The 229,137-nt window shown below is 61.6% G+C and carries 194 protein-coding genes, 2 tRNA genes and 3 pseudogenes (2 of these 199 only partly in view); 85 read left to right on the top strand and 114 right to left on the bottom strand.

Annotated elements, in window-relative coordinates; all coding sequences use genetic code 11:
- The 8 genes from HBO19_RS20475 to HBO19_RS20440 form a co-directional block, all read right to left on the bottom strand.
- Window positions 1-1,008, bottom strand: partial view of an LLM class flavin-dependent oxidoreductase gene (locus HBO19_RS20475; protein ID WP_170058177.1) — the 5' portion only. 345 nt of this gene lie to the left of the window's left edge; the window shows 1,008 of its 1,353 coding nt (coding positions 1-1,008); its start codon is at window positions 1,006-1,008; its stop codon lies beyond the left edge, outside the window.
- Entirely contained in the window at window positions 1,008-2,201 is a 1,194-nt protein-coding gene (locus tag HBO19_RS20470; protein ID WP_169953909.1) for an SfnB family sulfur acquisition oxidoreductase, read from the bottom strand. The genes HBO19_RS20475 and HBO19_RS20470 overlap by 1 nt, the downstream gene beginning before the upstream one ends.
- 23 nt (window positions 2,202-2,224) lie before the next feature.
- Window positions 2,225-3,466, bottom strand: coding sequence for an SfnB family sulfur acquisition oxidoreductase (locus tag HBO19_RS20465; RefSeq protein WP_170058176.1), 1,242 nt, complete (start codon window positions 3,464-3,466; stop codon window positions 2,225-2,227).
- Between the two features lie 185 nt (window positions 3,467-3,651).
- Entirely contained in the window at window positions 3,652-4,428 is a 777-nt protein-coding gene (locus HBO19_RS20460) for a hypothetical protein (RefSeq protein WP_169953907.1), read from the bottom strand.
- A 304-nt stretch (window positions 4,429-4,732) separates the two neighbouring features.
- Complete coding sequence (gene tcyN, locus HBO19_RS20455; protein WP_169953906.1) at window positions 4,733-5,479, bottom strand: L-cystine ABC transporter ATP-binding protein TcyN; 747 nt, start codon at window positions 5,477-5,479, stop codon at window positions 4,733-4,735.
- A 3-nt stretch (window positions 5,480-5,482) separates the two neighbouring features.
- Window positions 5,483-6,148 (bottom strand): cystine ABC transporter permease, encoded by a 666-nt coding sequence (gene tcyL, locus HBO19_RS20450; RefSeq protein WP_169953905.1) that lies wholly within the window; start codon window positions 6,146-6,148, stop codon window positions 5,483-5,485.
- Complete coding sequence (gene tcyJ / locus HBO19_RS20445) at window positions 6,148-6,942, bottom strand: cystine ABC transporter substrate-binding protein (protein ID WP_169953904.1); 795 nt, start codon at window positions 6,940-6,942, stop codon at window positions 6,148-6,150. The genes tcyL and tcyJ overlap by 1 nt, the downstream gene beginning before the upstream one ends.
- 177 nt (window positions 6,943-7,119) lie before the next feature.
- A complete protein-coding gene (locus tag HBO19_RS20440; protein ID WP_170058175.1) occupies window positions 7,120-8,112 on the bottom strand; it encodes a D-cysteine desulfhydrase in 993 nt (330 codons plus the stop codon).
- Window positions 8,113-8,279: 167 nt separating this feature from the next.
- On the opposite strand from HBO19_RS20440, the gene epsC reads away from it, so the two are divergent.
- Window positions 8,280-9,206 (top strand): serine O-acetyltransferase EpsC, encoded by a 927-nt coding sequence (gene epsC, locus HBO19_RS20435; protein ID WP_170042334.1) that lies wholly within the window; start codon window positions 8,280-8,282, stop codon window positions 9,204-9,206.
- Between the two features lie 392 nt (window positions 9,207-9,598).
- Window positions 9,599-11,560, top strand: a complete 1,962-nt coding sequence (betT, locus tag HBO19_RS20430; RefSeq protein WP_170058230.1) for a choline transporter BetT — start codon at window positions 9,599-9,601, stop codon at window positions 11,558-11,560.
- Window positions 11,561-11,599: 39 nt separating this feature from the next.
- Here betT and tauD read toward each other — a convergent pair whose 3' ends face one another.
- From tauD to HBO19_RS20395, 7 genes are all read right to left on the bottom strand, one after another.
- Window positions 11,600-12,436 (bottom strand): taurine dioxygenase, encoded by an 837-nt coding sequence (gene tauD, locus HBO19_RS20425; RefSeq protein ID WP_170058174.1) that lies wholly within the window; start codon window positions 12,434-12,436, stop codon window positions 11,600-11,602.
- 12 nt (window positions 12,437-12,448) lie between these two features.
- Window positions 12,449-13,276 (bottom strand): taurine ABC transporter permease TauC, encoded by an 828-nt coding sequence (tauC, locus tag HBO19_RS20420; protein ID WP_169953900.1) that lies wholly within the window; start codon window positions 13,274-13,276, stop codon window positions 12,449-12,451.
- On the bottom strand, window positions 13,273-14,052 hold the full coding sequence (gene tauB / locus HBO19_RS20415) for a taurine ABC transporter ATP-binding subunit (RefSeq protein ID WP_170058173.1): 780 nt from the start codon (window positions 14,050-14,052) through the stop codon (window positions 13,273-13,275). Before tauB ends, tauC begins: the two co-directional genes overlap by 4 nt.
- A 16-nt stretch (window positions 14,053-14,068) precedes the next feature.
- Window positions 14,069-15,046: a taurine ABC transporter substrate-binding protein gene (tauA, locus tag HBO19_RS20410; protein WP_170042337.1), complete on the bottom strand. Its 978-nt coding sequence runs from the start codon at window positions 15,044-15,046 to the stop codon at window positions 14,069-14,071.
- A gap of 203 nt (window positions 15,047-15,249) precedes the next feature.
- The gene (gene gshA / locus HBO19_RS20405) at window positions 15,250-16,833 is read right to left on the bottom strand and encodes a glutamate--cysteine ligase (protein ID WP_170058172.1); all 1,584 of its coding nucleotides are present in this window, start codon (window positions 16,831-16,833) and stop codon (window positions 15,250-15,252) included.
- Window positions 16,834-17,048: 215 nt separating this feature from the next.
- On the bottom strand, window positions 17,049-17,432 hold the full coding sequence (locus tag HBO19_RS20400; RefSeq protein WP_169953896.1) for a PaaI family thioesterase: 384 nt from the start codon (window positions 17,430-17,432) through the stop codon (window positions 17,049-17,051).
- Window positions 17,432-19,768, bottom strand: a complete 2,337-nt coding sequence (locus HBO19_RS20395) for a Tex family protein (protein ID WP_170058171.1) — start codon at window positions 19,766-19,768, stop codon at window positions 17,432-17,434. Before HBO19_RS20395 ends, HBO19_RS20400 begins: the two co-directional genes overlap by 1 nt.
- A gap of 335 nt (window positions 19,769-20,103) precedes the next feature.
- Between HBO19_RS20395 and ompR the strand changes: the two genes are divergently transcribed.
- Both ompR and HBO19_RS20385 read left to right on the top strand, forming a co-directional pair.
- Window positions 20,104-20,844: a two-component system response regulator OmpR gene (gene ompR, locus HBO19_RS20390; RefSeq protein WP_032856582.1), complete on the top strand. Its 741-nt coding sequence runs from the start codon at window positions 20,104-20,106 to the stop codon at window positions 20,842-20,844.
- Between the two features lie 116 nt (window positions 20,845-20,960).
- Window positions 20,961-22,274: an ATP-binding protein gene (locus tag HBO19_RS20385; RefSeq protein ID WP_169953894.1), complete on the top strand. Its 1,314-nt coding sequence runs from the start codon at window positions 20,961-20,963 to the stop codon at window positions 22,272-22,274.
- A 136-nt stretch (window positions 22,275-22,410) separates the two neighbouring features.
- On the opposite strand, the gene rimK is transcribed toward HBO19_RS20385, so the two are convergent.
- Both rimK and HBO19_RS20375 read right to left on the bottom strand, forming a co-directional pair.
- Window positions 22,411-23,316 carry a 30S ribosomal protein S6--L-glutamate ligase gene (gene rimK, locus HBO19_RS20380; RefSeq protein ID WP_038445187.1) on the bottom strand — a complete coding sequence of 302 codons (906 nt, stop codon included), beginning with the start codon at window positions 23,314-23,316 and terminating at the stop codon, window positions 22,411-22,413.
- Entirely contained in the window at window positions 23,313-23,762 is a 450-nt protein-coding gene (locus HBO19_RS20375; protein WP_169851488.1) for an ATP-dependent zinc protease, read from the bottom strand. Before HBO19_RS20375 ends, rimK begins: the two co-directional genes overlap by 4 nt.
- A 315-nt stretch (window positions 23,763-24,077) precedes the next feature.
- Here HBO19_RS20375 and HBO19_RS20370 point away from each other — a divergent pair, with 315 nt between their 5' ends.
- On the top strand, window positions 24,078-24,485 hold the full coding sequence (locus HBO19_RS20370) for a S4 domain-containing protein (RefSeq protein ID WP_169953893.1): 408 nt from the start codon (window positions 24,078-24,080) through the stop codon (window positions 24,483-24,485).
- A gap of 101 nt (window positions 24,486-24,586) precedes the next feature.
- Here the strand turns inward: HBO19_RS20370 and HBO19_RS20365 are convergent, their stop codons facing one another.
- Window positions 24,587-25,387 carry a phosphatase PAP2 family protein gene (locus HBO19_RS20365; RefSeq protein WP_170058170.1) on the bottom strand — a complete coding sequence of 267 codons (801 nt, stop codon included), beginning with the start codon at window positions 25,385-25,387 and terminating at the stop codon, window positions 24,587-24,589.
- Window positions 25,388-25,513: 126 nt separating this feature from the next.
- Between HBO19_RS20365 and hslO the strand changes: the two genes are divergently transcribed.
- Both hslO and HBO19_RS20355 read left to right on the top strand, forming a co-directional pair.
- On the top strand, window positions 25,514-26,416 hold the full coding sequence (gene hslO, locus HBO19_RS20360; RefSeq protein ID WP_169953891.1) for an Hsp33 family molecular chaperone HslO: 903 nt from the start codon (window positions 25,514-25,516) through the stop codon (window positions 26,414-26,416).
- A 179-nt stretch (window positions 26,417-26,595) separates the two neighbouring features.
- Entirely contained in the window at window positions 26,596-28,137 is a 1,542-nt protein-coding gene (locus HBO19_RS20355; RefSeq protein WP_057437065.1) for a phosphoenolpyruvate carboxykinase, read from the top strand.
- Between the two features lie 141 nt (window positions 28,138-28,278).
- On the opposite strand, the gene HBO19_RS20350 is transcribed toward HBO19_RS20355, so the two are convergent.
- A complete protein-coding gene (locus HBO19_RS20350; protein ID WP_169954007.1) occupies window positions 28,279-28,635 on the bottom strand; it encodes a DUF1493 family protein in 357 nt (118 codons plus the stop codon).
- Between the two features lie 478 nt (window positions 28,636-29,113).
- Between HBO19_RS20350 and HBO19_RS20345 the strand changes: the two genes are divergently transcribed.
- The 3 genes from HBO19_RS20345 to HBO19_RS20335 all read left to right on the top strand — a co-directional run bounded on the left by HBO19_RS20345 (window position 29,114) and on the right by HBO19_RS20335 (window position 32,943).
- The gene (locus tag HBO19_RS20345; RefSeq protein WP_169953890.1) at window positions 29,114-30,289 is read left to right on the top strand and encodes a tetratricopeptide repeat protein; all 1,176 of its coding nucleotides are present in this window, start codon (window positions 29,114-29,116) and stop codon (window positions 30,287-30,289) included.
- Window positions 30,290-30,550: 261 nt separating this feature from the next.
- Window positions 30,551-32,488, top strand: a complete 1,938-nt coding sequence (locus HBO19_RS20340) for an ATP-dependent DNA helicase RecQ (protein WP_170058169.1) — start codon at window positions 30,551-30,553, stop codon at window positions 32,486-32,488.
- A gap of 23 nt (window positions 32,489-32,511) precedes the next feature.
- Window positions 32,512-32,943: a thioesterase family protein gene (locus tag HBO19_RS20335; protein WP_170058168.1), complete on the top strand. Its 432-nt coding sequence runs from the start codon at window positions 32,512-32,514 to the stop codon at window positions 32,941-32,943.
- Between the two features lie 134 nt (window positions 32,944-33,077).
- On the opposite strand, the gene HBO19_RS20330 is transcribed toward HBO19_RS20335, so the two are convergent.
- From HBO19_RS20330 to HBO19_RS20315, 4 genes are all read right to left on the bottom strand, one after another.
- Window positions 33,078-33,557, bottom strand: a complete 480-nt coding sequence (locus HBO19_RS20330) for a glycine zipper domain-containing protein (RefSeq protein ID WP_169953887.1) — start codon at window positions 33,555-33,557, stop codon at window positions 33,078-33,080.
- 223 nt (window positions 33,558-33,780) lie between these two features.
- Window positions 33,781-36,129 carry an FdhF/YdeP family oxidoreductase gene (locus HBO19_RS20325; RefSeq protein ID WP_170058167.1) on the bottom strand — a complete coding sequence of 783 codons (2,349 nt, stop codon included), beginning with the start codon at window positions 36,127-36,129 and terminating at the stop codon, window positions 33,781-33,783.
- Window positions 36,126-36,965 (bottom strand): formate dehydrogenase accessory sulfurtransferase FdhD, encoded by an 840-nt coding sequence (gene fdhD, locus HBO19_RS20320; RefSeq protein ID WP_170042344.1) that lies wholly within the window; start codon window positions 36,963-36,965, stop codon window positions 36,126-36,128. Before fdhD ends, HBO19_RS20325 begins: the two co-directional genes overlap by 4 nt.
- A 115-nt stretch (window positions 36,966-37,080) precedes the next feature.
- Entirely contained in the window at window positions 37,081-37,950 is an 870-nt protein-coding gene (locus HBO19_RS20315) for a LysR family transcriptional regulator (protein ID WP_170058166.1), read from the bottom strand.
- A gap of 134 nt (window positions 37,951-38,084) precedes the next feature.
- Between HBO19_RS20315 and lysM the strand changes: the two genes are divergently transcribed.
- Window positions 38,085-38,525, top strand: coding sequence for a peptidoglycan-binding protein LysM (lysM, locus tag HBO19_RS20310; protein WP_170042345.1), 441 nt, complete (start codon window positions 38,085-38,087; stop codon window positions 38,523-38,525).
- 127 nt (window positions 38,526-38,652) lie between these two features.
- Here the strand turns inward: lysM and yrfG are convergent, their stop codons facing one another.
- Window positions 38,653-39,315, bottom strand: coding sequence for a GMP/IMP nucleotidase (gene yrfG / locus HBO19_RS20305; protein WP_169953882.1), 663 nt, complete (start codon window positions 39,313-39,315; stop codon window positions 38,653-38,655).
- Window positions 39,316-39,406: 91 nt separating this feature from the next.
- On the opposite strand from yrfG, the gene nudE reads away from it, so the two are divergent.
- Entirely contained in the window at window positions 39,407-39,973 is a 567-nt protein-coding gene (gene nudE, locus HBO19_RS20300; RefSeq protein ID WP_169953881.1) for an ADP compounds hydrolase NudE, read from the top strand.
- Window positions 39,970-40,806 (top strand): 3'(2'),5'-bisphosphate nucleotidase CysQ, encoded by an 837-nt coding sequence (gene cysQ / locus HBO19_RS20295; protein WP_169953880.1) that lies wholly within the window; start codon window positions 39,970-39,972, stop codon window positions 40,804-40,806. Before nudE ends, cysQ begins: the two co-directional genes overlap by 4 nt.
- An 81-nt stretch (window positions 40,807-40,887) precedes the next feature.
- Here the strand turns inward: cysQ and HBO19_RS20290 are convergent, their stop codons facing one another.
- Genes HBO19_RS20290 through rfbB form a run of 6 tightly spaced genes read right to left on the bottom strand, consistent with a single transcriptional unit; the run spans window position 40,888 to window position 47,434 of the window.
- Window positions 40,888-41,343 carry a thioesterase domain-containing protein gene (locus HBO19_RS20290; protein ID WP_169953879.1) on the bottom strand — a complete coding sequence of 152 codons (456 nt, stop codon included), beginning with the start codon at window positions 41,341-41,343 and terminating at the stop codon, window positions 40,888-40,890.
- Window positions 41,344-41,369: 26 nt separating this feature from the next.
- Window positions 41,370-42,752 carry a sigma-54 dependent transcriptional regulator gene (locus HBO19_RS20285; RefSeq protein WP_169953878.1) on the bottom strand — a complete coding sequence of 461 codons (1,383 nt, stop codon included), beginning with the start codon at window positions 42,750-42,752 and terminating at the stop codon, window positions 41,370-41,372.
- Window positions 42,749-44,557 carry an ATP-binding protein gene (locus tag HBO19_RS20280; RefSeq protein ID WP_169953877.1) on the bottom strand — a complete coding sequence of 603 codons (1,809 nt, stop codon included), beginning with the start codon at window positions 44,555-44,557 and terminating at the stop codon, window positions 42,749-42,751. The genes HBO19_RS20285 and HBO19_RS20280 overlap by 4 nt, the downstream gene beginning before the upstream one ends.
- Before the next feature lie 35 nt (window positions 44,558-44,592).
- Window positions 44,593-45,483 (bottom strand): dTDP-4-dehydrorhamnose reductase, encoded by an 891-nt coding sequence (gene rfbD, locus HBO19_RS20275; protein WP_169953876.1) that lies wholly within the window; start codon window positions 45,481-45,483, stop codon window positions 44,593-44,595.
- Window positions 45,480-46,355, bottom strand: a complete 876-nt coding sequence (rfbA, locus tag HBO19_RS20270) for a glucose-1-phosphate thymidylyltransferase RfbA (protein ID WP_169953875.1) — start codon at window positions 46,353-46,355, stop codon at window positions 45,480-45,482. Before rfbA ends, rfbD begins: the two co-directional genes overlap by 4 nt.
- Window positions 46,352-47,434, bottom strand: a complete 1,083-nt coding sequence (gene rfbB, locus HBO19_RS20265) for a dTDP-glucose 4,6-dehydratase (RefSeq protein WP_169953874.1) — start codon at window positions 47,432-47,434, stop codon at window positions 46,352-46,354. The genes rfbA and rfbB overlap by 4 nt, the downstream gene beginning before the upstream one ends.
- A 199-nt stretch (window positions 47,435-47,633) precedes the next feature.
- Between rfbB and HBO19_RS20260 the strand changes: the two genes are divergently transcribed.
- The 4 genes from HBO19_RS20260 (at window position 47,634) to HBO19_RS20245 (ending at window position 53,293) form a co-directional block, all read left to right on the top strand.
- Complete coding sequence (locus HBO19_RS20260; protein WP_170058165.1) at window positions 47,634-50,543, top strand: aminotransferase; 2,910 nt, start codon at window positions 47,634-47,636, stop codon at window positions 50,541-50,543.
- Between the two features lie 303 nt (window positions 50,544-50,846).
- Window positions 50,847-51,725 (top strand): N-carbamoylputrescine amidase, encoded by an 879-nt coding sequence (gene aguB / locus HBO19_RS20255; RefSeq protein WP_170042351.1) that lies wholly within the window; start codon window positions 50,847-50,849, stop codon window positions 51,723-51,725.
- A 5-nt stretch (window positions 51,726-51,730) separates the two neighbouring features.
- A complete protein-coding gene (aguA, locus tag HBO19_RS20250; RefSeq protein WP_170058164.1) occupies window positions 51,731-52,837 on the top strand; it encodes an agmatine deiminase in 1,107 nt (368 codons plus the stop codon).
- A gap of 243 nt (window positions 52,838-53,080) precedes the next feature.
- On the top strand, window positions 53,081-53,293 hold the full coding sequence (locus tag HBO19_RS20245) for a hypothetical protein (protein ID WP_170058163.1): 213 nt from the start codon (window positions 53,081-53,083) through the stop codon (window positions 53,291-53,293).
- Window positions 53,294-53,415: 122 nt separating this feature from the next.
- Here the strand turns inward: HBO19_RS20245 and HBO19_RS20240 are convergent, their stop codons facing one another.
- Window positions 53,416-55,488 carry a TonB-dependent siderophore receptor gene (locus HBO19_RS20240; protein WP_170058162.1) on the bottom strand — a complete coding sequence of 691 codons (2,073 nt, stop codon included), beginning with the start codon at window positions 55,486-55,488 and terminating at the stop codon, window positions 53,416-53,418.
- Between the two features lie 460 nt (window positions 55,489-55,948).
- On the opposite strand from HBO19_RS20240, the gene HBO19_RS20235 reads away from it, so the two are divergent.
- Complete coding sequence (locus tag HBO19_RS20235) at window positions 55,949-57,244, top strand: OprD family porin (RefSeq protein ID WP_170058161.1); 1,296 nt, start codon at window positions 55,949-55,951, stop codon at window positions 57,242-57,244.
- A gap of 75 nt (window positions 57,245-57,319) precedes the next feature.
- Here HBO19_RS20235 and HBO19_RS20230 read toward each other — a convergent pair whose 3' ends face one another.
- The 4 genes from HBO19_RS20230 to HBO19_RS20215 form a co-directional block, all read right to left on the bottom strand.
- Window positions 57,320-58,885 carry a M48 family metallopeptidase gene (locus tag HBO19_RS20230; protein ID WP_169953868.1) on the bottom strand — a complete coding sequence of 522 codons (1,566 nt, stop codon included), beginning with the start codon at window positions 58,883-58,885 and terminating at the stop codon, window positions 57,320-57,322.
- 12 nt (window positions 58,886-58,897) lie between these two features.
- Window positions 58,898-59,263, bottom strand: coding sequence for a hypothetical protein (locus tag HBO19_RS20225; RefSeq protein WP_169953867.1), 366 nt, complete (start codon window positions 59,261-59,263; stop codon window positions 58,898-58,900).
- 37 nt (window positions 59,264-59,300) lie between these two features.
- Window positions 59,301-60,647 (bottom strand): CHASE2 domain-containing protein, encoded by a 1,347-nt coding sequence (locus HBO19_RS20220; RefSeq protein ID WP_170058160.1) that lies wholly within the window; start codon window positions 60,645-60,647, stop codon window positions 59,301-59,303.
- A gap of 137 nt (window positions 60,648-60,784) precedes the next feature.
- Window positions 60,785-61,663, bottom strand: a complete 879-nt coding sequence (locus HBO19_RS20215) for an EamA family transporter (RefSeq protein ID WP_170042354.1) — start codon at window positions 61,661-61,663, stop codon at window positions 60,785-60,787.
- A gap of 100 nt (window positions 61,664-61,763) precedes the next feature.
- Between HBO19_RS20215 and HBO19_RS20210 the strand changes: the two genes are divergently transcribed.
- A complete protein-coding gene (locus HBO19_RS20210; protein WP_170042355.1) occupies window positions 61,764-62,546 on the top strand; it encodes a helix-turn-helix transcriptional regulator in 783 nt (260 codons plus the stop codon).
- Window positions 62,547-62,615: 69 nt separating this feature from the next.
- Here HBO19_RS20210 and HBO19_RS20205 read toward each other — a convergent pair whose 3' ends face one another.
- The 3 genes from HBO19_RS20205 to HBO19_RS20195 all read right to left on the bottom strand — a co-directional run bounded on the left by HBO19_RS20205 (window position 62,616) and on the right by HBO19_RS20195 (window position 66,584).
- Window positions 62,616-65,024, bottom strand: a complete 2,409-nt coding sequence (locus HBO19_RS20205; protein WP_262386292.1) for a TonB-dependent receptor — start codon at window positions 65,022-65,024, stop codon at window positions 62,616-62,618.
- A 112-nt stretch (window positions 65,025-65,136) separates the two neighbouring features.
- Entirely contained in the window at window positions 65,137-66,084 is a 948-nt protein-coding gene (locus tag HBO19_RS20200; RefSeq protein WP_262386291.1) for a FecR domain-containing protein, read from the bottom strand.
- Window positions 66,084-66,584 (bottom strand): sigma-70 family RNA polymerase sigma factor, encoded by a 501-nt coding sequence (locus HBO19_RS20195; RefSeq protein ID WP_169953863.1) that lies wholly within the window; start codon window positions 66,582-66,584, stop codon window positions 66,084-66,086. The genes HBO19_RS20200 and HBO19_RS20195 overlap by 1 nt, the downstream gene beginning before the upstream one ends.
- Before the next feature lie 301 nt (window positions 66,585-66,885).
- On the opposite strand from HBO19_RS20195, the pseudogene HBO19_RS28580 reads away from it, so the two are divergent.
- Both HBO19_RS28580 and HBO19_RS20190 read left to right on the top strand, forming a co-directional pair.
- Window positions 66,886-67,041 (top strand): annotated as a pseudogene (locus HBO19_RS28580) (phage portal protein); the annotation flags it as partial.
- Window positions 67,042-68,107: 1,066 nt separating this feature from the next.
- Window positions 68,108-68,740: pseudogene (locus tag HBO19_RS20190) on the top strand (hypothetical protein).
- Between the two features lie 398 nt (window positions 68,741-69,138).
- Here HBO19_RS20190 and HBO19_RS20185 read toward each other — a convergent pair.
- Window positions 69,139-69,214, bottom strand: a tRNA-Thr gene (locus HBO19_RS20185).
- Between the two features lie 242 nt (window positions 69,215-69,456).
- Here HBO19_RS20185 and HBO19_RS20180 point away from each other — a divergent pair.
- Complete coding sequence (locus tag HBO19_RS20180) at window positions 69,457-70,305, top strand: SDR family oxidoreductase (RefSeq protein WP_170058159.1); 849 nt, start codon at window positions 69,457-69,459, stop codon at window positions 70,303-70,305.
- Between the two features lie 140 nt (window positions 70,306-70,445).
- Complete coding sequence (bcsQ, locus tag HBO19_RS20175) at window positions 70,446-71,351, top strand: cellulose biosynthesis protein BcsQ (protein WP_346266508.1); 906 nt, start codon at window positions 70,446-70,448, stop codon at window positions 71,349-71,351.
- A 185-nt stretch (window positions 71,352-71,536) separates the two neighbouring features.
- On the opposite strand, the gene HBO19_RS20170 is transcribed toward bcsQ, so the two are convergent.
- The 5 genes from HBO19_RS20170 to HBO19_RS20150 all read right to left on the bottom strand — a co-directional run bounded on the left by HBO19_RS20170 (window position 71,537) and on the right by HBO19_RS20150 (window position 75,823).
- Entirely contained in the window at window positions 71,537-72,805 is a 1,269-nt protein-coding gene (locus tag HBO19_RS20170) for a methyltransferase (RefSeq protein WP_170058158.1), read from the bottom strand.
- Window positions 72,786-73,475 carry an ABC transporter permease gene (locus tag HBO19_RS20165; RefSeq protein WP_029295855.1) on the bottom strand — a complete coding sequence of 230 codons (690 nt, stop codon included), beginning with the start codon at window positions 73,473-73,475 and terminating at the stop codon, window positions 72,786-72,788. Before HBO19_RS20165 ends, HBO19_RS20170 begins: the two co-directional genes overlap by 20 nt.
- Window positions 73,476-73,513: 38 nt before the next feature.
- Window positions 73,514-74,209, bottom strand: a complete 696-nt coding sequence (locus tag HBO19_RS20160; protein ID WP_076961640.1) for an ABC transporter permease — start codon at window positions 74,207-74,209, stop codon at window positions 73,514-73,516.
- Window positions 74,210-74,283: 74 nt separating this feature from the next.
- Window positions 74,284-75,036 (bottom strand): ABC transporter substrate-binding protein, encoded by a 753-nt coding sequence (locus tag HBO19_RS20155; RefSeq protein ID WP_057437113.1) that lies wholly within the window; start codon window positions 75,034-75,036, stop codon window positions 74,284-74,286.
- 13 nt (window positions 75,037-75,049) lie between these two features.
- On the bottom strand, window positions 75,050-75,823 hold the full coding sequence (locus HBO19_RS20150) for an ABC transporter ATP-binding protein (RefSeq protein WP_057437115.1): 774 nt from the start codon (window positions 75,821-75,823) through the stop codon (window positions 75,050-75,052).
- A gap of 553 nt (window positions 75,824-76,376) precedes the next feature.
- On the opposite strand from HBO19_RS20150, the gene gabP reads away from it, so the two are divergent.
- Entirely contained in the window at window positions 76,377-77,768 is a 1,392-nt protein-coding gene (gabP, locus tag HBO19_RS20145) for a GABA permease (RefSeq protein ID WP_057437117.1), read from the top strand.
- A gap of 200 nt (window positions 77,769-77,968) precedes the next feature.
- Here the strand turns inward: gabP and HBO19_RS20140 are convergent, their stop codons facing one another.
- Window positions 77,969-78,382 (bottom strand): hypothetical protein, encoded by a 414-nt coding sequence (locus tag HBO19_RS20140; protein ID WP_170058157.1) that lies wholly within the window; start codon window positions 78,380-78,382, stop codon window positions 77,969-77,971.
- Between the two features lie 70 nt (window positions 78,383-78,452).
- A complete protein-coding gene (locus HBO19_RS20135) occupies window positions 78,453-79,361 on the bottom strand; it encodes an alpha/beta fold hydrolase (protein ID WP_170058156.1) in 909 nt (302 codons plus the stop codon).
- Between the two features lie 198 nt (window positions 79,362-79,559).
- Between HBO19_RS20135 and HBO19_RS20130 the strand changes: the two genes are divergently transcribed.
- Window positions 79,560-81,200: a glycosyltransferase family 39 protein gene (locus HBO19_RS20130; RefSeq protein ID WP_170058155.1), complete on the top strand. Its 1,641-nt coding sequence runs from the start codon at window positions 79,560-79,562 to the stop codon at window positions 81,198-81,200.
- A gap of 34 nt (window positions 81,201-81,234) precedes the next feature.
- On the opposite strand, the gene HBO19_RS20125 is transcribed toward HBO19_RS20130, so the two are convergent.
- The 6 genes from HBO19_RS20125 to HBO19_RS20100 all read right to left on the bottom strand — a co-directional run bounded on the left by HBO19_RS20125 (window position 81,235) and on the right by HBO19_RS20100 (window position 88,221).
- Entirely contained in the window at window positions 81,235-83,310 is a 2,076-nt protein-coding gene (locus tag HBO19_RS20125) for a TonB-dependent siderophore receptor (RefSeq protein ID WP_170058154.1), read from the bottom strand.
- Window positions 83,311-83,614: 304 nt separating this feature from the next.
- The gene (locus HBO19_RS20120; protein WP_170058153.1) at window positions 83,615-84,283 is read right to left on the bottom strand and encodes a hypothetical protein; all 669 of its coding nucleotides are present in this window, start codon (window positions 84,281-84,283) and stop codon (window positions 83,615-83,617) included.
- A 206-nt stretch (window positions 84,284-84,489) separates the two neighbouring features.
- A tRNA-Phe gene (locus tag HBO19_RS20115) sits at window positions 84,490-84,565 on the bottom strand.
- Between the two features lie 103 nt (window positions 84,566-84,668).
- Entirely contained in the window at window positions 84,669-84,941 is a 273-nt protein-coding gene (locus tag HBO19_RS20110) for an oxidative damage protection protein (RefSeq protein ID WP_038445278.1), read from the bottom strand.
- Window positions 84,938-86,005 carry an A/G-specific adenine glycosylase gene (mutY, locus tag HBO19_RS20105; RefSeq protein ID WP_170058152.1) on the bottom strand — a complete coding sequence of 356 codons (1,068 nt, stop codon included), beginning with the start codon at window positions 86,003-86,005 and terminating at the stop codon, window positions 84,938-84,940. The genes HBO19_RS20110 and mutY overlap by 4 nt, the downstream gene beginning before the upstream one ends.
- Window positions 86,002-88,221 carry an AsmA family protein gene (locus tag HBO19_RS20100; protein ID WP_170058151.1) on the bottom strand — a complete coding sequence of 740 codons (2,220 nt, stop codon included), beginning with the start codon at window positions 88,219-88,221 and terminating at the stop codon, window positions 86,002-86,004. Before HBO19_RS20100 ends, mutY begins: the two co-directional genes overlap by 4 nt.
- Before the next feature lie 296 nt (window positions 88,222-88,517).
- On the opposite strand from HBO19_RS20100, the gene HBO19_RS20095 reads away from it, so the two are divergent.
- The 7 genes from HBO19_RS20095 to HBO19_RS20065 all read left to right on the top strand — a co-directional run bounded on the left by HBO19_RS20095 (window position 88,518) and on the right by HBO19_RS20065 (window position 94,285).
- Window positions 88,518-90,179, top strand: coding sequence for an OFA family MFS transporter (locus HBO19_RS20095; RefSeq protein WP_169955640.1), 1,662 nt, complete (start codon window positions 88,518-88,520; stop codon window positions 90,177-90,179).
- 238 nt (window positions 90,180-90,417) lie between these two features.
- Window positions 90,418-91,011, top strand: a complete 594-nt coding sequence (gene hisB, locus HBO19_RS20090; protein WP_003218037.1) for an imidazoleglycerol-phosphate dehydratase HisB — start codon at window positions 90,418-90,420, stop codon at window positions 91,009-91,011.
- Entirely contained in the window at window positions 91,011-91,649 is a 639-nt protein-coding gene (hisH, locus tag HBO19_RS20085; protein WP_170058150.1) for an imidazole glycerol phosphate synthase subunit HisH, read from the top strand. Before hisB ends, hisH begins: the two co-directional genes overlap by 1 nt.
- Window positions 91,649-91,906 (top strand): DUF2164 domain-containing protein, encoded by a 258-nt coding sequence (locus tag HBO19_RS20080; RefSeq protein WP_029295898.1) that lies wholly within the window; start codon window positions 91,649-91,651, stop codon window positions 91,904-91,906. The genes hisH and HBO19_RS20080 overlap by 1 nt, the downstream gene beginning before the upstream one ends.
- Window positions 91,907-91,945: 39 nt before the next feature.
- Window positions 91,946-92,683 (top strand): 1-(5-phosphoribosyl)-5-[(5-phosphoribosylamino)methylideneamino]imidazole-4-carboxamide isomerase, encoded by a 738-nt coding sequence (hisA, locus tag HBO19_RS20075; protein ID WP_038445290.1) that lies wholly within the window; start codon window positions 91,946-91,948, stop codon window positions 92,681-92,683.
- 9 nt (window positions 92,684-92,692) lie between these two features.
- Window positions 92,693-93,463 (top strand): imidazole glycerol phosphate synthase subunit HisF, encoded by a 771-nt coding sequence (gene hisF / locus HBO19_RS20070; protein ID WP_170058149.1) that lies wholly within the window; start codon window positions 92,693-92,695, stop codon window positions 93,461-93,463.
- A 66-nt stretch (window positions 93,464-93,529) separates the two neighbouring features.
- Complete coding sequence (locus HBO19_RS20065; protein ID WP_169955643.1) at window positions 93,530-94,285, top strand: ABC transporter substrate-binding protein; 756 nt, start codon at window positions 93,530-93,532, stop codon at window positions 94,283-94,285.
- 4 nt (window positions 94,286-94,289) lie between these two features.
- Here HBO19_RS20065 and HBO19_RS20060 read toward each other — a convergent pair whose 3' ends face one another.
- The 6 genes from HBO19_RS20060 to gpmI all read right to left on the bottom strand — a co-directional run bounded on the left by HBO19_RS20060 (window position 94,290) and on the right by gpmI (window position 101,472).
- A complete protein-coding gene (locus HBO19_RS20060) occupies window positions 94,290-95,549 on the bottom strand; it encodes a Vps62-related protein (protein WP_170058148.1) in 1,260 nt (419 codons plus the stop codon).
- A gap of 153 nt (window positions 95,550-95,702) precedes the next feature.
- Window positions 95,703-96,245, bottom strand: a complete 543-nt coding sequence (locus tag HBO19_RS20055; protein WP_178121375.1) for a hypothetical protein — start codon at window positions 96,243-96,245, stop codon at window positions 95,703-95,705.
- 69 nt (window positions 96,246-96,314) lie between these two features.
- Window positions 96,315-97,088 carry a divergent polysaccharide deacetylase family protein gene (locus HBO19_RS20050; RefSeq protein ID WP_169955645.1) on the bottom strand — a complete coding sequence of 258 codons (774 nt, stop codon included), beginning with the start codon at window positions 97,086-97,088 and terminating at the stop codon, window positions 96,315-96,317.
- 1 nt (window position 97,089) lies between these two features.
- Window positions 97,090-98,397 (bottom strand): S41 family peptidase, encoded by a 1,308-nt coding sequence (locus HBO19_RS20045; RefSeq protein ID WP_169955646.1) that lies wholly within the window; start codon window positions 98,395-98,397, stop codon window positions 97,090-97,092.
- Window positions 98,398-98,426: 29 nt separating this feature from the next.
- Window positions 98,427-99,713: a murein hydrolase activator EnvC gene (locus HBO19_RS20040; RefSeq protein WP_169955647.1), complete on the bottom strand. Its 1,287-nt coding sequence runs from the start codon at window positions 99,711-99,713 to the stop codon at window positions 98,427-98,429.
- A gap of 232 nt (window positions 99,714-99,945) precedes the next feature.
- Entirely contained in the window at window positions 99,946-101,472 is a 1,527-nt protein-coding gene (gene gpmI, locus HBO19_RS20035; RefSeq protein WP_169955648.1) for a 2,3-bisphosphoglycerate-independent phosphoglycerate mutase, read from the bottom strand.
- 151 nt (window positions 101,473-101,623) lie between these two features.
- Between gpmI and HBO19_RS20030 the strand changes: the two genes are divergently transcribed.
- Genes HBO19_RS20030 through secB form a run of 3 tightly spaced genes read left to right on the top strand, consistent with a single transcriptional unit; the run spans window position 101,624 to window position 102,823 of the window.
- Window positions 101,624-102,037: a rhodanese-like domain-containing protein gene (locus HBO19_RS20030; protein WP_029295907.1), complete on the top strand. Its 414-nt coding sequence runs from the start codon at window positions 101,624-101,626 to the stop codon at window positions 102,035-102,037.
- Window position 102,038: 1 nt separating this feature from the next.
- Window positions 102,039-102,293, top strand: coding sequence for a glutaredoxin 3 (gene grxC, locus HBO19_RS20025; protein ID WP_170042367.1), 255 nt, complete (start codon window positions 102,039-102,041; stop codon window positions 102,291-102,293).
- A gap of 44 nt (window positions 102,294-102,337) precedes the next feature.
- A complete protein-coding gene (gene secB / locus HBO19_RS20020; RefSeq protein ID WP_057437139.1) occupies window positions 102,338-102,823 on the top strand; it encodes a protein-export chaperone SecB in 486 nt (161 codons plus the stop codon).
- Window positions 102,824-102,980: 157 nt separating this feature from the next.
- Here secB and HBO19_RS20015 read toward each other — a convergent pair whose 3' ends face one another.
- A complete protein-coding gene (locus HBO19_RS20015; RefSeq protein ID WP_057437141.1) occupies window positions 102,981-103,436 on the bottom strand; it encodes a tRNA (cytidine(34)-2'-O)-methyltransferase in 456 nt (151 codons plus the stop codon).
- Between HBO19_RS20015 and HBO19_RS20010 the strand changes: the two genes are divergently transcribed.
- Window positions 103,435-103,875, top strand: a complete 441-nt coding sequence (locus HBO19_RS20010; RefSeq protein WP_170058147.1) for a hypothetical protein — start codon at window positions 103,435-103,437, stop codon at window positions 103,873-103,875. The two genes, HBO19_RS20015 and HBO19_RS20010, sit on opposite strands and share 2 nt — an antisense overlap.
- Window positions 103,876-104,284: 409 nt before the next feature.
- Here the strand turns inward: HBO19_RS20010 and ntrC are convergent, their stop codons facing one another.
- The 3 genes from ntrC to glnA all read right to left on the bottom strand — a co-directional run bounded on the left by ntrC (window position 104,285) and on the right by glnA (window position 108,670).
- The gene (ntrC, locus tag HBO19_RS20005; protein ID WP_169955651.1) at window positions 104,285-105,721 is read right to left on the bottom strand and encodes a nitrogen regulation protein NR(I); all 1,437 of its coding nucleotides are present in this window, start codon (window positions 105,719-105,721) and stop codon (window positions 104,285-104,287) included.
- Complete coding sequence (gene glnL, locus HBO19_RS20000) at window positions 105,718-106,803, bottom strand: nitrogen regulation protein NR(II) (protein WP_003218001.1); 1,086 nt, start codon at window positions 106,801-106,803, stop codon at window positions 105,718-105,720. Before glnL ends, ntrC begins: the two co-directional genes overlap by 4 nt.
- Window positions 106,804-107,263: 460 nt before the next feature.
- Window positions 107,264-108,670 carry a glutamate--ammonia ligase gene (glnA, locus tag HBO19_RS19995; RefSeq protein WP_029295916.1) on the bottom strand — a complete coding sequence of 469 codons (1,407 nt, stop codon included), beginning with the start codon at window positions 108,668-108,670 and terminating at the stop codon, window positions 107,264-107,266.
- Between the two features lie 333 nt (window positions 108,671-109,003).
- On the opposite strand from glnA, the gene thiI reads away from it, so the two are divergent.
- Window positions 109,004-110,458, top strand: a complete 1,455-nt coding sequence (gene thiI / locus HBO19_RS19990) for a tRNA uracil 4-sulfurtransferase ThiI (RefSeq protein WP_170042368.1) — start codon at window positions 109,004-109,006, stop codon at window positions 110,456-110,458.
- Between the two features lie 139 nt (window positions 110,459-110,597).
- On the top strand, window positions 110,598-112,418 hold the full coding sequence (gene typA / locus HBO19_RS19985) for a translational GTPase TypA (protein ID WP_053140412.1): 1,821 nt from the start codon (window positions 110,598-110,600) through the stop codon (window positions 112,416-112,418).
- 199 nt (window positions 112,419-112,617) lie between these two features.
- Here the strand turns inward: typA and HBO19_RS19980 are convergent, their stop codons facing one another.
- A complete protein-coding gene (locus HBO19_RS19980) occupies window positions 112,618-113,052 on the bottom strand; it encodes a YkgJ family cysteine cluster protein (RefSeq protein ID WP_032862271.1) in 435 nt (144 codons plus the stop codon).
- 240 nt (window positions 113,053-113,292) lie between these two features.
- Between HBO19_RS19980 and HBO19_RS19975 the strand changes: the two genes are divergently transcribed.
- The 6 genes from HBO19_RS19975 to HBO19_RS19950 all read left to right on the top strand — a co-directional run bounded on the left by HBO19_RS19975 (window position 113,293) and on the right by HBO19_RS19950 (window position 122,528).
- Entirely contained in the window at window positions 113,293-115,743 is a 2,451-nt protein-coding gene (locus tag HBO19_RS19975; RefSeq protein WP_169955653.1) for a glycogen/starch/alpha-glucan phosphorylase, read from the top strand.
- 156 nt (window positions 115,744-115,899) lie between these two features.
- On the top strand, window positions 115,900-118,971 hold the full coding sequence (locus HBO19_RS19970) for a DUF2339 domain-containing protein (RefSeq protein WP_170058146.1): 3,072 nt from the start codon (window positions 115,900-115,902) through the stop codon (window positions 118,969-118,971).
- Complete coding sequence (locus HBO19_RS19965) at window positions 118,971-120,308, top strand: DUF3999 domain-containing protein (protein WP_170058226.1); 1,338 nt, start codon at window positions 118,971-118,973, stop codon at window positions 120,306-120,308. The genes HBO19_RS19970 and HBO19_RS19965 overlap by 1 nt, the downstream gene beginning before the upstream one ends.
- A gap of 112 nt (window positions 120,309-120,420) precedes the next feature.
- Window positions 120,421-121,434, top strand: a complete 1,014-nt coding sequence (locus tag HBO19_RS19960; protein WP_032862268.1) for a class 1 fructose-bisphosphatase — start codon at window positions 120,421-120,423, stop codon at window positions 121,432-121,434.
- 239 nt (window positions 121,435-121,673) lie between these two features.
- Window positions 121,674-121,928: a lipoprotein gene (locus HBO19_RS19955; RefSeq protein WP_038445326.1), complete on the top strand. Its 255-nt coding sequence runs from the start codon at window positions 121,674-121,676 to the stop codon at window positions 121,926-121,928.
- Between the two features lie 30 nt (window positions 121,929-121,958).
- On the top strand, window positions 121,959-122,528 hold the full coding sequence (locus HBO19_RS19950) for a lipocalin family protein (protein ID WP_032862264.1): 570 nt from the start codon (window positions 121,959-121,961) through the stop codon (window positions 122,526-122,528).
- Between the two features lie 206 nt (window positions 122,529-122,734).
- On the opposite strand, the gene HBO19_RS19945 is transcribed toward HBO19_RS19950, so the two are convergent.
- Window positions 122,735-124,099, bottom strand: a complete 1,365-nt coding sequence (locus HBO19_RS19945; protein WP_170042370.1) for a formimidoylglutamate deiminase — start codon at window positions 124,097-124,099, stop codon at window positions 122,735-122,737.
- 147 nt (window positions 124,100-124,246) lie between these two features.
- Between HBO19_RS19945 and hutC the strand changes: the two genes are divergently transcribed.
- From hutC to HBO19_RS19845, 20 genes and pseudogenes are all read left to right on the top strand, one after another.
- A complete protein-coding gene (gene hutC, locus HBO19_RS19940) occupies window positions 124,247-124,957 on the top strand; it encodes a histidine utilization repressor (protein WP_262381098.1) in 711 nt (236 codons plus the stop codon).
- On the top strand, window positions 124,954-125,514 hold the full coding sequence (locus HBO19_RS19935; protein WP_170058145.1) for a HutD family protein: 561 nt from the start codon (window positions 124,954-124,956) through the stop codon (window positions 125,512-125,514). The genes hutC and HBO19_RS19935 overlap by 4 nt, the downstream gene beginning before the upstream one ends.
- Window positions 125,515-125,906: 392 nt before the next feature.
- Window positions 125,907-127,592, top strand: a complete 1,686-nt coding sequence (gene hutU, locus HBO19_RS19930; protein ID WP_170058144.1) for a urocanate hydratase — start codon at window positions 125,907-125,909, stop codon at window positions 127,590-127,592.
- 175 nt (window positions 127,593-127,767) lie between these two features.
- Entirely contained in the window at window positions 127,768-129,237 is a 1,470-nt protein-coding gene (locus tag HBO19_RS19925; protein ID WP_169955661.1) for a cytosine permease, read from the top strand.
- Between the two features lie 68 nt (window positions 129,238-129,305).
- Window positions 129,306-130,274 (top strand): ABC transporter substrate-binding protein, encoded by a 969-nt coding sequence (locus tag HBO19_RS19920; protein WP_169955662.1) that lies wholly within the window; start codon window positions 129,306-129,308, stop codon window positions 130,272-130,274.
- A 72-nt stretch (window positions 130,275-130,346) separates the two neighbouring features.
- Window positions 130,347-131,198, top strand: coding sequence for a proline/glycine betaine ABC transporter permease (locus tag HBO19_RS19915; protein ID WP_076961686.1), 852 nt, complete (start codon window positions 130,347-130,349; stop codon window positions 131,196-131,198).
- Window positions 131,195-132,019 carry a glycine betaine/L-proline ABC transporter ATP-binding protein gene (locus HBO19_RS19910; RefSeq protein ID WP_169955663.1) on the top strand — a complete coding sequence of 275 codons (825 nt, stop codon included), beginning with the start codon at window positions 131,195-131,197 and terminating at the stop codon, window positions 132,017-132,019. The genes HBO19_RS19915 and HBO19_RS19910 overlap by 4 nt, the downstream gene beginning before the upstream one ends.
- A gap of 142 nt (window positions 132,020-132,161) precedes the next feature.
- Window positions 132,162-133,685, top strand: coding sequence for a histidine ammonia-lyase (gene hutH, locus HBO19_RS19905; RefSeq protein WP_170058143.1), 1,524 nt, complete (start codon window positions 132,162-132,164; stop codon window positions 133,683-133,685).
- 19 nt (window positions 133,686-133,704) lie between these two features.
- A complete protein-coding gene (gene hutH / locus HBO19_RS19900) occupies window positions 133,705-135,243 on the top strand; it encodes a histidine ammonia-lyase (protein ID WP_170042374.1) in 1,539 nt (512 codons plus the stop codon).
- 110 nt (window positions 135,244-135,353) lie between these two features.
- Window positions 135,354-136,763 carry an amino acid permease gene (locus HBO19_RS19895; RefSeq protein WP_170058142.1) on the top strand — a complete coding sequence of 470 codons (1,410 nt, stop codon included), beginning with the start codon at window positions 135,354-135,356 and terminating at the stop codon, window positions 136,761-136,763.
- Between the two features lie 15 nt (window positions 136,764-136,778).
- The gene (gene hutI, locus HBO19_RS19890) at window positions 136,779-137,984 is read left to right on the top strand and encodes an imidazolonepropionase (protein ID WP_170058141.1); all 1,206 of its coding nucleotides are present in this window, start codon (window positions 136,779-136,781) and stop codon (window positions 137,982-137,984) included.
- 29 nt (window positions 137,985-138,013) lie between these two features.
- On the top strand, window positions 138,014-138,814 hold the full coding sequence (hutG, locus tag HBO19_RS19885) for an N-formylglutamate deformylase (RefSeq protein ID WP_170058140.1): 801 nt from the start codon (window positions 138,014-138,016) through the stop codon (window positions 138,812-138,814).
- A gap of 255 nt (window positions 138,815-139,069) precedes the next feature.
- The gene (gene pip / locus HBO19_RS19880) at window positions 139,070-140,041 is read left to right on the top strand and encodes a prolyl aminopeptidase (protein WP_170058139.1); all 972 of its coding nucleotides are present in this window, start codon (window positions 139,070-139,072) and stop codon (window positions 140,039-140,041) included.
- A complete protein-coding gene (dtd, locus tag HBO19_RS19875) occupies window positions 140,038-140,475 on the top strand; it encodes a D-aminoacyl-tRNA deacylase (protein WP_170058138.1) in 438 nt (145 codons plus the stop codon). Before pip ends, dtd begins: the two co-directional genes overlap by 4 nt.
- A gap of 267 nt (window positions 140,476-140,742) precedes the next feature.
- Window positions 140,743-142,479, top strand: a complete 1,737-nt coding sequence (locus tag HBO19_RS19870; RefSeq protein WP_346266507.1) for a glucan biosynthesis protein G — start codon at window positions 140,743-140,745, stop codon at window positions 142,477-142,479.
- A pseudogene (gene mdoH, locus HBO19_RS19865) lies at window positions 142,472-145,116 on the top strand (glucans biosynthesis glucosyltransferase MdoH). Before HBO19_RS19870 ends, mdoH begins: the two are co-directional and overlap by 8 nt.
- Window positions 145,117-145,271: 155 nt before the next feature.
- Window positions 145,272-146,069 (top strand): transporter substrate-binding domain-containing protein, encoded by a 798-nt coding sequence (locus HBO19_RS19860; protein WP_170058135.1) that lies wholly within the window; start codon window positions 145,272-145,274, stop codon window positions 146,067-146,069.
- Between the two features lie 222 nt (window positions 146,070-146,291).
- Entirely contained in the window at window positions 146,292-147,089 is a 798-nt protein-coding gene (locus HBO19_RS19855; RefSeq protein WP_032862246.1) for a transporter substrate-binding domain-containing protein, read from the top strand.
- A 123-nt stretch (window positions 147,090-147,212) separates the two neighbouring features.
- Entirely contained in the window at window positions 147,213-148,172 is a 960-nt protein-coding gene (locus HBO19_RS19850; protein ID WP_170058134.1) for an amino acid ABC transporter permease, read from the top strand.
- On the top strand, window positions 148,165-148,899 hold the full coding sequence (locus HBO19_RS19845; protein WP_170058133.1) for an amino acid ABC transporter ATP-binding protein: 735 nt from the start codon (window positions 148,165-148,167) through the stop codon (window positions 148,897-148,899). The genes HBO19_RS19850 and HBO19_RS19845 overlap by 8 nt, the downstream gene beginning before the upstream one ends.
- Window positions 148,900-148,914: 15 nt before the next feature.
- Here HBO19_RS19845 and HBO19_RS19840 read toward each other — a convergent pair whose 3' ends face one another.
- The 11 genes from HBO19_RS19840 to ubiE all read right to left on the bottom strand — a co-directional run bounded on the left by HBO19_RS19840 (window position 148,915) and on the right by ubiE (window position 159,033).
- Complete coding sequence (locus HBO19_RS19840; protein ID WP_170058132.1) at window positions 148,915-150,822, bottom strand: methyl-accepting chemotaxis protein; 1,908 nt, start codon at window positions 150,820-150,822, stop codon at window positions 148,915-148,917.
- Between the two features lie 187 nt (window positions 150,823-151,009).
- Window positions 151,010-152,926: a methyl-accepting chemotaxis protein gene (locus HBO19_RS19835; protein WP_170058131.1), complete on the bottom strand. Its 1,917-nt coding sequence runs from the start codon at window positions 152,924-152,926 to the stop codon at window positions 151,010-151,012.
- A 104-nt stretch (window positions 152,927-153,030) separates the two neighbouring features.
- Window positions 153,031-153,738, bottom strand: a complete 708-nt coding sequence (locus tag HBO19_RS19830) for a 16S rRNA (uracil(1498)-N(3))-methyltransferase (protein WP_170058130.1) — start codon at window positions 153,736-153,738, stop codon at window positions 153,031-153,033.
- Window positions 153,735-154,526 (bottom strand): twin-arginine translocase subunit TatC, encoded by a 792-nt coding sequence (gene tatC, locus HBO19_RS19825; protein ID WP_170058129.1) that lies wholly within the window; start codon window positions 154,524-154,526, stop codon window positions 153,735-153,737. The genes HBO19_RS19830 and tatC overlap by 4 nt, the downstream gene beginning before the upstream one ends.
- The gene (tatB, locus tag HBO19_RS19820; RefSeq protein ID WP_170058128.1) at window positions 154,523-154,930 is read right to left on the bottom strand and encodes a Sec-independent protein translocase protein TatB; all 408 of its coding nucleotides are present in this window, start codon (window positions 154,928-154,930) and stop codon (window positions 154,523-154,525) included. Before tatB ends, tatC begins: the two co-directional genes overlap by 4 nt.
- A 10-nt stretch (window positions 154,931-154,940) precedes the next feature.
- Complete coding sequence (locus HBO19_RS19815; RefSeq protein ID WP_038445371.1) at window positions 154,941-155,219, bottom strand: twin-arginine translocase TatA/TatE family subunit; 279 nt, start codon at window positions 155,217-155,219, stop codon at window positions 154,941-154,943.
- 27 nt (window positions 155,220-155,246) lie between these two features.
- Window positions 155,247-155,579: a phosphoribosyl-ATP diphosphatase gene (locus tag HBO19_RS19810; protein ID WP_029295998.1), complete on the bottom strand. Its 333-nt coding sequence runs from the start codon at window positions 155,577-155,579 to the stop codon at window positions 155,247-155,249.
- Between the two features lie 2 nt (window positions 155,580-155,581).
- Window positions 155,582-155,974, bottom strand: coding sequence for a phosphoribosyl-AMP cyclohydrolase (gene hisI / locus HBO19_RS19805; protein ID WP_169952418.1), 393 nt, complete (start codon window positions 155,972-155,974; stop codon window positions 155,582-155,584).
- A 64-nt stretch (window positions 155,975-156,038) separates the two neighbouring features.
- Window positions 156,039-157,643, bottom strand: coding sequence for a ubiquinone biosynthesis regulatory protein kinase UbiB (gene ubiB / locus HBO19_RS19800; RefSeq protein WP_169952416.1), 1,605 nt, complete (start codon window positions 157,641-157,643; stop codon window positions 156,039-156,041).
- Window positions 157,640-158,263: an SCP2 sterol-binding domain-containing protein gene (locus HBO19_RS19795; protein ID WP_170058127.1), complete on the bottom strand. Its 624-nt coding sequence runs from the start codon at window positions 158,261-158,263 to the stop codon at window positions 157,640-157,642. Before HBO19_RS19795 ends, ubiB begins: the two co-directional genes overlap by 4 nt.
- Window positions 158,263-159,033 (bottom strand): bifunctional demethylmenaquinone methyltransferase/2-methoxy-6-polyprenyl-1,4-benzoquinol methylase UbiE, encoded by a 771-nt coding sequence (gene ubiE / locus HBO19_RS19790; protein ID WP_003209306.1) that lies wholly within the window; start codon window positions 159,031-159,033, stop codon window positions 158,263-158,265. Before ubiE ends, HBO19_RS19795 begins: the two co-directional genes overlap by 1 nt.
- Window positions 159,034-159,188: 155 nt before the next feature.
- On the opposite strand from ubiE, the gene HBO19_RS19785 reads away from it, so the two are divergent.
- The 3 genes from HBO19_RS19785 (at window position 159,189) to HBO19_RS19775 (ending at window position 160,996) form a co-directional block, all read left to right on the top strand.
- Complete coding sequence (locus tag HBO19_RS19785) at window positions 159,189-159,464, top strand: polyhydroxyalkanoic acid system family protein (RefSeq protein ID WP_032862236.1); 276 nt, start codon at window positions 159,189-159,191, stop codon at window positions 159,462-159,464.
- A 138-nt stretch (window positions 159,465-159,602) separates the two neighbouring features.
- Complete coding sequence (locus HBO19_RS19780; protein WP_076961706.1) at window positions 159,603-160,025, top strand: phasin family protein; 423 nt, start codon at window positions 159,603-159,605, stop codon at window positions 160,023-160,025.
- An 11-nt stretch (window positions 160,026-160,036) separates the two neighbouring features.
- The gene (locus HBO19_RS19775) at window positions 160,037-160,996 is read left to right on the top strand and encodes a phasin family protein (RefSeq protein WP_169952412.1); all 960 of its coding nucleotides are present in this window, start codon (window positions 160,037-160,039) and stop codon (window positions 160,994-160,996) included.
- Between the two features lie 182 nt (window positions 160,997-161,178).
- Here HBO19_RS19775 and HBO19_RS19770 read toward each other — a convergent pair whose 3' ends face one another.
- The 10 genes from HBO19_RS19770 to HBO19_RS19725 all read right to left on the bottom strand — a co-directional run bounded on the left by HBO19_RS19770 (window position 161,179) and on the right by HBO19_RS19725 (window position 174,162).
- Complete coding sequence (locus tag HBO19_RS19770) at window positions 161,179-161,799, bottom strand: TetR/AcrR family transcriptional regulator (RefSeq protein ID WP_170058126.1); 621 nt, start codon at window positions 161,797-161,799, stop codon at window positions 161,179-161,181.
- A 27-nt stretch (window positions 161,800-161,826) separates the two neighbouring features.
- Complete coding sequence (gene phaC / locus HBO19_RS19765) at window positions 161,827-163,509, bottom strand: class II poly(R)-hydroxyalkanoic acid synthase (protein ID WP_169952408.1); 1,683 nt, start codon at window positions 163,507-163,509, stop codon at window positions 161,827-161,829.
- 102 nt (window positions 163,510-163,611) lie between these two features.
- Window positions 163,612-164,469, bottom strand: a complete 858-nt coding sequence (phaZ, locus tag HBO19_RS19760; RefSeq protein WP_029296035.1) for a poly(3-hydroxyalkanoate) depolymerase — start codon at window positions 164,467-164,469, stop codon at window positions 163,612-163,614.
- A 194-nt stretch (window positions 164,470-164,663) separates the two neighbouring features.
- On the bottom strand, window positions 164,664-166,343 hold the full coding sequence (gene phaC, locus HBO19_RS19755) for a class II poly(R)-hydroxyalkanoic acid synthase (RefSeq protein ID WP_170058125.1): 1,680 nt from the start codon (window positions 166,341-166,343) through the stop codon (window positions 164,664-164,666).
- Window positions 166,344-166,593: 250 nt separating this feature from the next.
- On the bottom strand, window positions 166,594-166,971 hold the full coding sequence (locus HBO19_RS19750; RefSeq protein ID WP_169952404.1) for a DUF971 domain-containing protein: 378 nt from the start codon (window positions 166,969-166,971) through the stop codon (window positions 166,594-166,596).
- Between the two features lie 165 nt (window positions 166,972-167,136).
- Entirely contained in the window at window positions 167,137-168,474 is a 1,338-nt protein-coding gene (gene hslU, locus HBO19_RS19745; protein WP_169952401.1) for an ATP-dependent protease ATPase subunit HslU, read from the bottom strand.
- 38 nt (window positions 168,475-168,512) lie between these two features.
- The gene (gene hslV, locus HBO19_RS19740; RefSeq protein ID WP_017738857.1) at window positions 168,513-169,043 is read right to left on the bottom strand and encodes an ATP-dependent protease subunit HslV; all 531 of its coding nucleotides are present in this window, start codon (window positions 169,041-169,043) and stop codon (window positions 168,513-168,515) included.
- 255 nt (window positions 169,044-169,298) lie between these two features.
- Window positions 169,299-170,000, bottom strand: a complete 702-nt coding sequence (locus HBO19_RS19735; protein ID WP_029296044.1) for an SPOR domain-containing protein — start codon at window positions 169,998-170,000, stop codon at window positions 169,299-169,301.
- Between the two features lies 1 nt (window position 170,001).
- Window positions 170,002-171,738 (bottom strand): arginine--tRNA ligase, encoded by a 1,737-nt coding sequence (gene argS / locus HBO19_RS19730; protein ID WP_169952399.1) that lies wholly within the window; start codon window positions 171,736-171,738, stop codon window positions 170,002-170,004.
- A gap of 204 nt (window positions 171,739-171,942) precedes the next feature.
- Window positions 171,943-174,162 (bottom strand): primosomal protein N', encoded by a 2,220-nt coding sequence (locus tag HBO19_RS19725; RefSeq protein ID WP_170058124.1) that lies wholly within the window; start codon window positions 174,160-174,162, stop codon window positions 171,943-171,945.
- 202 nt (window positions 174,163-174,364) lie between these two features.
- Between HBO19_RS19725 and rpmE the strand changes: the two genes are divergently transcribed.
- The 3 genes from rpmE to HBO19_RS19710 all read left to right on the top strand — a co-directional run bounded on the left by rpmE (window position 174,365) and on the right by HBO19_RS19710 (window position 176,868).
- Window positions 174,365-174,595, top strand: a complete 231-nt coding sequence (rpmE, locus tag HBO19_RS19720) for a 50S ribosomal protein L31 (RefSeq protein ID WP_029296053.1) — start codon at window positions 174,365-174,367, stop codon at window positions 174,593-174,595.
- Window positions 174,596-174,609: 14 nt separating this feature from the next.
- Window positions 174,610-175,416 (top strand): thermonuclease family protein, encoded by an 807-nt coding sequence (locus HBO19_RS19715; protein ID WP_169952395.1) that lies wholly within the window; start codon window positions 174,610-174,612, stop codon window positions 175,414-175,416.
- 183 nt (window positions 175,417-175,599) lie between these two features.
- Window positions 175,600-176,868 carry a malic enzyme-like NAD(P)-binding protein gene (locus HBO19_RS19710; RefSeq protein WP_057958076.1) on the top strand — a complete coding sequence of 423 codons (1,269 nt, stop codon included), beginning with the start codon at window positions 175,600-175,602 and terminating at the stop codon, window positions 176,866-176,868.
- Between the two features lie 131 nt (window positions 176,869-176,999).
- Here HBO19_RS19710 and HBO19_RS19705 read toward each other — a convergent pair whose 3' ends face one another.
- Window positions 177,000-179,444, bottom strand: a complete 2,445-nt coding sequence (locus HBO19_RS19705; RefSeq protein ID WP_170058123.1) for a penicillin-binding protein 1A — start codon at window positions 179,442-179,444, stop codon at window positions 177,000-177,002.
- Window positions 179,445-179,661: 217 nt separating this feature from the next.
- Between HBO19_RS19705 and pilM the strand changes: the two genes are divergently transcribed.
- The 11 genes from pilM (at window position 179,662) to hemE (ending at window position 194,330) form a co-directional block, all read left to right on the top strand.
- Window positions 179,662-180,315 (top strand): type IV pilus assembly protein PilM, encoded by a 654-nt coding sequence (pilM, locus tag HBO19_RS19700; protein WP_170042387.1) that lies wholly within the window; start codon window positions 179,662-179,664, stop codon window positions 180,313-180,315.
- Entirely contained in the window at window positions 180,315-180,866 is a 552-nt protein-coding gene (locus HBO19_RS19695; RefSeq protein WP_169952387.1) for a PilN domain-containing protein, read from the top strand. Before pilM ends, HBO19_RS19695 begins: the two co-directional genes overlap by 1 nt.
- On the top strand, window positions 180,863-181,483 hold the full coding sequence (gene pilO, locus HBO19_RS19690; RefSeq protein ID WP_169952385.1) for a type 4a pilus biogenesis protein PilO: 621 nt from the start codon (window positions 180,863-180,865) through the stop codon (window positions 181,481-181,483). Before HBO19_RS19695 ends, pilO begins: the two co-directional genes overlap by 4 nt.
- Entirely contained in the window at window positions 181,480-182,007 is a 528-nt protein-coding gene (locus HBO19_RS19685; protein ID WP_170058122.1) for a pilus assembly protein PilP, read from the top strand. Before pilO ends, HBO19_RS19685 begins: the two co-directional genes overlap by 4 nt.
- 69 nt (window positions 182,008-182,076) lie before the next feature.
- On the top strand, window positions 182,077-183,408 hold the full coding sequence (locus HBO19_RS19680) for a type IV pilus secretin PilQ family protein (RefSeq protein WP_170058225.1): 1,332 nt from the start codon (window positions 182,077-182,079) through the stop codon (window positions 183,406-183,408).
- Window positions 183,409-183,412: 4 nt separating this feature from the next.
- Window positions 183,413-183,931 carry a shikimate kinase AroK gene (gene aroK / locus HBO19_RS19675; RefSeq protein WP_169952380.1) on the top strand — a complete coding sequence of 173 codons (519 nt, stop codon included), beginning with the start codon at window positions 183,413-183,415 and terminating at the stop codon, window positions 183,929-183,931.
- 147 nt (window positions 183,932-184,078) lie between these two features.
- Window positions 184,079-185,179, top strand: coding sequence for a 3-dehydroquinate synthase (aroB, locus tag HBO19_RS19670; protein WP_057958082.1), 1,101 nt, complete (start codon window positions 184,079-184,081; stop codon window positions 185,177-185,179).
- Window positions 185,180-185,189: 10 nt separating this feature from the next.
- On the top strand, window positions 185,190-186,764 hold the full coding sequence (locus HBO19_RS19665) for an AAA family ATPase (protein ID WP_169952376.1): 1,575 nt from the start codon (window positions 185,190-185,192) through the stop codon (window positions 186,762-186,764).
- Window positions 186,765-187,112: 348 nt separating this feature from the next.
- Complete coding sequence (gene gltB, locus HBO19_RS19660) at window positions 187,113-191,558, top strand: glutamate synthase large subunit (protein ID WP_169952374.1); 4,446 nt, start codon at window positions 187,113-187,115, stop codon at window positions 191,556-191,558.
- 32 nt (window positions 191,559-191,590) lie between these two features.
- On the top strand, window positions 191,591-193,009 hold the full coding sequence (locus tag HBO19_RS19655; protein WP_010213750.1) for an FAD-dependent oxidoreductase: 1,419 nt from the start codon (window positions 191,591-191,593) through the stop codon (window positions 193,007-193,009).
- 253 nt (window positions 193,010-193,262) lie between these two features.
- Entirely contained in the window at window positions 193,263-194,330 is a 1,068-nt protein-coding gene (hemE, locus tag HBO19_RS19650; protein WP_057437235.1) for a uroporphyrinogen decarboxylase, read from the top strand.
- A 133-nt stretch (window positions 194,331-194,463) separates the two neighbouring features.
- Here hemE and HBO19_RS19645 read toward each other — a convergent pair whose 3' ends face one another.
- Window positions 194,464-195,729, bottom strand: a complete 1,266-nt coding sequence (locus HBO19_RS19645) for an MFS transporter (protein ID WP_170058121.1) — start codon at window positions 195,727-195,729, stop codon at window positions 194,464-194,466.
- Between the two features lie 124 nt (window positions 195,730-195,853).
- Between HBO19_RS19645 and HBO19_RS19640 the strand changes: the two genes are divergently transcribed.
- Window positions 195,854-196,747 (top strand): LysR family transcriptional regulator, encoded by an 894-nt coding sequence (locus tag HBO19_RS19640; protein WP_169952367.1) that lies wholly within the window; start codon window positions 195,854-195,856, stop codon window positions 196,745-196,747.
- A 268-nt stretch (window positions 196,748-197,015) separates the two neighbouring features.
- Here HBO19_RS19640 and HBO19_RS19635 read toward each other — a convergent pair whose 3' ends face one another.
- The 20 genes from HBO19_RS19635 to HBO19_RS19540 all read right to left on the bottom strand — a co-directional run bounded on the left by HBO19_RS19635 (window position 197,016) and on the right by HBO19_RS19540 (window position 214,481).
- Window positions 197,016-197,465: a hypothetical protein gene (locus HBO19_RS19635; protein ID WP_169952365.1), complete on the bottom strand. Its 450-nt coding sequence runs from the start codon at window positions 197,463-197,465 to the stop codon at window positions 197,016-197,018.
- 27 nt (window positions 197,466-197,492) lie between these two features.
- Window positions 197,493-198,719: a beta-ketoacyl-ACP synthase gene (locus HBO19_RS19630; protein ID WP_169952363.1), complete on the bottom strand. Its 1,227-nt coding sequence runs from the start codon at window positions 198,717-198,719 to the stop codon at window positions 197,493-197,495.
- Window positions 198,719-199,447 (bottom strand): 3-oxoacyl-ACP reductase FabG, encoded by a 729-nt coding sequence (gene fabG / locus HBO19_RS19625; RefSeq protein WP_169952361.1) that lies wholly within the window; start codon window positions 199,445-199,447, stop codon window positions 198,719-198,721. The genes HBO19_RS19630 and fabG overlap by 1 nt, the downstream gene beginning before the upstream one ends.
- Window positions 199,440-199,904, bottom strand: coding sequence for a hotdog family protein (locus HBO19_RS19620; protein WP_169952359.1), 465 nt, complete (start codon window positions 199,902-199,904; stop codon window positions 199,440-199,442). The genes fabG and HBO19_RS19620 overlap by 8 nt, the downstream gene beginning before the upstream one ends.
- Entirely contained in the window at window positions 199,901-201,067 is a 1,167-nt protein-coding gene (locus HBO19_RS19615) for a beta-ketoacyl-[acyl-carrier-protein] synthase family protein (RefSeq protein ID WP_169952357.1), read from the bottom strand. The genes HBO19_RS19620 and HBO19_RS19615 overlap by 4 nt, the downstream gene beginning before the upstream one ends.
- On the bottom strand, window positions 201,064-201,546 hold the full coding sequence (locus tag HBO19_RS19610; RefSeq protein WP_169952355.1) for a DUF3261 domain-containing protein: 483 nt from the start codon (window positions 201,544-201,546) through the stop codon (window positions 201,064-201,066). The genes HBO19_RS19615 and HBO19_RS19610 overlap by 4 nt, the downstream gene beginning before the upstream one ends.
- Complete coding sequence (locus tag HBO19_RS19605; RefSeq protein ID WP_178121360.1) at window positions 201,543-202,292, bottom strand: class I SAM-dependent methyltransferase; 750 nt, start codon at window positions 202,290-202,292, stop codon at window positions 201,543-201,545. Before HBO19_RS19605 ends, HBO19_RS19610 begins: the two co-directional genes overlap by 4 nt.
- Window positions 202,289-203,536 carry an NAD(P)/FAD-dependent oxidoreductase gene (locus HBO19_RS19600; protein WP_346266506.1) on the bottom strand — a complete coding sequence of 416 codons (1,248 nt, stop codon included), beginning with the start codon at window positions 203,534-203,536 and terminating at the stop codon, window positions 202,289-202,291. Before HBO19_RS19600 ends, HBO19_RS19605 begins: the two co-directional genes overlap by 4 nt.
- Window positions 203,537-203,593: 57 nt before the next feature.
- Window positions 203,594-205,906, bottom strand: coding sequence for an MMPL family transporter (locus HBO19_RS19595; RefSeq protein WP_170058120.1), 2,313 nt, complete (start codon window positions 205,904-205,906; stop codon window positions 203,594-203,596).
- Window positions 205,896-206,546, bottom strand: coding sequence for an outer membrane lipoprotein carrier protein LolA (locus HBO19_RS19590; protein ID WP_170042562.1), 651 nt, complete (start codon window positions 206,544-206,546; stop codon window positions 205,896-205,898). Before HBO19_RS19590 ends, HBO19_RS19595 begins: the two co-directional genes overlap by 11 nt.
- Before the next feature lie 11 nt (window positions 206,547-206,557).
- Entirely contained in the window at window positions 206,558-206,986 is a 429-nt protein-coding gene (locus tag HBO19_RS19585) for an acyl-CoA thioesterase (RefSeq protein WP_170042399.1), read from the bottom strand.
- Window positions 206,979-208,523, bottom strand: coding sequence for an aromatic amino acid ammonia-lyase (locus HBO19_RS19580; RefSeq protein ID WP_169952349.1), 1,545 nt, complete (start codon window positions 208,521-208,523; stop codon window positions 206,979-206,981). Before HBO19_RS19580 ends, HBO19_RS19585 begins: the two co-directional genes overlap by 8 nt.
- A complete protein-coding gene (locus HBO19_RS19575) occupies window positions 208,504-209,442 on the bottom strand; it encodes a glycosyl transferase (RefSeq protein ID WP_170058119.1) in 939 nt (312 codons plus the stop codon). Before HBO19_RS19575 ends, HBO19_RS19580 begins: the two co-directional genes overlap by 20 nt.
- Window positions 209,439-210,173, bottom strand: a complete 735-nt coding sequence (locus tag HBO19_RS19570; RefSeq protein WP_170042401.1) for a glycosyltransferase family 2 protein — start codon at window positions 210,171-210,173, stop codon at window positions 209,439-209,441. Before HBO19_RS19570 ends, HBO19_RS19575 begins: the two co-directional genes overlap by 4 nt.
- A gap of 80 nt (window positions 210,174-210,253) precedes the next feature.
- On the bottom strand, window positions 210,254-211,924 hold the full coding sequence (locus HBO19_RS19565) for an acyl-CoA synthetase family protein (protein WP_170058118.1): 1,671 nt from the start codon (window positions 211,922-211,924) through the stop codon (window positions 210,254-210,256).
- Window positions 211,921-212,466: a hypothetical protein gene (locus HBO19_RS19560; protein ID WP_169952341.1), complete on the bottom strand. Its 546-nt coding sequence runs from the start codon at window positions 212,464-212,466 to the stop codon at window positions 211,921-211,923. Before HBO19_RS19560 ends, HBO19_RS19565 begins: the two co-directional genes overlap by 4 nt.
- Window positions 212,463-212,717, bottom strand: coding sequence for an acyl carrier protein (locus HBO19_RS19555; RefSeq protein ID WP_169952339.1), 255 nt, complete (start codon window positions 212,715-212,717; stop codon window positions 212,463-212,465). The genes HBO19_RS19560 and HBO19_RS19555 overlap by 4 nt, the downstream gene beginning before the upstream one ends.
- Window positions 212,718-212,726: 9 nt before the next feature.
- On the bottom strand, window positions 212,727-212,996 hold the full coding sequence (locus HBO19_RS19550; protein WP_032862152.1) for a phosphopantetheine-binding protein: 270 nt from the start codon (window positions 212,994-212,996) through the stop codon (window positions 212,727-212,729).
- Window positions 212,974-213,786, bottom strand: coding sequence for a lysophospholipid acyltransferase family protein (locus tag HBO19_RS19545; protein WP_169952337.1), 813 nt, complete (start codon window positions 213,784-213,786; stop codon window positions 212,974-212,976). Before HBO19_RS19545 ends, HBO19_RS19550 begins: the two co-directional genes overlap by 23 nt.
- Window positions 213,762-214,481, bottom strand: a complete 720-nt coding sequence (locus HBO19_RS19540) for a beta-ketoacyl synthase chain length factor (RefSeq protein ID WP_170058117.1) — start codon at window positions 214,479-214,481, stop codon at window positions 213,762-213,764. The genes HBO19_RS19545 and HBO19_RS19540 overlap by 25 nt, the downstream gene beginning before the upstream one ends.
- A gap of 347 nt (window positions 214,482-214,828) precedes the next feature.
- Between HBO19_RS19540 and HBO19_RS19535 the strand changes: the two genes are divergently transcribed.
- The gene (locus tag HBO19_RS19535; RefSeq protein WP_169952333.1) at window positions 214,829-215,599 is read left to right on the top strand and encodes a ParA family protein; all 771 of its coding nucleotides are present in this window, start codon (window positions 214,829-214,831) and stop codon (window positions 215,597-215,599) included.
- Window positions 215,600-215,715: 116 nt separating this feature from the next.
- Here HBO19_RS19535 and trxC read toward each other — a convergent pair whose 3' ends face one another.
- The 5 genes from trxC to HBO19_RS19510 form a co-directional block, all read right to left on the bottom strand.
- Window positions 215,716-216,150, bottom strand: a complete 435-nt coding sequence (gene trxC / locus HBO19_RS19530; RefSeq protein ID WP_170042407.1) for a thioredoxin TrxC — start codon at window positions 216,148-216,150, stop codon at window positions 215,716-215,718.
- A 120-nt stretch (window positions 216,151-216,270) separates the two neighbouring features.
- Window positions 216,271-217,734 carry a protein adenylyltransferase SelO gene (locus tag HBO19_RS19525; RefSeq protein WP_170058116.1) on the bottom strand — a complete coding sequence of 488 codons (1,464 nt, stop codon included), beginning with the start codon at window positions 217,732-217,734 and terminating at the stop codon, window positions 216,271-216,273.
- Window positions 217,735-217,782: 48 nt separating this feature from the next.
- Complete coding sequence (mscK, locus tag HBO19_RS19520) at window positions 217,783-221,121, bottom strand: mechanosensitive channel MscK (protein ID WP_169952326.1); 3,339 nt, start codon at window positions 221,119-221,121, stop codon at window positions 217,783-217,785.
- 70 nt (window positions 221,122-221,191) lie between these two features.
- Window positions 221,192-222,934, bottom strand: coding sequence for a potassium/proton antiporter (locus HBO19_RS19515; RefSeq protein WP_029299228.1), 1,743 nt, complete (start codon window positions 222,932-222,934; stop codon window positions 221,192-221,194).
- Window positions 222,935-223,134: 200 nt separating this feature from the next.
- Window positions 223,135-224,760, bottom strand: a complete 1,626-nt coding sequence (locus tag HBO19_RS19510; protein ID WP_170058115.1) for a methyl-accepting chemotaxis protein — start codon at window positions 224,758-224,760, stop codon at window positions 223,135-223,137.
- Window positions 224,761-225,035: 275 nt separating this feature from the next.
- On the opposite strand from HBO19_RS19510, the gene HBO19_RS19505 reads away from it, so the two are divergent.
- The gene (locus HBO19_RS19505) at window positions 225,036-225,266 is read left to right on the top strand and encodes a hypothetical protein (protein WP_029299225.1); all 231 of its coding nucleotides are present in this window, start codon (window positions 225,036-225,038) and stop codon (window positions 225,264-225,266) included.
- On the top strand, window positions 225,263-225,556 hold the full coding sequence (locus HBO19_RS19500) for a cell division protein ZapA (RefSeq protein ID WP_169952322.1): 294 nt from the start codon (window positions 225,263-225,265) through the stop codon (window positions 225,554-225,556). Before HBO19_RS19505 ends, HBO19_RS19500 begins: the two co-directional genes overlap by 4 nt.
- Here HBO19_RS19500 and HBO19_RS19495 read toward each other — a convergent pair whose 3' ends face one another.
- Window positions 225,557-227,359, bottom strand: a complete 1,803-nt coding sequence (locus HBO19_RS19495) for an acyl-CoA dehydrogenase (protein WP_170058114.1) — start codon at window positions 227,357-227,359, stop codon at window positions 225,557-225,559. It abuts the gene before it with no gap.
- A 269-nt stretch (window positions 227,360-227,628) separates the two neighbouring features.
- Window positions 227,629-229,137, bottom strand: partial view of a trifunctional transcriptional regulator/proline dehydrogenase/L-glutamate gamma-semialdehyde dehydrogenase gene (gene putA, locus HBO19_RS19490; protein ID WP_169952318.1) — the final stretch only. 2,445 nt of this gene lie beyond the right edge of the window; only the last 1,509 of its 3,954 coding nucleotides appear in the window; its start codon lies beyond the right edge, outside the window; the stop codon is at window positions 227,629-227,631.

Genomic DNA, 229,137 nt, shown 5'->3' with positions numbered 1-229,137 from the left:
GTTGCTCTTCACGTACTGGATCGGTTCATCCAGCTCGTATTGCGAGAAGTCGATGGCGGTGGAGGCGCTGAAATGCGCCACCCCGGCCTCGGCGCTGGCGTAGCTCAGGTACTCGGCATGCTTGGCCCAGGCCAGTGCCTCAGTGGCGCCGACAATCACGTTGAGGCCCATGAACACCTTGATATCGTCCGGGTTGCGCCCGGCCTCGACCGCGCTGGCGCGCACCTTGTCCACTTGCACCTTGGTCGCGGCCTTGTTCTGCCCGCTGATGAACACGCACTCGGCATGGCGCCCGGCGAACAGCAGGCCGCGCTCCGAACTGCCGGCCTGGAACAGCACTGGCGTGCGCTGCGGTGACGGCTCGCACAGGTGATAACCCTCCACCTGATAGAACTCGCCGTGGTGCTCGACCTTGTGCACCTTGCCCGGTTGGGCATAGATCCGTTGTTGCGGGTCGTTGAGTACCGCGTCGTCTTCCCAACTGCCTTCCCACAGCTTGTACAGCACCTCCAGGTACTCGTCGGCCTGGTCGTAGCGCCGGTCATGTTCGACCTGCTCGGTGAGGCCCATGGCCTTGGCGGCGCTGTCCAGGTAGCCGGTGACGATGTTCCAGCCCACCCGGCCACGGCTCAGGTGATCGAGGGTGGACATGCGCCGGGCGAACAGATAGGGCGGCTCGTAAGTCAGGTTGGCGGTCAGGCCGAAGCCGAGGTTTTTCGTCACCGCAGCCATGGCCGAGACCAGCAGCAGCGGGTCGTTGACCGGTAGCTGGATCGACTCCTTGAGCGGCACATCGACCGAGCCTTGATAGACGTCGTACACGCCAACGATGTCGGCGATAAACAAGCCGTCGAATAGCCCGCGCTCCAGCAGTTGCGCCAGTTCGGTCCAGTATTCGACGCTCTTGTACTGGGTCGAGGTATCCCGTGGGTGCGTCCACAGGCCATGGTTGATATGCCCGATGCAGTTCATGTTGAAGGCATTGAGCAGGATCTTTTTCTTCGCCATCAGATGGTCCCCCGCAGCGGCGGGTTTTCATCGTTGAGGTAATAATTGCCGACTGCGTGGTACTTCCAGCGCACCGGGTCGTGCAGGGTGTGCACCCGGGCGTTGCGCCAGTGGCGGTCCAGGCCATGTTCGGCGAGGGTTGCCTGGCTGCCGGCGAGTTCAAACAGGGTGCTGCCGGCGGCCAGGGAAATCTCGGTGCTCAGGGCGCGTGCTTCGGCCACGGCGATCGATGCCGCGGCGACGGTGTGTGCGGTGCTGTCGGCCTGGGCGCGGTCGAGGAATTCGCCGGAGCGCTCCAGCAGGGCTTCGGTGGCGTGCAGGCGGACGCTCAGGTGGCCGAAGCTTTTCAGGGTCAGCGGGTCTTCGCTGGCCTTGTCATTGCCCGAGTCGATCCATGGGCGGGTCTTGGTGCGCACAAAATGCAGGGCGTCTTCAAAGGCCGCGCGGGCGATGCCGGTGTCGATGGCCGCGTGAAGGATCTGCGCCAGCGGGCCTACTGTGGTCGGGCGCTCGAAGGCGCTCTGGAACGGGATCACGTCTTCGGCGGCGACCCACACATTGTCGAACACCACCGAGCCGCTGCCGGTGGTGCGCTGGCCAAAGCCGCTCCAGTCGTCGATCACCGTCAGGCCCTGGCTGTCATGCGGCACGAAGGCCAGTTGCTGCACGCCGAGTTCATCCACCACCGAGGTGGGAATGCGCTGGGCGTAGATCGCGCCGGTGGCGTAGAACTTGCGGCCGCTGATGCGAAATCCGTCGCCCTCGCGCACAAGTTTCGTCACCCGGTCATGGGCGGTCTTGGTGCCCAGTTCCGCCAGGGCATTGCCAAAGCGCTGGCCGGCCAGCACCTCGGCGTACAGGCGTTGTTGCTGCGCCGGGCTGCCATTTACGCGCAGCACTTCCAGGGCATAGAAATGGTTTTGCGGGATCTGCCCCAACGAGGCATCGGCCTGGGCGATCAGGGCAATGACCTTGGCCAGGGTGACGTTGGATACGCCAGCGCCGCCGTATGCCTTGGGTACGCTGATGCCCCACAGGCCGGAGCGGGAAAAGGCTTCCAGCTCGGCGTGTGGCAGGCGGCGTTCGCGGTCGCGCAGGGCGCTGTCGCGGCGAAAGTCTTCGGCCAGGTCGCTGGCGACAATCAGGGCTTGCTCGTCGCTGGTGATGACCGCGACGGGATGGGAAAGCGTCATGTTTTTCTCCAGATGTCTGGTCGTCAGATCCAGGAATGCCGGGCCGGCAATGTTCCGTTGAGGTGCCAGGCGCCCACCGCGTGATATTTCCAGCGCACCGGGTCGTGCAAGGTGTGCACCCGTGCATTGCGCCAGTGGCGGTCGAGGTTGAATTCGGCGAGGGTGGCGCGGCTGCCGGCCAGTTCGAAGAGCTTCTCGCTGACCAGCAGCGAGACTTCGGTGGTCAGCACCTTGGCTTGTGCCACGGCAATCGAGGCCCGGGCGGCGGAGTGTTCGGTGATGGGCGCGGCGCTGACTTGGTCCAGCACCTGGCCGGCCTTGCGCAGCAGGGCTTCGGCGGCATGCAGTTCGATTTTCAGCTTGCCGATGTCGGCAATCACATAGAGGTCGTCGCTGGCCCGTTCGACCTTGGCGTCGATCCACGGCCGCGAGCGTTCGCGGACAAAACTGATGGTGTCGTCGAGGGCGCCACGGGCGATACCGGCGTCGATGGCGGCCTGGATCAATTGCGAGACCGCGCCCTGGATGCCTGGGGCCTGCCCCAGGCGCCAGGTCGGCACCACCAGGTCGGCATCTACCGGCACGTTGTTCAGCAGCACGGTGCCGCTGGCGGTGGTGCGTTGGCCAAAGCCCGACCAGTCATCGACGATGCGCAATCCCGGGGTGCCACGCCGTACAAAAGCCATGACCTGGCGGCCTTCGTCGTCCAGGGCCTTGACCGCGACCCAATGGGCAAACAGTGCGCCGGTGGAGTAGAACTTCTGGCCGTTGATGACAAAGCCGTCACCCTCGGCGCTGATCCGGGCCTTCACATCCAGGGTATTTTTAGTGCCGCGTTCCGGCCCGCCGTTGCCGATGCGCCAGCCGTCGAGGACGCTTTGGAACAGCTGCTTTTTCTGTTCCTGGCTGGCGGCGCCTTGCAGCACATGGAGGATGCCGAAGTGGTTCTGCGGGATCTGCCCCAGGGCCGGGTCGACGGCGCTGATAATCGCGAACACTTCGGCCAGGGTCACAAACGACACTTGTGGGCCACCGTATTCGCGGGGGATGGAAATGCTGCCCAGGCCGCTGCGGGTGAACTGTTCGATTTCGGCCCAAGGCAGTTTGCGCTGGCGGTCACGCAGGCCGGCTTGCAGGCGGGCGGCCTGGGCAAGCTCGTGAGCGGCGGCGAGGGCTTCACTGTCGTTGCGCAGCACCTTGGCGGGCAGTAGCAGCGGGGCGATATCCAGATCGCTCTGGAGGGGCGATTGCGCCAAGTTAGACATCGGTGCGCCCCTGCGTGGCTACACGTAATGCCCTGGCGTTGTGCACCGGGGTAATTTTGACCATACCTACCTCACATCCGTGGAAAAGCTAAAAAATCAGGAATGTCCGGTGGTCCGGTGCATATACCCTAAGCGTGTTTATTTTTTAAATAAACTAACTTTTAGGAATATGCATAGAAGGTCTGTCACCCCGGCTCGCACGGTGAGCCAGGACGCCGTGGCTGGTACACCGACAAGGCCTCAGCCGGGCCTGGGGCTTTGGCCTGGGCGATGCTCACGATGCGCCCGGGCGCCCAGCGTGAGTTGTTGCCCACGCGGTCGATCACGCAGTAGGTGACCTCCTGGCGCGCGTCGTCCCCCGCTTCGAGGATCAGCGTCGAAGGCACCCAAACCTGCACGGGCCGCCCCACCCCGGTGGGGTGGATGGGGGGCAGGTCCAGGCGCGCATCGCCCCAGCGCAGGGTGATTGCATCTCCGGCGGCCATGTTCAGGTAGGGCTCGATGGTCAACGGCACGCCCCGGCGGATCTGGCTGGGGTTGACGCCATGGCGGCGGATGGTTTCAGGCAGGCCCACGGGGGCCAGGTTCTGGTTTTCTGCGCCACACAGCACCGATGGCGGGCCGCCCGGGCAGGCAGTCTTGACCTGCACCCGGGTAATCATCGAGCGCGCCGGGCCGCGCCCCACTTGCATGACCCGGTAGTGAATCCGTGCGGCACCATTTTGCACAAAGCTTTCCGGTACCCGCAGGCTGCTGGGCTGGCCGATATCGGCGGCGCTCACGCGCTTGGAGGCGGCAAAGCAGTTGTTCCAGAACAGCTCGATCAAGTCGCCCTTGCCCATGTCCGGGTAGGGGGCGATATCGACCTGCAAATAGGTGGCGGCCTGCGCGTTGATACCTTGTTTGAGAGCCTGGGGCACTGTCGGCGCGGCGAGCATGGCCAGGGGGGGAATGTGCTTCATAAATAATCTCCTTGATGCAGCCAGCAGCGATCGTTCCGAACCTCAGGCATGGGGTTCGAAAGGAACGTTTTTTTGAAAAGCCAGGATAGGATCCAATCCAGTGGGCCCTAGATAAGAGGGTTGGCCAGGGGGCGTCAATGGAGGCAAAAGGCTAAACGGCGGGTTGGGGATTATTCAGAAGGGTCTTACTGATGGCTGCTATTAAAGGGGGCGTTGATAGGCGCTTTGCCCAATGATTACGGGGACTTTTCCGAAAGGGAGGATACATGTGGGAGCCGGCAAGCCGGCTCCTACAAGGGCAGGGTCAGTGGGTGAGGAATTTGCTGAGGAACTGCCGGGTGCGTTCTTCTTTGGGGTTGGCAAACAACGCCTTGGCGTCGCCTTGCTCGACGATGACGCCCTTGTCGAAAAAGACCACGCGGTTGGCCACGTCCCGGGCAAAACTCATTTCGTGGGTGACGATGACCATGGTGCGGTTCTCTTCGGCAAGGCTGCGGATGGTCGCCAGTACTTCGCCCACCAGCTCCGGGTCGAGGGCCGAGGTCGGCTCATCGAACAGGATCACTTCCGGCTCCATCGCCAAGGCCCGGGCAATGGCCACCCGTTGCTGCTGGCCACCGGACAGGCGCCGTGGATAGGCGTCTTCCTTGCCTGCCAGGCCGACCTTGGCCAGCAGGGCCCGCCCGAGACGGTCGGCGGCGTCGCGCGGCATCTTCTTGACCACCAGGGGGCCTTCGATGACGTTTTCCAGGGCGGTGCGATGGGGGAACAGGTTGAAGTTCTGGAACACAAAGCCCACATGCTGGCGCAGGCGCCGCACCAGGGCCTGTTGCTGGTTGAGCGGACGGCTGCCGTCGATCTCGATGTCGCCGACCTTGATCCGGCCACTGGTGGGTTCTTCGAGGAAGTTCAGGCAGCGCAGGAAGGTGGTCTTGCCGGAGCCGCTGGGGCCAATGATGGCGACAACTTCGCCTTCCTTGACCTCCAGGTCGATCCCATTGAGCACCACCTGACCCTTGAATTGTTTGGTCAGTTTTTCAACCACGATCATGCTTCAAGACTCCAGGTCATGCCGGTTGACCCGGTCTTCCAGGCGGTTCTGAAAATGCGCCAGGATGCTTGCCAGGACCCAGTAGACCAGGGCCGCAGACAGGTACATGGTGAAAATTTCGAAGGTGCGCGCCGATACCAATTGGGCCTGGCGGAACAGCTCGGGCACCTGGATGGTGGCGGCCAGCGCCGTGTCCTTGACCAGCGAAATAAAACTATTGCCCAAGGGCGGCAGGGCCGTGCGCATCGCCTGCGGCAGGATGGCCCGGCGCAGGGTCTGCGCGCGGGTCATGCCGATACTGGCGGCAGCTTCCCACTGGCCACGCTCGATGGAGCCGATGGCCGCGCGCAGGATTTCACAGGCGTAGGCGGCCATGTTCAGCGAGAAGCCGATCATCGCCGCCGGGATCGGGTCCAGCTCGATACCCACTTGCGGCAAGCCGTAGTAGATCAAAAACAGCTGCACCAGCAACGGCGTGCCGCGAAAGAACGAGACATAGACCCTGGCCGTCCAGCTCAAAAGCTTGAAGCGCGACAGGCGCATCAAGGCCAGGCCGAAGCCTAGCAGCAAGCCGAAAAACATCCCGCCGAGGCTGAGGATCACCGTGTAATACGCGCCCTTGAGCAAAAAGGGCGCGGAGTCGAGCGCGAGTTGGAAACCTGCTTCCATTATTGAGTGACGTCAGCGTTGAAGTATTTCTCGGACAGCTTCTTCAAAGTGCCGTCGGCGCGCAGTTTATCGAGAGCCTGGTTGACCGCCTCAAGCAGCTCAGGCTCGCCTTTGCGCAGGGCAATCCCTGATTCCTGGCGGGAGAAGGCGTCACCGGCAGCGGCGGTGTCCTTGGCTTTTTTCGCATATTCCAGGGCCGCCAGGCGGTCGATCAGAATCGCGTCGATACGGCCGATGCGCAGGTCCTGGAACTTGGTCGGGTCGTCGTTATAGGTCTTGATGATGGCTTTGGGTTGGTTGTCCTTGAGCCATTGTTCGTAGTTGGTGCCAAGGCCCACCCCGACTTTCTTGCCGGCCAGGTCGTCGGCGGTCTTGATGGTGTCGACGTTTTTCGCCAGGGTCAGCGCCTGGATCCCGGAGACGGTGTAGGGCTTGGAGAAATCGTATTTTTTCTTGCGCTCTTCGGAGATCGTCACCTGGTTGACCACCGCGTCGAGGCGCTTGGATTCCAGGGCCGCGAGGATGCCGTCCCACGGGGTGGCCTGCAGCTTGACCTTGACGCCCAGCTCCTTGGCCAGGGCTTCGGACAGCTCGACTTCAAAGCCGCTGAGCTTGCCGTCTTCATCGACGAAGCTGAACGGCGGGTAGGTGCCTTCCAGGCCGATCTTGATCTCGCCGGCCTTCTTGATATTGCCCAGCTGTTCGCCGGCAACCGCCTGGCCCAACAACCCGGCGCCAAGGGCCAGGCCCAAAGTGCCAACCAGCAACGTACGACGCAATACAGAAATAGTCATGACAAGCCCCTGTGCTTTTTATGGTGTGCGAAGCAGGTGACGCAGTGGTCGTATCCTGCCCTAAAAACGCGGTGTGTGGGAGCGCGACTATAGGGCGAGTTTTAAAGCGTTAAAAATAATATAAATTAAGTTTTATATTCCATTTTTGCATATCAGGTGCAGATTCAATGTGTCCAGTCAGAACACTGAATCATAGGCAAACAACGCCGGCGCCCCCCCGGTGTGCAGGAAGATGATCGGACCTTCCCCGAACGCGCCGCGACCGATGCCATCGAGCAACCCGGCCATGGCCTTGCCGGTGTAGACCGGGTCCAGCAGCAGGCCTTCCTGACTCGCCAGCAGCTTGATTGCCGCCAGGGTGCCGGCGTTGGGTTCGCCATAGCGCGGGGCGAAGTATTCATCCCACAAAATCACTTTGAACGCGTCGGGTACCGCCACCCCCAGCAATTGCGCCGTGCGTTCGGCCAGGCCTTGGACCTTGGGCCGTTGCGCCTCGTCGGTGCGCGACACGGTGACGCCAATCACCGGCAAGTCCGGCAGCACTTCGCTCAACGCCAGGGCCAGGCCGCTGTGGGTGCCGGCGCTGCCCGAGGCCAGGACCACCGCCGCAAACTGCAGGCCGCTGTCCTGGATCTGCCCGGCCAATTCCAGCCCGGCCCGCACATAGCCCAGGGCACCCAGGGCGTTGGAGCCGCCGATTGGCACCAGATAGGGGGTCTTGCCGTTGCTGCGCAGGCGCTCGGCCAGGGCGTGGAGTTGCTCGTCGGCGTTGTCCAGGTTTTCGACCAGTTCGACCTTGGCGTCGAACAACTCGACCAACAAGCGGTTGCCGTTGCCCAGGTAGTTGGGGTCGTCGGTGCCCGTGGGGTTTTCCAGCAGGGCGACACAGCCCAGGCCCAGCTTGGCGGCGAGGGCTGCGGTCTGGCGCACATGGTTGGACTGGATAGCGCCGGCGGTGACCAGCGTATCGGCGCCCTGGGCCAAGGCATCGGCGGCGAGGTATTCGAGCTTGCGCAGTTTGTTGCCGCCCATGGCCAGCGGCGTGGTGTCGTCGCGCTTGACGTAGATATCACGGCCCAGCCAGGTCGACAGTCGTTCGAGTTTTTCCAGGGCGGTGGCGCCACCCAGTAGTTCCAGACGGTTAAAACGCTCGAGCTGTTGTTTGATCATGGTTACGCACGGGTAATAGAAGATGGGAGGGACTATAGGCAGGGCTTTTTGCGCGGGCAACCGCCAGTTGCTTATGCCAGAACGTTATGAGCATCGCACCATTGGTTATTAAGAGCGGCCCGGTTGCATACCGTAAAGTGATGGCCATTACCTCAGGAGGGATTACCGTGAGCGAGCGTTCCAGTCATTGGCAATTACAGACCATCGTCAGCCAGTTGCGCGGCGCCCGGGATCAGTGGCGTACGCGCAACGGCCGGGTCAGCGGCGAGCAGGGCGGTCGCGAGTTACCTTCCCGTGATGCGATGGCGCAGATTCTTGAAGCGCTGTGCGGCGCACTGTTCCCCATGCGCCTGGGGCCGGTGGATTTGCGCGAGGAGAGTGAGGATTTCTACGTCGGCCATACCCTCGATGTGGCGCTCAATGCCCTGCTCGCCCAGGCACGCCTGGAGTTGCGCTATGCCGCACGCCAAGGCGGCCGGGCCGATAATGAAGTCGATGCATTGGCCATTCGCCTGATCCAGGATTTTGCCCTGGCCTTGCCGGCGCTGCGCAGCCTGTTGGACACCGATGTGCTGGCGGCCTATCACGGCGACCCGGCCGCGCGCAGTGTGGATGAGGTGTTGCTGTGCTATCCGGGGATCCTCGCGGTGATCCACCATCGCCTGGCCCACCATTTGTATCGCGCCGGGCTGCCTTTGCTCGCGCGGATCAGCGCGGAAATCGCCCATTCGGCGACCGGCATCGATATTCACCCCGGCGCGCAGATCGGCCCGAGTTTCTTTATCGACCACGGCACGGGTGTGGTGATTGGCGAGACGGCGATCATTGGTGAGCGGGTGCGCATTTATCAAGCGGTGACCCTGGGCGCCAAGCGTTTCCCGGCGGATGAGGACGGGCAGTTGCAGAAGGGCCATCCACGGCACCCGATTGTCGAGGACGATGTGGTGATTTACGCCGGGGCGACGATCCTGGGGCGGATCACCATCGGCCAGGGCTCGACCATTGGCGGCAACGTGTGGCTGACGCGCAGCGTGCCGGCGGGGGCGAACATCACGCAGGCGAATTTGCAGCATGATGATGGGACGCAGAAGTAGTGACGACCTAATGTGGGAGCGGGCTTGCCCGCGATGGCGGTAGGCCAGTCAAATACCGCTAACCTGACACTCCGCTATCGCGGGCAAGCCCGCTCCCACAGGGGATAGCACTTCAATTTAGGTAAGCAATCGCTGAACGTTTTGCCTCTCCCGTCCGTCATACCCTTCCTTGAGCTAGTGTAGGAATTACCTACCACTCAGCCCTGCGATTAGTCCCAGACCGCCTATCCATGTTTAACTTGAACGTTCGTTCAAGTTAAACCGGTGGTTCGCTGCCCGCTCACAACAGGAGGCTTACCTTTGCTGAGTCCGTTTTATACAGCCACATCCCACACCCTCGAGGTGCACGGTTCATGAGTGCATCGTCTGTCCCTCCAAGCGGCCTGGTGCGCATGAATGCGCCGGTGTTTTACTTCGCCGCCAGCTTCATCCTGCTGTTTGGTGTCACCGTAATCGCGATCCCCGAACAGGCCGGCGCCTGGTTGCTGGCCGCGCAAAACTGGGCGGCCAATACGGTCGGCTGGTACTACATGCTGGCGATGACCCTGTATCTGATCTTCGTGGTGGTCACCGCGTTGTCTGGCTACGGCAAGATCAAACTCGGTGCCGACCACGACGAGCCCGAATTCAGTTATCTGTCCTGGGCCGGCATGCTGTTTGCCGCCGGGATCAGCATCACGCTGTTTTTCTTCTGCGTCTCGGAACCCTTGACCCACCTGGTGCAACCGCCCCAGGGCGAGGCCTTGAACGCCGACGCGGCGCGCCAGGCCATGCAGGTGCTGTTCCTGCATTGGGGCCTGCATGGCTGGGGTGTATTTGCGTTTGTCGGCATGGCCCTGGCGTACTTCGCCTACCGGCATAACCTGCCGCTGGCCTTGCGTTCGGCGCTGTATCCGCTGATCGGCAAGCGCATCAATGGCCCCATCGGCTACGCGGTGGATGGCTTCGGCATTATCGCCACAGTGTTCGGCCTGGGGGCTGACATGGGCTTTGGGGTGCTGCACCTCAACTCGGGCCTGGACTACCTGTTCGGCATCGCCCACACCCAATGGATCCAGGTCGGCCTGATCACCCTGATGATGGGCGCGGCGATCCTGGTTGCGGTGGCCGGTGTCGACAAGGGCGTGCGGGTCATGTCCGACATCAACATGCTGCTGGCCTGTGCGCTGCTGCTGTTTGTGTTGTTCGCCGGGCCCACCCAGCATTTGCTCAACACCCTGATCCAGAACATCGGTGACTACCTTGGCGCGTTGCCGAGCAAGAGTTTTGATGTGTACGCCTACGACAAGCCCAGCGACTGGCTCGGCGGTTGGACGGTGTTCTACTGGGCCTGGTGGATCGCCTGGTCGCCGTTCGTGGGCCTGTTCATCGCACGGATCTCCCGTGGTCGCACCATCCGCGAGTTCGTCTTTGGCGTGCTGCTGATCCCGCTGGGGTTCACCCTGGCGTGGATGTCGATCTTCGGCAACAGCGCGATTGACCAGGTGCTCAACCACGGCATGGTTGCCCTGGGTCAGTCGGCCATCGACGACCCGTCGATGAGCCTGTACCTGCTGCTGGAAACCTACCCGTGGAGCAAGACCGTGATCACCGTCACGGTGTTTATCAGCTTTGTGTTCTTTGTCACTTCGGCCGACTCCGGCACCGTGGTGCTGTCGACCCTGTCGTCCAAGGGCGGCAACGCCGATGAAGACGGGCCCAAGTGGCTGCGGGTGTTCTGGGGCGCGATGACGGCGCTGGTGACCAGCGCCTTGCTGTTTGCCGGTAGCATCGACTCGCTCAAGTCCGCGGTGGTGCTGACTTCGCTGCCGTTCTCGATGATCCTGCTGTTGATGATGTGGGGGCTGCACAAGGCGTTCTACCTCGAATCCCAGAAGCAGATCGCCCAACTGCACTCCCTGGCCCCGGTGTCGGCATCACGCAAGGGCCGTGGCGGCTGGCGCCAGCGCTTGAGCCAGGCGGTGCATTTCCCTTCACGGGACGAGGTCTACCGCTTCCTCGAAACCACGGTCCGCCCGGCGATTGAAGAAGTGACCGCCGTGTTTGTCGAGAAGGGCCTGAACGTGGTCACCCAGCCCGACCCGTCCAACGACAGCGTCAGCCTGGAAATCGGCCACGGCGAAGAGCATCCTTTTGTCTACCAGGTGCAGATGCGCGGCTACTTCACGCCGTCCTTTGCCCGTGGCGGCATGGGTTCCAAAGAGATGAACAACCGTCGCTACTACCGCGCCGAAGTGCACTTGAGCGAGGGCAGCCAGGACTACGACCTGGTGGGCTACACCAAGGAGCAGATCATCAACGACATCCTCGACCAGTACGAGCGGCACTTGCAGTTCTTGCATTTGGTCCGCTGAAACCTGTAGGAGCCGGCCTACCGGCTCCTACAGCGGGAGTCAGAAGGGGACGTCACCCAGAATCGTCGCCCGGTGCATCACTCGCCGCTGTGGGCGGTAGTCGTCCACGGCGTAGTGCTGGGTCACGCGGTTGTCCCAGAAGGCCACGTCGTTGGCTTGCCAGCGCCAGCGGATGGTGAATTCCGGCCGGGTGGCGTGGGCGAACAGCAGCTTGAGGATGACTTCGCTTTCGGCCGGCTCCAGTTCGTTGATCCGGGTGGTGAAGCCGTCGCTGACAAACAGCGATTTGCGCCCGCTGACCGGGTGGGTGCGGATCACCGGGTGGGACAGTGGCGGGTTCTTTCTGCGGGCCTCCTCCCAGCGGGCCAGGTCTTCGGCGGTGTTGCCGTAACGCTCCAGAGGGAACGAGCGGGTGAAGTCATGGGTTGCCGTCAGGCCGGTCAAAAAAGCCTTCATCGGTTCTGACAACGCATCAAAGGCCGCGATACCGCTGGCCCACAGTGTGTCACCGCCAAAGGCTGGCAGCAGCTTGGCGCTGAGTACTGCGCCCAGGGCCGGGGTGGGCAGGAAGGTTACGTCGGTGTGCCAGATGGCGTTGTCGCGCACGTCAGTGACGGCAGTGTCGAGCACCAGCACTTCTGGCTGCTCGGGCACGTTGGGGTAGATCGGGTGAATGTGCAGGTCACCGAAATTCGCCGCGAAGCGCGCTTGCTGCTGCGGGGTGATCAGCTGGTCGCGAAAGAACAGCACCGAATGCTGGAGCAACGCCTGCTCGATGGCGTCGCGCTGTTCGAGGTTCAGCGGCTGGCTGATATTGACGCCACTGATCTGGGCGCCCAGGGCGGTGCTTAAAGGGGTAACGGTCAGGCGGCTCATGTTGTTCTCTTCTTAGTGTGCCTGGCCATGCCACGGCACCAATTTACGCTGCAGGGCGCGCAGGCCCATTTCCATGGCAAAGGCGATCAGCGCGATCACCAGGATGCCCAGCACCACCACATCGGTCACCAGAAACTGCGCCGCCGACTGCACCATGAACCCCAGGCCGCTGGTAGCTGCGATCAACTCGGCGGCCACCAGGGTCGACCAACCCACACCCAGGCCGATGCGCACACCGGTGAGGATGTCGGGCAGGGCGCTGGGCAGAATCACATGGCGAATCAACTGCGCCCGGGTGGCGCCCAAAGACTGTGCTGCGCGCAATTTGGCCGGGTCGACGGTGCGTACGCCGGTGGCGGTGGCGATGGCAATCGGGGCGAAGATCGCTAGATAGATCAGCAACACCTTGGACAGCTCGCCGATGCCGCACCAGATCACGATCAACGGCAGATAGGCCAGCGGCGGGATCGGCCGGTAGAACTCGATCAGCGGGTCGAGAATGCCGCGGGCGATGCGGTTGGCGCCGATGGCAATGCCGATCGGCACGGCGGTTAGCACCGCAAAGCCCAGGCCCAGGCCGATACGCCCAAGGCTGGCGCCCAGGTGTTGCCAGAGGGTGGAATCCATGTAGCCGCTGGTCGCCAGCAGCCAGCCTTTTTGCAGCACGGCAGACGGTGGCGGCAGGAACAGCGGCTCGATCAGCCCGCTGGCGGTCACGGCCCACCACAGCGCCAGCAGCGCAACCAGGGTCAGCAGGCTGATCCAGCGCGTGCTCAGGCTGCGGCGCAACGGCGGGGTGATTGGGTTGGCGGCGGTGGCCGGGATTTCATAGCTGCTCATGCGTACACCTGCCGTTGCGAGAACACTTTGCCCAGCACATGTTCGCGGGTTTCGATAAACCGTGGGTCGGACTTGATCGCGCGGGCCGGCTCGCCGGCCGCGTAACGCTGGCCGAAATCCAGGCTCAGGCGCTCGACGATTTGCCCGGGGTTGGGTGCCAGCAAAATCAGGTCAGTGGCGAGGAAGACCGCTTCTTCGATGTCGTGGGTGATCAGGAACACCGGCTTGGCCGTGCGCCGCCAGACTTGCAGCAGCAGCTCCTGCATCTGTTCGCGGGTGAACGCATCGAGGGCGCCGAAGGGTTCGTCCATCAGCAGCACCCGTGGGTCGGCCGCCAGGGCGCGGGCCAGGCCGACGCGTTGTTTCTGCCCGCCAGACAGCTGCCAGATGCGCCGGCTGTCAAAACCGGCCAGGTCCACCAGGGCGAGCATTTCCCGGGCGCGGACTTGCCGCTGGGCCTTGGGCACGCCGGCCAGCTCCAGGCCGAAGCCGACATTGGCCAGCACATCCTGCCAGGGCAGCAAGGCATCGTCCTGGAACACCACGCCGCGCTCGGCACTCGGGCCTTGGACGGGCACGCCGTCTAGGGTGATGCGCCCGGCGCTGGGTTCGACGAAGCCGGCAATCAGGTTCAACAGCGAAGTCTTGCCACTGCCGGAAGGGCCGAGGGCCACCAGCAATTGCTGGGGGCCAAGGGTCAGGGAAATGTCCGCCAGCACGGGCGTGGTCGCGCCTGGGTACTGTGCGCTGATGCGCTCCAGCTGTAGCAAGGCCATCGCGGTGAACTCCTGATCAGTTAGTGATGAACTTGGCGCTGACGTAAGGGGCGTAGTCCGCCAGCACGGCTTCGACCTTGCCTTGTTCCTTGAGGAACGCGGCGGTGTCGGTCACGGCCTTGGTGGTCGGGGCGCCGAGCAGGGTTACTTGATCAGCGGCCAGCGGGTAGACGTTGCCTTGCAGCAGCAGCGGAATGTCGCTGGCCTTGGCGCCGGAGAGCTTCACCAGTTTGTCGACATTGCCCTTGTCGGCCAGCCAGGCTTGTGGGTCTTTACGGTATTGGGCGTAGGCATCGAGGGTGACTTTGGCGAAGGCGCTGACAATTTCCGGGTGCTTCTCGGCAAAGTCCTTACGCACGATCCAGGCATCGAAGGTCGGCGCGCCGAACTTGGCCAGTTCGCCGGAGGTGATCAGCACTTTGCCGTTTTCCTTGGCCACGCCCAGGGCCGGGTCCCAGACATAAGTGGCATCGATATCGCCACGCTTCCAGGCGGCAATGATGGCGGGCGGGGCGAGGTTGAGTACGGTGACTTTCGATGGGTCGATGTTCCAATGCTTGAGCGCGGCCAGCAGGCTGTAGTGGCCGGTTGAGACAAACGGTACGGCGATTTTCTTGCCGATCAGGTCCTGCGGGCTGTTGATCCCGGAACCGTTGCGCGCCACCAGGGCTTCGGCGCCGCCGATCTGGGTGGCGACGAGGAAGGTCTGCACCGGCACTTTGCGGGTGATGGCCGCGGTCAGCGGGCTGGAACCGAGGTAGCCGATCTGCACATCGCCGGAAGCGATGGCGGCAATGATATCGGCGCCATTGTCGAATTTGCGCCAGTCGATAGTGGCGTTCGTGGCTTTTTCATAAGCACCGTCGGCCTGGGCGACTTTGGCCGGGTCAACGGTGGTCTGATAGGCGATGGTCACGTCGGCCGCCTGGGCAAGCAGGCTGGCGCCGGCCAGGGACAGGGCCGCCAGGAGGCGTAAAGGGAAAGGTCGTAGCATGGAAAAGCTCCTCATCAGGCGGCCGCAGGTCGGCGTGTGAGGAGACTAAATGATCTAAGAATCCGAAAATAAATAACATTTTCGAATTAGCTTATGTAGGAGCGAGCTTGCTCGCGAAAAACCTTAACGATGACGCGTTCGGCTTGGATAAACGCGGCGTGCTTGAGTTTTTCGCGAGCAAGCTCGCTCCTACAAAGGGCGTGTCAGTTGCTGATCGCCAGGATGCTGGCCTGGTAAGACCCGACAAACACATCGAAATCGCCCACTTCGTTCTGCTCAAGCTCGGCCTGTTGTGCCAGGGAACTGCGGGCCAGCTCTTCAAAGCGTGCTTGTTCGTCCGCCGGCAACGGCTCGCTGCGGAAGTACTCGGCATGCACTTCGCTCTGACGCAGGGAGAACTGCGCGAAGCTTTCCTTGCGCTCCTGCATGGTCGCCAACACCTGGGCCGACGGGGTCAGGGAGGAGTCCTTGATCTTCGCCAACTGGGCATCCAGTGCCTGGCTGTGTTCGTTGATGCCCTGGCTCTGGTCGAGCAGCGCAGCCAGCGGTGCGATTTTTTCCAGTAGCTCGGCGGCCCATTCCTTCATTTCCACCGATTCGCCGCGACGCTGCAATTGCAGGCCCGGGCGCCGGCCTTCCTTGACCACGCTGAGGAAGTTCGACGTGGCATTGGCGCACTCGTTGTTTTCGAACAGCGGGCTGTCGTTCAGCGCGCAATACAGCAGGAACGCGTCGAGGAAGCGCGACTCCGGCAAGTCGATGCCCATCGGCAGGAACGGGTTGATGTCCAGGCAGCGCACTTCGATGTACTGGATGCCACGGGCCATCAGCGCCTGGATCGGCCGCTCGCCGGTGTAGGTCACGCGTTTGGGGCGGATGTTGGAGTAGTACTCGTTTTCGATCTGCAGGATGTTGGTGTTGAGCTGGACCCACTCACCATCCTTATGGGTGCCGACTTCGACGTAGGGCGCGTAGGGCGTTGCCACCGCTTCGCGCAGGCTGTCGGTGTAGCTGGCCAGATCGTTGTAGCAAGGGGTCAGGCCCGCCTGGGCGTTGCTCTGGTAACCCAGGTCGCTCATGCGCAGGCTGGTGGCATACGGCAGGTAAAGGGTGTCGGCATCGAACTGTTCAAGCTGATGGGACCGTCCGCGCAGGAAACCCGCATCCAGGGCCGGCGAGGCACCGAACAGGTACATCAGCAGCCAGCTGTAGCGGCGGAAGTTACGGATCAGGGCGATGTAGGCCGTGGACTGGTAGTCACGGTCGGTGCCCACGAAACCTTCGGTTTCCTTGAGCAGCGGCCACAGCTCTTCCGGCAGGGAAAAGTTGTAGTGGATCCCGGCGATGCACTGCATGGTCTTGCCGTAGCGCAGGGCCAGGCCCTTGCGATACACGTACTTGAGCTGTCCGATGTTGGAGGTGCCGTAGTAGGCAATCGGAATATCTTCCTCGGCCGGCAACGGGCACGGCATCGATGGACTCCACAGGTACTCGTTGCCGAGCTTGCTGTAGGCAAAACGATGAATCTTGTCGAGGCTGCGCAGGGTATCTGCCGGGTTGGGCAGCGCCGGCGTGATGAACTCCAGCAGCGACTCGGAATAGTCGGTGGTGATCGATTCATGGGTCAATGCCGCGCCCAGGGCCTCTGGATGCGGCGTTTGAGCCAGGCGGCCTTCGCCGGTGACACGCAGGCATTCACGCTCGATGCCGTGCAGGCAATGCTCAAGCAAAGAGAGGTGTTCGCGCTTGCCGAGCAGCGCCAGGCGGCGGTTGAGAAGTTCGCTCAAGTTGGATTCCTTCACGCGTCAGTCGCCCCAATATGGGGGTGGGCAAGACGGTCTACAAGGGTGAAGTTAAAACTGGCGTTATCGCCTGGTTTTCGAGCCGGAATAACCTGCTCTGAAAGTGCCGACTTCATTCCCTGAATTAGGCTATCGCGCAGGAAGAAAATTCCGACGCTGTTTTTGCAGCGCCGAAATTAACCCAAATTGATGACTGGGAGCTATAGGACAGCGAAGGTGCCTTGTGCTTTTGCGACGAGTCTTTCGTCCTGATACACCTCGGCCTCGACCACCAGCGTGCGCCGGCCGGGGTGGATGACCCGGGCGGTACACAGCACGTCACCGTCGGACACGGCACGGATGTAATTGATTTTGCACTCGATGGTCGCACTCTGCTGGTCGAAACCATGGGCGCTGGAACAGGCCAGCCCCATGGCAATGTCCACCAGGCTGAAAATCGCTCCGCCATGGAGCTTGCCCGCGCGGTTGCGCAGTTGCGGCTCAAGGCTCAGGGCAACCTCGGCAACGCCCTGGTCCAGGCGTTGCAGGCGGCAGCCGAGCAGTTCGCTGAAAGCGCTGTGGGTCAGGCCGGCTGGCAGCTCCATCAGCGTTTTTTCAGTTGCTTGGCGTTGGCGAACAACGAAGCCATGGCGTTGTTGGCCGGGGCTGCGGTGGCGGTTTCCTTGCGCGGTGCAGTGTTTTCAGAGCGGTTTTGCGACTGGCGCGGCGCTGAACCTGGGCGTGCGCCACGGGCACCGTCGATTTTCTCGCCGGGGGTATCGCTCATACGCATCGACAGACCCACGCGTTTGCGCGGGATATCGACTTCCATGACCTTGACCTTCACCACATCCCCGGCTTTCACCGCCTCACGCGGATCCTTGATGAACTTCTCCGAAAGCGCAGAAATATGCACCAAACCGTCCTGATGCACGCCGATGTCCACAAACGCACCGAAGTTGGTCACGTTGGTCACCACGCCTTCGAGGATCATCCCCAACTGCAGGTCCTTGAGGTCTTCGACGCCTTCCTGGAACTCGGCGGTCTTGAACTCAGGACGCGGGTCGCGACCGGGTTTTTCCAGCTCTTGCAGGATGTCGGTGATGGTCGGCACGCCGAAGGTTTCGTCGGTGTACTTCTTTGGATCCAGGCGCTTGAGGAACCCGGCGTCACCGATCAGCGAACGGATATCGCGGTCGGTTTCAGCGGCAATGCGTTGCACCAGCGGGTAGGCTTCCGGGTGGACCGCCGAGGCGTCCAGCGGGTTGTCACCGTTCATCACGCGCAGGAAGCCTGCGGCCTGTTCGAAGGTTTTTTCGCCAAGGCGTGCAACTTTTTTCAGTGCCGCTCGGGTCTTGAACGCGCCGTTTTCATCACGATGGGTGACGATATTCTGCGCCAGGGTGGAGTTGAGGCCGGAAATCCGCGCAAGCAAGGCGACCGAGGCGGTGTTCACGTCGACGCCGACCTTGTTCACACAGTCTTCCACTACTGCATCCAGGCCGCGCGCCAGTTTCAGCTGCGACACATCGTGCTGGTACTGGCCGACGCCGATGGATTTAGGGTCGATCTTCACCAGTTCGGCCAGTGGATCCTGCAGGCGGCGCGCGATGGACACTGCGCCACGGATCGACACATCGAGGTCCGGGAATTCCTTGGAGGCCAACTCCGACGCCGAGTACACCGAAGCGCCCGCTTCGGAGACCATGACCTTGGTCATTTTCATGCCTGGGTATTTTTTGATCAGCTCCAGGGCCAGCTTGTCGGTTTCTCGGCTGGCGGTGCCGTTGCCGATGGCGATCAGGTCTACCGCGTGCTTGGCGCACAGGGCGGCCAGGATGGCGATGGTCTGGTCCCACTTGTTGTGGGGTACATGCGGGTACACGGTGGCGTGGTCCAGCAGCTTGCCGGTGGCGTCGACCACGGCGACCTTGCAACCGGTGCGCAGGCCCGGGTCCAGGCCCAGGGTCGCGCGCGGGCCGGCCGGCGCGGCGAGTAGCAGGTCGTGCAGGTTGTGGGCGAATACGTTGATCGCCTCGGTCTCGGCGCCGTCGCGCAGTTCGCCCAGCAGGTCGGTTTCCAGGTGGGTGTAGAGCTTGACCTTCCAGGTCCAGCGCACGACTTCACCGAGCCATTTGTCCGCAGGACGATTCTGATTCTGGATGCCGAATTGTTGGCCGATCATGCCTTCGCACGGGTGCATGGTGCCCGGCAGTTCGTCGCCGACTTTCAGCGCGGAGCTGAGAATACCTTCGTTGCGCCCGCGGAAAATGGCGAGGGCGCGGTGGGACGGCATGCTCTTGAGCGGTTCGTCGTGCTCGAAGTAGTCGCGGAACTTGGCGCCTTCTTCCTCTTTGCCGGCAATCACGCGGGCGCTGAGGGTGGCTTCCTGTTTCAGGTAGTTACGCAGTTTTTCCAGCAGGTTGGCGTCTTCGGCGAAGCGCTCCATGAGGATGTACTTGGCGCCTTCGAGGGCCGCCTTGACGTCGGCCACGCCTTTTTCGCTATCGACAAAGCGCGCAGCTTCGGTTTCCGGGGCCAGGGACGGGTCGTTGAACAGGCCGTCTGCCAGTTCGCCGAGGCCGGCTTCCAGGGCGATCTGGCCCTTGGTGCGGCGTTTCTGCTTGTACGGCAGGTACAGGTCTTCGAGGCGGGTCTTGGTGTCGGCGAGCTTGATGTCGCGTTCGAGTTGCGGGGTCAGCTTGCCCTGCTCCTGGATGCTGGCGAGGATGCTGACACGCCGTTCGTCGAGTTCTCGCAGGTAGCGCAGGCGTTCTTCCAGATGTCGCAGCTGGATATCATCGAGGCTGCCGGTCACTTCTTTACGGTAACGGGCGATGAAGGGCACCGTGGAGCCTTCATCCAGTAGAGCGACGGCCGCTTCGACCTGTTGTGGGCGTACACCGAGTTCCTCGGCGATGCGGCTGTTGATGCTGTCCATAAAACCACCTGAAATTCTTGAAAGCAGTGTGCAGGCCCGCAAAACAAGGCCCTGCGCGGCTGGTTGAGCGGCCCGACTGGCGCCGCTGCCTGGGTCAAGAGGCAGCCTATTGACCCTCGAAATCGAAAAAGTCACGACTAGCAGATGAAAAAAACACCAGGCCGGCCTTGGTATTGCCCGGCACTGAGGCGCGGCATTATAACCAGCGATCCGTCCTTGGGGGGATTGCGCCAGGAGCAGGCGTACTGGTGGTTGGAGAAAAATCTGCTAACAATGCGTACCGTGCGTATAACGGCAGCTAAGCCATAATGCGCGCCAGATAAGAGGAGCATCCAATGAGCAGCACTGCACAAACTGCTGAAGGCGAAAAAATTCTCATCGTTGATGACGATCCGGGGCTGAGCAGCCTGCTGGAGCGGTTCTTCACCTCCAAGGGCTACCGTGCCCGCGCGGTGCCGAACACCGAGCAGATGGACCGCCTGCTGGGGCGCGAGGTCTTCAACCTGGTCGTACTCGACCTGATGTTGCCCGGTGAAGACGGCCTGACCGCCTGCAAGCGCCTGCGCAGCACCAACAACCAGATTCCGATCATCATGCTGACCGCCAAGGGCGATGAACTGAGCCGGATCAAAGGCCTGGAACTGGGCGCCGACGATTACCTGGCCAAGCCGTTCAACCCCGACGAGCTGATGGCGCGGGTCAAGGCTGTATTGCGTCGCCAGGCGGCTCCGGTTCCGGGCGCTCCAGGCAGCGAAGACGAAAGCGTGACCTTTGGTGACTACGAGCTGTCGCTGGCCACCCGTGAGCTCAAGCGTGGCGAAGAAGTCCACATGCTCACCACGGGCGAATTCGCGGTACTCAAGGCGCTGGTGATGAACGCTCGCCAACCGCTGACCCGTGACAAGCTGATGAACCTGGCCCGTGGTCGTGAATGGGACGCCCTGGAGCGTTCCATCGATGTGCAGATTTCCCGTCTGCGCCGGATGATCGAGCCGGACCCGTCCAAGCCGCGTTATATCCAGACAGTGTGGGGCGTGGGTTACGTGTTTGTGCCGGATGGCACGGCAACCAAGTAACCGATGATTTGCACATGCGGGTATTCCGGAGTTCGATCCCAGCGGGTCGGCCGGATGCCCGGCGTCTGCAATTCTGCGAGCGTGGCTCGCTCTTGCCAGGTGTCTAGCTGTCTTCTATGAAAACCCCGCTGTGGTTCCCGCAAAGTTTCTTCTCCCGCACCCTTTGGCTGGTGCTGATCGTCGTGCTGTTTTCCAAGGCGCTGACCCTCGTTTACCTGCTGATGAACGAAGACGTGTTGGTAGATCGCCAGTACAGTCACGGTGTTGCGCTGACGTTGCGTGCCTACTGGGCTGCCGACCCGGAGAATCGTGAAAAAATCGCCAAGGCGGCAACCTTGACTCGCGTGGTGGGTGCGGGCGTGCCGGAGGGCGAGCAGCATTGGCCCTACAGCGAGATCTACCAGCGCCAGATGCAGGCCGAATTGGGCGAAGACACTGAGGTGCGGCTGCGCATGCATGTTTCACCAGCCTTGTGGGTGCGAGCCCCGAGCCTGGGGGATGGATGGCTGAAAGTGCCGTTGTATCCCCACCCGCTGCGGGGTCAGAAGATCTGGAACGTGCTCGGTTGGTTCCTGGCCATTGGCTTGCTTTCCACTGCGTCGGCCTGGATCTTCGTGCGTCAGCTCAACCAGCCACTCAAACGCCTGGTATTTGCGGCCAGGCAATTGGGGCAGGGTCGCAGCGTGCGCCTGCCGATCAGCGACACTCCCAGCGAAATGACCGAGGTCTACAGCGCGTTCAACCAGATGGCCGAGGATGTCGAACAGGCCGGTCGTGAGCGTGAGCTGATGCTGGCCGGGGTTTCACACGACCTGCGCACGCCGCTGACACGTTTGCGTCTGTCCCTGGAGTTGATGGGCAACCATACCGACCTGACCGATGACATGGTCCGTGATATCGAAGACATGGATGCGATTCTCGACCAGTTCCTGGCGTTTATCCGCGATGGTCGTGACGAGGTGGTGGAAGAGGTGGACCTGACCGACCTGGTCCGCGAGGTCGTGGCGCCCTACAACCAGAATGGCGAGCAGGTGCACATGCGCCTGGAGCCGATCCAGCCCTTTGCGTTGCGCCGGGTCTCGATGAAGCGCCTGCTGAACAACCTGATCGGCAACGCCTTGCATCACGCGGGCACCGAGGTGGAAGTCGCCGCCTATGTGTCGGGTGACACCAATGCGCCTTATGTGGTGCTGAGTGTCATGGACCGTGGCGCCGGGATCGATCCGGCGGAGCTGGAGGGCATTTTCAACCCCTTTACCCGCGGTGATCGTGCCCGTGGTGGCAAAGGCACCGGCCTGGGCCTGGCGATTGTGCGGCGGATTGCTTCGATGCATGGTGGCAATGTCGAACTGCGTAACCGTGCCGATGGCGGGCTGGAAGCGCGAGTGCGCTTGCCATTGGGGCTGATGCTGCCAAGAGATGCGGTCTAAGCCACGACGAAAATCAAATGTGGGAAATGGCTTGCCTGCGAGAAGATGTAACAGTCGACATTGATGTTGAATGTTAGTCAGTCATCGCAGGCAAGCCAGCTCCCACACTGGTTTGTGCTGCCCTAAAGGGAGTATTTCAGCCCTTGCCTTTGGTACGGGTCATGTTCGGCCCGCTGTTCTTCTCCAGATGCTGAATGATGATCCCCGCCACATCCTTGTTGGTGGTGGTTTCAATCCCTTCCAGGCCCGGTGAAGAGTTCACTTCCATCACCAGTGGCCCGTGGTTCGAGCGCAGGATATCCACGCCCGCCACACTCAAGCCCATAACCTTGGCTGCACGCAGGGCGGTCATGCGTTCTTCCGGAGTAATCTTGATCAGGCTGGCGCTGCCGCCTCGGTGCAAGTTGGAGCGAAATTCTCCCGGCTTGGCCTGGCGTTTCATCGCCGCAATCACCTTGTCCCCCACCACGAAGCAGCGGATATCGGCACCGCCGGCCTCCTTGATGTACTCCTGGACCATGATGTTCTGCTTCAGGCCCATGAACGCCTCGATCACCGACTCTGCCGCCGTGGCGGTTTCACACAGCACCACGCCAATGCCCTGGGTTCCTTCCAGTACCTTGATCACCAATGGGGCACCGTTGACCATCTCGATCAGGTCGGGAATGTCATCGGGGGAATGGGCAAAGCCAGTCACTGGCAAGCCGATGCCCCGGCGCGAGAGCAATTGCAGGGAGCGCAGCTTGTCCCGGGAACGGGCAATGGCCACCGATTCGTTGAGTGGAAACACCCCCATCATTTCAAACTGGCGCAGTACCGCGCAGCCGTAGAAGGTCACCGAGGCACCGATACGCGGGATCACCGCGTCGAAGCCTTCCAGTGGTTTGCCCCGGTAGTGGATCTGCGGCTTATGACTGGCAATGTTCATATAGGCGCGCAACGTATCGATCACCACCATCTCATGGCCCCGTTCGGTGCCGGCCTCGACCAGACGACGGGTGGAATACAGACGCGGGTTACGCGACAGCACAGCGATCTTCATGCAACACCTGTGGCAGCAATAGTAGAGACCGGGAACACCGGCTTGTCTTGAACGTACTTGAGCCCCGGGTTGACCACCAACTGGCCGTCGATCAGGGCTTTGGAACCTAGCAACAGGCGGTAACGCATGGTCTTGCGGCAAGCCAGGGTGAACTCCACCCGCCATACCCGATCACCCAGGGCCAGGGTGGTGCTGATGACGTAGCGCACCTGCGCCTGGCCGTTGGAGCTTTTAATGGTTTTCATCGCCACCAGCGGCGCTTCACAGCGCCGGTGACGCAGTTGCACCACGCTGCCCAGATGGGCGGTGAAACGCACCCACTTTTCACCGTCACGCTCAAAAGGCTCGATCTCGGTGGCATGCAGGCTGGAGGTACTGGCCCCGGTGTCGATCTTCGCGCGCAGGCCTGCCACTCCCAGATCGGGCAGTGCCACCCATTCACGCAGACCGACAACGGTCAAATGGTCAAATGTCTTCAATATGAACAACCGGCAATCAGAAATGTTTCGACGTCACACGACACTAGCGTCCAACTGCTCACAGATTGTGACAACCCAGGAACGTTGACGAGCGCTTGGCGCCGAATTCGCGGTATTCACGCAGAATATTCACCAAATGGCGACAGATATCTTCACGCCACAAAAAACCACGGCTGAGGGGAAACTGCCTGACAGCTGGCGTATCTTAGGTGAGCCTTGGCGTTTGTGCGTCGAAGGGCTTCGACTGTTAAGTTGCGACATTTTTCAGAGCGAGGAATTCAAGTGGCTCAAAAGCAGGAAGAGGACGAAAAAGTCCGTTTGGACAAGTGGCTGTGGGCCGCACGTTTCTACAAGACCCGGGCCTTGGCCAAGGCCGCCATCGAGAGCGGCAAGGTGCATTGCCGTGGCGAACGCTGCAAGCCAGGCAAGGAGCCGCGTGTGGGTGACGAGTTGCAGATCCGCGTCGGGTTTGATGAAAAAACGGTGTTGGTCGAGGCGCTTTCCGTCGTTCGCCGTGGCGCACCCGAAGCCCAGGCACTGTACACCGAGACACCTGCCAGTATTGCCAAGCGCGAGAATGCGGCGGCCATGCGCAAGGCCGGAGCCTTGGGCATGAGCACCGATGGCAAGCCAAGCAAGAAACAGCGCCGCGACCTGTTCAAGTTTCGCGGCAGCGGCAATGACGACTGAATATCGGTTATCTGCTGTAGGAACTGGCTTGCCAGCAATGGCGGTTGCAACAGTTGCAGTGCCGTCGAGGGCCTCTTCGCCGGCAAGCCGGCTCCTACAGGTCAGGCGTTGCGGATCACGCTCAAGCGATTGATCACAGGTACTCGTTGCAACAACCCGAATACCGGTGCGGTCACGCGCAGCAGCCAACCCGACACCTTCGCCGCAAACGGCGTGTAATAACCCCAGCCCAGCGCCAACAACGCCAGCAGCACACCGCCGATATAGTCGTCCTGCCCCCAGTGCGCACCCGCCACCAGGCGCGGCATCATGAACAGCAGCGCCAGGGCCCAGATCAGCACAACCTGGCCAACGCGCTTGGCAAACACGCTCATGAACATCCCCCAGATCAGCAGCACCGAAGCATGATCACCGGGGAAGCTCTGGCTGGAGCGATCCTTCAATTCCCAGGTTTTTTCCAGGTCAGGAAAGTAATCGCTCATGTGGACCGCCCCGCTGATCACCATTGACGGGCTGTTGTGCTGCCAGCCCATCTGCGCCGCGAGCTTGGAAAACAGCATGCGGATAAACAGCAGCAACAGCAGAATCGCGAGGAAGCCGAAAAACGCCTGGCGCACTTCAATCGTCTTGAATACCCATTCGCCGCGAATCAGCAGCATCAGCAGGATCACCCCGACCACCGCATCAAAGGGGCGCAGGCTGGCGATCGCCCATACATGCAGCCAGGCCGGGTTGCTGGCCAGTGGGTCGTTGAGCAGATGAAACAGCCATTCGTCGAATATCACGCAAAGCATCTGGCCCGCGGGCCATAGCCAAAAACACAGCAGCCCCAGAGCGAGTAAATTGCACAGGGCCAATCGCCCGAGGTTCCACTTGGCTTGGAACAAACCCGGATTGTTCATAAACTGTTTCCTCTTCGCTCTAAACTCTCTTCACCTATCAGAAGAAAATCGCACCAAATTGGTGCTAAAGCGCATAATTTTAGAAACATTGTCATCACTTTGTCATCAATTCAGATACCCAGACCTATGACTGATCTACCGGATACCGACTTCACCCAACGTTTCCTCTTTGACGACAACGACGCGCGTGGCGAACTGGTTGCCCTGGAGCGCAGCTATGCCGAAGTCCTTGCCAAGCACCCCTATCCGGAGCCGGTCGCGCAGTTGCTCGGCGAACTGATGGCCGCCGCGTCGCTGCTGGTGGGCACCATGAAGTTCGATGGCTTGCTGATTCTCCAGGCCCGTTCCGAAGGCCCGGTGCCCATGCTGATGATCGAGTGCTCCAGCAACCGCGAAATCCGTGGCCTGGCCCGGTATGACGCAGACCGGATCCCGGCGGACGCGACCCTGGCCGACCTGATGCCCGACGGCGTGCTGGCGTTGACCATCGACCCGACCGTTGGCCAGCGTTACCAGGGCATTGTCGACCTGGACGGTGAAACCCTGTCCGACTGCTTCACCAACTATTTCGTCATGTCCCAGCAAGTGGGCACCCGCTTCTGGCTCAACGCGGACGGCAAGCGTGCCCGTGGCCTGCTGTTGCAACAGCTGCCGGCGGACCGTATCAAGGATGAGGATGAGCGCGAAGAGAGCTGGCGCGGTCTGACCGCCCTGGCCGGTACCCTGACCGCTGAAGAGCTGCTGGGCCTGGACAACGAAACCATCCTGCACCGCCTTTACCACGAAGAAGAAGTGCGCCTGTTCGATGCGCAATCGCTGCGTTTCCACTGCAGCTGTTCCCGCGAGCGTTCGGGCAATGCCCTGGTGAGCCTGGGCCTGGAAGATGCGCAAAACCTGGCGGTAGAGCACGGCGGCAGAATCGAGATCGATTGCCAGTTCTGCAACCAGCGCTACCTGTTCGACGCTGCCGATATCGGCCAATTGTTCGCTGGCGCTGGCGTTGACACCCCTTCGGGCACCCACCACTAAAACGTTTAAGCACAGGTAAATCACCTGACAAACGCCGGATTAGAGGTGTTCTGACGGGAGGGCCCTACTCTTTTTGGGCTTTTCTGGCATAATCCGGCCCACTTTTTTCGCGGTAGTAGTGCGCAACTTTCTACTACAAAACGTTTGGAGCACTCGGCCATAGGCCGACGGGGAACCTCATGACGCAAGCCAATAACGCCGTATACACCGATCTGAGTGTTGACGATCTGGTCAAAGAAGCCCTGCAGCGCGGTGAAGGCGTGCTTGCCGATACTGGCGCGCTGGTCGTAGAAACCGGTCACCGTACCGGTCGTTCGCCGGTCGATCGTTTCATCGTTGAAGAGCCGTCCACCCAGGCTGCCATTGCCTGGGGCCCGATCAACCGCAAGTTCCCGGCCGACAAGTTCGATGCCCTGTGGGCTCGCGTCGAGGCTTTCAACAACGCGCAAGAGCATTTCGTTTCCCACGTGCATGTAGGTTCTGCCGAAGAGCATTACCTGGCCGTGAAAATGACCACCCAGACTGCCTGGCAGAACCTATTCGGTCGCTGCCTGTTCATCAACCCGGCCCAGTACAACCCGGCCGGGCGTGAAGAGTGGCAAGTGCTCAACGTTGCCAACTTTGAATGCGTCCCTGAGCGTGACGGCACCAACTCCGATGGTTGCGTGATCCTCAACTTCGCCCAGAAAAAAGTCCTGATTGCTGGCATGCGTTACGCCGGCGAGATGAAAAAAGCCATGTTCTCGGTGCAGAACTTCCTGCTGCCGGCCGCTGACGTGCTGCCAATGCACTGCGCTGCCAACATCGGCGAAGAAGGCGATGTGACCTTGTTCTTCGGTCTGTCGGGCACTGGCAAGACCACCCTGTCCGCCGACGAAAGCCGTTACCTGATCGGTGACGACGAACACGGCTGGGGCGAGGGCGTGGTGTTCAATATCGAAGGCGGTTGCTATGCCAAGTGCATCGACCTGTCCGAGAAAAACGAGCCGGTCATCTGGAAAGCCATCAAGCACGGCGCCGTCCTGGAAAACGTGGTGATCGACGATGCCAAGCACGCCGATTACACCAATGTCAGCCTGACCCAGAACAGCCGTGCGGCCTACCCGCTGGAGCACGTTGCCAAGCGTTCCGAGAAGAACCTGGGCGGCGAGCCAAACGCAGTGATCTTCCTGACCTGCGACCTGACTGGCGTGCTGCCACCGGTGTCGATCCTCAACGAAGAACAGGCGGCCTACCACTTCCTGTCCGGCTACACCGCACTGGTGGGCTCGACTGAAATGGGTTCGGGCAGCGGCATCAAGTCGACCTTCTCCACCTGCTTCGGCGCGCCGTTCTTCCCGCGCCCGGCTGGCGAATACGCAGAGCTGCTGATCAAGCGCATCCGTGGCTTCGGCTCCAAGGTCTACCTGGTCAACACCGGCTGGACCGGCGGCGGCTACGGTGTTGGCAAACGCTTCAACATCCCGACCACCCGTGCGGTGATCGCAGCGATCCAGAGCGGCGCGTTGATCGGTGCGCAAACCGAGCACCTGGACACCATCAACCTCGACGTGCCACTGGCCGTACCGGGCGTTGAGACCGGCCTGTTGAACCCACGTAACACCTGGGCTGACAAGGCTGCCTACGACGAAGCAGCGAAGGCCCTGGCCGGCCTGTTCGTCGAGAACTTCAAGAAGTTTGAAGTCAGCGACGCGATCAAGGCAGCGGGTCCGAAGTTGTAAGATTCGGTAGCTGTTAAAAAGCCGCCCCTAGTGGGCGGCTTTTTTGTGCGCGAAACAGTTTTGTAGGAACCCGGCTTGCGGGCGAAGAGCCTGAGAACAAAGCGGTGCACCAGTCATCCCACATTAATTCCCCAGCGCTCTTCAGCTCAGGTTTTCCAGCGTCTGCGTATCCCAGCTATGGGTCTTGATAGCCAGGTAGAGCATGCCGATGGTGAGTGGCGTCTTCTCGCCGCGGCCCTTGGCGCGGTGTTTCAGGAATACATCGAATACCGGCGGATTGAAGTAACGATAAGCATCATAGTCACCCAGGTCGAGATCAAATGCCTGCTCCAGAGTCTCCATAAACTGCCTGGCTTCTGCGCCGTCGCAACCGAGGTCAAAGTTGAGCGAGGTTTTAAGGCGGATGGTCTTGTGCTTGGGCAGGCCGATTTCTTCGTGCAGCAATTGCAGGAGCTGCTGCATGACAGGGTCTTGGGGGAAGTTGGGGGCCAGATTCATGGTGGGGGCACGCGGGAGTGGGTCAGAGGGATGGTCGCCTTGCTGGCGCAGTTTGTTTCGGCTGATGAAGAGCGCCAAGCCTATCAAGATCAGGGCAAAGAAGATCGCCGACTGTAAGAAGAGCATCGGACTATGACTCATGTGTGTACACATGCATTGAGAGGCTTGATGGCTGAGCATCGCTCACGGACTTTTACCGAGCAGATGGCGAAGGCGCTAGTTTCGGTCAGGGTTGGCTGATTCTGTAGAGGGTCAAGTGTAGGTTGGAGGAAGTTTGGGAAGCGTATGGGTCCCGGCTTGGCGATTTCCTACGGAGGCTTCCGAAGTTTGCGATTTGGCTGCGGGGCACCCTGGCGCAGGTGGGATAAAAACCACGTCACATTCTGTATAAAATCCCGGCAAAACCCCTGAATTCAGCGTATGTTTCACCGCAAAATCTTGTAGGGCGATTCCGCCCACTACTTAAAGGGAGTTAAGCATGGGTTTGCTTCGTGTCGCCTCGGCGATGTCATTGTGTGCGGTGGCGTTTTCGGTCCAGGCCGAGCAGTTGCCGATCGAGGTGCTCAGTGCGGTGGTCAAGGACCAGAAAATCGCCGACGCCGAAGTCTTGTTGCAACGCAACGGCGCACAGAATGTGGTGGGGCGCACCAATGCCCAGGGCCAAGTCACTCTCACCAGCGAAGTTGCCGATGGTGCCGACAACCTGCTGATCATCAAGAAGCCCGGCTACTCCAACCTGGTGGTCAAGTGCCCGTGCAAAGGCATGACCTATGCCATCAGCCCGGTGATGGAAAACCTCGACGGCCTGCGTGTGGTGCTGACCTGGGGGCAATCGCCTTCGGACCTCGACTCCCACATGATCTTCCCCGGCAACAACATCTACTTCAACAGCAAGACCGGCACCGATGCCGAGCTGGATGTGGATGACACCGACAGCTACGGCCCGGAAACCATCACCCTGCAGAAAAAACACTACGGCGAAAGCTACGTGTACGCCGTGCATGACTTCTCCAACCGCACCGATACCGGTTCCACGGCGCTGTCCGAAAGCCAGGCCAAGGTGTTTGTGTACATGGGCCAGTCCCTGGTCCGCACTTACTACGTGCCGACCAATCGCACCGGTAACTTGTGGACCGTGTTCCGCATGACCGGCAGCGGTGACTTCCAGGACATCAATACCTTCACCGGCGTGCTGGTCGAGGCCAAGGATGTGCTCAACGAAGTCAAACCCCTGCTCAACGACAGCGTTGCCGTGGATGCCGTGGTGGTCAGTTCGGCGGTACAGGGTGATGCGAAAAAGCTGAACCTCAAAGGCGAAGCGGCCTACCAGGCCGGTAACCTGGACCAGGCGATCGACTACTTCCGCCAGGCCATCGAGCTGGATAATTCCTTCGGTAAAGCCTACGGCAATCTCGGCCTGGCCTATCAGAAAGCCGGAAACACCGCCGAGTCGATCTGGGCCAACCGCAAGGCGATTGCCCTGGCCAGCGGCCCGACAGCCGCCACCGTGCGTGCCGGGTCCTACTACAACATCGCGCGGATCTACGAAGCGGCCGGGCAGTTTGCCGATGCGTTGCGTCACTACCAATTGGCCAAGGAACAGAAGGCCAACCCGGTGTATGACAAAGCCATTGAGCGTGTGCAAAACCGCTGATCGAGCGGTAGCAAAGGTCTGAAAATGTGGGAGCGGGCTTGTCCGCGATAGCGGTGTAACAGTCAACAGAGGTATCGACTGGGGCACCGCCATCGCGGGCAAGCCCGCTCCCACATTTGTTTTGGGGGGTCTGTAGATTGTCGGTTCACCCTCGCAGCCTGTGTATCATCCTGTCTCTCTTTTCCTCGCGACCTTTTTCGATCCGCTGAAAATACCGGGCTATGTTTTAGGCCTGTTCAGCGGTCAATGGAGTGACAGCTCATGCACGACACCCTCCAACAGGTCTTTGGTTATCCACAGTTTCGCCCTGGCCAGGAGGCGGCTGTCAGCGCCGTGCTGGCCGGTCGTTCGGCGGCGGCGATCTTTCCCACAGGTTCTGGCAAATCCCTCTGTTACCAGCTCTCAGCCGTGGTGCTGCCGCACCTGACACTGGTGGTGTCGCCACTGTTGGCGTTGATGCAGGACCAACTGGGCTTTTTGCAGCGTCATGGTATTTCGGCCGGCAGCATCGATTCGACGCAAAGTCGTGATCAGGCCAATGACGTAATGGCCCGCGCTCGCTCCGGCGAGCTGAAGATCCTGATGATTTCCGTAGAGCGCCTGAAGAACGAGCGCTTTCGCAACTTTTTGCAAAGCGTTTCGATTTCATTATTGGTGGTGGATGAGGCGCACTGTATTTCCGAATGGGGCCATAATTTCCGCCCGGACTACCTCAAGCTCCCCGACTACCAGCGCCAGTTCAAGATTCCCCAGGCGCTGCTGTTGACCGCCACCGCCACACCCAAGGTGATTGCGGACATGCAGGCCAAGTTCGCCATCGCCCCCGCAGACGTGATCACCACCGGTTTCTATCGACCCAACCTCAACCTGCTGGTGGAACCGGTCAGCGGCGCAGACAAACGCCGGCGCCTGGTGGAGTGGATGGGCGAGCGGGCCAACCAACCGAGCATCGTCTATGTCACCTTGCAGAAAACCGCCGAGCAGATCGCCGAGCATCTGAATCGCCATGGCATCCAGGCCGAGGCCTATCACGCAGGTTTGCCCCACGAAAAGCGCGAGGGCATCCAGCGCCGGTTCATGGGCGGCCAGTCCAATTGCATCGTCGCCACCATTGCCTTTGGCATGGGTATCGACAAGAGCGACATCCGCAACGTTGTGCATTTCGACCTGCCCAAATCCATCGAGAACTACAGCCAGGAAATCGGCCGGGCCGGGCGCGATGGCCAGCCTTCCGAGTGCCTGGTGCTGGCCAACCGCGACAGCCTTAATGTGCTGGAGAACTTTGTGTACGGCGATACGCCGGAGCAGGAAGGCATTCGGTTGGTGCTGGAAGAACTGCTGGCGGCCGCTGATGACGGGCAATGGGAGTTTCTGCTGAGGTCATTGGCAGAGCTGAGCAACATCCGCGAACTACCGCTCAAGACCTTGCTGGTGCAATTGGAACTCAAGGGGGTCATTGCACCGCGCTATGCGTTTTATGCCGAGTATCGCTTCAAGTACCTGGTGGAGCCGGAGGTGTTGCTGGCGCGTTTTTCCGGGGAGCGGCAGCAGTTTGTCGCCGCGATCATCCAGGTGTGCAAACGGGCCAGGAGCTGGGCTACCGTGGATTTCGACGCGCTTTATCAACAGCACCAGGCCGAGCGTGGCCGGGTGGTCAAGGCGCTGGACTATTTCCAGGAACAGGGCCTGATCGAGCTGGAAAGCAAGCAGATGACCGAAGTCTACAGCCTGCTCGATAGCGGGTTTGACCCCCAGGCCTTGAGCGAAGAGTTATACACAGGCTTCAAGCAGCACGAAGCCACGGAAGTGGCGCGCATCCATGGGATGCTGGCGTTGTTTGCCAGCGAACGCTGCCTGGGCTATCGGTTGGCGGAGTACTTTGGCGATGCCGAGGCGCCGCGCCAGTGCGGGCATTGTTCGGTGTGTCATGGCCAAGTCGCCCATCTGCCGGCACCACCGGGGCTGGCACCGCTTGTGGATAAAAATTTCCAGGGGCTGTGCGGGGATTTTATCCACAGGCATCATCAGCACACCGGCAGCCTGCCAGGGGCGGAACGCCTGACGCGGTTTCTATGTGGGATCAGCGTGCCGCTGTTTACCAAGCTCAAGGCCCGGGGGATTCCAGGATCTGGCGTGCTGGAAGAATATCCGTATGCCCAGGTGCGGGATTGGGCCGAGACCCATCTGAGCGACCTGTAAATTCACTTCAACGAGACTTGTCCATGCCTGACTCAATGCCGCAGCGTGCCGATTACCGTCACTTCCAGCCGATCATTACGCGCTGGCACGACAATGACGTGTATGGGCATGTGAATAACGTCACCTACTACAGCTTTTTCGACACGGCGGTGAACACCTACCTGATCGAACAGGGCGGGCTGGATATTCATGACGGCGAAGTGGTGGGGTTTGTGGTGAGTTCGGCGTGCGACTACTTTGCCTCGATTGCCTTTCCCGACCGTATCGATATCGGCCTGCGGGTGGGCAAGTTGGGCAACAGTTCAGTGCAGTACGAGTTGGCGGTGTTCAAGGCCGGCGAGGATGAGGCCTGTGCGGCGGGGCGGTTTGTGCATGTGTTTGTGGACCGGGCGACGAACCAGCCGGTGACGATTCCACAGGTACTGCGCGAAGCACTGCAACACCTGGCGGTCTGACTGCGGCCTGCGAAACAATGAAGAGCTAATGTGGGAGCCGGGCTTGCCCGCGATAGCGCAGTGTCAGGCCACCTATTGGTTGCTGGCATTGCGCTATCGCAGGCAAGCCAGCTCCCACATTGAGTTTGCTGTGTTTACCGGTGACGGTAGTGATGCTTGTTCTTGCGATGGCCATAAGCATGCCCACGGCCACGATGATCATCACGGTCATAGCGACGGTTATCACGCCCGCGATCGCGGCGGTCGTCGTCATCGCTCTTGTTGCCCATATAGTTACCCAGTGCGCCGCCGGCGCCACCGCCTGCTGCTGCGCCGATCAAGCTGCCGGTGCTACCGCCGACACTGCGCCCGACCACGTTGCCGCCCGCTGCGCCCAGTGCACCGCCAATGGCTGCTTCGCCACGGCTGCGTTTGTCTGCGCCTACTGCGCTACCGCCAGCGCCGCCCAGGGCTGCACCAATGGCCGAACCGGTATTGCCGCCGATCTGCTGGCCGACGACAGAACCTAAAACCCCGCCCAATGCGCCGCCTACACCGGCTTCGGTGGTGCCACCGGCCATGGCTGCGCCACTGACCAGGCCAAGGGACAACAAGAGAATCGAGGAGAACTTCATAGGTGAACCTCAAGGGGATGACGGCGCGATCCTGAGGTTGTCGGAATATTCTTACAATCGAATTCCGACCAGTGGTGCAGGTTGTATACAATTAGCTAAGTTACTGTTTTATCTAGGGAACTTAAGTCGTTTTTGCCGGTCTTTAGTTACTTCGCAACGGCCGCTTTTATACAAAAGCGGCCTTTTTTGTGCCCGTGAAGATCGTTCCCAGCCATGGAGACGATCAGGCAGTTCGGGCCATGATCAAACCCTTGTCGCTTGCCGCTTCCAGGCGAATCGCCACGAACTTGGAGGTAGGCGTATGGCTACCATCCCCGGTGCTTTCCAGCGGCACCAGCGGGTTGACCTCCGGGTAATAGGCCGCTGCCTGCCCCGCCGGAATATCGAACGCCAGCAAGGTAAAACCCTTGACCCGGCGTTCACGGCCATCATCCCAGATCGACACGATATCGGCCTTCTGCCCCGGCTTGAAGCCCAGGCGGATGATGTCGGCTTCGTTGACGAACAGCACGTCGCGCTGGCCCTTGACCCCACGATAACGGTCATCCAGCCCGTAGATGGTGGTGTTGTACTGATCGTGGGAACGCATGGATTGCATGATCAGGTCGGGCAACTGGCCAGTGGCACGGGTGCGTTCATGCACCAGGTCCTTGGGCAGGATGTTGGCGCGGAAATTCGCCCGGCCTGACGGGGTATTCCAGCGGCGGGCGCCGGCGCTGTTGCCCAGGTAGAAACCGCCTGGGTGCTGCACACGCTCGTTGAAGTCCTTGAAGCCGGGGATGGTGTCGGCGATCAAGTCGCGGATGCGGCGGTAATCGGCCACCAGCCAGTTCCAGTCCACCGGCTTGCTACCCAGGGTGGCGGCGGCGATGCCGGCGAGAATGGCCGGTTCCGACTTCATCAGTTTCGACAGCGGCTGCAACTGGCCATTGGAGGCATGCACCATGCTGAACGAGTCTTCCACCGTTACCGCTTGCGGGCCATCGGCCTGGATATCGATGTCGGTGCGGCCCAGGCACGGCAGGATCAAGGCCTGCTTGCCGTGGGCCAGGTGGCTGCGATTGAGCTTGGTGCTGATCTGCACCGTCAGGTCGCAGTTGCTCAAGGCCTGGAAGGTGCGAGGGCTGTCGGGCGTCGCTTGGGCGAAGTTGCCACCCAGGCCGATAAACACCTTGGCGCGGCCTTCGAGCATGGCGTGGATCGCTTCGACCACGTTATGCCCGTTGTCCCGGGGTACCTTGAGCTGGAAGCGACGCTCCAGGGCATCCAGGAAGGCCACGGGTGGCCGTTCGTTGATGCCCATGGTGCGGTCGCCCTGCACGTTACTGTGGCCACGCACCGGACACAGGCCGGCACCGGGGCGGCCAATGTTGCCGCGCAGCAGCATCAGGTTGGCGATTTCCTGGATGGTCGGCACCGAGTGCCGATGCTGGGTGATGCCCATCGCCCAGCACATGATCACGTTCTTGCCTTTGGCGTACATGCGCGCCGCTTGCTCGATCTCCACCAGGCTCAGGCCGGATTGCTCGACGATTTCATCCCAGGAGGTGTCGTCGATCTTGGCCAGGTAATCCAGCACATTGATCGTGTGTTCATTGAGGAAGTCGTGGTCGAACACTGTCTCCTTGCCTTCGGCCTGGGCCTGGCGCTCCCACAGCAGCAGGAACTTGGCCATGCCGCGCAGGATCGCCATGTCGCCCCCCAGCGCCGGGCGGAAATACGCGGTGTTGGTCGGCTTGTCGCCGTTGGTGAGCATTTCCAGCGGGTGCTGCGGGTGCTGGAAACGTTCCAGGCCACGCTCCTTGAGCGGGTTGATACACACCACCTGGGCGCCGCGCTTCACCGCTTCGCGCAGCGGTTCGAGCATGCGCGGGTGGTTGGTGCCGGGGTTCTGGCCCCAGACGAAAATCGCGTCGGCGTGCTCGAAATCATCAAACGTCACAGTGCCTTTGCCGACACCTACGCTTTGCGCCAGGGCCACGCCGCTGGCTTCGTGGCACATGTTCGAGCAGTCCGGGAAGTTGTTGGTGCCGTAGGCGCGCACGAACAACTGATACAGGTACGCCGCTTCATTGCTGGCCCGGCCCGAGGTATAGAACTCGGCCATGTCCGGGCTTGGCAGGGCTCGCAGGTGCTGGCCGATCAGGTCGAAGGCCGACTCCCAGCTGATGGGTTTGTAGCGGTCGGTCTGGGCGTCATAGCTCATCGGCTCGGTCAGGCGGCCCTGGTATTCCAGCCAATAGTCGCTCTGCTCCAGCAGTGCGCTGACACTGTGTTTGGCGAAGAACGCCGCATCTACCCGGCGCTTGGTGGCTTCCCAGTTGACCGCCTTGGCGCCGTTCTCGCAGAACTTGACCATGCCGCTTTCCGGCGAGTCACCCCAGGCGCAACCTGGGCAGTCGAAGCCGCCGTTCTGGTTGGTCTTGAGCATCATGCGGATATTTTTCAGCGCGTTATCGCTGGTCAGCCACGCCTGCGCCACGCTGATCAGCGCGCCCCAGCCGCCAGCCGGGCCTTTATAGGGCTTGTAGCGCGGGGTCGGGGTTTGGTCGGCTTGGTGATGATTGCTCATGGCTGGTACTCCATCGCAGGGCTGTAGACCCGCGGCGCGCTTTTTTGCGGCAGGTGGATGAGATTGAGGTTATGCCGGCGCGCCCATTGCAGGGCCAGGCCGGTGGGCGATGACAGGCTGACCAGGGTCTGGATGCCCGCGCGCAGGACTTTCTGGATCAATTCGAGACTGCAACGGCTGGTGACAATTGCCACGCCGCCTGCGGTCGGGATGCGCTGGCGGACCAGGGCGCCGATCAGTTTGTCGAGGGCGTTATGGCGGCCGATATCTTCGCGGCCCAGCAGCAGTTCGCCCTGGTTATCCATGAACACCGCCGCATGCACCGCGCCGCTGTACTGGCCCAGCGGCTGAAAGGCACTGATGCGCTGGCGCAAGCCCTCCAGCCAGGCAGCAGGCGGCAGCGGTGCGCCCGGCAGCACCTGAAGGTCCGGCAGCGCCTGCTCCAGGGCTTGCACGCCACACAGGCCGCAGCCGCTGGTGCCGGCCAGTTGCCGGCGCTGTTGCTTGAGGTTCCAGAAGGCGCGGCTGCAGATCTGCACCTGGGCGTACTGGGCCGAGCCTGCGCCGCTCAGTTGCAGGTCATAGATATCGCTGATGTCGCTGATGATGCCGCTGCCCAGGCTGAAGCCGACGATAAAGTCTTCAAGATCGGTGGGCGTCACCAGCATTACCGCCTGGTTGATGTCGTTATAGGCAATCGCCAACGCGACTTCCTCGGCCAGCGCGGTGCTGGCCGATTCCGTATGGTCGAGGTTGCAGTATTGATAACTCTGGCTGGCGGCAGGCGCGGGCGTTGTCAGGGCGGGCGCCGCGCATGCTGGGCGCTGGGCGTTCATCAAGTCTAGTCACCGGCGAAGTGTTCAGAGTGAAGACTAGGCGCGACAAAGGGTCGCGTCTAATCGTCAGTACTGATCTACCGATAGATGACGTCGATCAAGGCTTTGCCAGCGATTACTGATAAAGCGCGAAACACGCCTCGGCCAACGCCGAGCGCGGCGCGCTGCGGCGCATGATCAGCCCCAGCTTGGCCAGGGTTTGCGCGTTTTCGATGGGTTGCAGGCGCAGGTGTTCGGTCAGCGCGTCGAGGCCGCCATCCAGCGGCATCACCGCACAACACAGGCCGCCGTGCACGGCCTGCAGCAACTGATGGACGGCATCGGTTTGCAGCAGAGGTCGCGGCGTCAGGCCCCGGCTGTGGAAGTTATGGTCGATGGACTGGCGAAAGTGCATGCCACTGGTGAGCATGCCCAGGGGCAGTTCGATCAGCGCCTCCCAGCTCAGGGGCTTTTCGCCGAAGCTGAAGAACCGTTGGTCGTACAGCAGGCCCATGCGGGTTTCTTCCAGGGCCAGGGAGTCAAAGCGCTCGGCGTCCAGGCGCTCGAGGTAGGACACGCCCAGGTCCAGGCGATTGCTCGCCAGTTGCTCGAGGATTTGTTCGGAACTCAACGCTGATAACTCAAATCGCAGGCTGGGGTGTTGCTTGTGCAGTTGTTGCATCAAGGCCAGCGGATCAAAGCTCGACAGCGGCACCACGCCCAGGCGCAGTGTCCCCACCAGGTTGCCCCGGCAGGCGGCGGCTTCGGCCTGCAGGCCGTCGTAGGCTGCCAGCACCGTCCGCGCCCAGGCCAGCACCCGCTCGCCGGGGGCGGTAAAGCCCTCGAAACGCTGGCCGCGGTTGACCAGCGGCAGCTCTAGCTCTTCTTCCAGGCTGCGCAGGCGCATCGACAGGGTCGGCTGGGTAATGTGGCAGCGCGCGGCTGCCTGGCCGAAGTGACGGGTTTCGTCGAGGGCGATGAGGAATTTCAGCTGTTTGATGTCCATCTTCGCTCCGGGGCTCTTATTCCAATAGCGGGGGGATTCTAGCGCGTTTGCGTCATTGGTCGGGCTGGAACCAAGGTCTGTAAGACTGGTCTAGTCTTTGGCATCTGGAAACCTAATCCCAAGGAGAGCGCACTATGAGTCTTTTTAGCTTTATCAAAGAAGCCGGCGAGAAAATCGTTGATCTGTTGACGCCGGGTAATGCGAACGCGAGTGAGCAGTTGAAGGATCACGTTGCCAAGGTCGGCCTGGGTAACCCGAATGTGCAGACCACCGTGGATGGCGACAAGGTGACGGTGACCGGTGAAGTCGCCACCCAGGAGGAGAAAGAGAAGATTCTGCTGGCGCTGGGCAATATTGCTGGCGTGGCTACCGTGGAAGATAAAATCACCGTGTCGGGCCCTGTTGTTGCGGCTGCCCGCTTTGTCGTGGTGAAAAAGGGCGACACTTTGAGCGCGATCGCCAAAATTGAGTACGGCGACGCCAACAAGTACAACAAAATCTTCGAGGCCAACAAGCCGCTGTTGTCGCACCCGGACAAAATCTACCCAGGACAGACGCTGCGTATTCCTGAGTAATACCCAAGGCAACTAAATAATGTGGGAGCGGGCTTGCCCGCGATTGCGGTGTGTCAGTCAGCAGATCTAGCTCTGACCCACCGCAATCGCGGGCAAGCCCGCTCCCACAGGGGTGTTACATATAGTTTTAGAGCCCGACAATCAATTCCCGGTAATCCCCGACCGCATCGAACTCCGCCGTATCCTTGGGCCCTTTGCGGCTGTCCGGCTGTTTGACCGCCAGCAAATGCCCCACCCCGAAATCCCGCGCACTGCGCAGAATCGGCAAGGTGTCGTCGATAAACAGGCTGCGCGCCGGGTCAAAATCGATATCCGCTTGCAGGGCGTCCCAGAACTGCGGGTTTTCCTTGGCAAAGCCATAGTCGTGGGAGCTGATCAGCCGCTCGAAATACGGCGCCAGCTCAATGCGTTCCAGCTTCAGCGACAGCGAGTCGCGGTGGGCGTTGGTGATCAGGATCACGCGCTTGCCAGCCTGTTTGATTGCCGCCAGAAAGGTATCGGCGTCCGGTCGCAGGGCGATCAGGTGGGCGGTTTCCAGCTTGAGTTCGCGCACCGGGATCTGCAGTTCGGCGCTCCAGAAATCCAGGCAATACCATTGCAACTGGCCAGCGTTACGCTCGAACAGCGGCTGCAACTCCATCTCGGCCATGGCCTGGCTCACCCCGTGCAGTTCGGCATAGCGCCGGGGCAGGTGTTCCATCCAGAAGTGGTTGTCGAAATGCAGGTCGAGCAAGGTGCCGTCCATGTCCAGCAAGACGGTATCGATATCAGACCAGGGCAGTGGCGGCATGGTGGGCCCTCAAGCAGGTAAGTAAATACATCCGACACAGACAATCGGAAAAGCCACGGTATAGTAACCCGATCACGCCAAGGAGCCCTTTATGCGCCAGAAACCCACCGTCCTCGCCCGCGAAATTGTCGCCAGTAGTCGTTTGTTCCGCGTGGAGCAAGTGCAGTTGCGCTTTTCCAATGGCGTTGAACGGACCTACGAGCGCCTGGTGGGCCGGGGTGCAGGGTATGGCGCGGTGATGATCGTGGCGATGATCGACGCTGACCACGCGCTGCTGGTGGAGGAATACTGCGGTGGCACGGATGAGTATGAACTGTCCTTGCCCAAGGGCCTGATCGAACCGGGCGAAGATGTGCTGGCGGCGGCAGACCGTGAACTCAAGGAAGAAGCAGGCTACGGCGCACGGCAGTTGGAGCACTTGACCGAGCTGTCCCTGTCCCCCGGCTATATGAGCCAGAAAATCCAGGTGGTGCTGGCCACCGAGCTGTACGAAGAACGCCTGGAGGGCGACGAGCCCGAGCCGATGCGCGTGGACCGGGTCAACCTGCGCGAACTGGCGCAACTGGCGCAGAACCCGCAGTTCAGCGAAGGCCGTGCCCTCGCCGCGCTGTACCTGGTGCGGGACCTGCTGACCCAGCGCGGGGCCTACCAGCCATGAGCGAATTGTTCCTCGGCCACGCCTACATCGCCCCCGTGATTGAACTGGCTCGCCAGGCCGGCGAGGTCATCCTGCCGTATTGGCGCGCCGATGTGGCCGTGACAGCCAAGGCCGATGATTCGCCAGTCACCGCCGCCGACCTGGCCGCCCACCACCTGATTCTCGCCGGCCTCACCGCGCTGGACCCCAGCATCCCGGTGCTGTCGGAAGAAGATGCCGACATTGACCAGAGCGTGCGTGCCCGTTGGCAGCGCTGGTGGCTGGTGGACCCGCTGGATGGCACCAAGGAATTTATCAGCGGCAGTGAAGAATTCACCGTCAACATCGCCTTGATCGAACAGGGACGGGTGGTGTTCGGCGTGGTGTCGATGCCCACCAGTGGCCGCTGCTACTTCGGCGGCGCGGGCCTTGGGGCGTGGCGCTCCGACGTGAATGCCGCGCCCCGGCCGATCCAGGTGCGCCAGAAGCCAGTCGCAGGCGAAGCGTTCACCGTGGTCGCCAGCCGTCGCCATACCAGCCCCGAACAGGAGCGCTTGCTCGATGGGTTGAGCCAAGGGCTGGGGCAGTTGAAGCTGGCCAATATCGGCAGCTCGTTGAAGTTTTGCCTGTTGGCCGAAGGCAGCGCCGATTGCTATCCGCGCCTGGCGCCGACGTCGCAGTGGGACACCGCTGCGGCCCAGGGCGTGCTGGAAGGTGCGGGTGGCGAAGTGCTGGAGTTGAATGGCCAGCCGTTCAGCTACCCGGCGCGCGAGTCGCTGCTGAACCCGTTCTTCCTGGCCTTGCCGGCCAAGGCCGCCTGGCGCGAGCGTTTGCTGGCGCTGGCAAGGTCATAAACCGCCGCGATCAAAAATGTGGGAGCGAGCAAGCCCGCTCCCACATAAGCCCTGTGCCCACATTGTTTATGTGTTGCAGGTTTAGCGGTGCAACACGTACTGCCCGGTAAACGCCACCGCCTGCTCTTCACTGCCCTCATTCACAATCCACGTCTGCAGGGCCAGCCGTGCCCGGCCATGGCGCCGGTAGGTCGCCAAAAACCGCTTCCACACCTTGTCCTCCGGCGCCTGGCAAATCGCGGTGGCGTCCTGGGTGACAGGCAGCGGATAGCTGATCTGCCCTTCCTGAATCACGATGTGCCCGTCTTCAATCCCTTCCTCGCGCAGCTGTAGGTGCAGCCAGCCCCAGCCGGCCAAGACCGCGCCGCAATACAGGCTGCCGCCAAACATAGTGCTCTTGTGGTTGATATTGGCCTGCAACGGTAAGTGCAGGCGCAATTGCCGGTCCTGCCAGTCGAGCACCTTGAGGCCCATCTCCCGGGTCAGGGGGATGTCATGGTGCAGAATGGATTCCAGGTAACGGCTATCGCGGCTCATGGTGGTCTCTTGGCTGGTGGAAAGGGTCACTCGTCATCGGTGTGAGCGTTGCCGCTGTCGGCAAAGTTCAGCCCATGCTTGCGCAACTTGTCATGCAGGGTCTTGCGCGGCACCCCGAGGGCTTCGGCCAGGCTACGCACGGAGCTGTGGGGGCGACCAAGCTCGGCGGCGATCAGGGCTTTTTCAAAGTGCTCGACTTGCTCGCTCAAGCCCCCGGTAGACATCGGCACACCCGGCGCCGGGCCGTCCGGTGTGCTGTCCAGGGCCAGTTCCAGGCCGAGGGCGAAGCGTTCGGCGACGTTTTGCAACTCCCGCACATTGCCCGGCCAGTTATGGCGCAACAGCATTGCCCGTTGGCCAGGCTGCAACTCATGCAGCGGCAGGCCGTGGCGGCTGCTGGCCTCGTCGGCGAAGTGCTGGAACAGCATCAGGGCATCTTCGCCACGCTCGCGCAGGGGCGGAATGCGCAGCGGCGCAACGTTCAGGCGGTAGTACAAGTCTGCGCGAAAGCGGCCCTGGTCGGCGGACTGGCGCAGGTCTTCCTTGGTCGCGGCGATGATGCGGATATCCAGGGGGATCTGCTGATTGCCACCCAGGCGCTCGACCACGCGCTCCTGCAACAGGCGCAGCAACTTGACCTGTACATCCAGGCTCATGCTTTCGATTTCATCGAGGAACAACGTGCCGCCGTTGGCAAATTCGAACTTGCCGATCCGCCGCTTCTGCGCACCGGTAAAGGCCCCCGGTTCATGGCCGAACAGCTCGCTTTCGACCACGGACTCGGCCAGGGCGCCGGCGTTGATGGCGACAAACGGCCCGGTGCGACGGTTCGACAGGTCGTGCAGAGCGCGTGCCACCACTTCCTTGCCGGCGCCGGTTTCACCAAGGATCAGCACATCGGCGCGGGTCGCCGCCAGCGCGCCAATCTGCTCGCGCAGGCGCAGCATCGGCGCCGATTGCCCCACCAGGCGCGTGCTCAGTTGCTGGCGATCACTCAGGGCCAGGCGCAGGCTGCGGTTGTCCAGCACCAGCCGGCGCAGGGCCAGGGCGCGGCGCACGCTGTCGAGCAGGGCGTCGCTGGCGAAGGGCTTTTCGAGGAAGTCATAGGCGCCGGCGCGCATGGCCTGCACCGCCAGTGGCACATCGCCGTGGCCGGTGATCAGCAGCACCGGCAGCTCCGGGTCCTGGCTGTGAAGTTCAGTGAGCAGCTCCAGGCCGTCCATGCCGGGCATGCGGATGTCGCTGACCACCACCCCCGGCCAGTCCCGCGACAGGCGCGCCGTAAGGCCGGTGGCTTCGCCAAGGGGCAGGACTTTCAGCCCGGCCAGGTCCAGGGTCTGGCACAGGGCCTGACGCAGGTGTGGATCATCGTCGATCAACACCACCTGAATCTGGTTATCGATACTCATACACTGCGGTCCTCGGACGGTTGCAGACTGACGCCGGGGGCGCCGGCGCGCAGTTTCAAGGTTATCAGTGCGCCACCTTCCTTGTGGTTGGCAAACAACAGTTCACCGCCAAAGGCGCGCATCAGGGTGTCACAGATGGCCAGGCCCAACCCCAGGCCCTGGGTGCGGGTCTTGGTGGTGTAGAAAGGCTCGCCGGCGCGACCCAGGGCTTCCATGCAGAACCCAGGCCCGTTGTCGCGGATGTACAGGTTGACGCCCTGCTCGGTGGATTCGGCACTCAGCCACAGTTTGCGCGGCGGGCCTTTTTCGGTCAGGGCGTCCAGGGCATTGGCCAACAGGTTGCCCAGCACCTGGCGCAGGCGGGTTTCGCCGGCCTCTACCCACAGGGATGCCTCTGGCAAGTCGCGGATCAGTTCCACTTCCATGGCCCGCCGGCGCTTGGCCAGCAATGCCAGCGCGTCGTCCAGGGCCGGTTGCAGGGCCACGCTTTCCGGGGCATGCCGGTCGCGGCGGGCAAAGGCGCGCAAGTGGGCGATGATCGAGGCCATGCGCCCGGTCAATTCGCTGATCAGCTTGAGGTTGCCGCGGGCGTCGTCGGTGCGCTGGTGGTCGAGGAGAATCTCGGCGTTTTCTGCGTAACTGCGGATGGCGGCCAGGGGCTGGTTGAGTTCATGGCTGATACTCGCCGACATGGTGCCCAGCGCCGACAGCTTGCCCGCCTGCACCAGGTCATCCTGGGCGCGCACCAGTTCCTGCTGGGCATTTTCGCGCTCCAGCACTTCCTGGCGCAGGCGGCGGTTGAGGCCTTCGAGGTCGCTGGTCCGTTCGGCCACGCGCATTTCCAGTTCGCGCCGGGCCTTGGCTTCAAAGGCGATGCGTTCCAGGTAATGACGACGGCGCTGCATCATCAGGCCGAGCAGCAGCATCAGCACCAGCAAGGTCGCGCCGCCGACGGCGACCACTGTGCGCACCGGGCGGTCGATCAAGGTGCGCGGGGCAAGGATCTCCACATTCCAGCCGGTTTCGGCAATTTCGGTGGATTGGCGCAGCCAGGCACTGGAGCTGAAAACCAGCGGTTGCGGATCGCGGGTCGGATAGGGCTGGATCGCGATGATCGCCTGGCGCTCGGCCTCGGTCAGGGGCCGGGTCGCACGAAAACGCCATTGTGGGCGCGAGGTCAGGATCACCACGCCGTTGTGGTCGGTGACCAGCAATTGCTCGGGAGTCTGGCCCCAGAGGCTTTCGGTGTGGTCCAGGTCGACCTTGACCACCAGCACGCCGATCACATGTTCATCTTCACGCACCGCAGCGGCGAAGAAATACCCGCGCTTGGCCGAGGTGGTGCCCAGGCCGAAGAAGCGCCCCAGGCGCCCGGCCATGGCTTCGCTGAAATAAGGTCGAAAGGAAAAGTTGCGGCCGACGAAGCTGTCCTGTTTGTCCCAGTTCGAAGCGGCCAGGGTCTTGCCACGGGTGTCCATCAGGTACATCACTTCCACGCCCGCCTGGGCTGCCACCTCCTTGAGCAACTGGTTGGCCGCGACCAGGTTGGTGCTGACGTGGGGCGCTGCCAGGGCGGTACGCAGGGCCGGCAAGTCGCCAAGGATCTGCGGCAGTACTTCGTAGCGATGCAGGGTGCCCAGCAGGTTGGCGACGTACAGGTCGAGGGTCTGGCGGTTCTGCCCGGCCAGTTCGCTGCGATAGTAGCGCTCGGCCAGATGCTCCAGCGGCCACAGCAACGGCGCCAGGCACAGTGCCAGCAAGGCCAGGCTGCGCCAGCGGGGTCTTCGTGGAAGAGGTGGAGTCATGTAGGTCTGCGCCTGAGGGTACAGGCGCATTATGCCTAGTGCTGCTGTGCAAGACACTCGCGCAATGCTTCGCGCCACTGCGGTTGGCCGACTTGCCATTGTTGTTGCAGGCGGCTGCAATCCAGGCGCGAGTTCAACGGGCGCTTGGCGGGCGTTGGGTAGTCACTGGCGGGAATCCCTTCCAGCTCGGCGCACGCCTTGCCTTCGGCCAGCAGGTGCTCGCCAATGGCCTGGGCAAAGCCGAACCACGAGGTCTCGCCCTGGGCCGTCAGGTGATAGACACCCCAATCTGCGGCCTGGCCGGCCTGCCAGCGCTCGATCAGGGCACGGGTGCTGTTGGCGATGGTCCCGGCCCAGGTCGGCGCGCCGATCTGGTCGGCGACGATGCGCATCTGCGGCTTTTCCTGGAGTAGGCGCTGCATGGTCAGCAGGAAGTTCTTGCCGTGGCTCGAATACACCCAGCTGGTACGCAGGATCAGGTACTGACCGCCCACCGCCGCAATGGCCTGCTCGCCCGCCAGCTTGCTCTGGCCGTAGACACCCAAGGGGTTGGGCACATCGTCTTCGGTGTAGGGTGCGGGCTTGCTGCCGTCGAACACATAGTCGGTGGAGTAGTGGATCAACGGAATGCCCAGGGCCTTGGCTTCTTCGGCGAGGATGCCGGGCGCCGTGGCATTGATCGCGAAGGCTACATCGGGCTCGTTCTCGGCCTGGTCGACAGCGGTATGCGCCGCCGCGTTGATGATCAGCCCCGGGCGATGGCTGCGTACCTGTTGGCGGATCTGCTCGGGGTTGGCCAGGTCGAGCTGGTCGCGACCGAGCACGACCAGTTCACCCAGGCCCTGGAGCCGCTGTTGCAGTTCACGGGAAACCTGGCCGTGCTGGCCGGTGATGAGGATTTTCAACGGTGTCCCGCTCCCAGTCATTTGGTTTCCCCGGCGAGGGTGAACAGGTACTGGCCATAGCCTGTCTTGCCGAAGTATTTGGCCCGCTCAAGCAAATGGTCGCGATCGATCCAACCGTTCTCGTAGGCGATTTCTTCGAGGCAAGCCACTTTCAGGCCCTGCCGATGCTCAATGGTCTGAACATAGATCGAGGCTTCCAGCAGGCTGTCATGGGTGCCGGTATCGAGCCAGGCAAAACCACGGCCGAAACGCTCGACATGCAGGTCGCCACGCTTGAGGTAGGCATTGTTGACGTCGGTGATTTCAAGTTCGCCGCGTGGCGATGGCTGGACGGCCTTGGCGATCTTGACCACATCGTTGTCATAGAAGTACAGGCCGGTCACGGCATAGCTGGACTTGGGCTTGGCGGGTTTTTCCTCGATGGAAAGGGCGCGGCCTTCACCATCGAAATCAATCACCCCGAAGCGCTCCGGATCCTTGACCCAGTAGCCGAACACTGTGGCGCCGGTTGGGCGTTTGGCAGCGGTGCGCAGTTGCTCGCTGAAGTGTTGGCCGTGGAAAATGTTGTCACCCAGGATCAGGCATACCGGGTCATTGCCGATGAACGCTTCGCCGATCAGGAAGGCTTGCGCCAAGCCGTCTGGCGAAGGCTGCTCTGCGTAGCTGATCTGCACGCCGAACTGGCTGCCGTCGCCCAGCAGGTTGCGGTATTGCGGCAAGTCCACGGGCGTGGAGATCACGAGGATCTCCTTGATTCCGGCGAGCATCAGCACGGAAATCGGGTAGTAGATCATCGGTTTGTCGTACACCGGCAGCAACTGCTTGGAAACCCCCAGGGTAATGGGGTGCAGGCGCGTCCCGGAGCCACCGGCCAGTACGATTCCCTTCATCATGCAATCAGGTCCTTCGCATCGGTGTTGCCGAGGCGCTCGCCCTGATAACTGCCGTCCTGGACCCGGCGGCACCATTGCAGGTTATCGAGGTACCACTGCACGGTCTTGCGCAGGCCGGTCTCGAAAGTTTCTTCCGGGACCCAACCCAGCTCGCGTTCGATCTTGCTGGCATCGATGGCGTAGCGCTGGTCATGGCCTGGGCGATCCTTGACGAAGGTGATCAGGTCGCTGAACTGGGCAACGCCGGCCGGACGCTGTGGCGCCAGCTCTTCGAGCAGCGCACAGATGCCACGCACCACGTCGATGTTCTTCTGCTCGTTGTGCCCGCCGATGTTGTAGGTCTCGCCTACCACACCTTCGGTGACCACTTTGAGCAGCGCACGGGCGTGGTCTTCGACATACAGCCAGTCGCGCACCTGCAGGCCATCGCCATATACCGGCAGCGGCTTGCCTGCCAAGGCATTGAGGATCACCAGCGGGATCAACTTCTCGGGGAAGTGGAACGGCCCGTAGTTGTTCGAGCAGTTGGTCAGCAGTACCGGCAAGCCATAGGTACGCTGCCAGGCGCGGACCAGGTGGTCGGACGCCGCCTTGCTCGCGGAATAAGGCGAACTTGGCGCGTAAGGCGTGGTTTCGGTGAACAGGTCATCCACGCCATGCAGGTCGCCATACACTTCGTCGGTGGAGATGTGATGGAAGCGGAAGGCGCTCTTGGCCGGCTCTGCCAGCTGTTGCCAGTAGGCACGAGTGGCTTCAAGCAGGCTGTAGGTGCCGACGATGTTGGTCTGGATAAAGTCCGACGGCCCGTCGATGGAGCGGTCGACATGGGACTCGGCCGCCAGGTGCATGATGGCCTGGGGCTGGAAACGCGCCAGCACTGCGCTGACGGTGGCCTGGTCGATGATATCGGCCTGGACGAACTCATAGCGGGTGTTGGTCGCGATGCTGGTCAGCGACTCAAGATTGCCGGCGTAGGTCAGTTTGTCGAGGTTGAGAACTTCATGTTCAGTGTTTTGAATCAAATGGCGGATCAGTGCGGAACCGATAAAACCGGCGCCACCGGTAACAAGAATACGCATGTCGAGAGGCCTTTTCCTTAGACGGACATTGAGCGAATGGGGCATAGCTTGCGGGCTTGCGATGGGGCGTGCAAGGGGCGGTGGTCAGATTGGCCCAGCTTGCGTGCTTTAAAGAAGACAATCTCAATGGGGTCGGGGTTGCATCTGGCCTATTAACAATGGCGATATAAGCGCCCAACAAAAAACCAGGGACCGTCACATGCTGCTCGATACATTGATCCATCGCACCCGTTTGCCGTGCCCGCAGGTCAGCGCGGAGCAAGCCTTGCAGTTGCTTGAGCAGCATTACGGCCTTAGCGGCACCCTGCAGTCCCTGGGCAGCCAGCAAGACCTCAATTACCGCGTTGACAGCGATCGTGGCCGCTTCGTCCTGAAAATCTGCCGGGGCGAGTACGCCGCCGTTGAGCTGCACGCCCAGCACGCCGCTCTTGCGCACTTGCAGGCACACGCCGGCGTCCGGGTGCCCAAGGTCATCAGCACCCTCGGTGGCGAGCAACTACTGAGCGTGACGCTGGCCGGGCAGGCCTTGCACCTGCGGTTGCTGGACTATATCGAAGGCCAGCCGCTGACCCACCTGCCGCATCTGGGCCGCGCGTTGATCACAGGTTTTGGCCGGCTGTGCGGGCAGATGAGCCAGGCATTGGCCGGTTTTGCGCACGCGGGCCTGGAGCGCACCCTGCAATGGGACCCGCGCCATGCCCGGGAGCTGATCAGCCATTTATTGTCGACGCTCGACAACCTGCCGCAGCGCGCGGCCCTGGAGCGGGTCGCGGTAGAGGTCGAGCAGCGCCTGCGGCCCTTGGTCGATCAGTTGCCCTGGCAGGCCGTGCATATGGATATCACCGACGACAATGTGGTGTGGCAGCGCGATGCCGAGCGGCATTGGCAAGTGCAGGGTGTCATTGATTTCGGCGACCTGGTGCACACTTGGCGGATTGCGGACTTGTCGGTGACCTGTGCCGCTCTGCTGCACCACGCCGAGGGCGACCCGTTTGCGATCCTGCCGGCGATCCGGGCCTGTCACGCGTTGACCCCTTTGCAACCCCAGGAGTTGCAGGCGCTGTGGCCGCTGATCGTGGCCCGTGCGGCGGTCCTGGTGCTGAGCAGCGAACAGCAGCAGCGCCTGGACCCGGATAACACCTACCTGTTGAAGAATGCCGAGCACGAGTGGGAAATCTTCCAGGTTGCCACCTCGGTGCCGTTTGAGTTGATGGAGGCGGCGATCCAGGCGTGCGTCGGTGCAACCCCCAAACCAGTGGCCAGCGAAGGCTTTGCCCCGCTGCTGCCGGGCCTGGTGGGGCGCGAGTTCGCGCTGATTGACCTGGGTGTGCTCAGTGAACATTTCGAAGCCGGAAACTGGGAAACCCCTGGCATCGACCAACATTTATTGCAGCAGGCCGCAACGGTCCATGGCTTGGCGGCCAGTCGTTATGGTCAGTATCGCTTGTCCCGCACGCGTCCCGACTGCGCGAGCGAACCGCAAACGTTCGCCCTGCACGTTGAACTGTATGTGCCCCAGGGCAGCGTCGTAGAGGCGCCGTTCGCCGGCATCCTGCGCAGCACTGCCGATGGCGTATTAAGTCTGCATAGCGCGCAACTGAATGTACGGCTGCTGGGCCTGAAAAATGCGTTGCAACCCGGCGCCGCGGTGCTCAAGGGCCAGGTCCTGGGGGAGGCGGGCGGGGCATTGACCGTGCAACTGTGCCAGGTTGACCTTGATCCGCCATTGTTCTGCACGCCGTCCCGCGCTGCGGCCTGGCAGGTGTTGTGCCCCTCGCCGGCGACGCTGCTGGGCCTTGCCTGTGACGCCGAGTCGGAGCTGGATCCAGAAGCCTTGCTGGCCCGACGCGACGCCAGCTTTGCGCGCTCGCAAAAGCACTATTACGTCGACCCGCCGCGCATCGAACGCGGCTGGCGCAACCATCTGATCGACATGCAGGGCCGCTCGTATCTGGACATGCTCAACAATGTCGCGGTGCTGGGTCACGGCCATCCACGCATGGCACAGGTGGCGGCGCGGCAGTGGTCGCTGCTCAATACCAACTCGCGCTTTCATTACGCCGCGATTGCCGAGTTCTCCGAGCGTCTGCTGGCGCTGGCGCCCGAGACCATGGATCGGGTGTTCCTGGTCAACAGTGGCACCGAAGCCAACGACCTGGCGATCCGCCTGGCCTGGGCCTACAGCGGCGGGCGCGACATGCTCAGTGTGCTGGAGGCCTATCACGGCTGGTCGGTGGCCGCCGATGCGGTGTCCACCTCGATCGCCGACAACCCCCAGGCCCTGAGCAGCCGGCCGGATTGGGTGCACCCGGTGACCGCACCCAATACCTATCGCGGCGAATTCCGTGGCCCGCACAGTGCGCCGGATTATGTGCGCAGCGTGGAGCACAACCTGGCGAAAATCGCCGCCAGCCAGCGCCAGTTGGCGGGTTTTATCTGCGAGCCGGTGTATGGCAATGCCGGTGGCATCTCCCTGCCGCCGGGCTATTTGCAGCAGGTGTATGCCCTGGTGCGTGCCCAGGGTGGGGTGTGCATCGCCGATGAAGTGCAGGTCGGCTACGGCCGCATGGGCCACTTCTTCTGGGGTTTTGAAGAACAGGGCGTGGTGCCGGACATCATCACCATGGCCAAAGGCATGGGTAACGGCCAGCCCCTTGGCGCCGTGATTACCCGCCGGGAAATCGCCGAAGCGCTGGAGGCCGAAGGGTATTTCTTCTCGTCCTCGGGGGGCAGCCCGGTGAGTTGCCGGATTGGCATGGCGGTGCTGGATGTGATGGAGCAAGAAAAGCTTTGGGAAAACGCCCAGGTGGTCGGCGGGCACTTCAAGGCGCGGCTGGAGGCGTTGATCGAGCGCCATCCCCTGGTGGGGGCGGTGCATGGCTCGGGCTTCTATCTGGGGCTGGAGTTGGTACGGGATCGGCAGACCCTGGAGCCGGCGACGCAAGAAACCGCCAAGCTGTGTGATCGCTTGCGTGAGCTGGGGATTTTCATGCAGCCGACCGGGGACTATCTGAACATCCTCAAGATCAAGCCGCCGATGGTCACGTCTAAACGCAGTGTGGATTTCTTTGTCGACATGTTGTCGAAGGTGTTGGATGAAGGGTTGTAGACACCTTTTATGAGTTGAAATGAGATCACCCCTGTGGGAGCGGGCTTGCTCGCGAAAGCGGTGTATCAGTGACAGATTTGTAGACAGACACACCGCTTTCGCGAGCAAGCCCGCTCCCACAAGGGTGATGGGGTTTCAGACGTTAACCCGATTGTTATCGGGAATATTTTGAGTTTTTTAGACGGTTGGATGTTTGCAAGCTTTAAAAGCCGATTTTTATCCGCTATAAAGTCGTCCAGCATTCCCCTTTCTGTCATCGGCCCCGGTTATCCTGGCCGCTGACCACCGCCCAGGAGATGATTCATGAGCCGTATCGTTACCGTCGCCGCTACCCAGATGGCTTGTTCCTGGGACCTCGAAGCCAATATCGAGACCGCTGAAAAGCTGGTCCGTGAGGCCGCAGCCAAAGGCGCGCAGATCATCCTGATCCAGGAACTGTTCGAAAGCCCGTATTTCTGCCAGAAGCCAAACCCGGACTATCTGCAACTGGCAACCCCGGTTGCAGAAAACGTGGCCATCAAGCACTTCCAGAAAATCGCCAAGGAACTGCAAGTGGTCCTGCCGATCAGCTTCTTCGAGCTGGCCGGTCGTGCGCGGTTCAACAGCATCGCGATCATCGACGCGGACGGCTCCAACCTCGGGATTTATCGTAAAAGCCACATCCCGGACGGCCCTGGCTACCACGAAAAGTACTACTTCAACCCGGGCGATACCGGCTTCAAAGTGTGGAACACCCGCTACGCGAAAATCGGCGTGGGCATCTGCTGGGACCAGTGGTTCCCGGAATGCGCCCGCAGCATGGCGTTGCAAGGCGCGGAGATCCTGTTCTACCCGACCGCCATCGGCAGCGAGCCACACGACAAGACCATCTCGTCCCGTGACCACTGGCAGCGCGTGCAACAAGGCCATGCCGGCGCCAACCTGATGCCGCTGATCGCCAGCAACCGCATCGGCAACGAAGAGCAGGACGGCTACGACATCGACTTCTACGGCTCGTCGTTCATTGCCAACCAGTTCGGCGAAAAAGTCGAAGAGCTCAACGAAACCGAAGAAGGCATCCTGGTGCACAGCTTCGACCTCGATGAGCTGGAGCACATCCGCAGCGCGTGGGGCTCGTTCCGTGACCGCCGGCCGAACCTGTACGGCGCGCTCAAGACCCTCGACGGTTCCCTGGAGTCCTGATCGCCATGACCACTTTGCACAGCACGCCTCGCGCTGACGGCTTCTATATGCCAGCCGAGTGGGCACCCCAGACCCAGACCTGGATGATCTGGCCCGAGCGCCCGGACAACTGGCGCCTGGGCGGCAAACCGGCGCAGGCGGCCCACGTGGCAGTGGCCAAGGCCATTGCGCGTTTTGAGCCGGTGACGGTTGCGGTTTCCGCCGGTCAGTACGAAAACGCCCGGGCGCGCCTGGATGTGCCGAATATCCGGGTGGTGGAGATGTCCAGCGACGATGCGTGGGTACGCGACAGCGGGCCGACCTTCGTGATCAATGACCACGGCGAAGTCCGTGGCGTGAATTGGGACTTCAATGCCTGGGGCGGGTTTGACGGTGGCCTGTATGCGCCGTGGAACCGCGACTCCCAGGTGGGCGGCAAGATCCTCGAGATCGAGCGCAGCCCGCGTTATCGCACCGAGGGTTTTGTGCTCGAAGGCGGTTCGATTCACGTCGACGGTGAAGGCACCCTGATCACTACCGAGGAATGCCTGCTCAATCGCAATCGCAACCCCCATCTGGGCCGCGAAGAGATCGAAGCGGTCCTGAGCGCCAACCTGGCTGTGGATAAGATCATCTGGCTGCCCGACGGTCTGTTCAACGACGAAACCGACGGCCATGTGGATAACTTCTGCTGCTACGTGCGCCCGGGTGAAGTGTTGCTGGCCTGGACGGACGATCCGCAAGACCCGAACTATGCACGCTGCCATGCTGCCATGGACGTGCTGCAAAACAGCACCGACGCCAAGGGCCGCGCGTTTATCGTGCATAAAATGCCGATCCCGGGGCCGTTGTACGCCACTGAGGAAGAATGCGCCGGTGTCGACCCGGTGGACGGCTCCCAGGAGCGTAATCCGACCGTGCGTCTGGCCGGTTCCTACGTCAACTTTCTGATCGTCAACGGCGGCATTATCGCGCCGAGTTTTGATGACCCGCTGGACAGGCGCGCCCAGGAAATCCTCCAGGGCCTGTTCCCGCAGCATGAAGTGGTGATGGTGCCGGGCCGTGAACTGTTACTGGGTGGCGGCAATATCCATTGCCTGACCCAACAACAGCCCGCGCCGCACAAAAACTGAGTGCAGTTGTAACAGGCAATTTCGCTGCACCTCGGCTGATTGCCGGCAAGTGCGCCGGGTAATAACAGCAAGCCCATGGCCCGTCGGGGTCGTGGGCTTTTTTGTGTCCGCAGGCCTATAAACCGGACGCTTTGGCACAGCTCTTGTATCGGCGTTGTGACAGTGATCGGGGTTTGTGACTGCGCAGTTCTGTCATAAACCTTGAGTAAGTTAGCCGCTCAAGCAGTAGGAGAGAGCGCTGAAATGAACGCCGATATCAACCTGGTCTATACACGCGCGCCCCATCCTTCGGTCGTGCGAGGTGACGCGATTCACACGCTGGCACTTTGGTTGAAGGCAAACGGCTCGCGCCGGATCCGGCAGGGGGATCCACGTAGGGTGATGAGTGAGCGCTACCCGCTGGGGTTGTTCAGTGAGGATGAAGTGCAGGTGCTGTGCGAATTGATCCAGGACTGACTGACACTGATATCCAAATGAGGGAGAGGGCTTGCCCGCGATAGCAGTGTGTCAGTTGATGCATATGTGACTGATACACCGCTATCGCGGGCAAGCCCGCTCCCACAGGAACTGCATGTGGCTTAGAAGTTGTACGTCCCCGTCACCACCAGGCTGCGCGGGTCGCCAAACTGGATCTGGTTGGCGCTGGTCGCCGACGCGTAGTACGTCTTGTCGCTGATGTTGTTCAGCGCCGCCTTCACATCCCAGTCCTTGTGCCGGAACCCGGCCAGGGCGTCCCAGCGGCCATAGCCCGGCAACACCACGGTGTTGGCGTTATCGGCATAACGATCACCCACCAGGGTCAGGCCGGTTTCGGCGTACCAGCCCATCTCCGGTTTCCAGGTGACGAACAGGCTGGCGTTGCGCTTGGCCACGTCGCTGATACGCTTGCCTTCAAAGCCATTGTTGTCCTTCACCACCTTGGCATCCTGCACGCCGACGCCACCGCGCACATACCAGTTGCCGACGATTTTGCCGGTGGTGGTCAGCTCGATACCACGGGAGCGCTGGATTCCGCTGAGCAGGGTGATCAGCGGGTTCTCCGGGTCGCGGGTGCGGCGGTTGTACAGTTCCAGTTCATACACGGCGAGGGTGGTGCTCAAGCGGTCGTCGAGCCAGTCGCTCTTGACCCCGATTTCCTTTTGTTTGGTCAGCTCGGGGCTCAGGTCATTGGCATTGCCCGTTGCATTCGGGGTGATGCCGATCAGGCCACCGCCGGTGGGGGAAAACGTCTTGCTCCACGACGCGTAGAACGAATGGTTCTCCACCGGCGTCCACACCACGCCCAGCCGTGGGCTGGTGTTGTGGCTGTCGACGGGTTGCCGGATATTGGTGATCTTATTGGTGGTTTCTACTTCAAAACGGTCGTAGCGCAAACCGGCGAGTACTTGCCACTGATCGTTCAGGCGCAGTTGGTCCTGCACATACAGCCCCTGGCTTTCGACTTCGGTGTGGTTGTTGCTGGAGATCCTCATCGGCCCGGTATGGCTCAGGTGCCGGTTGGGGTGGTTCAGATCGAGGCCGGGCACTGTTGCCGTTACCGCGCTGTACAACTTCGGATCACGGCGCTGGCTGCCCAGCTCCACGCCGGTCAGCAGGCGGTGTTCCAGGCCAAAGGTATTGAAGCCCCCTTCGAGCTCGACGTTATTGAATACGTTGCGCGTCGTCAGGTCCTGCTGCCAGCGCTGGCGCCCGACGGTGTTGGTCTTGGGGTCGTAGCCGGTCAGGTAGGTGTTGTCGAAATCACTGTCGAGCTTGAACACACCCAGGGTGTGACGCAGTTGCCAGCTGTCGTTGAGTTCATAGGCGAGCTTGGAGCGCAGGGACTGGGTGGTGTCGTCGATATAGTCCCGTGGGTCGCCGTAGGTAGTGTCGCGGCTCACATCGGCCGGGCGCCCGCGCACGCCAGGGATGCCCCGGTCCGGGGTGCGGTCGTAGCGGCTGTATTCGTATTGCACCAGCCAGTTCAGTTGCGGGGTCAGTTGCCAGCTCATCGACGGGGCGAATAATTTACGGTTGCCGCTGATGCCATCGCGAAAGCTATCGGTGTCTTCGTTACCCATGTTCAGGCGCAGGCTGATGTTTTCGGTCGGATCGGCGCTCAAGTCGGTGTACAGGCTGCGCAGCCCGTTCGTGCCGCCCTGGGCCTCGACGCTGGAGGTGCGCCCGGCCTGGGGCAGCTTGCTGACGCGGTTGACGATCCCGCCTTGGCCACCACGGCCGTACAACACCGCGGCGGGGCCCTTGAGCACATCGATGCGCTCGATGTTGTGCAGGTCGCGCACGTATTGGCTGTCGTCGCGGATGCCATCGAGGTAGAAGTCGCTGCTGGCCTCGAAGCCGCGGATGCGCAAGCTGTCGAAGCGTGTGTCGGCGCCGCTGCTGACGTTGGGGATGCCACTCAACGCCTGGCCCAGGTCGTTGGTGCCGTAGGCGCGCAGGTTCTCGGTCTTTACCGAGTCGATCGCCTGGGGCACGTAGCGCACCGGCGTACTTGTGCGCGTGGCGGTGTTGGTGTCTTTGACGCGTGGGTCGTCTTCGTCAGCTTCGGCGCTGATGGCGGTGGCGGGCAGGGTGGTCGCGGCGCAGGCAAATCCGGCGCACAGCAGTGCAGAAAGCCCAAGGGTCATGGGCGTCAGGCGAGAGGCAGGCATCTAGGGGCGCATCCGTAAGAGGGAGGGTAAATAATGCGCGAATGATAATGCTTGCTATTTGCGCGCGTGATTTATTCTTACGCTGCCTGCTCGGGCATTTGTTACAAAATGTGTTTTCGAGGGAATTTTACGCATCAATGGAAAATGCGTTACCCACCAGCGGCTTATTCACACGATGAATTGGCCGAGCGTATATATCGCGTAAATAATGGCTAAATAATATCGCTTAGACTTTTTTTGCCTAAATACAGACGATTCACTAAATTGACACGCGGTTCAGGGCGCGGATAGGATTCGCCTCAACGCCTGTGGCTAACCGCCATGACTTCTCTATAAAAAAGGCCCGCGGCATATTCGGTCGTCCGCGGGCCTTTTTTTATCCGGGGAAAGTCGATACCAAAAAAGCCAAATGGAGCCAGGTGTCACAGCGCGTACTCAACCAGTAATAAGGAATAAAAAAATGTTGAATAAACGGATGGGTCTGATTGCTCTGGGGATTTTGAGCGCTACTCAGGCAATGGCAAACGACCAGGAGCAATCCAAAGGCTTCGTGGAAGACAGCCACTTGAACATCGCGGCGCGTAATGCGTATATCAGCCGCGACTACAAAGACGGTGGTAAAGATAAAGCCGAGTGGGGCCAAGGCTTCATCGGTAAGTTCGAGTCCGGCTTCACCCAAGGCACCGTTGGTGTGGGTGTGGACGTGATCGGCCAATACGCCATCCGTCTGGACGGTGGTAAAGGTCGCAGCGGCGCTGGCGGCATCAACTTCTTCAAGCAAGGCGACAGCGGCGCAGCACCACACGACCTGGCCAAGGGCGGCGCAGCCGTCAAGGCACGCATCTCCAACACTGTGCTGAAGTACGGTGACCAGATGCCAGCCGTGCCGGTCCTGCAGTACGACAACTCCCGTCTGTTGTCGGAAACCTACACCGGTACCTCGATCGTCTCCAAAGAGATCAAGGGTCTGGAGCTGCAAGGTGGTTACTTCACCAAGGAAGCCCAAAAAGGCGCCGAAGGCACCGACAGCGGCAACCTGAAAAACATCGCCTACCTGGGCGGTAGCTACAAATTCACCGAAAGCCTGTCGGCCGCGCTGTACGCATCCGACATGGAAGACGTGCTGAAGAAGCAATACGTCAACGTCAACTACGTGCTGGCCCTGCCACAAGAGCAGTCGCTGACTTTTGACTTCAACGGCTACAAGACCAAGCTGGACAAGAGCTTCGCCCAGCTGACCCAAGGTGATGCTGACGCCCGCGACAACAAAATCTGGAGCCTGGGCGCCACTTGGGCCTTCGGTCCGCACAGCCTGACCCTGGCTCACCAGCGCAGCACCGGTGATACCGGCTACATGTACGGCGGCTACCGTAACAACACCAGGGGTAGTGGTATCGGCGACGGTGGTAACACCATCCTGCTGGCCAACTCCTACTGGTCTGACTTCAACGGTAAAGACGAGCGCTCCTGGCAGGTCGGCTACGGCATTGACTTCAGCACCTTCGGCGTACCGGGCCTGACCTACAACATCGCTTACGTGCGTGGCACCAACATCGACGACGGTAGCAACCGTGGCGATGGCACCGAGCGTGAAATCTTCAACCAGTTCAAGTACGTAGTACAGAGCGGCCCGGCTAAAGACCTGAGCCTGCGTGCCCGTGCCTCCTGGTTGCGTGTTTCGACCAACGCCAACAACTACAACGTTGGTGGTAACGAAATCCGCCTGTTCGCCGACTACCCGATCAACGTGTTCTAAGATCGTGCGTCGTGCCTGATACCAGGCAATAAAAAACCCCGACTTGTCGGGGTTTTTTTTATGGCTGCCTAAACCCTACGCCTTGACCTGCGCCAACTTCTGGCAGTTGGCCTTGCGCGCCGGGTACTGCCCGCATTTGCGCAACACGCTTTGCACCTGCTGGGTGTTCTGCAGTTGCTGGTTGGCCAATAGCTTCTCGGTGATAAACAGCTCCTCCGAACCCAGGTGACGCTCGGCCGTGTCGATCATGGCCAGGGCGGCCTTGCCGTCGCCGCGCTTGAGGTAGTAGCTGATCATCAAGTCATAGGTCGAAGGCCCGGCCAGGGACCAGTCCTTGATCGCCTGCAATTCTTTGAGGGCATCGGCATTTCTACCCTGGGCCAGGCGCACGGCGTAGGCGGTGCGGCGGATGTTCGGCTGGTCCTTGACCGGCGAGCTCAAGGCGCGCCGGATAAACGCATCGGCCTCGGGCACCTTGTTTTTGGCCAGGGCGGCGGTGGCGGCGTAGGCGTCCTTGTAACCCTGCATGGCCTTGGCCACAGGCGCGGCGTCACGCACCTTCGGCCAGCTCGTGGTGTTGACCCGGGCGCGGCGCTCCTTGCGGTACTCGCGTTGCAGGTATTGGCGCAGCTCGGTGTCCCGGTCGATGGCGGACATGTGGGAGCGGTTGAAGTAATCGGTGGTGGCGGTGATGGTATTGGTCAGGCCGTCCTTGACCAGCACGTCCAGCTCCTTGGTAAAGCGGTCGAGGTTGAACTGCTGCAATGAATCTTGCATCGCGTCCTTGCGGGCGGTGAGAAAGCCCGTCAGCAGCGGCTTTTGCTTGCCCTGGAAATCATTCAGGCGCTCCAGGCTGTGGGTGGCCGCACGGGGCGCGTAGCCGGCCCGGATCATCAGGTCGGTGCCGAGCAAATCTGCCTGGTCTTCCTGGCTGCGGCCCCAGGCAGTACTCCAGACGTTGTCGGAAAAACTGTTGGCCAGCGAGGTATACAACACGGTATTGCCGATGGTTTTTTGCGTGCCGGCCGGGTCCTTGCTGAACAGTTTCATGGTGCCCGAACTGCGGTCCACCCCGGTGTTGGCCGCCACGGTTGCCAGGGCCACGGTGGAGGCCACGGTGGTGAACATGTCCTTCTGCTGTTGGAAGGCAGCGGCACGATCATGGTGGTGCAGCAGCACGTGGCTCATTTCATGGCCGAGCATGGCGGCGATTTCGTCTTCGCTGCCGACGTTCTCCAGCATGCCCAGGGGCACGAAGATATTGCCGTACGGGTCCGCCGACGGTCCGAAGCTGTAACTGTCGGTGATCTTCACCTGCAACAGCGGCAACTGCCCCGGCCAGCCCTTGGACAGGCGCGTGACGATGCCCTGCAAGTACACCTGCAACATCGGGATATCCACCAGGTTCTGCTGGCGCGCCTCGGCCGCAGGCACGGTGCGCCCGTCGTAACTCAAGCGCTGCTGGCCCGCGCGCTGCGGGTCGAGCTTGTAGTACTGGCGCACGTCAGCGTTGTCCACATAGTGGCCTTCGACGCGCGACTGGGTCGACGGCCCCACCAGGTTCAGAAACGCCTGGTCTGCACCCTTCAAGGTGGCGCAGCCGCTGAGCAATGCACTGGCCAGCAATAGATATCCCTTCACCGCGATACTCCCTTATTGATTGCAGCCGGCGCCGTAGCCGAGGGTGGACTTGTTGTTACTGTCCTTGGCCAGGCTTTGGGGCATGAGCTGGCACGGCAGCTTTGTGACATTCAGGGGCGGGTCGATTCGCAGGTCCCTGGTGTCCAGCCAGACTTTCTGCCCAGCCAGCTCCACCAGGACCAACTCCAGCTCCTTGTTGAGTTGCAACACCTGAACGGGTTGCTTGGGTGTGTCTTTACGGGCGATTTCCCGCAGCAGCTTGCCCTGCTCGTCCACCACCTCCACCGGGTCGGCCAGGAATTCCTTGATGACGTGGGTTTCGGCCAGCACACCCTGGCTGTAGAGCGCGGCGAGTAACACGATGAGGATTCTGTTCATCCTTGGTTTCCTTGAGTGAGACGACATGGCGGCACCCTCAGCGGCCACGGTCGAAGAAAGCTTCGATCCGCTCGCTGAACAGCGCCAATGACAGCAAAACAATACCCAGCACGTTGACCAGGGTGATGTGGTTCAGATACAGCACCCCGCACACAATCAGCAGCACCAGCATCACCACGCCCCACGACGGGTAGGGCGAGGTAAAAAAGCGACTCTCTTGATCCTGCCAGCGCGTCCAGGTGGGCAAGCCGGCCAGGCGCCGGGCATGCAGGGCCTTGAGCACGATAATCAGCGCCAGCAGCCCAAGCTCCAGCACGTCCACCCAGTGCAGGTTCCAACCGGGGAAATTGGCCGGCTCGCGCTCGTAATCCATGCCCTTGTTGATCAGGTTGTCCAAGGCCATGGCATGCAGGTAAACCCCAGGAATCAGGCCATGCACGGGTGATTGCACCACGTCGCCGGTGGAGGTGATGCTGGCCCCGACCATCACCAGTCGGTCGCGCAGCAAGCCGGCCACCAACGCCTGGTCTTCCGGCGAGCTGACCTCCAGGTCGCTGGCTGACAACGTCAGGCTATACGGGCAACGGGCCTGGGCGGAGTCGTCGAGTTTCCAGAACACTGCCTGGAAAAATTGCGCCACCCAATCCAGCACAAAGTTGCGCGGTGGTGCGCAGTGCCGGATATCCGCGATCTGCGCCTGCTGCGGCGCCAGCTTCAAGCCCCACTGCACGGCGATCGGCTGTAGCTGCGCCGCGGCTTTAGCATCCCGGGGCAGTTGGCTGGCACACGGCTGGCCCTTGCAGAATTGGCGGTACAGGGCCAGGGCCGGGGTTTCCATCACCCCCAGTGCGGTCGGCATCGCCAGCGGGTACTTGTCGTCCACACCGTCCCACACCACCAGCCCCGGCTGGCTGAACGCGGCAAACTGCTCGAGGGTATTGGCCTGCCCATTCTCGCCCCGCGTCACCCCGGTATTGGCCAGCAGCAGGGGAATGCCCCGGCGCTGATAGCGCTCGAACACATTCGCCAACAGCTGACTGCCCCGCGTCGGATCGCCCAGGGAGTGATCGTGGCTGTACAGCAAATCCACAAACACCGCCTTGGGTTTGTAGGCCAGCAAGCGCTTGAACAACTTGCTCTGCTCGCTATACGGCATCGGCCACGAGGTGTTGTTGCGCATCAGGTAGGCGTCGTCGATCAACACCACGGTGATATGTTGCTGGCCGGTGCCGGGGTAATTGCTGGAGAACATCCGGTTGAGCCACTGGGCGGATGCCTTGTCACTGGAACTGGCCAGGCCGAAGGGGTCGAGCACCGCTAGCAACACGATAAAAAACGCGAGCAAATAGCGACGACGATTAAAAAGCGGGGGGTTCTTCGACATCCATGTCTCGATAAAAAACGGCGGGTGCTGTTGGGGGCAGGTTTCCCGCAGCGAATGCATGGGGTTTTAAAGGACGGGGAGGGGGGTGTCAATTAGAAATATGGCTAAGTGCCATCTGGCGCCCGCCGCCCTCGGCATCAAGCGGCAGATGACGTCCCCGCCGGGCGCGATTTCACCAGCCCCACGGCCAATGCAGACAAAATCAGCGCAATCGAGATCCCCTCGTTGAGATCGACCCGATGCCCCAGCAACAGCATGGAACCGGTGACGCCAAACACCGGGATCAGCAGCGACAACGGCGCCACCTTGGAGACCGGGTACTCGCGCAGCAGCAGGTTCCAGCCCCAGTAACAAAAGTGCGTGGCCGCATACACCTGGAACAACAGCGAGAACACCGTCAACCACTCCATATGGGTGACCAGCGCAGTGAACGGCGCCGATCCATGGGCCAGCCACGTCAGCAGCAGCAAGGGCAGCGGCGGGAACAGACTGGCCCACACCACAAAGGCAAACATCTCGCGCACCTTCGATTGCTTGATGATGACGTTGCCCACACTCCAACTGAACGCACTTACCAGCAGCAGGCCGTAACCCAGGGTTGTCGCCTCGCCCGGACTGCCGGCGATAATGCCGATCAGTCCTACAGCCGCCAGCCCCACTCCGAGGATCTGGCCGACGCTCAGTTGCTCGCGAAACAACAACACTCCCCAACCCAGGGTAAAAAAGGCACTGAACTGGATCAACAAGGCTGCCGTACCTGGCGGCACACCCCATTCAATCCCCAGGTTGATCAAGGCCCACATCGCCACCCCGAAGATCAAGCCATAGGCCACCAGCCACTTCATCGCCACCGCCGGACGCCGCACAAAAAACACCCACGGCAACGCCGCCAGCGTAAAGCGCAGGGCGGTCAGCAACAGCGGATCGATCCCCGCCAGCCCGAGCTTGGTAATCGGAAAATTCAGCCCCCAGACAGCCGTCACCAACACGGCCAGGGCCAAGTGTTTCTTTTGCATAGTGTTCTGATTCCTGTGTGCGTCAGCCAAGGCGCAACTATGCGCAATAGGTGAGCTGGCTCGCTTGCACTATCAGGTCATAAATCATTAAATTCGGGCCATGCGCGAAACTGACATCGACCCTTACGAAAACACCCCCCGCGACGCCGTGGTCACGGCCAACGACTATGCCGACGGCCAGCACTTTGCGTTGCATACCCATCGGCGCGGGCAATTCGCCTACGCCGCCTGCGGCGTGATCACCGTCTTCACCCAACAGGGCAACTGGGTGGTGCCACCCCACCGTGCCATCTGGGTCCCGGCGGGCGTGCCCCACGAAATGAGCATGAGCGGCCCGGTGACCATGCTCAACACCTACATCCGCACCCACGCCGCAACCCGCCTCAACCTGCCCGCGCAGTGCCAGGTGTTCGGCGTATCAACGCTGCTGCGCGAACTGCTGAGCCGCGCCATCGATGTACCGGCGCTGTACGAAAAGGACCATCTGCACGGCCGCCTGATGACCTTGCTGCTCGACGAAATAGCCGACATGCGCCCCCTGTCACTCAACGCCCCACTTCCCAACGACCCCCGGCTGGCCGACATCTGCCGCCACCTGCTGGAACAGCCATCACTGGAAACCAGCATCGACGACATGACCCAACGCCTCGGCATGAGCCGCCGCACCTTCACCCGCTTGTTTCGCCAGCAGACGGGCATCAGCTTTGTGGAATGGCGCCAGCAAGCGTGCCTGTTGGCGGCGGTGGTCAGATTGGGGAATGGGGAGTCGGTGACACGGGTGGCGATTGATTTGGGGTATAGCAGCTCGAGTGCGTTTACGAGTGTCTTCAGGCGGGTGTTGGGGGAGGTGCCGAGTCGGTATTTTGCGAAGAACGTGCCTTGAGGTATCACGCCTGTTAAGCGCGACAATACCGTGCGCAAGCAGGGTATTGTCGTTTTCAACGGCTGCGCCTTACATGCTCCACCTCATGGTCACCGCCACGTTACGTGGGTCGCCAAAGAGGTTCGCGCCGGCAGGGTTACTGATGCTTTGGTAGTAGCGCTTGTCGAACACGTTGTTGAGGTTGGCTTGTACCTTGAGGTTTTTGTTCACGTTGTAGCCAGTCATCAGGTCGAAGATGCTGTAGCCGCCCTGAGTAACGCCGAACGAGGTATAGGTGCTGCTCTGGCTGCGCAATGAACCGCCAATGGACCATTTTTCCAGGTCGCCCGGCAGTTGGTAAGTGGTGGACAGTTTGAGCAAGTTGTACGGCGTGTCGCTGTCGAAGCGGCCGCTGCCGCCCTTGACGTTCTTGGCGGCGGCATAGGTGTAGCCGGCCGAGGCCTGCCAGCCACGAGCGAGCATGCCCTGCAGCTCCATGTCGACACCTTTGGTCTGCACTTCACCGGACGCTACCGAGCAAGACGCGACCCCCGGCAAGCACGTGTCCAGGCTTTGGGCGCGGTTCTCCTGAGTCAGCTGGAAATAGGCCACGCTGGCGTTCAAGGCACCCTCGAAGTATTCGCCTTTGATCCCGACCTCACGGTTGGTGCCCGTGACTGGCGGCAGCAGGCTGCCGTAGTAATTCACGTTGGCCTGGGGCTGGAAGATTTTTGTCCAACTGGTGTACACCGAGTAGGTGTCGTTGATGTCGTAGATCAGGCCGGCATAGGGGGTGTATTCGCGCGTAGCCTTGTAGTCGGCGCCGAACGTGTATTCACCGGAAATAGTGTTCTGTTCGTACTCGTACCAATCCAGGCGTGAGCCGAGGATCAGTTTCAAATCATCGCGCAGGTGCAAGCGCGTGGTGGCGTAGGTGCTGTACTGATCGACCTGGCCTTTGCGCGACCAGTTGTAGTTGATGGTGGGTTTATCCACGCCGTGATAGTCGAAATTGGACGGGTCGAGCACGACGTTCGGGTCGTTGAGGAAGCCGCCGCCGGGACCATCGTCGGTGTTATCGGTGCGATAGCTGGCGCCAAGCACCAGTTCGTGGGTGGCGCCGAAGAGGATGAAGGGGCCGGAAACGTAGCTGTCGACGCTTTTTTGCGTGTGTTGGTAGGTGTATCGGCCCACGTTCAGGTTCAGTTGGTCGGCTGCCGGGTCCAGTCGGTAGAAACTGGTGCCGAGCATGTCCAGGTCGCCTCGCAACCAGGTGGTGTTCAGGCGCAGTTTCCAGTCGTTGTCAAAACGGTGTTCGAGTTCGGCAAAGGCACTGGTGTTTTTCTTGTTCCAGTAGGTCCACTTCGGGCTCATGCGCGTCGAACGGGAGATGGGCAGGAACGTGCCATTGGCCTTGGTTGGTATGCCCGACCAGTCGGCCCCTGGGTTGTCTTCGCGGTTGTAGTACGCGCCCAGGGTCAGGGTAGTGGCTTCGCTCAGGTCAAATTCAGTGATGCCGTACAGCAACTGGCGCTTGCTGCTGTAGCCATCGGTAAAGCTGTCTTTGTCCTGAAAGGCGCCGACCACACGCCCCCTGATCGAGCCGCTGGAATTGAGTGCGCTGCTGGCATCGAGTTCGGTGCGGTAGTTGTCCCACGAACCGGCACCTACGGTCACCGATACTTGTGGCTCGACGGTCGGGCGTTTGCGGATCAGGTTGAGCGTGCCGGACGGGTTGCCGGCACCGATCATCAGGCCCGACGCACCGCGCACCACCTCGACCCGGTCGAACATCGCCATTGTCGAGGTGCCGAGAGTGTCGGTGTCATATGCCACGGGTAGGCCATCGATCATGATGTTGTCGATGGCCGAGCCACGCGAGTAGAACTGCGGGCGTTCGCCGCCGGTCTTGCGCATGGTCAGGCCCGGGGTGTAGGTCGAAATGTCCTCCAGGGACTGCATGTTCTGATCATCCATGCGCTGGCGGGTGATGACCGTTACTGACTGCGGCGTCTCGCGCATCGAGGTGGCCAGTTTGGTCGCGGTGCTCATGGAACCTGTGGTGTAGGAACCGGTACCTTCGGTCGTTGCGTCCAGGCTCTGCCCTGAGATGCTGGTTGTGCCGAGTAGCACCGCTGATTCGTTATTGCCAGCAATTAACACAAAGCCCCCGTTGCCTTGGCGTTGCGCCAGTAATCCGCTGTTTGCCAACAGGCGCGATAACCCCTCCTCGATGCTGTAGGTGCCAGTAAGGCCCGCGGTAGAAAGGCGGCGTGTTTGCTCGGTGTCGAATGAAATAGTGACCCCCGCTTGCACCCCAAACCGGGTCAGGGCGCTACCCAGCGGGCCTGCAGGAATCTGGTAAGCCTTTAGGCTCTGGGCCAGCACCGGCAGCGGCATCAGTGCCAAACCCGGCAACCCGGCGAGGGACATGCCAAATACTGCAAAGCGTATGGCGCGCGTTATCTTGGGAGTGACATTGAGGGGGAGCGGGAGCATTCGTTGATCCTTGCGTTGTCATGGCAGAAACCCGCTGTTATCGCGGCTTATGTCATTGACGGATGAGAATCAAAATCAGCAAGGTCGTTGGGCAAGAATCAGCACCAGGGGATTATGCCGGCTCGATGCTGACCCAATACCGGGTCAGATAGCTCACCTTAACGGGTAGGGTTTTGCTCAAGTTTTCCAACACCGTATCGGTGTCATCGATACGGAACGCGCCCGAGATACTCATACCCCGTACAGACGCGGCACAGCGCAATACGCCTGGACGATAGCGACCCAGCTCTTCGATAAAGTCTCCCAGGCGCCAGTCATCCACACTCAACATCCCCTGGACCCACGCAGTTGAGCCCGCGGGTAATGGGCGCACCTTGTGGACTTCATCGCGACTGAAAGCCACTTGCTGCCCGGCTTCCAGGCGCAGCGTCCGCTCGACATGCTGACTTGGGCATACCTGCACAGCCGATTGCAGTACGCCGACGAGTGTTTGCTCAGGCAATTGACGGACGCTGAACCGAGTACCCAGCGCGCGTACGCTGCCCTCGCCAGTTTGAACGATAAACGGACGCAGGGCGGGGTCTTTGGCGGTCTGAACCTCAATCTCACCACTGTATAGCTGGATCACGCGCTGTTTTGAGTCAAAGCGGACATCCAGGGCGGTGCCGGCATTCAGTTCCAGCTGCGAGCCATCGTCAAGCTGCAGCGTGCGACGCTCACGGGTCCCGGTGCGTTGTTGAGCGAGCATCGAGCGGTACGGTATCTGGTCCGCCGCCATCCAAGTACAGCCGCCAGCGGCCACCAGCATGCCAAGCAGTTTCAGAACATCACGGCGCTGTGTCTTCGCTGCGTCCAGGCTGGAGAGGGCGGCTTGCCTGGGCATCAACGCCCATTGCCGTTGAAGCGTTTCGACCCTTTCCCAGGCTTGCGAGTGCAGTGGGTCGGACGTTATCCAAGCCTGCCAGGCCTGGGTTCTGGCCTCATTGACCGTACCGTCATTGAGTTGCACGTACCAAGTAGCCGCAGCCTCGAGCGTCTTGAGATCCAGAGAGGAGGTCATCAACTGTCGACCAGCAACAGGCAACGGGTCATGGCACGAATCAAGTGATTTTTGACCGTCGTCACTGACACCTCGAATCGCTCAGCTGCTGCAACATAACTCAGCCCTTCCAGTTGCACGGCGAGAAAAATCTCCCGAGTCCTGGTGCCCAACTCATCGAGCAGGCTATCGACGGCAACCAGCATTTCGATGATCGACAACCGTATCTCTGGTGAGACATCCACAGGTTCTGGCCTTTGAGCCAGCGCGTGCAGATAAGCCTGCTCAATAGTGCGGCGGCGGGCCTTATCGATCAGAAGAGAACGCGCAATGGCACTGAGATAACCTCGAGGCTCGCGGATCGGCGCGTCATTGCGGGCCGTCATGACCCGCACAAACGTGTCCTGAGCCAGATCCGAAGCATCGGCGGCATTGCCCAGGCGGACTCGCAACCAGCCTTTCAGCCAGCTGTTGTGTTCGCTATACAGCTGATGAAGAGCTGATTGATCAAGCGCTGACATGAGCGTGCCACCGATGCGTAAATGGTAATCGCTCTCATTGTCGTGATGGCATGATTTTTATGCAAGAGACTTTTCTGCGCCAGGGAGGGAAGGGTGTGGACATTTTGTGGGGGGGGGCACAAACCCGAACCCCAGAAACAACAAAGCCCCCACATTTCTGTGGGGGCTTTGTTTTGTATGGTGCGGCACGAGGATTCGAACCCGTGACCTACTGATTATGTTTGCATCGTGGCTTCCCGTTATCGTCCCGTAGGGTTCCTCCTCGGGCCGCCAGCCTTGTTCGAGCTTCTCTATAGGAACGCTGACTCGCTTCAAGAACATCACTCGCAACGACGTGATTGCGGCTTGGCGCATGAACCCGGCGCTGGCGGGGTGCATGCCCGAGAATGCAGCGAGGTTTGGGGATTTGGAGAAGATTGATCGGGTGTATATTAATAATGAGATACGGCCGATCAGGTAGTTGCTTCTACAGCTTAATACTGCATTGCGTCGTGACCGATGTGTGGCATGGAGTCTTTAAGTAGATTTGGATTCATGGCGTCTTCAAGCGATAACACTTTGGCTGCGTTCAAGGGGGGCGAATAGCGAATCCGACATTGACGTGGAACAGCTTCGGTTAGCTAAGGAGTAACGCATAACGGGGGCAGATCTGTTAATGGGTTTTATACTATTTAATTTTTAAGCGTTTGTATGAGTGTAATCGTTTTGATGGTAGATATTTTTTACGCGGTTGCTATCTGGTCTTGCGAAGTAATGCCTAATTGGCATGATTTTATTTTTTTGAAAAATATCTAGCTTGAGGTGGTTTTTGGTCATTTTTGCTTGAAACGAACTCGAAACCAGTCGCAGTACGTTATTGCTAAGGGGAATAACGTATATCGTGAAATTGTATTTGTACCTGTTAGATCTGACAGTAGTAGTGGGCCTGATATTGGATTATTTTTCAATTTCATTTGTTTGAATGGAGGCGTCTCTTATGGGCTCTGTAGCGGTTTTGCATATTTATCTCGGTGTTGGAAGGTATAGCCTACTGGATACATACAACAAGGCGAATAACAATCTCAAATCGTTGGGGATCATAGGTAAGATTGACAAGGTTTTCAGGGACGCTGAAGGAGCGGTTTTTTCTTCTATGGTAAAAGAAGTCCAGACGGGTAAGTTTGGTGGGGGGGTAAGTATGAGGTGATAAATCGGGATGGCGAAATAGTCAATTGGGAAGTGTTCAAGAGTAATGACTCCAATAATACTTTGCAATACATCTCTGGTCTGATCGGGAGTAAAGTTGGTGTGTGGATCGGGGGTGAAGTACTTGTGTTGAATGAAAATGGAATTGTATTGCTTATGAGCTGTCCTGAGAATATTAACTCGGGCGCCTATTTTGTCGATGGCGCTTTTTATGCAAATCACGGTGACTTTGTTAAGTGGAGAGACTCATTTGTCGGCGTTACGTAATGGTGACGTATCAATTTGTCGTCGCCTCATTTGAGAACGGTGTAGAGCAGGAGGCTAGATTCTGGCGGCGCCTGATACAGAGTTTTGGGCGCCGATCAGGCCTAGTTACAGCGGGTTGTGGGCGCTCGAGGGGATAGGCTACAGCGCCGGTCAAAGGGTTGGTGACGCTCGATATCGGCTACAACGACAGCACGCAGCAGCGTCACTTCATTGGCTACGTCGAACGCTCCACCACGGCCAGCAGCACCCTGCAGGTGCTGTTCTGCCGCGAACTGGCGGCAATCCTGGCCAACCCGCTGCCGCTAAACCTGCGCCACGTTGATCTGCGCGCCATCCTGGTCGAGATCAGTCAGCACACCGGCCTGCGCTTTCGCGTGCCAGACAAGCCCTACGCCGGGGTCAAGGCGCCGTTCTTCTACAGTCTGGCCTGGGTATTCAACATCCCCGACTTCATCTGGCAGCAGCAGGGTGATGGGGAGGTGTTCGTGGGCAGTTGGGCTGACAGCTTCTTTGGCGTTCGCCCGCCGTTGCAGCTGCCGGCGGAACTGTTCGACGACTACCCGGGCAACCAGAGCGCAATGATTGCGGCCCTTCCCGGGTTGCGACCAGGTGCAACGATCAACCACGGCGAGCGCATCACCAGTGTGGCCCTCGTCGATAACCAGGTGGTCATCCGATGGCCGACGCAATCAAGCGCAGCGTAGAACGACAATTCCCTGAACTCACCGGCGGATATCACCTGCCCTGTTTTGTCAGGTTCTGACAGTTCGCTGACAGCTTTCTGACAGTGATGCAAAACGCTGAAAGGCTTGAAATACAAGGGTTACAGAGTAGATGAATACAAATCTGACAGGCTTTTAAGGGGTCAACCTTAATTTTTTTTCGCTTCGCATAAGGGGTGTTTGGTCATACGCGTACACATCGCACAGGCTCTAAACATTCGGCCTATCACACCGCGACACTTCCACTTTCACCCCCCAGCTACTGAGCTGAGAGCAACCCGTTCTGTGCCTTTTGATGGCCACGGGAGCGCTTGTTACGTCGCTTGTTACGTATTGCGCAAAAACAAAGGGCCTGCATCGCTGCAAGCCCTTGTTTTAAATGGTGCCGGCACCAGGAGTCGAACCCGGGACCTACTGATTACAAGTCAGTTGCTCTACCAACTGAGCTATACCGGCGTGTTAGGGCGACGATTATAGCGATTGGAAAGGTTCTGTAAACCCCTGAATTCTGACTATTTTTCAGTGCGTGGTTTTTTCGCTGGCAGTCGCACGCTCCAGCGGTTTCACAAAGGGTGATGAGGGCCGATGGCGAGGCCTGAGGCTTGATACGCAGAAGGTATCAAACCGCCCCTTGATCAGTATTAAACAACGCCGTTGTTCATTGCTAAGTTGAGGGGGCACTCAATGAGGAAAAGCCAATGAACTTCGCAGGAAAAACCGCCGTTATCACCGGCGCTGGCCGTGGTTTGGGTTTTGTCTACGCACAAGCGCTGGCCCAGCGCGGGGCCAATGTGGTGATCAGTGATATCGGCGCCGATAACCTCGGTTCGGGAAGCGATGCCTCCATCGCCCTGGACGCGGCACGCCGCCTTGAGGCCGAGGGTTTGAGCGCGGTTGCTCATCAGGGGGATTTGTCCAGCGAGCAAGGCTGTCGGCAGTTGGTCGAGACGGCCATCGCGGCGTTTGGGCAGCTCGACATCCTGATTCATAACGCCGGCTGGGTGGGTTATCAATCCATTGAGGAGGCGGACGCGGCGTTTATCGGGCGTGCGCTGGATATCAATGTCTATGCGCCCATCTGGCTATGCAAACATGCCTGGCAATACCTCAAGCTATCCACTGCCGCGCGGGTGGTGCTGACGTCGTCTGATCGGGCGATGTACCAGCAATATGCCCAGCCCGGGCTGGTGGCCTATGCGGCGGGGAAGATGGCGCAGTTGGGCATCATGAATGCGTTGAGTATGGAAGGCGCAAACGCCGGGATTCTGGTGAATGCGGTGTCGCCGGTGGCCAAGACGCGCATGTGGGGCGTTGAAGGTGAACCGGGCAATCTCAAGCCGGAGTGGGTAGCTCCGGGGGTGGTGTTTCTGGCGTCGGAGCGCTGCCAGGACACCGGCTATGTTCTGCGCGCCAGCAATGGTCAATTTACCGCGACGCGGTTTGTCGAGAATCCGGGGGTGGATTATCCCGTTGACCTGGCGCGGGTCGGGGCCTCCAGTGCCGAGCAGGTTGCGCAGCAGTGGGAGCGGATAAAGGATTGTCATTAAATTGACTTTTAACCGCTCGTCGAAATTGCTTCGCTAAAAAACACCAAAATAATGACACTCACCTACTCCTGTCACACACTGCTTGAACAACAAGTGCACCCATGTCCTAAAAGAGGTGCCGTGACAAAGGAGGGTGGTCTGTGAGCCATGCCGACGAACGTTTTGCCAAGAATCTTGCCAGTCATGATCACCCGGTGACGTCGACGCTGCAGTTCTTCGAAGATACCCCCATCGACGATGCGCCTTCCTCCATTGAGCAACCCCAACCAACCGCCATGCCGGCCTGTCGCGCGCAGGTTGTGGCGTTGGTGTCGGGCAATGGCGGCGTAGGGCGCAGCACCCTGGCGACGGCATTGGGCAGTGGCCTGCAACGCCTGGGGCGCGCAGTGACGGTGCTGGAACTGGACCCACAAAACGCCCTGCACCTGCACTTTGGCCTGCCCCACGACACCCCGGGAATCGGGCGTGCCAGCCTGTGCAAGCAACCCTGGGGGCCGATCGCCCAACCCGGCTTTTGTGGCTGTCGGGTAGTGGTCTTTGGCGAGACCGACCTGCAACAGCAGGAAGACCTGCAACGCTGGCTCAAGCAGGACCCGCAGTGGCTGGCGCAGCACTTGTCGCGCCTGGGCTTTAGTGAGCAGGCCACGGTCATCATCGACACCCCCGCCGGCAATAACGTCTACCTGCACCAGGCATTGCACGTTGCCGACAGGGTGGTGGTGGTTGCCCTGGCAGACGCGGCGTCACTGGGTGCGCTGGAGCAGATGCAGCGGTTGCTGGCGCCGTACCTTGCGCGGCCGTCGGCGCCGCGTTGCCATGTGTTCGTCAACCAGTTGGATGAGGGCAGTGCCTTCAGCCTGGATATGCTGGACGTATTCAAGCAACGCCTTGGGGAGGATGGCCTGGAGGTGATCCATCGCGACCCGCAGATCAGCGAGGCGCTGGCCTTTGGCGAGGACCCCCTGGATAACGAGGCGGTGAGCCTGGCCTGTGACGATATCCATGGGCTGTGCCAGTTGCTGGATAGCCCGCCAAACGTGCCCTGACCCACGCCTTATACGGTTAACCGCAGATGCTTATGCACAATCTGTTGGTCGGACAGGTGTTGAAACAGTCATTTTGTGGAGCTGTTCTCATTACGCTGCAACTGCCTGTTTTGCGTGCGTTTTATTTTATGAACAAAAAATGATCAGTCAGGATTTTGGCCTATGGCGCCCGCTTTTACGGCGTCCTACAGAATTTCATCAACAGAGTTATCCACAGGGCTTGCTGCCCTTTGATCGCGCTCGGCGAGCACCATCAGGTTGCGCGGTGTCAGGCACGATTCGCAGAAGCGACCGACTAGAGCCTTGTAGCCGTTTTCTTGCAGGAACAATGCCCGATCCAGCACCAGCCACAATTCCAGCGGGCGGCGAAATAGGCCACGTACCAGTTCCAGGTTTCGTACATGGGCCAGGCGTTGCCAGCCATGCTGTTCCAGGGTTGCCCAATCCTGCTGCCCTGTGGATAAACCCTTGAGCGCCGCCAGGTGTTGGCAGTAATCAGCGAAGGGCCGGTGCAGCCATTCGCTGGGCAACGAAGGCGTGGGCAGGTACTCGTCACGCCCGCGCAGTTGCCGCTGCAACTGATCGAAACCCAGGCGCCGGGCCATGGAGGTGTCACGTTGCAGGCGCACCCGCAAGCCTGCGGTGACGGTTTCGCTCAGGGGCAGGCCGAGGTCTTCGCGCGACAAACGCAGCGCCGAAGCACGAGCCGGGGCCGACAGCGCCTGGTACTGCTCGCTACTGATGCGGTTGTAGCAGCAGGGCGCCACGGCCAGTTGCTGGCAGCCGGCGGCGCTGGCCAGTTGCAGCAGGCGTACGTGCAGATCGCCACAGGCGTGCAGGGCGACGGGGGTGTGTTCGCCGCGCAGTTGTTGCACGGCGTCCTCGGCCATCACGTCTTGCGGGTGGTGGCGGGCGGGCATTTGATGATGGTCACTGAGGGCCTGGCCTGCGGCGATCAGCGCCGGATCGTACTCCAGGCAGGTCAGGTGTTGCCCCGGCTGCAGCAGCCGCCGGCCAAGGTGGCCTTTGCCGGCGCACCAATCGAGCCAATGGGTGGGGCGCCCGGCAAACTGCAAGGCGGCGCCAAACGCCTCGATCTGCTGCCATTTACGCCCCGGTACATCCACATTCAGGCGCGACGACGGCGCATGCAGCGCGCTCGACGGTAACTTATCCACAGCACTGAGACGCGCCGCCAGCTGCGCCCATTGGGGAAACGGCGCCGGGGCTTGTAGTTCGGTGGGCAGGTTATGGCTGCTTTCGGCCTCTGCCAGCGAGCGCTGGCGCAGCCATTGGGCCAGCGCTGGATGCTGGGCTTCCCAAGGCAACTGCAGATGGGTGAAGGGCCGTGGTCGCCACAGCCCTTGATGTTCGGTGAGGAACGCATCCAGTGCGAGAAAACGGGCTAGCAGTCGCTCGCCCGTCAACCCGCTGTCAGCGTCCTTGGCAGGCATCGACCCGCAACCAGCGTTCCAGCAGCTTGAAGCCGCGCACCAGCACATAGGCCATCAGCAGGTAGAACATGCCGGCGGCAAAGAAGATCTCCACCGGCAGGTAGGTGCGGGCAATGATGGTGCGGGCCATGCCGGTCAACTCCAGCAAGGTCACGGTACTGGCCAGGGCGCTGGCCTTGAGCATCAGGATCACTTCGTTGCTGTAGGCCGGCAGGCCGATGCGCGCGGCGCGCGGCAGGATGATGTAGAACAGCGCCTTGGGCTTGGACATGCCCAGCGCCCGCGCCGCTTCGATTTCACCGGGCGGGATGGCCTGGATCGCGCCGCGCAGGATCTCGGCGATGTAGGCGGCGGTGTGCAGGGTCATGGTGACGGTGGCGCACCAGAACGGGTCCCGCAGGTAGGGCCACAGGGCGCTCTCGCGCACGGCGTCGAACTGCGCCAGGCCGTAGTAGACCAAAAACAGCTGCACCAGCAGCGGCGTGCCACGGAAGAAGAAGATGTAGCAGTAAGGCAGGGTGCGCACGTACCACAGGCGCGAAGAACGGGCGATGCCCAGGGGGATCGCCAGCAACAGCCCGGCGATCACCGCGATGGCCACCAGTTCCAGGGTCAGGGTCGCGCCCTGGGCCAGTCGTGGCAGCCACTTGATGATCACGGCCCAGTTCAGGCCCAGGTCGAAATGCGCCAGCCAGCTATAGTCGCCGTTCATTGCGTGCTCCTCGCAAAGCCGCGAGCGGCGCGTTTTTCCAGGAAGTACATGCCGGCCATGGCCAGGACGGTAAGGCCCAGGTACATGAAGGCTGCGACCATGAAGAAGGTGAACGGCTGCTTGGTGACGGTCACGCCGATTTGCGCGTGGCGCATGATTTCTTCCAGGCCGATCACCGAGACCAGTGCGGTGTCCTTCATCAGGATCATGAACAGGTTGCCCAGGCCCGGCAGGGCGATGCGCCACATCTGCGGCATGATCAACCGGGTGAAGATACGCAGCTTCGACAGGCCCAGGGCAATGCCCGCTTCACGGTGGCCCTTGGGGATCGCCAGGATCGCGCCACGAAACACTTCGGTGGCGTAGGCGCCAAAGCACAGGCCCAGGGCAATCACGCCGGCAGCGAAGGCGCTGAGCGACAGGTCGGGGTTACCGAAAAACTCCCCGAGGGCCCGCATCATATTGACCGTGCCGAAATAAATCAGCAGCACCCACAGCAGTTCGGGAATGCCCCGGACAATGGTCGAGTAAGCGCCGCCAAGCCATTGCAGGAACTTGTACGGGGAAGTCTTGGCCAGGGCGCCGGCCAGGCCGAGCACCAGCCCCAGGCATAACGCCGTGAGTGCCAGTTTGACGGTCATCAGCGCGCCGGCAGCGAGTGCGGGGCCGAATCCGTAGAGATCGAAATTCATGGTTTTTTCATATCGCGCAAGGCTTGCGAAAAACCGGCGCGCTCAACGGAGCGCGCCGGTCTGGCCAATCAGGATCATTCGATGCTGAAAGGGAAGTACTTGTCGTTGATCTTCTTGTAGGTGCCGTCGGCCTTGATTTCCGCCAGGGCCTTGTTCAGGCGCTCGCGCAGTGGGTCGCCTTTACGCACGGCGATGCCGATCTTGTCGCTTTCTACAACCGGATCGCCCTTGAACTCGTAGGCCGAACCGTCTTTGCTCTTGAGCCACTCGTATTGCACGTACTTGTCGGCGAGCATCCCGTCCAGGCGGCCGGACGTCAGGTCGAGGTAGGCGTTTTCCTGGGTGTCATAGAGCTTGGCGGTGGTGTCTGGCAGTTTGTCTTCCAGGTAGGTACCGGCCAATGTCGCACGCTGCGCCCCGATGATCTTGCCCTTGAGGTAGTCGGCGTCGGTCTTGAAGTCCTTGATGGATTTGGCCGCGATGAATTGCAGCTTGTTGGAGTAGTACGGGTCGGTGAAGTCAACGGCTTGCTTGCGCTCGTCGGTGATCGACAGCGACGACACCAGGAAGTCGAACTTCTTGGCGTTCAGGGCCGGGATGATGCCGTCCCAGTCCGAGACATACACTTCGCACTTCTCGACTTTCATCTTGGCGCACAGGGCGTCGCCGATGTCTTTGTCGAAGCCGACAACGTTGCCACTGGCGTCTTTATTGTTGAAGGGCGGGTAGGCCGCCTCGATCCCCATTTTCAAAGTCTCGGCCATGGCCGTGGCGCTGAATGCCATGGAAACGGCGGCGGCCAGGAGGAATTTTTTATAGTTCTGCATGCATGTTGCTCCGTTAGCGGTTGCTGGACATGAATTGTTTGCAGCGCGCCGAAAGCGGGTTGTCAAACACCTGCTGTGGCGATCCTTGCTCTTCGACCAGACCCTGGTGGAGGAACACCACTTCGCTGGACACTTGGCGGGCAAAGCCCATTTCGTGGGTGACCAGCAGCATGGTGCGGCCTTCTTCGGCCAGCGCGCGGATCACATTAAGTACTTCCTGAACCATTTCCGGGTCAAGTGCCGAAGTGGGCTCATCGAACAGAATGACTTTAGGCTGCATCGCCAGGGTGCGGGCGATGGCGGCGCGTTGCTGCTGGCCGCCAGACAACTGCGCCGGGTAGGCGTGGCGCTTGTCGCCAATGCCGACCTTGGCCAGCAGCGCCTCGGCCACTTCGATGGCCTCGGCTTTGCTTTGGCCGAGCACGCGGCGTGGGGCCTCGATGATGTTGTCGAGGATGCTCATGTGCGGCCAGAGGTTGAAGTTCTGGAAGACAAAACCGATTTCGCTGCGCAGGCGATTGATCTGCTTGCCGTCGGCGGCCATCAGCTCGCCGTTTTTCGCGGCCTTGAGCTTGAGTTCTTCGCCGGCTACCAGGATCTGGCCCTGGTGCGGGTTTTCCAGCAGGTTGATGCAGCGCAGGAAGGTGGACTTGCCGGAACCGGACGAACCCAGGATCGAGATCACATCGCCGTCGCGAGCGGTCAGCGAGATGCCTTTAAGCACCTCCAGCTCACCATAGCGTTTATGCAAGTTGCGGATTTCAAGCGCGGGCGCGGCCAAAGCCATGTGCGGTCCTCATTGTGTTCATTGCGTTCCTGCTGTTGGGTCGCCTTCCTGGCGTGGCGCCAAGCTAGCATAGCGTCCGGATGACAGCCAACAGCGCCACGGGCGTTAAACAGACGGTGTGTGACAGGTTGTCGCATCGGCACAGTAGCGTGTCGCGCCATCAACAACCGAACAGCCGTTTTAACCGATAAACCCGTGGCAGTCGCGTAAAAAAGGGCGCGATGGTGCCAGCTTTGGCCGGGTGTTGGAAGGGTTAAACGGGTAAACGGTGCCTATCGGCCCTTTAATTGGGCGTCACTTACTTTTTGTGTGTGTTTTTGGTGCGCTCATTCGTTCTTGAAGTGAGTCGAGCGGTAACGCTGTGGCGGATTGCCAGTAATCTCAATGGCTTGCGAGCGCTGAGGGATTGTCCTACAGGCCGCGTCAACCTTGGCTTTGTAACATTTTGGCGCAAATCTTGCGTAAAAAATAAAGAACGCCCCGTTTGTTTCTTTTCACGAAGAGGCGGCAGGCCGGGTGGACCGTATACGCAATTCCTCGCAAAGGTGTGTCAATGAGTAGTACGCAAAGCTCCAATGACCTCGAACAGGGGCTCAAACCGCGGCATGTCACCATGTTGTCGATTGCCGGTGTGATCGGCGCTGGTTTGTTTGTCGGCTCCGGCCACGCGATTGCGGCAGCCGGGCCCGCCGTACTGTTGGCTTATGCCGCAGCCGGTACGTTGGTGGTGCTGGTGATGCGCATGCTGGCCGAGATGGCCGTTGCCTCGCCAGACACTGGCTCATTTTCCACTTACGCCGACCGGGCTATCGGCCATTGGGCCGGCTTTACCATCGGCTGGCTGTATTGGTGGTTCTGGGTGCTGGTGATTCCCCTGGAAGCCAACGCCGCCGCAACTATCCTGCATGCCTGGTTCCCCGACGTGGCGATCTGGGCTTTCACCCTGGTCATCACCCTGCTGCTGACCGCGACCAACCTGTTCAGCGTGAAGAACTACGGCGAGTTCGAGTTCTGGTTTGCCCTGATCAAGGTGGTGGCGATCATCGGCTTTGTGATCCTCGGCGTGCTGGCGATTTTCGGCTTGCTGCCGGGCAGTCAGGTCAGCGGTGTTTCGCACCTGTTCGACACCCAAGGCTTTTTGCCCAACGGCATGGGCGCGGTGCTGGCGGCGATTTTGACCACCATGTTCTCGTTCATGGGCACCGAGATCGTGACCATCGCGGCCGCAGAATCGAAGAACCCTGGCCAGCAGATCACCAAGGCCACCAACTCGGTGATCTGGCGGATCGGCTTGTTCTACCTGGTGTCGATCTTCATCGTTGTGGCCCTGGTGCCGTGGAACGATCCGACCCTGGCTGCCGTCGGTTCCTACCAGACTGTGCTGGAACGCATGGGCATCCCGAATGCCAAGCTGATCGTCGACTTGGTGGTGTTGGTCGCCGTGACCAGTTGCTTGAACTCGGCGCTGTACACCGCGTCGCGCATGCTGTTTTCCCTGGGGCGTCGTGGTGATGCGCCGGCGGTGGCCAAGCGCACCAACAAGAGCGGCACGCCTTACTGGGCGGTGATGCTGTCTACCGGCGCGGCGTTCCTCGCGGTATTTGCCAACTACGTGGCGCCGGCGGCGGTGTTTGAATTCCTGCTGGCCAGCTCCGGCGCGATTGCGCTGCTGGTGTACCTGGTGATTGCCGTGTCGCAACTGCGCATGCGGCAGAAACGTACTGCGGCGGGCGAGAAGATTGCCTTCAAGATGTGGTTGTTCCCCGGCCTGACTTACGCGGTGATCGTGTTTATCGTCGGCGCGTTGACCATCATGTTGTTCCAGGAAGCGCATCGGGTGGAGATTATCGCGACCGGTGTGTTGAGCCTGCTGGTGGTGTTGGCGGGGTTGCTGGTGGCAAGTCGGCGCCGGGCCCAGAAGTTGGGGGCTGCGGTGCTCAACTGATGAGTTGAAATGCTTGCTGTCTAGCACCACAAAGCACTGTGGGAGCCGGGCTTGCCCGCGATGGCGGTGGTTCAGTCGACTACGATATTGACTGGCCCACCGCCATCGCGGGCAAGCCCGCTCCCACATTTGATCTTCACTGCTTTGAGCATTGCGCTCGCTTAACTGATCGGCATTAGGGCAAGCCCGCTTGTGTGGTATCAATCCTGCGCGCTAGTCAGCGCCTGGGATGCCGCCACGTAGTCCGCCTGGAACTCTGGCGATTCAATCCACGCCAACGCCGCCGCTTCATCATCGTTGTCGGTGGACCACTGCCGATACTCGATCAGCGCCGCCAGGATAAAGTCCGTGGCGTTTTCTTCGCCTTCCTGCTCCAGCACCAGCGCCAGCAACGGGTGCGCCAGGAATGCCGCACACAGCGCCTGCTGGCTGGTCTCGCCGGCCGCGCGCATTTGCACGAACAGTTCGGTCAAATCCACCGACTCAAGGTCAATACGCTCGTCGTCACCTGCAAACGCATCCTGCTTGGGCGCATTGGCGCGCTGGGTGCGGTTCTGCTTGGCCTTGGCTTTTGCCCGCTGGGCACGTTTTTGCTGCTTGTCTGGCGAAGCCATGGGCTCACGTCCTTGGTTCAGGATCTGGGTGGCGTATTGAAGCGCAGGTGTGGCGAAATCCCAAGGGTTTCTACAGCCGTGACCCCGGTGTGTCGGCCGGCAACTGGCCATGCTGCAGCCAGGCCAGTGCAATCGGCCACAACCGATCCTGATATTCACTGCGGAAAAACGCGAAATGCCCGATGACCTCTTCGCCAATATCCATGGGCGCGATACGCAGGTGCGTGCGCTCGCTGGCCTGGAAGTAGTTCAGCAGACGCTCAATGGCGGGCACCGTGCCAAACGGGTCGTCGCTGATGCTGATCGCCAGGATCTGTGCCTGCACCCGGGCAAAGGGCAACACGCCCAAGGCCCGCCCGCTGGGGCGTGTCTCGTAGGTAGGCGTGGGCGTGCTCCAGTCGCGCACCACGCCGGCGGGCGTGTCTTCCAGCCAGCCCAGGCGCTTGCCCGGGAAATACCCGCAGACGGCGGTGACCAGTGGCATCACCAGGTGCCATTTGGCAAACATCCGCCAGCGCCCGTCCGCTTGATAGTCGCGCCAGTAGGCGAACTGTGCCCCTACGGTGACCAAGCGCCTGATCGCCGCCCCCGACGCCCCGAGCCCGGCCGCGCAGCCGCCAAAGCTGTGGCCGACCACATCAATGGGCTGCCCGGCAAACTCGCGCTGCGCCCGTTGCACGATGGCCTCGAAATCCAGCCGGCCCCAGTCTGACCACGAGGCCTTGAACCCGTGCAATGAGCCACTACGCGACTCGCCGATACCGCGATAGTCGTAGGTGATGACGTCCATGCCATTGGCAAACAAGTACGCGGCAAAGCGCGAATAGTGACGGCAGCGTACCGAGGTGGCGGCGTTGATGATCACCACTGGGCGCTCGATGTCGCGGCGGATATGGCGCCAGGTGAAACCGCCGATGGGGTAGTGGTCGGCGGCGGGCTCGCGGAATGTCTCGGGGTGAGGGCGGGTGGGCAGGTTCATGAAAGGCCTTGATCCATGCGCTGTGGATAGGGGGAGTGAGCCAGCATTCTTGTGATCGTTGACGACTTTTTGCTGGCAAGCCAGCGCCTACAGTGAGTTGTTGTCTGTGCCATCGCAATGTTGCGTTTGGTTCAGGCGCGATTCAGGCGTGCTGCCGGCAATATACGCCAGCATCTCCCCGGCCTGGCAGGTTAAACCATGGAACACCGCAACCGTTTTCGTGTGGAGGCCCTGGGTGTTTTCCTGGTGGCCTTGTTGTTATTTACCCTGGGTATCTGGGATCAACAGCCGCAAGGGTTTGACGGGCGTTGGGCGGTGTTCATGCAGGAGATGTTCCGCCACGGCGCGAGCCTTTTCCCTACCACCTACGGTGAGCCTTACCCGGACTACCCAGGGACGGCGACTTATTTCAGCCTGCTCTTTGCCCGGTTGTTCGGTGCGCCTAACGACCTGGCTAACGTGCTGCCCACCGCCCTGGCGTCGGCCGGGGTCATGGCCCTGGTCTACCGTTTGCTGGTGCCCTCCGGGCGGGCCTGGGCGTTGCTGACGGTAGTGCTGACGGCCTTGACCGCGCAATTGCTGGAGAAGTCGCGTTCAGTCTGCCTGGACCAGATGGTCTCCCTGCTGTGCCTGGGCTGTTTCTACCTGCTGCACACCGGCGAGCGCCTGGGCTCGCGGCTGCGCCAATACGCAATCTTTCCCCTGTTTGTGGCGGCATTTGCCATTCGTGGCTCTTTGGGCTTGATCGAGGTCTGTGGTGTTGCCTGCGTGTATTGGGCGCTGGGGCCTGCCCGTTCGCGGGAAGAGAAGATTGGCTTGCTGAAAAAGGTGATTGCCCACGGCGTGATCGGCCTGGTCCTACTCCTTGCCTGTTGGTGGGTGTTGCTGAAGCTGGCGCGGATCACCGGGGGTGATGCTTTTGCCGATGAGGTGATGAAGATGCAGGTGGCCGGCCGCCTGGATGAAAGCGGCGAACCGTTCTACTTCTACTTCAAGCTGAGCCTGTATCGCTACTTCCCGGTGATCCCGCTGGCGCTGGCGACGTTGATTGCCCTGCGCCACACCTGGTCGGCGCGCAACGACGATGCCGATGTGCGGCTGATGCTGCGCCTGGGCGGCTGTGGCCTGATGATCCTGCTGGGGTTATCGGTGCCGAACTTCAAGCGCGCCTACTACATCCTGCCGATGGTCCCGATGTTTGCCGCCGTGGCGGCCTACGGGCTGCTACAGGCCCGGGGCTGGTTGCTTGGGGTGCGTCGGGGTTATGAGTGGCTGGTGGCGGTCCTGCCGCTGCTGGGGCTTGTTGTGGTCCTGGTCTGCCGGCAGCTGTGGAGCAAGCACGGTTACTGGCCTGATGTTTCAGTGCCGGGATTGATTGCGCTGCTGGTCGTCCTGCAACTGGCGGCGGTGGCTGCCTGGCGTCGTTTGCACGGCCGTGTGGGGCCGCGACTGGTGACGCTCAGCCTGATCGCGCTGGCCACTCAATGGCTGGTACTGGTGACGGTCGTGGAGCCGGCCAAGGATCTGCAATTCGACACCAGGAACTTTGTGGGTGCGGTGGAAAACCTGCGGGCCGAGCACCCCGGACCGTTGGTGTTTCTCAACCTCGGCAAGGACACCTGGGCCATTCGCTACATCATGAACCTGGGCCATGACGAGCAGCCGCTGTTTGTCGGGCGTGACGACCTTGCGCAACTGAACGCGCTGCCGCGTTCGTCCTGGGTCATCGTCGCGCGCAAGGAAACCGAACTGCTGCAGGCCACGCCGCTGGAGCACCTGGCCCCAGCGTTCAATGGGCGACTCAATGACAACCCGTTGCTGGTGTTCCGGGTGCCGTGATCAGCCGCCGCAGTGTCGTGGCCTTACAGCTCGATCAAAAGTTGTAGGCCAGTGTACCGACGAGCGTACGACGGTTACCGATGAAGCAGTCACCTCGTGCCAGGCATGTGGTGTAGTAGGTCTTGTCTTCCAGGTTGGTCGCGTTGAGGCTCAGGTTCCAGTTCTGGTAGCGATACCCGAGCATCGCGTCCACCAGGGTGGAAGACGGTGTTTTCAGCCGGTCGGCCCCATCCCAGCTGGTTCCTACATAGCGAATGCCTGCACCGACGCTGAACCCGGAAATGTCGCCGATGCTGAATCGATGCTGGCTCCATACCGACGCCATGTTCTCTGGAACGCTGGCCAGGCGTTTGCCTTGCTCGGCGGGCGAACCCTTGATGACGGTGGTGTCGGTGTAGCTGTAGGTGCCAATCAGGTCCCAGGCGGGCGTGACTGTCACCAGGGCTTCGAGCTCCAGGCCACGGGCACGAGTTTCACCACTTTGCAGGGTGTTCATCGCATCCAGGGGGTCGGGCATGCGGCGATTCTGCTCGCGAATGTCATACACCGCTGCGGTGTAGAGACTGTTGCTGCCAACCGGCTGATATTTCACGCCCAGCTCCCATTGTTTGCCCTTGAGCGGTACGTAGGGCTCCAGCGTTCGCCGGTTGAGGCCGATTTGGGGCTGGAATGATTCGCTGTAGCTCAAGTAGGGCGCTATGCCGTTGTCGAACAGATAGGTCAGGCCCGCGCGGCCGGTCAGCTTGTCGTCCTTTTGTCGGGCGCTGCCTTGGGTCTGGCTGGCGGACCAGTCCTTGCGCAGGCCCAGGGTCAACAACCACTGCTCGTATTTGATCTGGTCCTGGGCATACAGCCCTTTTTGCATGACCCGTTGTTCCGGGTCTGCGGTGAGGCGAATGACAGAGGGATCAAAGGTGCCATACACCGGTTCGTACACGTTCAGTGGTGTTGCGTTGCCGCTGGCGCCGTCCCGGTTGGAGACGGCATGCTGGTAGTCGCCTCCCAGCAACAGGGTGTGTTGGAGCGGGCCGGTGTCAAATCGAGCCTCGGCGTTTTGGTCGGCAACCCACACTTTGACCTCGGGTTTGGAAACGTAATAGACACGGTCGAGGGTCTGGTTATCGGTGTTAAACGGTGGGTTTCTTGCGAATTTCGCATAAATCGACTGGTAGCTGACTTTGCTTTTCTGCCAGCGCAGGTTTTGGCGCAGTGTCCACGTGTCGTTCAGGTGCCACGAGAATTGCGACGTCAGGGCTGTCTGGTCACTGTCGTATTCGTCGAACCCTGGCTCGCTGGCGAACCGGTTGCTGTGGATCCGGCCATATGGCGCATTCCAGACCGTACCTTTGTGTGGGAAGAACTGTGTGGTGGAGCCGCTGTCATCGCGCTGGATGTTGGCCAGGAGGGTCCAGTCGATATCGTCGTTGGGGCGCCAGGTCAGCGATGGCATCAGGACCTGGCGGTTGTCTTTGACATGATCAACCTGAGTGTCACTGTCGCGCTGGATCGCCACCAGCCGGTACAGCAGCGTGCCTTGTGGGTTCAGGGAGCCGGTGGTGTCCACGGCGACCTGCTTGCGGTTGTAATTGCCGTACTGCAGTTGCACTTCGGTGTGCTGTTCGGCTTTGGGGCGTTTGCTGACCTGATTGATCAGGCCCCCCACGGGGCTTTGCCCATACAGCATCGACGCGGGGCCCTTGAGCACTTCAAGGCGTTCCAGGGTGAAGGGGTCGGTGCGCACGTTGGTGTAAGTACCGAAGCTCTGCTGTAAACCATCCAGGAACAGGGCCGGCGAGCTGCCTCGCACTTTCGACCAGTCTCCCCGGCTATCGAGCCCGAAGGTCTCGGCCCGCACCCCGGAAACATACCGCAATGCGTCTTGCACGGTCAGTGCGCCCTGATCGCGCATGCGGTCGGCGCTGATGACGGAGATCGACTGGGGGATCTCAGTGATTGGGGTGTCAGTCTTGACCCCCGTTGCACTGCGCTTGGCAACATAGCCTTTGACCGGGCCGTCGGCCGTTTCTTCTGAGGCAGTTGCCGTAATGCTTTGGCTGGGCAGTTCGAGCTGGCCTTTTTCCTCGGCCGCGAAGGCGGCGGGGGCAAGCATCGAAGCGAATCCTAAGGGGGCAAGGCCAAGTGCCTTCAACCATGAACCTGGCTCGCGTGCAGAAGGCATCGCAGCTCCTTGATTATTTTTAGTGGTGCAGGGGGGATTTTGCGCGCCAGCTTAAATGATAATAATTGCTATTAGCAACTATGGGCTTCAGTCGAGCCTGGCTTTTTGGCGGGGGGATGTTTGATGCGGGCGACCGGGTGGGGTCGCCCTGTGCGGGGAGGGGCAATCAAGGCTGGCAGTCAGGCAGGACTGCGAAGTGACATTCTTCCTGAACTACCTGGAATGGGGCGACGAACTATTTGCAGCGATACCCCTCGGGCATCGTGACGCTGTAGTTGCGCTGCACACGGTCCTGGAAGTTCAGGTTCTGCAGGCCCTGCTGCACCAGGAAGGCCTCGACCTTGGCCGCTTGGCAGTCCTCGTTGTAGGACGTTACCCGCAGCAGGTACACCGCGCGTTTGCTCGCGTCATCCCGAGCCGTGGCGGTGAAGGTGGTGAGGGTGGTGTAGCCGGTGCGTTCCGAACTGCCTACCGGGCCATAGGTGGTGTTCGGCGTGCTGGTGCAGATCATCTGGTCGCTTTTTTTCTTGCTGTTCTTGCACACGGTAGAGGTGCTGGTTGGCACCTGCCCATACTCGGTGGCGGTATAGCGGTAGGTCACCTGGTGGCTGTCGATATCGAGGGTGATGGTGATTTTTGGCGTGCGATTCTTGGGCAGGGTCACGTCGGTATAGACCTCGCGAAACCCCTGGTCCTTCATGGCGCTGACCATGTCGCGCAGGTAGTAGCGGGCATTGAGCGCATTCTCGCTATTGCCGCCGACCGATGTCACCAGCACGGGCGCCTGTCGGTCAAAGTGATAGTCCGGATCAGGGGTTGCATTGATCGCAACGTCCATCGTCGTGGCGCATCCGCTGAGCAGCGCTGTCAGCATTAACAGCGTGCAGAACAAATACCGGGTCATGAAGTAACTACCTTGCTGAAGAGTGGATTAAGGCTAGACGGTTGAGCAGCGCGATAAATAACACATCGGATGCCCGTGAGGCTTGGCGTTAACCTAAAAGTAACCAGAGGGGCGCTGGCGCACTAAATCGCAGGCAACAAAAAACCCGCACTAGGCGGGTTTCTTGTGTGTTTCAGATGATGTTTGCACCACCTGAAACTAATAAGTGGTGCCCAGAGACGGAATCGAACCGCCGACACGGGGATTTTCAATCCCCTGCTCTACCGACTGAGCTATCTGGGCAACGGGGCGCATTAAACGGGTTTTTCAGGGGGTCGTCAAGCAAGTTTTCAAAAAATATTTAATTATTACCGTCGCTTACGTGCCAACCCCGGTTTTTGCTCAATTATTGAGCAGGCGGCACGTAGCCGTCGGCCTTGGCGTAATCCTCGCCGGAAAAGTACTTGTCCATCTCGCCCTGCAGATATTTGCGGTCTTCGGCGTTCATCATGTTCAGGCGTTTTTCGTTGATCAGCAGGGTCTGGTGCTTCTGCCAGTCGGCCCAGGCCTTGGCGGAGACGTGGTCGAAAATGTCCTGGCCCTTGGCGCCCGGGAATGGGGCGCGCTCAAGGGCGGGCAGTTCTTCGTGATACTTGCGGCAGATGATGGTGCGGGTCATGACGAAACTCCTGCGTTCAATACGTCGGCCGCGCGCTTCAGCAGTTTTTTCACCGGGGCGGCAAGGCCCAGGCGCGGCGGGGTGGCGAGGTTATACCAGAGCCAGTCGGCCTCGGCCACGTGATGGGCCGATTCCTCGACCTGCACCAGCCAGGGTTCGATAGCCAACTGGAAGTGGCTGAAGGTGTGCACCAGCCCGGGTAGTTCCTGATGTTTGCCCAGCGCCAGTGAGTGCTGGTTGGCCAGGTGTTCCAGGTCGTTCAGGTCGTCCAGTTCCGGCAAGCTCCACAGCCCGCCCCACAGCCCTGTAGAGGGGCGACGGTAAAGCAGGATCGCGCCCTCCTGGTTGGCCAGCATCGGCATCAGCGTGCGCTTTTGCGGGATGGTCTTGCGTGGCTTGGGGATCGGGTAGCGGGTTTCCAGGCCCAGCATGTGCGCCTCGCAGCCCTTTTCCAGGGGGCACAGCAGGCAACTGGGTTTGCTGCGGGTGCAGAGGGTGGCGCCCATGTCCATCATGGCCTGGGTGTAGGCGTTGACGCGGTCGTGGGGGGTAAAGCGCTCGGCAGTGGCCCACAGCTGCCTGGCCACCTTGGGCTCGCCCGGGTAGCCTTCCTGGGCGGTAAAGCGTGCCAGCACGCGCTTGACGTTACCGTCGAGGATCGGCGCGCGCAGGCCCATGCTCAGGCTGGCGATGGCGCCGGCGGTGGACAGGCCGATGCCCGGCAGCTCGGTGAGTTTCTCTACATCGCGGGGAAACTCGCCGCCGTATTCGGCGACGACAATCTTCGCGGTCTTTTGCAGGTTGCGTGCCCGGGTGTAGTAGCCCAGCCCGGTCCACAGGTGCAGCACTTCATCTTCCGGCGCGGCCGCCAGGGCTTCGACCGTTGGCAGCGAAGCCATGAAGCGATCGAAGTAATTGAGTACGGTGCTGACCTGGGTCTGTTGCAGCATGATTTCCGAGACCCACACCCGATACGGGGTGATGCCCTGTTGCCAGGGCAGGTCATGGCGGCCGTGACGGTCGTACCAGTCGAGCACGGCCGCTGAAAATTGCTCGTTTCTCATCGGTTGAACAAACCTTTGAGGGCGTCTTTGAGCTTGGGATTGACCTTGTCGAGCTTCTCTTCAATCTTCTCGCTGAGCTTGTTGCCCGCCATTTTAGCGGCCACCTGGCCCAGGCCGTCCTTGTCCAGGCGGCAGGCCTTGGCGCCCAGTTCCAGCGGGCCACGGCAGCGCAGCGGTACTTCGATGCCCTGGAAGTTCGAGCCGACCTGGCAGGCCGGGTCCGGCATGTCGCGCTTGTCGCCTTCGACGATGATGCCCACGCGGTAGTCCATGCCCAGTACGCGCAGGTCCACGTCGCCATTGCCGTTGACGGTCAGGCCGGGGATGCGCACTTTCAGGTCCGGGTTGCTGGCCACGCCATTACGCAAGGTCAGGTTGCCCTTGAGTTCCTGGAACGGAGTGTCCTTGCTGCGCGGTGTGGCGGCCAGGGTCTTGCGGTTGAGCAGGGCAATGCCGGTGCACAGCTGTTGCTCAAGGTTGGCATTGAGCAGCACACCATTGTTGATGACGAAGCTGGCGGTGCCGTTGAGGCTGTCGATCAGCGCTTTCTGGCTGTTGCCACGCCCGCTCAGGTTGCTGTCGAGGGTGATCTGGCCCTTGACCGGCGGGGTTTGCCCCTGGGCCTGCAGGATCCGCTCGACCGGCACTTGCTTGATTTTGGTCTGTAGCGCCAGCACCGGCACATCCTCCCGTGCATCGAGGCTGCCGCTGGCCTGGAACGTGCCGTTGTAGAGACCGCCGCTCAAGGTGTCGAGCTTGAGCTGGCCACCCTGGCCGGAGGCCTTGAGTGCTGCATTCTCGATGGGCAACTGGCTCAGGGTCAGTTGGCCGAAGGACAGGTCGGCAATCACGTCCAGGCTGCGCAGGCGCGCCAGCGGGAGCAGCTTGTCGGTGCTCCAGGCGCCTTTGGTCGGCGCGTCCGGCAACGGCGTGGTGCCACCGGCGGCCATGGCCCCGGCTTCGCTGCTCTGCACCTCGGCCTTGCGCGCAACGGCGGCGCTGTTGGCGGCCTCGGACTTGGCGGGCAGGTAGTGGTCGGCATTGAACGTGTCGGCCTTCAACTGCACGCGCAGGGCTTGCTTGGCAAAGTCCTCCACCGCCAGGCGCCCGGTGAAGGTGCTGCCATCGACTTTGAGGTTGAGGTCTTCCAGGGCCATGCTCGACGGCGTGCCTTGCAGGCGGCTGACCAGTTCGACCTTGCTCAGGCTCTCTGGGGCCATGGCCGGTAGCGGCTGGCCGACGCTGTCGAGGAACTTGGCCAGGTCAAACTGGGCAATCGACAGGGCGCCGCTGATCTGCGGGGTTTTATCCAGGTCGTTGACCTTCAGTTCGCCCAGTGCCCGCAGTTGGTTGAGCGAGAGCTTGAGGCTGGTCCACTCGGCAATGTTTGCCGACAGGTCCACCAGCAACTGGCCCTGGGTGGCAAACGTGACGGTCTTGCCTTGCAGCGGCTCGCCAGTGGCTTCGCCTGCGATTTTCATGTCTTCGAACTGATAGCGCTTGAGGGCCCGATCAAAACGCAGCTCGCCGTTGAGCTCGCTCTTGACCCGCATTACCGGCTGGTTGCTGCCGAAGAACGCGGTGAGCTTGACCGGAATGCTTGCGCCTTCATGCACGGCACCGGTGCTCAACTGAATGCTTTCGGCGCTGAACTGCTTGCCGGTCTGCTCGTCGTTGTACTCGATGCGGGCGTTGTTGACCGTCAGGCTGTCGATGTCCAGGCGGATCGGCTGGGCCGGTTTCTCCGGCGCTGGCGCCGTGGTTGGCGCAGTCGTCGCGGGTGCATCGGCGGTACCGGTAGCCACGACGGGCGGTGCCTTGCCGATATCTTCCCAGTTGCCATGGCCTTGCTTGTCGCGGGTCAGGCGCAGGTTCAGGCCCTCGACGCGCACATCGCTCATCTGCACTTCGCGGCGTAGTAGCGGCAGCACGCGTACCGACAGGCCGAGCATCTGCAGGTCGGCAAACGGTTGGGCAGGATTGCTCAGGGTAGCCACGCTGGCTTCATGCAACTCCAGGCCCAGCCAGGGGAACAGGCTCCAGCCGATATCGCCATTGAGCGTCAGCTCGATGTGGGCCTTGTCGCGGGCAATCTGGCGAATCTCGTCTTTATAGTCGTTGGGATCGAAGAGGTGGGTCAGGGCAAAGCCCAGAGCCACAATGATCAGCAACAGCCCGAGAAGTACCAGACCCAGGATTTTGCCGAACGCTTTCATGGGCGAGTCCTTGTGTGTCGATTTTAAAATTTAGCCGCAGAGTATAACGCCGCGAGGTCCACGGCTGTTTACGCATCGTTACATAGTGTCAAACAAAACAGATGAACCGAAAAAGGTAGTGTCAGTTTGGTTTCTCTCGCTGCGCCAGATGCTAATCTTTGCGCGTTCGCCCGCCTTCTGCGACGAAACGTCGCGCCTACAAGGAGCTTCACTCGACAAAACGGCCACGCATTGCGTGCAAAGGCCGAGGAGGAGAGCGCCTGGCGAACACAGACCAATAACTGGGGGAAACACCAATGAACACTAGCACTGCGGCCGGCGTTACTGCTGCGCAGCCTGCGTTCCTGTCCAAGGAGCGCATCATCGCCAAGCCCGGTTTCAACCGCTGGCTGGTTCCGCCGGCCGCCCTGGCCATCCACTTGTGCATCGGCATGGCCTACGGCTTCTCGGTGTTCTGGCTGCCACTGTCCAAGGCGCTGGGTGTGACCGCGCCGGTCGCGTGCGCGCCGGACATGAGCTTTATCGCGCAGATCTTCTCGTCGTCCTGCGACTGGCCGATTTCCATGCTGGGCTGGATCTACACCCTGTTCTTCATCTTCCTGGGCTGCTCGGCAGCGATCTGGGGCGGCTGGCTGGAACACGCGGGGCCGCGAAAGGCGGGTGTGGTCTCGGCACTGTGCTGGTGTGGTGGCCTGCTGATCTCGGCGCTGGGGATTTATACCCACCAGATCTGGCTGATGTGGCTCGGCTCCGGGGTCATTGGCGGTATCGGCCTGGGCCTGGGCTATATCTCGCCGGTCTCGACCCTGATCAAGTGGTTCCCGGACAAGCGCGGCATGGCCACCGGCATGGCGATCATGGGCTTTGGTGGTGGTGCGATGGTCGGCGCCCCCCTGGCAGCGGCACTGATGGGCCACTTCGCTTCGCCGACTGGCGTAGGCGTATGGCAGAGCTTTTTGGTAATGGCCGCGATCTACTTCGTGTTCATGATCGGCGGTGCCTTGTCCTACCGCGTGCCACCGACCGGCTGGAAGCCTGAGGGCTGGACCGCGCCGGCGAAAAAAGCCAGCAACGCGATGATCACCCACCGTCACGTGCACGTGAACGTGGCCTGGAAAACCCCGCAATTTCGCCTGGTCTGGCTGGTGCTGTGCCTGAACGTATCGGCCGGTATCGGCATCCTCGGCATGGCGTCGCCGCTGTTGCAGGAAGTGTTTGGCGGCAAGCTGCTGGGCGTGGACGTGCCATTTGGTCAACTGGATGCCGGGCAACTGGCCTCCATCGCCGCCATCGCGGCGGGTTTCACCGGGCTGCTGAGCCTGTTCAACATTGGTGGGCGGTTCTTCTGGGCGTCGTTTTCCGACTACCTGGGCCGTAAGAACACCTACTTCGTGTTCTTCGCCCTGGGCTTTGCCCTGTATGCGCTGATCCCGAACCTCGGCCACCTGGGCAACGTCTCGCTGTTCGTGGCGGCGTTCTGCATCATCCTGTCGATGTACGGCGGCGGCTTCGCGACCGTACCGGCCTACCTGGCGGACCTGTTCGGCACGCAAATGGTCGGCGCGATCCACGGTCGCCTGCTCACCGCCTGGGCGGCGGCCGGCGTGCTGGGCCCGGTGTTGGTGAACTACTTGCGTGAGTATCAGTTGAGCATCGGCGTCGAACGCGCCGCGGCCTATGACATCACCTTGTACATCCTCGCCGGCCTGCTGGTGCTGGGCTTTATCTGCAACCTGCTGGTACGCCCGGTGGCCGACAAGTACTTCATGACCGACGCCGAACTGGCTGCCGAACAGGCCCTGGGCCATGACAAGGGCGCCGATGCCAGCACTTCCCTGGAGTGGAAAGCAGCCTCTGGCACCGTGCCATTGGCCATTGCTGCCTGGCTGGTTGTAGGTATCCCGCTGGCGTGGGGCGTGTGGGTGACCTTGCAGAAGACTGCAGTGCTATTCCACTGATGTAAAAACCTGTAGGAGCCGGCTTGCCGGCGATGGCGTCAGTAAGGTCGATGTTGATCTTGCGAATGCTTCGCCGGCAAGCCGGCTCCTACAAGGGTTGTTGCGTGCTTGTCGGGGGTTGTATGCACATGTCTATCCCCGACAGGCCGTCAGTCTTATCCCCTTCGATGTTTCTGTTTAGCGCCCGCAGCCCCTATAATGGCCACCTTTTTCGCCCAATGATTTTGCGGAGCTGGTGATGGCCGAACGTAAGGCGTCCGTCGAGCGCGACACTCTGGAAACCCAGATCAAAGCCTCGATCAACCTGGATGGCACCGGAAAGGCCCGATTTGATATCGGTGTCCCTTTTCTTGAGCACATGCTGGATCAAATCGCCCGTCATGGGCTGATCGACCTGGATATCGTCAGCAAGGGCGACCTGCATATCGACGACCACCACACCGTGGAGGATGTCGGCATCACCCTCGGCCAGGCGTTTGCCAAGGCCATCGGCGACAAAAAAGGCATCCGCCGTTACGGCCACGCCTATGTCCCGCTGGATGAGGCGCTGTCGCGTGTGGTCATCGACTTCTCGGGCCGCCCAGGCCTGCAGATGCACGTGCCCTACACCCGCGCCACCGTGGGCGGCTTTGATGTGGACCTGTTCCAGGAGTTCTTCCAGGGCTTCGTCAACCACGCCCTGGTCAGCCTGCACATCGACAACCTGCGCGGCACCAACACCCACCACCAGATCGAAACCGTGTTCAAGGCTTTCGGCCGCGCCCTGCGCATGGCGGTGGAGCTGGATGACCGCATGGCCGGGCAAATGCCGTCGACCAAGGGCGTTCTGTAATGCAGACGGTCGCGGTTATCGACTACGGCATGGGCAACCTGCATTCGGTGGCCAAGGCCCTCGAACACGTCGGCGCCGGCAAGGTGCTGATCACCAGCGATGCGCAGGTGATCCGCGAAGCCGACCGTGTGGTGTTTCCCGGTGTGGGCGCGATTCGCGATTGCATGGCCGAAATCCGCCGCCTGGGCTTTGACAGCCTGGTGCGCGAAGTCAGCCAGGACCGGCCGTTCCTCGGGATCTGCGTGGGCATGCAAGCCTTGCTCGACCGCAGTGAAGAGAACGGCGGCGTCGACTGCATCGGCCTGTTCCCGGGGGATGTGAAGTTCTTCGGCAAGGACCTGCACGAAGACGGCGAACACCTGAAAGTCCCGCACATGGGCTGGAACGAAGTGCGCCGCACCGTCGATCACCCGTTGTGGCACGACATCCCGGACATGGCGCGTTTCTACTTCGTGCACAGCTACTACATTGCCGCCGGTAACCCGCGCCAGGTGGTGGGTGGCGGGCACTACGGCGTCGATTTCGCCGCAGCCCTGGCCGAAGGCTCGCGCTTTGCCGTGCAGTTCCACCCGGAGAAAAGCCATACCCATGGCCTGCAGTTGCTGCAGAACTTCGCCAGCTGGGACGGGCGCCGGTAATGGCCAAGAAGATCAAGCCGCCGATCCTCAACCTCACTCCCCAGCAGGAGAGTGAGGCGACCGACAAGATCAAGCGTTTCATGGAAGACCGCTTCGAGCTCCGTCTCGGGTCGTTCGAGGTGGCTGAGATCCTCGAACTGTTCACCACTGAAATTGCTCCGCACTATTACAACAGGGCGATTTTCGATGTGCAGACGCACCTTAAAGAAAGGTTCGAGAGCATCGAAAGCGACTTGTGGGCGCTCGAAAAACCCTGATTTTCCGAGCAATGCTGAATATCGAATAAGGTTTGCCAGATGCTGATTATCCCCGCTATCGATCTCAAGGACGGCGCTTGCGTACGTCTGCGCCAGGGCCGCATGGAAGATTCCACGGTGTTCTCCGATGACCCGGTGAGCATGGCTGCCAAGTGGGTGGAGGGCGGCTGCCGTCGCCTGCATCTGGTGGACTTGAACGGCGCCTTCGAAGGCCAGCCGGTCAATGGCGAAGTGGTGACGGCCATCGCCAAGCGCTACCCGAACCTGCCGATCCAGATCGGTGGCGGTATCCGCTCCCTGGAAACCATCGAGCACTACGTCAAGGCGGGCGTGAGCTACGTGATCATCGGCACCAAGGCCGTGAAAGACCCGGCCTTCGTCGCCGAGGCCTGCCGCGCGTTCCCGGGCAAGGTCATCGTGGGCCTGGACGCCAAGGATGGTTTCGTCGCTACAGACGGCTGGGCGCAAATCAGCACCGTGCAGGTAATCGACCTGGCCAAGCAGTTCGAAGCCGACGGTGTGTCCGCCATCGTTTATACCGACATCGCCAAAGACGGCATGATGCAGGGCTGCAACGTACCGTTTACCGCGGCGCTGGCGGCTGCCACCAAAATCCCGGTGATCGCTTCCGGTGGTATCCACAACCTGGGCGATATCAAGTCGCTGCTGGACGCCAAGGCGCCGGGGATCATTGGCGCCATCACGGGCCGCGCGATCTACGAAGGCACCCTGGACGTCGCCGAAGCCCAGGCTTACTGCGATGCCTACAAAGGCTGAGGACTGACCATGGCGCTGGCCAAACGCATCATCCCTTGCCTGGACGTCGACAACGGTCGGGTGGTCAAGGGCGTCAAGTTCGAGAACATTCGTGACGCCGGCGACCCGGTGGAAATTGCCCGTCGCTACGACGAGCAGGGTGCCGACGAGATTACCTTTCTCGACATCACCGCCAGCGTCGACGGCCGCGACACCACGCTCCATACCGTGGAGCGCATGGCCAGCCAGGTGTTTATCCCGCTGACCGTGGGCGGTGGCGTGCGCACCGTGCAAGATATCCGCAACCTGCTTAACGCGGGTGCAGACAAGGTTTCGATCAACACTGCGGCGGTGTTCAACCCGGAGTTTGTCGGCGAGGCCGCGCAGCATTTCGGTTCACAATGCATCGTCGTCGCCATCGACGCCAAGAAAGTCTCAGGCCCCGGTGAAACCCCGCGTTGGGAGATCTTCACCCACGGCGGGCGCAAGCCTACCGGCCTGGATGCGGTGGAGTGGGCGGTGAAGATGGAAGGCCTGGGCGCCGGTGAAATTTTGCTGACCAGCATGGACCAGGACGGCATGAAAAACGGCTTCGACCTGGGCGTGACCCGCGCCATCAGCGATGCGCTGGGTATTCCAGTGATTGCGTCCGGTGGTGTGGGCAACCTGCAACACCTGGCCGATGGCGTCATCGAAGGCCACGCCAGTGCGGTGTTGGCGGCGAGTATTTTCCACTTTGGCGAATACACCGTTCCCGAGGCCAAGGCCTACATGGCTGCACGCGGCATCGTCGTACGCTAAACGCCACTGGACACCATGACAGGCTCGCGGCACTCTGGGGCCTGCCATGGATTCCGGTAACCCTACATGTTCAAAGACCTGCTGCTTGCCCTCGCCAGTTCTTCCATTCTGTTGGCGGGCTCGGCCAACGCCGCCGAGCCTTCCGGCACCTCCCTGGTGCTGCTGACGGAAAACTTTCCGCCTTACAACATGGCGAAAAACGGCAAGAATTTTGCCAAGGACGAGAACATCGAAGGCATTGCGGTGGACATTGTCCGCGAGACCTTCAAGCAGGCCGGCATTTCCTACAACCTCACGTTGCGCTTCCCCTGGGAGCGGATCTATAAACTCGCCCTGGAACAGCCAGGCTACGGCGTATTCGTGATGGCGCGCCTGCCGGACCGCGAAGCGTTGTTCAAGTGGGTCGGACCCATCGGCCCGGATGACTGGGTGCTGCTGGCCAGGGCCGACAGCAGCATCCAACTGACCGACCTTGAGCACGCCCGCACCTACAAGATCGGTGCCTATAAAGGCGATGCCATTGCCCAGACCCTGGAAAAACGCGGGCTCAAGCCGATTATCGTGCTGCGCGACCAGGACAATGCGCAAAAGCTCATGGAGGGGCAGATCGACCTCTGGGCCACCGGCGACCCCGCCGGGCGGTATCTGGCGCGCCAGGTCGGTGTTTCCGGGCTCAAGACGGTGCTGCGCTTCAACAGTGCCCAGCTGTATCTGGCACTGAACAAGGACGTGCCGGATGAGGTGGTGGCCAAACTGCAGGCGGCGCTGGATCAGCTACGTAAGGAAGGCGTGGTCGATCAGATCATGGCGCGCTATCTCTAGCGGTTCATGAGGCAGGCGCTGGCAACGGCTTGCAAGTGACCGCGCATTCACGGGCCGGTGGGTATTCGCTCCAATACACACTGTCACCGTCGGTGTAACTGATGCTAGTTGACACTTGCGTACCGTTTTCCCGCAGCAGCTTGTAATTGCTTTGCACCAGATAGACGGCTACCGCCTTGTGCGCGGGAACTGTGGCGTTGACTTCAAAAGTGGTCGAGCTGGTCCACCCTTCGGAGGACGTTTGCGTGTGCGTGAGGCTGCCGCTGAGTTTTGCCGAGACCTTGCCCGAAGCGCCCCACACGTTGAAACCCCATTCAGTGCCAATTTCGATGGCCGTGGTGTCGGTCAGTGTCTTGAGGCTACTGCCGTTCTGCCCTCGCGTAGCGGTCCATTTGAAGGTCTGGTTCAGCGAGCTGTTGTTATGACCAAACCCGACCAATATGTATTTGTCCGATCGTTCCAGTCGGTAAGTGGGGGACGTACGCAGTTGTTGGAGGGGCGACAGATTGGGGTCCGTGACGGTAAACCAGGCCAGTTTTGCGATATAGGTCACTTCGGCCTTTTCGAAAGGCGAAGGCTGTCGCTCGCTTGCAAGTGCTGGCGCCGGAGGAGGGGCCTTGGCCTGCAGGGGGATCTGCATGCGCAATGAGTAAGCCGCAATGTGTACCGAGGGTTTGGTATAGCTGGCGACTCCGACAAAGGTTCCTGCCGACAGGTACACCTCGCCTGCCGCCGCCCCTGGAGGGCTGATGCCCCAGGCGCTGAAGTCCAGACGGGCGGGGCTGCGCTTGTTGTTCCAGATCGGGTCGCTGATGTATGAGGCAATCACCAGATCCGCTCGAACGCACCGGATTGTGTTGAGTGAGGGCTTTTCGTAGCCGTCAGTGGCCACCAGTCCCACTGCTACATAGCCGGTGGGTGGAAGCGGGCGCCAGATGGCCCCGTTCGAATGGGCACTGGAGCCTTTGTCATCCCACACTTTTTCGAACTCGATGGGTGGCATGAGTGCGTTGCCTTTACTGCGCTCTTCTTCGGTTAGTGCAGGGGCCTCCGATACCACAGCGACCGTGGCTTTATGGTTGATACCGTCGTGTCCGGCAACCGCATGGTCGCCGAGCGGAAAATAGTCGGTGAGGAAGTCGGCGGACGGTACCGGGCGCCAAAAACTGACGGGTGCTGCGTTGGGTGAACCCTTGTTGTCCCAGAGTCGACTGAACTCCGTTGTGAAATTAATGAGCAGATTGCCAAATTTTATCGATTCCATTCGTGGGGCTCCGGTTGTTAGCGAGGCTTTATGAAGTCAACCCGCAGGGTTGAGGGTTGGTCGGCCTGATCACAGGCATAGGTGCAGACTTTGACAGGCTTGTTATTTACAAAAAGGATCTTGGTGAGGTGGTCCTCTGGCCCGCTGACCGCGTCATCGAGTGGGCGAAACAGAGCGATGGGTTCTGGGCGGTTTGCGGGCCAATAGGGTCGTTGATATAGGCGTTGCGGGCGTCGATAGGCGCGCTGTCAGGGCCAGAATGTCAGCGCCATCGGCGGGCGCGGCCTCAGCCAGTTTCAAGGGCGTGATCCCATCGTCAATCAGGCTTGCCAGCGAGGTGTGCAGCTCGACGATGGCCAGGTCCACCCCTTGGCTGCTGCTCCACTTGAGGGTTTTGAGTGGATAAGCCTTGATGGTTTCCAGGGTGTCGTCGAAATAGTTGAAGTTGACGCTGCCCTTGATCGGCAGATCCTCATGCACCAGACCGCCGAGACGATGCAGACAATGGCTGCTGCTCACCACATAGGCCGGACCGGATTTTCCGTGCGCATTGCGCGTATCCAGCAGGCTGGCGGTACACAGGGCCTGGCTTTGGTGCTGTTGCCGGTTATTGTGCAGAAACCTGGGCGCGGCGATGAGGGCTGTGTATAGGGTACTGGGCAACAGCCCAGAGAGAAGGTGTCGAGAGGGGGTCATGATCATCCTGATAGTTGAGTGTTGTCCGCTCACTATTCAGGTGTTCACGTGCGGCGGTGCGGTAGCTATCTAGCGGTAGATGCCATTTTTGCCGTGGCCACTCATGGCCTGGTTGCTGCGCACACTGATCATCAGCTTGATATCAATCCACTCGACGCCCTGGGCCTTGAGCTTGGGCAGCTCGCGCTCCAGCACCGCCAGGGTCTGTGGGTATGGGTGGCCGATCATCACTGCCGAACCCTGTTTGTGCGCCAGCTTGATAGCCGTCTGCAACTGCGTGGTGATGGCCGCTTCGGTGCGTTCGTCATCCAGAAATACATCCCGCGAGACGTGGGCCAGGTTGATCTTCTGTGCCTCGGCGGCGGCCACGGTCTTGGCGCTGGTGCGGCTGTCGACGAAAAACTTGTGCCGGCGCTGCAACTCGCCCATCAACCACGCCATGGCGCCAGGCTCAGCGGTCATGCGGCTGCCCATATGGTTGTTGATGCCGGCGGTGTAGGGCACGGCCTTGAACGCTGCATCCAGGCGCTTGCCCAGTTCTTCGACAGGCAGCTCGGGGTGCCAGGCGAACGGGCCGGTGGCCGGGTCCATGGGCATGTGCAGGATCACGATCTTGCCGGCGCGATGGGCTTCGCGGGCGAACTCGGCGGCGTGCGGGGTATCGGGCATGATCGCCGCCGTCACCGGGCCGGGCAGGGCCAGCACGCGACGATCCCTGGGCAGGTTTTGCCCAAGGTCGTCGATGATCAGGGTCAGGTAGGCTTTGTGGGGCTGGTCGGCAGGAGTCGCTTGGGCGACTCCTGCCAGGCTGCACAACAGTGCGAGGATGAGCGCAAAACGCATATCAACGGCTGCGCGTAATGCTCAGGCCCTTGAGCAGGCTCAACGCCTGGGCCAGTTGGTAGTCGTCGTCCTGTGGCATCGGCTTGGCTTTCGGGCCGCTGCCGCTTGGCTGGTCGGCGCCGCCGTTGCCATTGCCCAGGTGACCTTGCAGGTCGGCTTCCTTGAAGTATTCGTTGTCGCTCTCGTTGGTGATCTTGGCCCGACGCACCTCGATATCCGGCACGATGCCCTGGGCCTGGATCGAACGACCATTAGGCGTGTAGTACAGCGCCGTGGTGATCTTCAGCGCACGCTCGTTGTTCAGCGGCAGCACGGTTTGCACCGAGCCCTTGCCGAAGCTGGTGGTGCCCATCAGTACACCGCGTTTCTGGTCTTGCAGGGCGCCGGCGACGATTTCCGAGGCCGAGGCGCTGCCGCCGTTGATCAGTACTGCCAGCGGGACGTTTTCGCTGAGGTCCTTGCCGGTGGCCGAGAAGCGCAGTTCGGAGTTGGCGATGCGGCCCTTGGTGTAGACGATCAAGCCTTTGGTGATGAAATGGTCGACCACTTCCACCGCCGATTGCAGTACGCCGCCGGGGTTGTTGCGCAGGTCCAGGACAATGCCGTTGAGCTTCTTGCCGTTGTCCTTGCGCAGCTTGGCCAGGGCCTTGGCCACTTCGTCGCCGGTCTTGACCTGGAACTGGGTGATGCGGATGTAGCCGTAACCCGATTCCAGCAACTGGCTCTTCACGCTCTTGACCACGATGGTGGCGCGGGTCAGGGTCACGTCAAACGGGCTGCCGCCGTCACGCACCAGGGTCAGGGTGATTTTCTGGCCGACCTTGCCGCGCATCTTGTCGACGGCTTCGGTCATGGTCTGGCCACGGGTCGGCTGGCCATTGATCTTGACGATCAGGTCGCCGGCCTGGATGCCGGCCTTGGACGCCGGGGTGTCATCGATTGGCGACACCACCTTGATGATGCCGTCCTCGGCGCCGACCTCGATGCCCAGGCCACCGAATTCGCCGCTGGTGCTTTCCTGCAGCTCGGCGAAATCTTCCGGACCCAGGTAGGCAGAGTGCGGGTCGAGGTTGCTGAGCATGCCTTTGATGGCATTTTCCAGCAGGGTCTTGTCGTCCACAGGTTCGACATAGGCTGCCTTGATCCGGTCCATGACCTCGGCAAAGGTGCGCAATTCGTCCAGCGGCAGCGGTGCCTTGGTGGTCGCGGCCGTGGCTGACGGGGCGGTCTGGTCGGCGAATGCCATAGGCGCGCCGATCACCAGGGCGATCGTCAGGGCCAGCGAAGTGAGGCGGGACAAATGCAGCATGTCGAACGAACTCCTAATGTAGGTGCGGCCTATCCTTGGGCGCGACACCATTGTGCAGGGTCGCTCGGGCGGCCCTGCTGACGAATAGCGAAGTACAGCGCCGGGGTGTCCTGGCCGCCACTGTTACCGACAGTGGAGATGGATTCACCGGCTTTTACAACATCACCTGCGGCCTTGAGTAACGTCTGATTGTGGCCGTAAAGGCTCAAATAGCCATTGCCGTGGTCAAGAATCACCAGCAAACCGGCGCCGCGCAGCCAATCGGCGAACACCACGCGCCCGCCGTGCACGGCATGCACCTGGCTGCCCGCAGAGGCGCTGATCATCACGCCATCCCACTTGGTGCGGGTGTCATCGCCACGGGTTTCACCAAAGCGTGCCAGTAGTCGACCATCAACTGGCCATGGAAGTTTGCCTCGGGCAGTAGCAAAAGGCCCGCCAAACGATTCACCGGCGCTGGAAACCAGTGGGCCGGGGGCTGCACGCGCCGGTTTACGCGGGGCGTCGCTGGCGAGCGCCTCGGCTTCACGCTGGCGCTGTTTTTCTGCTTCCTGCTGGGCGATCAGCGCTTTCTGCCGCGCTTGTTCGGCTTCGCGGGCCTGGCGTGCCAGGGTTTCCTCGATGGTTTTCAGTACTTTGGCCAGGTCGGCCTGGTCCTGCTGGCGCGCCTGCAATTTGGCATCACGGGCTTTTACGTCACTGTTGAGCTTGGCCAGGGCCTGCTGGCGCTCCTTGCGCACCTTGTCCAGCTCGTCGCGCTGGGTGTCGAGGCTGCTTTTCTGGGCCAGTAACTGGCTTTGCTGATCGGCGATTTCCCTCTCGACGTTGGCCAACTGGCGCAGGGTCTCGTTGAAGCTCTTGAGTTGCTCCAGGCGCGCGGTGCTCAGGTAGTCGTAGTAGGTCAGGGTGCGGGCGAATTTTTCCGGGTTCTGCTGGTTGAGCAGCAGCTTGAGGTACTCCTGGCGGCCGTTCTGGTAGGCGGCACGGGCCTGGATTGCGATCAGGCGTTGCTGTTCAACGCGCGCGCTCTGGAGTTTTTTTTTCTCACCGTCGAGTCGCTCCAGTTCCGACTCGCTCTTCTTTAGTTCTTTTTGCAGCTCCTGGACCTGCTTCTCCAGCTTGCCCATTTCGGTTTCCGTGCCGCGCAGGTCTTTCTGCACCCCGGATTTTTCTTCCTGGAGCTTGCCGAGCAGTTTCTTCAGCTCGGTAATGTCCTGACGCGTAGCGTCCAACTGTTGTTGGGTTTGCGCACGCTCGTCGGCCAAGGCCGGTTGGAGCACGCAGACAAGAGCAAGGGTAATCAAGGCGCGAAGCATAGAGGCGGGCGACACCAGGGAAAGGGACGGCCTAGTATGCCCGCCCCACGCTGCAAAAAAAACGCCCAATGGGTAAGTTAGCTGCCATACGGCAGGGTATGGCTAAACGCCACCCTCAAAAACACCTCTAACTCACTGTAGGACCTGGCTTGCCAGCGATGGAGGCCTTGAACCTTGTGGTGCTCAATCAGGGGCCATCGCCGGCAAGCCGGCTCCTACAGGGTGTTTTGGTTTAGACCAGAATCGAGGTGCCGGTCATCTCGGCAGGCTTCTTGAGCCCCATCAGCATGAGCATGGTCGGCGCCACGTCCGCCAGCACGCCGCCTTCGCGCACTTTGAAGTCGCGCTTGCCGACATAAATGAACGGCACCGGCTCGGTGGTGTGGGCGGTGTGGGCCTGGCCGGTGGACTCGTCGGACATCTGCTCGCAGTTGCCGTGGTCGGCGGTGATCAGTGCTTCGCCGCCGACCTTTTCCAGGGCGTCGACGATCCGGCCTACGCACAGGTCCAGGCATTCCACGGCCTTGACCGCGGCTTGCAGGTTGCCACTGTGGCCGACCATGTCGCCGTTGGCGTAGTTGACCACGATCACGTCATAACGCTGGTGTTCGATGGCGTCGACGATCTTGTCGGTAACTTCCGGTGCGCTCATTTCCGGTTGCAGGTCGTAGGTGGCGACTTTCGGCGACGGGATCAGGATGCGCTCTTCGCCGGGGAACGGTTCTTCACGCCCGCCGGAGAAGAAGAAGGTGACGTGGGCGTATTTCTCGGTTTCGGCGATACGCAACTGGGTCTTGCCGTTTTTCGCCAGGTAATCACCCAGCACGTTTTCCAGGCTGCCCGGGGCGAAGGCCGACGGGGCCGGGATGTTGGCGGCGTATTGGGTCAGCATCACGAACTCGACTTTCGGCTGGCGCGCGCGCTCGAAGTCTTTGAAACCCTCATCGACGAACACATGGCTCAGTTCGCGGGCACGGTCGGCGCGAAAGTTCATGAACACCACGGCGTCGCCATCTTCGACCTTCACCGGCTCGCCGATGGTGGTGGCCTTGACGAACTCGTCGCTCTCGCCACGGGCGTAGGCAGCTTCCAGGCCTTGCTGGGCGGTGGCTGCGTTGAATTCGGCGTTACCGTCGACGATCAGGTTGTAGGCCTGGGACACACGGTCCCAGCGGTTGTCGCGGTCCATGGCAAAGTAGCGGCCAACCAGGCTGGCGATGCGGCCCTTGCCGAGGGCGGCGAAGGTCGCGTCCAGCAGTTCGATGGACGATTGCGCGCTTTTGGGCGGGGTGTCGCGGCCATCGAGGAAGGCGTGCAGGTAGATCTTCTCGGCGCCGCGCTTGTAGGCCAGTTCGGCCATGGCCACCAGGTGGTCCTGATGGCTGTGCACGCCACCGTCGGACAGCAGGCCCATGAAGTGCACAGCCTTGCCGGCGGCGACGGCTTTATCCACCGCGGCGCAGATGGTCGGGTTCTCGAAGAACTCGCCATCGCGGATGGCTTTGGTCACGCGGGTGAAGTCCTGATATACCACTCGTCCGGCGCCCAGGTTCATATGGCCGACTTCGGAGTTGCCCATCTGGCCGTCCGGCAGGCCGACGTCCATGCCTGATCCGGAGATCAGGCCATTGGGTACGCTGGCGCACAGGCGGTCCAGTACGGGCTTGTTCGCCGCGAATACGGCGTTGTCGTGGTGGTTTTCACTGTGACCGAAGCCATCGAGAATCATCAGGACCAAAGGTTTAGGCGTGGTAGTCATAGATCCTCTCGCGGCGGTATTAAAGGAAGGCGATTGAAAAGGGAGTGGCAGTTTAAAGCGAAGTTCCGATGCCGTCACCGCTTTACGGGGGTTGGCCCCCCATGGCGGCTGTGTATACTTACCGCCATTTTAACGCCCTGGAACCTCCTTGATGGTTGATCACCTGATTGCATTTGCTACCTCTCACTATCTGCTGGTCGGTGCCTTCGTTGTACTGCTGGCGCTGCTGATTGCTCATGAAGTGAGCCGTGGCGGCCGTAGCCTCAGCACCGCCGAGCTGACCGCGCTGGTCAACAAGGACCAGGCCGTTGTCGTCGACATCCGTCCGGCCAAGGACTTTGCCGCCGGCCATATCGTTGGCGCGCTGAATATCCCCCAGGACAAGCTGATCGCCCGCATCGCCGAGCTGGAAAAGCACAAGGCCAAGACCATTATCCTGGTCGACGCCCAGGGCCAGCACTCCGGTGGCCATGCCCGCGAAATGATGAAGAGCGGTTTCACCGCCGCCAAGCTGTCGGGTGGTATCTCCAGCTGGCGCGCCGATAACCTGCCGTTGGTGAAGTGATATGAGCCAGGTTGTCGTTTATTCCAGCGATTATTGCCCTTTTTGCCGGGATGCCAAGGCGTTGCTGCAGAAGAAGGGCGTTGCATTCGAAGAGATCAAGGTCGATGGCAAACCCTCGGTGCGTGCCGAAATGACCAAGAAGGCAGGGCGTTCATCCGTTCCGCAGATCTGGATCGGTGACAAGCACATCGGTGGATGCGACGACCTGTACGCCCTGGAGCGCGCCGGTAAACTCGACGCGCTGCTTCACGTCTGACTCCAAAAACCTAAAAGACCCCAAGATCAAGAAGGATCTGCGAGATGACTGACCAACCGAACATCGAAGCGGCAGCAGAAGAGGCTCAAGGCCCACAATTTTCCCTGCAGCGTATCTACGTGCGTGACCTGTCGTTCGAAGCGCCGAAAAGCCCGGCGATCTTCCGCCAGGAGTGGACCCCAAGCGTCGGCCTGGATCTGAACACCCGTCAGAAGCAGCTCGAAGGCGACTTCCACGAAGTGGTACTGACCCTGTCGGTCACCGTGAAGAACGGTGAAGAAGTGGCATTCATCGCTGAAGTGCAACAGGCCGGTATCTTCCTGATCCAGGGCCTGGACGATGCGTCCATGAGCCACACCCTGGGCGCGTTCTGCCCGAACATCCTGTTCCCGTATGCCCGCGAGACCCTGGACAGCCTGGTTACCCGTGGTTCGTTCCCGGCCCTGATGCTGGCCCCGGTGAACTTCGATGCCCTGTATGCGCAAGAGCTGCAGCGCATGCAACAGGAAGGCGCACCGACGGTTCAGTAAGCTGAACCCGACGCCGCTCTAAATGTGGGAGCGGGCGTGTGTGGGAGCTGGCTTGCCAGCGATAGCATCACCTCTGTGTGACTGACACACCGAGGTGCCTGCATCGCGGGCAAGCCCGGCTCCCACACACGCCCGCTCCCACATTTGTTTAGGCGGGTTATTTGAAGCCGAGCTGGCGCCAGCCTTCGTAGACGGCGACGGCCACGGTGTTGGACAGGTTCAGGCTGCGGCAGCCCTCGCGCATCGGCAGGCGCAGGCGCTGGCCGTCGGGCAGGGCGTCGAGCACGTCTGCCGGCAGGCCACGGCTTTCGGGGCCGAACAGGAAGGCATCGCCCTCGGCAAAGCTGGCATCGTGAAACGGCCGCGAGCCCTTGGTGGTGAACGCAAACAGGCGCGGCTGCCCCAGGCTCTCCAGGCAACTGGCGAGGTCGGCGTGACGCTGCAGGGTGGCGTACTCGTGATAGTCCAGGCCCGCGCGGCGCAGGCGCTTGTCGTCCATCTCGAAGCCCAGCGGCTCGATCAAATGCAGGTGGCAGCCACTGTTGGCGCACAGCCTGATAACGTTGCCGGTATTCGGCGGAATTTCTGGTTGAAAAAGGATGACGTGAAACATGCACGGCTCCGAAGATAAAGATGCAGCGCATTCTACCCCTGAAGACGACCCCAGGCCGCAGCTATTGCCCCGCGTCCTGGGTTCGCTGGCGATTGTCGGGCTGATGGTGGGCTTGATGATCGGTCGCCTGACCACCTCGGACCCAACCGCCTTGCTGCAGGTAGAGCCTGGCAGCGATGGCCTGGTGGTGTGGTTCAACAGCGAGCCGAAGCTGCACGGCGAGCATATCGACGGCACCGTGGCGCTGCTGTTCGACGCCCAGGGCCAGGCCCAGGCGGGGCAATTGAAGGTCAGTGACAAGGATGTGAACTGGCGCGTGCGCAAGACCGATGGCGGCTTGCTGTTGAACCTGGTGGCGGCACGGCCGCTGCGCGGGGAATGGTCGGGCAAGGCGGTCGATGACCGCTGGCGACTGGAGATCCATCTCCTGGAGCAATAAAAGAGGGAGTTCCCGGCCTGCCTGTACCAGGGCTCCCAAAACGGTTTGACGCTCGAATTAAAGAGGGGATTCTCGGCCTGCCTGTACCAAGGTCCCCGAAACTGGGTAGTACCAGGGTTATTGCAGGGGGCGTGCCAGAGTGGCGAATTTGTCTGAGGAAATTCTTTTATAAGGCGCAAAGCCCCGGATTACGGGGCTTTGGCGTTTTCAGGGTTCAGAGTTTTTTGAAAGCGGCCTGGAGTTCGTGCGCGATAGCGGTTCATGGTGCGTTGAAGCGGTGCATGGTTTTTTGCGATTGCACAAAACAATGTAGGAGCTGGCTTGCCAGCGATAGCATCACCGCGGTCTCACTGAAAAACCGAGGTGCATGCATCGCTGGCAAGCCAGCTCCTACAAAGGAAAGCTGTGCTCAGCCCTCTTCGCCCTCATCATCATCCCCACCATCGACCTTCATCCCCAACTCCTTGATCTTGCGGGTCAAGGTGTTGCGGCCCCAGCCCAGCAGCACGGCGGCATCACGACGCCGGCCGGCGGTGTGCTTGAGGGCGGTTTCGATCATGATCCGCTCAAAGGTCGGCACGGCGCTGTCCAGCAGGCTCGACTGGCCACGGGCCAGGGCCTGGTCGGCCCACTGGCGCAGGGCCTGTTCCCAGTTGGTCACCGGCGCCGAATCCTGCGGCAGGTTCAACAACTCCGGCGGCAGGTCGCTGATATGCACCTCGCGCCCGGACGCCATCACCGTGATCCAGCGGCAGGTATTTTCCAGCTGGCGCACGTTGCCCGGCCACGGCAGGTTCTTCAGGTACTCCTCGGTTTCCGTCTTCAGCAGCTTGGGCTCTACCGCCAGCTCCTGGGCGGCGCGGCTGAGGAAGTGGCGGGCCAGGGTCGGGATATCTTCGCGACGGTCCGACATGCGCGGGATGTGGATGCGGATCACATTCAGGCGGTGGAACAAATCCTCGCGAAACTTGCCAGCGTGCACCAGGGTTTCCAGGTTCTGGTGGGTCGCGGCGATGATCCGTACGTCGACCTTGACCGGCGTATGACCGCCGACACGATAGAACTCCCCATCGGCCAACACTCGCAGCAGCCGAGTCTGGGTGTCGGCGGGCATATCGCCGATTTCATCGAGAAACAGCGTGCCGCCGTCCGCCTGTTCAAAACGCCCGCGACGCAGGTTGGCCGCGCCGGTGAACGCGCCTTTTTCATGGCCGAACAGCTCGGATTCCATCAAGTCCTTGGGGATCGCCGCCATGTTCAACGCGATGAACGGCGAGGCCGCCCGCGGGCTGTGACGGTGCAGGGCATGGGCCACCAGCTCTTTACCGGTCCCGGACTCACCGTTGATCAGCACGGTGATGTTGGAGTGGCTCAGGCGCCCGATGGCGCGAAACACTTCCTGCATCGCCGGTGCTTCACCGATGATTTCCGGGGTGCGGGTCAGGGTCGGTTCCACGGCCTGGCCTTGCTGTTCCTGGGCGTGCTGGTTGGCGCGCTTGACCAGCGCCACCGCCTCATCAACGTCGAACGGCTTGGGCAGGTACTCGAAGGCGCCGCCCTGATACGACGCGACAGCGCTGTCCAGGTCCGAGTGCGCGGTCATGATAATCACCGGCAAGCGCGGGTGCTGCTCGCGGATCCGCGCCAGCAAGTCCAGGCCGCTGGCGCCGGGCATGCGGATATCAGAGATGATCACGTCGGGCTGCTGGCGCGCCAGGCGGCTCATCACCCCATCGGCGCTGTCGAAGCTTTGGGTGGTCATGCCTTCCTGTTGCAAGGCTTTCTCCAGGACCCAGCGGATGGAACGGTCGTCATCGACGATCCAGACAGTTTCACTACGGCTCATGTCGATGGGGCTCCTTGTTCCAGTGGCAGAAAGATCGAAAAGGTCGTGTGGCCGGGATGGCTTTCACATTCGATCAGGCCCTGGTGCTGGCTGATGATGTTCTGGGTAATGGCCAGGCCCAGCCCGGTACCGTCCGGGCGACCGCTGACCATTGGGAAGAAAATGGTTTCTTGCAGTTCGGCCGGGATGCCCGGGCCGTTGTCGATGATCTCGACCTTGGTCACCAGGCGATGGCGCACATGGCCGATGGTGAACTGGCGCAAGGCGCGGGTACGCAGGCTGATGCGGCCCAGGCGCAGCTCGTTCTGGCTGCTGATGGCCTGCATGGCGTTACGTACGATATTGAGCACCGCCTGGATCATCTGCTCGCGGTCGATCAACACGTCGGGAATGCTCGGGTCGTAGTCGCGCACCAGGGTGATGCAGCCCTGGCTTTCGGCCTCCACCAACTGGCAGACGCGTTCCAGTACCTCATGCACATTGGTCATCGCCAGCGACGGCAGCTTGTTGGAGCCGAGCATGCGGTCCACCAGGTTGCGCAGGCGGTCCGCCTCTTCAATGATGACGTTGGTGTAGTCCTTGAGGTTTTCATCCGGCAACTCGCGGGCCAGCAGCTGCGCCGCGCCGCGAATCCCGCCCAGCGGGTTCTTGATCTCATGGGCCAGGCCACGCACCAGCATCTTGCTGGTTTCCTGTTTGGACAGCTGGGCCTCTTCCTTGGTGATGCGCAGCAGGCGATCACGGGGATGCACCTCCAGCAGCAGCAAGGTGGCGCCGTGGCTCAGGATCGGCGTTACCGCGTAGTCGACGGTCAGGGTCTGGCCGGTGAGGGCCGTGAGCATCGCTTCACGCTTGGTGAACGGGTGGGCCTGCTCCACGGCCTGGCGCAAGGAACTCAAGGCCTCGGCGGACTCGGTGAACAGCTCGCTGATAAATTGCCCATGGCTGCGCTGGCCGCTGATGGCCAGGAGCATCTCCGCCGCGGGGTTCATGTACTCAAGGCGCAGTTCGTCATTGAGCAGGATGGTCGCGGTGGTCAGGTTGTCGAGTAGCAAGCGGTGCAGTGCGTCGCTGATGGTCATTAGGACCTCTTTTGGAGCAAGGCGTGGGCTTGAGGCACACGCTGATACCAGGAAAATGCAAAAACCAAACCAAGGCTCCGAAAAGAAGCGTAAAAGCCCTGAAATGGGGGCTTGAGGCGCGAAACTATGGCGCTCTGCCAGCCTGCTCGGGAGATTTCGACCCAAAATGGGTTGGCTGGTGGGCATGGGTGCAACCTATCGCACCAATATAGTGCGAATCCCCACATTCTGTTCAGCGATCAAATATTTCCTGGAAGCACCCCATCAAACTGTAGGAGCTGGCTTGCCTGCGATAGCGGTGGTTCAGTCAGTCGTGATGCGACAGATACACCGCCATCGCAGGCAAGCCAGCTCCTACAGTTTTGATGGGGTTTGCAAAGGTGGATAGTCATTGTTTCGGGCAAAAAAAAGACCTCCCGAAGGAGGCCTTTTTGTCACGCCACTAAGCGGCGCTACCGGATCAGCAGCTGTAGTACAGCTCGTATTCCAGTGGGTGTACGAAGGTGCGGACCTTGATTTCTTCTTCGCTTTTCAGGGCGATGTAGGCATCGATAAAGTCGTCGCTGAACACGCCGCCTTTGGTCAGGAACGCACGGCCCTTGTCCAGCTCTTCCAGGGCTTCTTTCAGGCTGCCGCACACTTGTGGGATCTCTTTGGCCTCTTCAGGCGGCAGGTCGTACAAGTTCTTGTCGGCGGCGTCGCCTGGGTGGATCTTGTTCTGGATGCCGTCCAGGCCAGCCATCAGCAGGGCAGCGAAGCCCAGGTACGGGTTGGCTGCTGGATCCGGGAAACGTGCTTCGATACGGCGAGCGCGAGGGCTGGACACGTAAGGAATACGGATCGAAGCGGAACGGTTGCGCGCCGAGTAGGCCAGCATCACTGGCGCTTCGAAACCTGGGACCAGACGCTTGTAGGAGTTGGTCGACGGGTTGGTGAAGCCGTTCAGGGCCTTACCGTGCTTGATGATACCGCCGATGAAGTACAGGGCAGTGTCGGACAGGCCGGCATAACCTTCGCCAGCGAAGGTGTTCTTGCCATCTTTGGCGATGGACAGGTGAACGTGCATACCCGAACCGTTATCGCCGTACAGAGGCTTAGGCATGAAGGTAGCGGTACGGCCGTAGGCCACAGCCACGTTGTGTACGCAGTACTTGAGGGTCTGTACTTCGTCAGCCTTGGCCACCAGGGTGTTGAACTTCACACCGATTTCGTTCTGGCCGGCAGTTGCCACTTCGTGGTGGTGAACTTCGATGACCAGGCCCATGTCTTCCATGGCGTTGCACATGGAGGTACGGATTTCGTGGTCGTGGTCGAACGGTGGAACCGGGAAGTAGCCGCCTTTGACGCCTGGACGGTGGCCATGGTTGCCGCCTTCCACGTCCTGGTCGGACATCCACGAACCTTGGTCGGAGAAGATTTTGAACATGGAGCCGGAGATGTCGGACTTGAACTTCACTTGGTCAAAGATGAAGAACTCAGGCTCCGGGCCCACGAATACGGTGTCACCGATACCGGTGGACTTGAGGTATTCCTCGGCACGCTTGGCGATCGCACGTGGGTCGCGGTCGTAGCCCTGCATGGTCGAAGGCTCGATCACGTCGCAGACGATGATCAGCGTCGGCTCTTCGGTGAACGGGTCGAGTACGGCGGTGGAATCGTCCGGCATCAGGATCATGTCGGAGGCTTCGATGCCTTTCCAGCCAGCGATGGAGGAGCCGTCGAACATTTTGCCTTCTTCGAAGAAGGCGTCATCCAGCGCGTCGCGAGCCGGCATGGTCACGTGGTGCTGAGTGCCTTTGGTGTCCGTGAAGCGCAGATCAATCCATTTAACGTCATGATCTTTGATGAGTTGAACCGACTTCGACATAGTGTCCTCCGGGTGGCTTCGGGCTTGGGTAGTGGAGTAGCCCTTAGAATGTGGGTGATGCCGGCGCGGATAGTCCGCCATGGCAACCTGCCTCACAAGAGAGCAAATTGCATGCCAGTGCCCCGACATGGGTTTTTTGCCTCAAAATGGCCCCTATAAAGGTGCAAATCGTCAAAACGGCAAAAATCGCGCACTGCAATGTAGCGCAATCAGTCTTAAATGCACCTCTTTGGTGCGCTGCATGCCGTTTGTATATTAACTGGTTAAACCTTGAGCGATTTCCGCTATAATCCGCGCCCCCCTTTTTCGGCTGGCCCTGCGCGCGCTGTTTCCATGAAATTAATCGTTAAAGTCTTCCCCGAGATCACCATCAAGAGCCGACCGGTACGGATGCGTTTCATCCGTCAATTGGCCAAGAACATCCGCGCTGTGCTCCGTGACCTGGACCCGGCCGTGGTGGTGAACGGTGTGTGGGACAATCTCGAGCTGGAAACCCGCGTCAGCGACCCTAAAGCCTTGAAAGATATGACCGAGCGCCTGAGCTGCATGCCGGGCATCGCGCATTTCCTGCAGGTTGACGAGTACCCGCTGGGCGACTTCGACGACATCACTGAAAAATGCAAACTGCACTTTGGCGACAGCCTTGTGGGCAAGATTTTTTCGGTGCGTTGCAAGCGTGCGGGCAAGCATCCGTTCAGCTCCATGGACGTCGAGAAGTACGTCGGCAGCAAGCTGCGTCGTGAGTGCGGCGCGGCTGGAATCTCGCTGAAAGAGCCGCAAATCGAAGTGCGCATCGAAATTCGCGACCAACGGTTGTTTGTGATCCACAGCCAGCACAACAGCATCGGCGGCTACCCGCTGGGCGCGCTGGAGCAGACCCTGGTGCTGATGTCCGGCGGTTTCGACTCCACCGTGGCGGCCTACCAGATCATGCGCCGCGGCCTGATGAGCCACTTCTGCTTCTTTAACCTGGGCGGGCGTGCACACGAATTGGGCGTGATGGAAGTCGCGCACTATATCTGGAAGAAGTACGGCAGCTCCCAGCGCGTGCTGTTTGTCAGCGTGCCGTTCGAGGAAGTCCTGGGAGAAATTCTCGGAAAAGTCGATAACGGTCATATGGGCGTCGTATTGAAGCGTATGATGTTGCGCGCAGCGTCGAAAATCGCCGACCGCCTGCAAATCGAAGCGCTGGTCACCGGCGAGGCGATTTCCCAGGTCTCCAGCCAGACCCTGCCGAACCTGTCTGTGATCGACTGCGTGACCGACAAGTTGGTATTGCGCCCGCTGATCGCCAGCCACAAGCAAGACATCATCGACCTGGCCAACGAAATCGGCACCGCTGATTTCGCCAAGCACATGCCAGAGTATTGCGGGGTCATTTCGGTGAACCCCAAGACCCATGCCAAGCGCTACCGCGTGGAGCATGAAGAGAAAGAATTCGACATGGCGATTCTGGAGCGAGCGCTCGAGAACGCCAAACTGGTGCCGATCGATCGGGTAATCGACGAACTGGGCCAGGATGTGCAGATCGAAGAAGTCAGCGAAGCACTGGCCGGCCAGATTGTCATCGACATCCGTCACCCGGATGCCGCTTGCGACGAGCCGCTGGAAGTCGCTGGCATCGACGTGCAAACGCTGCCGTTCTATGCACTGAACGCGCGTTTCAAGGAACTGGATAACAGCCGTCAGTACCTGCTGTATTGCGACAAAGGCGTGATGAGTCGCCTGCATGCCCACCATTTGCTCAGTGAGGGGCATGCCAATGTGCGCGTTTATCGACCGAGCTAAGAGCCCGGGGCTGTTTGCCTGTGGCCTGCGTCACCGGCCCCCCGACTCTGCCGTCAAGCTGTAACGGCAAGGCCTGACTCTACTGTTAATCGCTGCCACGACCTGTCAGCACACCGAATCCTCTGATCGAGATACACAAGTGATCGAAAATCTACGTAACATCGCCATCATTGCCCACGTTGACCATGGTAAAACCACCCTGGTAGACAAACTCCTGCGTCAATCCGGCACCCTGGAGCGCAACGAGCTCAACGACGAGCGCGTGATGGACTCCAACGACCAGGAAAAAGAGCGCGGTATTACCATCCTGGCGAAAAACACCGCCATCAACTGGAACGGCTACCACATCAACATCGTGGACACCCCGGGCCACGCCGACTTCGGCGGCGAAGTAGAACGCGTAATGTCGATGGTTGACTCCGTTCTGCTGCTGGTTGACGCTCAAGACGGCCCTATGCCGCAAACCCGTTTCGTGACCAAGAAGGCTTTCGAAGCCGGCCTGCGTCCGATCGTGTGCATCAACAAGGTTGACCGTCCAGGCGCGCGTCCGGACTGGGTTCTGGACCAGATCTTCGACCTGTTCGACAACCTGGGTGCTACCGAAGAGCAACTTGATTTCCAAGTGATCTACGCCTCTGCCCTGAACGGTATTGCCGGTCTGGAACACACCGCCATGGCGGAAGACATGACCCCGCTGTACCAGGCGATCGTTGACCACGTTCCACCGCCGAAGGTTGACCGTGAAGGCCCGTTCCAGATGCAAATCTCGGCACTGGACTACAACAGCTTCCTGGGTGTTATCGGTGTTGGCCGTATCGCTCGCGGTAGCGTCAAGCCGAACACCCCGGTTGTGGCTATCGGCGCCGACGGCAAGAAGCGCAACGGTCGTATCCTCAAGCTGATGGGTCACCACGGCCTGCACCGCATCGACGTTGAAGAAGCTTTCGCCGGCGACATCGTGTGCGTAAGCGGTATGGACTCGCTGTTCATCTCCGACACCCTGTGCCAGCCGGACACTGTCGAGGCGATGAAGCCTCTGACCGTCGACGAGCCAACCGTTTCCATGACCTTCCAGGTAAACGACTCGCCTTTCTGCGGTAAAGAAGGCAAGTTCGTGACTTCCCGTAACATCAAGGAACGTCTGGACAAAGAGCTGCTGTACAACGTTGCACTGCGCGTTGAAGAAGGCGACTCGGCTGACAAGTTCAAGGTTTCCGGCCGTGGTGAGCTGCACCTCTCGGTACTGATCGAAACCATGCGTCGCGAAGGCTTCGAAATGGGCGTTGGTCGTCCGGAAGTGATCATCCGTACCGTTGACGGCGTGAAGCAGGAACCGTTCGAAAACGTCACCATCGACACCCCTGAAGAATCCCAGGGCAAGGTCATGGAAGAGATGGGCCTGCGTAAGGGCGACCTGACCAACATGGTGCCGGATGGCAAAGGCCGTGTGCGTCTGGAATACAACATCCCTGCTCGTGGTCTGATCGGTTTCCGTAACCAGTTCCTGACCCTGACCAACGGTGCTGGCATCCTGACCTCGATCTTCGATCGCTACGACACCATGAAGTCCGGCGACATGTCCGGCCGTCAGAACGGTGTTCTGGTATCGGTAGAAACCGGCAAGGCGCTGACCTACTCCCTGGAAACTCTCCAGGCGCGTGGCAAGCTGTTCGTTGAACACGGTCAAGAGATCTACAACGGTCAGATCGTTGGCTTGAACAGCCGTGACAACGACATGGGCGTCAACCCAACCAAAGGCAAGAAGCTCGACAACATGCGTGCTTCGGGTAAAGACGAAACCATCGCCCTGGTTCCACCTGTTCGCTTCACCCTGGAACAGGCCCTGGAATTCATCCAGGACGACGAGCTGTGCGAAGTGACGCCTAAGTCCATCCGTCTTCGTAAGAAGATCCTGGACGAAGGCGAGCGTACCCGCGCTGCCAAAAAGGCTAAGAACTGATACTTAGTTCCAGCTGAATAAAAACGCCCCCGGCCTGTTGGCCGGGGGCGTTTTTTTATGCCTGCAGATTGTGTGGTGTCTGGCCTGGCCTCATCGCGGGCAAGCCCGGCTCCCACATTGACCGAGTTTATTGAGGATGAACGCGATCAACTGTGGGAGCTGGCTTGCCTGCGATGGCGATCTGTCAGGCAACCAACATTTAGAACTTGTCGAGCGTGCGCAACTTGGTCTCGCGCACCACTTCCTTGGGCTTGTACGCGCAATACCCCGGGCGTGGCCCGATCTTGGGGTGATTGCGGCAGGTATCCGGGCGTTTGTCATAAATAGTGCAGAAGCGCGTCTTACGATCCAGGTACAGGCAATCGTTGTTGCTCATGCGCTGCAGGGTAAAGATCTCGGACTTGGAGTTGAAGCGCTCGACGATGCCTTCCTTCTGCAAGCGCTTGGCGATGTTCTTCGGCGGGTCGCCACGCTCGAATTCATCGACGATGCCAATGCGGATCAAATCCTTGATCTTCACCTCAACCGGCAGGGTGCAGCAGTTGGACGTGCAGCCGCCGCACATGTGGCTGGAGTATTTCTGCCACGTTTCGAGACGGTCGAGTTCCGCGGCGGCGATCAGTTGAGGCTTCATCAGGTTTCCAAGAGGGGCTTTGTCCGGGCGCGCGATCATACCGGGATTGGTGATTTTTTGAACAATATTTTGCGGGTTTCGGCTCAAAGGCTGCTTGGTGACGTAAACGGGCACGGCCCCTGCATCTAAAACCTGCATGCGTGAATGAGTGAAAAAACTGCCGAACCGTCAGCCATGCCATGGGTCAGACCGTCTAGGCTCTAGGATTTCCCTTCTTCTATCTCGCCCGAGGTCGCACCGATGTCTCAGGAACCGCTTGTACGAGAAGCAGAGGTAGCCGCGTTTCGCGATGCTGTCTTGACCAAACTCACTTATGCGGTGGGCAAGGATCCCGATCACGCCTTCGACCATGACTGGTTCGAAGCCATTGCCCTGGCGGCGCGCGACCACATGGTCGACCACTGGATGGACCACACCCGGCACATCTACCGGCGTGGGCAGAAGCGGGTGTATTACCTGTCCCTGGAGTTCTTGATCGGCCGTTTGCTGTTTGACAGCCTGAGCAACCTCGGCCTGCTGGAGGTGGCGCGCGAAGCCCTCGGCGAGCTGGGTGTGGACCTGGAGCGCATCCGCCTGCTGGAGCCCGATGCGGCCCTGGGCAACGGTGGCCTGGGCCGCCTGGCCGCGTGCTTTATGGAAAGCATGTCGACACTGGGCATTGCCGGCCATGGCTATGGCATTCGTTATGAACACGGGCTGTTTCGCCAAGCGATTGTCGATGGCTGGCAGCAGGAACAGACCGAGCGCTGGCTGGATTTCGGCAACCCCTGGGAGTTCGAGCGCGCCGAAGTGATCTACCCGATCGGCTTCGGCGGCAGCGTCGAGACCGTGCTGGATGCGTCCGGCAAGTCGATCCAGGTCTGGTCGCCCAATGAAACCGTGCGCGCGGTGGCCTACGACACCCCGGTAGTCGGCTGGCGCGGTGCCAGTGTGAACACCTTGCGCCTGTGGCGTGCGCGAGCTGTCGAAGACCTGCACCTGGAGCGCTTCAACGCCGGTGACCATTTGGGCGCCGTTGCCGAAGTGGCCCGTGCCGAAAGCATCTCCAGGGTGCTTTACCCGGCCGACAGCACCGAAGCGGGGCAGGAATTGCGCCTGCGCCAGGAATACTTCTTCGTCTCGGCTTCCCTGCAAGACCTGCTGCGGCGCCACAAAAACATGCACGGCTCGGTGCTGAGCCTGGGCGAACACGCGGCCATCCAGCTCAACGACACCCACCCGTCCATCGCCGTGGCCGAGTTGATGCGCCAATTGGTCGACCTGCACGACATCGCCTGGGATGCGGCCTGGCAGGTTACGGTGGAGACGCTTTCCTACACCAACCACACGCTGCTTCCCGAGGCTCTGGAAACCTGGCCCGTAGGCCTGATGGAGCGCATGCTGCCCCGGCATATGCAGATCATCTACCTGATCAACGCCCAGCACATCGATTCGCTGCGGGCCAAGGGCATCCACGATTTCGACGTGCTGCGCGCAGTGTCGCTGATCGAAGAAGACAACGGTCGCCGCGTGCGCATGGGCAACCTGGCGTTCCTTGGCTCCCACAGCGTCAACGGCGTGTCCGGGCTGCACACCCAGTTGATGCGCAGCACGGTGTTTTCCGAACTGCACAAGCTCTACCCCGACCGTATCAACAACAAGACCAACGGCATCACCTTCCGCCGCTGGCTATTCCAGGCCAACCCCAAGCTCACCGCGATGCTGGTAGAAGCCCTGGGCCCGGACATTCTCGACAACATGGAACAGCGCCTGGTGGAGCTGGAAACCTTTGCCGAGAAGCAGGCGTTCCGCAAGGCCTTCGCCGAGCAGCGCCTGCACAGCAAGCGCGTACTGGCCGATATCATCCATGAGCGCCTGGGGATCTCGGTCAACCCGGCGGCGATGTTCGATGTGCAGGTCAAGCGCATCCACGAGTACAAGCGCCAGTTGCTGAACCTGTTGCACACCGTCGCCCTGTACCAGGCGATTCGTGCCGAGCCCGAAGTGGATTGGGTGCCGCGGGTGAAAATCTTCGCCGGCAAGGCAGCGGCCAGTTATCACCAGGCCAAGCTGATCATCAAGCTGACCAACGACATCGCGCGTACGGTCAATAACGACCCGACCGTGCGCGGCCTGCTCAAGGTGGTGTTCCTGCCCAACTACAACGTCAGCCTGGCGGAAAACATCATTCCGGCGGCGGACCTGTCAGAGCAGATATCCACCGCCGGGTTCGAGGCCTCGGGCACCAGCAACATGAAGTTCGGCCTCAATGGCGCGCTGACCATCGGCACCATGGATGGCGCCAATGTCGAGATGCACGAGCGCATCGGCGGCGAGCACATGTTTATCTTCGGCCTCAGCGCCGAGCAGGTCGAAGCGCGCAAACAGGCGGGTGAATTCAATGCCGGCCCGGATATCGCGGCCTCCCATCGCTTGAACGACGTGCTGCAGGCGATTCGTGGCGGGGTGTTCTCGCCGGACGATCCGGGGCGCTATGTGGGGTTGATCGACTCGTTGATCGCCTATGATCGCTTCCTGGTGTGTGCCGATTTTGATGCCTATTGGGACGCCCAGGCGCGGGTCGAAGCCCATTGGCATGACTCCAAGGAATGGTGGCGTTCAGCGGTGCTCAACACCGCGCGTACCGGGTGGTTCTCGTCGGACCGTACCATCCGCGAGTATGCGACCGAAATCTGGAAAGCCCTGGACTAAACGCCGCAGGAGCAAAATGTGGGAGCGGGCTTGCTCGCGATAGCGGTGTGTCAGTTAGCAAATAGGTGACTGATGCACCGCTATCGCGAGCAAGCCCGCTCCCACATTGGTTATGCGTCTATATACTGGGCCTCGGTTTGCTTAGGGATTTGGACCATGCAATGGATGTTCATGCTCATTGGCCTGGTGCTCGGCTGGGCGCTGGATGAATCGTTTAGTGATGCAGGCTTCGGTGCACTACTGGGTTTGGGGGTTGGCCAGGCCATTCGCCTGTCGAACCTGGGCAGTACCGTAAAGGCGCTGGAACAACGCCTCGCGCTGCTGGAAAAGCCGCCTCAGGTCGAACCGTCCATGGCCGAACCCGCGCCCGCCCCAGAGCTGGTCTGGGAGCTGCCCGCCGAACTGCAATCCACCCCTGCTCACGAGCCGAGCCAACCGCTGCCGGACGACCTGTGGAAACCGGCCGCCGTTGCCCGCGAAGCTGAACCCGAAATCCCCCATAGCCCCAACCTGATCGAACGTGCCATCGGCGCCGCGCGCAACTGGCTGCTGGGTGGCAATACCGTGCTGCGGGTCGGCGTGGTGTTGCTGTTCTTGGGCCTGGCATTTTTGCTGCGTTATGCCACCGAAGGCCTGGTGGTGCCGATCGAGATGCGCTACGCCGGTGTCGCCGCCTGCGCCCTGGGCTTGCTGGGCCTGGGTTGGTGGCTGCGCCTGCGCCGGGGCAGTTACGCGCTGATCCTGCAAGGCACGGGCATTGCCGTGTTGTACCTGACGGTGTTCGCCGCCATGCGCCTGCACCCGCTGCTCGATCCGGGTGCGGCGCTGGGCCTGCTGGTGGCGGTGACGGTGTTTTCGGCGATCCTCGCGATTACCCAGGACGCCATCGGCCTGGCCTGCGCCGCAGCCCTCGGCGGGTTTGCCGCGCCGATCCTGGCGTCCACTGGCGAAGGCAGCCATGTGGCGCTGTTCAGTTACTTCGCCCTGCTCAACGCCGGGATCCTCGCCATCGCCTGGTTCAAGGCCTGGCGCCTGCTCAATGTGATTGGCTTTGCCGGCACCTTCGGCATTGGCTTCGCCTGGGGGATTCGTTCCTACACTCCGGAACTGCTGTGGAGTACCGAGCCGTTCCTGATCCTGTTCTTCCTCATGTACCTGGCCATCGGCCTGCTGTTTGCGCGACGCAAACTCCTGGAAACCCCCGACGCCCCGGCCGATGACAGCCGTGGCGCGCTGCTGCGCTGGTCGGCGGCCAAGGGTGATTATGTGGATGGCGGCCTGTTGTTCGGCCCGCCGCTGGTGGCGTTTGGTTTGCAGTTCACCTTGGTGCAACACCTGGCCTTCGCTCCGGCATTCAGCGCACTGGCGTTGGGGATCATCTATATGGTCCTGGCGCGTGTGCTCAGCGGTGGGCGCACCGTGTTGCTGGCAGAAACCTGCCTGGCCCTGGGCGTGATCTTCGCCAGCCTGGCGATCCCCCTGGGCCTGGACGCGCGCTGGACCGCCGCAGCCTGGGCGGTGGAAGGCGCTGGCATCCTCTGGCTTGGCCTGCGTCAGCAGCGAGCGTTGGCGCGCGGGTTCGGCCTGCTGTTGCAACTGGGCTCGGCGCTGGCCTTTCTCAGTGAGCTGGACGTGGGCGAACACACGCTGCTGGACGGCGCGGCGCTGGGCGCGTTGTTGCTCGGCGTGGCGTTGCTGTTCAGCTTCCAGCAACTGCGCACGGCCGCGCTGGCGCAGACCACGACGTGGGAGCGCCGGGGCTTGCCGGTCCTGGCCGGCCTTGGCCTGGGCTTTGTGTACCTGCTGGCGCCGTTGCTGGTGGCCGAGCAGGGCACCGCGATCAGTTGGGCGCTGGCCGGGCTGGTAACGGTGTTTGTCGGCTGGCATATCGCTTCGCGCACCTTCCTGTTCTGCGCGCTTGGCGTGCAAGTGCTGGCGGGGGCGTTGCTCATGCTCACGTCATGGGGCGGCGAAGAACTGCCGGCGTTTCGGCATATCGGTTTCTGGGCGCCGATGCTGGTGGGGTTGGCCGCATTTGTCGGCGCCTGGCGCTTGCAGGGCAGTGATCGACGGCTCAAGTTGCCCCATCTTTCCAACGGCCTGCTGGCCTGGGGCGCGGCGTGGTGGGTATTGGCGCTGAACCATGAAGTGCTGCGCTTCACCCCGCCAGAGTTGCAAGCCACGTTCCTGTTGGCGGCGGCTGCGGCCAGCGCGGCGTTGTGGATGTTGCTGGCGTTGCGCCTGCGCTGGGCCGCGCTGGGTACCCTCTGCCTGTTGCTGATGCCAGCGGCGGCGCTGGTGGTGCTGGTGTCGTTGCATCGCTATTACCACCCGGCGGCCGAATTGGGCTGGTTGGCCTGGCTGGCGGTGTTCGCCGTGCATTTCATCGCGCTGCGTTATTTGGCCGACCTGGCGGCGGCAAAGGCCCTGAGCGTCGCCCATGTGCTGGGCTGCTGGATGCTGATCGGCATGCTCGCCCTGGAGCTGCGCTATGGCCTGTTGGTGCTTTCGGTGCACTACAACGCCTGGCGCTGGCTGGGCTGGGCGATTTTCCCCAGCCTGTACCTGATAGCCGTCGCTACGCCGCGCCAGTGGCCATGGCCGATATCTGCTTATGCGCGTGAATACCGCCTGCTGGCCGCGCTGCCGCTGGCCGCGCTGATGCTGGTGTGGTTCTGGCTGGCCAATATTTTCAGCGACGGCACGGCCAGGCCATTGCCGTATGTGCCGTTGCTCAACCCCTTGGACCTGGGCCTGCTGTTTGCGCTGCTGGGCGTGTACCTGTGGGCGCGCAGCGCGGCGCCACAACTGGGCAGCCGCACCCCGTGGATTGCCCAGGGCGTTGCCGGGGTCTCGCTGTTCGCCTTTTTCACCGCATTGGTGATGCGCGCGGCGCACCATTGGGGCGGCGTGCCGTTTTATCTGGATGCGTTGCTCGACTCAATGTTGGTCCAGGCCGGCCTGTCGATTGTCTGGACCCTGATTGCCTTGGGCTTGATGATCGGCGGGCACCTGCGCAATCGCCGGGAAGTGTGGCTGGTCGGCGCGGTGCTGATCGGCGTAGTGGTCGCCAAGTTGTTCCTCGTGGAGCTGAGCAACCGTGGCGGGCTGGAGCGGATCGTGTCGTTTATCGGCGTGGGCGGGCTGTTGCTGGTGGTGGGCTATTTTGCTCCGCTGCCGCCCAAGCGCAGTGAACCCGAGGTTCAAACCCAAGGAGCGTCCTCTTGATCGGCAAACTGAGTATTGCACTGGTGGGCCTGTGCGCCGCGTTATCGGCGTCGGCCGCAGAAGGCCTCGCGGACTTCACCACCCAAGTGCCGCTGACCGTCAGCGGCGACGGCCCCTGGTATCGCCTGGAGTTGCCGCTGACGGTGCAATTGAGCGCCAGCCAGGCGGATCTCGGTGACCTGCGGGTGTTCAACGCGGCGGGCGAACCCCAGGCATATGCATTAGTGCGGCAGTCGGCCGCAAGCGCAAACAACCTGGCCCGGCTGAAGGGCTTCCCGCTGTATGCCACCGACAATGCCAGCGACAGTGTGCCCAGCGTGCGCGTGCAATCCAGCGCCACGGGCACCCTGGTGCAGGTGCAGCCGTCCAGCGAGGTGCCGACCGGTGCGCAGGTGCGCCGTGGCTGGTTGCTTGATGTCAGTGCAGTCAAGGCGCCGTTGCAAAAGCTGATCCTCGACTGGCCCGCCGAGCACGAGGGTTTCCAGCGTTTCAGCATCGAAGCCAGTGACGATTTGCAGCAGTGGCGCTCCTGGGGCGACGGGCAGGTGGCGCGCCTGGCATTTGCCGAGGATCGGGTGGAGCAGCGTGAAGTCGCCTTGCCAGGGCAGTCGGCGCGCTACCTGCGCCTTCTATGGCAAGGCCAGGCCGCGCCCGAGTTGACCTCCATTGAAGTGCAGAGCACCAGCAGCCTGCCGCTGTCGCTGGTGTGGTCCGAGCCTTTGGCCGGCAGCACCCTGGAGCCTGGGCAGTACAGCTGGCAGCTGCCTGGGGTGTTGAATATCGAGCGGGTGCGTGTCGAGTTGCGTCAGCCCAACAGCCTGGCGCCGGTGGGGCTGCAAGGGCGTCAGGACAGCAAGCAGGCATGGCAGACGTTGAGCCGTGGTTTGCTCTATCGCTTGGCGCAAGGCGGGCAAGAAGTCACCCAGGATCAACTGCAACTGCCGGGCTATCCGGTGCGGCAGCTCAAGCTGGAGGTGGACGAACGGGGCGGTGGCCTGGGGGCGCAGGCGCCGGCGTTGAGTTTTGCCGTGCGGGCCACGCAAGTGGTGTTCCTGGCGCGGGGCGAACCACCGTTTACCCTGGCGCTGGGCAACCCGTCGGCCAAGGCCGCGAACCTGGCACTGACCACCTTGATTCCCGGCTACACCCCGCAGCGCCTCGCGACTCTGGGCCAGGCCCGGGTCGATGGCGCGTGGCGCGCCAGTACACCGCCTGCGCCAAATGCCGCAGGTACCCACTGGAAGACAATCGGCCTGTGGGCCGTATTGTTACTGGGCGTGGCGGCACTTGGGGCGATGGCCTACAGTCTGCTGCGCAAGCCGCCGGCCAGGCCCTGAGCCGGGGCCTACATGAACTCTGTCAGGCTTATCTCGTCTGATAGGAGGAAATGCGCCCCGACTCGCGCTAAACTGCGCGGGTTTTTAGCCCCCCCATTCTCCGGAGCCGTCCATGTCCCGCGTTACCCTGAGTCGCTATTTGATTGAGCAGACCCGCAGCAACAACACCCCTGCCGATCTGCGCTTCCTGATCGAAGTGGTGGCGCGTGCTTGCAAGGAAATCAGCCACGCCGTGTCCAAGGGCGCGCTGGGCGGCGTCCTGGGCAGCATGGGCACTGAAAACGTGCAAGGCGAAGTGCAGAAGAAACTCGACGTGATTTCCAACGAAATCCTGCTCGAAGCCAACGAATGGGGCGGTCACCTGGCCGGCATGGCGTCCGAAGAAATGGACAATGCCTACCAGATCCCGGGCAAATACCCTAAAGGCGCGTACCTGCTGGTATTCGACCCGCTGGACGGCTCGTCGAACATCGACATCAACGCGCCAGTCGGCACCATCTTCTCGGTGCTGCGTTGCCCTAACGAATACCTGAGCCAGAACGAAGCGCTGAACGAAAAGGCCTTCCTGCAGCCAGGCACCGAACAGGTTGCCGCTGGCTACGCGATCTACGGCCCGCAGACCATGCTGGTGCTGACCCTGGGTGATGGCGTCAAGGGCTTCACCCTGGACCGCGAAATGGGCAGCTTCGTGCTGACTCACGAAGACATCTCCATTCCTGCCTCGACCCAGGAATTCGCGATCAACATGTCCAACCAGCGCCACTGGGAAGAACCGGTCAAGCGCTACGTCAACGAGCTGATGGAAGGCGAAGAAGGCCCGCTGAAGAAAAACTTCAACATGCGCTGGGTGGCCGCGATGGTTGCCGACGTGCACCGCATTCTGACCCGTGGCGGTCTGTTCATGTACCCACGCGACAGCCGCGAGCCGTCCAAGCCGGGCAAACTGCGCCTGATGTACGAAGCCAACCCGATGTCGTTCCTGGTTGAGCAGGCGGGCGGTGCCTCGACTGACGGCCACCAGCGCATCCTCGACATCCAGCCTGAAGGCCTGCACCAGCGTGTGGCGGTGTTCCTGGGGTCCAAGGAAGAAGTGGCGCGTGTGACCGGTTACCACAAGAAGGCTTAACGCCTTCTGTAGGAGCGAGCTTGCTCGCGAAAGTATTCCAGGCGCATTGCTGCGTTGGCTGTACCTTTTTCGCGAGCAAGCTCGCTCCTACAGTGAACCTTGCACGTCAGATCAAGCCCCGAAACGTTTCAGCGATTCGGGGCTTTTTTTGTTTTTGCCTTGCGGGAACCAGACCCCCCTTTTCCCTTCTAAGCTTCTGGCAGACCCCCACTGCTGCGTGTCCCTCCAGGAGCTCTACCATGTCGTTACGCCGTCTCGCCCTCTTGTGCTTTTGCGTGCTGTTGGCCGCTTGCAGCAAGGTCACCCAGGAAAATTACCAGAAGCTCTCGGCTGGCATGGCCAAGGCTGAAGTGGAGTCGTTGCTGGGCAAGCCCACCGATTGTTCTGGCGCACTGGGCATGTCCAGTTGCACCTGGGGCGATAAAAACAGCTTTATCAGCGTGCAGTACGCCGGTGACAAAGTTCTGATGTTTTCCGGGCAAGGCCTGAAGTAAACCGGGGCGCAAGCCTGCGGGAGAAGAAGAATGATGCGTTTCGTTTTATACCTTTGCGCCAGCCTGTTTTTGGCAGGCTGCGCCAGCCATTCTGGCGATGATCTGCAACCCAAGACTGTCGGCAGCGTCAACCTCAAGCGTTACCAGGGCACCTGGTACGAACTGGCCCGCTTGCCCATGTATTTCCAGCGCAACTGCGCGCAATCCGAGGCCCGCTACTCCCTGTTGCCCGATGGCGACATGTCAGTGTTCAACCGTTGCCTGACCACCGAGTGGAAGTGGGAAGAAGCCAAGGGCACGGCCACGCCGCAGGTACCGGGCAAGACCGACAAGCTGTGGGTCGAATTCAATAACTGGTTCACCGCGTTGCTACCGGGCGTGGCCAAGGGCGATTACTGGGTGTTGTATGTCAGCGATGACTACAAGACCGCCATCGTCGGCAGCCCGAGCCGGCGTTATATGTGGCTGCTGTCACGCACGCCGACCGTCAGCGCCGACACCCGTGAAGACCTGCTGAGCCGGGCGCGCCAGCAGGGTTACGACACCACACGGTTGATCTGGCGTACGTCGGACAAACAGATGGCCAAGACCTCGCAGTAACCCGAAACAAGGTCGAGCAAAGAAGGGCGGGCATGCCATAAAGCCCGCTCTTTTTTTTGCTGGTTTTTTGCAAAACCAGAAGGGCATCACACTACCCAATGTGGGAGCTGGCTTGCCTGCGATGGCGGCGGGCCAGTCGATGACGATTTCGACTGACACACGGCTATCGCGGGCAAGCCCGCTCCCACAGGGGTTATGTGTTGTTCTTAAGACAGTAGGTCTCTGAGGACTTGCGTGAAGGCCCGGCTGCTCTCTTCCTCGCCCGCATGATGCCCATCGCGCACCACCCACTGGCCGTTGACCAGCACATCGCGCACCTGCCGATCCCCTCCGGCAAACAACCAGCGATTAAGAATGCCATCCTCATGGGCCGTCGCCAGGTACGGATCATTGCCATCGAGCACCAGCCAGTCCGCACGCTTGCCGACTTCCAGGCGGCCAATCGGTTGCCCCAGCGCCTGCGCGCCGCCGTCCAGGGCTGCGTCATACAGGGTGCGGCCGACCATCGGTTGATCGCTGCGATACAGCCGGTTGCGCCGCTGGTCGCGCAGGCGCTGGCCGTATTCCAGCCAGCGCAGTTCTTCGACCACGCTCAAGGACACATGGCTGTCCGACCCAATCCCCATGCGCCCACCCTGGGCCAGGAAGTCCACCGCCGGGAAGATCCCGTCGCCCAGGTTGGCCTCGGTGGTCAGGCACAACCCGGCGATCGCCCGGCTGTTGGCCATCAATGTCACTTCGTCGGGGTTGGCGTGGGTGGCGTGCACCAGGCACCAGCGCTGGTCGACGTGCACATTGTCATACAGCCATTGCAGCGGGCGCTTGCCGCTCCAGGCCAGGCAGTCATCGACTTCCTTTTGCTGCTCGGCGATGTGGATGTGCACCGGGCAGGCCTGGTCGCTGGCGGCCAGCACTGCGCTGATCTGTTGCGGCGTTACCGCGCGCAATGAGTGGAAACACAGGCCCAGTTGCTGGGCCGGTTGTGCCGCCAGGATCGGTTGCAGGCGCGCTTGCAGCTCCAGGTAGTTATCGGTGCTGTTGATAAAGCGGCGCTGTCCGTCGTTCGGCGCCTGGCCGCCAAAGCCCGAGTGGCTGTAGAGCACTGGCAGCAAGGTCAGGCCGATCCCGCTGCTGGCCGCGGCCAGGCTGATCTGGCGCGACAGTTCGGTGGGGTCGCTGTAAGGCTGGCCGCTGATATCGTGGTGCACATAGTGGAACTCGGCGACCGAGGTGTAGCCGGCCTTGAGCATCTCGATATACAGCTGGCGCGCGATGACCTGCAATTGCTCGGGGCTGATCTGGCCGACCATGCGGTACATCAGGTCACGCCAGGTCCAGAAGCTGTCATTGGGGTTGCCGGCGACTTCCGCCAGCCCCGCCATGGCCCGTTGGAACGCATGGGAGTGCAGGTTCGGCATGCCCGGCAACACAGGGCCTCTCAGTCGTTCGGCGCCGTCTGCGCTGGCATTGGCCGTCACGTTGGTCAGCAGGCCATCGGCGCTGACTTCAAGGCGTACATCAGTGGCCCATCCATTAGGCAGCAGCGCGCGTTCGGCAAAGAAAGCGGACATGATCAAGGTACCCCGGTCGTGTGTTTATTTGTATATACATATACAGACGTTTGCCTGCTCGGTAAACTCCGGCAATCTATGCATCTTTTCCTCCTGCAAGGATTCCCCGTGCCGACTCCGCCCGCCAAGTCCCCGCTGGCTGCCCACATGGACGAAAGTCCGGCGCCCTTGTATGCCCGCGTCAAGCAGATGATCAGCCAGCAGATTCTCAACGGCAACTGGCCGCCGCACTATCGTGTGCCGTCGGAAAGCGAGTTGGTCAACCAGTTGGGCTTCAGCCGCATGACCATCAACCGCGCCCTACGGGAGCTGACCGCCGAAGGCTTGCTGGTGCGCATGCAAGGCGTCGGCACTTTTGTCGCCGAGCCCAAGAGCCAGTCGGCGCTGTTCGAGGTGCATAACATCGCCGATGAGATCGCCTCCCGCGGCCATCGCCACACCTGCAAGGTGATTACCCTGGGCGAGGAGGCTGCTGGTTCCGAGCGCGCCGTGGCCCTGGAAATGCGTGAAGGCGGGCGGGTGTTCCACTCGCTGATCGTGCACTACGAAAACGATATCCCGGTGCAAATCGAAGACCGTTTCGTCAACGCGCTGGTGGCACCGCAATACCTGCAACAGGACTTCACCCAGCAAACCCCCTACGCCTATCTCAACCAGGTGGCGCCGCTGACCGAGGGTGAGCATGTGGTGGAAGCGATCCTGGCCGACCCGCAGGAATGCAAGCTGCTGCAGATCGAGGCCGGCGAGCCGTGCCTGCTGATTCGCCGGCGCACCTGGTCCGGGCGCCAGCCGGTGACCGCTGCGCGGCTGATCCACCCAGGTTCGCGGCATAGCCTCGAAGGACGCTTCAGCAAATGAGTGCAGTCAAGGTCTGGCGCGCCGCCGATTACGTACGCATGCCGTGGAAAAACGGCGGTGGCAGCACCGAAGAAATCACCCGTGATGCAGGCTTGGGCCTCGACGGTTTTGGCTGGCGCCTGTCGATTGCCGACATCGGCGAGTCGGGTGGTTTTTCCACGTTTGCCGGGTATCAGCGGATCATCACCGTGATCCAGGGTGCCGGCATGGTGCTGACGGTGGACGGCGAAGAGCAGCGCGGCCTGCTGCCTCTGCAGCCGTTTGCCTTCAAGGGTGAAAGCCAGGTGGCGTGCCGCCTGATCACCGGGCCGATTCGCGACTTCAACCTGATCTATTCGCCCCAGCGTTACCACGCACGTTTGCAATGGGTGGACGGGGTGCAGCAGTTTTTCAGTACCGCGCACACCGTGCTGGTGTTCAGTGTGGCCGATGAGGTGAAGGTGCTGGGCGAAGTGCTGGGCCATCATGATTGTTTGCAGGTGGACGGTAACAGTGGCTTGCTGGATATCAGCGTGACAGGCCGCTGCTGCCTGATCGAACTGACCGCACGCGATTAAACATGTGGGAGCTGGCTTGCCTGCGATTGCGGTGTGTCAGACAAATGGCTATCGCAGGTAAGCCAGCTCCCACATGGGTTATGTATAGGCTGCACAATCTGTTTCCAGTCCTGCACCAAGTTGTTACCGAATGCCCCAGCATGGCGCAATACCCTGCTTTTGTAACAACTCCCCAACTGTCCAAACCAGTGCTTTAAGAAATTTCATCAAGCCTCGAAGCCTTGATTTCCGAGGCCTGCACGCCCACCACAAAAAAATCTTAAGCTCTCCCTCATCAAGTTGGCCGCTCGATTGCATATGCTTGTATGTACAAGTAAAGGTGTGTGCATAAGAGTCGCTAAACATCCTCTTCGCACCATCGTGTTCGCGCATCGATTGCTGAGGAGTTTTTTGTGACTGACTTTTCCCAGAACAAGCCTACCAAGTACCGCGACGTTGAAATCCGCGCCGCCCGTGGCAACACGCTCACCGCCAAAAGCTGGCTGACTGAAGCGCCGCTGCGCATGCTGATGAACAACCTCGACCCGCAAGTGGCCGAGAACCCCAAAGAGTTGGTGGTGTACGGCGGTATCGGCCGTGCGGCGCGTAACTGGGAGTGCTACGACCAGATCGTCGAAAGCCTGACCAACCTGAACGACGACGAAACCCTGCTGGTGCAATCGGGCAAGCCGGTCGGCGTGTTCAAGACCCACAGCAATGCCCCGCGTGTGTTGATCGCCAACTCCAACCTGGTGCCGCACTGGGCCAGTTGGGAGCATTTCAACGAACTGGATGCCAAGGGCCTGGCCATGTACGGCCAGATGACCGCCGGCAGCTGGATCTACATCGGCAGCCAGGGCATCGTTCAGGGCACCTACGAAACCTTCGTCGAGGCCGGTCGCCAGCATTACGATTCAAACCTCAAGGGCCGTTGGGTGCTCACTGCCGGCCTCGGCGGCATGGGCGGCGCCCAGCCTCTGGCCGCGACCCTGGCCGGCGCGTGCTCGCTGAACATTGAATGCCAGCAGGTCAGTATCGATTTCCGCTTGAACAGCCGTTATGTCGACGAACAAGCCCGCGACCTCGACGACGCCCTGGCGCGCATCGCCAAGTACACCAAGGAAGGCAAGGCCATCTCCATCGCCCTGCTGGGCAACGCTGCCGAAATCCTCCCGGAACTGGTCAAGCGCGGCGTGCGCCCGGACATGGTCACTGACCAGACCAGCGCCCACGACCCACTCAATGGCTACCTGCCCGCCGGTTGGACCTGGGACCAATACCGCGCCCGCGCCAAGACCGAACCGGCCGCCGTGATCAAGGCCGCCAAGCAGTCGATGGCCGTACACGTCAAGGCGATGCTGGACTTCCAGAAAATGGGCGTACCGACCTTCGACTACGGCAACAACATCCGTCAGATGGCGCAGGAAGAAGGCGTGGAAAACGCATTCGACTTCCCAGGCTTTGTACCGGCCTACATCCGCCCGCTGTTCTGCCGTGGCATCGGCCCGTTCCGCTGGGCGGCACTGTCGGGCGACCCGCAGGACATCTACAAAACCGACGCCAAAGTCAAAGAACTGATCGCCGACGATGCCCACCTGCACAACTGGCTGGACATGGCGCGCGAGCGCATCAGCTTCCAGGGCCTGCCGGCGCGCATCTGCTGGGTTGGCCTGGGCCAGCGCGCCAAGCTCGGCCTGGCATTCAACGAAATGGTGCGCAGCGGCGAACTGTCGGCACCGGTGGTGATCGGCCGTGACCACCTGGACTCCGGCTCGGTATCAAGCCCCAACCGCGAAACCGAATCCATGCAGGACGGTTCCGACGCCGTGTCCGACTGGCCACTGCTCAACGCCCTGCTCAACACCGCCAGCGGTGCGACCTGGGTTTCGCTGCACCACGGCGGTGGCGTGGGCATGGGCTTCTCCCAGCACTCCGGCATGGTCATCGTCTGCGACGGTACCGACGAAGCCGCCGAGCGCATTGCCCGCGTGCTGCATAACGACCCGGCCACCGGGGTGATGCGTCATGCCGATGCGGGTTACCAGATCGCTATCGATTGCGCCAAGGAGCAGGGCCTGAACCTGCCAATGATCAAGTAACGCCTGGCTCGGTTCCTGTGGGAGCTGGCTTGCCTGCGATGCGGGCGACTGGGTCTGTCAGGCAGATCACAGTGATGCAATCGCAGACAAGCCAGCTCCCACATTTGACCTGCTGTGTATTTGAAACATGTTTGAGCCGCACCACCGAAAACAATCCATTAGAGGTTGAATACCCATGGCTGCAAAAGACGCGCGTGCAAGCTCCACCCCGTTGATCGAAAGGCGTTCGATCGACTACATCCCGGAAGCGGAAAGACACGGTCGTCTATTGAGCCAGTTCACCCTGTGGATGGGTGCCAACCTGCAAATCACCGCGATTGTCACCGGGGCCCTGGCCGTGGTGCTGGGCGGGGATGTGTTCTGGTCGTTGATCGGTCTGTTGGTCGGTCAACTGCTGGGCGGCGGCGTGATGGCGTTGCATGCGGCGCAAGGGCCCAGGCTTGGCCTGCCGCAGATGATTTCCAGCCGGGTGCAGTTCGGTGTGTATGGCGCAGCCATCCCGATTGTGCTGGTGTGCTTGATGTACCTCGGTTTCACCGCCACCGGGACCGTGCTGTCCGGCCAGGCGCTGGGCCAGTTGTTTGGGGTCAGCGACAGTGTTGGCATTCTGATTTTCGCCAGTGTCATCGTGCTGGTCACGGTGCTCGGTTACCGGGTGATCCATTTCATCGGCCGTGTCGCCAGCGTCATTGGCGTGATTGCCTTTGTGTACCTGTTCAGCCGCCTGATGAGCCAGACCGACGTTGGCGCACTCCTGCAAATCCGTCACTTCAGCTGGAGCAGCTTCCTACTCGCGGTATCGCTCGCGGCCTCCTGGCAGATCGCCTTCGGGCCCTATGTGGCGGACTATTCCCGCTACCTGCCGCGCAACACGTCCTCGGTGAAAACCTTCCTGGCCGCAGGCGCCGGCTCGGTCATTGGCGCACAGGTGGCGATGATCCTCGGTGTGTTTGCCGCTGCGATGTCCAACGGCAAATTTGCCGGTAACGAAGTGGCCTACATCGTGGGCCTGGGCGGCACGGGGGCTACGGCGGCACTGCTGTATTTCAGCATCGCGTTCGGCAAAGTCACCATTTCCACGCTGAACTCCTACGGCAGCTTCATGTGCATTGCGACCATCGTCAGCGGTTTTCGCGGGCGCATGGAGGTGTCGCGCATGCAGCGCCTGGTTTTCGTGCTGGCCATCGTCGGTGCGGCGACTCTGATCGCGTTGCTCGGGCAGCACTCGTTCCTCAGTGCGTTCAAGTCCTTCATCCTGTTTTTGCTGGCGTTCTTTACGCCCTGGAGCGCGATCAACCTGGTGGACTACTACTGCATCACCCGCGATCGCTATGACGTGCCGGCGCTGGCCGATCCAAATGGTCGCTACGGCCGCTGGAACCCGCTGGGGATCAGCGTCTATGTGTTCGGGGTGCTGGTGCAGTTGCCGTTCATCGCCACCAAGTTCTACACCGGTCCCCTGGTGGCCAGCCTGGGGGGTGTGGATATTTCCTGGATCATCGGCCTGGTACTGCCCGCCGCCCTGTATTACCTGTGTGCGAAAAAATGGCACGGTGCGATTCCTGAGCGGCTGATCCTGCCGGTAGAGCAGGGCGCTGCACCCCAAGTTACCCCTAAAAACAACGGGCTGAGTGCACAAGCCTGATGGGACGTGGACAAGGCAGGATGCCTTTTGACTGCCGTAATCCATTTCATGATTGGGAGCGTCACATAATGAGAATGCATAAGACCCTGCTGACCCCATTGCTCGCCGCCGGCCTGCTGGCCAGCGCTGGCGCCACCCAGGCGGCCGGCTGGTGCGAGTCGGGCAAGCCGGTGAAGTTCGCCGGCCTGAACTGGGAAAGCGGCATGTTGCTGACTGACGTCCTGCAAGTGGTCCTGGAAAAAGGCTACGACTGTAAAACCGATAGCCTGCCGGGCAATTCCATCACCATGGAAAACGCCCTGGGCAGTAACGATATCCAGATCTTCGCCGAAGAGTGGGTTGGCCGCAGTGAAGTGTGGAAAAAGGCCGAGAAGGCCGGCAAGGTCGTGGGTGTCGGTGCGCCCGTGGTCGGCGCGGTTGAAGGCTGGTACGTGCCGCGCTACGTGATCGAAGGCGACGCCAAGCGCAAGCTCGAAGCCAAGGCCCCGGACCTGAAAAGCATCGCCGACCTGGCCAAGTATTCCGCAGTGTTCAAGGACCAGGAAGAGCCCGCCAAAGGCCGTTTCTACAACTGCCCGGCCGGCTGGACCTGCGAGCTGGACAACAGCGAAATGCTCAAGAGCTACGGCCTGGAAAATTCCTACACCAACTTCCGCCCAGGCACCGGCCCGGCGCTGGATGCAGCGGTGCTGTCGAGCTACAAGCGTGGCGAACCGATCCTGTTCTACTACTGGTCGCCGACGCCACTGATGGGCCAGGTGGACCTGGTCAAGCTCGACGAAAAACCCGGCGTGGATAAAAGCGTGACCATCAAGGTCGGCCTGTCCAAGACGTTCCACGAGCAGGCCCCGGAACTGGTGGCGGTGCTGGAGAAGGTCAACCTGCCGATCGACCTGCTCAACCAGAACCTGGCGCGCATGAGCAAAGAGCGGATTGATTCGTCGAAGCTGGCGAAGATTTTCCTCAAGGAGCATCCAGAGGTCTGGCACGCCTGGGTCAGTGAAGACGCAGCCAAGAAAATAGACGCGGCCTTGTAGGCACAGTGCTCCCGGCTACCCTGAACAGGCAGCCGGACACCCGGCCACACTCCACTGGATCGAGAGCACGTTATGTTTCCTGAGAGTTTTACGTTTTCCATCGCCGACTGGGTCAACGGTTGGGTCGATGGGTTGGTGACCAACTACGGCGATGTGTTCCGGCAGATTTCCGACACCTTGCTGTGGGCCATCGTCAACCTGGAAGGCCTGCTGCGCGCGGCGCCCTGGTGGCTGATGCTGGCGATAGTCGGCGGCGTTGCCTGGCACGCCACCCGCAAGGTGCTGACCACGGCGGTGATCGTCGGCCTGTTGTTCCTGGTGGGCGCGGTCGGCCTGTGGGACAAGCTGATGCAAACCCTGGCGCTGATGATGGTGGCCACGGTGATCTCGGTGCTGATCGGCATTCCCCTGGGCATCCTCTCGGCGCGCAGCAATCGCCTGCGCTCGGTGCTGATGCCGCTGCTGGATATCATGCAGACCATGCCCAGCTTCGTGTACCTGATCCCGGTATTGATGCTGTTTGGCCTGGGCAAGGTGCCGGCGATTTTCGCCACGGTGATCTACGCCGCGCCGCCATTGATTCGCCTGACCGACCTGGGCATTCGCCAAGTGGATCGGGAAGTGATGGAAGCCATCAATGCCTTTGGCGCCAACCGCTGGCAGCAGCTGTTTGGCGTGCAACTGCCGCTGGCCCTGCCGAGCATCATGGCCGGGATCAACCAGACCACCATGATGGCCCTGTCGATGGTGGTGATCGCCTCGATGATCGGCGCCCGTGGCCTGGGTGAAGACGTGCTGGTGGGCATCCAGACCCTTAACGTCGGGCGCGGCCTGGAGGCTGGCCTGGCGATTGTGATTCTCGCAGTGGTCATCGACCGCATTACCCAGGCCTATGGTCGTCCACGGCATGAGGCGAGCAAATGACTATTGTCAGCAAGATCGAAGTTAAAAACGTATTCAAGATTTTCGGCGCCCGTGACAAGGAAGCCCTGGCGCTGATTGGCCAGGGCCAGACCAAGGACCAGGTGCTGGCGCAGACCGGTTGCGTGGTGGGGGTCAATGACCTGTCCCTGAGCATCGGCACCGGCGAGATCTTTGTGATCATGGGCCTGTCGGGTTCCGGTAAGTCCACCCTGGTGCGCCACTTCAACCGCCTGATCGACCCCACCAGCGGCGCGATCCTGGTGGACGGCGAAGACATTCTGCAACTGGATATGGACGCCTTGCGCCAGTTCCGTCGGCACAAGATCAGCATGGTGTTCCAGAGCTTCGGCCTGCTGCCGCACAAGAGCGTGCTGGACAACGTGGCCTATGGCCTGAAAGTGCGCGGCGAAACCAAGCAAGTGTGCACCGAGCGTGCCTTGCACTGGATCGCAACCGTGGGTTTGAAGGGGTATGAAAACAAATACCCGCACCAGTTGTCGGGCGGCATGCGCCAACGGGTGGGCCTGGCCCGGGCCCTGGCGGCTGACACCGACATCATCCTGATGGACGAAGCGTTCAGTGCCCTCGACCCGCTGATCCGCGCCGAGATGCAGGACCAGTTGCTGGAACTGCAAAAGACCCTGCACAAGACCATCGTGTTTATCACCCACGACCTGGACGAGGCCGTGCGCATCGGCAATCGCATCGCGATCCTCAAGGACGGCAAGCTGATCCAGGTCGGCACGCCCCGGGAGATCTTGCATTCGCCGGCCGATGAGTACGTGGACCGGTTTGTTCAGCGGCGGGCGGCGGTGGTCTGAACCGAGCCTTGTGGTGAATTGGCCGGCCTCATCGCAGGCAAGCCAGCTCCCACATTTGAATGCATTCACAAATCAAAATGTGGGAGCGGGCTTGCTCGCGAAGAGGCCGGCAAGGCCGCAAAAAATTCAAGAAGGTATGAAGATGTCCCAGGCTAAAAAAATCGTCATCGCCGACACCCCCCTGCACTGGCAGGACGTGGTCGCCGTCGCGCGCTTCGGCGCCGAGCTTGCGCTGTCGGGCCAGGCCTGGGCGCGCATCGACAATGCCCAGTCCATCGTGCAACGCATCGTCACCGGCGGCGAGCGCGCCTATGGTGTCAACACCGGCCTGGGCGCGTTGTGCAATGTGTCGCTCAAGGGCGAGCAACTGAGCCAGCTGTCGCGCAATACCTTGCTCAGCCACGCCTGCGGTGTCGGTGCGCCGCTTACCGATGAGCAGACTCGCGCCATCATCTGCGCCGCTGTCCTCAACTACAGCCAGGGCAAGTCCGGCCTGCATCCGCAGGTGGTGCATTCGTTGCTGGCGCTGCTCAACCATGGCATTACCCCGCAGGTGCCGTCCCAGGGTTCGGTGGGCTACCTGACCCATATGGCCCATATCGGTATTGCCTTGCTGGGTGTAGGAAATGTCAGCTATCGCGGCCAGATCGTTACCGCCCAGGCCGCCTTGGCCGCCGAAGGCCTGCAGCCGGTGGTGCTCGGTGCCAAGGACGGCCTGTGCCTGGTCAATGGCACGCCGTGCATGAGCGGTCTGAGCTGCCTGGCCCTGGCCGATGCCCACCATTTGCTGCAATGGGCCGATGTGATCGGCGCCATGAGCTTTGAAGCACAGCGCGGGCAGATCGATGCGTTCGACGAGCAGATCATTGCCCTCAAGCCACACCCTGGCATGCAGCAGGTCGGCAGCAACCTGCGGGCTTTGCTCGCGGGCAGCGAGGTGATTGCCGCCAGCCGGGGCATTCGTACACAGGACGCGCTGAGCATCCGTTCGATCCCCCAGGTCCATGGCGCCGCCCGCGATCAGCTGGAACACGCCACCCGCCAGATTGAAACCGAACTCAACGGCGCCACCGACAACCCGTTACTGCTCGGCACGCCAGACAACTACCGCGTGGTGTCCCAGGCCAACCCCCATGGGCAGTCCGTGGCACTGGCGGCGGATATGCTGGCCATCGCCATGGCCGAGATCGGTTCCATCGCCGAGCGCCGCCTGGACCGCCTGATCAACCCTCACGTCAGCGGCTTGCCGGCGTTCCTGGTGAGCAACCCTGGGGTCAACTCGGGGATGATGATCGTGCAGTACGTCGCCGCTTCCCTCTGTGGGCAGAATCGTCAACTGGCGCAGCCGGCGGTGCTCGACAATTTCGTCACCTCGGGCCTGCAGGAAGACCACCTGAGCATGGGCACCAACGCTGCGCTCAAGCTGCATTCGGTGCTGGCAAACGTCACCCAGATCCTCGCCATCGAATACCTGCTGGCGGCCCAGGCCTTTGAGTTCCTCAAACACCAAGGCTTCGGCGCCGGCACCCACGCGGCTTGGCGCCTGCTGCGCGAGCACGTCCCGGCCTATGAGCAGGACCGCTGGTTGGCACCGGATATCGCGACCACCGCAAAGCTGCTCAACACCCCTGATTTGCTGAACCACGTTTTACCGAATTTGCACTGAACCCTATTTCAAAAGGAGCATGAATGTGACTGCGCTAAATCTGATTCCAGGCCAACTGACCCTTGCCCAACTGCGGGCCATCTACCAGCAGCCGGTAACCCTCAGCCTGGATGACAGCGCCTCGGCGCAGATCGAAGCCAGTGTGGCCTGTGTCGAGCAGATTCTCGCCGAGAACCGCACCGCCTATGGCATCAACACCGGTTTCGGCCTGTTGGCCTCGACCCGTATCGCCAGCGAAGACCTGGAAAACCTCCAGCGTTCCCTGGTGTTGTCCCACGCGGCCGGCGTTGGCGAGCCGATCAGCGATGCGCTGGTGCGTTTGGTGATGGTGCTCAAGGTCAACAGCCTGAGCCGGGGTTTTTCCGGGATTCGCCGCCAGGTAATCGATGCGCTGATCGCCCTGATCAACGCCGAGGTCTACCCCCATATCCCGCTCAAGGGCTCGGTCGGTGCTTCCGGTGACTTGGCGCCACTGGCCCATATGTCCCTGGTGCTGCTGGGCGAAGGCAAGGCCCGTTACAAAGGTGAGTGGCTGGAGGCGACCGAAGCGCTGAAAGTCGCCGGCCTTGCGCCCCTGACCCTGGCCGCCAAGGAAGGCCTGGCGCTGCTCAACGGCACCCAGGTCTCCACCGCTTACGCCTTGCGCGGTTTGTTTGAAGGCGAAGATCTGTTCGCCGCCGCTATCGCCTGTGGCGGCCTGACCGTGGAAGCGGTGCTGGGCTCGCGCTCGCCGTTCGACGCGCGCATTCATGCGGCCCGTGGCCAGCGTGGGCAGATTGACTCGGCCGCCGCTTATCGCGACCTGCTCGGCGACAGCAGCCAGGTGTCCCAGTCCCACCAGAACTGCGACAAGGTGCAAGACCCGTACTCCCTGCGTTGCCAGCCGCAAGTCATGGGCGCCTGCCTGACCCAGTTCCGCCAGGCGGCAGAGGTGTTGGTGGTCGAAGCCAACGCCGTATCCGATAACCCGCTGGTGTTCGCCGCCGAAGGCGATGTGATCTCCGGCGGTAACTTCCACGCCGAACCGGTGGCGATGGCCGCCGACAACATGGCCCTGGCCATTGCTGAAATCGGCTCCCTGAGCGAGCGCCGCATCTCGCTGATGATGGACAAGCACATGTCGCAATTGCCGCCGTTCCTGGTGGGCAATGGCGGGGTCAACTCCGGCTTCATGATCGCCCAGGTGACGGCGGCGGCGTTGGCCAGCGAGAACAAGGCGTTGTCCCATCCCCATAGCGTCGACAGCCTGCCGACGTCGGCCAACCAGGAGGACCACGTGTCTATGGCGCCGGCTGCCGGCAAGCGCCTGTGGGAAATGGCCGAAAACACCCGTGGGGTTCTCGCAGTGGAATGGCTGGCCGCCTGCCAGGGCCTGGACCTGCGCGATGGCCTGAAAACCTCACCCAAGCTGGAAAAGGCCCGTGGGATCCTGCGCGCCAAAGTGGGCTTCTACGACAAGGACCGCTTCTTCGCCCCGGACATCAACGCTGCCAGCGAGCTGTTGGCCAGCCGCTGCCTGAACGAGTTGGTGCCGGCCAAGCTGCTGCCAAGTCTCTAAGCACCACCCCGATCCCGTGTGGGAGCTGTCTCGCCAAGGCTCGACAGCTCCCACAGGTGATCGCCCATAGGTTCGGATTCTCTCTGGATAACAATAATTAGGGACGAGAAATGCACCAGCAAGCGCAAGGTCTCAAACGCGGGCTGACCGCCCGCCATATTCGCTTCATGGCACTGGGGTCGGCGATCGGCACCGGGCTGTTCTACGGCTCTGCCTCGGCCATCCAGATGGCTGGCCCGGCGGTGTTGCTGGCCTACCTGATCGGTGGCGCTGCCGTGTTCATGGTGATGCGCGCCCTCGGGGAAATGGCCGTGCACAATCCGGTGTCCGGCTCGTTCGGCCAATACGCCAGCACTTACCTGGGCCCGATGGCCGGTTTTATCCTCGGCTGGACCTACGCCTTCGAGATGATCATCGTCTGCCTGGCAGACGTCACCGCCTTTGGCATCTACATGGGCTTCTGGTTTCCCGAAGTCGCACGCTGGGTCTGGGTGCTCGGCATCGTCCTGCTGATCGGCGGGCTGAACCTGTGCAACGTCAAGGTATTTGGCGAAATGGAGTTCTGGCTGTCACTGCTCAAGGTCGGCGCGATTGTCGCAATGATCCTCGGCGGGTTCGGCATCATGCTGTTCGGCGTGCATTCGGCCGGCGAAGCCCCGGCCACCGGGTTGAGCAACCTCTGGGCCCATGGTGGCTTCATGCCCAATGGCGTGGGCGGCCTGATCGCCTCGTTTGCGGTGGTGATGTTTGCCTTTGGCGGCATCGAAATCATCGGCATCACTGCCGGTGAAGCCAAGGACCCGCAGCGGGTGATCCCCAAGGCGATCAACGCGGTGCCGCTGCGCATCCTGCTGTTCTACGTGCTGACCCTGTTTGTGCTGATGGCCATCTACCCATGGCCGCAGATCGGCAGCCAGGGCAGCCCATTCGTGCAGATCTTCAGCAACCTGGGGATTGGCTCGGCGGCGACCATCCTCAATATCGTGGTGATCTCGGCGGCCGTCTCGGCCATCAACAGTGACATCTTCGGCGCCGGCCGCATGATGTACGGCCTGGCCCAGCAAGGGCAGGCGCCCAAGGGCTTTGCGCAACTGTCGCGCCACGGTGTGCCATGGATGACCGTGGTGGTGATGGGCGCGGCGCTGCTGGGCGGTGTGGTGTTGAACTACCTGATCCCGGAAAACGTGTTCCTGGTGATTGCCTCGATTGCCACCTTCGCTACCGTGTGGGTATGGCTGATGATCCTGGTCACGCAGGTGGCAATGCGCCGCTCGATGACCCGCAAGCAGATCGCCGAACTGAAATTCCCGGTACCGTTCTGGCCCTATGCGCCGGCGGCGGCCATTGTGTTCATGCTGTTTATTTTTGGCGTGCTGGGCTACTTCCCGGACACCCAGGCCGCGCTGCTGGTAGGCGCCGTATGGATCGTGTTGCTGGTCCTCGCCTACCTGCTGTGGGTCAAGCCCGCAGCCGGGCAAGCGGCCAAGGTCAATTACGACCCGGCTTTGTCTCACCGATAACTTAGGGAGGCGTTGATGAAAACGCTTTGGCAACACTGCCACATCGCAACCATGGCCCGGGGCGAGTACTCGATCATCGAGGATGGCGCCATGGTCACGGCCGGTTCGCTGATCGAGTGGATCGGCCCCCGTGCCGAGCTGCCGCCTGGCGACTACGGGCAGACCCATGACTTGCAAGGGGCGTGGGTCACGCCGGGGCTGATCGACTGCCATACCCACACGGTATTTGGCGGCAACCGCAGCGGCGAATTCGAGCAGCGCCTGCAAGGCGTGAGCTACGCCGAGATCGCGGCGGCCGGCGGCGGTATCGCCAGCACCGTGCGCGCCACGCGTGCGGCGACCGAGGAAGAGCTGTTCGACAGCAGCCGCAAGCGCCTGCGCAGTTTGCTGCGTGACGGCGTGACCACGGTAGAGATCAAGTCCGGCTACGGCCTGGACCTGGCCAACGAGCGCAAGATGCTGCGGGTGGCCCGGCGCCTGGGGCAGGAGTTGCCGGTCAGCGTACGCGCCACGTGCCTGGCGGCCCATGCGTTGCCGCCGGAGTACAAGGATCGCGCCGATGACTACATCGAGCACATCTGCAACGAGATGCTGCCGGCCCTGGCAGCAGAAGGCTTGGTGGATGCGGTGGATGCGTTCTGTGAATACCTGGCGTTTTCCACCGAGCAGGTGGAGCGCGTGTTCAAAGTCGCGCAGCGCTTGGGCTTGCCGGTAAAACTGCATGCCGAGCAACTGTCGTCGCTGCACGGCTCCAGCCTGGCGGCGCGGTATCAGGCGCTGTCGGCGGACCACCTGGAGTTCATGACCGAAGAAGACGCCATCGCCATGGCCGCTGCCGGCACCGTCGCCGTGTTGCTGCCGGGGGCGTTCTATTTCCTGCGCGAAACCCAGTTGCCGCCGATGGATGCCTTGCGCAAGCACGGGGTGAAGATCGCCATCGCCAGCGACCTCAACCCCGGCACCTCGCCGGCCTTGTCCGTGCGGCTGATGCTGAACATGGCCTGCACCCTGTTTCGTATGACCCCGGAAGAAGCCCTGGCCGGCGCCACCCGACATGCCGCCACGGCACTGGGCATGGGCGACACCCACGGCTCGCTGGAAGTGGGCAAGGTCGCGGATTTTGTCGCCTGGCAGATCGATCGCCCCGCCGACCTGGCCTACTGGCTGGGCGGCGAGCTGGGTAAACGCGTCGTGCGCCATGGCGTCGACGTCGATGTGTAAGGCTGCCTTTGTGAGTAAGGAGTACTGCTGTGGATAAGGTTCTGAACTTCAAACAAGGCCGTGTGCCGCTGCTGATCAGCATGCCCCATGCCGGCCTGCGTCTGACGCCTGCGGTTGCAGCGGGCCTGATCCCCGAGGCGCAAAGCCTGCCGGATACCGACTGGCATATCCCCACGCTGTACGACTTTGCCCAGGAACTGGGGGCCAGCACCCTGGCGGCCGAGTATTCGCGGTTTGTCATCGACCTGAACCGGCCGTCTGACGATAAGCCGTTGTATGTCGGCGCGACCACCGGCCTGTTTCCCGCGACGCTGTTTGATGGCGTGCCGTTGTTTATCGAAGGCAAGGAGCCGTCGAAGGCGGAGCGGGCGACCTACCTGGAGCAGATCTGGACGCCCTATCACCAGACCCTGCAGCGCGAACTGGCGCGGCTCAAGGCCGAATTCGGCTACGCATTGCTGTTCGATGCGCATTCTATCCGCTCAGTCATCCCGCACCTGTTCGACGGCAAGTTGCCGGACTTCAACCTCGGCACGTTCAACGGTGCCGCCTGCGATCCCGGGTTGGCCAGCCAGTTGGAAGCGATCTGCGCGGCGCACCCGCAATACAGCCATGTGCTGAACGGGCGCTTCAAGGGCGGGCATATCACCCGGCACTACGGCAACCCGGCGCAGGATATTCATGCGGTGCAGCTGGAGTTGGGGCAGTGCACGTATATGGAGGAGTTTGAGCCGTTCAGGTATCGGCAGGATCTGGCCGAACCGACGCGGGTGGTGTTGAGGCAGTTGCTGCAAGGGCTATTGGCCTGGGGCCAGAAGCACTACACCTGAGGCAACGAAGATCAAACGGTGGGAGCGGGCTTGCGCGCGACGGCGGTCTGTCAGTTCACGAATATGTCGACTGATACGCCGCTATCGCGAGCAAGTCCGCTCCCACACGTGGTTGCGTGAACCTTCCTGGCTGATCGCTGACCCAGGTCCAGGCCTTCAAGGACATGCTCATTGCACAATTCGGGTTTATGATGCCAGACGGCAAAATAATAGACGTCCCCCCAGGGATGGAACCGACCCCTTACGGAGTGCGCAATGCAGACTTTGTACCCGCAGATCAAACCCTACGCCCGGCACGATCTGGCCGTCGATGAAACCCACACGCTGTATGTCGACGAAAGTGGTTCCCCGCAAGGTTTGCCCGTGGTCTTCATCCACGGTGGCCCCGGCGCCGGTTGTGATGCCAACAGCCGCTGCTATTTCGATCCCAACCTGTACCGCATCGTCACCTTTGACCAGCGTGGTTGCGGGCGCTCCACGCCACGGGCCAACCTGGAAAACAACACCACCTGGGATCTGGTCGCTGACCTTGAGCGCATTCGCGAGCACTTGGGCATCGAAAAGTGGGTGCTGTTCGGCGGCTCCTGGGGCTCGACCCTGGCCCTGGCCTATGCGCAAACCCATCCCGAGCGCGTGCATGGCCTGATCGTGCGCGGCATCTTCCTGGCCCGCCCCCAGGATATCCAGTGGTTCTACCAGGCGGGCGCGAGCCGCCTGTTCCCGGATTACTGGCAGGACTACATTGCGCCAATCCCTGTGGAAGAACGCCACGACATGATCAGCGCCTATCACAAGCGCCTCACCGGCAACGACCAGATCGCCCAGATGCATGCCGCCAAGGCCTGGTCCACCTGGGAAGGCCGCATGCTGGGCCTGTGCCCCAGCCCGCAGTTGATCGAGCGTTTTTCCGAGCCCCAGCGCGCCTTGTCGATTGCGCGTATCGAGTGCCACTACTTCACCCATAACTCCTTCCTGGAGCCCGACCAGCTGATTCGCGACATGCACAAGATCGCTCATCTGCCGGGCGTCATCGTGCATGGCCGCTACGATATGATCTGCCCGCTGGACAATGCCTGGGAATTGCATCAAGCCTGGCCGAACAGCGAATTGCAGGTGATCCGCGAGGCGGGTCATTCTGCCGCCGAGCCTGGAATCACCGATGCGCTGGTGCGAGCCACGAACGAGATGGCACGGCGCCTGCTTGATCTGCCGCCAGAAGAAGCATGAAGGGGCTTTTACAACGGGTGCGCGGCGCCCGGGTCGAAGTGGCAGGCGAAGTGGTGGGGGCGATAGACCAGGGTTTGCTGGTACTGGTGGCCGTCGAGCCTTCAGATACAGCGGCCAGTGCCGACAAGCTGTTGCATAAGCTGCTTAACTATCGGGTGTTCAGTGACGACGAGGGCAAGATGAACCTGTCGTTGAAGGACGTTGGCGGCGGTTTGCTGCTGGTGTCGCAGTTCACGCTGGCGGCCGATACCAAGAGCGGCCTGCGGCCCAGCTTCTCCACAGCGGCGCCTCCGGAAGTGGGCGAGGCACTTTTCGAGCACTTGTTGCTACAAGCGCAACAATTGCATGGCACTGTGGCGTCGGGGCGTTTTGGCGCGGATATGCAGGTGCATTTGGTCAATGACGGGCCGGTCACCTTCCTTTTACAGACCTGATTGTATGAAAAACGACTTTTAATGCGCAAAAACGCAAGTTTTCGCTACAAATACTTCGCTGCCCCTGCTGCGTTATCTCACCGGCTACTAGATAATCGCGCGCTACGGGGATCAGCGTAAATTGATCCATTTTTGACTTAGGTAGAGACTTGTCCGCTCGCCCGTGGGGAATCATTTAGCCCCATCGGAGTCGGAACAATGCTCGCCAACCTGGCATATAGATAGCTGGCCGTTGGTTTTTTGATCTGTTTTCGGCGAGGGTTGCTCGTGATTGTTAGTCCCTGTAATGCACCAAAATTGTCTGCCAAACGGTTACGAAACGCACTGGTGACGGGCTCTGCCCTGTTTTGCCTGTTCGGCGCGGGTCAACTGTGGGCATTCAGTCTGGACGATGTGTCGGCCAAGGCAAAAGAGCTGGCCGGGCAGAAATACGAAGCCCCGCGCAGCAATCTGCCGAACGAATTCCGCGAAATGAAGTTCGCTGACTACCAGAAAATTCGTTTCCGCAATGAAAAAGCCGAGTGGGCCGATCAGAAAACCCCGTTCAAGTTGTCCTTCTATCACCAGGGCATGCACTTCGACACGCCGGTGAAGATCAACGAAATCACCGCGACCGACGTCCAGGAAATCAAGTACGACCCGACTCGTTTCGATTTCGGCGACGTCAAGTTTGATCCAAAAGCCACCGACCAGCTGGGTTATGCCGGCTTTCGCGTGCTGTACCCGATCAACAAGGACGACAAGCAAGACGAAATCATGACCATGCTCGGCGCCAGCTATTTCCGCGTCGTGGGCAAGGACCAGGTCTACGGCCTGTCCGCCCGTGGCATGGCGATTGATACCGCGCTGCCGTCCGGCGAAGAGTTCCCGCGGTTCACCGAATTCTGGATCGAGCGTCCAAAACCGGGTGACAAGCACCTGGTGATCTTTGCCCTGTTGGACTCGCCACGGGCCACCGGCGCCTATCGCCTGATCCTGCGCCCGGGCACCGACACCATTGTCGACGTCAAGTCGCAGATGTTCCTGCGCGACAAGGTCAGCAAGCTGGGCGTTGCCCCGTTGACCAGCATGTTCCTGTTCGGCGCCAACCAGCCGTCCAAAGTGCTCAACTACCGTCGCGAACTGCACGACTCCAGCGGTCTGTCGATCCATGCCGGCAACGGCGAGTGGATCTGGCGCCCGCTGAACAACCCAAAACACCTGTCGGTCAGCAACTTCTCGGTAGAAAACCCGCGTGGGTTCGGCCTGTTGCAGCGTGGTCGCAACTTCAGCCAGTACGAAGACCTCGACGACAACTACGACAAGCGCCCAAGCGCCTGGATCGAGCCTGAAGGCGACTGGGGCAAGGGCTCCGTCGATTTGGTAGAGATCCCGACCGCCGATGAGACCAACGACAACATCGTTGCCTTCTGGAGCCCGGCCGAACTGCCCAAGCCCGGCGAGCCGCTGGATATCGCCTACCGCCTGCACTGGACTCTCAACGATGCACCGTTCCACTCGCCGGACAGTGCCTGGGTCAAGCAGACCCTGCGTTCTACTGGTGATGTGAAACAGTCCAACCTGATCCGCCAGCCAGACGGCAGCGTGGCCTATCTGGTGGACTTCGAGGGCCCGTCCCTCAAGGCCCTGAAGCCAGATGCGGCAGTGCGCAGCCAGGTCAGCGTCGGTGAAAACGGCGAAGTCGTGGAAAACAGCGTGCGCTACAACCCGCACACCAAAGGCTGGCGCCTGACCCTGCGTTTGAAGATCAAGGATGCAGGCAAACCGACCGAAATGCGTGCGGCCCTGGTCCAGGACATCGTCAAGCCTGAGCCAGAGCAGGTTTCCACCCAAGTCCTGAAGGCTGACAAAGTCCTGGCCAAGCAACACGAGAAACACGCCAAGAAAGACGCCAAGGACAAGCAAGACAAGCAGCCAGAAGCTGCCCCAGCCACCCCGGAGCCAGTCAAGACAGAACAAGTCCTGACCGAAACCTGGAGCAATCAGTTGCCTGCCGATGAGTAACTCCCAAGTCCAGCCAGAGACTCTTGCCGAGTACCTGGCGCATCTTCCGATGACCGACGAGCAGCGCGCCGAACTGGCGGGCTGCAAGTCCTTCTCCGAACTGCACGAGCGCCTGTCGTCGTCGACCTTTGACGCCCCGGTGGACGCGGCGCAGGCCTCGGTTGGCCGAAGGCTCACCCTCAACACGGCCGAGGAGCTAGAGGAAGCCGAAATGCTGGTGCTCGACGCCAGCGGTCGGGTTTGCCTCAAGGCCACGCCGCCGATCCGGCGTACCAAAGTGGTGCCCGAGCCTTGGCGCACCAATATCCTGGTGCGTGGCTGGCGCCGGCTGACCGGCCGTAGCAACCCGCCTGCGCCGCCCAAAGACGAGCGCGTGCTGCCGGCTGCGCGCTGGCGCACCGTGGGTTCGATCCGCCGCTATATCCTGCTGGTGCTGATGCTCGGCCAGACGATCGTGGCCGGCTGGTACATGAAAGGCATCATGCCGTACCAGGGCTGGTCCTTCGTCGACTTTGACGAGGTGCGTAACCAGACCCTGCTGCAAACTGCCACCCAGGTCCTGCCCTACGCCCTGCAAACCAGCATCCTGATCATGTTCGGCATCCTGTTCTGCTGGGTTTCGGCGGGTTTCTGGACTGCGCTGATGGGTTTCCTTGAGTTGCTTACCGGTCACGACAAGTACCGGATCTCCGGGAAAAGCGCCGGCGACGAGCCAATCCCGAAAGAGGCCCGTACCGCGCTGGTCATGCCGATCTGCAACGAAGACGTGCCCCGGGTGTTTGCCGGCCTGCGCGCGACCTTCGAGTCGGTCGCTGCCACTGGCGATCTGGATCGTTTCGACTTCTTTGTGCTCAGCGACAGTAACGACGCCGACATCTGCATTGCCGAACAGCAAGCCTGGCTCGACGTCTGCCGCGAGGCCGGTGGCTTTGGCAAGATTTTCTATCGCCGCCGTCGTCGTCGCGTCAAACGCAAGAGCGGCAACCTTGACGACTTCTGCCGTCGCTGGGGCGGTGACTACAAGTACATGGTGGTCCTCGACGCCGACAGCGTGATGAGCGGCGAATGCCTGACCAGCCTGGTGCGCCTGATGGAAGCCACGCCGGACGCCGGGATCATCCAGACCGCGCCACGTGCCTCGGGCATGGACACCCTGTATGCGCGCATGCAGCAGTTCGCCACCCGCGTCTACGGCCCGCTGTTCACCGCGGGCCTGCACTTCTGGCAGTTGGGCGAATCCCACTACTGGGGCCACAACGCGATCATCCGCATGAAGCCGTTTATCGAGCACTGCGCCCTGGCGCCATTACCGGGTAAAGGTGCGTTTGCCGGCTCGATTCTTTCCCACGACTTCGTTGAAGCTGCGCTGATGCGCCGTGCCGGCTGGGGCGTGTGGATTGCCTACGACTTGCCGGGCAGCTACGAAGAACTGCCGCCCAACCTGCTGGACGAGCTCAAGCGTGACCGTCGCTGGTGCCACGGTAACCTGATGAACTTCCGCCTGTTCCTGGTCAAGGGCATGCACCCGGTACACCGTGCGGTGTTCCTCACTGGCGTGATGTCGTACCTGTCGGCGCCGTTGTGGTTCCTGTTCCTGGTGCTGTCCACGGCCCTGCTGGCGGTCAACACCCTGATGGAGCCGCAGTACTTCATGGCGCCGCGCCAGTTGTACCCGCTGTGGCCGCAATGGCATCCGGACAAGGCGGTGGCCCTGTTCTCCACCACCATCGTGCTGCTGTTCCTGCCTAAATTGCTGAGCATCATCCTGATCTGGGCCAAGGGCGCGAAAGAGTTCGGTGGCAAGTTCAAGGTGACCTTGTCGATGCTGCTGGAGATGTTGTTCTCCATGCTGCTGGCGCCGGTACGGATGATTTTCCACACCCGCTTCGTGCTCGCCGCGTTCCTCGGCTGGGCTGCGACCTGGAACTCGCCGCAACGTGACGATGACTCCACGCCATGGAGCGAGGCAGTCAAGCGCCACGGCCCGCAGACCTTGCTGGGCTTCTTCTGGGCGCTGCTGGTGGTGTGGTTGAATCCAAGCTTCCTGTGGTGGCTGGTGCCGATTGTCGGTTCGCTGATGTTGTCGATCCCGGTCTCGGTGATCTCCAGCCGGGTCAAGCTGGGCCTCAAGTCGCGCGACGAAAGCCTGTTCTTGATCCCCGAGGAATACAATCCGCCGCAGGCGCTGCTGTCGACCGACCGCTACACCCACGAAAACCGTTGGCATGCACTGAATGACGGTTTTATCCGGGCAGTGGTCGATCCGCAGCAGAACGCCCTGGCCTGTGCCCTGGCGACCTCCCGCCATGGCCATGCGGAGCCGATTGAGTGGCTGCGCGCCGATCGCGTGCGACATGCCCTGAAAGTCGGCCCCGCGGGCCTGAACAACAACGAACGCGTGGCCTTGCTCAGCGACCCGGTGGCCCTGGGGCGCCTGCATGAGCAAGTCTGGAGCGAGGGGCATGCCGAATGGCTTGGCGCCTGGCGCGAATCGGTCAAGGCCGACCCGCATGCGCCTTTGCTGCCGCTCAAGCCGCTGTCATCCCAGGCTCAGCCAGCCTGATTCAGACGCCCCCGGGATTCGTCTCGGGGGCGCTTGAAACGCCCTTCCTACAGCGTTTTTCGCTTCTGCCTTAGCCTTCTAACTTCGATACAAAAGACCCTGGTTCAAGGCGTATTGCCGTGCCTGCCAGTGGGTTAGGATCGCCCCCCAAATCTGACTCGACCGCCTGTGGCTTGCGCTAGACCCGCAACGCACGGTACGCGGCTGCTTAATGAAAAAGGGGCTTTTCATGATCAAGGGTTACTGGTCGATACTGCTGGGTATTGTCGCGTTGCTACAGGTACAGATGGCGCACGCGGGCGCCATTGATGAGGCCGTGCGGCGCGGGGTCTTGAAAGTGGGGACCGACCCCAACTACGTGCCCTTTGAAATGACCGACAAGCAGGGGCGTGTCATCGGCTTTGAAGCTGACCTGCTCGAAGAAATGAGCAATGCCCTGGGGGTGGCGCTGGAATGGGTCCCGGTGGCCTATACCGAGCTGATCCCGGGCCTGCTGGGCGGCCGCTTCGACATGATCGGTAGCGGTATGACCGTAACCCAGGAGCGCAACCTCAAGCTCAACTTCAGCGACTCGTTCATCATCGTTGGCCAGACCGTACTGCTGCACCCGCGCCTGGCCGGCAAAGTCAGCAGCATTGAAGACCTGAACGAAGCCGGCTATCGGGTTGCTGCCGCAGACGGCACCACCGGCGAAGCGGCGGCGCGGCGCTTCCTGGGGGCTGCGCAACTGCGCAGCTTTGCCACGGCGGAGGAAGGCGTGCGCCAGTTGGTCGACGGGAGGGTTGATGCCTTTATCCATGATGCACCCTATAACCTGATTGCCCTGGCCAAGCCGCAAAACCGCGAACTGCTGGCCCTGGAGCAGCCCTTCACCTACGAACCCCTGGCGTTTGGATTGCCAAAGGGCGATTACGATAGCCTGAACTGGATCAATCACTTCCTTAATCAGATAGCCCAGGACGGCACCTACGATCGGCTGCATGACAAGTGGTTTCGGGACACGGACTGGTTGTCGGAGATCGAATGATGGTCACAACTGCTTACATAACTCCTAGGGGCTTACCCGTCAGGTCAAGCCGTCTAACTGCGCTTTTCTCCGGGGTTTTGTGGGGTTTTTCTGTCATATCCGCCAACAAATCCCGGCTAGACCTTTGTGCCGGTGGGCGAGTGGGTTAGCATCGCTCCCCGAAGAAATAGTGCAGCCCTGTGAAGGCCTGCATCAAAATAAAATGAGTCAGGGGACTTGGTGATGAAAAAGTATCTTTCGATGCTGATGCTCGGCGTTACGGCCCTGCTGGCAGTCAATACGGCCCAGGCCGGTGCGATTGACGAAGCGGTCAAGCGCGGCACCTTGAAAGTCGGCATGGATCCGACCTACATGCCGTTTGAGATGACCAACAAGCGTGGCGAAATCATTGGTTTTGAAGTCGACCTGCTCAAGGCGATGGCCAAGTCCATGGGGGTCAAGCTGGAACTGGTCTCCACCGGTTACGACGGCATCATCCCAGCCTTCCTCACCGGCAAGTTCGACATGATCGGCAGCGGCATGACCCTGACCCAGGAACGCAACCTGCGCCTGAACTTCAGCGAACCCTTCATCGTGGTTGGCCAGACCCTGCTGATCCGCAAGGAACTGGAAGGCACCATCAAGTCCTACAAAGACCTGAATGACGAGAAGTACCGCCTGACCTCCAAACTCGGCACTACGGGTGAGATGGTGGCCAAGAAGCTGATCTCCAAGGCCAAGTACCACGGCTACGACAACGAGCAGGAAGGTGTGCTCGACGTGGTCAACGGCAAGGCCGACGCCTTTGTCTACGACGCGCCGTACAACGTGGTTGCCGAGAAAAAAGTCGGCAATGGCAAGCTGGTGTACCTCGAAGAACCCTTCACCTACGAGCCGTTGGCATTCGGTTTGAAGAAGGGCGACTACGACAGCATCAACTTCATCAATAACTTCCTGCACCAGATCCGCAACGACGGCACCTACGATCGCATCCATGACAAGTGGTTCAAGAGCTCCGAGTGGCTCAAGGACATGGAATAAGCTAGAAACCGCGTCGCGCCCATCGCGGGCAAGCCCGCTCCCACATTTGGAATGCATTCCAGTGTGGGAGCGGGCTTGCCCGCGATGGCGGCCTGACAGCCGATACACATCCCGGAACCCGCAATGAAACAGAAAAAAGCCCAATGGCCCTGGCACCTGCTGACCGTGCTGGTGCTGGTCGGCATGGCCGGCGCGTTGTACTACGCCACCTCGCTGATGTCCTACGAATGGCGCTGGAACCGCGTGCCGCAATACTTCGCCTACCAGGCTGAAGAGTCCAAGCGGGCGGCGGATATTTCCACGGTGGTCGAGTTGGTGCGCAAGGGCGACGTGGCGCAAGTCACCCTGCGCAACGACGCCGGCGCCGAACAGCACCTGACGGTGGCCGAAAACAGCCTGCAAGTGGCCCGTGGCGACGATGTGGCCGAGGGCGATGTGATCGGTGTGACCCGGCACTGGGCGCTGGGCCCATTGATGTGGGGGTTGTGGACCACCCTGTGGCTGTCGCTGGTCTCGGGGGTATTGGGCTTGTTCATCGGCCTGGCAACCGGCCTGTGTCGTTTGTCGAATAATCCGACCTTGCGCGATCTGTCGACGATCTATGTCGAACTGGTACGCGGTACGCCGCTATTGGTACAGATCTTCATTTTCTACTTTTTCATCGGCACGGTGCTGAACCTGTCGCGCGAGTTCGCCGGCATCGCCGCGCTGTCGCTGTTTACCGGCGCCTACGTGGCCGAAATCGTGCGTGCCGGCGTGCAGTCGATTGCCCGTGGCCAAGGCGAAGCTGCCCGCTCCCTGGGCTTGAGCGCCAGCCAGTCGATGCGCCATGTGGTGCTGCCGCAGGCCTTCAAGCGCGTGCTGCCGCCGTTGGCCGGGCAATTTATCAGTCTGGTCAAGGACACCTCGTTGGTGTCGGTGATCGCCATTACCGAGCTGCTCAAGAGCGGTCGCGAGGTCATCACCACCTCGTTCTCGCCGTTTGAAATCCTGTTCTGTGTCGCAGGCCTGTACCTGCTGATCAACCTGCCGCTGTCGAAAATGGCCAGCCGGCTTGAGCGGAGGCTCGCCCAAAGTGATTGAAGTGCGCGATCTGGTAAAAGTCTTCGACACCCGTGGGCACGTGGTGCGCGCGGTGGATCACGTCACCACCCAGGTAGCCAAGGGCGAGGTGCTGGTGGTGATCGGCCCGTCCGGCTCCGGCAAATCGACGTTCCTGCGCTGCCTCAACGGCCTGGAAGAGTTCGATTCGGGCTCGGTGAGCATTGATGGCCTGCAACTGGCCGACCCCAAGACCGACGTGAACGCCTATCGCCGGGAAGTCGGCATGGTGTTCCAGCATTTCAACCTGTTCCCGCACATGACCGTGCTGGAAAACCTGTGCCTGGCGCAGAAAGTCGTGCGCAAGCGCGGCAAGAAGGAGCGCGAGGCCAAGGCCCTGGCATTGCTGGAAAAGGTCGGCATCGCCCAAAAAGCCAACGAGTTCCCCTCGCGGCTCTCGGGTGGCCAGCAACAGCGCGTGGCGATTGCCCGGGCGCTGGCCATGGAGCCCAAGGTCATGTTGTTTGACGAGCCCACCTCGGCGCTGGACCCGGAAATGGTCGGCGAAGTGCTGGATGTCATGAAGACCCTGGCCCTGGAAGGCATGACCATGGTCTGCGTGACCCACGAAATGGGCTTTGCCCGTGAGGTGGCAGACCGGGTGCTGTTCTTCGATCACGGCAAACTGTTGGAAGACGCTGCACCCGCGCAGTTCTTCGATGCACCGATGGACCCACGGGCACAGGCGTTCCTGCGCCAGGTTCTGTAACCCACGGGGGCAGGTTCAGACCTTGAACTTGCCTACGCACTGCTGAAGATTCGTGCCCAGCCGTGCCAATTCAATACTCGCCGCCGCCGTCTGTTCGCTGGCAGCGGCGGTTTGCTCCGACACATCCCTGACCTTCAACACGCTGCGATTGATCTCCTCGGCCACCGCACTTTGCTGTTCGGCGGCGGCGGCGATCTGTGGGTTCATTTCCTGGATGACCAGCACAGTGCGCGCGATTTCCGTCAGGGCGTCGCCGGCATTGCGCGTCAGGCCGACGCTGCGGTCGGTCAGGGCGCGGCTGTTGTCCATGATGTCGGCGACCTGTTGCGTGCCGCTGTGCAACCCGCCGATCAGTTCTTCGATTTCCTCGGCGGACTGTTGGGTGCGCTGGGCAAGGCTGCGGACTTCGTCGGCCACCACGGCAAATCCCTGGCCGGCTTCACCTGCGCGTGCGGCCTCGATCGCCGCATTGAGCGCCAGCAGGTTGGTCTGCTGGGACACCGACTTGATTACCTCCAGCACGCTGCCGATCTTCTGGCTTTCCCGTTGCAGGCCCAGCATCGCCTGGCTGGAGCGCGCCATCTCGTGGGCCAGGTGTTCAATGTGCGTCACCGCATCCGTCACCACCTGGTCGCCCAGTTCGGTCTGCTGATTGGCCTGGCCGGCGGCAATCGAGGCCTGTTCGGCATGCCGCGCGACTTCCTGGGCGGTGGCGAGCATCTGGTTCATGGCGGTCGCCACCTGCTCGGTTTCGTCACGCTGATTATTCACGCCCGCCCGGGTTTGCTCGGTGACGGCCGACAACTCCTCGGCGGCGCTGGCGATCTGCCGGGCATTGTCGCTGATGCTGCCAATCAGCCCCCGCAGGTTCAGGGTCATTTGCGCCATGCTGCATTGCAACTGGCCCAGCTCATCGCGGCGCCGGGTCTGCACATCGTGGCTGAGGTCGCCGTCGGCAATGCGATTGGCCACGGCCAGGGCCCTGCGCAGTGGCTTGACGATCTGCCCGGCGATTATCCAGGCGGCCAGGGCGCCAAAGAGCACGGCCGCAGCGGTAATGGCGAGCGTCTGGGTGCGGGCCTGTTCGGCTTCCCGATTGCGGCGCTGGGTCTGGTCCTGGCTCAACAGGTCACTCTGCACCAGCAGTTGATCCAGCTGCTGCTCCAACTGGTTTTGCGCCGTTTCGGTGGTGAGCTGGGTATCGCGCAGGCGTGCCAGATGGGTGCGCAGGCTGAGCACGGCATTTTTCAATGCGCTGCTGTCCACGGGCAGTTTCTCCACCGCCGCCTGGGCGAGTTCGAGGCTGCGCTCGGCGTCGCTGACGGCCTGGGCATAGGTATCCAGGCTGCTGGCCGCCCAGGCCGGGCTCAGGGCGCGGTCTTCGGCTTGTTCAATGGCCAGGCGCAGGGCTTCGATGGCATCGAGGGCTTTTTCGTCGTCCTGGTCGGGCAGGTCGCTGGCCAGTTGCGCCAGGCTGTCGCTGGTACGGATGGAGCTCTGTTTCAGCTGTTCGCGGGCAGTTTCCCGCTGCTTGACCAGTGAGGGCACATCCTTGAGCGTGGTTTTGAACTTGCCTGAAATACTGGCCATGCTCTGCAGGTATTGCAGGGCTTTTGGCGCCTTGAGACGGTTTGACAGCTCGCTCATGTACCCGTCGACCTCGTCCATGGAGACGCTCAATTTATTGAGGCTGGTTGCGTTGTCCAGGGTGCGGTACACGATGCGGTCGGCCCGCACTTGTTCACCGGTCACTGCCAGTTGCGCGAGCACGGTCAGGGTTTGTGAGCGGTAGAGCGAGGCGGCGAGGGACTGCCAGCCAGTCAGGGCGATTACAAGGCTCAGGGCCAGCACCAAGGCAAAACCCAGGACCAGTTTGAGAGTGACGCTGGTGTTACCCAGCAGTTGAGTCATTCGACGAAGCATGGCCAACCTCCGGCAAGTGAACAAAGACGTTCGACGTGCCGGGGCGCCGACGGGCGCGGACACATTGAATCCATTTGAACGCTAGTCGGCGTAGGCGCCAGGTGTACCGATCATGGCCTGAAAAACGTGTAGGAAATTTCACAAGCTGCGAGCGGCGACCCGGACGGATCGCCGCGAAGGGCAGGGGTCAGACCCGGAAGCGGCCGACCAGTGATTGCAGATGGGTGCCCAGGCGCGCCAGTTCGGTACTGGAGGCGGCAGTCTCTTCGCTGGCTGCTGCGGTCTGCTCGGACACATCGCGTACGTTCAGCACGCTGCGGTTGATCTCTTCGGCCACGGCGCTCTGTTGCTCGGCGGCGGTGGCGATCTGCTGGTTCATCGCCTGGATGGCCGAGACCGTGCGGGTGATGTTCCCCAGGGCATTGCCGGCGCGACGGGTCAGCTCGACGCTGCTGTCGGTGAGGCCACGGCTGTTGTCCATGATGGTCGCCACCTGCTGGGTGCCGCTTTGCAGGCCGACGATCAGCTCTTCGATCTCTTCGGTGGATTTTTGCGTGCGCTGCGCCAGGCTGCGCACCTCATCGGCCACCACCGCGAAGCCACGGCCGGCTTCCCCGGCGCGTGCCGCTTCAATGGCGGCGTTGAGTGCCAGTAGGTTGGTTTGCTGGGCCACGGACTTGATCACGTCCAGCACGCTGCCGATCTTGTCGCTTTCGCGCTTGAGATGGCCCATGGCCTCGGTGGAATTGCCGACTTCGCCGGCCAGGCGCTCGATCTGGGCGATGGCTTCGCCGACCACCCTGTCGCCTTCGCGGGCTTGTTGGTCGGCGGCGACGGCGGCTTCCGAGGCCTCCTCGGCATTGCGCGCCACTTCCTGCACGGTGGCGGCCATTTCGTTCATCGCGGTGGCGACCTGGTCGGTCTCCACCTTCTGGCTGTTGACCCCGGCGCTGGTCTGCTCGGTAACCGCCGACAATTCTTCGGCGGCGCTGGCAATTTGCGTCACGCCGTCGCTAATCCCGCCGATCAGGTCACGCAGGCCCATGGTCATGCTTTGCATGGCGCGTTGCAGTTGGCCCAGTTCGTCCTGGCGTTGCGAAACCAGATCATGGGTCAGGTCACCGGCGGCGACGCGCTCGGCGACCTTGAGGGTCTGGCTCAGTGGAATCACGATCTGCCGGGTAATCGCCCAGGCCGCCACCATGCCAAAGACCAGCGCCAGGGCGGTGGCCAGCATCAGCAGGAACTTGGCCTGTGCGGCGTCGGCGTCGCGGATGATGGTTTGGGAGGCGGTGAGTTTTTTGCTGCGCTCGAACAGCAGGTCACCTTGCTCGGCCATGGCCTTGAGGGCCGCGGCGCTGGCCACCTGGGAGTCGCGGAACTGACTGACGGCGGCGAGGTAGGCCTTGAGGGAGTCGCTGGCCTCCTGCAGGTTGGCGCTGTATTGATCCGGCAGTTGGCTGCGCAGGCTGTCGGCGCTCTTCAGGGCGTTGGCAATGGCATCCAGCGCCGGTTGCTCAGCTTCGACCTTGGCGCTGTAGGTATAGCCGCGCACCTGGAAACGCGCCTGCTGGATCAGCTTGCTCAGCTCGACCGCGCTGTTGAACTGGGGGACGCTGTCACCTTGCAGCAGGACTTTTTCGATTTCCGCGACGCGCCCGACGGCGTTGTCGGCGGTAGCGCCAAGCTTGCTGCGTGCATCTTCGCGGTGGGCACCGGCCTGGACCATGGCGCCAAAGGCCTGTCGATACTTGGCGACGGCGGCCAACTGCTCATCGATGATGGCGACATCGGCCGGTTGTTCGATCTGGCTGCGCGCGGTCTTCAGGCCGCTGTCGAGTTTATCCATCAGATCGTTGACCAGCCCCGGGCCTTGTTCGCCACGGCGCATTTCATAGTCCAGCCGGGCCTGGCGCAGGTCTTTGGTGAGTTCGTTGAGGCTGGAAATAAAACCCAGTTTATCGCCACGGCTGATCACGCCACTCAGGCCCGTCCAGCCGGTGAAGGTGATCAGCAGCGTGAGGACCAAGACCAGGCCAAAGCCCACGCTCAGCTTGCGATTGACGCTCACATTCCCCAGTTTTTCAGCTAGCCAACGGTACATGCGGTGAACTCCCCTGAACAAGGCTTGGACTTATCCTGAGGGTATCGGCATGCGAGCGGGATTCTGTAGCGGCACAAAGCCCCGTGGTGTTTGGAGGGGCGGGGTTAGAAGAGGCGGGCGAGCAGGGCGGTCACGGCAGTTTCTACGCGCAGGATCCGCGCGCCCAGTTGCACCGGCTGCAAGCCGGCCTTGGCCAGCAAGTCCACTTCATAGGGAATCCAGCCACCTTCGGGGCCGATGGCCAGGGTCACCGGTTCATCCAGGCCGCGTGGGCAGGCCGGGTAATCGCCGGGATGCCCGACCAGGCCCAGGGTGTCCTGGGCCAGGGCCGGCAGGCGGTCTTCAACGAAGGGCTTGAAGCGTTTTTCGATGACGATCTCGGGCAGCACCGTATCCCGCGCCTGTTCCAGGCCGAGGATCAGTTGCTCGCGCACGGCTTCGGGCTCCAGGAACGGGGTCTGCCAGAAGCTTTTCTCGACCCGATAACTGTTGACCAGCACCACCCGTGGCACACCCATGGACGCTACGGTCTGCAACACCCGACGGAGCATTTTCGGGCGTGGCAGGGCCAGCAGCAGGGTCAGTGGCAACTTGGCCGGTGGCGGCTGGTCGAGGCTGATTTGCAGCTCGGCCTCGTCCGCTTCCAGGCGCAGCAACTGTGCATTGCCCATCAAGCCGCCAATGCGCCCCACGCGCAGGCTGTCGCCGACCGCGGCGCGATGCACTTCTTGCATGTGCACCAGGCGCCGGTCACGCAGCACGACCCGGTCGGGCGCGATAAAGTCGGCCTCTTCAAGCAGCAGCAGGTTCACGGTTGGGTCGCTGGCGGCTGGTCGTCATCGGCGGGTTGGTCATCCGGGTGTTCGCCGCGCTTGCTTATCAGGCTGCCAAACAAGATGCCAATTTCAAACAGCATCCACATCGGCACGGCCAGCAAGGTTTGCGAGAAGATATCCGGTGGGGTCAGGATCATGCCGACCACGAAGCAGCCGATGATCACGTACGGGCGGATCTTGCGCAGGTACTTCACGTCGACCACGCCGATCCACACCAGCAGCACCACCGCCACCGGGATCTCGAAGGCCACGCCGAAGGCGAAGAACAGCGTCATCACGAAGTCGAGGTAACTGGTGATGTCGGTCATCATTTCCACACCGGCCGGGGTGGCGGCGGCGAAGAACTTGAAGATCAGTGGGAACACCAGGAAGTAGGCGAACGCCATGCCGGTGTAGAACAGCATGATGCTCGACACCAACAGCGGCACCGCGATGCGTTTTTCATGCTTGTACAGGCCCGGTGCGATAAAGCCCCAGATCTGGTGCAGGATCACCGGGATCGCTAAGAACAGCGACACCATCATCGTCAACTTGAGCGGCGTGAGGAACGGCGAGGACACGTCGGTGGCGATCATCGTCGCGCCCACCGGCAGGTACTCGCGCAGCGGCGTCGAGACGAAGGTGTAGATCTGCTGGGTAAAGGCAAACAGCCCGGCAAAGATCACGAAGATCGCCGCGACACACCGCAGCAGGCGGGTGCGCAACTCGGTGAGGTGCGAGACCAGCGGCATATGCTGGTCGTTTTCCGGTTTATCAGCGCTCATGGGGCTCGCGGCGGCAATGTAGGGTCGTGGGGAGCGGGCGACGCGGCGGGCGTCGGCGCAGGCTCTGCTGGGGGAGCGGGCGTGGCGATCGGGGGCGTCTCGGCCACCGGCGCAATGCTCTGCTCGGCCACCGGTTCAACCGGTGTCGGCGGCTGTTGCTGGGGCGCGAGGATTTTGCGCGCTTCCTGCTCCAGGGACAGAATGTGTTCGTTGTGCAGTTGCCGGCGAATCTCGTCGGCGCCGATTTCCCGTTCAACTTCCTGTTTGATGGCGTTGAAACTGCGTTTCAGGCGCCCGACCCACAGGCCGGCCGTGCGCGCGGCGCCGGGCAGGCGTTCAGGCCCCAGCACCAGCAGGGCAACGAGGCCGACGAGCAGCAGTTCAGAGAAGCTGATACCAAACATTAGTCAGTGCTCACGAGTCTTTGCGGGACGGCTCTTCGACTTTCTCGGCCTGTACGTCGAAGGTGCGACGCTCGGTGATCGGCTGTGCCGCCTGCGGGTGTACAGGCTGCGCCGGTGGAACCGGGTTGGCGCCCGTATCGGCCGGTTTTTCGTCGTCGTTCATGGCCTTGCGAAAGCCCTTGATGGATTCGCCGACATCAGTGCCCAGGTTCTTCAGTTTCTTGGTACCGAACACGAGGACGACCACTACGAGAATGACGATCCAGTGTTTCCAGTCAAAAATGCCCATGCTGCAATTCCTCAGTCAGAAAGTTATTCAGGCGGACGGGCGCGAGGCCTTTTCGGCGTGCCCGGACAAGCCGAAGCGACGGTCCAGTTCATCCAGCACGGCCTGTGGGTGCTGCCCCAGTTGGGCGAGCATGACCAGGCTATGGAACCACAAGTCAGCGGTCTCATAGATGACATCGCTGTAATCGCCGCTGATTTCAGCATCCTTGGCGGCGATGATGGTCTCGACGGATTCTTCGCCGAGTTTTTCCAGAATCTTGTTCAGGCCCTTGTGGTACAGGCTGGCGACATAGGAGCTGTCGGCGTCCGCACCCTTGCGGTCCTCCAGCACCTGGGCCACACGGTTCAGGGTATCGCTCATGTTCAATGTCCTGCCGAGTAAATGGCGTGCGGGTCTTTGAGCACCGGCTCGACGGTTTTCCACGCGCCGTTCTCGAACACTCGGTAGAAGCAGCTGTGGCGGCCGGTATGACAGGCGATGTCGCCGACTTGCTCGACCATCAGCACGATCACGTCGGCGTCGCAGTCCAGGCGCATTTCGTGCAGCTTTTGTACATGCCCGGACTCTTCGCCCTTGCGCCACAGTTTGCCACGGGAACGTGACCAGTAGATGGCACGCTGCTCGGCGGCAGTCAGGCTCAGGGCCTCGCGGTTCATCCAGGCCATCATCAGGATGCGCCCGGTCTTGTGGTCCTGGGCAATGGCTGGCACCAGGCCGTCACTGTCCCATTTGATCTCGTCCAGCCAGTCTTTCATCTTCGACTCCGACAGCCGTGCGCGACCCGCCCCGGCAATGTGCAACAGTGTATAACCGGTCGGCCTATCGACGCACGACCAGATAAAGGCCCACGGCGACCATGATCCCGGCCGGCCAATGGCCCAGCTCGTTCAACGGCCCACCGGCTGCGAGCACCGCGCCACCGCCCAGGTGCGCCGCGCCCAGCAGGCGCAGGAACCAGTCGTCCTTGCGCTGGTGCCACGGCGGCGCCGGGTCCTTGGCGTGGGGCTGGGACATGCGCTCGAGCAGGTCGCGGGTCATGTTGGCCAGGTGCGGTAGCTGCTCGACCTGGCTTTGCAGGTTGCCCAGCAGGGTTTTCGGGCTGACGCGCTCGCGCATCCAGCGTTCGAGGAACGGTTGCGCGGTGTTCCACAGGTCCAGGTCCGGGTACAGCTGGCGGCCCAGGCCTTCGATATTGAGCAGGGTCTTTTGCAGCAGCACCAGTTGTGGCTGCACTTCCATATTGAAGCGTCGTGCGGTCTGGAACAGGCGCATCAGTACCTGGCCGAATGAAATATCTTTTAACGGTTTTTCGAAGATCGGCTCGCACACGGTGCGGATTGCTGCCTCGAACTCATTGAGCTTGGTTTCGGCCGGCACCCAGCCCGAATCGATGTGCAATTGCGCCACGCGCCGGTAGTCACGCTTGAAGAAGGCAAACAGGTTGCGCGCCAGGTAGTCCTGGTCCTCGGGGGTGAGGCTGCCGACGATGCCGCAGTCGATCGCGATGTACTGCGGGCTCCATGGATTTACCGTGCTGACGAAGATATTGCCGGGGTGCATGTCGGCGTGGAAGAAGCTGTCGCGAAACACCTGGGTGAAGAAAATCTCCACACCACGCTCGGCGAGCATCTTCATGTCGGTGCGCTGGTCGGCCAGGGTCGCCAGGTCCGTGACCTGCACGCCGTAGATGCGCTCCATCACCAGCACCTTTGGCCGGCACCAGTCCCAATAGACCTGCGGCACGTACAGCAGTGGCGAGCCTTCGAAGTTGCGCTTGAGCTGGCTGGCGTTGGCTGCTTCACGCAACAGGTCGAGTTCGTCGTAGATGGTTTTTTCGTAGTCGGCGACCACATCCACCGGGTGCAACAGGCGCGCATCGGCAGAGAAGCGCTCGGCGGCGCGGGCCAGAATGAACAGCCACGCCAGGTCCTGGCCGATGATCGGCTTGAGGCCAGGGCGGATCACCTTGACCACCACCTCTTCGCCGGTTTTAAGCTGCGCGGCGTGCACCTGGGCAACCGAGGCCGAGGCCAGGGGCTCGACGTCGAAACGGCTGAACACTTCGCTGATTTTCTTGCCCAGCTGTTCTTCGATCAGCTTCATCGACTGCTGTGAGTCGAACGGCGGCACGCGGTCCTGCAACAGCATCAGCTCGTCGGCGATATCCTCGGGTAGCAGGTCGCGACGGGTCGACAGGATCTGCCCGAACTTGATGAAGATCGGCCCCAGGTCCTGCAAGGCCAGGCGCAGGCGTGCGCCACGGCTCAGGTCCAGGGTCTTGCGCGGGAACCAGCGCCACGGCAGCACGTAGCGCACGGCCAGCAACAACCACGGCAGCGGCAGGGCGAACAGCAGGTCATCGAGGCGGTAGCGAATGACGACGCGTTGGATTCGGAACAGACGGCGGACGGCGAGCAGCTTCATGCGTTATCGCTTGGATCAAGGGAGCGGCTCAGGCGCTCGAAGCGCGCCTCAAGCCGTTCCAGGTCGAGTTTGGCCTGGTCGAGTTCACGAAAGCGCGCTTCGGCTTCCCGTTGTCCGACGAGGGTGCGCGATTCTTCGCTCAGGTATTCGGCGAGGTTCTGATTGAGGCTGGCGAAACCCTGCTGGTACCAGCGCGAACGGCTGCGCAGGTGCCCGCTGATCAACTGGGTCGCCACCGGGCCGAGCCAGCGCGACAGCTCGTATTCCCAGTCCAGCTCCAGGTCTTGCAGCACGGCGGCCAGGTCCATCAGCACCGCGCTGTCGCCTTCAAGGGTTACCTCGGGGCCGTGCAGGATCGCGGTCTTGTCACGGCTCAAGGCCAGGCGCAGCAGGCTCGCCGCCGGTGCACGCAGGGTGCAGTCGGCATCGGCGGCCCAGTGCGCGGCGAGCATCAGGCCTTCGTCGCTGGGCAGGATAAACAGCTGCAAGGCCGGGCTGCTGCAATCGACGGCAATGATCTTGCCGTTCAGGTGCGCCAGCCGTGCCAGGGCGGTGCTGTCCAGGCGCAGGACACGGTTGAGGCCGTGTTCGACACTGGCGAGAAGGCCCGTGAACAACATCAGGGCTTGATGCCGCGATGCAGGGCGACGATACCGGAGGTCATGTTGTGATAGGTCACGCGGTCGAAGCCGGCCTCGACCATCATCGACTTCAGGGTTTCCTGGTTGGGGTGCATGCGGATCGACTCGGCCAGGTAGCGATAGCTCTCGGCATCATTGGTGATCAGCTTGCCCATCAACGGCATGAAGGCGAACGAGTAGGTGTCGTAGACCTTGGACATCAGCGCGTTGGTCGGCTTGGAGAACTCCAGCACCAGCAGGCGACCACCGGGCTTGAGCACCCGCAGCATCGAGCGCAGGGCGTCTTCCTTGTGGGTCACGTTGCGCAGGCCGAAGGCGATGGTCACGCAGTCGAAATGGTTGTCGGGGAACGGCAGCTTTTCAGCGTCGGCCTGGACGAACTCGATGTTGCCGGCCACGCCCTTGTCCAGTAGGCGATCGCGGCCCACCTTGAGCATCGAGCCGTTGATGTCGGCCAATACCACCTGGCCGGTGGGGCCAACGAGCTTGGAGAACTTGGCGGCCAGGTCGCCGGTGCCACCGGCGATATCCAGCACCCGGTTGCCGGTGCGCACGCCGGACAACTCGATGGTGAACCGTTTCCACAGGCGGTGCATGCCGCCCGACAGCACGTCGTTCATCAGGTCGTACTTGGCGGCCACGGAGTGGAACACTTCAGCGACTTTTTCCGCTTTCTGGCTTTCCGGGACGTTCTTGAAGCCGAAGTGAGTGGTGGGTTCGGCATCGCTGCCTTTGCGCTGATCAGTCATATCGCTGTCACCAAAAGAGAATGGGGGCATTCTAATCCCCAAGGCATGCTTTGTCTTGGCAAGGCTGAAGGTAAGATAGGTGGCCGCCGAGACCTTTTGCCGCATGGCGGGTGAGCAGGGTGCTCAATACGTCTTTATAACGAGGAGTCATTCAAATGGCCCGCATACAGATTGAACGTGCCCACGCACTGGGTAAGGAAGCTGCCAGGGCGAAAGCCGAGAAGTTGGCGCATAAACTCAAGGAACAATATGGCCTGGAGCCATCTTGGTCTGGCGACACGTTGAACCTCAAGCGTTCCGGCGTCAAAGGCACGCTGAAAGTGGCCGAGGATTCGTTAAGGATTGAAGTGGAACTGGGCCTGTTGATGTCGGCCATGAGTGGCACCATCAAGTCCGAAATCGAGAAGGCCCTGGATAAAGCCCTGGCCTGATCTGCGACTGCGCGCCGCATTGGCTGGCGGCTCATTGTGCTGTTCTTAGGGTGCCGATTCTAATTTTTCTCCCTACTTTGTACTCAGCCCTCAACTCCTGTGGGCAGTTCCTCCACCCTTTTATGCGTGAGGTGCACCATGGCCAAAGTTATTTTGAAGAAAAAAATCGACACCCAAATCAGCGCTCTGAGCGACGTTAAAACCTATGCTCGCAAGATCTGGCTGGCGGGTTTGGGGGCTTACGCGAAGGTCGGCAGCGAAGGCAGCGAGTACTTCAAGGAACTCGTTAAGACCGGTCAACATGTTGAAAGCAAAGGCAAAAAAGTTGTGAATGAACAACTTGATGCTGCCAACAGTCAGATTGATTACGTTAAGAGCAATGTCTCCAGCGTCAAAGGTCGCGTGGAAGTGCAACTGGATAAAGTCGAGAAGGCTTTTGACGCGCGTGTTGCAAGTGCCTTGAATCGAATCGGCATTGCGTCTAAACATGACGTGGAGACACTCTCTGCTAAGCTCGATGAGCTAACGGCATTGCTCGAACGTGTCGCGCGTAAACACTAAGGAGACATCGGATGGCTGTTAAAAAGACTACTCAGAAAGAAGGCAGCTCTTGGGTCGGGAAAGTTGAAGAATACTCCCGCAAGATCTGGCTGGCTGGTTTAGGCGTGTACTCGAAGATCGACAGTGACGGCAGCAAACTCTTCGAGACTTTGGTTAAAGACGGCGAGAAGGCCGAGAAGTTGACCAAGAGCACAGTCGGTAAACAAGTAGATGCGGCCAAGGCGAGCGCGAGTTCGGCCAAGTCCCGTATCAGTGATGCAAAAAAGCAGGTACTGGGTACTTGGGGCGAACTTGAAGGTGCACTCGACAAGCGCCTGAACAGTGCTATTTCGCGCCTGGGCGTGCCGAGCCGCAATGAAGTGAAGGCACTGCACAGCAAGGTCGATACCCTGACCAAGCAAATCGAAAAGCTGACCGGCGCTAAAGTCGCTCCCGTCAAAGCAGCGGCCAAGCCTGCTGCCAAGCCGGCCGCGAAAACGGCTGCGGCCAAACCTGCGGCGAAAACCGCGGCCAAGCCACTGGTCAAGGCCGCGGCCAAGCCAGCCGCTAAACCTGCAGCCAAGCCAGCGGCGAAAACGGCAGCAGCCAAACCTGCCGCCAAGCCTGCTGCCAAGAAGCCAGTAGCGGCTAAAGCTGCTGCAAAACCAGCGGCCAAGCCGGCAGCGAAACCTGCTGCCAAGCCTGTGGCAAAAACGGCTGCGGCCAAGCCGGCTGCCAAGCCAGTGGCAGCAAAACCCGCTGCCAAACCGGCCGCCGCGAAGCCTGCAGCCAAGCCAGCAGCGGCAAAACCTGCGGCAAAGCCAGCAGCGAAAAAGCCGGCCGTAGCCAAGAAACCTGCAACGCCCAAGCCTGCTGTAGCGGCCAAGCCTGCAACCCCGGCACCTGCGACCAACTCGGCCACCGCGCCGACGCCCGCCGCAGCGACCCCGACTGTAACGCCGGCCACCCCGACGCCATCCAGTCAGTCCTGATTCACGGGACGTATAAAAACGCCCGGCCTGCAAAGGTCGGGCGTTTTACTGGGTGCTTGCAACAACACATTCCTAATGTGTGTGGGCTTGTGTGGGAGCGGGCTTGCCCGCGATAGCGGTGTATCAGTGCCAGATTTGTTGGCTGACCCACCGCAATCGCGAGCAAGCCCGCTCCCACATTTCTAGTCCGTGTCGTCCAGGTAGCGCAGAGCAAAACGCTCGGTAGCCAACCGCGCCGGCATCAACAGATGCGGCGCCACCAGCATCATCACTTGATACACCGCCACCCGCACCTCGGCCTCGCGATCGAGGATGCGCTGGTAATCCAGGGAAAACAGCAGGGTCATGGTGATCTGCTCCACCAACTGCCCCAGTGCCTGGGTATCGCTGACCAACTGCCCTTCGGCCTTGAGCCGCGCCAGCAGCGAAGCCAGGGTGCGCTTGAGCGCGGTCAGCAGGTTGCGAATGCCCTTGGCTAGCTTGGGCAAGCGCCCGGCCAGGTTCGACAGGTCCTGGAACAGGAACCGATAGTGCGCCATGCGCTCGACGATCAAGTGCAGGAACAGCCAGTAATCCTCCGGTGCCAACTGCACATCGGCCGGCGGGTCGAGCAGCGGCGCCAACTCCCCCTGAAAACGCTCGAACAGCCCCAGTACCAGGGGTTCCTTGCCATGGAAGTGGTAATAGAGGTTGCCGGGGCTGATCCCCATTTCATTGGCCACCTCCATGGTTGAAACATTTGGTTCGCCCTTGTGGTTGAACAACAGCAGGGCACATTCAAGGATCCGGTCGCGGGTTTTCATCCAGTCTTCTTAGTCTGATCGTTGAGCTCAGCGCACTCGCACATAAGTGCCCGGCGCCGCTTCCATCGGTGGGTAGTTCTGGTTGCCCAGGGCCGTCAGGGTTTCGCGCTGCACCCCGGAGCGTTGTTGGATCCACTCAAGCCACTGCGGCCACCAACTGCCCTCGATGTGGCTGGCGTCGTAGTACCAGGCGCGGGGGTCGCTGCTCAGCTTGAGGTTCTCGACAAAATTCGCCTTGGGATTGCCGGGCGGGTTGAGGATGCTCTGGATATGCCCGCTGTTGGAGAGCACGAAGCGCTTGTCGCCGCCCAGCAGCAAGGTTGAGCGGTAGACCGCGTCCCAGGGCGTGATGTGATCGTTGATCCCTGCCACGCTAAAGCTGTCCACCGTGACTTTCTGCAAGTCGATGGGCGTGCCGCAGACTTCCAGGCCACCGGGGTGGCTCAGTGGGTTGTGCTTGAAAAAATCCAGCAGATCGCCGTGCAAGGCTGCCGGCAGGCGGGTGTTGTCGTTGTTCCAGTACAGGATGTCGAACGCCGGTGGCTCCTTGCCGAGCAGGTAGTTGTTGATCCAGTAATTCCAGATCAGATCATTGGGGCGCATCCAGGCGAAGACCTTGGCCATGTCGCGGCCATCCAGCACGCCCTGTTGATAGGAGCGGCGCTTGGCCGCTTCCAGGGTCTGTTCGTCGGCAAACAGCATGGCGGGGCTGTCGATCTGGCTGTCCAGCAGGCTTACCAGGTAGGTGGCACTGGCGACCCGCCGTTGTTGGCGCTTGGCTTGCAGATGGCCTTGCAGGGCGGCGATGGTCAGGCCCCCGGCGCAGGCGCCCATCAGGTTCACTTCACGGGCGCCGCTGATCGCCCGGCAGATGTTCAGGGCCTCTTCCAGGGCCGCCACGTAGGTCGACAGGCCCCACTCGCGATGGCGCACGTCGGGGTTGCGCCAACTGACCATAAACACCTGCAGGCCGTTTTTCAGGGCGTACTGCACGAAGCTGTTGGCGGGGCTCAAATCGAAAATGTAGTACTTGTTGATTTGCGGCGGCACCACCAGCAGCGGCTTGGCGTACTGTTTTTCGCTCATGGGCTTGTACTGGATCAGCTCCAGCAGTTCATTGCGAAACACCACCGAGCCAGGCGTGGTGGCCACCGTCTTGCCGACCTCGAAGGCCTGCTTGGTGACCTGGCGCGGCAGGCCGTTGTTGTGCAGCAAGTCATCGAACAGGTTGCTCATGCCACGCACCACGCTGTTGCCGCCAGAGTTGAGCAACTCCTTGATCGCCAGCGGGTTGAGCAGGGTGTTGGACGGCGACACCGCATCGTTGAGCAACGAGAAGGCAAAATGCGCCCGCGCGCGGTCGTCTTCGCTCAGGCTGCTGTCGTCGATCCAATGCCGGGTCTGTTTCTGCCAGCTCAAATAGGCTTGCAGGCTGCGCCGGTACAGGGGGTTGAGGGTCCAGGTGGGGTCGGCGAAGCGGCTGTCGTGGGGGTTGGGTTCGTGCACGGTTTCACCCAGTAGTACCCGGCCCAATTGCCCACCCAATGCCAAAGCATGCCGCGCGCTGTGCAGCGGGTTGCGCAAGCCATGGGCGGCGACACTGCGCAGGGTCGACAGCAGATCCCGGCCGCGCAGCCCGGTGATCGCACTTTGTGCATTGATGAACGCGGCGGGTGTAGGCGCCGGGACGTTTACGGGTCGGTCACGCATGGGTCAACACTCCTTCGTCAATTCGCCAACAAGCACGCCAATTCAGAACCATAGTCGGTTCTGGCCAAGTTGCGCGTAGGGGTCGTCCTGACCCGATACCGCTCAGGTGTTGCTATAGGGCGCCGGCTGCGGATGGATCACCGCACGCAGGCGTTCCTCCTGGAGAAACTTCATGATGATCGGTGCCACGGCTTCGGCCCGGGTGATCAGGAACAGATGGCCATCGTCGATGATGTGCAGTTGGGCATTGGGAATGCGCCAGGCCAGCATGCGCATGTTGACCAGCGGGATCAGTGGGTCGTCGTCGCCGGCCAGTACCAGGGTCGGTTGCTTGATCTTGTGCAGCCAGTGAATGCTGGTCCAGCCCAGGCCCGCAAACAGTTGCCAGTAGTAGCCCAGCTTGCCGGCCGAACGCACCTTGCTCGCGTGTTCGGCGGCCAGTTTCGAGTCGCGGCGGAACGAGCCGCCATAAATCATCGGTGCGATACGCACCACATGGGACGGTTGGATGTAGCGCCGCGGGCTGGCCATCAGCCATAGCACTTTCGGCTTGCCGGGTACCATAAAGGCGCCGGCGGCGGTGGCGGCGAGGATCAGCTTTTTGCAGCGTTCCGGGTAGTCGTAGGCAAACTGCTGCGCCAGGGCGCCGCCCCAGGAAACCCCCACGGCATTGACCTGGCCATAGTCCAGGTAATCGAGCATGCGCGCGGTGAGTTTGGCCAGGCCGGGAAAACGATAGGGGCGGCTGGGTGTCGACGACCCGCCGACGCCGGGTACGTCGAAGGCAATCACTTCCAGGTCCGGGTCCAGGGCCTGGACGAACGGAAACACCAGCTCAAGGTTGGCGCCGATGCCGTTGAAAATCAGCAATGGCGTCAAGTGAGACTTGCCCGGTCGTACCGCCGTGCGGATGGTCTGGCCATCCAGGTCGATGGTACGGAAGATGAACGGTTGCGGCATGCTCAAGCCCTGTGAAGTGTTACTGCTGGAATGCGGCCCATGCGGGAGCAGGTGTGTGTGGGAGCGGGCTTGCCCGCGATGGCATCAACTCGGCCTGACAGATACACCGTGTTGCCTGCATCGCGAGCAAGCCCGCTCCCACCCTGACCGAGTTCCCACATTTGATCTCATTGCAATCACACAAAAGTGTGGCCTTAGCGCTCGTGAACGTATGTGCCTGGCGCAGCCTCTGCTGCTGCGTAGGCCTTGTTACCCAAAATCGTAGGGGACTTCTTGAGCTTGCCTGAACGCTCACCCACCCATCCCTGCCAGTGCAGCCACCACGAGTCGGTATGCTTGGTGGCGTTTTCCTGCCAGTCCAATGCCTTCTCGCCCATGCTCTCGCTGGTCTGGTAACGCGCCTTGGGGTTGCCGGGCGGGTTGAGGATGCTTTGGATATGCCCGCTGCTGGACAGCACGAACTCGACCTTGCCGCCAAACAACTGCGCCGACTTGTAGCAGGACTGCCACGGCGTGATGTGGTCATTGGTGCCCGCCAGCGAGTAGATGTCGGCTGTCACCTGCTTGAGGTCAATCGGGGTGCCGCACACTTCCAGGGCATTGGCCCGCACCAGCGGGTTGTTTTTGAACAGTTCGATCAAGTCGCCGTGGAAGGCTGCCGGCAGGCGCGTGGTGTCGTTGTTCCAGAACAGGATGTCGAACACCGGCGGCTCATTGCCCAGCAGGTAGTTGTTGACCCAGTAGTTCCAGATCAGGTCATTGGGGCGCATCCAGGCAAACACCTTGGCCATGTCCCGGCCTTCCAGCACGCCGGCCTGATACGAATGGCGCTTGGCCGCTTCCAGGGTCTGTTCGTCGACGAACAGGGCCACCTGGGTGTCGAGGGTGGTGTCCAGCACGCTCACCAGCAAGGTCAGGGCGTTGACCTTCTTCTCGCCCAGCGCCGCGTAGTGGCCCAGCAGCGCGGTGCAGGTGATGCCACCCGAACAGGCGCCGAGCATGTTGATGTCCTTGCTGCCGGTAATCGCCGTGACCACATCGACCGCCTCTTTCAGCGCTTCGATATAGGTCGACAGGCCCCATTCGCGCTGGGCCTTGGTGGGATTGCGCCAACTGACGATAAAGGTTTGCTGGTTATTGCGCAGGCAGAAACGCGCCAGGCTCTTGTCCGGGCTCAGGTCGAACACATAAAACTTGTTGATCTGCGGCGGCACCACCAGCAGCGGGCGCTCGTACACCTGTTCGGTGATCGGCTTGTACTGGATCAGCTCCAGCACGTCATTGCGAAACACCACCGCGCCTTCGCTGGTGCCCAGGCTCTTGCCCACTTCAAAGGCGCCCATGTTCACCTGGCTCGGCATGCCGCCGTTGTGCACCAGGTCCTTGGCCAGGTGCGAGAGGCCATCGAGCAGGCTCTTGCCACCGGTTTCAAAGAAGCGTTTGACGGCGGCCGGGTTAGCGGCGCTGTTAGTCGGCGCCATGGCCTCGGTCATCAGGTTGATGACGAAGTGGCCGCGGCTGATGTCCTGCTCCGACAGGTTGCTGTCGCCGATCCAGTCGTGCAGCTCCTTGCGCCACGCCAGATAGGTTTGCAGGTAGCGTTTGTAGAGCGGGTTCTGGCTCCACGCCGGGTCATTGAAGCGACGGTCATCGCTCTCGGGGGCAAGCTCGGACTTGCCGAACACCACATTCTTCAATTCGACGCCAAAGTGGGCGACGTGCTTGACGCTGTGCAGCGGTTGCTTGATGGCCTGGGTCAGCACCATGCGCGCAGAAGCCAGTAAATCCTTTTTCCGTAATGCGATGATCGGGTTGAGCCCCAGGGTGTTTTCCGAGGCCTGGCGTTTCAAGTCATCGTTATTCTTGTTACTCATCTACGACGCTCCATTGTCCGAAAGACGAGTACCGGGTACCGCTGTGCTCCCAATTATCGAGGCACAACACAAGCCTGGTACTGCTGCTCGGGTGACCGTAAATACCGCATCGTCAAATGCAGGGAACTTGCCAATTCCATTGGTTACCCGAGTTTAATTTTTTTCGCAAGCGGGCCAATCTTTGGCCACACGGAGGGGCATTCAAGCAGATGAAATTAGAAAATGCCCACTAATGAGCAAGAGGCTTGAGTTAGAGCATCAGCTTGACGACGGACTGGCTCGGGTCACGGGTTTTTCCGGCCGCCTTGAGCTCGGCAAGATAATCGGCCCACAGCTCGTCCTGACGTACGGCGAGTTGGTAGAGGTAGTCCCAAGTGAACAGTCCGCTGTCATGACCGTCGTCGAAGGTCAATTTCAGTGCGTACTGCCCGGCAGGTTCGATCTTGGTCAGGCCGACATTCAGCTTGCCAAATTGCAGGATCGGTTTGCCGTGGCCCTGGACCTCGGCTGAAGGGGAGTGGACCCGCAGCAGTTCGGCGCTCAGGTGATAGACCTCGTCGGGGCCGTAGGTCAGCGAGAGGGTCTTGGAGGCTTTGTGCAGGTTGATGGCGGTAGGCAGTTTGGTCATTTGGGGAACCGCTCAGAGATGATCCTGAAGGAACCGGCTTTAAAATGTGGGAGCGGGCTTGCTCGCGAATGCGGTGGGTCAGTCACCGTTGCATAAACTGACCCACCGCATTCGCGAGCAAGCCCGCTCCCACTTTAAAAAAGCAGAGCGGTTCCTGCGTAAGCCTTACAGGATATAACGAGACAGGTCTTCGTTCTGCGCCAATTCGCCCAGGTGGCTGTTGACGTAGTCGGCGTCGATCCTGATTGCTACGCCATTCTGCGCGCCCGCCATGTCGCCGGCGCTGAAGGACACTTCCTCAAGCAGGCGCTCAAGCAGGGTGTGCAGGCGACGGGCACCGATGTTCTCGGTCTTCTCGTTGACCTGCCAGGCAATTTCCGCCAGGCGCTTGATGCCATCCGGCAGGAACTCGATCCCCAGGCCTTCGGTTTTGAGCAGCTCGCGGTATTGCTCGGTCAGCGAAGCATGCGGTTCGCTGAGGATGCGTTCGAAGTCGCCCGGCGTCAGGGCCTTGAGCTCCACGCGAATCGGCAGGCGGCCTTGCAGCTCGGGCACCAGGTCGCTGGGCTTGCTCAGGTGGAACGCACCGGAAGCGATAAACAGGATGTGGTCAGTCTTGACCATGCCCAGCTTGGTATTGACCGTGCAGCCTTCGATCAGCGGCAGCAGGTCGCGCTGCACGCCTTCGCGGGATACATCGACGCCACCGGAATTGCCGCGCTTGGCCACCTTGTCGATCTCGTCGATAAACACGATGCCGTGCTGCTCGACCGCTTCCAGGGCCTTGGCCTTGAGCTCTTCCTCGTTGACCAGGCGCCCGGCTTCTTCGTCACGCACCAGCTTGAGCGCGTCCTTGACCTTGAGCTTGCGGTTTTTCTTCTTGCCCTTGCCCATGTTGGCGAACAGGTTCTGCAGCTGGCTGGTCATTTCTTCCATGCCGGGCGGTGCAGAGATGTCGACGCCGGCGCTTTCGGCGACTTCGATCTCGATTTCCTTGTCGTCCAACTGGCCTTCACGCAGGCGCTTGCGGAACAGCTGGCGCGTGTTGGAATCCGAGGCGGGGGCGGCGTCTTCATTGAAGCCCGTGCGTGCCGGTGGCAGCAGGGCATCGAGGATGCGTTCTTCGGCGGCGTCTTCGGCGCGGTGGCTGACCTTGGTCATTTCCTGTTCGCGCAAAAGTTTCAGGGCGGCGTCGGCCAGGTCTCGGATGATCGACTCGACGTCGCGGCCCACATAGCCGACTTCGGTGAACTTGGTCGCTTCGACCTTGATGAACGGTGCGTTGGCCAGCTTGGCCAGGCGCCGGGCGATCTCGGTCTTGCCGACACCGGTCGGGCCGATCATCAGGATGTTCTTGGGGGTTACTTCAACGCGCAATTCTTCGGGCAGTTGCATCCGGCGCCAGCGGTTACGCAGGGCGATGGCAACGGCGCGCTTGGCATCGTCCTGGCCGATGATATGGCGATTGAGTTCGTGGACGATTTCGCGGGGAGTCATGGACATAGTGGTGTGTGGTCCTCAAGCAGGAACAAGCCGACGGCTTATTCCGCGAGGTCCTGCTCCTCAATGGTCAGGTTGTGGTTGGTGAACACGCAGATATCGCCGGCGATACCGAGGGCGGTCTCGACGATTTCCCGGGCCGACAGGTCGGTTTTTTTCAGCAGGGCGCTGGCTGCGGCCTGGGCATAACCACCGCCGGAACCCATGGCGATCAGGCCGTTCTCGGGCTCCACCACGTCACCGTTGCCGGTGATGATCAAGGAGGCGTCTTTGTTGGCGACGGCGAGCATGGCTTCGAGGCGGCTGAGGGAGCGATCGGTGCGCCACTCCTTGGCCAGTTCGACGGCGGCACGCACCAGATGGCCCTGGTGTTTTTCCAGCTGGCCTTCAAAACGTTCGAATAAGGTAAAGGCGTCAGCGGTGGCACCTGCAAAACCGGCGAGGACCTGGCCGTGGTACAGGCGGCGCACTTTTTTGGCGTTGCCTTTCATCACGGTATTACCAAGGGAAACCTGGCCGTCGCCGCCCATGACGACTTTGCCGTGGCGACGAACTGAAACGATGGTGGTCAAGGGGAGAGTCTCCACGCTGCGGGGCGAAAATGCCCTGATGGAACTCATATGGGGGTGGCGGGGGAGATTTCAACCGTAGGAAGGGTGCGCGGACGAGTGGTGTCTAGCGGGCTGGCACAGGCTCAAGAGCACTATAAAACCAATGTGGGAGCTGGCTTGCCTGCGATCGCGGTGCACCCGTCACTGAAAATATTGACTGATACACCGTCATCGCAGGCAAGCCAGCTCCCACATCTGATCCATGTTGCCTGTGGCTCAACGGCTCTGGCGTTGTTGTAACAACAGGTTGCTAAAGCCCGCACCCGCCAGCTGCTTCTGGGCCACGGTCAGCTGTTCACGATTGCTGAACGGTCCCACCAGCACGCGATACCAGGTCGCTTCCTTCACCGTCCCGGATTCCACCGTCACCGTCTGCCCGAGCAGGATAATCTGCGCCCGCACCCGGTCCGCATCCGCCTGCTTGGGGAACGAGCCCGCCTGCAGGAAGAACTTGGTGACCGGCGCCGCCTTGGTAGTGGCCACCGGTGGTGCCGGCGGCGGGGTAATCCCGGCCAACGCCGCCTGGGCTCGTGCGGTGTCGATCTTGGCTGCTTCCGCCGGGGTTACCGGGGTGGTCGGCACTTGCGGCGTCGGCAGGGTTTTCTCCGGCACGGCGTCTTGCGGCACGATCACTTCCGATTCCGGCAGCAGCGTATAGAAGTCGTATTTCGGCTTCACAGGCGCGGTTGGGCTCGGCGGTGTCTTGTTCGCTTCGGCGATCTTGCTGGCCTTCTGCTGCTCCTGCTTGACCCGCTTGACGTCTTCGCCCTGGCCCGGCTCCAGTTTCATCAGGAACACGATAAACGCACCGACCGACAGGCCGATGGCCAGCCACATCCAGCCCGGGATCGGTTGTTTGGCCGGTGCCTGGTAGCGGCTGGCGCCACGCTTGGGTGCAGGTTTTTTCTTGGCTGCCAACTTACATACGCTCCAGAGTTTCCAGGCCCAACAGTTCCAGGCCTTGCTTGAGGGTCCGTCCAGCCAGTGCGGCGAGGCGCAGGCGGCTTTGCTTTTGCGTTTCGTCGTCGGCGCTCAGGATCGGGCAGTTCTCGTAGAAGCTGGAGAACAACCCGGCGACTTCATACAGGTAGGTGCACAAAATGTGCGGGGTACCTTTCTCGCCCACGCTGTTGAGCACTTCGCCGAACTGCGCCAGCTTGGCGGCCAGGTCGTGCTCTTGCGGCGCTTGCAGGATGATCTGGCCGTCGACTTCGCTGAAATCCTTGCCCAGCTTGCGGAACACGCCCGCCACACGGGTGTAGGCATACAGCAGGTACGGCGCGGTGTTGCCTTCGAAGTTGAGCATCAGCTCGAAGTTGAAGCTGTAGTCGCTGGTGCGATGCTTGGACAGGTCGGCGTATTTCACCGCGCCGATGCCCACCACCCGGGCGATATTGCGCAGCTCGGCTTCCGCCAGTTCCGGGTTCTTTTCCTTCACCAGGTTGTAGGCACGCTCCTGGGCTTCGTTCAGCAGGTCGATCAGCTTCACGGTGCCGCCGTCGCGGGTCTTGAACGGGCGGCCATCGGCGCCGTTCATGGTGCCAAAGCCCATGTGTTCCATGTGCATCGGGTGGGTGACGAAACCGGCGCGGCGCGCCACTTCGAACACTTGCTGGAAGTGCAGGGCCTGGCGCTGGTCGACGAAATACAGCGCACGGTCGGCCTTGAGCACGCCGCTGCGGTAGCGCACGGCCGCCAGGTCGGTGGTGGCGTACAGATAGCCGCCGTCGGCCTTGACGATGATCACCGGCAGCGGCTCGCCGTCGGCGGTCTTGAATTCGTCGAGGAACACACACTGGGCGCCGTTACTCTCGACCAGCAGGCCCTTGGCCTTGAGGTCGTTGACCACATTGATCAGGTCGTCGTTGTAGGCACTTTCGCCCATCACGTCGGCCATGGTCAGCTTGACGTTCAGCAGTTCGTAGATTTTCTGGCAGTGGGACAGGGAAATATCGCGGAAACGTGCCCACAGCTCCAGGCATTCCGGGTCGCCGGCCTGCAGCTTGACCACCAGGCCACGGGCGCGGTTGGCGAACTCTTCGGATTCGTCAAAGCGCTTCTTGGCGGCGCGGTAGAAGTTTTCCAGGTCCGACAGCTCGTTGCTGGTGATGGGGTTCTCTTGCAGGTACGCCATCAGCATGCCGAACTGGGTGCCCCAGTCGCCCACGTGGTTCTGGCGGATCACGGTGTCGCCAAGAAACTCCAGGACCCGCGCCACGCCGTCGCCAATGATGGTCGAGCGCAGGTGGCCGACGTGCATTTCCTTGGCCAGGTTGGGGGCCGACAGGTCGATGGCCACGCGCTGCAGGGGGCCGGCCTTGCGCACGCCGATCTTGGCGTCGGCCAGGGCGGCGTCCAGGCGTGAAGCCAGGGCCTGGGTGTTCTGGAAAATATTGATAAAGCCTGGGCCGGCGATTTCGGCCTTGCTGACCTGTGGGTCGGCCGGCAGCGCGGCAATGATTTTTTCCGCGAGGTCGCGTGGTTTCATGCCCGCAGGCTTGGCCAGCATCATTGCGATGTTGCTGGCGAAGTCGCCGTGGGTCTTGTCTCGAGAGTTTTCCACCTGGATCGCCGGCGTCAGGCCTTCAGGCAACACACCTTCGTTGACGAGTTGGGTGAGGGCTTGTTGGATCAACTGGCGAATTGTGTCTTTCATGGTGTTCTCTTTCGACCGCAAGCGGCGGTGCGCGATGCGCAGGTGGAAAAACTGGACATTATCCGGTGCGAGGGCGGGCTTGCCAACCTTCAAGGTCCGTTACTGGACCTGCGGGCCTCATCGCGGGCAAGCCCGTTCCCACATTTTGATGTGTGAATACCGTCAAATGTGGGAGCCGGCCTGCCTGCGATAGCAATTTATATATCAGTACAAATCCACCGGATCGACATCCAACGACCATCGCACCTGTCGCCCGCTGGGCATTTGCTCCAGCGCAAGTAACCAGCTACTTAATAGCCGATGCAGCGGTGCGCGGGCGGTGGCTTGCAACAGGAGCTGAGCGCGATAACGTCCGGCGCGGCGCTCCATCGGTGCTGGCACAGGGCCCAGCAACTCGATGCCGCTCAGACCCAGCTCACCGAGCAAACGTTCAGCGGCGCTGCATGCCTCGTCCAGGAAACCTTCGGCCTGCCCCGGTTTATGGGCCTCGGCGCGCAACAGCGCAAGGTGCGCAAAGGGCGGCAAGCCGGCGGAGCGACGCTCGCTCAACGCCTGCTCGGCGAAGGCGAAATAGCCTTGTTCTGTCAGTTGAATCAGCAGGGGGTGGTCGGCCAGGTGGGTCTGGATGATCACTTTGCCAGGCTCTTCGGCGCGCCCGGCGCGGCCTGCGACCTGCACGATCAGTTGCGCCATGCGTTCGCTGGCGCGGAAGTCCCCGGAGAACAGCCCGCCGTCGGCATCCAGGATCGAGACCAGGGTCACCCGTGGGAAGTGATGGCCTTTAGCAAGCATCTGCGTGCCGACCAGGATGCACGGCTGGCCTTTCTGGATGGTGGCGAACAGCTGGTTCATCGCATCCTTGCGCGACGTACTGTCGCGGTCCACCCGCAGTACCGGGAAGTCCGGAAACAGAATCCCCAGGCGTTCCTCGGCGCGCTCGGTGCCTGCGCCCACGGGACGCAGGTCGACTTTGCCGCATTGCGGGCAGTGGCGCGGGACCCGCTCCACATGGCCGCAGTGATGGCAGCGCAGCTCGCCGGAGCGCTGGTGCACGGTCATGCGCGCATCGCAGCGGTTGCACTCGGACATCCAGCCGCAGTCGTGGCACAGCAGGGTCGGCGCAAAGCCCCGGCGATTGAGGAACACCAGCACTTGCTGGCCGGCCGCCAGGGTCTGGCCGATGGCTTGCTGCATCGGCCCGGAGATGCCGCTGTCCAGTGGCCGGCTTTTCACATCCAGGCGCAGGAAGCGCGGTTGCTTGGCGCCGCCCGCGCGCTCGTTGAGGCGCAGCAGGCCGTAGCGCCCGGTGTAGGCGTTGTGCAGGCTCTCCAGGGAGGGCGTGGCCGAGCCCAGCACAATCGGGATGTTTTCCTGGTGGGCGCGCACCAGGGCCAGGTCGCGGGCGTGGTAGCGCAGGCCTTCCTGCTGTTTATAAGAGCCGTCGTGTTCTTCGTCGATGATGATCAGGCCGGGACTTTTCATCGGCGTGAACAGCGCCGAACGGGTGCCGATAATAATGTCGGCCTCGCCGTCCCGGGCGGCCAGCCAGGATTCCAGGCGTTCGCGGTCGTTGACGGCCGAGTGCACCAGGGCGATCCGCGCATTGAAACGCTGCTCGAAGCGCGCCAGGGTCTGGGGGCCGAGGTTGATCTCGGGGATCAGCACCAGGGCCTGCTTGCCGGCCTCCAGGGTTTCGCGGATCAGTTGCAAATAGACTTCGGTCTTGCCGCTGCCGGTGACGCCGGCCAGCAGGAACGCGTGGAAGCTGTCGGCGCCGGCGCTGATGGCCTCAAACGCGGCGCGTTGTTCCGGGTTCAGTGGCAGTTCCGGTTGTGCCAGCCAGTGCTCGTGGCGCTCGCCGGGGGCGTGGCGGCGGATTTCCACCTGCACCAGGTCCTTGGCCAGCAACAGGTCGAGGCTGTCCTTGCTCAGCATCAGTTTGCTCAGCAATTGGTGCGCCACGCCATGTGGATGCTGCGCCAGGGTGGCCAGGGCCTCGCGCTGGCGCGGGGCGCGGGCGATGCGCGGGTCGTCCAGGCGCGCGCCGGGCGTTATCGACCAGAAGCGCTCCTGGCGGGTCTCGGCCAGCTCGCCCTGGCGCAACAGCACTGGCAACGCCCAGCTCAAGGTGTCGCCCAGGCTGTGCTGGTAATACTGGGAAGTCCACAGGCACAGCTTGAACAGCGACGCCGGCAGTGGCGGCGTGGCGTCCAGGATGGCCAGGGCCGGCTTGAGCTTTTCTGCCGGCACTTCGCTGTGGTCCGCCACTTCGATCAGAATCCCGATCATCTCCCGCCGGCCAAACGGTACGCGCACGCGCATCCCCGGCTGCAACTGCGACCTTACGACACCCGCAGGCGCCCGATAATCGAAGAGGCGGCGCAGGGGCGAGGGCAGGGCGAGGCGCAAAATGGCGTCGGGCACGCGGGAGGTTCTCATATGGCAGACGGTGAAGAAGGGCGCGAGCCTAGCAGACCCGCAGGGGAGTGTCCTGCCACAGTTTCTGATGAAAGGGGGCATGGCGGCGCTTGCGTGATTAAAAAGCTCTGGTAGAATCCGCGGCCTAATTACGTGCGGTATTCGACAATAGTGTCGAGTGGCGGCACGCTAGCCTGAGGAAGACACCATGAAAGCCGATATCCATCCAGCGTACGAAACCATCCAAGTTACTTGCAGCTGCGGCAACAAGTTCGAAACTCGTTCGAACCTGTGCAAGCCACTGGGTACTGACGTATGCAACGAGTGCCACCCGTTCTACACCGGTAAGCAGAAGACTCTGGATACTGGCGGCCGTGTACAGCGCTTCGCCGACCGTTTCGGTGCTTTCGGCAAGAAAGCTCCAGCTGCTGCAGAGTAAGGTTCGAAAGCCTGATGGGCTTTTACCTGCTTATGAAGAAGGCGTCCCTTGTGGGCGCCTTTTTTGTGCCCGCGATTTGGCTATCGGCCGCCCAGGCCGAGGTGTTTTGCCCAGCGCCGGCCTCGGTCAGCGCCGTCGAGGTGCAGCGCGTGGTGGATGGCGACACCGTCCGCCTCAAGGACGGGCGCAGTGTGCGCATGATCGGCGTCAACGCCCCGGAGACCGGCAAGAAAGGCCGCCCGGACGAGCCATTCGCCGTGGCCGCGCGCCAACGCCTGCAAGGGCTGGTGGACGCCAGTGGTGGTCGGGTCGGCTTGGTGTCGGGTCGCGAGGGCAAGGACCGTTATGGGCGAACCCTGGCTCACCTTTATGGGGCCAACGGTGCGAATCTGGAGGCGCAACTGCTCGCCGAGGGCCTCGGGTTCCTGGTGGCGGTGGCGCCCAATGTCGATCTGGTCGCCTGCCAGCAAGCCGCCGAGCGCAGTGCGCGGGCGGCCAGGTTGGGCCTGTGGCGCCAGTCGCCTGTGCAGAAAGCCGGGCAAATCCAGCAGTCGGGCTTCGCCGTGGTCAGCGGGCGCGTGAGCAAGGTCGAACGCAATCGCGGCGGGATCTGGATCGAATTGCAGGACTCACTGGTATTACGGGTTGCACCCAATCTGGTCGGGCAATTTGATAACGCCCTGCTCAAGCGCCTGCAAGGCCAGGAGGTCGAGGCTCGTGGCTGGGTGCTGGACCGTTCCCGACGTGGTGGCCTGAAAAGTGGCCAGGCACGCTGGCTGCTCCCCTTGACCGATCCCGGCATGCTGCAATTGGCACAATAAGAAAAAATTGTAGACATTTTTTCAGTCGATTGTGAACAGTTGTAGGCCTTGTATCCCGTGGCTCTTGGCCGAAAGTCGTAGGGCAGGGCCCTTGACACCGGTGACTGCCCAGTCTTGTAGGGACTTTGCGACACGAGTATCCTCGGCGGTCCGTCGTCCAACAGTAAAAAGCGGAATGCCGATATGTCTGATTTGAAAACTGCCGCTCTCGAATATCATGCCCATCCTCGTCCAGGAAAGCTGAGTGTCGAGCTCACCAAAGCCACTGCTACCGCACGCGACCTGTCGCTGGCGTACAGCCCCGGTGTAGCCGAGCCCGTGCGTGAAATCGCCCGCGATCCTGAGCTGGCCTACAAATACACCGGCAAGGGCAATCTGGTTGCAGTGATTTCTGATGGCACCGCGATTCTCGGCCTGGGTAACCTCGGCCCATTGGCTTCCAAGCCAGTGATGGAAGGCAAGGGCGTGCTGTTCAAGCGCTTTGCCGGCATCGACGTATTCGACATCGAAGTCGACTCCGAAAGCCCGCAAGCCTTCATCGACACCGTCAAGCGCATCTCCATCACCTTCGGTGGCATCAACCTGGAAGACATCAAGGCACCTGAGTGCTTCGAGATCGAAAAGGCCCTGATCGAACAGTGCGACATCCCGGTATTCCACGATGACCAGCACGGCACCGCGATCGTTACCGCGGCCGGCATGATCAACGCCCTGGAAATCGCTGGCAAAACCCTGTCCGACGCGAAGATCGTCTGCCTGGGCGCCGGTGCCGCGGCCATCTCGTGCATGAAGCTGATCGTGAGCATGGGTGCCCGGCTTGAAAACATCTACATGGTCGACAGCAAGGGTGTGATCCAGTCCGAGCGTACCGACCTGAACCAGTACAAGGCGATGTTTGCCCACCCGTCCTCCAAGCGCACGCTGGCTGACGCACTTGACGGTGCTGACGTGTTCGTCGGCCTGTCCGGCCCGAACCTGCTGAGCGCCGAAGGCCTGAAGTCCATGGCGGCCAACCCGATCGTGTTCGCCTGCTCGAACCCTGATCCGGAAATTGCCCCGGAACTGGCGCACGCCACCCGTAACGACGTGATCATGGCCACTGGCCGTTCGGACTACCCGAACCAGGTCAACAACGTACTGGGCTTCCCGTTCATCTTCCGTGGCGCCCTGGACGTTCGCGCCAAGCGCATCAACGAAGAGATGAAAGTAGCTGCCGCCAACGCCCTGCGTGAACTGGCCAAGCTGCCGGTACCTCAGGACGTATGCGACGCCTACGGTGGCGCCAAGCTGGAATTTGGCCGTGAGTACATCATTCCCAAGCCAATGGACAAACGCCTGATCACCGTGATCTCCGATGCCGTGGCCAAGGCCGCCATCGAGACAGGTGTGGCCACCCTGCCGTATCCGAAGAACTACCCGCTGCAAAGCGTGGATGATGTGTTCAACGGCTAAGCCGTTGTAGCGCACCAAAAAAAGCCCCGGCTCTTGCGAGTCGGGGCTTTTTTGTGGCTGTGCAAAACGGTGGGAGGGTACACCGTCAAAATGTGGGAGCGGGCCCGCTGCCACAATTGGATCTGTGTTTGTCAGAACAGATCGATCGGCGCCGACTCATCCGCAGGCAGCGGGCTGCCCGGTGCCACGCCATTGCCCAGTTCATTCATCGACGGCGGCGTGTCTTCGCTCTTGAACAGTTCAAAGTACGCATTCGGCGTGCCCGGTGCTGCAGCGCGGCCGCTGATCGGGTCGATGCGCAGGCTGAGGATGCCTTCCGGCTCGGCCTGGGTGTGAGCCGGCTTGTCCTTGAGGGCGGCGCCCATGTAACTCATCCAGATCGGCAAGGCGACGGTGCCGCCGTATTCGCGGCGACCGAGGCTTTCTGGCTGGTCGTAACCCGTCCAGACGGTGGTGATGTAATCGGCGTTGTAGCCGGAGAACCACGCATCCTTGGATTCGTTGGTGGTACCGGTCTTGCCTGCCAGGTCCGTGCGGCCCAGGGCCAGGGCGCGACGGCCGGTGCCGCGCTTGATCACGTCCTGCAGCATGCTGGTAAGAATGTAGGTGGTCCGCCCATCAACCACGCGCTCTGCCACCGCCGGTGCCTGCGGGGTAGAAGCGGCATCGGTAGGTGCCGTGCCAGGCGCAGGCTCGATGGTGATGCCACCATTGGCGGGCGCGGCCAGGCCATCGCTAGCGGCAACGCCGTTGGGCACGCTCGGCGGGTTGGCGACAAACAGCGTGTCGCCGTTGCGGCTTTCGATCTTGTCGATCAGGTACGGCGTGACCTTGTAGCCGCCGTTGGCGAATACGCTCCAGCCGGTGGCGATCTCCATTGGCGTGAGGGTCGCAGTGCCGAGGGCCAGGGACAGGTTGGGCGGCAGGTCCTGCTTGTTGAAGCCGAAGCGGGTCATGTAGTCGATGGTCTTGCCCACGCCCATCGCTTGCAGCAGGCGGATCGATACCAGGTTGCGCGACTTGTACAGCGCCTCGCGCACGCGGATCGGGCCGAGGAAAGTGTTGGTGTCGTTCTTCGGGCGCCAGACCTTGTCCAGGTACTCGTCGACAAACACGATAGGCGCGTCGTTGACCAGGCTGGCGGCGGTGTAGCCGTTATCCAGCGCGGCACTGTAGACAAATGGCTTGAAACTGGAGCCCGGCTGGCGCTTGGCCTGGGTGGCGCGGTTGTAGTTGCTCTGCTCGAAGGCGAAGCCCCCGACCAGAGCGCGGATTGCACCGTTCTGCGGGTCCAGGGAGACCAGTGCTCCCTGGGCGACCGGGACCTGGCTGAATTTCAGGCTGTCGTCTTTCTGGCGCTGCACGCGGATCAGGTCACCGACCTGGGCCACATCAGATGGCTGCTTGGGCATCGGCCCCATGCTGTTGGTGTTCAGGAAGGGGCGCGCCCACTTCATGCTATCCCACGCCACATGTTCTTCGCCGCTGCGGGTCAGGACCTGCACGCCATCCTTTTTTACCTGGGTGACGATGGCTGGATCCAGGCCGCTGATGGAGCGCTGCTTGCCCAGTTCGACGGTCCAGGCGCTCAGGGTCTTGCCCGGCAGGCGCGATTCCGGTCCACGGTAGCCGTGGCGCTGGTCATAGGTGATCAGGCCTTCATGCACCGCGTGGTTGGCGATTTCCTGCAAGTTGCTCGGAATGGTCGTGGTAACGCGGAAACCTTCGGTGTAGGCATCGCTGCCATAGCGGCCAACCATTTCGGCGCGGGCCATCTCGGCGATGTACGGTGCGCTGACTTCTGGCGTCGGCACGTGGTAGCTGGCGTTCAGCGGCTCGGCCACCGCCGTCTCATAGGCGTTCTGGTCGATCTTGCCCAGCTTGTACATGCGCCCCAGGATCCAGTCGCGACGCTCCTTGCTGCGGGCCGGGTTGGCCAGCGGGTTGAAGCGCGACGGGGCCTTGGGTAGGCCGGCAATCATGGCCATTTGTGCCAGGCTGGCGTCGCGAATCGACTTGCCGTAGTACACCTGGGACGCCGCTTCGATCCCATAGGCGCGGTTGCCCAGGTAGATCTTGTTGACGTACAGCTCAAGGATTTCATCCTTGGTCAGTTGGCGTTCGATCTGCAGCGCCAGGAGGATTTCCGTGGCCTTGCGCGAGAAGCTGCGCTCGCTGGTGAGGAAGAAGTTCTTCGCCACCTGCATGGTGATGGTGCTGCCGCCCGATTGAATGTGTCCGCTTTTTACCAGCTGCGTGGCTGCGCGCACCAGGCTGCTGGGGTCCACGCCATAGTGGTTGGCAAAATTATCGTCTTCAGCCGACAGCAGGGCATTGATGAAATTGGGTGGAATGTCGGCGAAACGGATCGGGGTGCGGCGCATTTCGCCGAACTCCGCGATCAGTTTTTCATCGCTGCTGTAGACCCGCAAAGGAATCTGCAACTGGATACTTCTCAGGGCCTCTACCGAGGGCAATCCCGGACTAAGGTAGAGATAGGCGCCGCTGAACACGAGCAGCAGCCCGCAAACGATAGCGACGAAGGAGTACCCGAAAAACTTCAGCAGACGAATCAAGGCTTTTGGATTTCCAGAGAAAAGAATGAGTTAGGTGTCGGGATAGGCATGACTAAAGATGTATCGACCCGACCTGCAGATAAAAAGCGGGAAAAAACGCTGGGCATTAAAGCATTTTTCGCCTCGGGGCGTCATGGGCGCCGCTCAACCGAGCCGACCGAATGCATCAAACCCGGAACTGACCAGCCCTGAGACAGGCAAAGCTTTAGGGAGTTTTATGAAAAAGGGATTTTTCAGGCGAAAAGCCGATACCGTACTGGGCGTGGACATCCAGGACAGCAACGTGAAGATATTGGAGCTGGCCCGCGCCGGCGATGGCTATGCGGTGCGCGCGTATGCGAGCCAGCCTCTGCCTGGCCATGCGGTGCTCGACAGTAATATCGTTGATCTGGAGGTTGTCGCGCAGACCCTTTCCAAGGCATTGTTCCGGGCCCGGACCCAGGTCACCCATGCGGCAGTTGCCGTGGCAGGGCCATCGGTGATCAGCCGGGTGGTGGCGCTGGAGGCGGGGCTTGAGGCCGACGAGATGGAGCAGCGCCTGCGCTGTGAAGCCGACCAGTACATTCCTTATCCGTTAGATGAGGTTGCAATTGATTTTCAGGTGCAGGGCCCATCGGGTCGTGAACCCGGTTATGTTGATGTGCTGCTTGTGGCGTGCCTCAAGGAGCAGGTGGAGGCGCGCGAAGCAGTGTTGGCCCTGGCCGGCCTGGTTGCGCGAGTGGTGGATGTAGAGGCGTTTGCCCTGGCGCGGATGACCGACCAGGTGGTTGCCCGGATAGCGCCGGGGAGTGGGATCAATAGTGCACAATGGGCTGCCGATGCCCAGGGATTGCGGGTCGCCTGCGGTTTGGCCCTCAGGAGTTTCGATTGATGACAAGAATCAACCTTTTACCCTGGCGTGAAGAACGCGCTGAGCGCCGTCGCAAGTTTTTCCTGATTTTCCTGTTGGTGATCACCACTATTGCATTGGCCGCCGTATGGCTGGCCGACCGGGTCATTGACCGGGCGATTGATCGACAAGTGGCCCGCAACAACCACTTGAGCAAGCAAGTCACGGTGTTGGACTCGCGCATCAAGACCATCGACGAGCTGCGCGAACAGCGCCAGCAACTGATGGAGCGGATGAAGGTGGTCGAAGATCTCCAGGGTCATCGTGCATCGGGCCAGGAATTGTTCGAGCAGTTGGCCCGCGCGATGCCCGATGGTATCCAACTGAGCGAGGTCAGCGTCAGCGGCACATCGGTGCAAGTCACCGGCACGGCGGTGTCCAACGATGATGTCGCGCGGTTGATGCGTAGCCTTGAGGCTTCCAACAGCCTGCGGGCGCCCAATCTGCGTCATGTGAGGGCCGAGGAGGGCGCAGCCGGCAGTGCCTTCCAGTTGATGGTGGACCATGGGGAGCACCAGGAGACGCAGCGGTGAGCCTTGTGTCCAGCCCGTCAGGGCTGGCACTCCTGCAACTGTCCACGCTGTACCGCAACATCGCCCACTGGCCCTTGGCTGGCAGGATTCTGCTGGGCGCGGTACTTGCCTTGCTAGTGCTGGCGGCGGGGGATGCTATCTACCTGGGCGGTGCCCGTGAGGTCTTGCAGCGCCAGGAGGCGGGAGAAATAACGCTGCGCCAGCAGTTTGCTGCCAAAGCCCGGCAAGCCGCCGAGCATGAGGGCGTGGTACGTGAGCTTGAAACCCTGCGCACTGCCTTTGCCGAACAGTTGCGCCAAATGCCGACACTCACGCAAATGCCCGGCCTACTGGAAGACTTCGCCCGGCTGGGTCAGGTCAGCGGGGTGCTGGTCGAACAGCTCAGTGTGCTGGACGAGCAGGTGCAACCGGTGTTCGTCGAGCGGCCGATGCAGCTCAAGCTGGTGGGCACCTATCACGACCTGCTGGCCTTCATCAGTGGCGTGGCCGGGTTGCCGCAGATCGTGACCCTGCATGACTTTGTCATTCGCCCTGTGGATTCCCAGGCTGGCGCATTGCTGAGCCTGACGATGCTCGCCAAGACCTACCGGTACGGCAACCAGGGAGCATTACCATGAGCCGCTTCAAGGTTGCGGGCCTGGGCCTGGGCCTTAGCCTGGTCTTGCTTGCTGGATGCGACAGTGATCCGCAATTGCAGGCGCTGAACGCCGAGCTGCAAGCGATTCGCCAGCAGGCAGTGCCGCTGGCTGACGAAACGCCTGCAACACTGGCGGGACTACGCTTTGTCTCCAGCCCGACTCCCTTGCGTGACCCTTTCCAGCCGCCGGACCAACCCGCCAGTCGTCCCACCGGCAAGCCCGGGCCTGCCCCGGACCTAGACCGCCCCCGGCAGTTTCTCGAAGGGTTTGCCGTGGACCAGTTCCAGATGGTCGGCACCTTGTCCCTCGGCGCGCAGACATTTGCCCTGCTGCGCGGCGCGGCAGGGGTTCATCGCCTGGCGGTGGGGGATTACCTGGGTGCCGATCATGGGCGCGTCGTGAGGATCCATGAAGGTCAGTTGGAGCTGGTCGAACTTTTCCCCGATGGCGAGGGCGCTTGGCTTGAGCGCCCGCGCACCTTGGTGTTGAACGTGAACTCATAACGGAAGCAAAAAATGAAAAGGACTATTTCGTCCTTCGGTGTCGCGCTATGGATAGCGTTCACGGCACCGATGACTGAGGCTGTGCCCAATCGGATCGACCTGATTCACCTGCCACCACCCGGTGCTTCGCCCCAGGGTAGCGGGCGTGGCCCGTTTAGCGGCGACAAGCTCTCCCTCAACTTCCAGGACATCGAGGTCCGCGCAGTACTGCAGCAAATTGCTGACGTGGCCGGGCTTAACCTGGTGGCCGGTGATGATGTGCACGGCTCGATTACCCTGCGCCTCAAGGACGTGCCGTGGGATCAGGCCCTGGACCTGGTGCTGCAAGCCAAGGGCCTCGACAAGCGTGTGACGGCCAATGTGCTGCTGGTGGCGCCGGCCGAAGAACTGGCCGCCCGCGAACTGCTGGCCCTGGAATCGCGCAAATTGATGACCGAGCTGGCGCCCCTGCGCCGGGAGCTGCTGCAAGTCAATTACGCCAAGGCGTCTGAGCTGGCCAAGCTGTTCCAGTTGGTAAGCGGGCCTGAGGGGATGGCCGATGAGCGTGGCTCGGTGACGGTAGACGATCGCACCAACAACATCATTGCCTACCAGACGGGAGAGCGTCTGGAGGAGCTGCGGCGCATCGTCAATCAATTGGATATCCCGGTGCGCCAGGTGATGATCGAGGCGCGGATAGTCGAAGCCAATGTCGATTATGACAAAAGTGTGGGGGTGCGCTGGGGCGGGTTGCTGCGTAATAAAGGTAACTGGAGTGGTGGCGGGGTGGATAAAAGCCCGACAGGGGATAGCGAGTCTCCCGATAGCTCGCCCTTCGTGGACTTGGGCGTCGTCAATGCAAGCTCCGGCCTTGGCATCGCGTTTATCACCGATAACGTGCTGCTGGACCTGGAGCTCACCGCCATGGAGAAGGGCGGCAATGGCGAGGTGATTTCCCAGCCCAAGGTGGTCACGTCCAACAAGGAAACCGCACGGATTCTCAAGGGTACCGAGATTCCTTACCAGGAAGCTACGTCCGAGGGGGCGACCTCGGTCTCGTTCAAGGAAGCCTCGCTTTCTTTGGAGGTGACGCCGCAAATCACTCCGGACGACCAGGTAATCATGGAGGTTCGGGTGACCAAGGATGAACCGGACTACCTGAACAAACTCAACGATGTGCCGCCGATCAAGAAGAACGAGGTCAACGCCAAGGTGCTGGTCAGGGACGGCGAGACCATCGTCCTTGGCGGGGTTTTCTCCAAAAACCAGAGCAAGGTGGTAGATAAAGTGCCATTTTTGGGCGATGTGCCGTATCTTGGCCGCCTTTTCCGGCGTGATGTCGTTGCCCAAAGAAAATCCGAGCTGCTGGTATTCCTGACTCCGCGTATTATGAATAACCAGGCGATTGCTGTGAGTCGTTGATTCTGTGCGAAATTTGATTCTTGTAGGGCCGATGGGGGCTGGAAAAAGCACCATCGGCCGTTTGCTGGCCAAAGAGCTGCGCCTGCCATTCAAAGACTCCGATAAGGAAATTGAATTGCGCACGGGCGCCAATATCCCGTGGATCTTCGATAAGGAAGGCGAACTGGGCTTTCGTGACCGCGAACAGGCGATGATTGCCGAGTTGTGCGGCTGCGATGGCGTGGTATTGGCCACCGGCGGCGGTGCAGTGATGCGCGAGGAAAACCGACGGGCGCTGCGGGATGGCGGTCGGGTGGTCTATTTGCATGCGTCGGTCGAGCAGCAGGTAGGGCGCACCGCACGTGATCGCAACCGGCCATTGTTGCGTACCGCCAACCCCGAGAAAACCCTGCGGGACTTGCTGACCCTGCGCGATCCGCTTTATCGGGAAATCGCCGATCTGGTGGTGGAAACCGATGAACGGCCACCGCGCATGGTCGTAATCGACATTCTCGAACGCTTGCAGCAGTTGCCACCCCGTTAAAGCCAGGGCCGAAATGCGCTATCCTCGGCAGCGCGTTGCAACCGTCCGGGGTGTGGCGTAGAGCCATCAGGCAGCGTCCGATCTCGACGGTGCCGACAACGTTAATACAGGGCAGGACGCCTGCTTCCATCTTCAGCGCGGGGACACATGCAGACACTTAAGGTCGATCTTGGCGAGCGTAGCTACCCGATCCATATTGGCGAAGGCTTGTTGGACCAGCCCGAGTTGCTCGCGCCGCATATTGCCGGGCGACAAGTGGCAATCATCTCCAACGAGACCGTCGCGCCGCTCTACCTTGAGCGTCTGAGTCGCAGCCTTGCGGCGTATTCGGTGATCTCGGTGATTCTTCCCGACGGCGAAGCCTTCAAGAACTGGGAAACCCTGCAATTGATCTTTGACGGGCTGCTCACCGCGCGCCATGACCGGCGTACCACGGTGGTGGCCCTTGGCGGCGGCGTGATCGGCGACATGGCCGGTTTTGCCGCGGCCTGTTACCAGCGTGGCGTGGACTTTATCCAGGTGCCGACCACCCTGCTGTCCCAGGTCGATTCGTCGGTGGGCGGCAAGACCGGGATCAACCATCCCCTGGGCAAGAACATGGTCGGCGCGTTCTACCAGCCCAATGCCGTGCTGATCGACACCGCCACCCTCAATACCCTGCCGCCCCGCGAGCTGTCGGCGGGCCTGGCGGAAGTCATCAAGTACGGGTTGATCTGCGATGAGCCGTTCCTGACCTGGCTTGAAGAGCACGTCGATGCCTTGCGCAACCTGGACCAGGTGGCGCTGACCGAGGCTATCTCCCGCTCCTGTGCGGCCAAGGCGCTGGTAGTCAATGCCGACGAGCGTGAGTCTGGCGTGCGCGCCACCCTGAACCTGGGCCACACCTTCGGCCATGCGATTGAAACCCACATGGGCTATGGTGTCTGGCTGCATGGTGAGGCCGTGGCGGCTGGCACAGTGATGGCGTTGGAGATGTCGCAACGCCTGGGCTGGATCAGTGTCCAAGAGCGTGATCGTGGTATCCGCCTGTTCCAGCGCGCCGGGTTGCCGGTCATTCCTCCCGAGGAGATGACTGAAGCCGATTTCCTTGAACATATGGCGATAGACAAGAAAGTGATCGATGGTCGTTTGCGTCTGGTGCTGTTGCGCCGAATGGGCGAAGCGGTAGTGACCGACGATTATCCGAAAGAGATTCTACAGGCCACGCTGGGAGCGGATTACCGCGCCCTGGCCCAGCTGAAAGGTTAACCAGATCCCGATGACTAGTTTGCATGCCGACGAGGCTTTCCTCGGCCATTACCAGTTGAGCCATGACCCTTTTGCGCCACGGGTCCCCGGTTTCAAGTTTTTCCCTGCACAGCGCAAGCCGGTGCTGGGGCAGTTGCACCACCTGGCTCGCTACAGCCAGTTGCTGTTGGTGGTCACTGGCCCCTTGGGCAGCGGCAAGACCCTGCTGCGCCAGGCCCTGGTGGCCAGCACCAACAAGCAATCGGTGCAAAGCGTGGTGGTTTCCGCCCGTGGTGCCGGCGACGCGGCAGGTGTGTTGCGCCAGGTTGCCCAGGCGCTGGACGTGGCCAATGCCGAGCCGACTGCAATTCTCAAGCAAGTAGTGCAACTGGGCCTGACCGGCCAGGAAGTCTACCTGCTGGTGGACGATGCCGAGCAGCTCGACGAGTCCGCCCTGGAAGCGTTGCTCGCCCTGGCGGCGGGTACGCCGGAAGGGCGCCCCCATGTCTTCCTGTTCGGTGAGGCGTCGCTGATTGCCGACCTGGAGCAGCTCAGTGGCGAGCAAGAGCTGTTTCACGTCATCGAATTGCAGCCCTACGAAGAAGAAGAAACCCGCGAGTACCTGGCCCAGCGCCTTGAAGGTGCCGGCCAGGGCATCGAACTTTTCTCTGCCCAGCAGATCTCTGATATTCACGAAAGCTCCGACGGCTGGCCTGGCACCATCAACCAGGTGGCCCGGGATGCGATGATCGAAGCAATGATTGCCAGCCGCTCTGCGGTTAAGCGTCCAAAGATGGGGTTCACCATGCCGAAGAAACACGTACTGGCGATTTCCGCTGTTGTCGTGGTTGCCGTTGCCGCCGCCTGGCTGATTCCCGGCCGTAGCAAGGCCCCGACTGCTCCAGGTGCACCGACCGAGCAGGCGCAACTGCCACTGGGCAAGCCCACTACCAATGGCGCACCAGCCGTTGAGTTTGCCGGCTCTGGCCAGCCTACCAACCTGCCGATGGTCGGCCAGCCGGTCATGCGTGGCCCGTTGGCAGAAGAGGCCGGCGCCATTTCCGAAGGCGACGACGGCGTGCCGGTAGAAGGCTCCAGCGCCACGCCACCGACCGTCACCACCGTGGCTCCGCCGCCTGGCGCGACAGCCAGCCCGGCACCGGTGCCTGCGGCCAAGCCGACGCCTGCGCCGACCCAGGTTGCCACCGCCAAGCCAACCCCGGCACCCGTGGTCAAGCCGACGCCAGCCCCGGCGGCCAAGCCTGCACCCGTCGCCAAGCCTGCTGAAAAACCGGTGACCGTGGCCAAGGCCGCTGCCGGCAGCGGCTGGTACGGCAGCCAACCGGCGAAGAACTACGTGGTGCAGATCCTCGGCACCAGCTCCGAAGCCAACGCCCAGGCGTTCGTCAAAGAGCAGGGCGGCGAGTACCGTTATTTCAAGAAAGTGCTCAACGGCAAGCCTCTCTACGTGATCACCTACGGCAGTTTCCCGAGCCGCGCGGCAGCCGATTCCGCGATCAAGGCCTTGCCAGCGAAGGTTCAGGCTGGTAAACCTTGGCCTCGCACTGTTGCCAGCGTTCAACAAGAACTCGCAACAACTCGCTGAAGTCCGGCGACCTTACCCAGGTCGCCCTCCCAGCACCTCAAAAAAACAACAAAGCGTGCAGCCCTGAAGGCCGCGCGCTTTGTGGTGTCTGCCTCACAGTAGCTTTTGAGTAGTAGCAGTCAGAATTAAAAAAGTTTTGACTAGCACAGCATATCGCTTTAAACCTTTCATAAATGCGACATAGATTTGCGACAGTTCGTCGCCAAATTTGTGGGCGTCTGTGTCGGTGTGTACAATGACCTCCCTTTTGCCCCCGCTAAGCCGGCGTACGTTCGGCGTGGAAGGTAACCGGTTGAATTGAAAAGAAATTTGCCTCGAAATAAGAGGCAGCCTGGTGAGAAAGTGTCTATGAAAGCAGGTCTGTACCAACCCGATGAATTCAAGGATAACTGTGGTTTCGGCCTGATAGCCCATATGCAGGGCGAACCCAGTCATACCCTTCTGCAAACGGCCATCGAGGCCCTGACCTGCATGACCCACCGCGGTGGGATCAACGCCGACGGCAAGACCGGTGACGGTTGTGGCTTGCTGATTCAAAAGCCCGACCTGTTCCTGCGCGCTGTCGCCAAGGAAACCTTCGGCGCCGATTTGCCCAAGCAATACGCGGTGGGCATGGTGTTCTTCAATCAGGACCCGGTCAAAGCCCAGGCCGCTCGCGAGAACATGAACCGCGAGATCCTCGCCGCCGGCCTGCAACTCGTCGGCTGGCGCAAAGTGCCGATCGACACCAGCGTGCTCGGCCGCCTGGCCCATGAGCGCCTGCCGCAGATCGAACAAGTGTTTATCGCAGGCGACGGCCTGAGCGACCAGGACATGGCGATCAAGCTGTTCACCTCGCGTCGCCGCTCGTCCGTGGCCAACGCCCTGGACACCGACCACTACATCTGCAGCTTTTCCCACAAGACCATCATTTATAAAGGCCTGATGATGCCGGCGGATTTGACCGCCTTCTATCCAGACCTGAGCGATGAGCGCCTGCAAACCGCGATCTGCGTGTTCCACCAGCGCTTCTCCACCAACACCCTGCCGAAATGGCCGCTGGCCCAGCCATTCCGCTTCCTCGCCCACAACGGCGAGATCAACACCATCACCGGCAACCGCAACTGGGCCGTGGCCCGTCGCACCAAGTTCGCCAACGACCTGATGGACCTCGAAGAGCTCGGCCCGCTGGTCAACCGCGTGGGTTCCGACTCCTCGAGCATGGACAACATGCTGGAACTGATGGTCACCGGCGGCATCGACCTGTTCCGTGGCGTGCGCATGATCATTCCGCCAGCGTGGCAGAACGTCGAGACCATGGACCCCGATCTGCGGGCGTTCTATGAGTACAACTCGATGCACATGGAACCGTGGGACGGCCCGGCCGGCGTGGTCATGACCGATGGTCGCTACGCGGTGTGCCTGCTCGACCGTAACGGCCTGCGCCCGGCGCGTTGGGTGACCACCACCAACGGCTTCATCACCCTGGCGTCGGAAGTCGGCGTGTGGAACTACCAGCCGCAGGACGTGATTGCCAAAGGCCGCGTCGGCCCTGGCCAGATCCTTGCCGTGGACACCGAAACCGGGCAGATCCTCGACACCGATGCCATCGATAACCGCTTGAAGTCGCGTCACCCGTACAAGCAATGGCTGCGCAAGAACGCCCTGCGCATCCAGGCGACCATGGAAGACAACGACCACGGTTCGGCTTTCTATGACGTCGACCAGCTCAAGCAGTACATGAAGATGTACCAGGTCACGTTCGAGGAGCGCGACCAGGTGCTGCGCCCACTCGGCGAGCAAGGCTACGAGGCCGTCGGCTCCATGGGCGATGACACGCCGATGGCCGTGCTGTCCCAGCGCGTGCGCACGCCGTACGACTATTTCCGCCAGCAGTTCGCCCAGGTGACCAACCCACCGATCGACCCGCTGCGTGAAGCCATCGTCATGTCCCTGGAAGTGTGCCTCGGTGCCGAGCGCAACATCTTCCAGGAATCGCCAGAGCACGCTTCGCGCGTGATCCTCAGCTCGCCGGTGATTTCGCCGGCCAAGTGGCGCTCGTTGATGACCCTGGAGCGTCCAGGCTTCGAGCGGCAGATCATCGACCTGAACTACGACGAGAGCCTCGGCCTGGAAGCTGCTGTGCGCAACGTCGCCGATCAGGCTGAAGAAGCCGTGCGCGCCGGTCGTACCCAGATCGTGCTGACCGACCGCCATATCGCCCCGGGCAAGCTGCCGATCCACGCTTCGCTGGCCACCGGCGCGGTCCACCACCGCCTGACCGAAAAAGGCCTGCGCTGCGACTCCAACATCCTCGTCGAAACCGCCACCGCCCGCGACCCGCACCACTTTGCGGTGCTGATCGGCTTTGGCGCCTCGGCGGTGTATCCGTTCCTGGCCTACGAAGTGCTGGGCGACCTGATCCGCACCGGCGAAGTGCTGGGCGACCTGTACGAAGTGTTCAAGAACTACCGCAAAGGCATCACCAAGGGCCTGTTGAAGATCCTGTCGAAGATGGGCATCTCCACCGTCACCTCGTACCGTGGTGCGCAGTTGTTCGAGGCTATCGGCCTGTCGGAAGAAGTCTGCGAGCTGAGCTTCCGTGGTGTGCCAAGCCGCATCAAGGGCGCGCGTTTCGTCGATATCGAAGCCGAACAGAAAGCCCTGGCTTTGGAGGCCTGGAGCGCGCGCAAGCCGATCCAGCAAGGTGGCCTGCTCAAGTTCGTGCACGGTGGCGAATACCACGCCTACAACCCGGATGTGGTCAGCACCCTGCAAGCCGCTGTGCAGCAGGGCGACTACGCCAAGTTCAAGGAATACACCGCGCTGGTGGATAACCGCCCGGTGTCGATGATCCGCGACCTGTTCCAGGTGAAAACCCTGGACACGCCGTTGGCTATCAGCGAAATCGAACCGCTGGAGTCGATCCTCAAACGCTTCGACTCCGCCGGTATCTCCCTGGGCGCCTTGTCGCCCGAGGCCCACGAAGCTCTGGCCGAAGCCATGAACCGCCTGGGTGCGCGTTCCAACTCCGGCGAAGGCGGCGAAGATCCGGCGCGCTACGGCACCATCAAGAGCTCGAAAATCAAGCAGGTGGCCACTGGCCGTTTCGGCGTAACCCCGGAATACCTGGTCAACGCCGAAGTACTGCAGATCAAAGTCGCCCAGGGCGCCAAGCCCGGTGAAGGCGGCCAGTTGCCAGGCGGCAAGGTCAACGGTCTGATCGCCAAGCTGCGTTATGCCGTGCCGGGCGTGACCCTGATCTCGCCACCGCCGCACCACGACATCTACTCGATTGAAGACTTGTCGCAGCTGATTTTCGACCTCAAGCAAGTCAACCCGCAGGCCCTGGTCTCGGTGAAACTGGTCGCGGAAGCCGGCGTCGGCACCATCGCCGCTGGCGTGGCCAAGGCCTATGCCGACCTGATCACCATCTCCGGCTATGACGGCGGCACCGGCGCTTCGCCGCTGACCTCGATCAAGTACGCCGGCGCACCGTGGGAGCTGGGCCTGGCCGAGACCCACCAGACCCTGCGCGGCAACGACTTGCGCGGCAAGGTCCGGGTGCAGACCGACGGCGGCCTGAAAACCGGCCTCGACGTGATCAAGGCCGCGATCCTCGGCGCCGAAAGCTTCGGCTTCGGCACCGCGCCGATGATTGCCCTGGGCTGCAAATACCTGCGCATCTGCCACCTGAACAACTGCGCCACCGGCGTGGCCACGCAGAACGAGAAGCTGCGCAAGGATCACTACATCGGCACCGTCGACATGGTGGTGAATTTCTTCACCTACGTCGCTGAAGAAACCCGTGAATGGCTGGCCAAGCTGGGCGTGCGCTCCCTGCAAGAGCTGATCGGGCGTACCGATCTGCTGGACATCCTCCAGGGCCAGACCGCCAAGCAGCACCATCTGGACCTGACGCCGCTGTTGGGCAGCGATCACATCCCGGCAGACAAGCCACAATTCTGCCAGGTCGACCGCAACCCACCGTTCGACAAAGGCCTGTTGGCCGAGAAAATGGTCGACATGGCCGGCTCCTCGATCAACGACGCCAGCGGTGGCGAATTCACCCTGGATATCTGCAACTGCGACCGCTCCATCGGCGCGCGGATCTCCGGCGAAATCGCGCGCAAGCACGGCAACCAGGGCATGGCCAAGGCGCCGATCACCTTCCGCTTCAAGGGCACCGCGGGCCAGAGCTTTGGCGTGTGGAACGCCGGCGGCCTGCACATGTACCTTGAAGGCGACGCCAACGACTACGTGGGCAAGGGCATGACCGGCGGCAAGCTGGTGATCGTCCCGCCCGTGGGTAGCATCTACAAGACCCAGGACAGTGCCATCATCGGCAACACCTGCTTGTACGGCGCCACCGGTGGCAAGCTGTTCGCCGCAGGGACCGCCGGTGAGCGTTTCGCCGTGCGTAACTCCGGTGCCCACACCGTGGTCGAAGGCACTGGCGATCACTGCTGCGAGTACATGACCGGTGGTTTTGTCTGCGTGTTGGGCAAGACCGGTTACAACTTTGGTTCGGGCATGACTGGCGGTTTCGCCTACGTGCTGGACCAGGACAACACCTTCGTCGACAAGGTCAACCACGAGTTGGTCGAGATCCAGCGGATCAGCGGCGAAGCCATGGAGTCCTACCGGAACCACTTGCAGCACGTGCTGGACGAGTACGTCGAGGAAACCGGCAGCGAATGGGGCCGTAACCTCGCCGAGAACCTCGATGATTACCTGCGTCGTTTCTGGCTGGTCAAGCCCAAGGCTGCCAACTTGAAATCGTTGCTTTCCAGCATCCGTGCCAACCCGCAGTGATATGCGCCTGAAGAGTTTGATGAGGTTTTAACATGGCTGAACGTCTGAATAACGACTTCCAGTTCATCGATGTCGGGCGCAAAGATCCGAAGAAGAAACTGTTGCGTCAACGCAAGAAAGAGTTCGTGGAAATCTACGAGCCCTTCAAACCCCAGCACTCGGCCGACCAGGCCCACCGCTGCCTGGGGTGCGGTAACCCGTATTGCGAATGGAAGTGCCCGGTGCACAACTTCATTCCCAACTGGCTCAAGCTGGTGGCCGAGGGCAACATCCTCGCCGCCGCCGAACTGTCGCACCAGACCAACACCCTGCCGGAAGTCTGCGGCAGGGTTTGTCCCCAGGACCGTCTGTGCGAGGGTGCGTGCACCCTCAACGACGGTTTCGGCGCGGTGACCATCGGTTCGGTGGAGAAGTACATCACCGACACCGCATTCGCTATGGGCTGGCGCCCGGACATGTCCAAGGTCAAGCCCACCGGCAAGCGCGTCGCGATTATCGGCGCGGGCCCGGCGGGCCTGGGTTGTGCTGACGTGCTGGTACGTGGCGGCGTGACCCCGGTGGTGTTCGACAAGAACCCGGAAATCGGCGGCCTGCTGACCTTCGGCATCCCCGAGTTCAAGCTGGAAAAGACCGTGCTGAGCAATCGCCGCGAAGTCTTCACCGGCATGGGCATCGAGTTCCGCCTGAACACCGAGATCGGCAAAGACGTGACCATGGAGCAACTGCTCGAAGAATACGATGCGGTATTCATGGGCATGGGCACCTACACCTACATGAAGGGCGGCTTTGCCGGTGAGGACCTGCCGGGCGTGTACGACGCGCTCGACTTCCTGATCGCCAACGTCAACCGCAACCTGGGCTTTGAAAAGTCGCCGGAAGATTTCGTCGACATGAAAGGCAAGAAGGTCGTGGTGCTCGGCGGTGGTGACACCGCGATGGACTGCAACCGCACGTCGATTCGCCAGGGTGCCAAGTCGGTGACCTGTGCTTATCGCCGCGACGAAGCCAACATGCCCGGCTCGCGCAAAGAGGTGAAGAACGCCAAGGAAGAAGGCGTGAAATTCCTCTACAACCGCCAGCCGATCGCTATCGTCGGTGAAGACCGTGTCGAAGGCGTGAAGGTGGTCGAGACCCGTCTCGGCGAACCGGACGCCCGTGGCCGCCGCAGCCCCGAGCCGATCCCGGGTTCCGAAGAGATCATCCCGGCCGACGCCGTGGTCATCGCTTTCGGCTTCCGCCCAAGCCCGGCGCCGTGGTTCGAGCAGTTCCAGATCCAGACTGACAGCCAGGGCCGCGTCGTGGCCCCGGAACAGGGCCAGTACAAGCACCAGACCAGCAACCCGAAAATCTTCGCCGGTGGCGATATGGTGCGCGGCTCTGACCTGGTGGTGACGGCGATCTTCGAAGGCCGCAACGCCGCCGAAGGCATCCTGGACTACTTGCAGGTCTGATCTGGTCCCGAGTTGAAACGGGATCAAAATGTGGGAGCTGGCTTGCCTGCGATGCAGGCAACTCGGTCTGTCAGCCAGACTCAGTTGACGCCATCGCAGGCAAGCCAGCTCCTACACAAACCCCATTGCCTATTGAGGTTTGTGCTGCCAGCCATTGCGACAAATTGACCCGATAGACAAAAGGCTGACCTGTAACCGTGCCTTTTGCGTCCGGCTCTGAGAAAATGCCCGCACTTTTTTTGCGGATGCCGACATGACTGCCCTCAAGAACGACCGTTTCCTTCGTGCCCTGCTCAAGCAACCCGTAGACGTCACCCCCGTGTGGATGATGCGTCAAGCCGGTCGCTACCTGCCGGAATACCGCGCCAGCCGCGCCAACGCGGGCGATTTCATGAGCCTGTGCATGAACCCGGAGTTCGCCTGTGAAGTCACGATGCAGCCGCTGGACCGCTATCCACAGTTGGATGCGGCCATCCTCTTCTCCGATATCCTGACCATCCCCGACGCCATGGGCCAAGGCCTGTACTTTGAAACCGGCGAAGGTCCACGTTTCAAGAAAGTGATCAGCACCCTGGCCGATATCGAAGCCCTGCCGATCCCCGATCCGCACAAAGACCTCGGCTACGTGATGGACGCCGTCAGCACCATCCGCCGTGAGCTCAACGGCCGTGTACCGCTGATTGGCTTCTCCGGCAGCCCGTGGACCCTGGCCACCTACATGGTCGAAGGCGGCTCGTCGAAAGACTTTCGCAAGACCAAGGCCATGCTCTACGACAACCCACAAGCCATGCACTTGCTGCTGGACAAGCTGGCGCAGTCGGTCGTGTCCTACCTCAACGGCCAGATCATGGCCGGCGCGCAAGCGGTGCAGATCTTCGACACCTGGGGTGGCAACCTGTCGGCGGCGGCGTACCAGGAGTTCTCCCTGGCCTACATGCGCAAAATCGTCAGCGGCCTGATCCGCGAACACGAAGGCCGCAAAGTGCCGGTGATCCTGTTCACCAAGGGCGGCGGCCTGTGGCTGGAAAGCATCGCCGATGCGGGCGCCGATGCACTGGGCCTGGACTGGACCTGCGACCTGGGCGAAGCCCGTCGCCGCGTCGGCAACCAGGTGGCCCTGCAAGGCAACATGGACCCGACGGTGCTATACGCCAAGCCGGAAGCGATCCGCGCCGAAGTGGGCCGCATCCTCGCCAGCTACGGCAAGGGCAGCGGCCACGTGTTCAACCTCGGCCACGGCATCACCCCGGAAGTGAACCCGGAGCATGCAGGCGCGTTCCTGCGGGCGGTGCATGAGTTGTCGGCGCAGTATCACGAGTAAGCATCAGCTAATAAAAAACCGGCTCAGGCCGGTTTTTTATTAGCTGACGATTGTTGTAGGAGCCGGCTTGCCGGCGATGACATGCCTGAGCCCTGCGGTGATTCTTCGGGCCACATCGCTGGCAAGCCAGCTCCTACAGTTTGAGCGGTGGCAACTTGGCCAGCTTCAACGCCACCAGCAGCGCAACGATCAGCAGCGCGACGATAAACCCGCCAATCCCGTTCCAGCCGGCGTAGTGCCAGAAAAACCCACCGGCCGTCCCGGCAATGCTCGACCCCGCGTAATAGCTGAACAGGTACAGCGACGAAGCCTGGCCCTTGGCTTTGACTGCGCGGCGGCCAATCCAGCTGCTGGCCACCGAGTGGGCGCCGAAGAAGCCGAAGGTGAAGATCAGCATGCCGATGATGATCAGTGCCAGCGGGCCGAACAAGGTCAGGGTGATGCCGGCGAGCATCAGCACGATGGTGGCCCACAGCACGCGGCGGCGGCCCAGGCGGTCGGCCAGCGAGCCAATCTTCGCCGAGCTGTAGATGCCCGACAGGTACACCACCGACAGCAAGCCCACCACCGCCTGGCTCAGGTCATAGGGATCGGCCAGCAAGCGGTAGCCGATGTAGTTGAACAGCGTGACAAAGGCGCCCATCAGCAAGAAGGCTTCGAGGAACAACCAGGGCAGGCCGGCATCCTTGAAGTGCATGACGAAACCATTGAGCAAATTGCGCGGCTTGAGGCTGCTGGCGCGGAAGTTGCGCGAGGGCGGCAGGATTTTCCAGAACACCGTCGCCGCAATCAGCGCCAGCGCGCCGATGACCAGCATTGCGGTATGCCAGCTGACAAAGTCGATCAACACGCCAGTGATCAGGCGCCCGCTCATGCCCCCAATCGCATTGCCGCCGATATACAGGCCCATGGCCAGGCCGATGTGCTGCGGGTGGATCTCTTCGCTGAGGTAGGTCATGGCCACGGCAGCCAGGCCACTGAGGGACAGGCCCAGCAGCGCGCGCATCCACAGGATCCCTTCCCAGGTCGGCATCAGGCCGCTGGCGATGGTGCACACCGCAGCGCAGAACAGCGAGGTGACCATCACCGGCTTGCGCCCCAGGCGATCGGAAACTGGCCCGGTGATCAGTAGGCCAAAGGCGAGCATCGCGGTGGAGACAGAAAGGATCAGGCTGCTCTGCGCGGCATTGATGGAAAACTCGTGGGACAGCGCCGGCATCATCGGTTGTACGCAATACAGCAGGGCAAAGGTGGCAAAGCCGCCGGAAAACAGCGCCAGCACTGTACGCATAAACATCGGCGTACCTTTTTCGATGTACACGTCGTTGAGCTGCGCCACCACCTCATCCAGGGCAGTGGGCGGACGTTCTTGGACAAGTGGAGCGACAGCAGCTTTCACGCGGGACCTCGGCAAGCAAAGGCAGCCAGGACTGGCCATGCAAAAAAGAATATAGCTGGCTAATGATTCTTTCCAATATATTGTTCGACCTGTTTGATAGCTTTTACGACCTAATGAGGTTTTCATGGAATTGCGCCACTTGCGCTACTTCATCGCCGTGGCTGAAGAGCTGCATTTCGGCCGGGCCGCCCAGGTTTTGGGGATCTCCCAGCCGCCCTTGAGCCAGCAGATCCAGGCGCTGGAACAGCAGGTCGGCGCGCGGCTGTTCGAGCGCACCAATCGTCGGGTCGAACTGAGCGAGGCTGGGCGCCTGTTCCTCGTGGAAGCCCGCCTGGTGCTGGCGCAGGTCGACAAGGCTGCGGATGTGGCGCGCCGTGCGCAGTTGGGGGAACTGGGTGAACTGAAGATTGGCTTCACCTCTTCGGCGCCGTTCAACTCCAGCATCCCACAAGCGATTTTTGCTTTTCGCCAGGCCTTCCCGGCGGTGCACCTGAACCTGCAGGAAATGAGCAGTACCGAAGTGGCGGGTGCGCTGGTGGATGAGTCGATCCAGGTCGGCTTGATGCGCCCGTTGCCGTTGCCGGACTCACTGAGTGTCGTGGAGTTGATGCGTGAGCCCCTGGTGGCGGTGCTCAGTGCCGGCCATCCGTTGGCGCAAGGCAGCGAGCGGGGCTTGCATCTGACGCAGTTGGCCGACGAACCTTTTGTGTTTTTCCCACGGGCCTATGGCAGCGGTTTGTACGCCCAGTTACTCAGCCTGGCTCGCGACGCCGGCTTCAGCCCGCACTTCGCCCAGGAGGCCGGCGAGGCCATGACCATCATCGGCCTGGTGGCGGCGGGGTTGGGGGTGTCGGTGTTGCCGGCGTCGTACCAGCGCATCCGCATCGATGGCGTGGTCTACCGCACCTTGCTCGACCCGGAGGCGGTAACGGCGGTGTGGCTGGTGCAGCGCAAGGACCAGCAGTCACCCATGGCCAAGGCGTTTGTCGAACTGCTGACGCGCAAGGCGTTGGTGTAACCGCGGTCACATATCAGGTAACGGAACCGATTTAGTGATTTGCCTTGGCGTTGCGCAGAATCGTTTCTTTTTCGCTGAGTGACATGGATGACACTTCTCTATCAGCCCAAAGAAGGCAGCGTGTTGATTTGACAAAATCGCTGAACTTTCCAGTGAGCAGTTTTTGGCTGTCAAGGCGATGACAAGCCAGCCTGCTTGTGAAGAGGGCGCCGAAAGGCGCCCTTCGTCGTTTCTGGTGCTAGGTAGATGCCGGTTTTTCAGGCGCCGATCAGTTCTGCTTCGACGTCCCCGTCTCCTTGAACAACTGCGCCGCCGTGCCCGCTTCAGCTGCGCCATTGGAGCGCAGCCCGGCCATGATGTCGCGGTCGAGCATGCTCACCCAGCGGTTGTAGTTGCGATGGATCTTGCCGTCCTTGTAGCCCAGTTCCTGGCTGTCGCGGTAGGTGATGGCGTAGCTGGTGCCGGTGTAGCGGATGTCGATTTCGGCGTAGTAGCGGTTGCGCACGTTGATCTGGGCCTGGATCAGGCGTGGGTCGGCGCGTTGTACGGTCCAGTTGCGCTTGTCCAGCGCGGTGAGGATGCTCTGTTTCATTTTCGCTTCGCTGACCTGCTCGTTGGCGGCGAGTGCGTGCTGGGTATTGAGTACCGGCTTGCTGGTACAGCCGGCAGCGGTCAGCAGGGTCAGGGCGATGAGGGTGGCGCGTAGCAACGAAGACATTGCGTTCTCTCCAATCAGATAAAAGGCTTACTGCCAGCGGCGAAAGATCAGCGACGTGTTGACGCCGCCAAAGGCAAAGTTGTTGTTCATCACGTAATCGTTGTGCATCTGGCGGAACTCGCCGCGCAGGTAATCCAGTTCGCCGCAGCGTGGGTCGACTTGATCGAGGTTGAACGTCGGCACGTATTGGTCGCGGTTCATCATCTCGATGCTGAACCACGACTCCAGCGCCCCGCAGGCGCCCAGGGTATGGCCCAGGAAACTCTTTTGCGAGCTGATGGGCATGCGGCTGCCGAACAGGCTGCTGGTGGCCAGGGTTTCGGCAATGTCGCCTTGTTCGGTGGCGGTACCGTGGCCGTTGACATAGCCGATGGCATCCGGCGCCAGGCCGGCATCTTCCAGGGCCAGCTCCATGGCCCGGCGCATGGTGGCCTGCTCGGGGCGCGTGGTGTGCTGGCCGTCGGCGTTGCTGCCAAAACCGACGATCTCGGCATGGATATGCGCGCCACGGGCCAGGGCATGCTCCAGCTCCTCAAGCACCAGCATGCCGCCGCCCTCGCCAATCACCAGGCCGTCGCGACCACTGTCGTAGGGCCGTGGGCTGGTCTGCGGGGCGTCGTTTTTCAGGCTGGTGGCGTAGAGCGCGTCAAACACCATGGCTTCGGTGGGGCACAGCTCTTCGGCGCCGCCGGCGAGCATCAGCGGCAGGCGGCCGAACTTGATCGCTTCATAGGCGTAGCCGATGCCCTGGCTACCGCTGGTGCACGCGCTGGAGGTGGGGATCAGGCGCCCGGTGAGGCCAAAGAAGATGCTGATATTGGCCGCCGTGGTGTGCGGCATCATGCGCACATAGGAGTTGGCGTTCAGGCCCTCGGCCACCGAGTTGAGCAGCATATTGCCGAACGCCTTGATCTCATCGGTACTGCCGGTGGATGAGCCGCAGGCCACACCCATGCGTCCATCCTTGATCGACGCATCGCCCAGCAGGCCGGCGTCGTGCAACGCCTGTTCGGCAGCCCACACCGCCAGGCGCGAAACCCGGCCCATGCTGCGCAGTTGCTTGCGGGTCCAGTGGGCCGGCACGACAAAGTCGTCAATCGGCCCGGCCAAACGGGTGTTCAGTTCGCTGAAGCGATCCCACTCGTCCATGCGCCGGATACCGCTGCGCTGGGCACGGAAGTTGGCGACGATGGTGTCCCAATCGCAGCCCAGGGAGGTCATGCCGGCCATGCCGGTGACTACCACACGTTTCATCAGCACAGGCCCCCGTTCACGGCCAGGACCTGGCGGGTGATGTAGCCGGCTTCCGCCGACATCAGGAAGTTCACCGCACTGGCGACTTCTTCGGGGGTGCCCATGCGCTGCGCGGGGATCATCTTCATCAGTTCTTCCACCGGCACGTTTTCATCGAGCATTGCCGTGTCGATCAGGCCCGGAGCCACACAGTTGACGGTGATCTTGCGCTTGCCCAGCTCAATGGCCAGGGCCTTGGCGGCGCCGATCAGGCCGGCCTTGGACGCGCTGTAATTGACCTGGCCACGATTGCCGATCAGCCCCGAGACCGAAGTAATGCACACAATGCGCCCGGCCGCGCGCCGCCGGATCATCGGCATCATCACCGGGTGCAGCACGTTATAGAAACCATCGAGATTGGTGCGCATCACCACGTCCCAGTCGTCCTCCGACAACGCCGGGAACGCGCCATCGCGGGTCAGCCCGGCATTGAGCACCACGCCGTAATAGGCACCGTGGGTTTCTACGTCGGCTTCAAGGATCTGCTTGCAGGTGGCACGGTCCGCCACATCGAATTGCAGCACCCGCGCCTTGCGGCCCAGGGCCTCGACTTCGGCCTGTACGGCATCCGCCTCGGCACGGCCACTGCGGCAATGCAGCACCAGGTCATGGCCGGCCTGGGCCAGGCGCAGGGCGATAGCGCGGCCGATACCCCGGCTGGAGCCGGTGACCAGTACGGATTCAGTCATGACACGTGTCCTTCGATTCAGCTAAATAGTTGGCCGCCTGGGGCGGTCGAAATACGTTCAGGCGTGCGCTGGCCTGGATCCCGTCGCCGGTCAGGTGGCATTCGAACACACCCATGCCGTTGTCGTCTTCCAGGGAGCGCAGGCCGTGGATGGTCAGTTCGGCACCTAGGGGAAAGTACTCGACATTGCATTCGAACTTGCGCGTGCCCAGCAGGAAGCCCAACTCCACCGCTTCGCCGTTCTGGCGCGCGCGGCAGCCGGCATAGGCGGCCACGCTTTGCGCCATCAACTCGACGCCGACCCAGGCCGGCAGGCTGCCGTCGGGGCGATTGAACAGGCCGCCGGGCTTGACGGTGACGCGGGTGTGGATCTGTTCTTCATCGAATGCCAACACCTGGTCGATCAGGATCATGTCCCCGGCGTGGGGCAGCAGTTCGGCGAGTGGCCAATGGCTCATGGGGCGTCTCCGATAATCAGGCTGACGTTGTTGCCGCCGAAGGCAAACGAGTTGCTCATCAGGCAGCGTTTTTCCAGGGTGTCGCCGACCTTGGCCCAGCGCAGGGCGGGCAACGCCGGGTCGGCTTGACCGTCCCAGATATGCGGCGCCAGTGTGCCCTCGACCAGGCTCAGCCAACAGAACGCAGCCTCCAGTGCCCCGGCAGCGCCGAGGGTATGGCCGGTCAGCGGCTTGGTCGAGGAACAGGCCACGCCAGCCGGAAACAGGGTGGCCACGGCCAGGCTTTCCATGGCGTCGTTATGCTGGGTCGCGGTGCCGTGCAGGTTCAGGTAACCGATCTGCGCCGGTGCCAATTTTGCACTGGCCAGGGCCTTGCTCATCGCCTGCAATGCGCCCTTGCCGCTGGGCTCCGGCGCAGAAATATGGTGCGCATCGCAACTGGCGCCGCTGCCCAGCAGGGCGATGGGCGCCGGTGTTTTGCTCATCAGGAACAGCACCGCCGCCTCGCCGATATTGATGCCGTTGCGGTTCAGCGAAAACGGGTTGCAGCGCTCGGAAGACACCGCCTCCAGCGAGGTGAAGCCATTGAGGGTCAGCTTGCACAGGCTATCGACCCCGCCGCACAGCACCGCATCGCACAGGCCCAGGTCCAGCAGGCGGCGTGCGCTCATCATTGCGCGGGCGCTGGAGGTGCAGGCGGTGGAAATCACATAGGCCGGGCCGCTCAGTTGCAGCCAGTCGGCGAGGAAGTTGGCCGGGGCGCCGAGCTCTTGTTGGCGGTAGTCATAGGTCTGGGGGAACTGCCCTTCGCGCAGGTAATGGGCGATGCCGCGACTGGCCTCATCGATGCCCGAGGTGCTGGTACCCAGCACCACCCCGATACGCGAGGCGCCAAAGGTGTGGATCGCCTGCCGGATCGGGCCTTCGATCTGCAAGGCGGCCTCCAGCAACAGCTGGTTGTTGCGACTGCTCTGTTGCGCCAGGTGCGGCGGCAGTGGCACCAGTTCGCCAGGCACGCTGCCCACCGGCAGTACTCGCTCGGGCACCCAGCCGCTCTCGGCGCGCATGCCCGAGCAATCCCCGGCAAACAGATTGCGCCGCACTTGCTGCTGGCCACGGCCCAGGGCGCAGATGATCCCCAGGGCATTGAGGTAGGCGGTCATGGGCTGCTCTCGAGCGCGGTGACGCGGTAGTTCAGGTGCTGGCCGGGCATGTTCACGCTGAAGGTCAAGGGGGCGCGGTAGATCACCTGCCAGTGCGGCTTGAGTACCCGTACGCCATCGTCTTCACGGGCTTGGGGGTAGTTGCCGGGCATTTCGGCGGCCGGGGTCAGGGCAAACAGCAGCGCCGCAAACAGCTCGCGGGCCTGGGGGTTGGGCGGTAGCAGGCCATCTGCCTGCCAACTGCCGGCCACCAGCTTTTGCCGGGCCAGGGGGATGCCCAGCGGGTCCATCAGCGACCAGCGCAAGGCCTCGCCTTCGCGCTGGATCACCAGCAACCAGTCCTGGCGCTGGCCGTCCTGCTCGCGCTCGATATGCAATTGCAGGGGCAACGCCAGGCTCGGTGTATGCACCGGCAGCGGCGGCTGGCTGGCGCATGCGGCCAGCAGCAACAGGCAGCCGATCAACAGCGCGCGGATCATGCTGGCGGGCCTGTGAGTGGCTTGCGTGCAACCACATTCACCAACGTCTCTTCACGCTCGCCAAACGGCTTGGGCTGGCGCAAGCCCCAACGCTCCAGCAGGCCGAAGTCTGCCGAGCGGCTCCACCACAGGTACGGGTACGACACGTTCTGCGGGCCAAACTCGAAACCCTGCTCGCGGATCATCTCCAGGTACTCATCGGCACTTTTCTGCACATGCATCGGGTGACGGAATAGCCAGCGAATTACCCAGGTGTCGATATAGGCTTCGGTGGACTCGGCAAACAGCAGGTAGCCGCCGGGCTTGAGCACTCGATAAAACTCGGTGAGCGCCCGTTGTTGCTCCACCAGGTGGTGGAAAGTCTGGTGGCAGAACAGGATGTCGACACTTTCATCGGCCACCTTGAGGGTGGCGCAATCGCTGCCGATCAACTCGATCTCAATGCCTTGGCGCGCCGCTTCGGCACGGCTCAGGTCGAGGCTGTGCGGGTCGGCGTCAAGGCCGATCAGGCGCTTGGGAGCGAACACCTGCTGTAAATAGCTAAACGACTTGCCCTGGCCACAACCGGCATCCAGCAGCACTGGTGCTTCCGGCAACGGCGTGCTGAACAGGCTGCGCAGGTCGTTGATTGCCACGCGCAGTACGTGATGTTGCCAGGTGTGGCTGCGCAGGAACCAGAAGCCGAACCTGGTTTCTTCGACGTAGTTTTTGCTCAAGTACTCTTTAGACACAGGTGGGCTGCTCATAGGTTTTCCCCCGAACAGATTTCCGAGAGCATCCGCAAGCGGCGCTTGGGTTCGCTGACAAAGGGATTGCGCTCGTCCCAGGCATAACCGGCGAGGATCGAGCTGATCATGCGGCGGATTTCCGGCGAGCTGCCAGGGTGGTAGATCACATCCTGGAAGGTGCCGGCGTACCAGCCTTCGACGTAGCAACGGAAGGTATCGACCCCGCGTTTGAGTGGTGCGGCGAACTCGGTTTGCCAGTCCACGCTTTCGCCCTTGAGTTGGCGGTGCAGGAGACCTGCGGCCATGCTGGCCGAGCGCATGGCGATGGTCACGCCTGAAGAGAACACCGGGTCGAGGAACTCTGCGGCATTGCCCAGCAGCGCAAAGCCCGGGCCATGCAGGGTGGTGACGTTTGCCGAGTAGCCGCCGATGGTCCGCGCCGGGGTATCCCAGACCGCGTTCGCCAGCACCTTGGACAGGCTCGGGGTTTGCTCGATAAAGCCGCGCAGGCAGGCGTCCAGATCCCCATCGCAACCGTCGAAATGCTCCTTGGCCGCGACCACGCCTACCGAGCAGCGGCCGTTGCTGAACGGGATGGTCCAGAACCAGATATCGCGCTGGGTCGGGTGGGTGGTGATGAGGATCTTGCTGCGGTCGAAGCCCGGATGTTCGATACGGTCCTCGACGTGGGTGAACACCGCCTGGCGCAACGGGAAGTTTGACGGCGCCTCAAGGTTCAGCAGGCGCGGCAGCACGCGGCCGTAACCGCTGGCGTCGAGCACAAAGCCGGCCTTGATGTGGTATTCGCGGCCGTTTTCGCGGCGTACATGCAGGTAGCGGTGGCCCGCGGCGAAATCCACCCCGACCAGGGTCTGGCCGTAACGGATCTCCACGCCTTGCAACGCCGCCTGATCGGCCAGCAACTTGTCGAAGTCGGCGCGCTGGACCTGGAAGGTTGTGGGTTTGCCTTCGCTGAAAGTGTCACCGAAATCGAAGGCACTGTAGCGCTCGCCCCAGGCAAACGCGGCGCCGGTTTTCAGCTGGAAGCCGGCGGCGTTGACCGCCTCGAGCATGCCGGCCTCTTCGATAAAGTCGATGCAATGGGACAACAGGCTTTCGCCGATGGAAAAACGCGGGAAGTGCTCGCGCTCGATGATCAATACATCATGCCCGTTACGCTTGAGCAGCGCGGCCGCAATGGCACCGGACGGGCCGGCCCCGATCACCACGACCTGGCGACGTTCCATTTCAACTGTGGGCACTGTGGCTCCTTGCCGGGTTGGCGATCATCACATTCAACAAAAAAAAATTAGTTGGCATCATTGCGCATGTTCCTGGCGGCCGGCCCATGGCGCCAGCATAAAGCTGAAGGCCAGGCCCAGGCTGACCGACAGGCCGAAGTTACTCACCGCCGGGGTGCTGGACACCGCCAGCAGGCCAAAGGACAGCCAGGTGGTGACCGCGGCCAGCAGCGTCCCCAGCAAGCTGACCGCGGCCCCGCCGATCTGTTCGCGCATGAGGATCGCATAGTCGACGCTGATCGCTGTCACCAGCAACAGGCCGAACAGGCTGAACAGGGTCAACGGTTGCCCCAGCCACCCGAGGCTGGCCAGGCTGCACAGCGCAGCCAACAGCGGCAGGGCGACAATGCGCAGCGCGCCGCCCAGGCCAAAGGGCAGGATCAGCAGCAAGACGATCAGTACACAGGACAATAATTTCAGTTCGGCGGCGCTGACCTGGGTCGCGGCAAATACCTGGTTCAAGTCGCCGAGGCGATCCACCAGTTGCACGCCCGGCAGGTCCAGGGCCTGGATACGCAGCAGCGCCGGGTTGTTCAGGCCTTGCAGGCTGACCATCGCCGCCACGCCGCTGTCGACATTGCCCAGCCACAACAGGCGCCACGGCTCGGCCAGCGGGCCGGCGAGGGCGGCGTCGATGTCGGCGGTGGGCAGCGCCTGCAACTGCGCCACCTCCGCTTGCAGGGCGCTGGCGGGGATGCCGAGGTCGAGCAGCGGTTGCCACAGCGCCGGCAGTTGATTCAGGGCCTCGCGCACGTGTTGCTGTTCGCCGGGCGTACTGACCAGTTGATTGAGTGCCAGGTAGCCCTGCAGCTTGTCCATGTGCACCAGTTGATCCAGGCGCTGGCTCAACGCCGCCTGGCGCTCCAGTAACTGTTGTTGATTGTCCGCATGCACCAGGAAGAACTGGCTGGTGGGTTGGTAGCCGGTAATGCGCGCAATGGCCTGGGCTTCTTGCAGTAACTGCGGCGGTGCGCCGATCCACTGGCGAATATCGTTCTTGCTGTTCAACTGCCACAGGCCGCCGGCGCAGAACAGCAGGGCCAGCACCAGCAGCGCCTGGCTCGGCAGGCGCTTGAGCAAGGATTCACGCACCCCCAGCAGGAACTCGGCGACCCGCAGCGGCCATTGCGCCGGGCGCAGGTCCAGGCCGTTGAGCAGCGCCGGCAACAGGCACACCGCCGACAGGTAGGCGCCCACCAGGCCGGCGGCGGAGAATACGGCGATCTGGGTCAGCGCCGGGAATGGCGTCCAGGCCAGGGCCAGGTAGCCGATACAACTGGTGGCCAGGCTCAGGCTCAGGCCCGGCAGGGTCAGGCGCAAGGCCGGCCAGCTGCGCCAGGGTTGCAGGCTCCAGCTCTTGGACAGGTAATGCAGCGGGTAGTCGACGGCCACGCCGATCAGGCTCGCGCCCAGCACCAGGGTCATCACATGCATATGGCCAAACAGCGCCACACAGGCCACCGCGCCAAACAGCATGCCCACCAGCACCGGGACAAAGGCCAGCAACACCCGCCAGCGACGGAACGCCAGCAGCAACAGCAACAGAATCCCTACTGTTGCGCCGCCGCCGACCCAGGTCATCTCGCGGCTGGCCTGTTGTTGGCCGTTGGCCGCGTACAGCAGGCCGCTGGCGGCGAGCAGTTGCACGCCTTGCTCGCTGGCCTGGTCGCGGCTGGCTTGCAGCAGGTCGGCGACTTGCAGCGGCAGTTTCATATCAAAGGCATTGCCCTGGGTACGCGCGCGCAGCAGCACCCAGCTTTTGCCGTCGGCATCGGCAATCAACGCGCCGCTGCCGATATCCAGCTGCACCGCACCGTGTTGCGGCTGGCTGTTCTGGATGCGTCCGGTCAGGCCCAGCCAATCGTCCTGGCTCGGCACCAGGCTGAAGCCGGTAAAGGGGTCGAACAGCGCCTGCACCCGCTGCGCGATAAACGCCTCGGGCTCGCTGACCAACTGCTCGCGGTCCTTGGCCGACAGCATCGCCAGGCGTCCTTGCAGCAATTGCTGGCGCAGGGCTGGCAGGTCGGCCTGCAGGGTCCAGGTGACCTTTTCAAACAGGCCGCTGGCTTGCCACTGTTCACCGAGCTGTTGGGCCATGGCCAGTGCGTGCTGGCGATCGGCATGCCCGACCAGCACCAGCATCTCGCGGTTCAGCGGCTCTTGCATGCGTTGCTCGGCCGCCAGTTCCAGCGCGTCCGGGGTGTTGCCCGGCACCAGATCCATCAGGTTGGCCGACAACGGCGCGCCCTCGCGCCATTGCCAGCCGGCCAGGGCCAGCACGGCCACCAGCAGGATCAGGAACAGGCGCGGCAACCAACGCTCACTGGGCAAAGTCGTGTTGCTCCGCGTCGCTCAAGGGTTGCGTGCTGGTGCTGTCTTGCATGCGTAACAGGGTGCTGTCGCCCTGGGTTTCCAGCAGTTCGATGGTGTGCACCAACTCGCCGCCGTCGATATTGATCTGGGTGAACACTTGCTTGAGCAGCAGCGAGCGGGGGATCAGCTTGAGTTTCCAGGCCTTGGCCTCGCCTTGCAGCTGCAACTCGAAGTCGCGCTGCAAGCCGCTGCTGTCGCCTTGCAGCACGGCCAGGAACAAACGGTTCTGCTCGGCGCCGGCGCTTTTGTTCGGCAGCGGTTGCCAACCGTTGGCATCACGCCGGGCTATGCCTTGGGCGTTGATGCGATAGTCCTGTTGCAGTGGGGTTTTCAGCAGCCAGAGCAGGCCGTGGTCCCGGGCCAATACGAAGGTGCCTTTGCTGGTCAGCGGCTGGGGCAGGGCGCGCAGGTGCTTTTCCTGGATGAAGCTGCCGTGGATCACCGAGGGCTTGGCCAACTGATCGCTCAGTTGTTGCAAGTCGAAGGCATAAGCCCCAACGCTCAGCAGCAACCCAACCCCTGTAGGAGCGAGCTTGCTCGCGAAAAACCGGAGGGCGCTGCGCAGTGTCAGGCCCCCCGCGTTATTGTTGGCGACCATCGCGGGCAAGCTCAGCATTCCAGGGCCCTTTCGACGGCGGTGATGAACACGGTGGGCGAGGCCAGTTGCATCTCGCGGCTGGCAATCTCGACGGCCACTTGCACGGTGCTGGCGCGGGTCAGGCGTTCGCCGCTGGCAAGGTCGGTGATCAGGTAGTTGACCTTCAAGCGGTTCTCCCACTCCACCAGGCTGGCGCGCACGTTGAGGGTCTGGCCAAAGGTGGCGCCACGCACGTAGCGCAGTTGCAGATCGATTACCGGCCACGCATAGCCGGATTCGAGCATCGCCGTGTAGTTGTGGCCGAGCTTGTCGAGCAGCGCGCAGCGGGCGATTTCCAGGTATTTCACGTAGTGGCCGTGCCAGACCACGTTCATCGTGTCGATGTCGAAGAAGGGCACGAGGACTTCAGTGTCGCAATGCAACACGCCGGGGCTACGCATGCAGCCTCCAGTGTTGCGCGGCGATGCGTTGCAGGCACAGGCGCAGTTCGCCCTCCAGGGCACGGTCTTCGATCACCGGCGGGAAGTCCTTGGCCAGCTCGATGTGCATCGCGGCCAGGGCCGGCGGCAACGGCCTGGCATCCGTGACCTGGGCGCGCAACCACACGCCCTGGTTGGCGGCAAGCAAGGTGGCGGCGGCCACCTGTTCGGTCAGCTCCAGCACGCGGATTGCATCGCGGGCGGCGATCGTACCCATGCTGACCTTGTCCTGGTTGTGGCACTCGGTGGAGCGCGAAAACACGCTGGCCGGCATCGTATTTTTCAACGCTTCGGCGGTCCAGGCGCTGGTGCCGATCTGCACCGCCTTGAAGCCGTGGTTGATCATCGCGCGGTCCGCCGGGGCGCCCGACAGGTTGCTCGGCAAGCCATGGTTGTAGCGCTCGTCCACCAGCAGCGCCAGTTGCCGGTCGAGCAGGTCGGCGACGTTGGCCACCAGGTTTTTCAGGCTGTCCATGGCAAAGGCGATATGCCCGCCGTAGAAGTGCCCGCCGTGCAACACGCGCTCGGCCTCGGCGTCGATGATCGGGTTGTCGTTGGCGCTGTTGAGCTCGATCTCGATAAACGAACGCAGCCAGTTCAGGCTGTCGGCCAGCACGCCGAGGACGTGGGGCGCGCAGCGCAGCGAGTAGCGGTCCTGCAAACGGTGCAGCGGCGCGGTCGGGGCGTCGATGGCCAGGTCCTTGCGCAGCCACGCCGCAACCTGCATCTGCCCGGGGTGCGGCTTGGCGGCGAACAGGCGTTCGTCAAAGTGCTCCGGGTTGCCTTGCAGCGCCACCACGTTCAACGCGGTGATGCGCGTGGCCAGTTGCAGCAGGTAGTCGGCGCGGGCGAAGGCAAGGCAAGCCAGGCCGGTCATCACGGCGGTGCCGTTCATCAGCGCCAGGGCTTCCTTGGGCCGCAGCACCAACGGCGTCCAGCCCAGCTCACGGTGTACGTCGGCGGCCAGGCGGCGCTCGCCACGAAACAGCACTTCACGCTCGCCGGACAAGGTCGCGGCCACGTACGACAGCGGCGTCAGATCGCCGCTGGCGCCCACCGAGCCTTCTTCCGGGATCAGCGGCAGGATGTCGTGTTCAAGGAACGCATGCAGGCGCTCCAGCAGTTCAACCCGCACCCCGGACACGCCGTGGCACAGCGACTGCAAACGCGCCGCCAGCACCGCACGGGTGGCCTGGGCGTCGAGCAACTTGCCCAGGCCGCAGCCGTGGAAGGTGTACAGGTGACGCGGCAATGCCTCGACATGCTGCAACGGCACCGCCACCACGCACGAGTCGCCGTAGCCGGTGGTGACGCCGTAGATCACGCCTTCCTTGTCCAGCAGCGAATCGAGGAACTGCGCGCCCTTGGCGATGCGCTGGCGATACCCGGCATCGTCTTGCAGGCGGGTGGGCGCCTGACGGTTGGCCAGGGCCAGCACGTCTTCGATGCGCAAAGGGAGTTCGCCGAAGGTTACCGGCTCAAGCAGATGCGTCGTCATCGGTCTTCCAGAAAGGGTAAAAGTTGAACCATTGTTGGGGCGCTTGCAGGCAGAACTGGCCCAGGCGTTCGGCGTAGCGGGCGGCCCAGTGGGCGATCACCTGCTGGCGGTCGCTGCGTTTCCATTCGATCAATGGGGCAAAGGGCTCGATGATCAGCCGATAGCGCCCCTGGTGCTTGAGGCACATCAGCAGGTTGACCGGGCATTTGAGCAGGCCGGCCAGCAGCCATGGGCCCTGGGGGAAGGCGGCGCTATGGCCGAGAAAATCCACGCGCACCGTGCGCCCGCCGTGCAGCGGGATGCGGTCGCCGGCAATCGCCAGCCACTCACCGTCGTCCAGGCGCTGGCTGAGCAGCAGCATCACCGCCGGGTCCAGCTCGCTGACCTGGATCAGCCGCAGGTTGCTCGCCCCGGCTTCGCCCAGCAGGCGGTTGAACTGTTCGGCGTGCTTGGTGTGCACCAGCACGTTCATGGTGACTTTCTCACCCAGCTCCGCGAGGGCCCGGCACACTTCCAGGTTGCCCAGGTGCGCGCCCACCAGCATCTGCCCGCGTTCGCCGCGCAGTTGCCCGCGCAATTGGGCCGGGTCGATGATTTCGATCTGTTCCAGGCGCAGCTTGCCGTTCCATACGTCGAGCTTGTCCAGCAAGGCGTCGGCGAAAGCCATGAACTGGCCGAACACCCTTGTGTGGCTGGGGCGCAGGTCGTCGCGCCCGCTCCAGTCGGCCAGGCGCTGCTGGTACTGCCAGATGCTCTGGCGCGCGGCACGGCCAAACACGAAAAAGTACAGGACGATGCCATACAGCAGCGGGCTCAGCACCCGGCGCCCGAGGACCTTGGCGGCGAATGCGGTGAGTTTCATCAGCCAGAAACTGCCGCGCTCCTGGCGGTCGGCCCAGTGCCGGGGGGTGTCGCTCATGCCTGCCACCGTCGCCAGAGGATCATTGGCGCACGCAGCAACATGCCGAAAAACAGCCGGGTGTGCATGGATGAAATCAGCAGGTTGTCGTGGACCAGGCGAAAGTGCGACAGGCCATCGGCCGGGTAATGCACCTGGGTCGGCAGCCAGCGCATCGGCTGGTTGCGCCATGACAGGCGCACGAGGATGTCGGAGTCGAAATCCATGCGCTTGCCGATCCGTGCCGAGTCCATCAAGGCCAGCACCGGTGCCAGGGGGTAGATGCGAAAGCCGCACATCGAATCGCGGATCTGCAGCGACAGGCTGTTGATCCACACCCAGACATGGGTCAGGTAGCGCGCATAGAGGCGGCCCTTGGGCACGCTGTCGTCGTATTCGGGGTAGCCGCAGATCACCGCGTCGGGGTGGGTGCGCGAGGCGTCGAGAAACAGCGCGACTTCGCGCAGGTCGTGCTGGCCGTCGGCGTCCACTTGCAGGGCGTGGGTAAAGCCCAGGCGCGCAGCTTCGCGAAAGCCGGCCATCACTGCCGCGCCCTTGCCTTGATTGACGGGCAGGGTCAGCAGCGACACGTTATCCAGGCTTGCCAGTTGCGCCAGCACGGCGGCGCAGGCCGGGCTGCTGCCATCGTCCACCAGCAGGCAGGGTAGGCCATGGTCCAGCAGGCTGCGGACCACGGCGGGCACGGCGGCTTCATGGTTGTAGACCGGGATCAGGGCGCAGGGGTTATGCATGGTGGTGGGCACCTGATGGACCGAGTTGCCTGCATCGCAGGCAAGCCAGCTCCCACATTTGGGATGTGCGCTTACCCAACCTATGCATGAGAATTCTCCAGCAAAACCCGCCCGCTGGAACACGCCGCACTGTCATTGCGATAAGCGAAATACAACTTGCCCCGCTCGCGATCAAAACGCAGGTGCAGCTCGATCACGTCACCAGGGCGCACCAGTTGCTGGAACTTGAGCACTTCCATGCCGGCAAAGGTCGGCGGTAGATCAAGCAGTTGCTGGCCCAGGTTGAACGCCCATTCCACCTGCACCACCCCTGGCAACACCGGGGTGTGAGGGAAGTGGCCGCTGAAGTAGGCCAGGTCCGGCGGGATGCTCAGTTGCAGGGTCCATTCGCCGTCGGTCTCGACTTGCGCCAGCAATTCCGGCGCCTTGGGGCGCGGTGCCAGCAGCAGGGCTTCGACATCGGCCTGGGGTAGCTTGCCCTGGGGGGTAAGCGGCAACTGGCGCAACAAGCGCCAGCGGCGGGGCAGCGCCAGGGCTTCGCAGTGCTGGCCCAGGTGCTGGCGCAGGGCTTGGGTGACGCTGCGCCGGCCTTGGTTGCGCAGGGCGTGCAGGCCGTCGCCACTGAGCACCACCAGGGCGCCGAGGGACGCGCGGTTTTCCTGGACCACCCCCAGGCGCGCTTCCGCGACCCAGGCGTGGTCGGCCAGGGCCTGTTCGAGCATCGGCAGGGAGATGCGTTTTTCTTCCAGCTTGACGATCCGGTCCAGGCGCCCGAGCAGTTCGAAGCGCCCATCTGCGTGGATCTGCGCGGCATCGGCCGTCTGCTCGACATGCCCGGCCGGCAGGTACGGCGAGGCAATGCACAAGGCGCCATCGGCATCCTGAGTCAGGCGTACATCGGCAAACGGCTGCCAGGGCGTGTGGCCCTGGCGCCAGGCAATGCCGCCGGTTTCCGAGCTGCCGAGGATCTCGGTCGGCCACTGGTGCAGGCGTTGGTGCAGGCTGTCGGCAGCCTCGGCGGGCAGCGCGCCACCGGAGGAGAACACGCGCTTGACCGTGCTCAAAGCCGTCCAGTCGAGGTTATCGCCCATGCGCTTGAGCAGGGCCGGGCTGGCCACCCAGGCGAAATGCGGGTGCTGGCGGCTGACGCGCTGCAAGTCTTCGGGGAACGGCAGTTGCTGGCGCACAAAGCTGCGACCGGCGCACAGCGGCCACAGCATGCGGAACAACAGGCCATAGATGTGCTGGGTAGCGACGCTGCCGACGATGCACGCGCGGCCCAGGTCGGCGCCCCACAAGGCTTCCAGGGCCTGTACCTCGTTGGCCAGTTGGCGCAGGGTCTTGTCGATGCGCTTGGGCGCGCCGCTGGAGCCGGAGGTACAAAGGCCCAATTGGCAGGCATCCAGGTCCAGGGCGGCGGCGGCGAGCGGCGGGTGGTAGAGCGCCTCCAGGTCGCCCGCTTCGGTCAGCCAGGCGTCGACCGCAGTGGCCCAGCGTTGGCGGGTCTGGGCTTGCAGGTCGGCGGGCAGCAGCACACTGGCCCCGGCGCGCCAGGCGCCCAGCAGGGCAATCGCCAGCTCGCCGGCGTCGCTCAGGTGCACGGCCAGGCGCTGGATGCCACGGGCTTTGAGCCCGGCCGCCAGGCTCAGGGCCCGTTCGCACAGTTGTGCGTGGTTCATTGCAGGTTCAGTGGTGACCGAACGCAGTTGCACAGGCTCAAGCAACAGATGCTCAAGATTGACCCAATTCATACGCGGCCTCGAACCCTTTGTCGTATCAGCCATTCCACGGCAAACAACAACCCCATCAGCCCATAGGCGATCAGGCCGTTGTACAACGTCCACCAGCTCAACGGTGCCCACAAGGTGAGCGCGGCGGCGAGCAGGCCGTTACACAAGAAAAACCCACTCCACACCACGGTGACCTGGCGCGTATACGCAATGGCCTTTTCAGGCAGATGCGGATCGCTCAGGCGCGCCAGGCGCTCGACCATCGGCGGGCCGTACTTCAGGCTCAGGCCGAACAGCGCCAGCATGAAGATGCTGACCAGGCTTGGGTACCAGCGCAACAACTGCGGGTTGTCGAACCAGGCCAGCAGCAGGCAAAACACAAGCGCCACGCCGGCCATCCAGCCACTGCCGGGACGCCGCGGGCCGGTCAGCGCGCGCAGCAGCCAGAGGCTCGCCAGCAGCAGGCCGAATTGCCACGGGGCGAAATGCTCCGTGCCGTAATACACCGCGAAAGGGTACAGCAGCCCTACCAGCAACAGGCCAAGGCCGATCAGCCGGCTCATGCGGCCGGTTGGACCAGACGGTAGACCGCCTCGACCACATCATTGACCGTACGCACGGCCTTGAACTCTTCGGCGGCGATTTTCTTGCCGGTCTGGCGCTTGATATGGTCGATCAGGTCCACCGCATCGATGCTGTCGATTTCCAGGTCCTGGTACAGGTTGGCGTCGAGGGTGACCCGCGTAGGCTCCAGTTCAAACAGTTCCACCAGGGCGTCGCGCAGGGTGTTGAAGATATCGTCACGAGTTTGCATGGTCGGGTCTCAAGCTGCCTGTCGGGCCGTGACGAACGCCGCGAGGCTGGCCACGTTGATAAAGTGATTGCGGGTGTCCTTGGCGTCGGCATCGATCTTGATGCCGTACTTTTTCTGGATCGCCAGGCCCAATTCCAGGGCATCTACCGAATCCAGGCCCAGGCCTTCGCCGAACAGGGTTTGCTCGCTGCCGATGTCGCAGGCGTCGATGTCTTCCAGGCCCAGGGCCTCGATGATCAGGGTTTTGATTTCGTGTTCAAGGCTGTTGGGGTTGCTCATCTTCGGCGAGCTCCTTAATGAAATAGTGATGCAGATAATCGTTGAGCTTGCGTGAGGCCTGAGGTGGTGGCCCTTGTGAGGCAAACACCTGTGGGTCTATATCGGCACCCACCCGCAAACTGAAGTGAAAGCGGCGGTTGGGGATGCGATACCAGGGCTCGGCCTTGGTCAGCGTGGTCGGGCTGACCTTGAGCACCACGGGGGTGATGATTGTCGCACCGCGCAGGGCGATGGCGGCGGCCCCGCGATGAAAGGCCGGGGCTTTGCCCGGCACGGTGCGTGTGCCTTCGGGAAAGATAATCAGGGTCTGGCCGCCTCGCAGGGCACTGGCGGCGGCATCGAGCATGTCGATGCTGCCATCGTTGCTGATATAGCCGGCATCATTCACGGGGCCACGGGTGAAGGGGTTCTGCCACAGGCTCTGCTTGACCACGCAATTGGCCTGGCGTACCAGGCCGATCAGCACCACGACGTCGATCAGCGACGGGTGGTTGGCGATGATCATCTGCCCGGGGCGCCCGAGTTTTTCGGCGCCTTCGACGCTGTAGGTGAGAATGCCGGCGCGGTACATCATGTTGATAAAGAACCAGAACAACCGCCCGACGGTCAGGCGCGCACGGCGCTGGTGCTGCCGGGCGTCCCCCGGCAGGCAACTGAGCAGCGGGAACACCAGCAAGCGCAGGCACAAGCCGCCCACGCCGAACAGCACGAAGCTGGCTGCCGTGGCGAACAGGCGCCAGTAGTAGGCGTCCCGGGGCTTGTCGGTCAGGGTTTGCGTTGCCAGTTCCATACTCGGTTCTTCCAGGCATGTTGGCAGGCACCTTGCTCGGTGAGCAGGGTGCGCAGCAGGTTCAGGGCGTGGGGCCACTGGGTCGCGGTGGGTTGGACCGTTGTGGTGTGCAGCGCCAGTTGCCATTCGTCGCCTGGGGTCAGCAGCAGGCCCAGGGCGTAGGGGAACGGCACATCATCGATCCACCGCGCGTAGGCCAGGGGTGGCTGCTCTTCGGTAATCACCAGCAGAACGGCCGGCGCGCCTTCGTTGAGCAGGGCTGCGGCTTCGAGCATGCCGTGCTCCAGGCCGTCGCCAGCGGCTGCCAGGGCGGTCATTTCGCTGGTTTCGTTACGCAGGATCGACCACAGGCCAATCACCGCATTGTGTACCGACAGGCTGAATTGGGTGGGCGACAGCGGCTGGTCGTTGGCCAGGTCGCTGAGAATGTCCAGGGTGCGTGGGGTTTCGCCATGACGCGAGACAAATACCAGCGGCAGGTCCTGCAGGCCGTCGGCCAAGGGCCAGCCGACACTGAAGGCCATCCGGGCCAGGCGGCTCAGGCGCCGGCGCTGCATGGCCGGCAGGAACGACACATCGGGCGCGGCATCGCTTTGGGCCACCAACACTGGGGCCTGGCACCAGTCGCGCCAGGCATCCACGCTGTCGAGCCCAGGGGCCCAGGCGCGCCATTGGGCGATGTTGAAGTTGATCACTGAGAAGATTTCCCGCCCCTGCGGGCTTCCTTGTGCTGCAAATTGCCCATAAAACCGGGGCATGGCGCGATGGCCGAGTGGCGCGCATTATCCCGGTGCGGTGGGGTTCTAGCAAACTTTGGTAAAGAATTGTTCACGAGAAATTACAAATTCGCCGAAAAGAATCAGTGATTGTCCGCCAATGGCTACGGGGGGCTGGTGTCAGGCAACTCTTTATTGGTTGGCGTATTACGAGATAGTTATGCGGGATCTGTCTTCAGATGCTGTAGTACAAGCTTGATCAAGGTAGCGAGCGGGCGCTTTTGCCCTCTACACTCGGGCATTCATTGATACACGGAGGTTTTTCCATGCGGCGCGTGGTGTTCAATCAAAAAGGTGGCGTTGGCAAGTCCAGCATCGCCTGCAACCTGGCGGCGGTCAGCGCCAGCGAAGGCTATCGAACCCTGTTGGTGGACCTCGATGCACAGGCCAACTCGACCCAGTACCTGACAGGGCTGACGGGTGACGATATTCCCATGGGCATTGCCGACTTCTTCAAGCAGACCCTGTCATCCGGGCCGTTTTCGAAGAAAAACCAGGTGGATATCTACGAAACCCCGTTCGACAACCTGCACGTCATCACCGCCACCGCAGAACTGGCGGACCTGCAGCCCAAGCTCGAGGCCAAGCACAAGATCAACAAGCTGCGAAAGCTGCTGGATGAACTGGCCGAGGATTACGACCGGATTTACCTGGATACCCCGCCGGCCCTGAACTTCTATGCGGTTTCGGCGTTGATCGCGGCTGATCGGGTACTGATCCCTTTCGATTGCGACAGCTTTTCGCGCCAGGCGCTGTACGGCCTGCTGGCGGAAATCGAAGAGCTCAAGGAGGACCACAACGAAGGCCTTGAAGTGGAAGGCATCGTGGTCAACCAGTTCCAGGCCCGGGCGAGCCTGCCGCAGAAGATGCTGGACGAGTTGATCGCCGAGGGCCTGCCGGTACTGCCGGTGTACCTGGCCAGTTCGGTGCGCATGCGCGAATCCCACCAGGAGAGCAAACCGCTGATCCACCTCGACCCGCGCCACAAGCTGACCCAGCAGTTTGTGGAGTTGCATAACCTGCTGGAAAACGCCTGATCATCAAGGATGAGCACGCTCGATGTGGGAGCTGGCTTGCCTGCGATGACGGTGTGCCAGCTTGCATATCCATCAAGCTGCCCCTCGCCATCGCGGGCAAGCCCGCTCCTACAGGGTTACACCCCTTGGCTACGCAACCAGCTCATCAGTTGCGGTAACGCAAATGCCCCGCTCTGGCGCGCCACTTCCCGGCCGTTCTTGAACAGGATCAGGCTGGGAATCGAGCGAATGCCCAATTGCGCCGAAAGCTGCTGGTTGGCCTCGCTATCGAGCTTGGCCAGCCGGCACTTGCCGGCCAACTGCCCGGCCGCCTGTTCAAACACCGGCGCAAACGACTTGCACGGCCCGCACCATTCGGCCCACACATCCACCAGGAGCGGTAAATCGCCCTTGATCTGGCTGGAATAATCGCCCTGGCTTAATTCAAACGGTTTGCCGAGCAACACCGGCTGCTTGCAGCGCCCGCACTTTGGGGCATCGCCCAGGCGTTCGTGGGGGATGCGGTTGAGGGCGTTGCAGTGTGGGCAGGGGATTACAAGAGAATCGGACATGATGGGCTCCTTGGGTGTGGCCTATGGGCTCAATCTGGCGCCCGTCACGGGGATTATCAAGGCCAGATGAATAGGCGACAGTGAAGACTAACGTGGCGTGAGCACGCTGCGCTTTTGATCCTAGGACGAACAACTGATCTCCAAATGCTTGCCCCAATCGGGCGGCCGTTGCGCGTACTGCTCCATCCCGGCCTGTTCTTCAAATGGCTGGCTCAATACCTCATGCAGCCGTCGCACTTCACTGTAGTCACCTGATTCGGCGGCGGTGATGGCGTTTTGCGCCAGGTAGTTGCGCAGGATGTACAGCGGGTTGACCGCGTGCATGCGCTCGCGGCGTTCTGCCTCGCTGCCTGTGCCGTCGCGCTCAACCCGGGCCTTGTACTCGTCGGCCCAGGCATCGAAGCCCGCGCGGTCGACAAAGTCATCGCGCAGGCGCGCCACGGCCAGTGCGGCGGATTCGTCGCCCAGATGGCGGAAGAACAAGGTGTAGTCCACGCCACTGTTTTGCATCAGTTGCAGCAGGCGCTCCAGCAGTTTCTGGTCATCGTCCTCGGCGGTGGTCAGGCCCAGGCGGCGGCGCATCAGGTCCAGGTAGTGGGCCTGGTACAGCGGCAGGTACAGGCCCAGGGTCTCGCGCAGGGCTTGCACGCTGATGTACGGCGTCAGCGCCTGGGCCAGGGCGCTGAGGTTCCATTGGCCGATGGGCACCTGGTTGCTGAAGGAGTAGCGGCCTTCGTGATCGGAGTGGTTGCAGATGAAGTGAGCGTCGAAGTCATCGAGGAAGGCAAACGGCCCGAAGTCGAAGGTAATGCCCAGGATCGACATGTTGTCGGTGTTCATCACCCCGTGACAAAAGCCGTAGGCCTGCCATTTGGCGATCAACTCGGCATTGCGCTCGACGATCTCGCGGAACATCGCCAGGTACGGCTCGGGTTGCTCCTGGCAGTGGGCGAAGTGCAACTTCAGCACATGCTCGGCCAGTTGCTGGTGCAGCTCGGTTTTCTGGGTGTAGTAGAAGTATTCGAAGTGCCCAAAGCGGATATGGCTCGGCGCCAGGCGCAGGACCATGGCCGCGCGTTCCTGCTTCTCGCGCCATACCGGGGTGTCGGAGCCGATCACGCACAGGGCGCGGCTGCTGGGGATACCCAGGGCGTGCAAGGCTTCGGAGGCGAGAAACTCGCGGATCGAGGAGCGCAGCACCGCGCGGCCATCGCCCATGCGTGAGTACGGCGTTTGCCCGGCGCCCTTGAGGTGCAAGTCCCAGTGTTCGCCCGCCGCGTTATACACCTCGCCCAGCAGCAAGCCGCGACCATCCCCCAGTTGCGGGTTATAGGAGCCAAACTGATGCCCGGAATAGACCATCGCCCGCGGTTCGGCCTCGGCCCACAGCTTGTGGCCGCCGAACAGTTCGGCAAACACTGGCGTCTGGGCGACGGCTGGATCGAGGTCCAGCAGGGCCATGGCGGCGTTGCTCGCCACCACCAGCCGCGGCTCGTCGATGGGCTCGGGCAATACGTGGGTTGAGAAACCGTCGCCCAGGCGGGCGAAGCGGTTGTCGAAGGTCAGGTCGTCGAGGGCTTTCACCGGCCATCTCCAGCAGAATGTCCGAGCATTCTGCTGGGGATAGCGCGGTTAGTCGAGTTTGGCCGGCGGCGTGGGTTGCGGCGAGCCGTCATTGGCCGGCTTGCTCAAGGGCTCGATTTCCACCAGTTTGTATTCCTGGCCGTGCAGGTTCTTCAGGTAAACCTCCATCTGGCGGAACGAAATGTTGATGCTCTGCTTCTTGAACTCGCGGTTGATGAAGCGGTTGACCTCATCGATGACCGGGTTGCGGTCGCCGAGGTCGCGCACATGCATGCGCAGTTCGTGGTCCAGGGTGCTTTCGCCAAAGTTGAGGAAGTACACGTGGGGTTCCGGGTCTTTCAATACCCGTGGGTTATCCCTGGCGGCCTTGAGCAACAATTCCTTCACCAGGTCCAGGTCGGAGCCGTAGTCCACGCCGAGCTTGAGGGTCACCCGGGTGATGGTGTCGGTCAGCGACCAGTTGATCAGTTGCCCAGTGATGAAGGTTTTGTTCGGGACAATGATGTCCTTGCGGTCGAAGTCGGTGATGGTGGTGGCGCGGATGCGGATCTTGCTCACCGTGCCCGACAGGTTGCCGATGGTAATGGTGTCGCCGATGCGCACCGGGCGCTCGAACAGGATCATGATGCCGGAGATAAAGTTGGCGAAGATCTCCTGCATGCCGAAGCCCAGGCCCACCGACAGTGCGGCCACCAGCCATTGCAACTTGTCCCAGCTCACCCCGAGGGTCGACAGGGTCGACACAAAGCCCACGCCGGCGATCACATACGACAGCAGGGTGGTGGTGGCATAGGCGCTGCCCTGGGCCAGGTCCAGCTTCGACAGCACCAGTACTTCCAGCAGGCCCGGCAGGTTGCGCGCCAGGGCAAAGGTAATGCCGATGATGATCAGCGCGCCCAGCATGTCGCCGATGCTGATGGGCACCATGCTGATATTGGCGCCGGTGCCGCTGGTGTATTCGTAGAGGGTGACGTTGTCCAGGTAGGAGAACACCGAGATCAGGTCCGACCAGACCCAGTACAGCGCCGCAATAAAGCCGCCGAGCAGGGCCAGGCGGATCAGGCGCATGGATTGTTCGTTGACCTGCTCGATATCCAGGGTCGGTTCCTCGATCACCACTTCGCCGTCGCCGGCTTCCTTGGCGGCCTGGCGTTTGGCCAGTGCCCGGGCATAGGCCAGGCGCCGCGCGGCAACACCCAGGCCACGAACGAAGGTGGCTTCGATCACCAGCCAGAACATCAGCAGGTACAGGGTGTTGATCAGGCGGTCGCTGAGTTTGAGCGCGGTGTAGTAGTAGCCAAAACACACGGCGATAAACAGCGCGATGGGCAGCGCGGTAAACGCCACGCCGACGACCTTGCGAAACAGCGAGGCCTTTTCATGGGTCGGGCTGTTGAGCAGCAGGCGGCTGAGCAGCCAGGCCATCAGCCCATAACAGGTGAGGACTACGGCGATGCCCAGCACATCATCGGCCAGGGCTGCCGGCTGGTGTTCGGCGATGGACACCACGGCCACCAGCGCCAGCACCACCAGCCCCAGCTTGCGGATCCAGCCCTGGAGAAACTCGACCTGGGGTTTTTCCCAGCGGAAATGCAATTCGGCCACGCCACCCGGCGCGAGGATGCGATAGGCGGTGTAGAACACCAGCCATGCCTGGGAAATTTGCACCAGGGCCATGCCCAGGTTGGCGTTCTGCCCGCGTGCATCGATTTGCAGGGCGTAGCCGCACAGCGCCAGGCCGAGGGTTACCGGCAAGGCCAGCAGGATATTCACCAGGATCGCGACCGGGGTGTGCCACTGGCTGTCCCGCTTGAAGTGCCCGATATCCATATGGATTTTTTTTAGGCGCTCGTAGAGGCTGTTGCGCCGCCACAACAGCGCGCCGATCAATAGCAGCAGGGGAAGGAACAGCAGCGGGCGCTGGGCCAGGCCGTCATACAGTTCGCTGAGGCTGGAGGCCCAGGGCAGGGTGTCGACCTGTTTGCTCAGGCGGTTGGGCACGCCTTCGAGCCATTCGACGTCCAGCGGCTTGTTGCTGGGGATCCAGAACATCTGTTCGTCGAGGGTCGCGCGCAGGCTGGCGGCGGTGCTGAGCAGTTGTTTCTGGTTCAGTTGCAGGGTGATGGATTCGTTGAGCAGCGCGCTCAACTCCCGGCTCAGGCGTTCGAGCAGGTCGCTGCGGGTCACGGCCAGCTCCAGCAGGGTGCGGCGCAACTGTGGCGTGACCTGGTCCTCGGGCTGGTTGGCCAGCAGGTTGTCGACGTAGGTGCTGGGCGAACTGATCAGTTCGCGCTGCTGGTTGACCTCGAACTGGTACAGGCGAATGTTGGCGATATCGTCGGCCAGGTCGCGGTCGACCTTCAGGCGCGGCAAGGCCTGTTTCTGTTTATAGAGGATCTTCGATAGCAGCAGGCTGCCCTTGAGCACGTTGATCTGCTCGTCCAGGGCCGAATCGCTCTGGGTCACGTTGTCCAGCAGCTGTTTGGTTTGCAGGTTCTGCTGGGTCAGCTCATTGAGCCGGTCGGTGCTTTTGAGCAGGTAGTCAGAGAGTTTCAGGTTGGCTGCGCTTTCCGTAGCCAGCAGGCTGCTGCCACCGGCTTTCTGCGCTTCGATGGACTGCTGGGTCACGGTTTCCTGGGACTGGGCCAGGCGTTTCTGGTTGATCAGGGTTTGCAGGTCCTGGATTTCCTGCTCCAGGCGCGCGGTTTTTTCCACCGCCAGGTCATGTTGGCTATTACCCAGGTCTTGCAGTTGGCTGTTGCCCGCCAGCTCCTGGCGGCGCAGCGGGATCAAGGCGTTGAGCGCCGCCAGTTCGGCGTTCAGCAGGTTGCGCTGGTCGCCATTTAGCGGTTTGCCATTGTCCTTGCCGGCCTTGAGGATGCCGTTGATCTGCTGGATGCGCGTCTGGCTGTTGCTGATTTCGGTCTGGGCACGCTCGGGGCGGGTTTGGGCGGCGATGCTCAGGCTGTTGGCGTCGGCCAACTCCTTTTGTAGGTCGCCTTGCTGGGTGCTGCGCTGCACCAGCAGTTGTTCGAGCTGCGGCACTGGCAGGCTGGCGTAGCGCTGGGCGACCGGGACCACCTTGGTGGCCTTGAGCCGGGCCAGTTCACGGGCGTTTTCCGTGGTCTGGCGTGGCGCGTCTTGCAATTGGCGCTTGAGATCGCTCAGGCGTTGCTCGTAGTCCTGCTTGTTGCCCAGCAACGTCAGGGTCTGCTGCAACACATTTTGCAGCGCCTTCATGTCGGCGTCAGGCAGTTTGCGGTCCGGCAGCTTGTCCAGGGTCTGTTGCACACTTTCGATGCTTGGCGGGTCGGCGGCGAATACCGGGCTGACGCAGAGACTCAGGCCCAGCAGGGCAGTGGCTAAAAAAGTGCGCAGGATTGTCATAGAGACCGGTCGAACAAGATGAAGAATAGGGGGCGTGTTGATGGCCAATGGCACACCGTCGCCCCGCAGTTTAGAGGAAGAGTCCGGGGGCCGGGCGACTTCCTTCGGGGAATCTGACGCCGACTTTGCCGATCTTGTTCCCGTCCATCACGGCGACTGTCCAAATGGTGTTGTTCCACTCCACCTGGTCGCCGACGATGGGGGCGCCACCGACCTTCTGCGTGATGAACTGGCCCAGCGGCATGTCCGGATCGATGCCGTCGAGTTTGAGCCCGTACAGCGCCGACACCGCGCCCAGCTGGGCGTCGCCTTCGAGCACGAAGTCGCCGAAGAAGCGCAGGTCCAGGCCCCGTTGCGGCGCCTGGCTGAACAGCTTGCCGAGGGCGGCGAGATTGTGTTCATGGCCGATCACGCACAGCAAATCATCGGCTTCGAGCACCGTACTACCCGACGGATGGAGCAGTTGCTGGCCGCGAAACAGGGCGGCGATCCGCGTGCCTTCGGGCATTTTCAGCTCGCGCAGGGCGGCGCCGATGCACCATTTCTCGGCACCCAGGCGGTAGACGAACAACTCCCACTCGCTGGTGACGTGTACTTCCAGGGCCGCCCGGGAAATCGGCGCGGGCTCGGGCGGTACCGTTACTTTCAAGAGCTTGGCTACCCACGGCAGGCTGGTGCCCTGCACCAGCAACGACACCAGCACGATGAAGAACGCCAGGTTGAAATACAGCTGGGCATGGGGCAAGCCGGCCATCAGCGGGAACACCGCAAGAATGATCGGCACCGCGCCGCGCAGGCCGACCCAGGCGATAAACACTTTTTCGCGGCCATGGAACGCCTTGAACGGCAGCAGGCCAACCGCCACCGACAGCGGCCGCGCAAACAGGATCATCCACAGCGCCAGGCCCAGGGCCGGCAGGGCGATGGGCAGCAGGTCATGGGGCGTGACCAGCAGCCCCAGCACCAGGAACATGCCGATCTGCGCCAGCCAGGCCATGCCGTCGAGCATATGCAGGATGCCGTGGCGGCTGCGCACCGGACGGTTGCCGATCACCAGGCCGCACAGGTACACGGCGAGGAAGCCGCTGCCGTGCAGGGCGTTGGTCAAGGCGAAGACGAACAGGCCGCCGGCGATCACCAGGATCGGGTACAGGCCGTTTGCCAGGTTGATCCGGTTGACCAGTTGCAGCATCAACCAACCGCCGCCCAGGCCGATAATGCCGCCGATCCCGAATTCGCGGATCAGGTGGGTCAACAGGCTCCAGTGCAGGCCAGTCTGGCCGCTGGCGAGCATGTCGATCAGGGTTACGGTGAGGAACACCGCCATCGGGTCGTTGCTGCCGGATTCGATTTCCAGGCTGGCGCTGACCCGTTCGTTCAGGCCCTTGCCGCCCAGCAGCGAGAACACGGCGGCGGCGTCGGTGGAGCCGACGATGGCGCCGATCAGCAGGCCCTGGATGATATTGAGGTCAAACAGCCAGGCCGCCGCCATACCGGTGAGGCCGGTGGTTATCAACACCCCCACGGTCGCCAGCGACAGGGCCGGCCACAGTGCCACGCGAAAGCTCGCGACCCGGGTCCGCAAGCCGCCATCGAGCAGGATCACTGCCAATGCCAGGTTGCCCACCAGGTACGCGGTAGGGTAGTTATCGAAAATGATCCCGCCGCCATCGACGCCGGCGATCATGCCCACGGCCAGGATAATCACCAGGATCGGGATCCCCAGGCGGGACGAAAGAGAACTCACCAGAATGCTCGCACTTACCAGCAACGCGCCGATCAAGAACAGGCTGTTGATGGTCGTCGCATTCAAAGGCAGTACTCCGGAATTAAGGCGAGGCGCAGACTGACCATGCAGTCTGCGTGCCAGCGATTCTAACCTGTTGAATTGCTGCGCTGTCAAAAAGCTTTTGTAGGAGCTGGCTTGCCTGCGATGGCAGCGCCTCGGTGAATCAGGCTCACCGCGGCCCTGCCATCGCAGGCAAGCCAGCTCCTACAGGGTGTGACTGTATTTCAGAGGCGGAAACGCCCCACCATCCCATTCAAATCCACCGCCAGGCGTGACAACTCGCCGCTGGCCGTACTGGTCTGGCTGGCGCCCGTGGCCGATTGCACCGACAAGTCGCGGATGTTCACCAGGTTGCGGTCCACTTCCCGCGCGACCTGGGCCTGCTCTTCGGCGGCGCTGGCGATCACCAGGTTGCGCTCGTTGATCTCGATGATCGCGCTATTGATGGTATCCAGGGACATCCCTGCGCCTTTGGCGATATTGAGCGTCGACTCGGCGCGCTCGGTGCTGTTGCGCATCGAGTCCACTGCCTGTTCAGTGCCGGCCTGGATACTGCCGATCATCCGCTCGATTTCACTGGTCGATTGCTGGGTGCGATGGGCCAGGGCCCGCACTTCATCGGCAACCACCGCAAAACCACGCCCGGCTTCCCCGGCACGCGCCGCTTCGATGGCGGCGTTGAGGGCCAGCAGGTTGGTCTGGTCGGCCAGGCCGCGAATCACATCCAGCACCTTGCCGATATCCCGCGATTCTTCGGCCAGGGCGCCGATCAGGGTGGCGGTGCCCTGTACATCGCCGCTCATGCGTTCGATGGCGCTGACGGTTTCCTGCACCAGGTCGCGGCCATCGCCCGCCGAGGTGGTGGCGTTTTTCGAGGCCTCGGAGGTGCTGACCGCATTGCGCGCGACTTCTTCGACGGCGCTGGTCATCTCGTTGACAGCGGTGGCTGCCTGCTCGATTTCATTGTTCTGCTGGGTCAGGCCACGGGCGCTTTCGTCGGTGACGGCGTTCAGCTCTTCGGCAGCCGAGGCCAGTTGAGTGGCCGAGCCGGAAATGCGCTGCAGGGTGTCGCGCAATTTCTCCTGCATTTTATTCATCGCGCGCAACAGGCGGCCGGCTTCGTCGTCGCCATCGACCTTGATCGGCTGGGTCAGGTTGCCTTCGGCAATGTTCTCGGCGGCGTCCAGGGCTTGGGCAATGGGCAGGGTGATGCTGCGGGTCAGCAGCCAGGCAAACAGCACAGTCAGCGCCGTGGCCAGCACCAGCAGGGCCACTACCAGGTCAAAGGCTGAATCATATTGATCGGCAGCTTTCTGGTTGCTGTCGTTGGCCATCGAGTTGTTGATGTCCAGCAGGCGCGTCAGCACCGCGTTGACCGCCTCGGAGTTGCTCAGCAGTTCGGTGTTGAGCAGGGTGCGCAGCTCTTCGGTCTGATTGTTGCGCGACAGGCTCTTCATCCGCTCTTCGATCTGCCGGTACTGGCCCAGCAGGCGCACATAATCGTCGTAGGCCGAGCGCTCCTCGCGGCTGTCGATCAGCTTTTCGTACACGCTCTGGGCGGCACGAATCTGCTGGTTGCGCAATTCAAAGGCTTCCAGGGTCTTTTGTTGCACATCCGGCTCGCGGTTGGTCAGCAAGCGGTAGGACAGCACGCGCAGGCGCAGGGTCAGTTGGGTGAAGTCGTCCAGCGCGCGAATGCTCGGCACGCTGCGCAGGGTGATGTCTTCGGTGGCGCCACGGATCTTGCTCATCTGGTTCAGCGCAAAAATACCGAGAAACAACATCAGCGCACCAATGCACGCGAAGCCGAGAAACGCGCGCGGCGCGATATTCATATTACGAAGAGACATGCAGTGGTCCTGGGAGAGGCGCGATCCGTGCGGCTTTGAGGCGGGGTAAGCATGACCTATCGGACATACGACTAAAGTCTTGAGGGGCTGTGCGCTTTTGTCGCACCTTGCGCGCATTGGAATGGATTCAGGAACCAGATGGCGTAAATGCAGTCACTAAGGCTCCACAGCGTGGCCTGACCCGTGAAATCGGGGCTGCGCGCCAGGATAACCCTGGCTTCCACGGTGAATTTTCTTTATCGTCACCGCCCTTTGAAAAAGCCCGAGAATTCAAAATGTTAGAAACATCCCTCAGCCAACTGGAACAACTGGTCAGTGACCTGGTGCAGCAGAATCAAGCATTGCTGGGCACCAACGAATCCCTCAAGGCGGAACTGGCCCGCGCCAAGGATGAGAACGACAGCTTGCAACTGAACCTGATGGAACAGGAAGAAAAGCAGGGCGCCACCGCCGCCCGTATCCAGGCGTTGGTTGAGCGTGTGAGCGCAGGTCCTGTGAGCGCATGAGTGAAGGGATAAAGGTCGTTTCGATTCTCGGTGAGGATTACTCGATCAAGGCACCGGACGGGGAAGACAACACCCTGCTCAAGGCCGTGACCCTGCTCAAGGCGTCCCTGGCCACCACCAAGCAGAAGTACCCGACCCTGATCGGCGACAAACTGCTGGTGCTGGCGGCGCTGAATCTATGTGCCGAGCAGATCGACATGCAGCAGCGTCACCAGCAGGAACTCGACCGTTACCAAGAGCAAGTCAGCGCCACGGTCGACGTGATTGCCAAGGCCATCGGCCAGCCCTGATCAGAACCATTCATCCTGCATGGCCAGGCACGTATCGTCCCGAGTTTCCAGGATCGACAGTTCATGATGGCAGCCCGGTACTTCCCAGGTCAGGAAGTACCGGGCCGCTTGCAGCTTGCCTTGATAGAAGGCCACATCCGCCGCATTGCCCCTGGCCAACCCTTCTTCGGCGCGGATCGCCTGTTCCAGCCAGCGCCAGCCAATCACCGTATGCCCAAACACTTTCAGGTACAGCGCCGAGTTCGCCAGGCTGCTGTTGACCTTGCCCTGGGCGAGATCCGTCAACAGTCCCAGGGTCACCCTTTGCAGGCGTGCCACCAGTTGCTCCAGCGGCTCGCGCAATGGCGTGAGTGACGGATATTCCTGCGCCCGTGCGCCCGTCTCGGCGATCAGGCGAATCAACTGCTTCAAACCCGCGCCGCCGTTTTGCCCCAGCTTGCGCCCCAGCAGGTCCAGGGACTGGATGCCGTGGGTGCCTTCGTGGATCGGGTTCAGACGGTTGTCGCGGTAGTACTGCTCCACCGGGTATTCGCGTGTGTAGCCGTGGCCGCCGAGAATCTGGATCGCCAGTTCGTTGGCCTTGAGGCAGAACTCCGAGGGCCAGGACTTGACGATCGGCGTCAGCAGATCGAGCAATTCATGGGCCTGCTTGCGCGCGGTTTCGTTGTCCAGGGTGGTGGTGTCATCGAACAGCCGCGCGGCGTACAGGCCCAGGTCGAAGGCGCCTTCCACATAGGCTTTTTGCGTGAGCAGCATGCGCTTGATATCGGCGTGCTGGATGATCGACACCGGTGCGGTGTTCGGGTCCTTGCTGTCCGGCAGGCGGCCTTGCGGGCGTTCCCGGGCGTACTCCAGGGAATACAGGTAACCGGCGTAGCCAAGCATCACCGCGCCCATGCCGACGCCAATCCGTGCCTCGTTCATCATTTGGAACATGCACGCCAGGCCTTGGTGCGGCTTGCCCACCAGATAGCCGACACACTCGCCGTTATCGCCGAAATTCAGCGCCGTCGAAGTGGTGCCGCGCCAACCCATCTTGTGGAACAGCCCGGCCAGCAGCACATCATTGCGCTGGCCCAGGCTGCCGTCCTCGTTGACCAGGAACTTGGGCACGATAAACAGCGAAATGCCCTTCACCCCGGCGGGTGCGTCCGGCAGTTTGGCCAGGACCATGTGCACGATGTTTTCCGACAGCGGGTGGTCGCCACCGGAGATAAAAATCTTGTTGCCCTTGAGCCGGTAAGTGCCGTCCGCCGCCGGTTCGGCGCGGGTGCGGATATCCGACAGCGACGAGCCGGCATGGGGCTCGGTCAAGGCCATGGTGCCGAAGAACCGGCCTTCGATCATCGGTTGCAGAAAACGCTGCTTCTGCTCCTCGGTGCCAAAACTTTCGATCAGATTGGCCGCGCCCATGGTCAGGAACGGGTACGAGGTGGAAGCCGCATTGGCTGACTGGAAATGCGCAAAGCAGGCCTGGGACAGCAGTGTCGGCAGTTGCATGCCCCCGGCTTCGAAACTGCGCGCCGCATTCAGAAAGCCGGCTTCGAGGAAGGCATCCACGGCAGGTTTCACCTCCGGGATCAGGATCGCCTGGCCGTCTTCGTAGCGCGGTTCGTTTTCGTCACCTTTGCGGTTGTGCGGGGCGAAGTACTTTTCGGCGATGCTGCGGGCAGTGCCGATGGCGGCATCGAAGGTTTCGCGATTATGTTCGGCAAACCGCTCGCGCTGGGTCAGGCCCTCGGCATCGAGGACTTCATACAGCTCGAAAGCCAGATTGCGGGAACTGAGGAGCGTCTCGGACATGGCGGCTTACCTATGTGGGAATAGGCCGCAGTCTAAGTGCGCGAATAGAGGCGCGATAGCAAGATTGATCTGGGTGATGGAGCAGCAAAACACAGCGCAAAGGTATGACGCGGTCAATGTGGGAGCTGGCTTGCCGGCGATGGCGGTAGACCAGGCAATATTTGCTTGGCTGACGCGCCACTATCGCAGGCAAGCCCGCTCCCACATTTATCCGGTTTCGACCCATGCAATGCAGTGGGGCACCCATTGCAGGTGCCCCACTGGATTGATTAGCCGATGGTCATCAAGCTCGCGTTACCACCCGCCGCAGCGGTGTTGACGCTCAATGCACGTTCGATCACCAGGCGCTCCAACGCAATGTTGGTTTCGCCCGAAGACAGGCCGTTGACCCCGACAATCGCGCCGCTACGCTGCGCCACTTGCTGGCAAACCCCGCGCAGTTGGTCGCAATCGCCATGGTGCAGGACCGCATCGAAGATCACTTCGTCCTTGGTCCAGTCGGCCACGCGCTGGATCTTCGCCTGAACTTCCTTCGGCAGCCGTGGGAACAGCGCCTTGGTCAGGTCAGTTTCCGGCCATACCGCCGAGCTGCCTACAGCCAATACCGCCGCCAGTTGCGCCAGCAGATCGCCTTCCACCTCTGCCAGGCACAGAACGTGCTCGCGGGGCAGGATGGCGTAGCTGTTGCGCTCGCCGGTCGGGCCGGCCAGCAGGCGGGTGATACCGCTTTGCGATTGCGCGGCGAACTGGTTGCACAGGGCGCCCAGGTCGCTGAACTTATTGCTCTCGGCCCAGGTTTTCAGGGCGGTCAGCGGTTGGCTCATGGCGTCACGCAGACGTACATCCGGCGCGGCCAGTGCGTCACCCCGTACGAAGGATTGCTCGATCGCATCGGTAGGACGTGTCGACAGCAGGCGGTACAGGTACAGCGGGCCACCGGCTTTCGGACCGGTGCCCGACAAGCCTTCGCCGCCGAATGGCTGCACGCCGACCACGGCCCCGACGATGTTGCGGTTGACGTAGACGTTACCGGCATGGACGTTGTCGATCACCTTGGCGATGGTCTCGTCGATACGGGTGTGCACGCCCAGGGTCAGACCGTAGCCAGAAGCATTGATCTGACCGATCAACTGGTCGATTTCCTTACGCTTGTAGCGCACCACGTGCAGGACCGGGCCGAAGATCTCCCGTTGCAGCTCGTCGAAGCTTTCCAGCTCGATCAGGGTTGGCATCACGAAGGTGCCGCGCTTGATTTCTTCGCTGTCGGCGATTGCCACCTGATACACGGTGCGACCCTTGTCGCGCATGGCCTGGATGTGTTTCTCGATGCCCGCCTTGGCTTCGGCGTCAATTACCGGGCCGATATCCACGGACAGGCGCTCCGGATTGCCGAGACGGCATTCGGCCATGGCGCCCTTGAGCATTTCGATGACGCGGTCTGCCGAATCTTCCTGCAGGCACAGTACGCGCAAGGCAGAGCAACGCTGGCCGGCACTGTCGAAGGCCGAGGACACGACGTCGATCACCACCTGTTCGGTCAGGGCCGAGGAGTCGACGATCATCGCGTTCTGGCCACCGGTTTCGGCGATCAGCGGGATTGGGCGGCCCTGGGCATCCAGGCGCCCGGCGACGTTGCGTTGCAGCAGGCGCGCCACTTCGGTGGAGCCGGTGAACATCACGCCTTTGACGCGATCATCACCCACCAGGCGGGCACCGACGCTTTCGCCCTGGCCCGGCAGCAGTTGCAGCACGCCTTCCGGGATGCCGGCTTCCAGCAG

Source organism: Pseudomonas sp. WS 5021 (assembly GCF_012985535.1).
Taxonomy (GTDB): Bacteria; Pseudomonadota; Gammaproteobacteria; order Pseudomonadales; family Pseudomonadaceae; genus Aquipseudomonas.
Note: the sequence above shows the minus strand (reverse complement) of the source record. Positions and strands in the feature narration are given on the sequence as shown.

What these genes read in the sequence shown, in the direction of transcription:
- HBO19_RS19505 (WP_029299225.1), top strand. Translation starts at nt 225,036, where the DNA reads ATGTTAGAAACATCCCTCAGCCAACTGGAACAACTGGTCAGTGACCTG.
- phaC (WP_170058125.1), bottom strand. Translation starts at nt 166,343, where the DNA reads ATGAGTAACAAGAATAACGATGACTTGAAACGCCAGGCCTCGGAAAAC.
- rimK (WP_038445187.1), bottom strand. Translation starts at nt 23,316, where the DNA reads ATGAAGATCGCTGTGCTGTCGCGTAACCCGCGTCTGTATTCCACCCGT.
- hisF (WP_170058149.1), top strand. Translation starts at nt 92,693, where the DNA reads ATGGCGCTGGCCAAACGCATCATCCCTTGCCTGGACGTCGACAACGGT.
- ubiE (WP_003209306.1), bottom strand. Translation starts at nt 159,033, where the DNA reads ATGACTGATCAGCGCAAAGGCAGCGATGCCGAACCCACCACTCACTTC.
- HBO19_RS19975 (WP_169955653.1), top strand. Translation starts at nt 113,293, where the DNA reads ATGTCTCAGGAACCGCTTGTACGAGAAGCAGAGGTAGCCGCGTTTCGC.
- HBO19_RS20125 (WP_170058154.1), bottom strand. Translation starts at nt 83,310, where the DNA reads ATGCTTGCCCCCGCCGCCTTCGCGGCCGAGGAAAAAGGCCAGCTCGAA.
- HBO19_RS20465 (WP_170058176.1), bottom strand. Translation starts at nt 3,466, where the DNA reads ATGTCTAACTTGGCGCAATCGCCCCTCCAGAGCGATCTGGATATCGCC.
- HBO19_RS20225 (WP_169953867.1), bottom strand. Translation starts at nt 59,263, where the DNA reads ATGAACAGAATCCTCATCGTGTTACTCGCCGCGCTCTACAGCCAGGGT.
- HBO19_RS20065 (WP_169955643.1), top strand. Translation starts at nt 93,530, where the DNA reads ATGTTCAAAGACCTGCTGCTTGCCCTCGCCAGTTCTTCCATTCTGTTG.
- lysM (WP_170042345.1), top strand. Translation starts at nt 38,085, where the DNA reads ATGAGTCTTTTTAGCTTTATCAAAGAAGCCGGCGAGAAAATCGTTGAT.
- HBO19_RS19855 (WP_032862246.1), top strand. Translation starts at nt 146,292, where the DNA reads ATGAAAAAGTATCTTTCGATGCTGATGCTCGGCGTTACGGCCCTGCTG.
- HBO19_RS19810 (WP_029295998.1), bottom strand. Translation starts at nt 155,579, where the DNA reads ATGAGCGATACCCTGAACCGTGTGGCCCAGGTGCTGGAGGACCGCAAG.
- gltB (WP_169952374.1), top strand. Translation starts at nt 187,113, where the DNA reads ATGAAAGCAGGTCTGTACCAACCCGATGAATTCAAGGATAACTGTGGT.
- HBO19_RS20030 (WP_029295907.1), top strand. Translation starts at nt 101,624, where the DNA reads ATGGTTGATCACCTGATTGCATTTGCTACCTCTCACTATCTGCTGGTC.
- hutH (WP_170042374.1), top strand. Translation starts at nt 133,705, where the DNA reads ATGAATGTGACTGCGCTAAATCTGATTCCAGGCCAACTGACCCTTGCC.
- HBO19_RS19815 (WP_038445371.1), bottom strand. Translation starts at nt 155,219, where the DNA reads ATGGGCATTTTTGACTGGAAACACTGGATCGTCATTCTCGTAGTGGTC.
- HBO19_RS19545 (WP_169952337.1), bottom strand. Translation starts at nt 213,786, where the DNA reads ATGGAACTGGCAACGCAAACCCTGACCGACAAGCCCCGGGACGCCTAC.
- HBO19_RS19570 (WP_170042401.1), bottom strand. Translation starts at nt 210,173, where the DNA reads ATGCATAACCCCTGCGCCCTGATCCCGGTCTACAACCATGAAGCCGCC.
- tauD (WP_170058174.1), bottom strand. Translation starts at nt 12,436, where the DNA reads ATGAGCCGCCTGACCGTTACCCCTTTAAGCACCGCCCTGGGCGCCCAG.
- phaC (WP_169952408.1), bottom strand. Translation starts at nt 163,509, where the DNA reads ATGCGTGACCGACCCGTAAACGTCCCGGCGCCTACACCCGCCGCGTTC.
- HBO19_RS20060 (WP_170058148.1), bottom strand. Translation starts at nt 95,549, where the DNA reads ATGGAATCGATAAAATTTGGCAATCTGCTCATTAATTTCACAACGGAG.
- HBO19_RS19685 (WP_170058122.1), top strand. Translation starts at nt 181,480, where the DNA reads ATGAGCCGCTTCAAGGTTGCGGGCCTGGGCCTGGGCCTTAGCCTGGTC.
- thiI (WP_170042368.1), top strand. Translation starts at nt 109,004, where the DNA reads ATGAAATTAATCGTTAAAGTCTTCCCCGAGATCACCATCAAGAGCCGA.
- HBO19_RS20260 (WP_170058165.1), top strand. Translation starts at nt 47,634, where the DNA reads ATGCTGCTCGATACATTGATCCATCGCACCCGTTTGCCGTGCCCGCAG.
- rfbD (WP_169953876.1), bottom strand. Translation starts at nt 45,483, where the DNA reads ATGACTGGGAGCGGGACACCGTTGAAAATCCTCATCACCGGCCAGCAC.
- fabG (WP_169952361.1), bottom strand. Translation starts at nt 199,447, where the DNA reads ATGACTGAATCCGTACTGGTCACCGGCTCCAGCCGGGGTATCGGCCGC.
- HBO19_RS19555 (WP_169952339.1), bottom strand. Translation starts at nt 212,717, where the DNA reads ATGCAAACTCGTGACGATATCTTCAACACCCTGCGCGACGCCCTGGTG.
- HBO19_RS20245 (WP_170058163.1), top strand. Translation starts at nt 53,081, where the DNA reads ATGAACGCCGATATCAACCTGGTCTATACACGCGCGCCCCATCCTTCG.
- hslU (WP_169952401.1), bottom strand. Translation starts at nt 168,474, where the DNA reads ATGTCCATGACTCCCCGCGAAATCGTCCACGAACTCAATCGCCATATC.
- HBO19_RS20135 (WP_170058156.1), bottom strand. Translation starts at nt 79,361, where the DNA reads ATGAACCTGCCCACCCGCCCTCACCCCGAGACATTCCGCGAGCCCGCC.
- HBO19_RS19980 (WP_032862271.1), bottom strand. Translation starts at nt 113,052, where the DNA reads ATGAAGCCTCAACTGATCGCCGCCGCGGAACTCGACCGTCTCGAAACG.
- HBO19_RS20050 (WP_169955645.1), bottom strand. Translation starts at nt 97,088, where the DNA reads ATGCGTTTTGCGCTCATCCTCGCACTGTTGTGCAGCCTGGCAGGAGTC.
- HBO19_RS20395 (WP_170058171.1), bottom strand. Translation starts at nt 19,768, where the DNA reads ATGGACAGCATCAACAGCCGCATCGCCGAGGAACTCGGTGTACGCCCA.
- tatB (WP_170058128.1), bottom strand. Translation starts at nt 154,930, where the DNA reads ATGTTTGGTATCAGCTTCTCTGAACTGCTGCTCGTCGGCCTCGTTGCC.
- HBO19_RS19500 (WP_169952322.1), top strand. Translation starts at nt 225,263, where the DNA reads ATGAGTGAAGGGATAAAGGTCGTTTCGATTCTCGGTGAGGATTACTCG.
- rfbA (WP_169953875.1), bottom strand. Translation starts at nt 46,355, where the DNA reads ATGATGAAGGGAATCGTACTGGCCGGTGGCTCCGGGACGCGCCTGCAC.
- HBO19_RS20040 (WP_169955647.1), bottom strand. Translation starts at nt 99,713, where the DNA reads ATGCTTCGCGCCTTGATTACCCTTGCTCTTGTCTGCGTGCTCCAACCG.
- HBO19_RS20045 (WP_169955646.1), bottom strand. Translation starts at nt 98,397, where the DNA reads ATGCTGCATTTGTCCCGCCTCACTTCGCTGGCCCTGACGATCGCCCTG.
- HBO19_RS19620 (WP_169952359.1), bottom strand. Translation starts at nt 199,904, where the DNA reads ATGAGCCATTGGCCACTCGCCGAACTGCTGCCCCACGCCGGGGACATG.
- hutC (WP_262381098.1), top strand. Translation starts at nt 124,247, where the DNA reads ATGGACGAAAGTCCGGCGCCCTTGTATGCCCGCGTCAAGCAGATGATC.
- yrfG (WP_169953882.1), bottom strand. Translation starts at nt 39,315, where the DNA reads ATGCCGCCACTGCCCTGGTCTGATATCGATACCGTCTTGCTGGACATG.
- tcyL (WP_169953905.1), bottom strand. Translation starts at nt 6,148, where the DNA reads ATGGAAGCAGGTTTCCAACTCGCGCTCGACTCCGCGCCCTTTTTGCTC.
- HBO19_RS19860 (WP_170058135.1), top strand. Translation starts at nt 145,272, where the DNA reads ATGATCAAGGGTTACTGGTCGATACTGCTGGGTATTGTCGCGTTGCTA.
- HBO19_RS20010 (WP_170058147.1), top strand. Translation starts at nt 103,435, where the DNA reads ATGCACGGCTCCGAAGATAAAGATGCAGCGCATTCTACCCCTGAAGAC.
- tauC (WP_169953900.1), bottom strand. Translation starts at nt 13,276, where the DNA reads ATGAGCAGCTATGAAATCCCGGCCACCGCCGCCAACCCAATCACCCCG.
- hemE (WP_057437235.1), top strand. Translation starts at nt 193,263, where the DNA reads ATGACTGCCCTCAAGAACGACCGTTTCCTTCGTGCCCTGCTCAAGCAA.
- HBO19_RS19795 (WP_170058127.1), bottom strand. Translation starts at nt 158,263, where the DNA reads ATGTTGTTCACGGGCCTTCTCGCCAGTGTCGAACACGGCCTCAACCGT.
- HBO19_RS20205 (WP_262386292.1), bottom strand. Translation starts at nt 65,024, where the DNA reads ATGCTCCCGCTCCCCCTCAATGTCACTCCCAAGATAACGCGCGCCATA.
- dtd (WP_170058138.1), top strand. Translation starts at nt 140,038, where the DNA reads ATGAAGGGGCTTTTACAACGGGTGCGCGGCGCCCGGGTCGAAGTGGCA.
- HBO19_RS19750 (WP_169952404.1), bottom strand. Translation starts at nt 166,971, where the DNA reads ATGACCAAACTGCCTACCGCCATCAACCTGCACAAAGCCTCCAAGACC.
- HBO19_RS20365 (WP_170058170.1), bottom strand. Translation starts at nt 25,387, where the DNA reads ATGAACAATCCGGGTTTGTTCCAAGCCAAGTGGAACCTCGGGCGATTG.
- hslO (WP_169953891.1), top strand. Translation starts at nt 25,514, where the DNA reads ATGACTGATCTACCGGATACCGACTTCACCCAACGTTTCCTCTTTGAC.
- tcyJ (WP_169953904.1), bottom strand. Translation starts at nt 6,942, where the DNA reads ATGACTATTTCTGTATTGCGTCGTACGTTGCTGGTTGGCACTTTGGGC.
- mutY (WP_170058152.1), bottom strand. Translation starts at nt 86,005, where the DNA reads ATGAGAAACGAGCAATTTTCAGCGGCCGTGCTCGACTGGTACGACCGT.
- hisB (WP_003218037.1), top strand. Translation starts at nt 90,418, where the DNA reads ATGGCCGAACGTAAGGCGTCCGTCGAGCGCGACACTCTGGAAACCCAG.
- HBO19_RS20220 (WP_170058160.1), bottom strand. Translation starts at nt 60,647, where the DNA reads ATGTCGAAGAACCCCCCGCTTTTTAATCGTCGTCGCTATTTGCTCGCG.
- HBO19_RS20110 (WP_038445278.1), bottom strand. Translation starts at nt 84,941, where the DNA reads ATGACCCGCACCATCATCTGCCGCAAGTATCACGAAGAACTGCCCGCC.
- HBO19_RS20345 (WP_169953890.1), top strand. Translation starts at nt 29,114, where the DNA reads ATGGGTTTGCTTCGTGTCGCCTCGGCGATGTCATTGTGTGCGGTGGCG.
- HBO19_RS19585 (WP_170042399.1), bottom strand. Translation starts at nt 206,986, where the DNA reads ATGCGTAGCCCCGGCGTGTTGCATTGCGACACTGAAGTCCTCGTGCCC.
- HBO19_RS19535 (WP_169952333.1), top strand. Translation starts at nt 214,829, where the DNA reads ATGCGGCGCGTGGTGTTCAATCAAAAAGGTGGCGTTGGCAAGTCCAGC.
- hisI (WP_169952418.1), bottom strand. Translation starts at nt 155,974, where the DNA reads ATGAAAGACTGGCTGGACGAGATCAAATGGGACAGTGACGGCCTGGTG.
- HBO19_RS19955 (WP_038445326.1), top strand. Translation starts at nt 121,674, where the DNA reads ATGTCGTTACGCCGTCTCGCCCTCTTGTGCTTTTGCGTGCTGTTGGCC.
- HBO19_RS20335 (WP_170058168.1), top strand. Translation starts at nt 32,512, where the DNA reads ATGCCTGACTCAATGCCGCAGCGTGCCGATTACCGTCACTTCCAGCCG.
- HBO19_RS20460 (WP_169953907.1), bottom strand. Translation starts at nt 4,428, where the DNA reads ATGAAGCACATTCCCCCCCTGGCCATGCTCGCCGCGCCGACAGTGCCC.
- HBO19_RS19895 (WP_170058142.1), top strand. Translation starts at nt 135,354, where the DNA reads ATGCACCAGCAAGCGCAAGGTCTCAAACGCGGGCTGACCGCCCGCCAT.
- HBO19_RS19840 (WP_170058132.1), bottom strand. Translation starts at nt 150,822, where the DNA reads ATGCTTCGTCGAATGACTCAACTGCTGGGTAACACCAGCGTCACTCTC.
- HBO19_RS20315 (WP_170058166.1), bottom strand. Translation starts at nt 37,950, where the DNA reads ATGGACATCAAACAGCTGAAATTCCTCATCGCCCTCGACGAAACCCGT.
- HBO19_RS19775 (WP_169952412.1), top strand. Translation starts at nt 160,037, where the DNA reads ATGGCTGTTAAAAAGACTACTCAGAAAGAAGGCAGCTCTTGGGTCGGG.
- HBO19_RS19680 (WP_170058225.1), top strand. Translation starts at nt 182,077, where the DNA reads ATGACTGAGGCTGTGCCCAATCGGATCGACCTGATTCACCTGCCACCA.
- HBO19_RS20155 (WP_057437113.1), bottom strand. Translation starts at nt 75,036, where the DNA reads ATGCAGAACTATAAAAAATTCCTCCTGGCCGCCGCCGTTTCCATGGCA.
- phaZ (WP_029296035.1), bottom strand. Translation starts at nt 164,469, where the DNA reads ATGCCGCAACCGTTCATCTTCCGTACCATCGACCTGGATGGCCAGACC.
- pilM (WP_170042387.1), top strand. Translation starts at nt 179,662, where the DNA reads ATGAAAAAGGGATTTTTCAGGCGAAAAGCCGATACCGTACTGGGCGTG.
- HBO19_RS19910 (WP_169955663.1), top strand. Translation starts at nt 131,195, where the DNA reads ATGACTATTGTCAGCAAGATCGAAGTTAAAAACGTATTCAAGATTTTC.
- HBO19_RS19610 (WP_169952355.1), bottom strand. Translation starts at nt 201,546, where the DNA reads ATGATCCGCGCGCTGTTGATCGGCTGCCTGTTGCTGCTGGCCGCATGC.
- tauB (WP_170058173.1), bottom strand. Translation starts at nt 14,052, where the DNA reads ATGGCCTTGCTACAGCTGGAGCGCATCAGCGCACAGTACCCAGGCGCG.
- argS (WP_169952399.1), bottom strand. Translation starts at nt 171,738, where the DNA reads ATGAAAGACACAATTCGCCAGTTGATCCAACAAGCCCTCACCCAACTC.
- HBO19_RS20080 (WP_029295898.1), top strand. Translation starts at nt 91,649, where the DNA reads ATGGCCAAGAAGATCAAGCCGCCGATCCTCAACCTCACTCCCCAGCAG.
- HBO19_RS20180 (WP_170058159.1), top strand. Translation starts at nt 69,457, where the DNA reads ATGAACTTCGCAGGAAAAACCGCCGTTATCACCGGCGCTGGCCGTGGT.
- HBO19_RS19780 (WP_076961706.1), top strand. Translation starts at nt 159,603, where the DNA reads ATGGCCAAAGTTATTTTGAAGAAAAAAATCGACACCCAAATCAGCGCT.
- HBO19_RS19770 (WP_170058126.1), bottom strand. Translation starts at nt 161,799, where the DNA reads ATGAAAACCCGCGACCGGATCCTTGAATGTGCCCTGCTGTTGTTCAAC.
- HBO19_RS19835 (WP_170058131.1), bottom strand. Translation starts at nt 152,926, where the DNA reads ATGTACCGTTGGCTAGCTGAAAAACTGGGGAATGTGAGCGTCAATCGC.
- cysQ (WP_169953880.1), top strand. Translation starts at nt 39,970, where the DNA reads ATGAGCGAATTGTTCCTCGGCCACGCCTACATCGCCCCCGTGATTGAA.
- HBO19_RS19715 (WP_169952395.1), top strand. Translation starts at nt 174,610, where the DNA reads ATGGGCTTTTACCTGCTTATGAAGAAGGCGTCCCTTGTGGGCGCCTTT.
- HBO19_RS20160 (WP_076961640.1), bottom strand. Translation starts at nt 74,209, where the DNA reads ATGAATTTCGATCTCTACGGATTCGGCCCCGCACTCGCTGCCGGCGCG.
- HBO19_RS19510 (WP_170058115.1), bottom strand. Translation starts at nt 224,760, where the DNA reads ATGTCTCTTCGTAATATGAATATCGCGCCGCGCGCGTTTCTCGGCTTC.
- pip (WP_170058139.1), top strand. Translation starts at nt 139,070, where the DNA reads ATGCAGACTTTGTACCCGCAGATCAAACCCTACGCCCGGCACGATCTG.
- HBO19_RS19580 (WP_169952349.1), bottom strand. Translation starts at nt 208,523, where the DNA reads ATGACGACGCATCTGCTTGAGCCGGTAACCTTCGGCGAACTCCCTTTG.
- aguA (WP_170058164.1), top strand. Translation starts at nt 51,731, where the DNA reads ATGACCACTTTGCACAGCACGCCTCGCGCTGACGGCTTCTATATGCCA.
- HBO19_RS19560 (WP_169952341.1), bottom strand. Translation starts at nt 212,466, where the DNA reads ATGAGCCGGCTGATCGGCCTTGGCCTGTTGCTGGTAGGGCTGCTGTAC.
- HBO19_RS19970 (WP_170058146.1), top strand. Translation starts at nt 115,900, where the DNA reads ATGCAATGGATGTTCATGCTCATTGGCCTGGTGCTCGGCTGGGCGCTG.
- tatC (WP_170058129.1), bottom strand. Translation starts at nt 154,526, where the DNA reads ATGAGCGCTGATAAACCGGAAAACGACCAGCATATGCCGCTGGTCTCG.
- hisA (WP_038445290.1), top strand. Translation starts at nt 91,946, where the DNA reads ATGCTGATTATCCCCGCTATCGATCTCAAGGACGGCGCTTGCGTACGT.
- HBO19_RS20095 (WP_169955640.1), top strand. Translation starts at nt 88,518, where the DNA reads ATGAACACTAGCACTGCGGCCGGCGTTACTGCTGCGCAGCCTGCGTTC.
- HBO19_RS19615 (WP_169952357.1), bottom strand. Translation starts at nt 201,067, where the DNA reads ATGACCGCCTACCTCAATGCCCTGGGGATCATCTGCGCCCTGGGCCGT.
- HBO19_RS19655 (WP_010213750.1), top strand. Translation starts at nt 191,591, where the DNA reads ATGGCTGAACGTCTGAATAACGACTTCCAGTTCATCGATGTCGGGCGC.
- HBO19_RS19590 (WP_170042562.1), bottom strand. Translation starts at nt 206,546, where the DNA reads ATGGTCGCCAACAATAACGCGGGGGGCCTGACACTGCGCAGCGCCCTC.
- tcyN (WP_169953906.1), bottom strand. Translation starts at nt 5,479, where the DNA reads ATGATCGTGGTTGAAAAACTGACCAAACAATTCAAGGGTCAGGTGGTG.
- HBO19_RS20240 (WP_170058162.1), bottom strand. Translation starts at nt 55,488, where the DNA reads ATGCCTGCCTCTCGCCTGACGCCCATGACCCTTGGGCTTTCTGCACTG.
- HBO19_RS19785 (WP_032862236.1), top strand. Translation starts at nt 159,189, where the DNA reads ATGGCCCGCATACAGATTGAACGTGCCCACGCACTGGGTAAGGAAGCT.
- gpmI (WP_169955648.1), bottom strand. Translation starts at nt 101,472, where the DNA reads ATGACTACCACGCCTAAACCTTTGGTCCTGATGATTCTCGATGGCTTC.
- HBO19_RS20355 (WP_057437065.1), top strand. Translation starts at nt 26,596, where the DNA reads ATGACGCAAGCCAATAACGCCGTATACACCGATCTGAGTGTTGACGAT.
- ntrC (WP_169955651.1), bottom strand. Translation starts at nt 105,721, where the DNA reads ATGAGCCGTAGTGAAACTGTCTGGATCGTCGATGACGACCGTTCCATC.
- HBO19_RS19925 (WP_169955661.1), top strand. Translation starts at nt 127,768, where the DNA reads ATGGCTGCAAAAGACGCGCGTGCAAGCTCCACCCCGTTGATCGAAAGG.
- HBO19_RS20170 (WP_170058158.1), bottom strand. Translation starts at nt 72,805, where the DNA reads ATGCCTGCCAAGGACGCTGACAGCGGGTTGACGGGCGAGCGACTGCTA.
- HBO19_RS20100 (WP_170058151.1), bottom strand. Translation starts at nt 88,221, where the DNA reads ATGAAAGCGTTCGGCAAAATCCTGGGTCTGGTACTTCTCGGGCTGTTG.
- HBO19_RS20200 (WP_262386291.1), bottom strand. Translation starts at nt 66,084, where the DNA reads ATGACCTCCTCTCTGGATCTCAAGACGCTCGAGGCTGCGGCTACTTGG.
- HBO19_RS20215 (WP_170042354.1), bottom strand. Translation starts at nt 61,663, where the DNA reads ATGCAAAAGAAACACTTGGCCCTGGCCGTGTTGGTGACGGCTGTCTGG.
- HBO19_RS20385 (WP_169953894.1), top strand. Translation starts at nt 20,961, where the DNA reads ATGAAAACCCCGCTGTGGTTCCCGCAAAGTTTCTTCTCCCGCACCCTT.
- HBO19_RS19635 (WP_169952365.1), bottom strand. Translation starts at nt 197,465, where the DNA reads ATGTCTTCGTTGCTACGCGCCACCCTCATCGCCCTGACCCTGCTGACC.
- HBO19_RS19605 (WP_178121360.1), bottom strand. Translation starts at nt 202,292, where the DNA reads ATGAGCAGCCCACCTGTGTCTAAAGAGTACTTGAGCAAAAACTACGTC.
- HBO19_RS20280 (WP_169953877.1), bottom strand. Translation starts at nt 44,557, where the DNA reads ATGACTCCACCTCTTCCACGAAGACCCCGCTGGCGCAGCCTGGCCTTG.
- nudE (WP_169953881.1), top strand. Translation starts at nt 39,407, where the DNA reads ATGCGCCAGAAACCCACCGTCCTCGCCCGCGAAATTGTCGCCAGTAGT.
- gabP (WP_057437117.1), top strand. Translation starts at nt 76,377, where the DNA reads ATGAGTAGTACGCAAAGCTCCAATGACCTCGAACAGGGGCTCAAACCG.
- HBO19_RS19695 (WP_169952387.1), top strand. Translation starts at nt 180,315, where the DNA reads ATGACAAGAATCAACCTTTTACCCTGGCGTGAAGAACGCGCTGAGCGC.
- HBO19_RS20330 (WP_169953887.1), bottom strand. Translation starts at nt 33,557, where the DNA reads ATGAAGTTCTCCTCGATTCTCTTGTTGTCCCTTGGCCTGGTCAGTGGC.
- hutI (WP_170058141.1), top strand. Translation starts at nt 136,779, where the DNA reads ATGAAAACGCTTTGGCAACACTGCCACATCGCAACCATGGCCCGGGGC.
- HBO19_RS19565 (WP_170058118.1), bottom strand. Translation starts at nt 211,924, where the DNA reads ATGAATTGGGTCAATCTTGAGCATCTGTTGCTTGAGCCTGTGCAACTG.
- aguB (WP_170042351.1), top strand. Translation starts at nt 50,847, where the DNA reads ATGAGCCGTATCGTTACCGTCGCCGCTACCCAGATGGCTTGTTCCTGG.
- rpmE (WP_029296053.1), top strand. Translation starts at nt 174,365, where the DNA reads ATGAAAGCCGATATCCATCCAGCGTACGAAACCATCCAAGTTACTTGC.
- HBO19_RS20120 (WP_170058153.1), bottom strand. Translation starts at nt 84,283, where the DNA reads ATGACCCGGTATTTGTTCTGCACGCTGTTAATGCTGACAGCGCTGCTC.
- HBO19_RS20470 (WP_169953909.1), bottom strand. Translation starts at nt 2,201, where the DNA reads ATGACGCTTTCCCATCCCGTCGCGGTCATCACCAGCGACGAGCAAGCC.
- HBO19_RS20055 (WP_178121375.1), bottom strand. Translation starts at nt 96,245, where the DNA reads ATGACCCCCTCTCGACACCTTCTCTCTGGGCTGTTGCCCAGTACCCTA.
- glnL (WP_003218001.1), bottom strand. Translation starts at nt 106,803, where the DNA reads ATGACCATCAGCGACGCACTGCACCGCTTGCTACTCGACAACCTGACC.
- HBO19_RS20210 (WP_170042355.1), top strand. Translation starts at nt 61,764, where the DNA reads ATGCGCGAAACTGACATCGACCCTTACGAAAACACCCCCCGCGACGCC.
- HBO19_RS19920 (WP_169955662.1), top strand. Translation starts at nt 129,306, where the DNA reads ATGAGAATGCATAAGACCCTGCTGACCCCATTGCTCGCCGCCGGCCTG.
- ubiB (WP_169952416.1), bottom strand. Translation starts at nt 157,643, where the DNA reads ATGAAGCTGCTCGCCGTCCGCCGTCTGTTCCGAATCCAACGCGTCGTC.
- HBO19_RS20285 (WP_169953878.1), bottom strand. Translation starts at nt 42,752, where the DNA reads ATGAGTATCGATAACCAGATTCAGGTGGTGTTGATCGACGATGATCCA.
- HBO19_RS20130 (WP_170058155.1), top strand. Translation starts at nt 79,560, where the DNA reads ATGGAACACCGCAACCGTTTTCGTGTGGAGGCCCTGGGTGTTTTCCTG.
- HBO19_RS19915 (WP_076961686.1), top strand. Translation starts at nt 130,347, where the DNA reads ATGTTTCCTGAGAGTTTTACGTTTTCCATCGCCGACTGGGTCAACGGT.
- tauA (WP_170042337.1), bottom strand. Translation starts at nt 15,046, where the DNA reads ATGCTACGACCTTTCCCTTTACGCCTCCTGGCGGCCCTGTCCCTGGCC.
- HBO19_RS20195 (WP_169953863.1), bottom strand. Translation starts at nt 66,584, where the DNA reads ATGTCAGCGCTTGATCAATCAGCTCTTCATCAGCTGTATAGCGAACAC.
- HBO19_RS19935 (WP_170058145.1), top strand. Translation starts at nt 124,954, where the DNA reads ATGAGTGCAGTCAAGGTCTGGCGCGCCGCCGATTACGTACGCATGCCG.
- trxC (WP_170042407.1), bottom strand. Translation starts at nt 216,150, where the DNA reads ATGTCCGATTCTCTTGTAATCCCCTGCCCACACTGCAACGCCCTCAAC.
- HBO19_RS20235 (WP_170058161.1), top strand. Translation starts at nt 55,949, where the DNA reads ATGTTGAATAAACGGATGGGTCTGATTGCTCTGGGGATTTTGAGCGCT.
- grxC (WP_170042367.1), top strand. Translation starts at nt 102,039, where the DNA reads ATGAGCCAGGTTGTCGTTTATTCCAGCGATTATTGCCCTTTTTGCCGG.
- secB (WP_057437139.1), top strand. Translation starts at nt 102,338, where the DNA reads ATGACTGACCAACCGAACATCGAAGCGGCAGCAGAAGAGGCTCAAGGC.
- hutH (WP_170058143.1), top strand. Translation starts at nt 132,162, where the DNA reads ATGTCCCAGGCTAAAAAAATCGTCATCGCCGACACCCCCCTGCACTGG.
- HBO19_RS19575 (WP_170058119.1), bottom strand. Translation starts at nt 209,442, where the DNA reads ATGAGCGACACCCCCCGGCACTGGGCCGACCGCCAGGAGCGCGGCAGT.
- HBO19_RS20150 (WP_057437115.1), bottom strand. Translation starts at nt 75,823, where the DNA reads ATGGCTTTGGCCGCGCCCGCGCTTGAAATCCGCAACTTGCATAAACGC.
- HBO19_RS19945 (WP_170042370.1), bottom strand. Translation starts at nt 124,099, where the DNA reads ATGTCCGCTTTCTTTGCCGAACGCGCGCTGCTGCCTAATGGATGGGCC.
- HBO19_RS19960 (WP_032862268.1), top strand. Translation starts at nt 120,421, where the DNA reads ATGTCCCGCGTTACCCTGAGTCGCTATTTGATTGAGCAGACCCGCAGC.
- glnA (WP_029295916.1), bottom strand. Translation starts at nt 108,670, where the DNA reads ATGTCGAAGTCGGTTCAACTCATCAAAGATCATGACGTTAAATGGATT.
- HBO19_RS19630 (WP_169952363.1), bottom strand. Translation starts at nt 198,719, where the DNA reads ATGAAACGTGTGGTAGTCACCGGCATGGCCGGCATGACCTCCCTGGGC.
- HBO19_RS20290 (WP_169953879.1), bottom strand. Translation starts at nt 41,343, where the DNA reads ATGAGCCGCGATAGCCGTTACCTGGAATCCATTCTGCACCATGACATC.
- aroB (WP_057958082.1), top strand. Translation starts at nt 184,079, where the DNA reads ATGCAGACACTTAAGGTCGATCTTGGCGAGCGTAGCTACCCGATCCAT.
- HBO19_RS19640 (WP_169952367.1), top strand. Translation starts at nt 195,854, where the DNA reads ATGGAATTGCGCCACTTGCGCTACTTCATCGCCGTGGCTGAAGAGCTG.
- HBO19_RS19950 (WP_032862264.1), top strand. Translation starts at nt 121,959, where the DNA reads ATGATGCGTTTCGTTTTATACCTTTGCGCCAGCCTGTTTTTGGCAGGC.
- HBO19_RS19550 (WP_032862152.1), bottom strand. Translation starts at nt 212,996, where the DNA reads ATGAGCAACCCCAACAGCCTTGAACACGAAATCAAAACCCTGATCATC.
- HBO19_RS20350 (WP_169954007.1), bottom strand. Translation starts at nt 28,635, where the DNA reads ATGAATCTGGCCCCCAACTTCCCCCAAGACCCTGTCATGCAGCAGCTC.
- HBO19_RS20340 (WP_170058169.1), top strand. Translation starts at nt 30,551, where the DNA reads ATGCACGACACCCTCCAACAGGTCTTTGGTTATCCACAGTTTCGCCCT.
- HBO19_RS19710 (WP_057958076.1), top strand. Translation starts at nt 175,600, where the DNA reads ATGTCTGATTTGAAAACTGCCGCTCTCGAATATCATGCCCATCCTCGT.
- HBO19_RS19850 (WP_170058134.1), top strand. Translation starts at nt 147,213, where the DNA reads ATGAAACAGAAAAAAGCCCAATGGCCCTGGCACCTGCTGACCGTGCTG.
- rfbB (WP_169953874.1), bottom strand. Translation starts at nt 47,434, where the DNA reads ATGCGTATTCTTGTTACCGGTGGCGCCGGTTTTATCGGTTCCGCACTG.
- mscK (WP_169952326.1), bottom strand. Translation starts at nt 221,121, where the DNA reads ATGACAATCCTGCGCACTTTTTTAGCCACTGCCCTGCTGGGCCTGAGT.
- fdhD (WP_170042344.1), bottom strand. Translation starts at nt 36,965, where the DNA reads ATGAACGCCCAGCGCCCAGCATGCGCGGCGCCCGCCCTGACAACGCCC.
- HBO19_RS20140 (WP_170058157.1), bottom strand. Translation starts at nt 78,382, where the DNA reads ATGGCTTCGCCAGACAAGCAGCAAAAACGTGCCCAGCGGGCAAAAGCC.
- HBO19_RS20325 (WP_170058167.1), bottom strand. Translation starts at nt 36,129, where the DNA reads ATGAGCAATCATCACCAAGCCGACCAAACCCCGACCCCGCGCTACAAG.
- hisH (WP_170058150.1), top strand. Translation starts at nt 91,011, where the DNA reads ATGCAGACGGTCGCGGTTATCGACTACGGCATGGGCAACCTGCATTCG.
- HBO19_RS20440 (WP_170058175.1), bottom strand. Translation starts at nt 8,112, where the DNA reads ATGATCAAACAACAGCTCGAGCGTTTTAACCGTCTGGAACTACTGGGT.
- HBO19_RS20400 (WP_169953896.1), bottom strand. Translation starts at nt 17,432, where the DNA reads ATGGAGCTGCCAGCCGGCCTGACCCACAGCGCTTTCAGCGAACTGCTC.
- HBO19_RS19665 (WP_169952376.1), top strand. Translation starts at nt 185,190, where the DNA reads ATGACTAGTTTGCATGCCGACGAGGCTTTCCTCGGCCATTACCAGTTG.
- HBO19_RS19495 (WP_170058114.1), bottom strand. Translation starts at nt 227,359, where the DNA reads ATGTCCGAGACGCTCCTCAGTTCCCGCAATCTGGCTTTCGAGCTGTAT.
- ompR (WP_032856582.1), top strand. Translation starts at nt 20,104, where the DNA reads ATGAGCAGCACTGCACAAACTGCTGAAGGCGAAAAAATTCTCATCGTT.
- HBO19_RS20015 (WP_057437141.1), bottom strand. Translation starts at nt 103,436, where the DNA reads ATGTTTCACGTCATCCTTTTTCAACCAGAAATTCCGCCGAATACCGGC.
- betT (WP_170058230.1), top strand. Translation starts at nt 9,599, where the DNA reads ATGAATGCGCCGGTGTTTTACTTCGCCGCCAGCTTCATCCTGCTGTTT.